Genomic DNA, 230,686 nt, shown 5'->3' on the forward strand with positions numbered 1-230,686 from the left:
ATCAACAAAGAACGCCATGACAATGGTGGTAGCAACGCCAACCATAATCCCGCGTGTCACCGCACCGAATGCAAAACCGGCAACCATTTCACCGGCCGAAAGCGGCGGCATCAGAACATCAACAATGTTGCCCTGTACCTTCGAGATGATGATCGAGCTTGAGGTATTGGCAAAGGCATTCTGGGCCATGGTCATCATGACCAGACCGGGGGCAAGGAAGGTGGCGAAAGGAACGCCGTTTACCGTCTCGACCGCGCGCCCGAGTGCCAGAAGGAAGACCGCCATGAATAACAGGCTGGTAACCACCGGTGCTCCGATGGTTTGCAGATGGACGTTCAGAAAACGTCGAACTTCCTTGGCATAAAGCGTCCACAGACCGAGCCAGTTGATCGCGCCCATTTGACGCGGTGCTAGCTCTTGCATGAAAAATCCTTCGGAAAAATGCAGACAATTGCCGGTAAAATAGGGAGAGTTGGGCATCAAGTGCAAGGGTGCGTATTGATCAGCATTGGATGAAATGAAAGAATCACACGAAAACCGCAGTGATTTAGCGCCTGACAGCAAGGCGGAAAAATTTGGCGGTAACGCCAGTTTTTCTCGCAAAAGTGCTGCCAAAGGCAAAGATCGCGACCCGCGCGAACCCAAAAAGCCGCGCCGGGTAACGCGCGACTATCTGATGAATTATGCCACCTGGTATCTGGAACGCTTTGCCGCGTCACGCGCCCGGCTTGAAAAACTGATGCGCGGTAAGATCAGGCTTTCGATCGCGGAATACGGCACCGATCCGCAGGAAGCCGAAGAATGGATGAAAAGCGTTCTGAACACTTGCGAGAATGCCGGATTTATCAATGACACCGCCTATGCCAAGGGACGTGCCAGATCGCTTTTGCGCAAGGGCAAGGCCATGCGGGTTATCGCCGCAGATCTGAACGCACGCGGCGTTGCATCGCACATGATTGATGACACCATCACCGACCTCAGACAGGAAGCCGATCAGGCGGCCTATGAAGATATCCGGGGTACCGATCCCAACCTTGCCGCCGCCGCGGCTTATGCCCGACGCCGTCGGCTTGGACCATTTCGTCGGCCTGACCAGCGCGATGAAAAACGCGACAAGGATCTGGCCGCACTTGCCCGGCAGGGATTTGGCTATGACACCGCCACCCGGATCATTGATGGCGATCTGGATCACCTGAACGATCTGTTATCCATGATTGACGGCATCTGATTGCTGGGCGGGCGTTTTTTCGGGCACCGAAAGACTGCGTTTCCGCATTGCGTGGAACAAATGTCACCCCGACAAGTTCCATAAAAGCGTAGACCCAAGGGCAAGACGAGAGAGATCAAGTCATGACCGCACATACACGCAAGGCAACGCTTTACCGGATGGTGATGGACGACCATATCTGTCCGTTCGGCCTGAAATCGCGCGACCTTCTAAAAAGGGAAGGATACGCCGTCGATGATCACTGGCTGACCACCCGGAAAGAAACTGACGACTTTCAGGCAGAATACAATGTCGAAACCACCCCTCAGACATTCATTGATGGAGATCGGATCGGCGGCCATGACGAATTGCGGGAATATTTCGGCAAGCCGGTAAATGATGGCAATTCGGTTACCTATCAGCCGGTCATTGCCGTTTTCGGCATGGCGGCACTTATGGCGCTGGGCCTTAGTTGGGCCGCATTTGGCGATTTCCTGACGGTTCGGGCGGTTGAGTGGTTCATAGCGACGTCGATGTGCATTCTTGCCATCCTGAAGCTTCGGGATCTGGAAAGCTTTTCGAACATGTTTCTGGGTTATGACCTGCTCGCGCAACGGTGGGTACGATATGCCTATATTTACCCGTTTGGTGAGGCACTGGCAGGTGTGCTTATGATTTTTGGCGCCCTTATGTGGCTTGCCGTTCCTGTTGCCCTTTTCATCGGGACAATCGGGGCTGTATCGGTGTTCAAGGCGGTTTATATCGATAAGCGCAACCTCAAATGCGCCTGCGTCGGTGGGGACAGCAATGTTCCGCTTGGTTTCATTTCACTGACGGAAAACATCATGATGGTCGCCATGGCGATCTGGATGATGGTGAAATAGACAACAACGAGCTGGTGCAATCGGGATCGAGCCCCTAAAAAGAACCGATACAGACTGCCTTTTGCGTGAAGGAGAACCATGAATATGATGGTCCGCATCTATCACAATCCGCGTTGTTCCAAGTCGCGCCAGACCCTTGCATTGATCGAGGAACAGGGAATTACCCCCGATGTGATCCAGTATCTGGATACACCACCCACTCCACAGGAATTAAAAGAAATTCTTGGCATGCTGGGCATGGCCCCGGAAGATATCCTGCGCAAGAAAGAAGCCAAAGAAGAAGGCATTGCTGATCTTCGTGGTGACACATTGATCGAGGCCCTTTGTGCCCATCCGCGCGCGATTGAACGCCCGATTGTGGTCAACGGCCACAAGGCCGCCCTTGGGCGACCGCCGGAAAGTGTTCTGGAAATTCTTTAGCGTCACCTGAAATATCGAATGACTTCAAACGCCTGTGCCATTTCCGCACGGGCGTTTTTCGTTATTAATAAAAGTCGAACGGGCGCAAAGTCATTATGTCTAATCCAAAGACATAAATGTCAGGAGGTTGCTCATGATTGCTGCGTTTGCCCTGATCCTTGTCTGCCAGCTGTTTGGCGAGGTGATATCGGAACTGTTTGACCTGCCTGTACCCGGCCCTGTGATCGGGCTTGGGCTTTTGTTTATCGGACTGATCGTCAAACGCCACCCGCCCAAGGTTCTGACCGATGCCGCCGATAACCTTCTGATCCATTTTTCGCTGCTGTTCGTTCCGGCCGGTGTCGGTGTGGTGACACAGCTCGACCGGCTGCGTGGGGACTGGTTGCCGATTACGGCCGCCCTGATCTTTTCCACCTTGCTTGCGATGGTTCTGACCGCCCTTCTGATGTCGAAACTTCTTCCAAAACCGAAGGCATCCATCGGCGACGGGGACGCAAAATAATGGGCGAGACAGATATCACGCAGCTTTGGGTTTATCTTTCGACCAAGCCATTAACCGGCCTTACCATTACGCTTGTCGCCTATTCCATCGGGTTCTGGCTGTATCAGAAAACCGACCGCAATCCGGTTTGCAATCCGGTGGTCATCGCCATTGCATTGATTGCGTTGCTGCTGGAAAGCACCGGCACCCCCTATGCGACCTATTTCGAAGGGGCACAGTTCGTGCACTTCCTTTTGGGCCCGGCGACGGTGGCACTTGCCGTACCGCTGTTTCGCCAAATGGAAACACTGAAACGGGCATTGCCGGTGATTATTTTCGGTGTGCTGTTCGGATCGCTGGTTGCGAGTGTCAGCACAGTTGTTCTGGCCTGGATCCTTGGCGCGAGCCCGGAAACACTGGCTTCCCTGGCACCAAAATCGGTCACGACACCGGTTGCTATGGGTATTGCCGATGAAATTGGTGGTGTCCCGGCCCTGACTGCGGTTTGCGTGATCGCAACCGGCATTGTCGGGGCAACACTGGGCCCGATGGTGATGAATTTGGCCCGATTGAAAGACTGGCGGGCGCGCGGATTTGCCATGGGGGTTGCCGCACACGGAATCGGAACGGCACGGGCGTTTCAGGTCAATGAAACAGCCGGGGCGTTTTCAGGATTGGCGATGGGGTTAAATACGCTGGCCACCGCCCTGACCCTGCCATTCCTGTGGCATTGGTTCTTCGGGTGAGCCGAAACTCACCCGAAGCCACAAAACCCTTAACCGGCACGTAGCTGTTTGAGGAAGTCGGAGACCGTTCTGTGAAGGGTTTCGATCTGACCTGACAGGGCACCGACATTTGTATCAAGCTCGCTTGCGGCAGCACCGCTGCTGCTTGCGGCCTGATGGATTTCCTCGATATTGCTGACAACCTCGCTTGAACCGCTCGACGCGGTCGCGGCACTGTTGGCGATCTCACTGACGGCAGCATTCTGTTCGGAAACAGATGCTGAAATACCGTTGGTGATATCGTTGATGGTCGCGATGGTCTGAGTCACTTTTTCGATGGCCTCGACCGTCAGTTTGGTTTCGCTTTGAATCGCCCCGATCTGCTGGGCGATTTCATCTGTCGCCTTGGCCGTCTGATTGGCAAGGTTTTTAACTTCCTGCGCAACGACGGCAAAGCCTTTGCCTGCCTCGCCGGCACGGGCGGCCTCAATCGTGGCGTTTAGTGCCAGCAGGTTGGTCTGGGCGGCAATGTCGTTAATCAGACTAACGACTTCGCCGATCCGTTCTGCCGCATCGGCAAGACCGCTAACCATTTCATTGGCCCGCGATGCTTCACCCACCGCGGTATCAGCGATTGATGTCGATTCGTCGACCTGGTTTCCGATGCCGGTAATCGATGCGGAAAGTTCTTCGGTTGCGGCGGCAACAGTCTGAACGCTTCGGGCTGACTCGTTGGCCGCTTCGCTGACATGGCTGCTTTGGCGAACCGAATGATCGGCAGAATCCCGCATCTGACGGGTCGAGCGCATCATGCCCTCGGTTGCCTGACGGACCGAGGAAACGATCTGCCCGACAGATTCCTCAAGCTCCTTCGCAAGGCGGTTACGCTGCTGAACGCGTTCATCCTCGTTGCGTTTTTCGGCCGAAATTCTGGCTTCCTCGGCTTCCTTGATCTGGCCTGCTGTTTCTTTCCAGCGAACAAGACCATCAGCAATCACACCGATTTCATCCTTGCGCGCCGTGTAGGCAACATCGCCGGAAAAATCACGATCCACAAACCGGGCAATGGTATTGCCCAAAACATGAAGCGGACCGAGCTGCCAGCGCAGCAGAACAACCAACAGGACACCGGCAATCAGGGCAACGATAATACCGGCAATCGCAATGCGAAGCTCAATAGCCGATGCGACCTCGGCAACTTCGGCCTTTTTGATCCCGACATACAGAATGCCGATCACATCGCCAGCCGGATTGAAGATCGGCGTATATTGCGTGACATAGGCGGTACCAAGAATGACAGCCTCACCGCGGAAGGTTTTCCCCGATGTTGTCGGCGCATAGGCCGCACTGCCATTGCCAAGCATCGTCCCGACCGCGCGCTGGCCATCCGGTTTGATGATGTTGGTGGAAACGCGGATAAAGTCCTTTTCCGCAGGCACCCAGGAAAACACGGTTGCCGTCTGACCGGTTGCCGTTCCGATACGATCAATCAGACTGTGCGATGACAGATCGGGAATTTCGGGCATGACCAGCTTGGTGGTTTCGCCGTCGGCACCGATCGTTACCTTCAAATCCGGATACGCATCCTGCAGCAACAGGGCCGCAACACGCAGGTTGAGCTTTTGCGATTCCAGGCTGGTATCACTTACCTGCTGATCAATACGCTGCATGATAACCACGCCAAGCAGGAAGATACCGCTGACGAGGATGATCAAGGCTGCCAGCGCAACCTTGAAAACAATACTTCTGGACATAATTATTCGTCCCCTGACCCCAATGCATCGAGCCCAATGGGACCAATGCAAATAACTGCCCACAACCCAAAAACCTGACCGATAGTCAGGCTGGATCAGACTTCAACACTACAGCGATTTAATAATCGCACTTATGTCTTTGGAATCTGGTGATCTTTATTTGGCAGTTCAAGAATGTAAAATCAAAACAGCTGAACATTTGTGCAAAAAATGATCAAAACTGCCAGAAATCCGGGACTCACTCAAAACAGAATGCTCAGTAATCGACTTTGACGAAATAAAGCCCATCGGCTGGTGCCGTTGGCCCGCCTGCCTTACGATCGCAAGCTTCCAGTGCTGTTTTGACGTCAATCGGCTTCCAGTTGCCCTTGCCCACCAGAACAAGAGTACCGACCATATTGCGGACCTGATGATGCAGGAAGGACCGGCTTTCGGTGTAAACACGAATATCCAGCGGATCGTGATCACCCCGGGTCACGACAAGCTTTTCCAGAGTCTTCACCGGACTCTTGGCCTGACACTCACTGGCGCGAAACGTGGTGAAATCATGCGTGCCGATAAGGTGGGCGGCGGCTTCGTTCATCGCATCAATATCAAGCGGTTTGAAAATGCCCCATGCAAGGCCGGCATCAACGGTCAGCGGCGCACGACGATTGATGATGCGATACATGTAGTACCGTTTCTTGGATGAAAACCGGGCATGGAAGTTTTCATCGGCCTCAACACAGTCAATCACAGCCACCGGATCGGGTTTGAGGTGATGATTGATCGCATTCATCACGGCATCCGCTGGATAGGTGCGCGGCAGATCAAAATGCACCACCTGCCCAAAGGCATGTACCCCGGCATCGGTACGGCCAGATACATATACGCGCACAAATTCGCCGATGAACTTTTCCAGTGCGGTTTCAAAAACCTGCTGGACCGAGATCACCTCTTCCTGGAACTGCCATCCGTGATAGGGACGTCCATTATATTCGACGGTACATTTATAGCGCTGCATCGGGTGCTTATAACCAAGCTTCAAAACAAAAACGAGGGGTGATGAACACCCCTCGTTTCGTAACGGATCACGACAGTGAAACTTACTTCACGCCGTCGCGGTCAAAACCAAGACGCAGGCGAAGAGCATTCAGCTTGATGAAGCCTTCTGCGTCGCGCTGGTTATAGACGGTGTCGGCTTCGAACGTGACATGCTCTTCGGAGTAGATCGAGTTCGGCGACTTGCGGCCGGTAACCGTGACGTTACCCTTGTAAAGGTCAAGACGGACAATACCGTTGACGGTTTTCTGGGTTTCGTCGATCAGGCGCTGCAGGGCCTGACGTTCCGGCGACCACCAGTAACCGTTATAGATCATCTCGGCATAACGCGGCATCAACTCGTCCTTGAGGTGACCTGCGTTACGGTCAAGCGTGATGCTTTCCATCGCACGATGCGCGACCGACAGGATGGTACCGCCCGGGGTTTCATAAACGCCGCGCGATTTCATACCGACATAACGGTTTTCGACCAGATCAAGACGTCCGATGCCGTTTTTGCCGGCAACATCGTTCAGCTTGGTCAGAAGGGTGGCCGGGCTCATACGTTCGCCATTCACGGCAACCGGGTTACCCTGTTCGAACTCGATTTCGATCGTGGTGATCGCATCGGGTGCATTCTGCGGCGATACGGTGCGTTCAAACATCTGTTCGTTCGGCTTTACCCACGGATCTTCCAGCGCCTTGCCTTCATAGGAAATATGCAGAAGGTTGGCATCGGTTGAATAGGGGGGCTCATCCCCGCCGAGTTTATCAGCCGAAATCGGAATTTGGTGTTCGCGCGCAAAGTTCAGGAGTGCGGTACGCGAATTCAGTTTCCATTCACGCCACGGTGCAATGACCTTTACGTTCGGCTTAAGCGCATAGTAACCAAGCTCGAAACGAACCTGGTCGTTGCCCTTGCCGGTCGCGCCATGGGAAACGGCGTCGGCACCGACTTCTTCGGCAATTTCGATCTGGCGCTTGGCAATCAGCGGACGCGCAATCGAAGTGCCGAGCAGATACACACCTTCATAAAGGGCGTTCGCACGGAACATCGGGAAGACATAGTCGCGAACGAATTCTTCGCGCAGATCTTCGATGAAAATCTGTTTGACGCCAAACATCTCGGCTTTCTTGCGGGCGGGTTCAAGTTCCTCGCCCTGGCCGAGATCGGCGGTGAAAGTCACGACTTCGCAGTTATATTCTTCGCGCAGCCATTTCAGGATGATGGAGGTATCAAGCCCGCCTGAATAGGCAAGCACCACCTTTTTGACCTGATCGCTCATTGGAGTGACGCCTTTCTTCTTCCGATGTAAACCGGGGCGCGGCACATGCAGGCCAACGTCCCTTGCGGGGCTGCAACAAATACATTGCAAAAGTCCCCTAGACCTTGAGCGCGGAGTATAGGAAAACACTAGTGCCGGGCAAGGGGCAAGATGCCCTTCCGGTCAAAAAGGCGCAAAAAGTACGAAAATTCCACCCCGCTTTTGGAAAAACTCACCCTGAATGCTGCGAAATATCGAAGAAACCGAAATCGATCTGCCGCAAATCGGCCCTCTGCCGGTCCGTTTGCGCCCGAGTGCGCGTGCGACGCGACTCAAATTGCGGATCGATCCGGCGTTTGACGGTGTTGAAATTGTCGTTCCGAACGGCATATCGCGCAAAACGGCGATCTCGATGCTGTATCAACATGGCGACTGGGTCACTGCCCATATGAGCCGCCTGCCCGAACGCGTACAGTTCGTTCCGGGCGCATGGGTGCCCTTCATGGGCAACGAACATGCCATACGCACCGTTCCCGACGCCAAGCGCGGCGTCTGGGCCGAAGCTGGTGTGATCTGGGTTTCGGGATTGCCCGAGCATACCAATCGTCGGGTTTCTGATTGGCTGAAGAAACAGGCCAAACTTGAGATCTCCCCCCGTGCCCATGCCTATGCCGAACGGATCGGCAAAAAGGTAAACCGTATTTCGTTAAAAGATACGCGCACACGCTGGGGCAGTTGCTCATCCAACGGTAATCTGTCTTTTAGCTGGCGACTCGTTCTCGCCCCTGAAGATGTGCTGGATTACGTGGTTGCCCACGAAGTTGCTCACCTTCAGGAACTGAACCATAGTGCCCGTTTCTGGGCTGTCGTCGAAGACCTTTATGGTCCGTCAAAAAAACAGCAGCACTGGCTAAAGAAGAACGGCTCAGCCCTGCATCGATATGGCGCAGGTACTTGATCCTAACGGAGTCCCGATATGCTGATCCCGATTGAAACCCTGCTGATTTTCATTCCGACCGCACTGGCGCTGAACATGACACCGGGCAACGACATGCTGTTTTGCCTTGGTCAGGGTATCAAGTCAGGACCACGAGCGGGTCTGGCCGCCAGTTTCGGGATCGCGACGGGTGCCATGATCCATACTCTTCTTGCCGGTCTCGGACTGGCAGCTGTGGTCGCTGCCCACCCGGTGGCGCTGGAGGTTCTGCGATGGGCGGGAATTGGTTATCTGGTGTGGCTGGCGTTTCAGTCGTTCCGGGACGGTGGCGGCGTTTTAAAACCGGCGAAAACCGCACCGGCAACCGCCATGAAAGCCTGGCGCGACGGCATCGTGGTTAACCTGCTTAATCCAAAGATCATCGTTTTCGTGTTGGCCTTTATTCCGCAGTTCGTCGATCCGGCACGTGGATCGGTTCTGGCACAGTTTCTGATCCTTGGTGTGATCCTGAATATCGGTGGCACGATTATCAATTGCTTGGTTGGTGGTTTTGCCGGAAAGCTTGGCCAGTTCCTGTCGCGTTCGGCCCGACTGGCACGCGCGTTTCAGATTTTTACTGGTTGCGTATTTCTGGCACTTGCCGCCCGGCTGGCTTTTGACAAGCGGGCATAGTCGCATCACAGAACACAACCCTCCTTGCGCAGGTCGGGCAATTCCGCACGCAGGAAGCTTAGAAAACTACGTTCGACCGCGCTGAGTTCGCCTGAAGACCGGAACAGGGCAACGTCCCATTCGATTGCAGGGGTCAGGGGACGGGCAACGACCTTTTCCTCGTCCACCAGCAAAGTCGCAAACGGATCAATAACCGCAATGCCGACATTGCGTTCAACCAGCCGGGAAATGGTTCGGATGGTGCGGGCTTCAACAGCGATCTTGCGCGGCCAGCCTGCGATTTGGAAAATATAGTCAATCTTGGTGCGGAGCGGCGATCCTATCGAGAGTTCGACAAAGCTTTCACCCCGTAAAAGATCGATATCAATGGTTTCAAAACCGGCCAGCCGATGATTGCGCGGCATCAGGCACACCGCCCGGCATTGCGCCAACGGCATAACTTCCATATTCGGATCCTGAAGATCAAGCGTGATGCCGATACCCAGATCACATTGCCGGGTCGTGACCATATCCAACATACCTTCAAGACCGGTATCAGCAATACTGACCGAAACGTTGGGGTGAGCACGCTTAAACTTGGCCACGACATCAAGAAGATAGGTGTCAACATAGATCGGTTGTGCCGCAATCCGGATACTGCCAAGCTGCTCATTGGCGATGGCACGCGCCTGTGTTTCGATTTCACGCAGAGAATTAAGCGACCGCAAGACGGTTGTATGAAACTGCAATGCCTCGGTCGTTGGCGACAACTGGTTTCGTTTGCGGTTGAACAACGCGAACCCGACAGATTTTTCAAAACTGTTCAGCAAACGGCTGACCATGGGCTGACTGATATTCATGGCCTGTGCTGCCTTGGTGACGGAGCCATAGGTCATAAAGGCATTGAAGCTTTCAAGTTCGCGCAAATTCATGTCTGGCTCATAATTAATTTCAGTATGTAAATTAGTTATACTGAAATTAATTTTTTGCGTCACGAGTTATAGTTTGCGATGAAATGTATACAAAATAAAAAACCGACGAGCTCGGGCAATCCTGCCACCAACCATCCAGGGAGACATGAAAATGTTTCGACAGCTCAAAAAGGCCGCGACATTTGCGGCTGCAGTTCTTGCAACCACAACTCTGGTTTCAACCGCACAGGCCGCTGACTACCCGGAAAAAGCCATCACCCTTGTCGTGCCTTATGGTGCGGGCGGTGCATCGGATCTGGCCGGTCGCGCACTGGCTGAAACCGCGCGCAACTACACCGACGAACAGCCGGTCGTTGTTGTGAACAAAACCGGCAATGGCGGCATGAACGGTGCGCGTTACGTCACCGAACAGAAGCCGGATGGTTATACCCTGCTGCTGTCGCGCGTCGGCATGGCACTTTACCCGGCCGTTTATACCGATAGCCCGGTTGGCTGGGACGATTACACCTTCCTTGGTATTCTTGAATCGACCCCGATGATTCTTGCGGTTAACGCAAACTCGGACATCAAAACCGTCGACGACCTGCTTGCCAAAATCAAATCAAGCAATGGCGCAACCACCTATGCCGCATCCGGCCCCACCGCGATTGACGGCTTTACGGTTCAGGCCCTTCTTGCCGATGCCGACCTGGATCCGCTATCTGCTTCCACCCTCGTGCCATACAAAGGCGGCAGTGCCCTTGCCGCAGCCCTTCTCGGTGGACATGTCGACTTCCTCGCCATCGCAGCCGGTTCTTTGATGCCCCATATCGAAGCCGGTAAAATGCGGGCGCTGATGGTTTATTCGCCCAAGCGCATGGACGCGCTTCCGGACGTCCCGACCGCCAAGGAACTTGGTTATAACCTGGCCGGTCAGGTTGACGGCTGGAGCGCATTGTTCGCCCCAAAAAATCTGCCGGAAGACGTTGTTGCAAAGTGGAAAGACATTCTGTCGAACGTTGCAACCAACGAACAGTGGCTTGACCTTGCCAAGAAACGCGGTTCGGTTTCGGTCGTTGGTGACCAAGACCCGGCTGCCTTCGTCAAGAGCCAGTACGAGCTCTATAACGGCATGGCCAAGAAGTTCGGTTACATTCAGTAATCCCCATCCCCTAAACATCTGAATGCGAGACGGAACCATGACCCCAAATCGCGATTTTTATACCGGACTGGTTGCAACGGCCTTCTTTGCTTTTGTCCTGTTCGTCCTGATCCCGATCTATGTGAAGGTTCCGTCTTTCATCCCCGGTTTTGCGCCGCCGCCTGATATGTGGCCACGCGTGATTACCGGTGTCGGGCTTGCCATGGGCATCCTTGCCATTATTTTTGCCATTCCCAAAATGCGGCTGGCCAGCGGTAAGCGTGTCACGACCATTGGTCAGACCTTGAACCGCAACCGTAAACTGATTGCCCGCTTTGTTGCCGTCCTGATCGGATTTGCCGCCTTTACCTATGGCATGCCGGTGATCGGTTTTGTTCCTGCAACCATTTTGCTTCTGGCCTACCTGTTCCTGATGACCGGCAATTACAGTCGGAAGATCTGGATGATCGGATTGTCCATTATCTTTCCGATCCTGCTTTATCTTGTTTTTACCGAAGTCACCCATACGCCTTTCCCCGAAGGCCATCTGTTTTCGGCCTATATCGCCGATTCCGTGACCCTGATCTGATTTGAAAGCGCCCCTTCATGTGGAACGAATTGCTTTACGCCTTTGAAGCCGTCGCAACGCTGCCCAACTTTATTGCCATGGCAGCGGGAATCTGGGGTGGTGTGATCATCGGTGCCATTCCGGGCATGACCGGTACAATGGCCGTGACCCTTGCCCTGCCATTCACCTTTTATCTGCCGCCGGTCACCAGCATTTTGCTGCTGGTTGCCCTATACAAGGGATCGACCTATGGCGGATCGATTTCGGCGATCCTGATCAAAACGCCAGGAACCGCATCCGCAGCCTGCACGGTTCTTGACGGTTATCCACTGGCCCAGCAGGGAAAAGGTGGCAAGGCGCTGAATATGGCGCTGGTTTCAAGCTGCATCGGCGACTTCGTTTCGAACATCTCGCTGTTCTTCCTGGCGATGCCGCTTGCGTTATTTGCGCTTCGGGTCGGTCCGCCGGAATATTTCATGCTGATGGCGTTCTCGCTGACGATTGTTGCCAGCATTTCCGGTCGTTCGCTATTGCTGGGTATCATTTCAGCCTGCATCGGTTTGCTTTTGGCAACCGTCGGCGAAGATATCTATGGCTCGTTCCGCTTTGCCGTTACCGAAGATATGAAATCGGGTCTTGGTGTCGTCCCGGTCCTGATCGGCCTGTTTGCCTTGCCCGAACTGATAAAAATGATCGTCTTCCGGCCCGAGGACAACAATGCGGCGATGAAGCTTGGCGATAACCGCCTGACCATGTCAGAATTCCGCGGCAGCCTGAAATCGATCCTGCGCGGCAGTGTTATCGGCGTGGTCCTTGGTGCCATTCCGGGGATCGGCCCGTCGACCGCCGCCTTCTTTTCCTATAGCGAAGCACGCCGCACATCGAAAAACGGTGACAAGTTCGGCGAAGGTGAGCTTGAAGGTGTTGCCGCATCCGAGTCCGCCAATAACGGCTGTTGTGGTGCGACCATGATCCCGCTTCTGGCACTTGGCGTGCCGGGGGATGTGATCACGGGTGTCATGCTTGGCGCGTTCATGATTCACGGCCTGACACCAGGTCCACTGTTGTTCCAGAACAATATCGGCGAAGTTTATTCACTGTTTATCGGCATCCTGTTCAGTTCCGTCTTCCTGTTTGTTGCCGGAAAACTGACCGCCGGAGCCTTTGCCAAAATTTCGCGTATTCCACAGACGCTGCTTTTACCCTGCATTCTGGTTCTCTGCGTGTTTGGCATCTATTCCATCGGTGCCAGCCCGTTTGACGTCACTGTGCTTCTGGTCATGGGCGTTGTGGGCTTTGCAATGATGATCCTCAACATCCCGGCAGCACCATTCCTGATCGCCTTCATTCTGGGGCCGATGTTCGAAGACAATATGCGCCGCTCGCTCGCGATTTCACGCGGTGATCTTGGCGTCTTTTTCCAGTCATGGATTTCGTGGGGGTTCTTTGCCCTTACCGTTCTGTTCATCGCCCTGACCATTCGCCGCGAATGGCAGAAATGGCGTGAAAAATCCCGAAATACGGCGCAGTCAGCCTAATATTCCGAGAAACGAGAAGCGATAAAAATGAGCAAACCCAACATGTCCCGTCTGCATAATGCCATCGATCTGCTTGGCAAACTTGTGGCGTTTGACACCACCAGCAAGAACTCGAATCTCGGTCTGATCCATTTTGTTCGCGACTATCTGGCGCAATATGGCATTGAAAGCACCCTGTTTCATGACGAGACAGGTGAAAAAGCAAACCTTCTGGCAACCATTGGCCCGAAAGACGTTCCCGGTATTGCGCTTTCGGGACACACAGATGTTGTACCCGCCCTTGAAAAAAGCTGGGTCAGCCCGGCCTTCGAACTGACCGAGCGTGACGGAAAACTGTTTGGTCGCGGTTCTGCCGATATGAAAGGCTTTTCTGCCTGCGCGCTGGCGATGGTGCCCGAACTGGTCAAACGCGACCTGGCAATCCCATTCCATCTTTGCCTGTCTTATGACGAGGAAGTCGGCTGCCTTGGCGTTGGTTCGATGGTTGATCATCTGGCCGCCCTTAAAACTCCGCCACGCCTTGCCGTTATCGGTGAACCGACCGAGATGAAGGTCATCAACGGGCAGAAAGGCAAGTTTTCGATGCGGGTATCGGTTACCGGTACAGCCGGGCATTCGTCCTTCGCACCCCGCCACGTCAATGCCATCGAATATGCGGCACGCGCCATTGCAATGATTTCCGACCTTGCGCGCGAGTTCGAGGAAAACGGCCCGTTTGATAACGACTTCACGGTCCCGCACAGCACCATGCTGACCACCACCATCGGCGGTGGTACGGCAACCAACGTGACCCCGGATTTCTGCGAATTCACGTTTGAAATTCGCCATCTGCCGGAACATGACGCCAAGGCCGTTCTTGACGGTATCAAAGAAAAGATCATTTCGACCCTTGATGCCGAAATGAAAGCCAAGGAAGCAGAAACCGGGTTCGAGTGGGAAGAAATCTTTTCCTATCCCGGTATGGGCGATTGCACGGATGCCGAGGCATTCGCGCTGGTTCGTAACATCATCCCCGAAGTATCGGGCAAGGTTTCCTATGGGTCCGAAGGCGGGATTTTCGAAAAACAGGGCAATATCCCGTCCATTATCTGCGGCCCGGGCAGCATCAAACAAGCCCACAAGGCCAACGAATTCATCGAAATTTCGCAGATCGAGGAATGTCTCGAATTCCTCGAGAAGCTCAGTGATCAGGCTGTAGCGGCCTGATGCTCTCGCCGATGTACCGCCCTGAACGGTGCATGCGGATATTCATGCGATGCAAGGGAAAGATTGCACCCCTGACCCTTGATCACATCGCGATATTCGACAGGTGAGATCTCCCTCGGCTTCATCGGTCTCCCCCGGTGAAGCCATGCAAACTGCAAACTTGATGGCCGGTTCATCCCCCCAGGATACCGGCCATTTTTTCTTGGGCGAAACGCAAACGGGTCGATGCATCAGCACCGACCCTGAATTACATTTGCAATCAAGACATCAAAGCCAGTTACTGCTTTGTATTCCCGGTTGTGAAGCCGGATGTAAATTCACGCCAGCTGCCGTCCTCACCGACTTTCTGCGACCGTGCAAGTGCCGCCTTGCCAAGAGAACGAACCGGCAGGTTCTGATGCGCATGAAGCATGAAATCATGCCAAAGCTTGGCTGGCAGATCACCGCCGGAAACATCATCCATCGGGCTGCCGTTGTCGTTCCCCATCCAGACCCCTGCAACCAGTTCGGCGGTATAACCGATGAACCATGCATCACGTGAATCCGATGTCGTGCCGGTCTTGCCTGCAGCAGGACGATCAATGATCGCATTTCGTCCTGTGCCCTTGGCAACCACCGAAGACAGCATATTGTTCATCTCACCGGCATGCAGCGGGTTCATCAGACGCACAGGGAACTCATCGCTGCGCTCAAACAGAACCACGCCACCCTGACCGACAATTTTACGAATTGCGTGCGGGAAGACGGAAAAACCGCCATTGGCGACGATTGCATAGGCACCTGTCAGATCAAGCATCGATACCTCGCTGGTACCGAGTGCCAGACTGGGTTCCCGTCCAAGCTCGGACGAAACGCCCATATCGTGGGCCTTTTTGATCACATTATCCAATCCGACTTCCATCGCGACCTGAACAGCAATCGAGTTGTTCGAGGTTGCCACCGCGTCACGGATTGACATCGTGCCATGATGCTTGCGATCAAAGTTGCGCGGCTCCCAGCCATTGATCGAAATCGCCATATCACGCATCCAGTCATTCGACCCGATGCCTTTGTCCAGCGCCGCCAGATACACAAACAGTTTGAACACCGACCCGGGTTGCCGCCGGGCTTGGGTCACACGGTTATACTGGCTTTCGAAATAGTCACGCCCGCCAACCATCGCACGCACCGCACCATCCGGCGTCATCGCCAGAAGTGCGGCCTGCCCGACATGTTTTTGCTGGGCAACCGGACTTGCCAAAGCACGTTCAAGGTTGAGCTCCGCGATTTCCTGAAGACGGGAATCAAGCGTTGTATGGATCGTCAGGTCCTGATCGACATAGCCGATGTAATCACGAACGCGATCAAGAACCCAATCTGTGAAATACCGGACACCCGGCCCACTTTTACCCTCTCGCGTGGTGCGCACGGTGCGCTGCTTGGCACGTTCGGCACGTGCAGTAGTGATGACACCGTTTGATGCCATCGCGTCAAGAACGACATTGGCACGTTTTGCAGAATCTTCGGGATCAACCAGCGGGTTGTAACGGCTTGGTGCCTTTGGCAAACCGGCCAGAACAGCAGCTTCGTAAAGATTAAGCCGTCGCGGGTCCGTTCCGAAATAATGTCGGGATGCGGCATCAATCCCGTACATCCCCGATCCGAAATAGATGCGGTTCAGATAAAGCGACAGGATCTGTTGCTTGGTAAATTTGAATTCCAGCCACAATGCAAGAAGCACTTCTTCGATCTTGCGCCCGAAATTGCGTTCAGGTGACAGGAACAGGTTTTTTGCAAGCTGCTGGGTAATCGTGCTGCCGCCCTCGGCAATGCGCCCTGACGTCAGGTTGACCCAGCTGGCACGCAGAATCCCCAGAATATCGATACCAAAGTGATCATAAAAACGACGATCTTCAATGGATACAAAAGCCTGCCCGACATGATCAGGCAGATCGGAAACCTCCACCGGACTGCCGTAACGATCACCATAAGACCCAAGTACGGCGCCATCCACACTGATCACACGGATGGATGGTTTACGTTCGCTGGCAACTTCGAAGCTTATCTTTTCCGGTAGTCCATAACCGTAATAGGCAACGATCCCGCCACCAATAACCAGTCCCCAAATACCCATAATGACAATAAAACGTGCAATCGCCTCGGGTCCGGGTATCATCCCGCCGATTTTACTTAAAATACCCGACCCGCTTTTCTTGCTGCCGCTACTGCCCGAACTGCTAACGCGTTTCTTGCGTTTTCGCGGCGTCGTTGCACCCTTGCGTACGGTCTGTTGTCTTTTGAATGGTCTTTGGGCCACTAAGCACCTTTGATATCATATAGGGACGCCGGTTTGTGCCCGTGAACGCCTGATCTGTCAACGTATCTGCCAGACAGGCAGAAGACAGGCGAACAAGGCCTCAAACCGCGCCACTCAGCCATTTCGGCTGAAATTTATATGGTTATGCCCCAACGTCTGCGGGAGACCCCGATCCCCCGGTTCTTCGGCAATTTTACTGCTGTTCATTCAACAAGTCGTGTTTCCACATATCCGTCACGCCATCATTTTCACGTCGGCGTTGCGAGGCGGCACGAATCATCGAACGAATAGGCAAACCGTCATGTGCATCCAGCATAAATAACCGCCAAAGAGACGCAAGCTCTACATCGCCGCGGATCTGAGGAATTCGGCTATTATCATCATTTCCGGCCCAGACAACCGTTATCAGATCGGATGTAAAACCGGTAAACCATGCATCAGATGCACCGGTATCCTGCGTACCATAGCCCGCAAACGGTCGATCCAGACGAAGTTGCGGATCTGTCACACTGGAAAACAGTGTATAGGCCCCCTGAATGGCTTCGTCAGTCAGACGTTTTTCAACGGTTTGTTCGACCCGCTGATAGACCAGTTCGCCAGTTCCGGCGAAGGCAACACGGTTGACCAGACTGAGTTGCACCGGTTTACCCGAGTTTTGTGGCAAGGCATGAATAGAAGCAATGTCTGCCAAGGACACCGGATCAAGCCCGACAACGGTTCGGATATCGTTTGATAGCGGACTTTGAACCCCTATGGCACGGGCATAACCCTTAACGTTTAGCAAGCCGAACTGATCGGCCAGATTGACCGGAACAGTATTGACGTCGCGAACGAATGCCTCGCGCAATGAAATCTGGCCACGATATTCGTGATCCGGATTAACCGGACGCCAGCCTCCCACCGCCATACGGTTGTCACGCACCCATTGGGCCGGATCGCTGTTTTCGTTCAGCGCGTAATAATATGGCACGATCTTGATCATTCGGCCGGGGAAATGGCGCACATCCCAGGCGCGGTTCGGACGGAACGGGCTGTAATTCACCCCACCAACAATCGCACGAATACGCCCGTCCGGGCTCATGGAAAGCAGTGCAGCCTGTTCGACCCCCTTGGGCCTTAGACGCAGATTGGAAACTTCACGCACAACATCCTGTGCCAGGCTCTGAATGGTCAAATCTATGCTGGTGATAACTTCGATATCGCGACTGGTATAGCCGATGCGCGCAGCGACTTCGTCCATGACCATGTCGACAACATAGCTTGAAACCACGCCATCCTTGTACTGAACATCCAGCTTGGGCTCCACCAGGGTAAGGGCGGATACGCGATCAAGTTCGATATATTTATAGCGCCCCATATTCAGAAGGATCTCGTTGGCCGCATTGGCCGCATCCCGGGGGTGGTATAAGGGATCAAACTTTTTCGGATCATTGATTGCAGCCGCCAGAACGGCGGCCTGATGCAATGTTATCCGCTCGGCAGGGCTTCCGTACCAGATGCGTGATGCCGCGGTGATCCCGAATATGCCGCGGCCCATATAACTGCGCTCAAGATAACTGCGCAGGATGGTTTTCTTGTTGAACTTGAATTCAAGCCAGAGCGCGACCAGAAGCTCCTGCAGATGACGGCCTGCACTGACTTCAGGGGTTTTAAAGAAGCTTCGCGCAACCCGCATCGTTATGGTCGATCCGGGGATATCGTTGCTTGTGAAAACACGCACGAAATCGCTGGCCGATACACCAAAATGCCCATAAAAACCGGGATCAGTACCTGCGACGAACACATTCTGTATCCGTTCGGGAATGGTCGTCAGCGAGACGTCCTGGCTATAGCGCCCCTGAACAATTTCAAGCGTCGCACCGTCAAAACCCATGATCCGGACTTCGGGGCTTCTGATCATGTTGCGGCTGAAATCAAGATTGGACTGGATTGTCAGGACAATCGCCATCACCGCAGCAAAACCGGTCAACGCGAAAAGACCGATCATCAGCATACGCCGCCGACGACGGCGGCGCCTGATGATGCGCAGTTCACGTTCTGCAATTTCCTGCATCGCCGCATGGGCGGCGTTTGCACCGCCGCGTTGCGGTTCGTCCTGCTCTTCTTCTGCCACGCCCGGTTCCGCTTTTATCAACAGATTGACTATGCCAACGTACAGTAAAGCGCCAAGCTATTAAGAAAGTACTTCATCCAAACGCAAACAGGGCAGCCCGATGGACTGCCCTGTACGAATTGCGCACCTGATGCCACTTATACGTCGAGATTGGCAACTTTAAGCGCATTGGACTGAATAAAATCGCGACGCGGCTCAACGACATCACCCATCAGGGTAGAGAAGACTTCTTCTGCCTCGTCCGCGTGATCAACACGCACCTGAAGGAGCGAGCGGACATTCGGGTCAAGGGTGGTTTCCCAGAGCTGATCCGGGTTCATCTCACCCAGACCTTTATAGCGCTGGATCGAAATACCGCGACGGCCATATTCCATCACCGCATTGACCAGATCGACCGGGCCACTGATTTTCCAGACCTTGTCCTTAGCACCGAATTCGGCACCAGTTTCAAACAGTTCGCGCAACTCGCCAAGCAGGCCGGCAATCGCGCGGCTTTCGGCTGAACGCAAAATATTGCCGTCGATAACATAGCGTTCCTCAACCCCGCGCAGCATACGCCACATGACGATTTCATCCTGCGAGGCTTCGCCCTTCCAGCCGCGATCAAAATCTTCCGACAGAAGATCAAGACGACCGGCAAGCGTATTTGCCGCCTCCTGACGTTTGGCATCATCGTCAAGCAATGCCGGGTTCAGGGCACCCGCCAGAACAGCCTGCTCAAGAACCGAGATCGGCAGTTTCAGCGAAAGTGGCTCAAGCAGCCCCTTGGCCTTGCGCGCCAGTTCGACAATCCGGACCAAATCCGGACCGGCAACCTGAACACCACCACTAAGCGTCAGCAATGCATCCTCGGTCCCCTGCGCGGTCAGGTATTGTTCCATCTCGCGGTCATCTTTGAGGTACTGGACCGAGTTACCGCGTTTGGCACGATAAAGCGGCGGTTGCGCGATATAGAGATATCCGCGTTCAACCAGTTCCGGCATCTGACGGTAGAAGAAGGTCAGAAGCAGGGTCCGGATATGCGCACCATCGACGTCGGCGTCAGTCATGATGATGATTTTGTGGTAGCGCGTTTTTTCAATATTGAAATCGTCACGGCCGATACCGGTGCCAAGGGCGGTAATCAGTGTGCCGATTTCCTGACTTGAGAGCATTTTATCGAAACGCGCACGCTCAACGTTCAGGATTTTACCACGCAATGGCAGAATTGCCTGGAAACCACGTTCGCGGCCCTGTTTGGCTGATCCACCTGCGGAATCACCCTCCACGATGAACAGTTCGGCTTTGGACGCATCGCGTTCCTGACAATCGGCAAGTTTGCCCGGCAGGGACGAGATATCAAGCGCGCCTTTGCGGCGGGTCAGTTCACGTGCCTTGCGGGCGGCTTCGCGTGCCGATGCGGCTTCGACCACTTTGGTGACGATTTTGCGTGCATCCTGCGGATGCTCTTCCAGCCACTGCTGAAGCCTGTCGTTCACGATGTTTTCGACAACCGGACGGACTTCGGACGAAACCAGTTTGTCCTTCGTCTGGGACGAGAATTTCGGATCCGGCACCTTGACCGAAATCACACAGGTCAGACCTTCGCGGGCATCATCCCCAGAAAGGCTGACCTTTTCCTTTTTCACGATCCCGCTTTCCTGCGCATAGGAATTGATCTGACGGGTCAGAGCTGCACGGAAACCGGCCATGTGCGTTCCTCCGTCACGCTGCGGAATGTTGTTGGTAAAGCACAGTGTGGTTTCGTGATAGCTATCATTCCACTGCAGGGAAACTTCGACGGTAATACCGTCTTTTTCGCCAACGATCGTAATAGGTTCTTCGATCTGCCGAGCCTTGTTACGGTCGAGATATTCCACAAAGGCGCGGATACCGCCTTCGTAATGCAGTTTGGTTTCAACCGGTTCGCCATGGCGTTCATCACGCAACGTCAGGATCACGCCAGAGTTCAGGAAGGCCAGTTCGCGCAGACGATGTTCAAGCGTCGGCAGGTTGAACTCGGTCATCGTGAAGATTTCGGCATCGGGATAGAAGGTAACCTCGGTCCCGGTCAGAGGCTTGCCCTCTGCCGTCATTGGCGCATCACCGACAATTTCCAGCGGCTTGATCGCATCGCCACCGGAAAATTCCATGTAATGCTCCTTGCCGTTGCGCCAGATGCGCAGCTTCAGCAAGGTTGAAAGCGCGTTCACAACCGACACACCCACACCGTGCAGGCCACCGGAAACCTTGTAGGAGTTCTGGTCAAACTTACCGCCGGCATGCAGCTGGGTCATGATGACCTCGGCCGCCGAAACGCCTTCTTCCTTGTGCAGGTCAGTCGGAATACCACGGCCGTTATCGCGGATCGTTGCCGAGCCATCGCCATTCAGCTGTACCCAGACGGTATCGCAATATCCGCCCAGCGCCTCGTCAATCGCGTTATCGACGACTTCATAGATCATGTGATGCAAACCGCTGCCGTCATCGGTATCGCCGATATACATGCCCGGGCGTTTACGCACCGCTTCAAGGCCCTTGAGAACCTTGATCGATTCTGCACCGTAATCCTGCGCCTGTTGTTCGGCGGTTTTCGGAGCTTCTGTTTCGTTGGTCATAGCGTCACAACCTCGGCATTCACGGAGTGGTTTCAGCGGTCAGTGTGGCATCTTCCACGCGGAAGAATTGCGCACGTCCGTCCAAACCTTCAAACAGCGCCCGGTCCGTACCTGTCATCCAGGCCTGGACGCCAAGCGCCACGATTTCATCAAACAGGTAGCTGCGGCGTTCTGCATCCAGATGCGCCACAACCTCGTCAAGCAACAGCAATGGGCCAGCTCCGCGCGCTTTGCTTTGCAAGCGGGTGTTGGCCATAATCATCGATAGCAGCAGGGCCTTCTGTTCGCCCGTAGAACACTGATCTGCGGACTGGTTCTTGGCATCATGCCATACCAGCAAATCACTGCGCTGCGGCCCGACGGAAGCCCCGCCATAGGTGGCATCACGTGACCGTCCGTCGCGCAATGCCGCCCGCATCCTGTCTTCAACCTCGATCGCCGGTAGCTGTTCCAGCCAGTTTTCAAGATCCCCTGCAAGCGCAAGTCTTGCCGCCGGAAACGGTCCAACAACCATTGTTCCGGCGCGGCCAAGCTTTGCCAGCAACTCAGCACGTGCAACCGCAACGGCAATTCCGTGGCGAACCATCGAGTCTTCGATCGAGGCCAGCCACTTGTCGTCCCCTTTGCCTTCTTTCAAAAGCTTGGCCCGGCTGCGCAGGCTGTGCTCATAGGCCGCTACCCGGCTGCTATGTTCGGGATCAAGGCCGTAAACCAGCCGATCCAGAAAACGGCGGCGCGCCGACGGACCATCCAGAAACAGACGATCCATTTGCGGCGTCAGCCAAACCGCGGCACAAACCCGCCCCAGCGACGCCTGACCGCGCTGGTTGTCACCATCAATACGCACAGCCCGTTTTTCACGCCCCTGCGCAAGAGCCGCAGGATCAAGGCCCGATCCGACCTGATAGTCCCCATCCGGCGTGGTCAGCTGTGCCGACACGGCCCATGCCCTTACGTTTCCCTCGTCTTCACCGGGAACCCTGCGCGATATCTCGCCCAGCTTGGCCCGTCTTAAGCCGCTTCCCGGCGATAAAAGCGATACTGCTTCAAGCAGATTGGTCTTTCCTGCCCCGTTCGGGCCGGTCAAAACCACCGGTGCCCCGTCAAGCGACAGGCGCAGACTTTCGTAACACCGAAAATCACCCAGTTGTATACGGGAAACGGCAAGACGGTTCGTCATGGACGTACCGTCTTGGGGTGGAAGATTATGGGCAAGAACAGCCACAGCAAAAGTGCGCTAACCGTCAGACGCGCATCGGCATCAGAACGTACAATGCCGAAAGATCATCGGTATCACGCAGAATGGTTGGCGATGACCCGTCCGACATCAGAAGGTTCAGGGTGTCCCCCTTTACCTGCTTGGCGATATCGAGCAAATAACGCGAATTGAAACCGATTTCGATGTCATCGGCATCATAGTTGATTTCGAGTTCCTCGGATGCGGTTCCGTGTTCCGGGCTCGACGCGGAAAGGGTCAGGGTATTCCCCGACATGACGACTTTGACCGCACGCGACTTTTCGATCGAAATAGCGGAAACGCGATCAACAGCATCGGCAAAGGCTTTGCACTCGATATCAAGCGTCTTGTCATTGCCAGACGGAATGACACGCTCGTAATCCGGGAAGGTGCCATCAATCAGCTTGGAGGTCAGCACTGCCTTGCCAAAACCAAAGCGAATTTTGGTGTCGGACATGGCGATGTCTACCGCTTCGCCGGTTTCCTCGATCAGCTTGCGCAATTCGCCAACGGTTTTCCGCGGCACAATAACGCCGGGCATGTTTTCCGCCCCATCGGGAAGCGGTGCCTCGACCCGAGCCAGACGATGGCCATCAGTTGCAACAGCACGCAGGATTTTGGTTCCTTCTGCGTCGGTCGCATGGAAATAGATACCATTCAGATAGTAACGGGTCTCTTCGGTCGAAATCGCAAATTCCGCACGATCAATCAGACCGCGAAGTTCCGCCGCGGCAAGGCCAAAGCTGACCGGAAGCTCACCACCGGACATGACCGGGAAGTCATCAACCGGAAGAACCGCCAGATTGAATTTCGAACGACCAGCAGACAGGGTAAGACGCCCTGCTCCCGGCTCAAGCGCGATTTGCACCTGCGAGCCTTCCGGCAACTTGCGGACAATCTCGTAAAGGGTATGGGCGGGGGTGGTGGTTGCACCGGCTTCACTGACTTCTGCAGTGGTGGTTTCAATCACCTCAAGATCCATGTCCGTTGCAGTCAAAGACAGCTGATCATTCTCTGCCCGCAGCAAAATATTGGACAGAATCGGAATGGTATTGCGCCGTTCGACCACACTTTGAACATGGGTCAAAGATTTCAACAGAGCCGCGCGTTCAATGGTCAGCTTCATGCCCGTCCTATCCGTCTGTCAGTATTGGTTTAACAAATTGATTTATAATCGATTTTGTCGCTTTTGCTTCACCCTTTCGGGCAAGGCGGGCGCATTATAACATGCATGTCGGGAAATCGAAGGATTTTTACGGCTTAAACCCAAGCAAACAAAACGAGTCGTTGTATATTTTCCCACCCAATGCACGCAAAAGGCGGAACCCCGCGCGGTGCCTGATTTTCAGCCCGTTGGTCACCGTAAAAATCCGATCGGAATCAGAACGGGTCACCGTTTTCAAACCGTGACCCGCCCAATTATTTTCGAAATCGCAATCAGCCTTCAAGCATGCGACGCAGCAGGTCGATATCCTCGGACAGCGAAGGATCGCTCACATGCAGTTCTTCGATTTTGCGAACGGCATGCATGACGGTCGTGTGGTCACGACCACCGAATTTGCGACCGATTTCCGGCAGGGAATGCGTCGTCAATTGCTTGGACAGGTACATCGCGACCTGACGCGGGCGGGCAACGGCCCGGGCGCGACGGGCGGAATGCATGTCCGACACCTTGATATTGAAATGCTCGGCAACTTTTTTCTGGATTTCTTCAATCGAAACCCGGCGTTCGGATGCACGCAGAACATCGTGCAGCACGTCCTGAACCATCTCGAGACTGATTTCACGCCCGACAAGTTGTGCGTGAGCAATGACGCGGTTCAGCGCACCTTCGAGTTCACGCACGTTCGCGGTGATCTTGTGAGCCAGAAATTCCATCACGCGCTGCGGCAGCTCAATATTCTGGCGTTCCGCCTTCGATTCGAGGATGCCCAGACGCAGCTCGTAGGTCGTGGCATGAATGTCAGCCACCAGACCGGAGCCCAAACGGGAACGCAAACGTTCCTCGATATCTTCAAGGTCCGAAGGTGATTTGTCGGCGGATACAATGATCTGACGCCCTTGGTCCACCAGTGCATTGAAGGTGTGGAAGAATTCTTCCTGGGTCGAGTCCTTGCCGGAAATGAACTGAACATCATCGACCATCAGCACATCAACAGACCGGAACTGATCTTTGAAATCAACGGTGTTCTTGTCACGCAGAGCCCGGATGAACCGGTACATGAATTTTTCGGCAGACAGGTAAATCACCGTGCGGTGCGGTTGGGTGCGACGAATGTGCCACGCAATTGCATGCATAAGGTGGGTTTTACCAAGGCCGACACCGCCATAAAGGAACAGCGGATTGAAAGGCACCGATTCGGCTTCGGCCAGACGGCGTGCTGCCGCATAGGCAAATTCGTTCGGCTTGCCGATCACGAAATTGTCGAATGTATAACGCGGATCAAGTGCGGCCGATATGCCGTCATCGGACATGGTGCCAATTGCCTTGCGACCGCCGGAAACCAGACCTTTTGCATTGCCCGCATAGGATGGGCTGGAACCTTCGACACCAGTCACCTCGTTCGCGACTTTATCCAGCCGTGTGACATCGTCACTGATGCGACCACGCGCACTGCCACTTCCAGACTGAGCACCTGAATTCGAAGCGGAGGAAGAAGGCGGGCTTTTCTGACCATTACCATTTGCCGGTTGAACAACAACGATCTCGACAAAATGGATGTTCTCATCCTCGGAATGCCAGAAGGACTGAATACGATCCAGATAGTGCTGAGTTACCCAGTCACGCATTGCACGCGTTGGCGCACCAAGACGCGCAACACCGGCTTCGACCGCGATCAATGCGACGGGATCAAGCCAATAGCGATAAGCTGTCGCGCCAAACTCCGAACGAAGCTTTTCGCGAACAATCTGCCATGTCGCTTTCGCGTGATCGTCTAGTGCCGCCTGCTGGTCACCCGGAATCCCCCCGTTGGACTCCCCGAGTGCCGATTGCGTTCCCCTAACGGCGTGCTGCACTGTTAGAACCTTTCCCCGCTTAATCAATCTTCACTACCAAACAAAACGCGAAAGACAAAAAAGTACTCGCCCGCGTTGATCACAAACATGATCAACACGCCTGTCTTCCACCAAGTCTTGGAAGCGTACTCGCGCCTTTTGTTTTTTGGTTCTTCGTCTTTCGCCGCGTTGCGCGGCCAGCGAAGTCAAAACACTGTACTGATGCGATCCGCATCAGGCAAGGCGATCTTTAACAGAACGTTAAAAGGATTTCGGCACCAAAACAGTCCTTTGTTTGTGCGGTTTTTTGCGATGCCGCAACCAAGGAACAAAAGGTGATTCGACGAAATCCGGGCAGCGAAAAGGCCGTGCTACAAGCACGGCCTTCGACTCGCCATCCCGTAAGGGATAAATTAAAGCGCTTTGACGCGAGCGGTCAGACGCGAGACCTTGCGAGCGACGGTGTTCTTGTGCAGAACGCCGAGCTGCGCGCCACGTGCCATTTCCGGCTCTGCAACTTTCAGCGCAGCCAGAGCGGCATCTTTGTCGCCAACGTTCAGCGCAGCCTCGACCTTCTTAACGAAGGTACGAATGCGACCGATGCGTGCACCATTAACTTCTGCACGTGCGGCGTTGCGGCGAATGCGCTTCTTGGCCGATTTATGGTGAGCCATTGCGAACCTGTCTCTTAAAACAAATGTTACGTAATTCGGAGCGCGGCTTATAGCTCCGTCGGAAACCCTCGTCAACCCCCGATACCTTCAATCCCGCTGAATTTCCGCGGTTTGCGACTCTTTACTACTGCAAGGCAGCAATGCATCGCAGGTATCGGGGTACGATCCAACCCGAATCAGCGATGATTGAAGTCCGGTTTTCTCTTTTCAGCAAAGGCTTTCATGCCCTCGGCCCGGTCATCGAGCGCAAATGTCGAATGGAACTCGCGACGTTCAAACATCAGACCTTCGGTCAGAGACATTTCATAAGACTTGCTGACACTCTCCTTCGCCTTCATCAGAACCGGGCCAGAGAAAGAAGCAATTTTATCAGCCAGTTTCATCGCTTCTTCCATAAGCGAGTCGGCCGGGACGACTCGTGCGACGAGTCCCGAGCGTTCTGCTTCTTCAGCATCCATCATCCGACCGGTAAGGCACATTTCCATTGCTTTGGATTTGCCAATGGCACGCGTAAGGCGCTGCGTTCCGCCAGCACCCGGAATGGTTCCGATGGTGATTTCCGGCTGACCGAACTTTGCCGTATCCGCAGCAAGAATGATGTCGCACATCATCGCAAGCTCGCAACCGCCGCCAAGCGCAAAGCCCGCGACCGCGGCAATAACCGGCTTGCGGCAGCTCGCCACCCGTGTCCAGCCCTTGGTGATGAAGTCGCTCTTATAGACATCCATATAATCATAATCGGCCATTTCCTTGATATCGGCCCCGGCCGCAAAGGCCCGTTCCGATCCGGTAATGACGATGGCGCGAATGTTTTCGTCATTTTCGAACTGATCAAGCGCCCCACCGATGTCGGTGATCAATGCCGCACAAAGCGCGTTCAAAGCCTGGGGACGATTAAGAGTGATCAGGCCGACATTGCCCTTAACCTCGGCAATGATGTTCTCGTAAGACATGCTGCAATCCTTTGTCGGGAATCAATCCGCTTACATTTGCGATCCGATTCGGTCGAAGACATATTTTGATACTGTTTTACCGATTTTATTTCCAAGCCGCAACCGGACCCGACAGAATCACCGGATTATCCGAATTCTGTCACACGCGTTTCCAGCAAAAGAAAATGCAAAAAGCCTATTTCTGGCAGGTAGGGCAGAAGAAGGTTGATCGACCAGCCTGAACAATCCTGCCCACGTCGCTTTCGCAGCCATCCGCGGTGCAGCTTTCGCCTTCCCGACCATAAACCCGGAAGCTGTGCTGGAAATAACCCAGCTCGCCATTGGCCTGACGATGATCTTTAAGGCTGGAACCACCGGCGGCAATCGCGTCCTCAAGAACCAAACGGATTTCACGATAAAGACGTTCGATCTCGTCCTGTTTCAAATCCTTGGCCAGACGGTCCGGTGCGATGCCCGACCGGAACAATGCTTCGCACACATATATATTGCCAAGCCCTGCGACCAGTCGCTGATCAAGCAACACCGTCTTGATCGGGCTTGCCCGCCTGGCGATTCCTGCGGCCAGGACGGCGGCGTTGAAACTGTTACCCAATGGCTCCGGCCCGATGCCAGCCAGCATCTTGTGGCTTGCAACCTCATCAGCCGCAATCAGGGTGATGACACCGAACCGGCGGGGATCGGTAAACCGAACCACAGCGCCCCCCTGCATGACAAAATCGACATGATCATGCTTTGCCGGAGCTGGAACACCCACAGCAGGATCATCGAAGATCGTCATGCGGCCGGACATTCCCAAATGAACCAGCAGAACCTGCCCGTCATCCAGATAGCCCAGAATATATTTCGCCCGACGGGTCAGCTGATTGATCCGACGTCCCGCCATCCGCCCCACAAAGTTTTCCGGAAACGGAAAACGCAGGTTCGGGCGGCGCTGAACAACGTGATCAACGACAACCCCTTCCATCACCGGCGTCAAACCGCGTGTCACCGTTTCGACTTCAGGTAATTCGGGCATCTGGAAACTCGCAAAATGAAAGGAGAAACATATCTAGAACCCGGCCCGCTGATTGGCAAGCCGGCACACCAAACATCATTGTCGCCATTACAAAGTAACAATGGACGATGACCACCAAGTACATATGATTGCGCCGCTTATTACCACCCGGCGCGTCTGCCCCACCTTACGTGCCATCCACAGGATTTCAGTCAATGGAATTTGGCGTTGATCTTTTACTGATACTTTTTACGGTCGCCGCGTTCGCCGGCATGGTTGATTCAATTGCCGGCGGCGGCGGATTGATTACCATCCCGGCCCTGCTTTGGGCGGGTATTACACCGGCACAGGCCTTGGCAACCAACAAGCTGCAGGGCAGTTTTGGCAGCCTGACATCTTCAATCAACTTTATCCGCAAGGGCTATGTCGATCCCCGCGATATGGTATTGGCAATCGTCCTGACATTTGCCGGATCGGCACTTGGTACCGTCCTGGTGCAGATGCTTGATGCCAGCATCCTGCTTAAAATCCTTCCGGCTCTGTTGATCCTGATTGCACTTTATTTTCTTTTCTCGCCACGCGTTGGCGATATTGACGCGCATCAGGTTATCAGCAAGTCGGTCTTTGCCTTTACCGCAGGCTTTGGCATCGGCTTTTACGATGGCTTTTTCGGACCGGGTACCGGATCGTTCTTTTCCATCGCTTTTGTCGCTTTGCTTGGTTTCAACATGACAAAGGCAACAGCCCACACCAAGGTTCTGAACTTCACATCAAATTTCGCATCGCTTGTGATGTTCATTGCAGGGGGCGAAGTTGTCTGGATGATCGGCCTTGTCATGGCTGTCGGCTCATTGATCGGGGCCCAGATCGGATCTCATCTGGTGATGAAAGTCGGTGCAAGGCTGGTACGGCCGCTTCTGGTTGTTACCTCGATTGCCATTTCGATCAAGCTGATCATCGATCAGCATGGCAGCACCATCAGCCAGTATTGGGATCAAATGCGGGTCTGGATCGGATAGAAACCCGGTTTCCTCATTCCCAAGCAAACAGCAAAAAGCCCGCCGCGACATTGTCCGGCGGGCTTTGTTTTTGACATTCAATTCATTCAGGCGCTGGCAGTCGTCTCGATAAAGACTTCGTCAGGACGGTCAATCAGGTGGCTCCAGATCGAAAACAGCAACGCGATCACGGCAATTCCTGCGCCAAGCCAAGGGATATCCTGATAGGAAACGCCCTGTGTAATTGCGATACCACCGAACCAGGCACCCGCAGCATTACCAAGATTGAATGCCCCCTGATTAAGGGTCGACGCAAGGTTCGGTGCATCGGTCGCTTCGTTGACCACCCGCATCTGAAGGGGGGACACCAGTGCAAAGGAAACCACACCCCAGACAAAAACCGTTGCCACAGCCGGGATCACATTGGTGATCGTTTCAGCAAATACGACCAGTATCGCAATCAGCAGAACAAACGTCGCAATGATCGCGGGCATCAGGCGCCAATCACCCAGACGGCCACCGATATAGTTGCCAATCGTCAAACCTGCGCCGAACAGCAACAGCACATAGGTTACCTGTCGCGCTGAAATGCCGGTGATATTCTGCAGCATCGGAGTGATATAGGTAAACACGCTGAACATGCTGGCCGCGGCCAGAACACTGATCAGCATGGCAAATATAACCTGGGTTTTAAGCAGCGCACGGGCTTCCGCCATCAAACTACCACCCGTCGCCGCGATCTTGCGTGGCAAACAGAAATAAAGCGCGACAGCCGCAATCATACCGATCACAACAACCGCCCAGAAAGTCGAACGCCAACCCAGTTCCTGACCGAGAGCCGTACCAAACGGAACCCCAAGCACATTGGCAAGAGTAAGCCCCGAAAACATCAGGGCAATGGCCTGAACCCGTTTATGCGGTGCAACAAGGTTAGCAGCAACCACCGCACCCAGACCAAAAAACGCCCCATGGCAGAAAGCAGTGACCACACGGGCCGCCATCAGAAGCCAGTAATCCGGTGCAATCGCGCACAGGAAATTGCCAATGATGAAAATCGCGATGAGCATCATCAAAGCATGCCGACGATCCATTTTGGACGTTGCAATCGCAAGGAACGGCGCACCAAACGTAACACCCAACGCATAACCGGTTACCAGCAACCCGGCATCGGGAATGCTGACACCAAGATCGACCGCCACATCCGGCAACAAGCCCATAATGACAAACTCGGTCGTCCCGATCCCGAAGGATGCAAGGGCGAGGGCAAGGATCGGAAGGTTTCCAAAGAAACCTGTGCGGGCAACAGCAGCTGTCATGATCGATATGTCCAAGGGTGCCAGGCACCAATGCGGGATAATGGGGCGACAGGATTCGGGAGATTTTCGAAACGCTTGAACCGACCGAAAATTGAAACGATTCAATTTTGCGTGCAGCGCACAAATTTCACCATCGCAAAATTGGCATAAAAACTATGCAATCCCGTCACAACTGAAACAGGCCCGGTTGAACACCGAGCCTGTCAGAAAAACAAAACGGATAAATCCGGATCAGGAGAGTTCGTCAACGATACGTTTTGCAGCTTTAACCGGATCGTCGGCCTTGGTAATCGGGCGCCCGATCACCATCACATCTGTGCCCATCGCAACGGCATCATGCGGTGTGACAATACGTTTTTGATCATCAGAACTTGACCAGGCCGGACGAATACCCGGGGTGATCAATTTGAAATCCGGCCCACAAGCAGCACGTACCGCGGTAATTTCCTGTGCGGAGCACACAACTCCGTCCAGACCGGCCTTTTGGGTCAGTTCCGCAAGTTTGACGACACGCTCGCTGATCGGTCCAGCCAGACCGACATCATCAAGATCACCCTGATCAAGGCTGGTCAGGACCGTTACGGCAATCACCCAAGGAGCATCGACACCCGCCTTGTCAGCAGTTTCACGTGCTGCTTCCCCGGCACGCTTCATCATTTCAAAGCCACCCGTCGCATGAACATTCACGATCTTGAGACCAAGGGGCGTTACGGCGCGGATGGCACCGGCAACTGTGTTGGGAATGTCGTGATATTTGACGTCCAGAAAAATCGGCAATCCGGCCTTGGCGACTTCACGGACACCCTGCGGGCCGTGGGCTGCAAAGAATTCCTTGCCAAGCTTCGCGCCGCCAATCACCCCGGACAGATTTGAAGCCAGATCAATTGCATGAGCAAGATCAGTGGTATCAATGGCACAAAAAATCCGATCGTGCGGGGCAAGCTTATCGGTCATGGTGTCCTCCGGCGGGCTGGAATTTCATCATCGGCCCACGAAGATGCGACGGACCGGGCATGACTTAGCCGATTTCGCCTGAAATACCAATCCCGAATTGGCCATAACCTTTGGCAGGATTCCTCTCAGGATGCCTTTTGCTGGCTGATCACCTTGTGATCATTCGATATGTCGCTGCCGGTTTCATCCGGACGCAGTCTGCGCAGCTCGCTATCCATCCGCTTGACGGCACGGCGATGTTTGCCATGTACGAACCATTCATACGTCAACCCGATACCAAGCCCGATCAACAATGCCACCATGATCGGCAGGAAAAGCGGCATGTCAATTTCATAAGGCAAGGGCCACAAAGACAACGTCACCAGCGCCCGGTTCGACACGGCAAAAATCGCAATCAGGATCGCAAGCGGGATGGAGATGATCCAGTAAAGAATGCGCATTTCAACTCCTCGTGCCGGCATGCAAAAAGGCAGGGGTCATAGCCCACGCACCGGCTGAAACCAGAGAATGGACCCGATATGGTTAAACGGAAACATGTGCAAATGAATTTGCAACCATCCTGCAGAATTTCCACAAGACTGGTTTAGCGCAGTTCACACGCCAACAGCAAGCCGATCAAACAGGCTGCGATCAGTTAAGACGTTCGCGCAACTGCTTGCCAGTTTTGAAATAGGGAACCTTTTTCTCGCCCACAGGTACGGCTTCACCGGTACGCGGATTGCGTCCGACCCGGGAATCACGCTGCTTTACGGAAAATGCGCCAAAACCACGCAGCTCGACACGATCCCCGCGTGCCAGCGCTTCGGTAATTTCGTCAAAGATCGTCGCCACGATCCGCTCAACATCGCGCTGATACAGATGAGGGTTCATCTCGGCCAGCCGGGCGATCAGTTCTGATTTTGTCATATTCAGGCCCCATCCTGTTCGTTCTGACAGATATCCAATCAACCAAAGGTTAGATTACGTCACGTCGGCGCTTTCACTCAGGTTGCCAGACAGTCAGCAAACCGTCAAGTTTAAGCCCCTCAGATGACAGCATTTTTCCGATGTTTCCTTCGAACAATGCCGTCATAAGGGAGTCTTCCGGATAATCAATTTCGAGCGGCACGACTGCCGCATCCGGCGATACTCCCATTTCGTCCTGCAGCCAGCGCAAAGCTTCGCGACGACCACCAATCTCGTCGATCAGACCATTGGCAACAGCCTGCCGACCGGTATAAACCCGGCCATCGGCCAGTTGACGCACGGTTTCGGTATCCATACCGCGTCGTTCGGCAACCATGTCGACAAACACGCCAAACATGTCTGAAATCAGGCTTTCCATAGCCGATCGCGCGGCATCATCCGTCGGTTCGAACGGGTTCGGAACGGCTTTAAGCGGGCCACTTTTAACCGTCAGCGGCTCTACACCCAGTTTTTCCAATGTGCCGGTAAAGTTCATCGACTGGAAAATCACACCAATCGATCCGGTCACCGTTCCGCGATGTGCGATGATGTAGTCAGCGGCAATTGCCGTCATGTAACCACCAGACGCGGCAACAGTTCCCATTTCGGCAACGATCGGACGGGTTTCGCCAATCCTGCGCAGACTCTCAAAAAGCGCCTCGCCACCGACCATCGTACCGCCAGGGCTGTTGATATGGACGATCAGACCCGCGACATCGCTGTCTCCCTCAATCTGCTCCAGCGCATCAAGAAGGTAGGGATCCTCGGTAATTACCCCTTCGATATTCACCTCGACAATGCGCGGGCCAATATTGCCCCACACCACGTCGTCCGCACCGCTGCGCGCAAAGGCCACCACGATGGCAATGATGATTGCGACCACCGCCAGCACCCGCCAGCGGAAAATCGATTTTTTCAAACGTCGACGATCAAGAAGGATATCGGCATCAAGTGCCATTTAATGCGCCCCGGTATTCAGTAATGAACTAACAGCTTCAAAAACCTGCCTTTTCAAATGGTTTTTCTTCATTCGCTTGGCAAGGACAAAAACTGTTTGAAATCAAAATTCTCGCTAAAAAATGACATCGCAGCGGCAAAGTCGCGTCCAAACCGGGAATTTTGGACAAAAGCGACAAAAAAACGGGCCGTGCAACGCACGACCCGTCTTTGTGATCTGCCAGAGCAGATCCTGTCCGATCAGGAACAAATGCCTTATTCGGCACCTTCCTGTTTCTTGCGAAGTGCTTCGCCAAGGATATCGCCAAGCGATGCACCGCTGTCAGCCGAACCGTAATCCGCCATGGCTTTCTTCTCGTCAGCAACTTCGAGAGCTTTGACCGAGAGGGTAACCTTACGGGTTTTGGCGTCGATCGTGGTAACACGCGCATCGACTTTCTCGCCAACCGCGAAACGTTCCGGACGCTGGTCCGAACGGTCACGTGCGAGTTCAGCCTTACGGATGAAGCCTTTAAGATCGGTGCCACCAACAGCAACCTCGATACCACCGTCGTTAACTTCGGTGATTTCACAGGTTACGGTTTCACCGCGTTTGATGCCGGTAACGGCTTCTTTGAACGGGTCACCTGAAAGCTGTTTGATGCCAAGCGAGATACGCTCTTTCTCGACGTCAACGTCAAGAACCTTGGCTTTGACGATGTCACCTTTTTTGTATTCTTTGATGACTTCTTCACCAGCGCGGTCCCATGACAGGTCCGAGAGGTGAGCCATACCGTCGATACCACCCAGAAGGCCAATGAACAGACCGAATTCGGTGATGTTCTTGACTTCGCCTTCGATCTCGGACTCGACCGGATGAGCAGCCAGGAAGGCATCCCACGGATTCGAGGTGCACTGCTTGAGACCAAGCGAGATACGGCGTTTCTGTGCATCGACGTCGAGCACCATGACTTCGACTTCCTGCGAGGTCGAAACGATTTTACCCGGGTGAATGTTTTTCTTGGTCCAGGACATTTCGGAAACGTGGACCAGACCTTCGACACCAGCTTCGAGTTCGACGAATGCGCCGTAATCGGTGATGTTGGTGACACGGCCTTCGAATTTCGAACCGACCGGGTATTTAGCTTCGACACCTTCCCACGGATCAGCTTCAAGCTGTTTCATGCCAAGCGAGATACGCTGGGTTTCGCTGTTGAAGCGGATAACCTGAACCTTGACGGTCTGACCGATCTGAAGTGCTTCAGACGGATGGTTGATACGCTTCCATGCGATGTCGGTGACGTGCAGCAGGCCGTCAACACCGCCGAGATCGACGAATGCGCCGTAATCGGTGATGTTTTTGACAACGCCGTCAAGAACCTGACCTTCCTGAAGGTTCTGGATCAGTTCGGCGCGCTGTTCAGCACGGGTCTCTTCGAGAACGGCACGACGCGAAACCACGATGTTACCGCGCGAACGATCCATTTTCAGGATCTGGAACGGCTGCGGATTGTTCATCAGCGGGGTAACGTCGCGAACCGGACGGATGTCAACCTGGCTGCCCGGCAGGAATGCCACGGCGCCCGACAGGTCAACAGTGAAGCCGCCTTTAACACGACCAAAGATGGTACCGTCAACGCGTTTGCCTTCGTTGAACTGTTTTTCAAGCTCGACCCAGGCTTCTTCGCGACGCGCTTTTTCACGCGACAGAACGATTAGGCCATCTTTGTTTTCATAGCGATCGACATAAACATCAACGGTATCGCCGATATTAACGTCGCCTGCGCCAAATTCTTTGAGCGGCACGCGGCCTTCGGACTTCAGACCCACATCGACGATTGCATCGTCGTCGGTGGTTTTGACGACCGTACCGGTCATCACGCGGCCAATAAAGCCTTCGTCTTCAGAACCGAGGCTTTCGGCCAGCAGGGCGGCGAAATCTTCGCCGGTGGAGAATTGTGCTTCTTCAGCGGTTGTCATTAAAGAGACTTCCTTTCGAGTGTATCGTCACTATTCCGGCCAATCGGTTGTATCCGATGGTCTTGCCACAAAATCGTGGCGGGTTTTTGCCAATCGATGTCCCGATCCCGTTCGCGGAAAACCAAACGGTTTTCCATAGACGAAAAGGTGAACGCACATGTCGTTCACCTTAGGGTAGCTACCCCTGAGATCGTTCTGCCGCTTGACGGTTAAAACGCCCGTGTGTCAGTCATTCTCACCCATATGGGTCCGAATATGCGCCATGACTGCATTAAACACCGCATCAGCATTCAGACGATCCGTATCAATGTGGATTGCGTCCGATGCCATCTTGAGCGGCGCAACATCCCGCGCACTGTCTCGAGCATCCCGTTCTTCAAGCTCTTTGAGAACGCGCTCGTATATAGCAGCGGGATTTTTTTCCTGCAACTGTTTGAACCGACGGTTTGCACGTTCTTCAACACTGGCCGTCAGATAGAACTTGATCGGAGCATCCGGACACACAACCGTCCCGATGTCGCGACCATCAAGAACGGCACCCCGTTTACCACCGGGCGGGCTGCTGGCAAGATTGCGTTGAAAATCGAGCAACACCGCACGAACCCTTGGAATCGCGGCAACTTTTGACGCTGCATTTCCGACTTCTTCGCTGCGAAGTTCTTGGCCGTCAAGCTCGTTGGCGCCGAGTTTTTCGGCCACTCCGACCGCCACATCCTCGTCCGAGGGATCAAGCCCAAGCGCCAAAACCTTTGCCCCCGTCGCCCGGTACAAAAGCCCGGTATCAAGATAGGCATAGTCCATTGCCCCGGCGACTCGACGTGCCAAAGTGCCTTTTCCCGATGCTGCCGGTCCGTCAATCGCGATGATCATGCGCGGGCGCCCCTATCTGTTTTGATGTCACTTATATTTGTGTGCCAAGAAAGGCTTTACGAGCCCCGGAATGCGAATAACAGAAACCGATCACGAAACAGATCATGAACCCGCCGGGGCGAGGTTTGCCCCCAATTCGCGCATCAATGCCTCGAAACTCGGGAAGCTGGTCGCAATCGGGTTGGCATCATCAACCGCAACCGGATCATTTGCCCCAAGTCCGAGGACAAGGAAGGACATGGCGATACGATGATCAAGATGGGTTTCAACCATACCACCTCCGGGTACCTCGCCACCCGTGACAATCAGGTCGTCACCTTCGATGCGGTGAATGACCTTGTTTGCTGCGAGACCCGCGGCCACAGCGGCAAGACGATCCGATTCCTTGACCCGCAATTCTTCAAGTCCGCACATCCGGGTTTCACCCTGAGCATAAGCGGCAGCAACGGCCAGCACCGGATATTCATCAATCATCGACGGGGCACGTTCCGCTGGCACGACAATACCGGTCAGGCGATTTTTACCGCTAACGACAAGATCACCGATGGTTTCACCGGCTTCCTCACGTTCGTTAGCGATCGTAATGTCACCCCCCATTTCGATAAGGGTCGTAATCAGGCCGGTCCGCAACGGATTCAGACAAACGTCGCGAATGGTCACTTTTGATTCCGGATTGATCAAAGCCGCTACCAGCGGGAATGCTGCCGAGCTCGGATCTGTAGGAACCACAATATCGGCTGCTTTCATTTCGACCGGGCCGGTCAGACTGACCGTGCGCCCACCGTCATCATTGATGCTGACATCAACATCGACACCAAAATGGCGCAACATGCGTTCGGTGTGATCACGTGATGGTTTCGGCTCGATCACGGTGGTCGTTCCGGCAGTATTCAGGCCAGCCAGCAACACAGCCGACTTGACCTGTGCGGATGCCATAGGAAGCGTATAGGTCACCGGTTTTGCCTCATCGGTTCCGATGACGGCCATAGGCGGACGACCGCGTTCGCGCGTGATGAATTGCGCGCCGAATTCCGCCAGCGGATCGGCAACCCGGCCCATCGGACGCTTGCAAAGCGATGCATCGCCGGTAAAGAAGGTGGTGATCGGATGGGTCGCAACAATACCGGCCATCAGACGAATACCGGTTCCGGCATTACCCATATCAATGACGCTATCGGGCTCCCGCAAGGCGCCAACGCCGACACCGGTCACATGCCAGGTCCCGTCTTCGTCACGGGTCACCGTCGCACCAAGTTTGCGCATGGCTTCTGCAGTCGCCAGAACATCTTCACCTTCGAGAAGGCCGGTAATTTTCGTCTCGCCAATGGCAAGGCCGCCAAACATCAGGGAACGATGGGAAATTGATTTGTCACCGGGAACCCGGATATCGCCGTTAAGCGCACGGGACTTCAGTGATTGAAGCGGACGTTTGGTCTGCGAAGAGCTCATCGGGCCTGCCTGTCTATTCTTGTTGTGACCATCAAATCATCGGTTTTCCGGTCATTGAACCGCACTTCGATGCTGCCGCAATTCTGGGCGCAAATCGTACGTTCGATTACCGGGGGCAAACTCGTATCATATGCGCTTTTGACGCACCAGTATCGAAGCCAAATTTTGCTTGAAGTTTATAGCGGTGCGTGGCGCAGAATCCCGCCTTTTGGAGGCTTGTGATAAAATCGGACAATTTCCTTTTGACAAGCCCGTCCCAAGATGGCAATTGGGCCAACTAGAAGAAGGTGAATTCGGCCTTCAACCCATTCTTTGATGATAACGGTATTTAAGAGGGTTTGCCGTAATGTCAGCACGCGGTAAGAAACGTCACTGCCAAGCCTGCGGTACCAAATACTATGATTTGAATCGTACGCCGGTCGTGTGCCCCAAATGCGCAACCCCCGACGGGGTGACCAAAATCAAGAAAGCCGCGGTTGCAAAGCCGAAGCCGGAAGAAGACGAAGACCTGGATGATGACGTCGATCTTGACGATGATGTCGACACCGATATCGATGACGATATCCTTGAAGATGCGTCTGATCTTGGTGAAGATGACGATGATCTTGGCGAAGTCCTTGAACATGTCGAAAGCGACGAAGACGACCGCTAGGATTTTTTGAAAATAGGTCTTGCCAAGATTTGGCGAACCTTCTAAATATCCCCCGCGCCGCGACGGAAACACTGGATTTCGTTGCGACGCGGACTAAAATGGGGCCGTAGCTCAGTTGGGAGAGCGCTACAATGGCATTGTAGAGGTCGTCAGTTCGATCCTGATCGGCTCCACCATCAAAACCCGTCGCCTAAAGCGACGGGTTTTGTCGTTCAGTATTCTTTTCCCAAATTAAAAGGCCGACCAAAGGACGACCTTTATAAGCGTCTGGATGTAAAATCCTGCTTAGTGGACGGTGCGATCGATTGAACGGTCCGGGTCGGGAAGATGTCCAAAGCCATCAAGTAATTCGGCGATACCATCCCCTGCACGTACCACCATGATACGACCTGAAACAGGGTTTCCCTTTTCCTGCCGCAGAATTCCCGTGGCATCGGCAACAACTTCGAACTGGCAATCTTTCAACCAATCATGAATTGCATGTTCATGATGGCGGAACCTTTGCCCCGGGCCAAGATCGAACGGGAATGTGTCGCCATGTTCAAGCGTGAAGACCATCAATCCCCCGGGTACAAGCCGCTCATGGGCGGCCCGCAATGCCGGGACAAGATCGCCCAGATAGTTCAGGACATCGGCCGCAACAACCAGGCCATAGTCGCGATCAAGGCCATCAGGCAAATCCGTGATGTCCGCAGCAATCAAATTACGATAAAGCCCCTTGGCGCGTGCGCGGTTGATCATGCGCGGTGACAGATCGACACCGTCAATCACATCAACATGCCCGGCAAATACATCCGCAACCAGACCGGTGCCACACCCAAGATCAAGCACGCGCAGCGGACGCAGCAATTCCGGCAAATAGGGCCTAATGGCTTCAAACAGGAGTTCCGGACCACGATAGGCCAATCGGTCGCGTAGCGAGATTTCAAAACGCGGCGCGTAGTCGTCAAACAGCGCCCTTACATAGTCGGGTGGCAGACGATCGCGCATGGCAACCGCGCCCAACAATGTCAGTCGAACTTCCGCGCCCATACGGTCAACCGGATCGAGGGCAAGGCACTGACGAAATGCCTCAATCGCATTTTCATGCTGTCCCATGCGCTCGAAAATATCGCCCAGCACAAAATACGCTTCTTCCCAATCGGGATCAGCCGAAATTGCAGCCCGGGCCACATCGATTGCAGCCTCGGTATCATTTTGCCCGACAAGCGCCAACGCGACATCAAGCCGCCGACTGGCCAACAAACGATCTTTGCTCATTTATCTTGGAAAATCCGAATAAATTTATCGACGGATAAAATCAGGACCGGCACACTCAGATCATCGCGATATCTGCTAAATTGTTTGGATTTGCAAGATGGATTTTCAAAATCACCCCAAATACCGGGTGAAAATAGTTAGAAAGTTAACCCCGATTTCGACTTAAACTGTTAGTCAATCTCCGAGAATGACTGAACCTCATAACTTGACCAAAGATAATCGAAAAAATTTTATCCGAGGTCAATTTATGCATAATAAAAAGCCCTAACATTATAAAGGTAGGATAAGTCTGCTCTTTAAATTTCCATTCCCACCACAACCGAATAATTGAAGTGAATTTATATAAGTTTTTATGTCGATGTTGTATTTCTCGCCAAAGAGATCCATGCAGTTTGGAACTCAAGCCCAATAACATACCATTTGAACGAACTCGATAATGAAATAGAGCTTCATCTATCTGCTTTGCCTTAAACCCAGCTTCACCTAACTTAATATTGAACTCCCAATCTTCGTAACCTTTCTTCATACTCTCATCGTATCCACCAACAAATTTCCACGCTGATTTCTTAATCAACATGCAATATGGCATTTGATTTAGAAATAACTGTTGGAAGAAATTATAGGACTTCACAAGAGTGCCCGATGCCTCTCCTTCAAGACGGATTAGAGAAAAGCAAAAAGAAATGTTCTCATTGTTCTTTAGCTCCCAAAGAGCTTTTTTTATAAAGTCTTTGTCTAGATAGTCATCGCTATCAAGAGGCAAAACATATTCGCATTCTGACAATTCGATTCCTGCGTTTCTAGCAGCTGACAATCCCTTGTTTTCCTGATTTAAGACCTTAACATCACTTGGCAAGCCACGAAGGTAATCTAATGTTTCCAATCGGTCAGACCCATCGTTAACAATAGTTACGGTGAAGTTTTTGAAAGTTTGATTCCTTAAAGACTCCAAGGTTTGATCAAGAAAGTCGTGAGTATTGAAACATGGAATTATAACATTAACCTCAGACATCAGATACTTGCCATTCCAATGATGAAAATGCGTATAAATTAAAAAAACTTTTTTTAATGCCTAATAACATTAAACTTCAACTAGATAAAAATGAATTAATCATTATGAACCCTAATGTAGGCGGCAAGTTATAAAACAATATGCATCGAAAATTAATCTCCAGACTCTGACTTAGAGCAGGAAATATTCAAGAGATCGGAACTCATCTAAAAGGCACATTATGCATAACATTTTAAGCTAAAGTGTCGAATTAAAACACTATTTTTACGCAATTTGCCGATTACGTTGGCTTTTCCAAAAAACCGCCGCAATCAACGCTCTGGCCCTCTTCAGAGCAAGCTACCCTAAGGTACAGCTAAAACCCAAATTGCATTGGGTTGAGTGTACCCCGTACGGTTATATTATCCTCCTTCTCTGCAACGCCGGGAATGAGAAAACCGTCTAGCTTTCAAATTTTCCCATTACAAGCCATATTTGACTATTTTTTTCGTTAATTCGACGCTTAGATTTGGCCACGCATCTGAATCTAAGCTTATGATAAATTCATTTCATATACAAAATATATTATAATATAAAAATGTATCAGATGGAGTGTTTCATGGAAAACTTTACGCCTTATTCTGCGCTGCTGGGTGGTGCGCTGATCGGGCTGGCGTCGGGCCTTTATTTTTTGCTCAATGGCCGAATTGCAGGCGTTAGCGGCATCCTTGGAGGCATGCTCGCAAGCAAAACGCCGACATCTGATCGGATTGAAAAACTTGCCTTCATTGCCAGCATGATCATTGCGCCAACTGTCATACTGGCCATTTCATTTCTCAACGCCCAAAGCATCGTAACCGCATCCTGGCCCGTTATCATTATTGCCGGATTTATTGTCGGGTTTGGCACACGACTTGGCAGCGGTTGCACCAGCGGGCATGGAATCTGTGGCTTGTCGCGCCTTTCCGCAAGATCAATGGTTGCGACGCTATGCTTCATGGGCGCAGGCGTCACCAGCACCTATATCATTCGCCATGTCATCGGGAGCTAAAACAATGCGTATCCTTGCTTCTGTTCTCTGTGGCGCGCTATTTGGGGCCGGCTTGCTGATTTCGGGGATGACGGATCCGCAAAAGGTCCTTGGATTCCTGGATATTTCTGCAATACAAACTGACCACTGGGACCCCAGCCTTGCCTTTGTCATGGTGGGCGGCCTTGTTGTTGCGTTTCCCTTTTTCCGATTTGCCCGATCACGTAAAAGTGCGGTTTGCGGCGGAAAGATAGAGCTTCCGACACGTCGCGACATTGATCACAACCTTGTCATTGGCGGGCTCCTGTTCGGCATCGGATGGGGAATGGTCGGTTATTGCCCGGGGCCCGCCATTAGCGCGCTTGCATTCGGACACACAGAAACAATCGTTTTTGTCATCGCAATGATCACTGGAATGGTCGCTCACAAACTGATGATGACCACACTGGACAAAACCGCATTCACACGGAAATAACAAAGAACTTTGACAGGTCTGGCAGGCACCTTTTGCAGACCTGCCATACGGTCCAGTTTTCCATGTCGTGAAAAATCAATCTGTTAGCATTCAAATTTCGCACGAACCAGCTTGGAAAGCCTGAAATCTCGCTGCAACATGCTTGTCTTTGCAACAACACTGGCATATGTGCAAAACAGCATCACCCCATGATTTCAAAGGCCCCGCATGAAAATCGGCATTCTTGAAACCGGTCTTGTTCCGGAAGAACTTCGCGATGAATTCAAAAGCTATCCGAACATGTTTGAAACGATGCTCGGCCCGCTTGATCCAGAACTGACATTCCAGACATGGACTGTTCTTCTGGATGAATTCCCCGAAAATCTGAATGCTGCCGATGCGTGGATCGTGACCGGATCAAAGCACGGTGTTTATGAAAACGAACCCTGGATGATTCGCCTGCAGAGCTTGCTACGCGATATTGTCACGGCACAGGTTCCGGTTTTCGGTGTGTGTTTTGGTCATCAAATTCTGGCGGCGGCTCTTGGCGGCAAGGTCGTTAAATCCGACAATGGCTGGGGCATTGGCGTTCATGAATACACTACCGGCAAGCAGGCACCGGCATGGCTGGGCAATGCACCGGAAAAATTCAAACTTAATGCCTTCCATCAGGACCAGGTTGTCGAACTTCCCGAAGGAGCCACTGTCTGGGCCAGTTCTGAATTCTGCCCTTATGCAGCCCTTCAGTATGGTGAAACCGCTGCATCCATTCAGCCGCACCCAGAATTCCAACGCCCTTACGAGGAAGCCTTACTGAAGGCGCGATATGCATTGCTGCCCGAAGACGTACATTCAAACGCAACGGCGTCGCTTGACGAAACCACGGATAGCGCCCTGTTCGCAAAATGGATGCTGACATTCCTGCGTGGCAAACGGGCCGTAAAGGCCGCCTGAACCAGCGTTCGGACTTGATCGTTTTTTAAACGGGCCGTCACCGAGAGGGGCGGTCCGTTTTGCATTTCACCGGATCGCACAGCATTTTTCCAAACCTGAAAGCTTTGAACTTTTCCAAAACACCATTTATTTATGATTGCGTCGGATACTGAGTTTCTCGCGCATCAACCGCCCATAATACGGAACGCCATGATCCAGAATTTGCGGCTCTATTCCGGCCTGACGCTTTTTGCGTATGTCTTCATGCATCTGATCAATCAGGCTGCTGGCATCATATCGCCCGAAGCGATGGAAGCCGCCGACTTACTGACAACCGGAATCTGGCAGTTTCCCCCTTTGGAAATCCTGCTTCTGGCCGCGGCAATTACCCATTTCCTGCTGGCCACGGCCCGCCTGACCAGCCGCCGGTCCCTACGCCTGCGCAAATCGGAATGGGCACAAATGATTTTGGGCCTTTGCATTCCGTTCCTGTTATTCCGCCATATTATTGCGACCCGGATCATCGAGCTGGGATTTGATGTCGATCCAGCATTTGAACGGGTACTGCTTGATCTTGCGGTTTTCCTTCCCAGTCAGGGCATTCTGCATGCCATCGCCGTGATTGTTGTCTGGACACACGGCTGTATCGGCATCCATTTCTGGCTGCGGTTAAAACCGTTCTATCCGAGATGGCGCGGTGCGCTGGGTGCAACCGCTGTTCTTGTCCCCACACTGGCGCTTGCCGGTTTTGGTGCGGCATCGGCTGAAATCATTCGCCGCACCGAAGAAGGCGGCCGCAAGTATGTTTTTGGGGTTCTTGATGCTGCCAACGTCAATGATGCGGCTATCAAATTCTATGAAAATGCGATTCTCCCGGGCACCATAATCGCCATCGCACTGGCCTTTGCGCCATTTGTTGTGCGGCAAATTCGCCAGACCATTGACCGGATCAAACGCGGGCCGATGTTATCGATGCCCAATGGCAAAATGATCCGCGTGGCCCCCGGAGCGACCGCACTTGAAGCCCTTCGCGATGCTGGTGTGCAGATGGCATCTGTTTGCGGCGGGCATGGGCGCTGCACGACCTGCCGCATTCATTGCGGATCGGGCATTGATCAACTCGCCGCACCCGGCAAGATCGAAGCTGCGGCACTCGCGAGTATCCACGCCCCGCGTGGCATGCGACTGGCATGTCAAATCCGTCCGTTAAACGATCTCGCCGTTGCCCCACTTTTGCCGGCCAACGCCACGGCACAGGATGGAAGACGCCCCGGCGGCCTGTCCGGCAGCGAACGCCAAGTGGTCTCGATTTTTACTGATCTGCGGGATTCGACACGTCTGGGTGAAAAGAAAATGCCCTACGATGTTCTGTTCATATTGAACCAGTTTTTCGCCGAAATGACCGAAGCCCTGCGTGAAAGTGGCGGGCTTTATGCCCAGTTTACCGGTGATGGACTGATGGCACTTTACGGTCTTGATACAGATGATACCGAAACCATGATCCGCGACGCCCTTCATGGTGCGGCGGGGATGCTGCGCCGGATCGAAAACCTGAATGAACACCTGAAATCAGAGCTACCCCATACACTCCGTATCGGTATCGGAATCCATATGGGCGAAGCAATTGTCGGCGAGATGGGGCCTCCGGGCCGCGAAAATATCAGCGCCATCGGTGATACGATCAATACGGCCGCAAGGTTGGAAAGCCAGACCAAAAAGCATGGTGTACCACTGGTGATATCAAAGGCAATTTTTGACCACGGGCCGATTGCGCTCCCTGAAAATGCAGTAATGCATGAAGTGGCGTTACGCGGAAAGGATCAGACCGTGGCCTATTATGCGCTGGAAAATATGCCGGAACTGCCGGAACGCGTTGTATGATCTTCCCTGATCAGTCATGATCTGCGTATTACACAGGTCTGATATCGCATATTCCCAAGGTTTCCGCGGCTACAGTATCAATCCGGGTCTTGACTATGCGATAGAAAACCACATTTATTCGATTAGATAGATATGTCTGATGCCGAACGGGTCGGGTCAGATGTTCAGACGCCCGAAACGCCAAAAGCGTGGGGTCTGGTCGATATCACACTCGCTCTGCTGAGGAGGTGCTGCCAATGTCACGAATTTCTATGTTTAACAGCCCGCTGCTATTGGGGTTTGACCAGATCGAACGTGTTCTTGATCAGGTTTCCAAAACCAAGGCAGAAGGCTATCCCCCTTATAACATCGAGCAAATCGGCGAAAATCATCTGCGCATTACAGTCGCAGTCGCAGGATTTGCCGAAGATGACCTTTCGGTCACCACCGAAGACAACCAGCTGATCATTCGTGGCAAGCATCAGGAAGACGAAAGCAACCGGATTTATATCCATCGCGGGATCGCATCCCGGCAGTTCCAGCGTTCATTCGTACTGGCCGAGGGTATTGAAGTTGTTGGCGCCCATCTTGATAACGGACTTTTGCATGTAGATTTGAACCGGCCTGTTCCCGAACCGGTGGTACGTGAAATTGCGATCAACTCTGCCAAGAAGAAAGCCGTCTCGTCACGCACCATAGATATGACCGTCGATGCTGAAAATGGCGCAGACGCGGTCGAAGATAAAAGCCGCAAGGCGTAACAAGGAGAGTGGTTTTATGAGCAATCGCATCTCAGACCATGACACCAAAGAAGCCCACGGTGCAGAACAGGATTTGAATCTGCTGTCGTCTGGTGATTTTGCCATGCTTGGCATTCACGATTTTGCCTATGTGCGGGCGATGGAAAATCCTGAAGACGAAAGCAACGAAACGGTCTTTGGGGTATTTACCGCCGATGGCACCCATATCGCATCGTTCGAAAGCCAGGCCGTGGCCCATGCGGCAATCCGCCAGCATGACATGGACCCGCGTTCGGTTCACTAACGCGATCCAATCAGGATATCCCGGAAATCAAAAGGCAGCCGATAGGGCTGCCTTTTTGCTGGGTTTCATCAAGCACAACCTAACGGATTTCGATCACTTCGCCGGGTACGGCAACCCGCACCTGTGGATTGTCACGCAGAAGTTCGACGATCTCGCGCCTTGCATCACGTTTGATGTGATAAAGCCAGAAACGCGATCCGGGCATATCAGATGCCAATTGCAGAACAGTTTCCAAATCGCAATGTGCAGCATGTCGTGGGTCATGCTTGGGCAAATATGTTTCCTGAAACACCAGATCCGCAGCGGTAAAAAGTGCAGTGGTATCAGCAGTCACGTTGCCATCGCCGGAATAGGCAAATCCCTTGTTCTCGAAACGCAGCAAAATTGCATGGTTTTGAACGCTGTGATCGGACCGGGCAAATTTGGTTTCGAACGGGCCAATTTGCGTGGTTTCCGGCACCGCATGCCAGACAATTTCAAACGGCCATGCACTGCCAAGCCCGGCAAAGCCAAGCTCCATGATCTTCTCCAGATGATTGCGTACCGCCGGTGTCGCGATGATATGAATCGGTTTTGATCGGCCGTCATCGCGCCAGTTCAGCATAACCGGCACCAGCCCGAAAACGTGATCAGGGTGCATGTGGGTAAAATAAATCGCATCAATGGCATCCGGATCGGGAAACTTGCGCATCAACAATCCGGGCACCGTTGCCCCACAGTCAATCATCAACCGATAGCCACTTGCACTCACCACAACGGATGAATTTTCAAAGGCAGGATCGAATGCCTCGCCAACACCCAGAACATCTATGCGCATATATTCACTCGACATTCCCCGTCACCGCGTTGTTTGCGGATCATTTGCAATGAATGTCTATTTTTGCTGAGACAGCAAACATTAGGCAAGCTGTTCAGATTTGTTTTCGCCATAAAGTCTCAAAACCGTCACCATACAAACGAAACAGGGTGGCCGAACGTGCCGACCACCTTGAAGTTCGATACATCTGTATAGGAAATCAGGCGTTTAACGCGCCAGAACTTCCGCGGCCTTGCGCGTCCGGCTGACCGAGTCGGCTACCATTCCCGTTGTAGACTTGATGTTATCAAGGTTCCGGGAAAGACCATCGACCGCGCCAGCCATCAGACGCATGTTTTCCGAAACACCTTCGGTCACCGCACTCTGTTCCTCTACCGCCGAAGATATGTTTGTAACACTATCCCGTACCGTTTCCACCGAATGACGAATGGTTTCAAGAGCACCGACAACCTCGGACGAGATCGACTGAATGCCTGAAATTTCATCGGAAATCTGCTCGGTCGCACGAGCTGCCTGATTGGCAAGATTCTTGACTTCGTTGGCAACAACGGCAAATCCCTTGCCAGCGTCACCTGCACGTGCGCTTTCGATTGTCGCATTCAGTGCCAACAGATTGATCTGCCCGGCGATGTTCTGAATGACTTCAATAATGCTGCCCATCGATTCGACAACTTCCGCCATTCGCTGAGTAGAATTGTTGGCACTGATCGTCTGATCAAACGCGCGCTCTGTTTCATCACGTGACTGCGCCATGCTGCGAGAAATTTCTGCAATTGATGCCGCCATCTGCTCCGCACTGGCCGCAACAGTCTGCACCGTTTGCGATGTTTCCTCGGACGTGCTGACACTTTGACTGGCCGAATTGCCCAAGGCTGCAATGTTGCTATCGATCTCGGTAAAGTTCTGATCAATCATGGTTTTAAGCTCAAGCAACAGGCGGGTTTGCTCGGTAATGTCTGTTGCGAACTTGATCACCTTGAAAGGCTTTCCAACCGGATCAAGCACCGGATTATAGGACGCTTCAATCCAGATTTCCTTGCCACCCTTGCCGACACGTTTGAATTGGCCAGTGTGAAAACTCCCGGTTTTCAGGGTTTCCCAGAACGAGCGATATTCGGCAGAGTCACGATATGCTGGCGCAACAAACATGCTGTGATGCTTGCCGACAATTTCATCAAGTCTGTATCCCATGGCATCGAGAAAATTCTTGTTTGCCTTAAGGATAATGCCGTTCAGGTCAAACTCGATCACAGCCTGCGATTTTTCCATCGCATCAAATACACTTTGCAGGACCGCACGTTCAATGCGTCGCGCTGTAATGTCGGTTGCAAACTTAACAACTTTTGTCGGTTTTCCGTCTTTGTCAAAGATCGGGTTGTAAGTCGCTTCAAGCCAGATCATCTCGCCATTTTTGCGCACACGCGGCACGGCACCTGACGAAAATTTGCCGTTGCGAAGCTGTTCCCAGAATTTCCGGTATTCTTCGCCATTGCTGATTTCACGCGGAACAAATATCGAATGATGCTTCCCGACGATTTCCTCAAGCGAGAACCCCATCGTTTTAAGGAAGTTCTCATTGGCAGTCAGAATTTTACCATCGATTGAAAACTCGATGACAGCCATCGACAAGCTGAGCGCATTTACAATCTGCTGCCCCTCGTTCGAACTGCCATTCTTGAAAAGTGACGCAAAACCCATCCGGATATCTTCCTTGTGCTGTCCGGATTTCCAACTGAAAACCCGGTCATTTATAGGCATATATAAAAACAAACCGAACAATTGCGCTTATGCTGCACAATTGTTCGGTTTGCAGAATACCTATACTTAAGAAGTAATCAACCGCCTATTTTAGCATAGATGCATCTACTCTAGGTTATACCTTTAGGCGGGCCATTTTACAATATACCGGGTCAGATCAGGGTGTGCATCATCCTCCGAGATCACCATTCCCTTAATAGACATTCCGGCCGAGATCGTTGAATCTGAACGCCCTGTAATAAGTGGGTGCCAGTCAGGTAACCCTTTTCCTTCAGCCATCAAACGATAAGCACATGTTGATGGCATCCAGGACAATGTCGTGACATTTTCCTGCGAAAGTTGCACACAATCAGGGACATGCTGCGTTCGATTGGGATAATCCTTGCAGCTGCAGGTTTCGCAATCCAGCAACCGACAGGCAACCGACGTATAATAAACAAAGTCGGTATCTTCGTCCTGAAGTTTGTGCAGGCAGCACTTGCCACAACCGTCACAAAGGGCTTCCCATTCCTGCGGCGTCATCTTCTCCAGCGTTTTGGATTCCCAAAACCGGGCGTTTTCCGCTTCATGCGTTGGCTCTCTCATCGTCTCTCTCGTCCGGCACCATTTTATTATTTTTTGATTGTAGCATATGGCGGACTTCCAAACCGCAAAGATCGCCAATCGAAGCTACTGGCAGATCAAATGAAAGAACGAGCCGAAAACACTTCCCTTCATCAAACCGGCACAGCCAAGATCATCACCAGCTGCTGTGGCCATTTTGCCAAGGGGCGTACCTTCGGCTTTGATCGTCGAGGCATAGTGAAACTCATGCCCGCGCAAGATCGTTCCAATCGCCCCCAAAGCTGTCGCCTCGGACAAAACCAGTGTCCTATATCCCAAATGCAGTTTGCGATCCGCAAAACTCGTGACAAGTGGCAGAAGCCCAAGCATCTCGTGATGTCGGCCTGACGCATCAATCAATGCCTCGCCCAGCACCATGTAGCCACCGCATTCACCATAGATCGGGGCATTTTTGGCTGCCATCGCCGCAAGGGTCGCTTTGAAATTCCCTGCTCTGGCCAATCGTTCACCATGCAGTTCCGGATAGCCACCGGGCAGATAGACGGCATCAGCCTCCTTGTGGGGGGCTTCATCCGTTAGCGGGGAAAAGAACGATAGTTCCACCCCCTGACGGCGCCAGTCTTCAAGAAGATGCGGATAGGCAAAGGCGAAAGCCGTATCCCGCGCGATGGCAATATGCTGCCCCAATGGCGGGATACCAACGACTGCGTCAGAAACATCACCGGCCCCCACCCCAAGTTGCCGACCGCTTACCAGGCCGATCAACTGATCAAGGTCCACGTCCTTGGCAATAATCTCGGCCGCCTGATCAAGAAACGCATCAAGCGCGTCATGTTCTCCTGCCTGCACAAGGCCCAGATGCCGTTCGGGCAGCGATAACGCATCACTGCGCCGGACCGCCCCGATCACAGGAATTTCCGGAAGATGTTCGCGGCACGCCGTTTCGATCATCACACGGTGCCGATCACTGCCAACCCGATTAAGGATCACAGCCGCAATCTTCACATCCTTGCGAAAACTGGCAAACCCGGCGATCACTGCGGCAGCCGATACGGACTGCCCCTTGACATCAATAACCAGCACAACCGGCCAGTTCATCATCGCCGCAAGATCGGCAGTCGATCCACTACCGTCCGCCGCCCCGTCAAACAGGCCCATCACACCTTCACACAGAAGAAGGGACTTGTCCCCGGCCTGCCATCGGGCAAGCGCAGCAAGCTGATCGCCTGACATCGTCCAGGGATCAAGATTGATACATTTTTCTCGGCACGCCGCGGCCTGAAATGCCGGGTCGATATAGTCCGGTCCGGTTTTTGCCGCCGCCACACGAACACCCCGATTGGCAAGAGCCCGCAAAAGACCAAGTGTCAGAACCGTCTTGCCGCTATTTGACGAGGGTGCCGCAATTATCAGGCCCGGAAGCTGCGCTGCAGATAGTTCCATATTCCGGCTTCCCTGAATGCCGCCCAACTGATCCCGACACAAACGGTGGATCATCCGTTCTTTTTGATGACCTCAGCAATGCCCTTGGCCATATCTTCCGGGGCTGTTCCGTAATTAAAGTGACGGATAAATGATCCATCACGTCCCATCAGATACACAAAAGATGAATGATCCATCAGATAGGCATCCGAATCCTTTGATTCCCCATCGGCATATGCCTTGGCGTAATACACACGGAAAGTCTTTGCGGCGGCCGTAGTCTGTTCAAGCGTTCCGGTCAGGCCAACCATACGTTCGTGGAAATGCGGAACATAGGCCGCAATCGCGTCAACCGTATCGCGTTCCGGATCGACCGAAATGAAAACCGGCGTTACCTCATTGGCAATTTCTGGATCAAGTGCATCAAGCGCATTGCCCATCACCTGCAATTCGGTCGGGCAAACATCCGGGCAATAGGTATAGCCAAAATAAATCAGCATGTATTTCCCGCGGAAATCCTGTTCAGTGCGGGTCTGGCCATTCTGGTCAACCAGTTCAAACGGCCCGCCGATCGCCGCAGCCCCCGAACCGGAAGACGTCGTTTCCGATCCCATCATCATCAATCGATAGGTCAGACCAATACCGAGAACCAGCGCAATCGCCAGAATGATCACAAGTGTTTTCTTGCTCACGCCGTTACCTGTCCTTTTGTTCCGGGATTACGAGCCTGCGCCAATCAACCGGATAAATAAGCCACTGTCTTGCGGGCACTATAAATCCGCAAAACGATCATGCAAGACCCGTAACTGTGCCACGGCTCACAATGACGTCATTGCGAATTCTCAAAATTATCCGATCTGATGAAATGCCAGCATGGCAAGGATGACAGCGTTAACGACCATAAGCCCCCGCCCAACCGGGGCCATAAAAGCACGAAACCATCTGGTGGCATATTGGCCGATCACACCGGTTGCAAACAGCATCGGCACAGTGCCAAGGCCGAATACCGCCATGACAAACCCGCCGGTCAATGCGTTGCCACCTGCGGCCGCGAGAACCAGCGCACCATAAATCAGGCCACATGGGATAAACCCAAGCATCATGCCTAACAGGTAACCCCGCCAGCCGAACGGCGCACCAAATAACGGTTTGATGCGGTCACCAACCATCCGGTTCCACAATGCACCCGTAGTGTTTCCTCCTGCCATGTCTGAAAACAGTCCGGCAAGATGAGGAACCAAACCGATCACCCCGAAAACCAGAAAGAACATCGCTGCACACAAAAGCAATACAGGTCCCAACCACCAGACTTTGGTCAGCACCGTGATGCTGTCAGCAAAAAAGCCCGCCATCACGCCAAGCAGCGTATAAGTCGTCAATCGGCCAAACTGATATGGCAAAAGAGCGGCCCCGGTCAGCCGGCGAAACTCGCTCATTTTCTCAAGCGGCAGCTTTTCCATGCGCGACGTGACCTGACTAATCACAAATGGTCCGCACATCCCGACACAGTGGGTGGCACTGCCGACAAGGCCCGCAATCAGTGCCGTCGCCAAAACACCGCTGTCCTCCTGAAGGACAGTGGCGCATTGTGCCCAGCCGCTTTCGATGATGCGGATCAGTATCTGTTGTTCGTCCATGATCCATCCGGATTAATCAGTTGTTCTGATTGTGACGTCCAGACCGGATAGGAACAACGATATAGATCAATTCAAAGCTCAGTAATTCGAAGCTGTCGGATCACTCGGCACGGTAATGAGATCAAGGACCTGTTCGAACGGCACATGACGCACTGCTTTGACGTCATCCTGCGGTGAAAGCCAGTTCAACCGATCACGCAGATCAACCACCTTGCCCAGAATGCAGACCGCAGGTGGTTCAACACCGGCCTTTTCGACATCGTCAGCCGCATTGGCAAGTGTTGAGATCAGAATACCCTGATTGGGCGTGGTCGCCTGGTTGATAACCGCAAGCGGCTCGTCACCGGATCGTCCATTGGCCATCAGTTCCGATGAAATACGACGCAAATGCTTCATCGCCATATACATCACCAATACAGGTGCACCTTTGGCAAGGGCAGCCCAATTGATGTTATCAGGCATTTCGCCACTCGAACCATGGCCCGTGACAAAGGTTACCGATGAATTGCAATCACGGTGCGTTGTCGGAATCCCAGCATAAGCAGCACCGGCAATACCGGCCGTAATACCCGGTACAACCCGGAACGGTACATTATGTTGAACCAGCGTCAGACCTTCCTCACCGCCGCGGCCAAACACGAACGGGTCACCACCCTTAAGACGCAAGACCCGCAACCCCTGCTTGGCATAATCAACAAGCTGCAGAGATATATCCGTTTGCTTTGAGGACGGGCGCCCACCACGTTTACCGGCATAAACACGCTTGGCATCAGAACGCAAAAGATTGAGAATCCGGTCATCGACCAACGCATCATAGACAACGATATCTGCCTGTTGCATCGCATTGACGGCATGGAGCGTCAGCAAACCGGGGTCACCCGGTCCTGCGCCGACCAGCCAAACCCAACCCGGCTCAAATACCGGAAAATCAAGACCAAGTGTCGTCATTACGGAATTCTTTATCTCTCGGGCAATTGGTCCATCTGTGCAGGACCGGATCGTTTGGATATGTTAAACAGCATCTAGGCGTCAGGTCCAACATATTAGTCCGTATTTTTCTCGTTATTTATCTGATATCACATTAATTTTAATGTTTAATAGAGAAACTCTGACAAAAAAGCATGCAGCCATAATAATGGTTAACCCAGATATTCAAAGCCATAAACCGGGATCACCTGCCGCATGACCCGAAAGCCGGACGGACCACTACGCAAGGGATGGACAACGGGGGCCTGTGCGACCGCCGCAACCCGTGCGGCTTGGCAAGCCCTGCTTTCTGGTGAGTTTCCCGATCCGGTCACCATCACCCTTCCCCGGGGCGAAACACCCTCCTTTAGCCTGATCAAGGCTGAAACAGGAGAAGGCTGGGCGCGGGCAAGTGTGATAAAGGATGCCGGTGATGACCCCGATGTCACCCATGGCGCGGAAATCATCGCAACAATCCGACATGGAAAACAGGGTTCAGGCATCACTTTCCGTGCAGGCGACGGTGTCGGGATGATTACGAAACCCGGCCTGCCAATCCCGGTTGGCGAAGCCGCGATCAACCCCAAACCGCGCGAAATGATGACACAGCAGATCGTCGAACTGGCAAACCGGTTTAACGCAACTACCGATGTCGAAATTGAAATTTCCATTCCCGGCGGGCAGGAGATCGCCCTGAAAACCTGGAACCCGCGGCTTGGAATTGTTGGCGGGCTTTCCGTATTGGGCACCACCGGCGTTGTGATCCCGTTCAGCTGTTCGGCATGGATCCATTCCATTCATCGCGGCATTGATGTCGCGCGCGCCACCGGTCGCAGACATGTGGCCGGGGCCACCGGCAAAACGTCCGAAGCTGCCATTCGGCAATTTTACAGTTTGCCGGACGAGGCGATCCTCGATATGGGTGATTTCGTTGGCGGCATGCTGAAATATCTGCGTCGCCATCCGGTCGAATTTGTCACAATTTCAGGCGGCTTTGCCAAACTGGTAAAACTGGCACAGGGACATATGGACCTGCATAGCAGCCGATCCGAAGTCGATTTCGAAAAACTTGCTGAAACCGTTGCCGCGCTTGGAGGTGATACCGGTCTCGTATCCGAAATTGCCAGCGCCAATACTGCCAAGCAGGTTCTGGAACTTTGCACATCCCGAAACGTTGACATAGCACGAACCATTGCCCTTCAGGCCGCTGAAGCTGCCCGCGCAACAATCGACGGTGCCTCCGCCATCGAAATTGTCGTCGTTGATCGCGCTGGCAGGATTGTTGCCCGTGCCGGACATGGCGATTTTGACGCCTTTCTTCCTGCCAAAGCGACAAACCCGAACCTTTAAAATTAACAAAAACAGGCCCGCAACACATGATCCCCCCACGAAGCACAGCTACACCGCTAAACATTCTTATTTTTGGCGGTACGGGGGATGCCAATCGTATTGCTGCTGATCTGTTGCAGGAATTCGGATCGGATGTGCGTCTGCAGCTTTCTCTTGCCGGTCGCACCAGCGCACCAAGATTACCAGACGGCATCCCTGTCCGTATTGGCGGATTTGGCGGGGCCGAGGGCATCATATCCTGTCTGGGTTCGGAAAAAATCGATCTCGTGATTGATGCAACACACCCATATGCCACCCAGATATCCAGTCACATTGCCCAAGCCTGTCACGCGGTGGCAACGCCCTGCATTCAGTTTCAGCGATCTGCATGGCAAAAAACGGATAAAGACCGCTGGATCATGGTCAGAAGCCTTCAAGAAGCAGCCCAAATCCTGCCCGACCACGGAAGACGCGCCTTGATCGCAAGCGGACGCAAGGATCTTGCCCATTTCGAAGGTCTGGAAAAAACATGGCTCCTTGTCCGGACTGTCGAGTCCCCCAAGGATCCATTCAACCTTGCATTCGGTGAATGGCTGATCGCGCGTGGTCCCTTTACCGTCGAAGGCGAAATCGAACTTTTGCAGCGCTACGAAATTGATGTGATTGTCAGTAAAAACAGCGGCGGGTCGGCTACAGAAGCCAAGATTCTTGCGGCACGCGAACTGAGCATCCCGATCATCATGGTAGAACGTCCCGGTGCGGCACCGGTTGAACAGGCTGAGGCCATATATGAAATAATTGAAAAAGTCAGAAACACTCTTGCCAGTGTCTGATTTTCGGCGATATTCCTAATCCCAAATATGGACCTTTCAGGGCGGTCCAGAATTATCAGTCGAGAACGGCAAAAATAGCCGCCGACACCCTGAATTCCATGAGTGGGAACTGTAATGACCGGCAAAATTGGTTTGCGCGGAAGGTTGATGTTGGCGATTGTGCCAATTGCCTTGCTCGCCGTATGTGCCGCCGCTATGGCGGTGTTTTCTTTTAGAATTACCGAACAACAGCAGAAAATCGTTGCGAATGATGCTATCCCGGCCCTGATTTCCGGCCAGGAACTCTATTCCCGCAGCGACGCGGTCATCAGCATGGCTCGCGCCGTCGCCAGCGCGCGCAACGAAGATCAGGTCGCGGCCGCCACCGCAAATCTTGATGAAACCGAAAATGTCATGAACGACCAGATCGCAACATTGGCGATGCATGGCGTTGACGGTACGATTCTGAACGAATTTTCCAGCCAGACCGGTGAAATGATCGTCAATATCCGGTTGTTACAGGACACGATGCGTAGTCTGTTCAATACGCGCAGCGCTCATAACGCCATGCTGGGCGACGTCGTCACATCGACGAATGCCGTTGAACTGATTGCCCGCGAACTGTCAACCAATGCCAACATGCAGTTAACCAATAATGCAGGCGAACTTTACGGGCTGGTCGGCGATCCGGAAAAATCCGACAAAGCATTTGAAATGCTCGACAAGCTTCTCGACGAAGATGCACTGACGTCGCAGAATATGGCGGAACTGCGTGCCGTAGCATTGAAAATCCCCGATCTGGCCCGCATGACGGCAACAGCTGCCAATCAGGAAGACCTTGATCGCATCAAGTTCTGGTCCGGCCCCGTCCTGACCCAGATGGAAAGCAGCATCGCTGAAATCCCGCTCGATACGCCACGCGAAAAGGCACAAGCCGCCTTTACGGCAATTTCAAACGGCCTTAATCCCAATAACGGCAATAACCTGTTCAGTCTGCGCCAGAAGGAAATCGAGGACGAAAAATCGCTTGATGAACTGCTGGCAAAAACAACTGCAACATCTCAAGCAATCGGTTCGACAGCCGACCGTCTTCTGAGCGATATGCGCGCAAAGATCGACGATGCAAACCACGATGTTTCAACCACGATCAGCGCCGCAGAAAAGGCAATGATCGGTGTCGCCGTGGCCGCAATCGTCATTTCTGGCCTGATCATCTGGCTGTATGTGCAACGTAACCTGCTGGCCCGCCTTATCGGGTTAAGTTCTGCGATGGGTCGGCTGACCAATGGCGATCTTGAAACACCGGTTTCCGATCGTGGCAGTGACGAGATTGCCGATATGGCTGCAGCTGTTGAAACCTTCCGCGAAAATGCCCGCGACGCCGAAAAACTGCGCGAGGAAAACAAGGCCGCCGAACGCCGTGCCGAAGAACAGCGTCGCGAGGCTTTGCTCGAAATGGCGAACGGCTTTGAAAGCTCGGTCAACGGCCTTGTCACCGAATTACTGTCACAGGTTGGCGATATGCGCGATGCCGCCGATAACATGGCACAGAATGCCGGTGACAACGTTCATCGTGCCATCGAAGTCAGCGAAGCATCCCAGAATGCCTCCCAGAATGTCAGTTCGGTTTCTTCCGCGACCGAAGAACTGTCTGCATCGATTGCAGAAATTGAACGACAGGTTTCCAAGGCGGAGGAGGTTTCCCGCTCTGCCGTTTCCGAAGCCCGCAAATCTGATGAAACTGTTCGCCAGATGTCCGAAACCGCGGATCGTATCGGCGAAGTTATCGAGCTGATCACGACCATTGCCGATCAAACCAACCTTCTGGCTCTTAACGCGACCATCGAAGCCGCGCGTGCCGGGGATGCAGGCAAGGGCTTTGCCGTTGTGGCAAACGAGGTCAAGAACCTGGCATCCCAGACACAGCGCGCGACCGAGGATATCGGCAAGCAGATCAATGAAATGCGTGCGGTCAGCACCGAAGCCGTCGAAATGATTTCGACCATCGCCCAGACCATTGGCGAAATCGATACGATCTCAAGCTCAATCGCAGCCGCCATGCGCCAACAGGGTGCCGCCACCGCCGAAATTGCCAGCGGTTCCGAAGAAGCAGCCAATGGTGTACGTCACGTATCAGAAAACATGCTTAATGTTTCACGTGCCGCCGAAGCGGTTCAGGACCTCTCGGGTTCGACCCGCAACACGGCCGAAGAACTTCTGCAAAAGGCACATCGCCTTCAGGACGAGGCGAACAACTTTGTCGCCCGCGTTCGCGCCGGTTAGTTAGCCGAGACCCAAAGAAAAAGCCCCGCCGATGGATTTCGGCGGGGCTTTTTTATCACTTCTGCAACAACATCCGATCAGACAAAGCGGCGGAATTCACCACTTTTGCGCGGCGGGCAGAAACGTTTCAGATAGGTCGGCGCAATCGCTTCAACGCTGTTGGGCGTAATACCAAGTTCGGCAAAACCTTCAGCACCTTCGGAAACGACATTGTCGGTTTTAAGCAACCGAACCTGATCCGGGGTCAAAAGCGGCTTAGGCAGGAATTGCAGGAAGAACGCCTTGATCGATGCCAGCCAAAACGGTACGGGCATCAGAATGGCGCGTTGACGGGTCATCTGCAGCATATCGCGCAGAAGTCCCATGAAGCTGTATACTTCCGGCCCACCCAACTCATAGGTCTTGCCAGCAGATTTGCCCTCGACCAGTGCAGTTACAAACGCTTCGGCTACGTCGGCAACATAGACCGGCTGGAATTTCTGACCACCATCGCCAAGCATGTCGACCTTGCCTTTATCGAGTTCGACCTTCGGCAAGCCCGGCGCACCAATAACCGGCAGAACCGGGGAATAACGCGCCATGGTGGCAAACTGGTTCAGGAAATTATCTTCCGGACCAAAAATAACCGACGGGCGGAAAATCACTGCATCCGGGAAAGCTTCGCGAACAGCCTTCTCACCAGCCAGTTTCGAAGTCGCATAAAGCGCATGCGGATTCTTATCAACGCCAAGGGCGGACATGTGCAGGAAGGTTTTAACACCACAGGCCTTGGCTTCTTCGGCAATACGTTTTGCGGCTTTGACATGGATATTTATGAAGCTGCTGCTGCCGCGCTGATACAGAATGCCCAACAGGTTGATAACCGCTTCGGAACCTTCGATCGCGCCTTTGATCGACTCTTCATTGCGAACATCGCAATGTACCGGAACCACCTGCCCAAGATAGCCCATCGGCTTCAGTTTCTTGACGCGCTCAAAGCTGCGGGTCGGAACGCGGACGATAAAGTCACGCTCAAGCAAACGCTTGACGATATGACGCCCGACAAATCCGGTGCCGCCAAAAACGGTTACGATACGACGATCCATGCTTGCTCTCTCCTTGCCGGCCGATGATGTCGCGATGATCCCGCCATCACGATCCGGCGCTGGGTACCATCAGGGCCAAATGCGGATATCGGCCCGATCAAAATTCCTAAGCGGTTATATACGACCCGCAGGGTGCGTCAACAATGCCCTTTTAAAGCGTATCTGTCCCGGCCCCGTTGATTTTAGCCAATATTTCGTCATGTAGCGCCAGTAAACCCGCCTTGTAGTCGGCAAAACGCAGCTTCACACCAAGCTCGGACTTGATCCGGTCATTGGCCACCCTCTTGTTATCTTCATAAAAGCTTGCAGCCATTGGGCTCAGATTGGCTGTCTCGAAATCCTCCTCCGTTGGCGGATCCATGCCAAGCAAACCACAGGCATAAGCAATTACATCCTGCGGCGGGGCGGCATCATCGTCACATACATTATAAGCTGCACCAGCATTCGGGCACCGGATTGATGCCAGCACCGTCTGGGCAATATCCTCGACATGGATACGAGAAAAAACCTGTCCGGGCTTTACCACACGTCGCGCCCGGCCCGACCGGACGGTTTCAAGTGCATTGCGCCCCGGCCCATAGATTCCGGCCAATCGGAAACTTTGCACGCAAAGACCATGACGTTGCCCCAGATCGAACCATGCCTTTTCTGCGGCCACCCGTCTGCGACCACGTTTGCCACTTGGTATCAGGTCGTCTTCTTCGGTAACGGTCGCACCATCGCGGTCGCCATAAACACCTGTTGTCGACAGATATCCGATCCATGTTCCACCGGGCAAGGCGGCAAGATCACCGGCATGATGGGCCAGAACAGGATCACCATTCCCCCCCGGTGGTACCGAAATCAGGACATGGGTGACATCTTTCAGGGCCGCACGAATATCGGCCACCGGCACGTCATCGGAAAAAATATGGGGCTCGATCCCCTGCGCGCGCAACGCGTCAGCCTTTTCCGCACTGCGCGTGGTACCGGCTATTTTCCAGCCTTCCTCGCGCAGCTGATTGGCAACAAGGCGCGCTGAAAATCCCAATCCGAAGCAAAACAGCTTTTCGGTCATTATCAAATCCATATGCCGGGGAGACTATCTCTAAGCGTGGAACACTATCGGCCCCGGTCGGCCATGACAAAAGCTTTCCGGACCATGTTGCGGAAAGTTTGAAATCACAATCATTTTCTTGCCGCTTTCATGATTTGCAATGCGGACCTGATAAACAGGTTCTGGTCGGTACGAGCAATACACCCGTATGCTGGCCAACGCCTCGTCGCTTTTAAAACTGACGCCAAACTGAAAGGCCTACCATGTCTGAACTGTTTGCACGCAAAACCTTGCGCGCATCATCACTCGTTGCGATGACCCTGTTTGGCATGATGCTGGTTTCGTTTGGCACGCAAAGACAGGCCTTGGCACAAGGCACAAATATGAGTGCCGATGACGCCAGGCAATATCAGGACTGCCTGAAACTCGCTCGCCTCAAACCAGAAGACGGGTTTGAAAGTGCCATTGCATGGCGCGATATGGGTGGCGGAGAACCGGCAAAGCATTGTGTCGCGGTCGCGCTGATTGCGCTTGAAAAATACGAAGAAGCCGCAACCCGCCTTGATGCACTTGCCGATGAAAGCACATCCCCCCAACAGGTCGTTGCCGGGCTTCTGGCACAAGCCGGGCAAAGCTGGATGATGGCTGGCAATCTTGAGTTTGCCTGGCGCGATCAATCACGTGCCTTGGACATGGTCAAAAACGATCCAACCCTTTGGGTTGATCGGGCAATGGTTCTTGGCATGGCCGGGCAGTATTGGGACTCGATCGACGATCTGAACAATGCGCTTGATCTTGATCCAGACAATGTCGAAGCCCTGATCTATCGTGGCACGGCATGGCGTATGCTGGAAACCTACGACCTCGCCATGACCGATATTCAACGCGCTCTGGAACTATCCCCCAACAATATTCAGGCGCTTTTCGAACGTGCAAACCTGCATCGGATTGCCGAAAATAACGATCTTGCGCGTCAGGATTATCTAACTGTCATAGAAAATTCAAACGGAACCCCTGTCGCTGATGCGGCAAGAGCGAATATAGAAAAGATGGATGTTCAGACCGGATCGGAATAGGTTCTGATCCGCATTTGATATGTGCCCGCCGGTTTCGGGACCATATCGCCAGATTTTCAGCCGGGGGACCCCATGCGTCGTTTGATTGCCACGACCGCCATTGCCGCATCCGTAACGATGATGATTGCCGCCAGCACGGCACAGGCCCGCGACCAGATCAGGATTGTCGGTTCTTCGACGATCTTTCCGCTGACCACCAAGGTCGCCGAATATTTCGGCAAGACCACCGGTGAACCGGCCCCGGTGGTTGAGAGCACCGGCTCGGGCGGTGGTTTCAAACTGTTCTGCGGTGGAATCGGTTCGGAATATCCCGACATCGTCGATGCATCGCGCCAGATAACCGGTTCGGAAACCGCCATCTGTGCCGCCAATTCGGTGCGCAATATCAGCGAAATCAAAATCGGCTATGACGGCATCGTCCTGTTGGGATCACGTAAGGCTCCGACAATGACGCTGTCGGCCCGCCAGCTTTATCTGGCACTGGCACGCACCGTTCCGGTTCAGGGGGCAAGCGTTCCGAACCCGCATGTCAAATGGTCCGATATCGACGCCAACCTGCCAGACATTCCGATCCGCGTTTACGGCCCGCCGCCGACTTCGGGCACGCGAGACCTGATGGGACAGCTTCTGATGGATAAGGGCTGTGCCGAATTCAGCGATATCGCAAGCCTCGAATCGACTGATCCTGAAAGCTTCCGCCTGCTTTGCCGCACCATCCGCGAAGATGGTGCCTATATCGAGGCAGGTGAAAATGATCGACTGGTGATCAGCAAACTTGAAAAAGATCCAAAATCCTATGGTGTGATGGGTTTCAATAACCTTGATCGCAACCGTGAAGCCATGCAGGGCATTCCGATCAATGGTGTTGCACCTGATTATGACACCATTCTGGATGGCAGCTATCCGGGATCACGTGCACTTTACCTTTATGTAAAGGACGATCATCAGCAACTGGTCCGCACTCTGGGTGCATTTGTCGCAACCTATACCTCGGACGCCGTGATCGGCGAAGAAGGCCTGCTGGCTGATAACGGCCTTGTTCCCCTGCCCGAAAACGAACGTCAGGAAGCGTTGGCAGGTGCCCAAAAGTTCTCCGGGAATTAGGTTGCGCAGGATTTAAATAAAACGGCCGGACATCAGTCCGGCCGTTTTGCCATCCAGACCTGATTGGCGGCATAACGCGGCGGATTACCTTTGAAGTCAGAAAATTCCGATATCGAAACAAATCCTGAAATCTGCAACATTAACCGCATTTCACTGCGATGAACCCATCGCATATGATGCCAGCAATCCTCGCATCGCAGGACATTGCCCGTAGGATCAATTTCCTCGAACCGCCAATGTTCTTCAAACCGCTGGGTCAGGGGATCGCTGGTTCGTTCCATCGCAGTGATCCGCAACCGGCTGTCTGGAGCACCACTGTCATCCGGCATCGGAAACAGCGGCAACTCAACACTTTCGGGGTCACCTTCCGGCAGACAATAACGAAGGTCGGGATCAATCAGATCAAGAACCAGCATCCCGCCCGGCCGTAAATGGGCAAAGACCGAGGCAAGGCATCGCTGCTGGTCACCGCCATCGGTGATTTCCTGAAATCCGCGAAACGGAATTATGATCAGGGCAAACTGCCGCCCAAGATCAAAGTCGCACATATCCCCATTGTGCCAGACCATATTGGGGTATTTCGCGCGCGCCTGTGTCAGCATCGCATCGGAAAGATCAAGCCCCTCAACCGCAATACCGGCCTCACGAATGGCGGCGGCAATCCGGCCGGTCCCGCAGCCCAGTTCAAGAACCGGGCCACCGATGTTGACGGCAATATCACGATAAAACGGGATCGGATCTTCGAATAATTTGCGATCAAGCTCGGCACGAAGGTCATAGCTGGCGGCGTTAAGGCCACCTTGTGGATAAAAGCTGTCGACCTTCGAGGAACCCGTCATTCAAAATCCAGATCGGCATAATGCGGGGATGGAGGGAAGCTTGCCTGCCGGTCCGCCAGAATGTCGCGCATCGCAGGGCGGCTTTTGATCCGCATATACCAATCCCTCGCGCGCGGATGTTTTGACCAGTTGATATCACCCATATAATCAATCACGGAAATCTGGGCGGCCGCAGCAATGTCGGCCATCGTCAGATGTTCTCCCGCCAGCCAATTCCGGCGTTCAAACAGCCATCCGATATAATCCAGATGATAGGCCGCATTGGTTCGCCCGGCGCGCAGGATTTTGGTATCCGGCGTCCCGGTCGAAAAAAAGCGTTTCAACAGCTTTTCACCCAGCAGATGCTCGGTGACCTCGCGGTTGAACTTGCCGTCAAACCATGCGACAAGGCGGCGGATTTCCGCACGTTCCTTGGCATCAGCCCCCAAAAGCGGGGTGTCGGCATAAACTTCATCCAGATATTCGCAGATCACGGTTGAATCGCACAGGACCGTGCCGTCTTCTTCTTCCAGAACAGGCACTTCGCCCGCCGGGTTCAGCGACAGAAACGCATCGCGTCGCTCCCAGACAGGTTCTGCCTTAAGCTCGAATTCAAGCTTCTTCTCGGCCAGAACCAGACGCACTTTGCGCGAAAACGGTGATAGCCAGAAATGATGTAATTGACGCATGGAATTGAAGATACCCAACCAAGGATGAACGTTTTGCAAACCGGGCCGCATATGGCGGTTTGGTACCATATGGCGTCTGTGCGCCATTCATTACAGGACCGGAATTTCAAATTCTCTCAAACCACGCAAATGCGCCAATGTAAAGGCTTTGTCGCGCCAAACAGCACCAATCTTGCGCTTTTTGTCATCCATTCAATCCGACCGGCTTCGCGCCAACGCCAAAAGCCCGTCAAGATCAAGACACGCTTCGACATGATCGGCCAGTTCATCGAGCGCTGCTTCAATCCCGGCCTCGAAATCGGCACTGCCATCACGCACCCGCCCGGCAAGCCCCGCCAGATAGGCCGACCGGAACGCATCACTGCCAAACAGGCCATGCAAATAGCAGCCTGCAACACGACTATTCACACTTTGCGCGCCATCCGCAATCCCGCCTTCAAGACAAAGCCAGCTTCGGTCGCGATCCGGCCCGGATGTCTCGCCCATATGGATTTCATAACCGCAGACCGGAATATTGGCCGCAACCCCGCCAAGTTCCGCCAGCCCGGCGGTTTGACGCAGCGTCTTGTCACCGCCCATCACGGTTTCAACATCAAGCAATCCAAGCCCGGCTTCTGATCCCGCCGCACCTTCGATCCCGTCGGGATCATGGACCATGCGTCCCAGCATCTGATACCCGCCGCAAATGCCAATCACGTGACCGCCCCGGCGGTAATGCGCCAGAATGTCGATATCCCAATCCTGTTCTTTCAGGAAACGAAGATCGGATGTAGTCGATTTGCTTCCAGGCAAAAGCACAAGGTCGATATCCGCCGGAATAACCTCGCCCGGTTTAATGATCAGAAGTTCGACATCCGGCTCGGCCGCCAGCGGATCAAGGTCATCAAAATTCGCAATCCGCGGCAGATGCGGCACTGCAATCCTAATCAGTTTTCCACCCTTATCGGCCCGCACATAACGTCCGGCTTTTTCAAGCGCGACACCATCCTCGGCAGGCAGGCGATTGGCCCCATGCCAATATGTTGCGATACCGTAACTTTCAAGTCCCGTATGATCGCGGATGATCTGCAAGGCAGACTCGAACAGCGAGACATCACCGCGAAACTTGTTGATGATATAGCCACGCAGCCAGTGACGGTCCCCTTCGGACAGCAGGGCATGCGTGCCGACAATCGATGCGATCACCCCGCCCCGATCAATATCCCCCACCAGCACCACCGGGATTTTTGTCGCCTCGGCAAAGCCCATATTGGCTATATCAGCGGCACGCAGATTAACCTCAGCCGGTGATCCTGCACCTTCGACAAGCACAAGATCGGCGTCCTGTGCCACCAGATCGAAGCTTTCAGTCACACGCGGCAGCAAATCGCGTTTCAGCCGGTAATAATCCCGCGCCTTCGCACTGGTCAGGACCTTGCCCTGCACCACGACCTGTGCGCCGATGTCACTTTGCGGTTTCAGCAGAACCGGGTTCATGTGGACCGATGTGGGCACCCCGCAAGCTCGTGCCTGCAACGCCTGTGCCCGGCCAATTTCACCGCCATCATCGGTCACGGCCGCATTGTTGGACATGTTTTGCGGCTTGAACGGACGCACCCGAAGCCCCCGCCGCGCAAATGCACGGCATAACCCGGCCACCAGCAAGGATTTACCCACATCCGAACCGGTACCTTGCAACATCAAAGCAGGAACAGGGCGCGCACTCATTCCGGTTTCAAAACCTTCCTGTATCTGGCTATCCACCGAAACGGCAGATCAGAACTCGACACCGATCTGTGCCTTGATGCCCTGTTCGCGGAACGGATGTTTGATCATGGTCATCTCGGTCACAAGGTCCGCCGCCTCGATCAGGGTATCGGGCGCATTTCGGCCGGTCAGGACAACGTGCTGGTCGGGCAGTTTATCCGCCAACGCTGCCAGAACATCATCAAGCGGCAGGAAATCATAGCGCAGAACGATGTTGATCTCGTCAAGGATCACCATGGCAAAGCTTGGGTCGCGCATCATCTCAAGTGCCTTGTTCCAGGCTTCACGCGCCAGTGCAACATCCTGCGCCCGGTTCTGTGTTTCCCAGGTAAAGCCCGCGCCCATGGCGTGAAATTCGCAAAGATCGGGAAACTTCTTCAAAAGCTTTGCCTCGCCGGTTTCCCAACCACCTTTGATGAACTGCACAACGCCGACTTTCATGTCATGTCCGACACACCGCATCGCCATGCCAAATGCCGATGACGACTTGCCTTTGCCCTTGCCTGTATGAACGATGATCAGGCCCTTTTTGTCGATCTTCTGCGCCATCATCTTGTCGCGCGCGGCCTTGATCTTCTTCATTTTTTCGTCATGGCGAGCATTCAGGTCGGTATCAGGCGTGTTGTTGTCGGTCATTGCTTCATCCCTTTGTATTTCTGTCGGAACAATGCGGCGAAGCGCGCCCCTGTTCAAGGACAGTTTTCGGGTTTCTGATCCAGTTCAAGATGCGCGACGACACCCTGAAAACCGTATTTTCGGGCTTCCGGGCAGAACCGGTCTGGATCGGTCCCTTCTTCGATATATTCGACCGCAAAAACCGGCTTTTTCATCTTTGCATAAGGTAAAAACGCATCCATGAAACCAAACCGAAATGATGATTCAAGCAGGGCAAAATCCATCCGGCCGACCAGTTCCGGAACCAGTTTGCCGGCATTCTTCTGCCCGATGGCAAGCCCGCGGGCATGCGCCTGCTCAATCAGCCATCCGACATAACGAAGCTGATCGGAACGTGTCAGGTCAAACCCGGTTTTCTTGTTCGACCCATCCGCTTCGTAAGCATCGATATTATCCGGCTCGACACCCAGAAAACCCTTTTCCCGACACAGGTCAAACCGTGCCTCCATGATATGGGCGAATTGCTCGAACCGGTTGATATCAAGCCAGTTTTCGCCTGCCCAACCCCAATAGGGGTTGCCAATCACGTCTTTGGGGAATTGGGCATAATCGTCGTTCCATTCCTCGATCGCGCCAACATTGATGTAGCAGATCGGGAAAATACCGGCTTCGCGCCATTCCTGAACCTGATTGGTCGTCGTTTCAAACAGATCGCTATCGGTTACCCGAATATTGCCGCCGATATCAATGTCGCCCTGCAACTGCCAATGCAACGGCTCGTTCGGCACCGTTGGCCAGTCATCCGCCGCCGCAATGCCAACCCCTGCACCAAATTGCAAAACCAAACCTGCAACGGCAAAAAACGCGCGCATCCATATACCCCTGGAAAATCAATCTTGCGAGTTTGCCCGTCTGGCGGTCGATAGACAACCACCCAAAAAGAAAGCGCGGCCGTTTCCAGCCGCGCTCTTGCACCCGTAACGGGTGCGGTCCCCCGGAACCCCACCGGGTTCGGTTCACTGACATGTCTGTTACGACTTCAACCTGATGACAATCCAAGATCGCCGGTCACCAGATCGGCCCATTTATCAGGCTCGCGCATGTCGGTATTACGCAATTCGGGGCGGCGCATCCGTGCCTTGTTGAACAATTGTAAACGGTCACCCGGTGACATCTGACGCAGGCGAAGCAATGCCTTGCGCACAGCATCATTCGGGGCATGAACCGGTTTCTGGAAACTTTTTTCGATCACTTCAAGCCGACGCTCAAGCCAGTTGCGCGTCGTAACAACATCCGCAATCAGTAACTTCAATTCGCGAACCACGGGAAAATGATTTAACGCCACATGAGCCCTTGAAATGGTTGCCCGCCAGATCTGACGCTCGACACCTTGAAGATAACGCCAGTAAATCCGCACCTTGGCATCGATTTCGATGGCTGTTTGATCTGGTCCCGGCAGATGGCGCGCCAGTTCGTCCAGGCCATCACGAAATTCTTCGATACTGACCGGTGCATGAACACCGTTAAACCGTTCACGCAGGTCAAGAACCGAACGGATCGCACCACGGGCCGGGCGGTCATGACCCTGACCGTGCAAATCGGCGCGTAACCAGTCAGGAAGGTCGGCATCAGCAAGCAGGAAATCGACAATGTCTGCATGTCCGGCATGAACCGGCAGAGGGGTCTGCAGATAGTCAGGCAAACGAACGTGTTTCGTTCTTTCCATAGTGGCCTCCTAACTCTGTTGCCGATCCGTCTTTTGCGGTTATCGGCTCGATAGGTGTGCCCCGTCCCTCAACCAATTGATTAACACTTGGTTAAAAGAGATATGGTGCGAAAACGAAACGTTTCAACTCCCCGGTTTGTTCCGACTATTCATTTCAACGGTAAAATTCTCGTGATTCACGATGACGGCCAAGGCCCGGTTATGCCGTGCCGTTCCCCATCAGATCGACTGATACGGAATTCCGGCGCGGCTGCCAAAGACCACGATCAATCGCCTCGCGAAGGCGATTGCGAATATCGCAAAACGCATCGGGATTGTGATCCCTGATGAATTCACGCACATCCGTATCGCCAAGATACGCATCATAAACCAGATCAAAATGATGATCTGCGACACACCGCGCCGTCGCGGCAAAGGCAAACAGGTAATCCACCGTCGCCGCCATCTCAAATGCGCCCTTGTAACCATGGCGCATCACGCCTTTGATCCATTTCGGATTAACCACGCGGGCCCGGACAACACGGGCAATTTCTTCTTCCAAAGTTCGGATTTTCGGGCTTTCCGGGCGGGAGTGATCACTGTGATAGACCGTCGGCTGCCTGCCGGACAGATGTCGAACCGCCGATGTCATTCCGCCTTCGAACTGATAATAGTCATCGGAATCCAGCAAATCATGTTCGCGGTTGTCCTGATTATGAACAATCGCATCGACCCGCGACAGCCGCATTTCAAACAGATCACGCGCCGCTTCGCCTTCTGCCCCGTTGCCATAGGCATAACTGCCCCACGCCAGATAGGCATCCGACAGATCGGCCTCGTCTTCCCAAAGTTCTTCGTCGATCATCGCCTGCAACCCCGCGCCATAGGCACCAGGTTTGGCGCCGAACACGCGAAATGCCGCCTGTTTCCGTGCCTGATCGTGACTTTCCCCAGCCTCACACAGCTTAGCGGTTTCTGCCGCAACCCGAACCGCAATCGGGTTCATGTCCGGCGCTTCGTCCGCCTGTTCGGCCACCGCACGCACCGCGCTGTCAAACAGGTCAATCAAGCCGGGGAATGCATCGCGGAAGAAACCCGATATGCGCAACGTCACATCAACGCGCGGACGCCCCAACAGGGATGCGGGCATAATCTCGAACCCGGTGACCCGGCGCGATGCACTGTCCCAGGTTGGCCGTACCCCCATCAGGGCAAGCGCCTGGGCAATATCATCGCCCCCGGTGCGCATATTGCTAGTGCCCCAAACCGAAAGACCCAGGGCCGCGGGCCATTCACCGTGATCCTGAACATGCCGTTCCAACAACAGTTCGGCTGATTTCCAGCCCAATTGCCATGCCGCCGGGGTCGGAACCGTCCGCGTATCAACCGAATAGAAATTCCGCCCGGTTGGCAAAACGTCCGGTCGACCGCGCGTTGGTGCACCCGATGGCCCCGGTTCGACAAACTTGCCCGCAAGACCGCGCAGCAATCCGGCAATCTCGGCATCGCCACAGGCTGTGACCGCTGGACGAATAGATGTTTCGATATCGGAAAGAACCTCAATTGTCCGCTGCCATGCACTATCGGCCGCGATCACACCGCGCACCAGATCGCGCGCCAAAAGCTCGATCCGTTCCACCGTATCACCCGTGGTGCGCCACGGACCAACATCATATCGCGCAAGGATTTCGGGCTTCAGGCCCGGCCAAAACTCGGCAAAAGCGCAATCAAGCGGATCAAAACCGGGATCACCAAGAATATCGGCAGCAAGGGCACGATGAAGCGATGCCTTCGGCCCCTCGCTCGCCCCCCTTGGCAATCTTGCCAATGCGACCAAAAGATCGGTCAAAAGATCGCCTTCCGGCGCTTTGCCAAAGATATGCAAACCATCGCGGATCTGAAGTTCCTTCAACTCGCACAGATAGTTGTCAAGTTTGGCAAGCGCGCTTTCCTCCTCTTCGTCCGGCTCAATGCCGCAATCGCGGTCAAGGCCGATACGGATGGCAAGCTCAAGAATGTCGCGCTTCAGGATCAGCAGTCGCCTTGGGTCAACCGCAGCCGCGTCATAATATTCATCCACCAGCGCCTCCAGATCCTTGAGCGGCCCATAACTTTCTGCCCGCGTCAAAGGCGGCGTCAGATGATCAAGGATCACCGCCTGCGCGCGTCGCTTGGCCTGCGTGCCTTCGCCCGGATCATTAACAATAAAGGGATAGAAATGCGGCGTCGGGCCAAACACGGCCTCGGGAAAGCATTCTTCTGACAGCGCCAGCGACTTGCCCGGAAGCCATTCCATATTGCCATGTTTGCCAAAATGAATGACCGCATGAGCCCCAAAATGATGACGCAGCCAGATGTAGAACGCGAAATAGTTATGGGGCGGCACCAGATCGGGCGAGTGATAGCTTTCAAGCGGATCGATATTGTATCCACGTGCCGGTTGCAGCCCGACGACAACATTGCCCATCGGCAGGATCGAAAGGGCAATCGCCGCCCGATCCGGCAGATAAAACGGATCGCCTTCCGGATCACCCCAGGCATCTGTCACCTGCTGGCGAATGCGCGCGGGCAGGGCGGAAAATGCCGCCTTATAATCGGCAACCGGGATCACCACCCGAACAGTCCGATTAGCCAGCGACTTGAAATCATTGGTCGGCCCGGCCTTAACCGCGGCAATCAGCACATCACCATTTTCCGGCAGGTCATCAATCCTGTACCCGGCATCCTTCATCGCACGCAGTGTCTCAATCATCCCGGCCGGTGTATCAAGCCCCACACCATTGCCAAGCCGCGCATCTTTGTTGGGGTAATTGGCCATGATCATCGCGACTTTGCGCATCGGGGCTCCCGTTTTGCGCAATTTGACCCAATTGGCCGACAGTTCTGCAACAAAGACAACACGATCGCGTACCGGGATATATTTGACCAGATCAATCTGTGTCAGGGCATCCTTGCCCGCCGATCCCTTGAACGAGATGGCACGCGACAGGATACGCCCATCTACTTCCGGCAATGCGACATTCATCGCAATATCGCGCGCGGCAAGCCCGTTGACACCATCACGCCAGGACGCTTCACCACCGCCCGACAGCACAACCTGAAAAACCGGTGCGTCTACGCCGTCAAATGGTCCGCTCTGGCGTTCGATACCCGGCACCGCAAGGGAAAAACCGGTGGTATTAAGGATCAGGTCTGCTTTGGTTGCCCCCAGCCATTCTTCGACCAGGGCAGCAGCAACCGGATCTTTCAGGCTGGCAACAAAAATTGGCAACGGGTTTAGTTTATTAGTCTGAAGTTCTTCAACCAGTGCATCAATTACGTCCAGATTACCGGCCTGAATTAACGCACGGTAGAATATTATCGGAACAACAGGATGATTTTGTTTCCAAATTTGTTCGATTTCTTCAAGATTTGTCGTTGCTTTTCCCGGCCAGTACAACCCCGCCTTGACCAAGGGTGCCGCCGGTTTCCAGTTCCAGCTGACAGACGGGTTTAACTTTTCATACATAAGACGAAGTAAATGTTCGGCATTTTCCGGCCCACCTTCGATCAGGTAACGCCAGATTTGCTGATATGTGCTGCCTTTAACCGTCGATAAGGACAGAAGTTCCGCATCGGGTTGATCGTCACCGGGCAACAGCACCAGCGGCACATCGTTGCGACGGGCCAGTTCGACCAGCTGTTCGATCCCGTATTCCCAATATCCTCGCCCGCCCAGAATACGCACGATGATGAATTTGGCCTCTGCCAGAACGTCGTCGACATAAAGATCGACCGACATATTGTGCCCCAGCTGCAAAAGGCTCGCCAATCGCAGGGAAGGGACATCCTTGCCAAACGCCGCATCCAGCCGTGCCTGCGCACCCGCGAGACAGGCAAGCTCGGACTCTGCCGCCGACAGGATAACGACATCGCCCGGGCTTTGCCCCAGATCGACGGCCTCGCTTCCATCGGTGACCAGTCCCGGCTGGGCGGCAAGTAGGTGCATCGGGAACTTCCGTTTCTTTTCTCGGATATCAGAGCCCTGAAATCACCCGGCCTGCACTGGCGCAGCCGGATGATCTCAGTCTTCAAACATGAACGCGCCGCTTCAGGACGCCTTGATGGCCGCTTCGATAGCCTTGCGGTCCAGACCATGCAGGCCAATCACCACCAGTTCCGACCGGCGCTTTTCGGTTGCCGCCCACGGACGGTCGAAATAACGCTGGAACCGTTCACCAACACCCTGAACGACCTGACGCATCGGTTTGCCGGGAATATCAAGGAACCCCTTGATCCGCAGCACATCAAACTGACGCACAACATCAATCAAACGCTTCTCGAGTGCTGCGGCATCCTCAACATTATCAAGCGATACGACAAAGCTCTCAAAATCATCATGGTCATGTTCGTGACCATCGTCATGATGAGACGGACGGCTATCAAGATCGTCCTCGGCTGCCGCACCAAGACCCAGCAACACAGCATTTTCGACCTTTGAATGCGCGGTTGCAATAATCTTGACGGACGGACGTTTCAGCTCGGCCCGGACATCTGCCTCGACCTTGGCAATTTCGGCCTCGCTCAGCAGATCGGTTTTGTTCAGAACCACCATATCCGCACAATGGAGCTGTTCTTCAAACAGCTCCTCAAGCGGGCTTTCGTGATCCAGATTGTCGTCCGCTTCGCGCTGTGCCTGAACCGCGTGATGATCATGGGCAAACAGCCCGTCACGCAACGCCGCCCCATCCAGAACGGCAACAACACCATCCACCGTGACGCGCGACCGGATTTCCGGCCAGTTAAACGCCTTGACCAACGGTTTTGGCAATGCCAGCCCGGATGTTTCGATCACGATATGATCTGGCGGTGTATCACGATCAATCAGGCCCTTGATGGTTGGCAGGAAATCATCGGCCACCGTGCAGCAGATGCACCCGTTTGCCAGTTCGACAACGTCATCCTCGGCACAACCCGATATGCCACATCCATTAATAACCTCGCGGTCGACACCCAGATCACCAAACTCGTTGATGATCAGCGCAATCCGCTTACCCCCGGCATTTTCCAGCATATTGCGGATCATCGTGGTTTTGCCTGCACCAAGAAAACCGGTGATCACTGTTGCCGGGATTTTTCCAAGCTGTGCCATGTTCAATTGTCCTTAAATCCATAAATTCTGTTCTATTTAACTGCCATCGGAATGCCGGCAACCACAAGCGTCACCTGATCGGCAAGTTCGGCAATTCGCTGATGCAATCGTCCTGCGTGATCCCGAAAGCTGCGCGCCATGGTATTTTCCGGCACAATCCCGAAGCCGACCTCGTTCGACACCAGAAGAACCGGAATGTCCAGCCCGGGAAGGATGTCGCATAATCGGTCAAATTCGGCCTCGATATCGCGATCTTCCAGCATCAGATTGGTCAGCCAAAGCGTCAGGCAATCGACCAATACCGGTTTGCTGCCATCACTACTGCAGGCAGACAGGACCGTGCAAAGATCAAGCGGTTCCTCGATCGTTTGCCACATCTCGCCGCGCGATGATTTGTGAAGTTCGATACGGTTTGCCATTTCGTCGTCCCACGCACGACCGGTCGCGATATAAATACCGCCGCCTGCATGGTTGATCCGGTTTTCGGCAAACCGGCTTTTGCCCGATCTGGCACCGCCAAGGATCAGATGGATCCCGGCAAGCTGGCTGTTTTCAGCCATATTCTGGGTCATACCCGTTTTCCTTCGCTTTGACCTCCCACCGAGGCCCGATTGCGTTACCCCATATCCTTGCGAACAGGGATACCGATGGCTGGTTTCCTGGCTTGGGGCATGAAAGCAATCCGCCTTCCCGGCATGTTGGCTACGCATCAACATTACCGGTGGCTGGTGACATCACATCACCCGGATCACCCAACCCGTTACAGTTGCGGGGGCAGCACCGGCATCACACCGGTTTCCCATCACCAAACGGCAGCGCCGAACGTAGCAGCTTTGCCCCTATGACCAAAGCCCAAACTCCGACCTAGCCATAAGGTCAGTATTTGTAAGAATTGACTGCTTGTCGGCGGTTATTCTTTAGGAGAACATAATTTTATCACGTTGGAATCAGAGCTGCCAAAAGCCGCCAGCGTGATCGCCGGACATTACAAAACAAACAAAGTCCGGATGCCGGAACTGCAAAAGGTTTCGGGTCAACTCTTGGGGTTAATTGGAAATTTGCTGATCAAATGGCAATTCATGAACAAATTCAACGAATTCGGAACCTGAAATCAACAATCTGGCAAACCGTATCACGCGAAGACATGTGGCGCGGGCTGCTTGATAGATTGAACTATAACGATCAATCCTTTCCCGAATTCCTGCAACATCATGCCGTGAATGGTGAAATATCATTGGCGCGTCGTGATGTTCGAAACATTTATGCCAGCCGTCCGACCTGTGGTGTTGTCGCGACCATTATCTGGTCGCATGCGCGTGGCATTCGCGTAAATGCGCTTTCGCTTCTGGTCCGTGACCTGACCAAACTCGTGGAACTGTTCGAAAATGACGATTTCGACGAGGATCAAATGTCACAGCTTCTGGGTCAGCCGGGGATATCCATCCCGACCGCCAGCAAAATGCTTTCAGCCTGTGGCAAGAAATACAAGGGCAAACCAGCGGCCATCATCGACGACACGATTATTCAGGTGATAGAGGCACCGGAATTCGCGTCCGATTTCACTGAAATCAACGAGCTTCGCGGCAAATCGCGCAGCCGCCCTATTCCCTACTACGAAGCCTATCTCGAAGATGTCGCGTCAATCTGTGGCAGATACGATGTCACTGCAGATATGGTAGATCGCTTTTTGTCGGAATACGCCCTTTCTGGTTCGCGTGAAACCGAACAGCGAAAATCAGCCTGAAACAGATACCCTGCCTGATTTTCGCGCGGGGTTCTTTTCATCCAAAATCGCCAGATCGTCTAAAAGCGCAAATTCACACCGGTTACCCGCCAGCCAGGCTGATCGACACCGGCAATATGTTCGATCCGCGTCAAACCGAGTGTATCGACATGAAACGACAACGCCGCCTCAAGTGGCAAACCAAGGGCGCTTGCCAAAGCCGCGCGTACCGTTCCTCCATGAATAACCGCGACAATATCTTTCCCTGCCCAATAGCGCGTCAGCCGGTCAAACAACGGCCCGACGCGTTCGACAACATCCCCGAAACTTTCTCCATTCGGGGGGTGCTGTCTGGCAAAATCCGTCCAGAAACGTGTGGTTTCCCCCTTGGGAAGGTCATTCCAGTGCTTCTTTTCCCACGTACCGAAATGCTGCTCGGCAAACCCGGTCTCACGGGTCGGCAGTATGTTTTCATCCATCAGTTCCAGGAGTTTTAACGCGGTATCAAGCGTTCGCGACAAATGACTGGTAACCCAGATCGCCTCGCGAGGCAGTTGACGCGCCAAGGCCCGCAACGCTTTTTCATCCGACAGATTAACCGGCATGTCACTTCGACCATAAACAAGCCGTTCCGGATTTGTCACCGGCGCATGGCGAACAAGCCACCACCGCGTCGTCACTGCCTTCTGCATTCTTCCCCCAAGGAAAAATGTAATCCATGAAATGCCGGTCAATTTGCGCGGCGGTATTTTTATGATCTTATCACCAAGTGACCTGCAGCACTGCGATAAATGCAATGCCGACAAATAGCTCGGAAATGATTTGCGTCATACCCAGCACATCACCGGTATGGCCACCAATCTGATGCCGGGCGATCCAACCGACGATCGATGCCCCGACCATCATGGCAACCAAACACATGAATGCGGTCAATGCGCCTGCAACAATCACCACCAACATCAAGGCAACGGCAATTCCTGCCGCGACCATTCTGATGTCGGGACGTCCGGCTCCCTTGCCAAGCCCGTCTTCACGCGCCGGATCAAAAACATAGGTCACAATCGGCATCGCCGCACGCGATAGTGTCGCCATCACAATCAGAATGGCGGCCATGCTGCCGCTTTCACCCGCAGCCGCCAGAACAGCAACACGCATCGCAAGGCATAAAACAAGTGCAACAACACCATATGTGCCGATGCGACTGTCACGCATGATTTCAAGTTTACGCAACTTGTCCTGCCCGCCACCAAATCCATCTGCGCAGTCGGCAATACCATCTTCATGCATCGCCCCGGTTAACAGGATCAGTGCCAGCGTCGCGACAATGGCCGCAATCATGCCATTTCCGGTGAGAACTTCGGTCAGATATGCCGGGATGATCGCGATACCTGCAATAAACAGTCCCACCAATGGCCAGCACCAGACCGACCGCGCGATCGCAACCGGGCGAAAGTCACATGTTGCGGAAACCGGAACACGGCTCAAAAGGGCCAGCGCCCGCCAGAAATCGGCAACCGGTCCCTTTGGCGACGAAATGTCTTCGTCGTGCTCAACCTTGCTGGCAATGCCCTCGTCATCAGGGCTTTGCGATTTCATTCCGGCTTGATTATGATCATTTGTCACGGGTGATTTCCCATATTCGAACTGGCATTTTGCACGCAATCAGACTAATCATGGGCGCGACAGAAGCCAAGCAGAAGACGCTTTGCATCCTCGTCCGCCAGCCGGAGATTTTCCATGTTCGACCCCAAGCATCCCCCGCAAAGCCTTGATGAAATCCGCACCCTGATGGCCGAATTGCCCGGTGTCGATACCGAGGCACAGGCCGCCGTCAGCGCGCGCGAGCCCGAACTGACCAAACCCGCAGGCGCACTTGGGCGCATGGAAGATATCAGCCTTTGGCTGGCCGGGTGGCAGGGAAATTCACGCCCGAACATGTCACGCCCGCGTGTCACGGTCTTTGCCGGAAGTCACGGTGTCTGCGCCCAGGGCGTGTCTGCCTTCCCGGTCGAGGTCAACCAGCAGATGGTGGAAAACTTCATCAATGGCGGTGCGGCGATCAACCAGATCTGCAAAACAGTAGATGCCGAATTGCGCGTGATGGAAGTCGCACTTGAAATTCCAACCAACGATTTCTCACAAGAACCCGCCATGGATGACGAAGGCTGTGCCGAAGCAATGGCCTTTGGCATGAGCGCAATCGAAAAGGGGCTCGACCTTTTTGTGCCCGGTGAAATGGGAATCGGCAATACCACCTCGGCAGCGGCTATTGCCCACGCACTGTTTGGCGGTGCAGCCGCCGACTGGACCGGACGCGGTACCGGCATTGACGATGAAACGCTTGAACGCAAAACACGCGTGGTAGGCGACGCCATCATCCTGCACAAAAATCAGATGCATGATGCACTTGATGTTCTGCGCTGTGTTGGTGGTCGTGAAATCGCGGCGATGGCCGGTGCCATTCTTGCTGCTCGTTATCAGCGGGTGCCGGTTCTTCTTGATGGTTACGTATCCTGCGCCGCTGCGGCAATCCTTGCCGCCATTCGCAGCGATGCGCTTGACCATTGCATGATCGGGCATGTCTCGGCCGAGCCGGGCCACAAACGCCTGATCGAAAAACTGGGTAAACAGCCGGTTCTCGATTTTGGCATGCGCCTTGGCGAAGGATCGGGGGCAGCCCTTGCCATCCCTCTTTTGCGGGCATCTGCGGAATGCCACAACGGCATGGCAACCTTTGCCAAGGCTGGTGTTGCAAGCCGCGGTGCATAATCGTTTTGACTTCGGAATTAAAAGACGCCAGCTATTTGCTGGCGTTATTTTTTGGTGCGTTCGCTTAGCAGCTGCTCGACATAACGCCCCTGGAACATGGTGATATTGATGCCATGACCAAACTTGATCGCGCGTTCATCATCACAACGGCACATGATCACACGGGTATCGCCTGACTGCGCGACCGCTTCACGCATCGCATTGCCGTGTTCCTCGTCCAGATTTTCCATTTCCGGATCCCAGATCATCTTGATCATATCAACACCAAGCTTGTTGCGGTTGATATAGGGCAGCGACAGATGGCTGATGCCATCAATACAAATCCGGTATCCGCGATCACGGCAAAAATCGCGCGCAAAGAAAAACGCCCCAAGATCAGCAAAAATATCGATCTTCTGCAGCTCAAGCACGATTGTGCCGCGCTGGCCAGCTTTGACATTGCTGTCAAATGTCAGGAAATCAGGCGATAGCAGCGTCGAAACATTCAGATTGATACTGACCGAGCCGGTAACCGATGCGTCATTGCTGCGCGTAAGCAGGGATAACATCCGCCGATCAAGAATTTCCGTCAGGTGCTGGAACAGCCAGCGATTCGACAGAACATTGACATCAGGCAGCAACGTCTGCTGCAAATCCTTGATCGAAATGAACAGTTCGTGGAAAACCGGCGTTGGGTTTGCATCACCAACAACGGCACAAATCGCCTGACGGCGCATCAGGTTCGAAAGATCGGCACGACGCAATGCCTCGTCAATACGACCAAGGATTTTTGGCGTCAGTGGTGCACGACCGTCTTCAAGATCCGGACTATCGTTGTGGCGCTCGGCCGCCTTGCTGACCTGACGCGGACGGTTGGCGTTCGATCGCACAAGCGTCTGGGTCAGATGCAGGAAATCCTTGTATTGCTGGGCAACGTCAAAATAGTCGGTAAAGGTCGCCGGTGCGCCACTTTCATCCTTGCCATCACTGATCAGTGGATCGTCATTGAACAGGAACTTAAGCCGGAAAATGACGGCATTGACCTCGTCAATCTCGGCCGCATCAAAGATAAAAATCAGATCCTGATTGGACAGCGTAAAGATGCGCCCGGTAACTTCCGGCACGATGTCTTCGAACGATGCAATTGCCGTGCGGATGTGATGGTCACGCCGGTTGAATGGCAGAAGTTTTGAAAAATGCACATGAATTGCCCCCACGCCATCCTTGCGACGTTCAAGACGCCGCACATAATCGACCAGAAAGGCTTCGGGTGAGGGTAACGTGCTTTCAGACATACAGGATGACCAGATTTTCCAATGTGCAACGCGCGGGGAAAGTCCCGATTGAAATACAATAGTTCGCTGCCTGTTAACAGCTTATGTATTTATCATTGTGATAAATTGAAACCAAACGGGAAAAACGGGCACTTTCTGACGTTCCGCCAATTGCCGCAAACACTGCTTTCCACAACGATAAGTCATGGCAATACATCATCCAAGCTGCTAGTTTCAGCCCGATTTCATCGCCTCGAACATTCCAGAGATCAAAAACATGGATATCAATGCCTTCTTCGATGCCGAATTTGACGAGCATCTTGATCTGGTCGACAAAACCCGCGAAGCAACGCGTGCGCCCTTTGCAAAGCTGGTATCGATCTGCACCAATGCGCTGAATGAAGGCAACAAACTCCTGTTCTTTGGCAATGGCGGATCGGCCGCCGACGCGCAGCATATCGCAACCGAATTTACGGTTCGCTACATCAATGACCGGCGCGCTTTACCAGCCATCGCACTGACAACAGACAGCTCGGCATTGACCGCCATCGGTAACGATTTCGGTTTCGATTATCTGTTCTCGCGCCAGATTGAGGCACTTGGGCGGCCGGGCGATATCGCGATTGGCATTTCGACATCCGGCAACAGCAGGAACGTCAATCTCGGCCTTGAAAAGGCCCGCGAGATGGGGCTGATCGCCACCGGATGGACCGGTAAAACCGGTGGCGCGATGGTCGATCTGTGCGATCCGCTAATGATCGTGCCCAGCAACACCACCGCCCGCATTCAGGAAATGCATATCCAGATCGGGCAGATGCTGGTTGGCGCGCTGGAACATACCCTTGGCCTGACCAAAGCCTGAACCGACCAAACACCTTCGACTTAACGAACAGAAGACGATACGAACATGACCGATCTTAGCCATCTGGCCCAACTGGTTGAACAGCTGCCCAATGCCAAGGTGCTTTGCATCGGCGATGTCATGCTCGACCGGTTTGTGTATGGCTCGGTCACGCGCATTTCGCCCGAGGCACCGATCCCGATCATCCGGGTCGAACGCGAAAGTGCCATGCTGGGCGGGGCGGGCAACGTCACCCGCAATGCAACGGCCCTTGGCGCATCGGTCCGTTTCCTGTCACTTGTCGGTGATGATCTTCCGGGCCGCGAGGTCATAGAATATGTTGCCAATGACAAGGGTGTCGAACCCTATATCCAGATTGAACGCAACCGCCCGACCACGATCAAGACCCGCTATATCGCAGGCGGACAGCAATTGTTGCGATCTGACAACGAAACCACCGCAACGCTTGCGGCGGCAACCATCAGCAACCTGTCGGCTTTGGCTGCACAACTGGCCCCCGATGTCAGCGCTATCGTCCTTTCCGATTACGGCAAGGGTGTTCTGCATGGTGACGTCGTCGCCACAACCATTACCGCCGCCCGCAAGGCTGGAAAACCGGTAATCGTCGATCCCAAGGGTACGGATTACAGCATCTATCGCGGTGCCACGGTCGTCACTCCGAACCGCGCCGAAGCCCAGGCCGCAACCGGGATCGAGATTCATAGCGACGCAGACGCCATTGCTGCGGCGACAAAAATCATCACCGAATGCGGCATTGAAAACGTGCTTCTGACCCGAAGCCAGGACGGCATGACGCTTGTCACCAGCAAGGGTGAGGCCATTCACCTTCCAACCGAGGCCCGCGAAGTATTTGATGTTTCCGGTGCCGGTGACACGGTTGTTGCCTGCCTTGCCTCGGCGATTGCCGGGGGTGCGTCGCTTTCCGATGCAGCCCGCATTGCCAATGTCGCGGCAGGCATTGTGGTTGGCAAAATCGGCACGGCTGTTGTTTATCCGGACGAACTGGTTTCTGTCCTGCATCATCACGACCTGATGATCGGCGAAGCCAAACTGATGCCGCTTGACCGCATGGTGGATCGTGTCGAACGCTGGCGCCGCAAGGGATACAAGGTTGGCTTCACCAATGGCTGTTTCGATCTTTTGCATCCGGGCCATCTCAGCCTTCTGCAACAGGCGCGATCCAATTGTGACCGTCTGATTGTCGGGCTTAATTCCGATGCATCGGTCAAACGACTTAAGGGCGAAGCACGACCCGTGCAATCCGAAGCCGCCCGTGCGGCTGTCCTGGGGTCTCTTGAAACCGTCAGCGGTGTGGTGATTTTCGGCGAAGACACCCCGATCACTGTGATCGAGGCCCTCAAACCCGATATTCTGGTCAAGGGTGCCGATTACACCATCGACAAGGTTGTCGGCGCAGATATCGTTCAGGGGTATGGCGGCAAAGTCGTTCTGGCCAATCTCGCCGACGGTTTTTCGACGACCTCCACCATTGCACGCATCAATCAGGGCAAAGACTAGACCAGCCCAACCCAGATCATCTTCAATAATACCGGCCACGCAGCGTTCAGAATGCAGGACGTGGTGTAAAGCTTAAGCGCCCGGTTAATATCGCTGGCATCGGCATCCCGCCTGCCATCGCCAATATAGGGATCCTCGACCAGTTCCGCGCCGTATTGGCGCGGCCCGGCAAGCGACAGGTCAAGCGCCCCGGCAAAGGCTGCTTCCTGCCACCCGGCATTTGGTGATTTGTGTTTTGACGCATCACGCAGCATTATTTTCCAGGCATGCGCGCCGGAGGTTTTGCGACCGATCACAGCGGCAAGGCAGATCACCCCACCGGCAATCCGTGCAGGGATAAAGTTCACAACATCATCAAGCCGTGCGGCAAATTTTCCGAAATAAAGATAACGGTCACTGCGATGTCCGATCATGGAATCAAGCGTATTGATCGTCTTATACGCACAAAGCCCGATCGACCCGCCCAGCACATACCAGAACAGGGGGGCGACCACGCCATCTGAAAAGTTTTCCGCACAGCTTTCAATCGCCGCCCGGCTGACCCCGGCCTGATCAAGCGATTGCGGATCACGCCCGACAATCATCGAAACCGCCGCCCGTCCCCCCGTAAGGCCATCACGCTTTAAAGCAACCGAAACCGCTTTGACATGCTGATAAAGCCCTTTTTGCGCAATCAGGATGGCAAGCAGCAGAATATCGGCAAACCGGAAAATACCACCAAACGAGGATATCAGCTGGATAACGCCACCAAACACCGTCGCACAGGCAATAACCGCCAGACTGGTAAGGCTTCCACGTAAAAAGCGATCACTGTTGCCATATCGCGATTTGTTCAGGCGTTTTTCAAACCACGCAATCAAATTGCCAATCCAGACCACCGGATGCGGCACCCGCCCGAACAGCCACGGAAAATCACCAAAAACGGCATCCAGCACCAGCGCCAGTACCAGCACGGTGAAAAGTGGGCCCGTAAAACCGGGCTGCGGGATCAGAAATTGAAGGATCGCGGTTTCCATTGCGGCAATGTGCGTTGCGCACGTATTCCCGTCAATGCTCATACGATGTTAAACGGGCAACCGTCTGAACGAGCGGCACGATTTGCCAATCCGACCGGGCTTTGATAGAAGCGATTTCATACTTTTTATTTTTTTTTCATAACAATGTTGACTATCATGTTTAACACCCGACCTCAGGAGGCCGCCCCCATCCCTATCCGCGTTTCGGACGGCAAGGTGCATCACCACAACATCTGCAAACGTCTGTAAAACGGACCACAACAGTTTGTATTTCCATTCCTGTCTGCCCTCGCGACCATTGTTCAATCAGCTGCGGCTTGCATTCCGCAGTCCAATCGGTGAAAACGGGGGTGGCATCGGGTACCGTGGCGGTTTGTGACCGTCATGCACAAAAACACGAGAGAGACAAAGGAGCAGCCTTTTATGTCCCCCAAAGGCGCCGTAATGATTTGCGGACACGGTTCGCGTGATGAGCGCGCTGTTTCACAGTTCAACGCCATGGTTGAAACAATGAAGCAGACCCATCTGGCCGATTATGATGTCGAAAGCGGCTTTCTCGAATTTGCCCACCCGATCCTGCGTGACGGCTTTGAAAAACTCAAAGCCATGGGCCACAAGAAAATCTATGCGCTGCCGGGCATGCTGTTTGCCGCCGGTCACGTCAAAAACGACCTGCCAAGCGAGGTGAACAACTTCGCCCATGAAAACCCTGATATCGACGTGAAATTCGGTCGCGATCTGGCGATTGATCCCAAGCTTCTGCGCGCAAGTGCTGATCGCATCGAAGAAGCCCTTGCAACGGCTGATGATGGCATCACGCGCAAGGACACCCTTCTGATGGTCGTCGGTCGTGGCACCAATGATCCGGATGCCAATTCAAACGTCTATAAGGTCGCCCGCATGCTGCAGGAAGGCCTTGGTTTCGGTCGTACCGAAATCAGCTATTCTGGCGTTGCGCATCCACGCGTCAATGCTGGCCTGCGCGAAGCCATGAAGCTTGGCTACAAGCGTGTGGTGGTCTTCCCGTATTTCCTGTTTGCGGGCATCCTGATCGACCGGATTTACACCCACACCGACGAAGTTGCCGCCGAATTCCCCGATGTCGAGTTCATCAAGGCGGAATATCTGCGCGATCATCCACTGGTGCTGGAAAGCTTTGCCGAACGTCTGGCCGAGATCGATACCGGCGAAAACAATATGAACTGTCAGCTGTGCAAATACCGCGAACAGATCATCGGGTTCGAAGGTGATGTCGGCACAGCCCAGATCGGCCATCATCACCATGTGATGGGGATCGGTACAGACGGGCATAGCCACGGCCACAGTCATGGACATAGCCATGGACATGGTCATGGTCATGGTCATGGGCACCATCACGGACATGGGCATTCCCACAGTCATTCACATGATCATTCACACGATCATGGGCACAGCCATACACATGACCACGCCCACGATCATGCCCATGATGTCAACAAGGCGACCGGCTCCTGACCGGCCGCCCTTCGTTCCTTTGCGAAAGGCGCGGCGATGTTCGACTATCTGCGGGACCCGCAGGAAATCTATCGGCAAAGCTTTGCAACCATCGAAGCCGAAGCCGATCTCGCCCGCTTTCCGAAAGAATTGCGGCCGGTTGCCGTGCGGATCATTCATGCCTGCGGCATGGTTGAAATTGCCGATAAAATTGCATTTGGCAAAAATGTCGCACCTGCTGCAATCGGCGCCCTGCAAAAGGGGAAGCCGATCTTGTGTGACGCGGAAATGGTCCGTCAGGGGATCATTTCCCGCCTGTTGCCCGCCGATAATCCGATCATTTGCACCCTGAATGCAGATGGCAATGCTGAACGCGCGGGCAAACTTGGCACCACACGGTCGGCCGCTGCCATCGAAGACTGGGCAGATCATATCGATGGTGCAATAATTGCCATCGGCAATGCACCAACCGCGCTTTTTCATCTGCTCGAAGCTCTGATTTCGAACCGTCTGGCGAAACCGGCACTGATCATCGGCATGCCGGTGGGCTTCGTCGGGGCCGAGGAAAGCAAGGAAGCCCTGATTGCCCATGCCGGTGACATCCCGTTCGCCACATTGCGCGGCCGGTTTGGCGGCAGCGCAGTCACCGCGGCAACGCTCAACGCATTGGCGCGCCTTGCAGCGCCGGGGCAGACACCGGATGGCACGACCGCAAACCTCAGCGGCGCTGACAAGGGGGATGGCAAATGAACGAACAATCGCCCCTGAACGGCAAGATCACCGTGATCGGCATTGGCGAAGACGGTTATGACGGACTAAGCACGATTGCCCGTCAGATACTTGAAACCGCCAGCGTGATCTTTGGCGGCAAACGCCATATCGCCATGCTGCCCGGATCAAATATTGCCATCCAGAACAGCTGGATTACCCCGTTCGAAGCCAATATGCCCCTGATCGAGGATTGCCTTGATCAGAACCCGGTTATCCTGGCCAGTGGCGACCCGATGTTGTTTGGTGTCGGCAACACACTTGTCAATTATTTCGGTTCCAAATCAATTACCGTAATCCCGCATCCCTCCAGCATCAGTCTGGCAGCCGCCCGCATGGGCTGGGCACTTGCCGAATGCGATGTGATCACGTTGCACGGGCGCGAACCGGAAATCCTGCGATCGCGCCTGTGCCCGCGCGGTAAACTGATTGCGCTTAGTGCCGATGGCAGTACCCCTGCACTGGTGGCGGTTATGCTGTGCGAAGCCGGCTACGATCAAAGCCAAATGACGATTTGCGAACGGCTGGGTGGCACACAGGAACGCATCACCACCCAAACCGCACAGACATGGCAATCCACCGCAACCTCAATGCCCGATGTCAAACCCGTCGATCCGCTGAACCTGATCATGATTGATCTGGTGGCCGGGCCCAAAAGCCGCGTTCTGGGCAATGGTGCTGGTCTGCCCGATGATGCCTTCATCCATGACGGCATGATCACCAAATCGGAAATTCGCGCCCAGACACTGGCATCCCTTGCGCCATGGCGCGACGCCATGCTTTGGGATCTGGGGGCCGGCTGCGGTTCGATTTCCATTGAATGGATGCGTGCTGGCGGTCAGGCCATCGCCATTGAACGCGATGCAAAACGGTGCGATCTGATCGGCAAGAATGCCATCCGCCTTGGCACACCCGATCTGGTCATCCGCCAAAAGGCAATCGAGAACGCAATTGCCTTCGCCGATCAGCTCCCGACACCCGATGCGATTTTTGTCGGCGGTGGTATTACGACCCCCGGTCTGATGGATCGGTGCTGGGATATCCTGCCGATGCATGGGCGGCTGGTGGCCAATACGGTCACGCTGGAAGGCGAAGAAGAATTATTACGGTTCTATAATAAAAAGGGTGGCACCCTGTCGCGCCTGTCGGTTTCCCGGCTAGTTCCACGCGGCAGTTTCAGGGGCTGGAGCAACCTTGCCCCCGTCACCCACTATGTCGGAGTAAAAGTATGAGCGACGCGGCCACCACACCCGCCAGCGCATTGCCCGTGGCGGGTACGGCCTATGGCCTTGGCATCGGGCCGGGCGAACCCGACCTGATCACGCTCAAAGCCTATAATATCCTGCAAAAGGCAGATGTGATTGCCTATCCCGCCCTCGAAGACGGTGCCAGTCTGGCCCGCCAGATCGTCGCCCCGCATGTCCCCGATGGCCGGATCGAAATTGCCATTCGCATCACCATGGGCCAGCCCGCCGACCCGATCTATGATGCCGCCGCCCTTGAAATCGGCGAATATCTGAAAGCCGGAAAAAGCGTTGCAGTCCTGTGCGAAGGCGATCCGTTCTTCTATGGCAGCTTCATGTATCTGTTTGGCCGCCTGGCCGAGGCCGGGCATCCGGTTCAAACCGTGCCGGGCGTCAGTTCAATGATGGCCTGTGCTGCCCAGCTTGGCGCACCGCTTGCCGCCAGAAACGATGTGTTGCAGGTCATTCCGGGACCCTTATCCGAAGAACGGCTGCGCGCGCAGCTTGGCGATACCGATGCGGCCGCCATCATCAAACTTGGCCGCCACTTCGCCAAGGTCCGAAAGGTGATCGAAGAACTTGGCCTGACTGACCGGGCGCGCTATATCGAACGCGCGACGCTTGAAACCCAGAAAATGGTCCCGCTTGGTGACCTTCCGGAAGATGCCATCGCACCCTATTTCTCGATGATCCTGATCCACCGTCGCGGAGATGCATGGCGATGACGACCCCGAATTCCCCCGACGCCAGCACGACCAACCCGATCCTGCCGACGGACCCGATTGCGCCGATTGCGGTCATCTGTCTAACGCAGCGTGCCCTTGCCACCGCCAAACGCATTACCGCAAACCTGCGGGGTGCATCAGTCCACGGCCTGCGCACGCGCGTTTCGGCAAGTGATGTCGATGTCGCGTTCGATGATACCATTACACATCTGCAACAAACATTTTCAGCCGATCATGTGATTATCGGTGTTTGCGCATCGGGCATCCTGATCCGCGCACTGGCGCCGCTTCTGGCCGGCAAATGGCAGGATGCGGCCGTTATCGCCGTCGATGAAGCTGGCAGCACCTTTATTCCGCTTCTGGGCGGGCATCATGGCGGCAATCGGCTGGCACGCGATCTGGCCGAACGGCTGGGCGGGCAGGCGGCGATCACCACGCCCGGCGATGCGATGCTGGGACTGACCCTTGATGAGCCCCCTGTCGGCTGGCATCTTGCCAATCCACAGAACGCCAAACCGGCTACCGCCGCCCTTCTGGCCGGTGAAACCGCCCGGTTCGAGATCGAGGCAGGATCGGCGGCCTGGCTGACCAACAGCAATATCGAACGCAGCGACACCGGCAAGGTCGTCATTCGCACCACCGCTAAGGCGATGGAAATGAATAGCGACGACAGGAACAATTACGAGATTGTCTATCACCCGCCGGTTCTGGCGCTTGGCGTCGGATGCGAACGTCATTGTGAACCGGACGAGCTGATCAAACTCGCAACCGAAACTCTTGCCGAAAATGGCCTGAGCGCGCAAAGCGTTGCCTGCGTGGCATCCATCGATCTCAAGGCCGATGAAGCCGCTGTTCACGCACTGGCCGATCATCTGGGCGTCCCGGCACGTTTTTATGACGCTGAAACATTGGAAGCCGAAGCCCCCCGCCTTGCCAATCCGTCCGACATTGTCTTTGCCGAAACCGGCTGCCACGGCGTTGCTGAGGGCGCGGCACTTGCCACGATCGGCAAGGACGGCACCCTGATCGTTTCGAAACAGAAATCAAAACGGGCCACCTGTGCCATCGGGCTTGCCAGCAATGATATCGACCCGATGCAATCCGGTCGACCGCAGGGACGTCTGTCGATTGTCGGCATTGGTCCCGGACAGACCGGCTGGCGCAGCCCCGAAGCCAGTAGCCTGATTTCGCGTGCCACCGATATTGTCGGCTATCAGATGTATCTTGATCTGCTGGGACCGCTGATTGACGGCAAATCCTGCCATCATTCCGACCTTGGTGCCGAAGAAGCCCGTGCCCGACACGCACTTGAACTGGCCACCACCGGCAGGGACGTCGCCCTGATTGGATCCGGCGATGCTGGGATTTACGCGCTGGCGACCCTTGTGTTCGAACTGCTTGATCGCGAAGATCGTTCTGACTGGAACCGCGTTGCCGTGCAGGTATCGCCGGGCATTTCCGCCCTTCAGGCCGCCGCATCACGGATCGGTGCGCCACTGGGGCATGATTTCTGCGCGATATCGCTTTCTGACCTTCTGACCCCGCGCGAAGATATCCTGCGTCGTCTCAGGGCCGCGGGCGAGGGTGATTTTGTCATTGCCTTCTATAATCCGGTATCCAAACGCCGCCGTGATCTTCTGGCACAGGCGCGCGACATCCTGCTTGAACATCGCGGGCCGGAAACACCGGTTGTGTTGGGTCGGCAGCTTGGTCGCCCAGACGAGGAAATCACGGTCGTTCCGCTTGCGAAACTTGAAGTCGACATGGTCGATATGCTGACCACCGTTCTGGTCGGATCGAGTAACAGCCGCCATATCACACGTGGTGAAAACAGCTGGGTCTATACCCCGCGTGGCTATGCCAAAAAGGGCCCGGACGCAGCCAATGCACCCGTCCACAGCCTCGATAACTCCAAGAATGACCCCAAAAACGATAAGGCAAACTGATGACCGTTCATTTTATCGGTGCCGGCCCCGGCGCCCCCGATCTGATCACCGTTCGCGGGCTTAAACTGATCGAAAAATGTCCGGTCTGTCTCTATGCCGGATCGCTCGTGCCCGAGGAAATCGTCAAATCTGCCCCTGATGGTGCGCGCGTGATTGATACCGCACCAATGAACCTTGATGAAATTCTGGCCGAGATTGAAACGGCCCACGCCGCAGGGCAGGATGTCGCACGCGTGCATTCCGGTGATCCGTCGATCTATGGCGCGATTGCCGAACAGATCCGCAGGCTTGATGACCTTGGCATTCCCTATGACATCACGCCTGGCGTTTCGGCCTATGCCGCCACCGCCGCCGAACTGGGGGCGGAGCTGACGCTGCCCGATATTTCGCAAACCGTGATCCTGACGCGCACCGCCATGCGGTCATCCGCCATGCCCGAAGGCGAAAGCTTGGCCGAACTTGGCCGTTCGCGGGCCACGCTTGCAGTGCATCTGTCGATCAATAATCTAGTCAATGTTGTCCGTGATCTGGTGCCGCATTACGGCGAGGATTGCCCGGTGGTGGTTGCTTATCGCGTCACCTGGCCCGATCAGCAATTCATCCACGGGACGCTTGGCGATATCCGCGCCAAGGTCAAAGGCAGCGGCATCACACGGACCGCCCTGATCATGGTGGGCGAGGTCTTTGGGCGTAAGGATTTCACCGATTCCCGCCTGTATGCCGCCGATCACACTCATGTCTTGCGGCCGGCAAAACCGTAACCGAACTGTAAAGCGCCCGTTTTTTACGCAATCAACAAAACACGCCAGTTCAATTTTTCATCAAACCGTTATTTTGCCGAAAAAAGAATCATTTCAACCGTGAACATGCTTGACCGCCCCTTGCGACACCGCCTTTAATCAAGGGATAAGCAAGGGGAGTGTGCATGTTCAACGAAATGATGATGAACGATGAAGTACGCGAACCTTATCGCGCACTGGTTGACTGGATGGAGGCCAGCGGGCCTGAAACCCTCCAGCAGAAGCGACTTGAGGCAGAAACACTCTTTCGCAAAATCGGCATCACCTTCGCGGTCTATGGCGAAGGTGGCGATCCGGAACGGCTGATTCCGTTCGATCTTATTCCACGCATTTTCACCGCCACGGAATGGCGCAAGCTTGAACGCGGCGTCAAGCAGCGCGCACGCGCGCTCAACACCTTCCTTTACGATGTCTATCACAACGCTGAAATCATCAAGGCCGGGATCATACCCGCCGATCTGGTGTTCAAGAATGCCGCGTTTGAACCGGCCGTGATCGGCATTGATCCGCCGCGGAAGGTTTACAGTCACATTGTCGGTGTTGATGTCGTGCGCGTCGGGCCGGATGATTTCTATGTGCTGGAAGATAACTGCCGCACCCCGTCGGGCGTGTCTTACATGCTCGAAAACCGCGAAATCATGATGCGGATGTTCCCGGAACTGTTTTCGAAATTACGGATCGAGCCGGTCGAAAGCTATCCGGACATGCTCCATAAAACGCTCAAAAGCATTGCTCCCAAACGGTGTGATCGAGAACCCAATATCGTGGTCCTCACACCGGGTGCGATGAACAGCGCCTATTACGAACATTCCTTCCTTGCCGACCAGATGGGTGTTGAACTTGTCGAAGGTCAGGATCTGTTCGTTTCCGAAGGCCGCGTCTATATGCGCACAACGCGCGGGCCCGCCCGGGTTGATGTGATCTATCGCCGGATTGATGATGCCTTTATTGATCCGCTGTGTTTCCGGCCCGATTCCGTGCTGGGCGTTCCTGGCCTGATGAATGTTTATCGATCAGGCGGGGTTGCCATCTGCTCGGCCCCCGGCGCCGGTGTCGCCGATGACAAGGCGATCTATACCTATGTCCCGGACATGATCCGGTTCTACCTTGGGCAGGAACCGATCCTGAACAATGTCCCGACATGGAAATGTGCCAATCCCGATGATCTGAAATATGTGCTGGAAAATCTTGGTGAACTGGTCGTCAAGGAAGTCCACGGTTCGGGCGGGTACGGCATGCTGGTTGGCCCGGCTTCCACCAAGGAAGAGCAGACCACCTACGCCGAACGCATCAAGGCCGATCCGGGTGATTTCATTGCCCAGCCAACTCTTGCCCTTTCCGCCTGCCCGACCTTCGTTGAAAGTGGCATCGCCCCACGCCATGTCGATTTCCGGCCCTTCTGCCTTGTCGGCGATGACATTCGCCTGACTCCGGGCGGTTTGACCCGTGTGGCCATGCGCGAAGGATCACTTGTCGTGAACTCGTCGCAGGGTGGCGGGGTCAAGGACACATGGATCATGGCTGATTAGGAAAAGGGAGGTCACACATGCTTAGTCGTACAGCTGACAACCTTTTCTGGTTGTCCCGTTACGTGGAACGGGCCGAAAACATGGCCCGACTGATGGAAATGGGCTATCGCATGGCTCTGATGCCGGCCGCAGGCGACGGCAACCGGTCCGAATGGGCGTCGGTTCTTTCGGCATCGGGCTGCGCACAGGGCTATGATCCCGATATGCCGCTTCGTCAGGCCGAGGTCACCGATTACCTGATTTTCAATCGCGACAACCCGTCTTCGATCCTGAACTGCTTTGAAAATGCACGTGCCAATGCGCGCGCCATGCGCACCGCCATCACCGCTGAAATGTGGGAAGCATTAAACAATGCCCTGATGGAACTGCGCCGGACGGCAATGCATAATCTTGCAAAAACCGACCTGCCGGAATTCATCGACTGGGTCAAACGGCAGGGTGCACTGTTTCGCGGGGCAACCGATTCAACAATCCTGCGCAACGACGGATACGATTTCATCCGTCTTGGGATTTTTATCGAACGCGCCGACAACACCGCACGATTGCTTGACGTGAAATATTATGTCCTGCTGCCGGAAACCAGCATGGTTGGCGATGGCGTCGATAATTACCAATGGACAACGGTTTTGCGGGCGGCATCGTCTTTGCGTGCCTTCCACTGGGTGTATCGCGATGACTATTCCCCCTATCGCATCGCGCACTTCCTGATCCTTAATCCGTTCAGCCCCCGGTCGCTGGCCCACTGTTCCGAACAGATCACCAACCATCTGGAACATCTGGCCCGCCATTACGGACAACGAAGCCCGGTGCACAGTCTGGCTGTGGAAACCTATTCACTGCTGACTCAAAGCCAGATGGAGGAAATTTTCAGCCAGGGCCTGCATGAATTCCTGTCGGACTTCCTGAAACGCAATCAAACCCTGTCATCGGCAATCGCCGAAACCTATTATTTCGGGGGCCAGTAAGATGCGCCTGACTGTTGAACATCGCACCCATTACCGATTTGCCCCTTCGGCCCGCTATGTGGTGCAAAGCCTTAAACTTACCCCGTCCATTTTTGACGGCCAAAAAGTCATCCGCTGGTCGATCAAGGCAGACGGATGCGTGATCAATTCCGAATTTGTCGATGGCAACGGCGATACCATCAGCACCCTGACCGCAAGCGGCCCGGTTGATTCCGTCGATGTCATCGTGTCTGGCGAAGTCGAAACCATTGATACCGCTGGTGTCCTGCGCGGGCATAGGGAACGTGCCTTTCCGGCGGTATTTCTGCGCTCGACCCCGGTCACCAAATCCAGCGCCGCCATCCGCAAAATGGCCACCAAGGTCGAAAAGAAAACCAGCGCGGATAACCTGCTTGAACGGGCCCATGCCCTTTCAGCCGCCGTGTCTGACGCCGTCGCCTATGTCCCGGGCAGCACCCATGTCCATACCACCGCGGCCGATGCCCTGGCCGATGGTCAGGGTGTCTGTCAGGACCACGCCCATGTCATGATTTCGGCGGCCCGCCATCTTGGCATTCCCGCGCGCTATGTATCGGGTTATCTATTTGCCGATCAGGATGGCAAATCACACGAAGCATCCCATGCATGGGCGGAACTGCATTTGCCCGAACTCGGCTGGGTCGGGTTTGACCCGGCAAACCGCTGCTGCCCGACCGATTATTATATTCGTCTGGGGTCTGGACTTGATGCGCAGGGTGCCACACCTATACGGGGTGTACATACTGGTGGTGCGAACGAGAATTTGGATGTAACAGTCATCGTTGCGCAATCACAGCAATAGCCGGACCCGAGAATAGAAGATGACCTACTGCGTGGGCTTGATGCTTGATGAGGGGATGGTATTCCTCTCCGACACCCGAACCAATGCCGGGCTCGATAACATTTCGCGTTATCGCAAGATGTTCACCTGGGAAGTCCCCGGTGAACGCGCCATCGTGGCGCTGACCGCAGGGAACCTTGCCATCACACAGGCCGTGATGAGCACCCTTCAGGAAGCCATCGACAACCCGGCAACCGAACCGGGCGACTGTATCCTGAGCGCACCCAGCATGTTCCGCGTTGCCGAACTGATGGGCGAGGCGATGCAGAAAGTGCAGCACAAATATCAGGACACGCTTGAACAGCGCAAGGAAAGCAGCTCGGCCTCGATCATGGTCGGTGGGCAACGTAAAGGCGGGGCGCAACGCCTGTTTCTGGTATATGCGGCGGGCAACTTTATAGAGGCCACCGAAGACACGCCCTACCTTCAGATCGGCGAACATAAATACGGCAAACCGATCCTTGATCGCGTGATCACCCCGGAAACGCCGATTGCCGACGGCGTCAAAGCCGCTTTGCTGTCGATGGATTCAACATTGCGATCCAATCTGTCAGTCGGCATGCCGCTTGATCTTGCCGTCCTGCCCGAAGGATCATGCCATTTCTCCGAACATCGGCGGATTGAGGCCGAAGATGCCGGCTTCAAGGCCCTTTCGGACGCATGGTCGCAGGCATTGCGCGAAGCATTCGCTGATATGCCTGACGAACATTGTGCGCCGGACTGCTAAACAAACCTTCTGATATCGCACGATTAATTTACCGGTTACGGATATGCGCGCTCGACAAAATCGGGCGCGCAAATTATCTATAAAATCATGAAAAGTGACATCGACAATACCGTTACCGGCAGGATCACTCGCGAACTGGCCGACCGCATCATCGCCGGGCATATCGCGCCGGGCACGAAATTGCGACAGGACCATTTTGCCGAGGAATTCGGCGCAAGCCACGTACCGGTGCGCGAAGCCTTTCGCCGCCTCGAAGCACAGGGACTGGTCGTAAGCGAACCGCGCCGCGGTGTGCGGGTTGCAAGTTTTGACATCGCCGAAGTCCGCGAAGTTGCCGAAATGCGCGCATCCCTTGAAGTCCTCGCCCTTCGCCATGCCGCCCCGCACCTGACCAGCGCCATTCTCGACGAGGCAGAGGCGATCAACCGCGCAGGCGAAAATGCCCCCGATGTCCGGGCATGGGAAGAAGCCAACCGTGCCTTCCATCGCCTGATCCTGACCCCGTGCGGCATGCCCCGCCTGCTGGCAACCATTGACGATCTGCACGCAGCAAGCGCGCGTTTCCTGTTTTCAGGCTTCCGCATGGAATGGGAAGCCCCCACTGATCAGGATCACCGCGCCATCCTCAAGGCACTCCGCGAACGGCAGTTTGATGTTGCCGCCGCCACCCTTGCCCGTCATGTCAAATGGATCGGCACCAAACCGGGCACCAAAACCCGCCCGTAACCCATTTCTTGAACCCATCCCGAACTGCTCCGAACCCGAAATCCACGGAGCGAACGTGATCCTGCCTGCCTTTTGGCAATGCAGGCCGCTGGCTTGCGCGCAAATTTCCATTTTATAGATAAAAATATATTATTAAAATCAATACTATAGCAGCATACCTTTGCAAATATTCACCAGTTTGACCCAATTATCTATTTTGGGATTGATTTCACCTCCCAGTCGCGGCGTAATTAATAGATGAGATTCGTTTTTTATCTATAATTTTGAATCCGATCCTGAGGAGGATGAAATCACCATGAGCAATGCAATCTCCAAACCGGCCGAAACCCGCATATCATCGGGAATGAAATACAGCCTGATGGTTCTGGCCGGGGTCGCCATCCTGACCGCAAGTGCGAAGATCACCGTTCCCTTCTGGCCGGTGCCGATGACCCTGCAAACCATGGCAATCATGGCAATTGCACTGGCGACCGGCCCGCGCGTTGCCTGTGCGACGGTGCTGGGATATCTGGCGGCAGGGGCGGCTGGTCTGCCGGTTTTTGCCGGTACCCCGGAACGCGGCATCGGGCTTGCCTATATGGTCGGGCCAACCGGCGGCTATCTGCTGGGTTATCTGATTGCTTCGTGGCTGGTCGGTGCACTTGCAAAGGGACGCGGCACGCTGGCGCGTTTTGGCATCATGATGGCCGGCATGATCCCGGTCTATGTTCTGGGTCTGGCATGGCTTGCCGCCTTTGTGCCACTTGAAAAGGTTGCCGAATACGGTTTCACCCCGTTCATTCTGGGCGACACCATCAAGATCGCCCTTGTTGCCCTTGGCAGCGCGGCCTGCACCCGCCTTGTCAACCGCAATAAAGACGGCAACGCCTGATGAACAGTCTTCCCGCACAAAACCCAGCAGTCGATCAAACCATCCGTCACGACTGGACAGTGGACGAGATCGAGGCGATTTATCGCCTGCCACTGCTTGAACTGATGGGCCGCGCCAGCGCGGTCCACAGGACCCATCACGATCCCAATGCCTTGCAAAAGGCCAGCCTGCTATCGATCAAAACCGGCGGCTGCCCCGAAGATTGCGCCTATTGCCCGCAATCGGCCCACCACCGCGAGGTCAATCTGGGCAAGGAACAGTTGATGGACCCCGGCATGGTTTTGAAAATGGCGGCGCGCGCCAAGGCGGCAGGGGCGGATCGTTTCTGCATGGGGGCCGCATGGCGACGCGTGCGCGATGGCGCGGCCTTTGATGCGGTGATCGAAATGGTGCGTGGTGTGCGTAGTCTTGGCATGGAGGCCTGCGTGACCCTCGGCATGCTTGAAACCCGCCATGCCGAACGCCTCGCCGGGGCGGGATTGACCGCCTATAACCATAATCTTGATACCAGCCCGGAATATTACAGTCAGATCATCTCTACCCGGACCTATCAGGACCGGCTTGATACACTGGCTGCCGTGCGCGGTGCCGGGATTGACCTGTGTTGTGGCGGGATCATCGGCATGGGCGAAAGCATCCGGGACAGGGCATCAATGCTTCAGGTCCTCGCCGGTTTCGCACCCCATCCCGAAAGTGTGCCGATCAATGCCCTCGTACCGGTGGCTGGAACGCCTCTTGCCGACCGTGATCCCGTCGATGCCCTTGAATTGGTCCGCATGGTAGCAACCGCGCGCATCACCATGCCAAAATCAACCGTCCGCCTTTCAGCCGGGCGCACCGACCTTACGCGCGAAGCCCAGATCATGTGCCTGATGGCAGGGGCCAATTCTGTATTTTACGGGGAAAAACTTCTGACCACGCCAAACCCGCAGGAAGATAGCGATACCACTCTGTTTGCAGCACTAGGCCCGATTCCAGCGTCGGCGGCCTGACAATACCCAAATCAACCCCCGAACTTGTGCGCCCCACCCGCGCAAGGTTCACCTTGGCGAAGCGCCCCTCAGTCGGGCCTTCGCCATTTTTTATAAATGATCGGAAAACAGCGGAGAAAGGGCGGAAAGCCTAGTGGGCTTCGGCGGTTTCGTGTGGTTGATAGATAAAGCCATGCGCCGGATAAACCCGGCCGAATGTGCCAATCGTGTTCATCATCCGCACTTCCGACCAGTCATTATTGGGCGAAACATCGACAACCGGCTGGCGATAATGCACCTTGCCCCGCGTACGCGAATCACTTCCCCAGTTGGCATGATTGACCATGATCTTGCGGCTGTCGAGGATGGCGGCAACCACCGCAACATGCCCGTATTTCAAACGCGATGTTTTCTTGAGCGCCAGAACGGCACCGACTTCGGGTTTTTTGCCGCGGTTATAAGTATTTTTCGCCTGATCCCACCAGGTCCAGGCATCACCATAAATCTCGATCCCGGAAACCGCGCGTGCATAGGGTACGCATTGCAAAAATTCATCGGTGGGCGCAAAAGGCAGCAGGCGCGACGACGGCAGGCTGACATTGGTGACAGTCGAAACGCCGTCACTTTCAAGGCCGCTATTGGGTTTCGGCGTACTTGCGGATGCAAAACATCCCGATACAAGCATACAAAATCCGATAACGACGGCCAGCCGCATGCGATATTCCCCCAAAAGGCACGATGATTTAAAAGGTCCTGACTCTGGCACCGTAACCCGACGAGTTTTAAACAAGCGTTTACGAAGCACGCCGAAAAACCCGATCATTTTGCCGTTTCTGTGGCAGATTTCGCATCAGTTGTACCAACACGATATAAACGCCAAAGTCCGACAATCGCCGCGCACAGGATCAATGCCCCCGACCCGCGCGCCGTATATTGAATATGCCCTGCCTCGGAAATCGCGCCAAGCATCGTGCCGCCAACAGCAATCCCGCCAAAACTCGTCGCACTCCAGAAGCTCATCACCCGGCCACGCAATTTATTATCGACGGTCAATTGCAATGCGGTTTGCGACCCGACTCCGACCGCTGTCAGACCAAAACCGGTAATCGCCACCAGCATCACCGCAAGCTCGTACCAAGGTGCAAAACCAAGCCCCAGCATACCGCACCCCGCAGCAAAAGCCCCGATGATCGTCACCCGCTGAAAGGCGGCCGGATCGGATTTGACCCGCGACAACATGAATGTCGATGCCACTGCACCGACCCCGCTTGCCGATGCCAGCATGCCAAGCCCGGTGACGCCGCGGTCATAAACTGCCTCGGCAAAGACTGGCATCAGTTCCACCATCCCGGTACCCACCAGTGCGACAAAACAGGATAGCGCCAGAACCGAGCGGATCATCGGATGATGAATGGCGTAATTCGCCCCGTCGACAAGCGCCGCCAGCACCCGTTTGCTTTTGGCATCGGCTGCCCGTTCGACATGGATTTTGACAGTCGCCAGAACAAAGATCATCGGGATATAGGATGCCGCATTGATCATGAATGCCGCCCCGGTACCCCATGTCGCGATCACCACACCACCAACCGCCGGACCAACCAGACGCGATATATTGAAATTCATCGCCGCATAGGCCACGGCGCGGCTCATAAACTCCCGCTGGACAATCACCGGCACCAATGAAAGCCGAACGGGCGTCATCGCACTGGCCAAAACCCCGTTCGTCCCGGCCAGAACCACCATCCAGAAAAGGTTTATCTGCCCTGCCATCGACAGGATCATCAACAGAAATGCGGTTGCTGCCATCATCAGGTTCAGGGTCACCGCCGTTTTGCGCAGATTGACCCGGTCCGCCATCACGCCAAAAACCGGCCCCAGAATGAAGGCCGGGGCGAAATTAAGGGCGGCAATCAACCCGGTCCAGAATGGTGATCCGGTCAATGACCATGCCAGCCACGACATGGCGATTTTCTGTACCCAAAGTCCCTGGGTGGTGATGCATTGGCCGACCAGAAACAGGACAAAGTTTCGATCCTGAAAGATTGATTTCCGGGATGGCTCGGCGGTTGGTGGCAGCACGGATTTTCCAGTTTTCATGACGGGGCGGGATCATCTTGTACCGGACAGCTATATTAACAACGATCTTTGATGGCCATATTTGGGGCGAAATGGCCTGCTATCCGGACAGAACGGTATTTGAAATGTCGCGATGAGTATAGGGACAGGCAAAGGCACGTACCATAGATTGTTCGCCTGATGCATGTATCTGGCCTTCTCAAACCCCTCAGGAAAACACATATTTGTTTTAGGCATCAGGACCTAAAGGAAACGACCGCAGTTAATCATAACGCCGATCAATTTGGCATTCAGGCCTTCGGGGCGGAAACACCCATGCATCAGAACTTCCGGGAAATCGAACGCGAGCAATTCGCGATCCGCAACCAGACTTGCGAATGGACCATTCGGGCCATGACGGCGTTGCGCGCCAAAGTCGACATCAATATCAAGATGCATGGCGACCGGGATCATTTGGCGCAGGGCGATATTTTCATGTTCAACCATTTCGCCCGGTTTGAAACCTTCATCCCGCAATATCTGATCGCGCTCGAAACCGGAGTGTTCTGCCGCTCGATCGCATCGGGCGAGTTTTTTGTCGAAGACAACCGGTTTTCACGCTATCTGCGCGCACTTGGCGGTGTCCCCAACGATTACGAACGTCTGCTGCCGTTCCTGGCCGAGGAAATCCTGCGCGGCGGCAAGGTCGTGATCTTTCCCGAGGGTGGCATGGTCAAGGACCGGCGCGTTCTCGCTGCCGAACGCCCACATCCCAAACGCCCGGATTACAGCATCTATTCCCGTTCTGCCGATCAACGGCGCGCTCATCATACCGGGGCGGCGCTGCTTGGGCTTTGCATTGACGGCTTCAAGATCGGTTTGTCGATGCTGCTTGAGAAGGGCAAACACGACGAGCTTGATCGCTGGGCAGATGCGATTGATACCACGCCCGAAACTCTCAAAGCCGCCCTTGCCAAGCCAACATTGATGTTTCCGGCCAACATCACCTTTCACCCGTTGCGTGTTGACCAGAACCTTCTGGCGCGGGGCGCAGATCTTTTTGCTGGCGGGCTGAGCCCCAAGATGGCCGAAGAACTGATTATCGAAGGCAATCTTCTGTTCAAACGCACGGATATGGATATCCGGCTTGGCGATCCGGTTGATCCGCGCCATCAATTCAACTGGATTGACCGGCGTATGCTAGCCCACCGGGTTGAAACCGCAAACAGCATCGATGATCTTTTCCGTCCGGCCAAAGCGCTTGAGAAAATACCCGACCGCATCACCCAATATGCCATTAGCCGCCATATCAACCCGCTTCGCGATCATTGCATGGGTGTGATGTATTCCAACCTGACACTCAATGTCAGTCATCTGGCATCGCGCCTGATCATGATGTGGCTGGCTGATGGCGTGACCGAGGTCGATATCGCCCATTTTGACCGCACACTTTATCTGGCGATCAAGAATGTCCAGCAGGCCGAAGGCATTCATTTGCATCGCGGCATGCGCAACCCGGCCGACTATATCGGCATCTTTGATCTGAAATGCCCGCAGATTCGCGAATATATTGATGCCGCGGTTCATCTTGGCCTGATCGAACGGTCCGAAGGCAAATATTGCTTCCTGCCGAAATTGCAGGAAGAAGCCACCTTTGATCAGATCCGCATGGACAACCCGGTGATGGTCTATGCCAATGAAATGGCACCGATCAACGCCGCATGGACTGCACTTGAAAAGGCGCGGGACGAAGTCGACCATCTGACACCACGCGATTTTGCCAAACGCCGTTTTGATGATGAAATCCGGGCATGGCAATGGAACCGCGCCAAATACCAGAAACCCAAATACGCCGCGATCAATGATCAGGAAACTGCAACCGCCGATAGCCGCCCCTATCTGTTGCTGCCTAATGGCAACGAACATTTCACCACCGGCGTTCTCGTCGTCCACGGGTTCCTTGCCTCCCCGGCGGAACTTCGAAATCTTGGTGATCGGCTGGCCGCACGCGATTATGCCGTGATGGGAGTCCGCCTTGCCGGGCACGGGACATCCCCGCACGAGTTGCAAAAACGTCCGTGGGGCGATTGGCTGGCATCGGTTCGGCGCGGCTATGAAATCCTGTCGGCCTTTTGCGACAACATCATCATTGTCGGCTTTTCAACCGGTGGGGCGCTTTCGGCCATTCTTGCGGCTGACCGGCCCGAAAAACTGGCCGGGCTCGTCATGGCATCGACACCGCTTAAATTCCGCAATCGCAATCTGATGTTTGTGCCGCTGCTTTATGGTGCGAACAAACTGATGGGCTGGGTACCCTCGGCACAGGAAATGCTCAGTTTCCGGCTTAACGAATCCGAACATCCCGATATCAATTACCGCAACATCCCGATTGGCGGTCTGCACAATCTCCGTCAGGCGGTTGCCGAAATGCAAAACCGTCTGCCCGATGTCGCCTGCCCGATCCTGATTTTACAGGGCGATGGCGATCAGGTCGTCGATCCCGCCAGTGCGACCCTGATCAAACGCCACGCCACCGGATGCAGCCATCTTGATATCCAGGTCCTGGACTCCGATCGCCACGGCATCCTGAACGAGGATATCGACAACGCGGTCAATCGCGTGATCGACTTCGTCTCCAAAACCGCCCCGGCCAACAGCACCCTGACCGCAGCCATCCCGGCCCAATAATCCGAGGGAATGCCCGCCGAAGCCTCCCTTAGCCCCCGGAGCCCTTGAGCCCCCTCGGGCAAACGCCCAACGCCCACGCCACCTCCACAATGCCGCGGGTTAAATCCTCATACAAATAAAATGCGCCCGGGATTTACGATGCTGACGCATCAAATTTCGGGTGAATTCACGCCAACGGAACCCGCTTGACTCTTCGGCAAATTTGCATGACTTTGGATCCATGGATCCAAATAAAATCACTGAAACGCTTCAAAGCGAAATCGAAAACGGCACCCTTGCGCCCGGCACAATCCTGAAACAGGAACGGCTGGCCGAACGGTTCGGTGTCAGCCGGCAACCTGTGCGTCAGGCGCTGGAACGGTTGCTGGCAAACGGGTTGCTAACCAAACGATCCGACCGTAGCCTTGCGGTAAACGGCTTAAGTGCCAACGAGGCCCGCGAACTGTCGCAAATCCGCATTTCCCTTGAAACAACCGCCCTGATCCTGTCGATCCCGCATCTGACACAACGCGACCTGCGCAAGGCAATCCGTTTGAACGACGATCTTTTTGAAGAAGAAGCCCCGGCCATCATCGAGGAGCTCGATATCGCGTTTCACCGGACCCTGTATGCCCCGTGTGGCAATGGTCGCCTGTTACAGATGATTGACGAATTGCGCCGCGAAGCGCGCCGCTCCTACCACCGGCAGCCAGCAGGATCACAGGCGCGCAAAGCGTTTTACGAAGAACATAATGACCTGCTGGCCGTATGTAACCTTGGCGATGTTAGCAAGGCCGTTGAAATTATTGAAAAACATATCGGCATCACCTCACGACAACTTGTCGAGCATCCCGAAAATGGAGCCCCGCAATGAGCAGTTTTGGCGCAGAAGTCAGATGGCAACGCGACGGCTCAAACTTTGCCGACCGCCGGTATAGCCGCGGTCATCTTTGGCGGTTTGACGGCGGGGTCGAAGTCCCCGCATCGTCATCCCCCCATGTCGTGCCGCTACCCTATTCCGTCGCCGAAAATGTCGATCCCGAAGAAGCCTATGTCGCCGCCCTTTCAAGCTGCCACATGCTGTTCTTCCTTGATTTCGCATCGCGTCGGAAAATCATTGTCGACGGCTATGTCGATGCTGCAACCGGCGTCATGGAAATGCAGGACGGCAAAACAGTCATCACCCGGGTCGAACTTTGCCCCAAGGTCACCTATGCCAGCACAGCCCCGACGGCAGAGATCGAGGCCGAACTGCATCACGCCGCCCACGAGGCCTGCTTCCTTGCCAATTCGGTCAAAACCGAAATCAGCATCAAACTTGATTAGGCTCATTACCTGTCAGGTAATCGTTTTGCTTCCCGACCTGTCATAACCTGCCCCGGTCAATATCGAAATCAGACCGAAGGCCGAGATCATGAATGCAACCGTTAACACCGAAACAGGCCCGATTGCCGGCACCGTTATGCTGACCATCAAACCGGGCAGGGAAGACGAATTTCTTGCCCTGCTTCACCCGGTTCTGGATGCGATGCGCTATGAGGCAACATTCATCAATGCCTTCCTGCATCACCATCCGGACGAACCCAATCGTTTCATGCTGTATGAAACGTGGGCCGATCTGGAAGATTTGATGGAAGTACAGATGCACCGTCCCTATCGGCAGGCCTTCTGGGACAGTTTGCCGGAACTTCTTGCGATCCCGCGCGAGATTGCCGTCTGGACCCCGATGCGCAGCGACATCGCCCTGTTTTCAGGCCGCTCATAACCGGCCCAAGTGGCCTTTTAAGGCTTGGTCGCGCAGATGGCGTAACGATGCTGGGCACCACGTTCCAGCCCCTTGGCAAGCGTAAGATGCTTTGACTGGGCGCGGTGAATCTGGCGCATGTTGAAATCGACCATCACCGGGTCGAACCCGGCGGTTTTCAGCATTGATGTCACTTCGTCAGCACGGGCACCCTGGGAAAAATGAACGCGTGCAAGAATATCGCGATGGGTCTTGAGCTGCGGGATTTCGGCAACATCGCGTTTCAACCCGATGGATTGCAGGAACCCCGTCATCGCCTTGTTTAGCTTACTGACCCAGGTGGGCGAGACGAAATCACCATCCACCACCAGAAGCTTACCCCCCGGTTTCAAAACCCGGAACCATTCAGCAAAGGCCACGGCCGGATCAACCAGCGTCCAGACCAGATGCCGTGTGACGATGACATCATAGCTGTTATCGTCTTCAAGCGTGTTTTCCGCATCGCCAAGGATGAACCGGATATTGGACTGACGCAGTTTCGATTTGGCCCGCGCCTTTTCCAGCATCGCTTCGGACCAATCAAGCCCGGTAACCTCGAACCCCAGATCATGCATCAAATGGCTGATAACGCCGGTGCCACTGGCAAGGTCAAGCGCACTTTTGCCGGTCCCGTCGCCCAGATGACGGCGAAACAGGTCGTGCCACGCCAGACGTTCCTGATCTGAGAAAATCTCGTGCCCGGGCTGTTCGTCGAACGTTGCCGCGCGCATGGACCAGTATTCCTTGATCTCGTCACGCAGATTGAAATTGCTTGAATGCGTTGTCATCGCCCGGTCGTCCCCCAATGGCCCATATCTGCGAAAAGTTTGCGCGATCTTGTGGGAACCGCAAACCGACAGATATCGGCACAAATACCATCCAATCCATAAAAAAATCAATTAATGCGAAAAGTATTGATTTGCATTCTCATTAAATGATAATGCCGCGGTCAGGCAATCCTAAACAAGGGTACGGGAATGAAATTTTTTGGCGCTATTGCTGCGGTTGCGTTGATGGTCGCGGGGACCGTCCACGCAGCAGAAACCGTCACGATCACCGATGTGGCCGGGCGTGAAGTTTCGGTCAAGGTTCCGGCAGAAAAGCTTATTCTTGGCGAAGGTCGCCTGATTTACGGCCTTGCAACGCTTGATAGCGCAGAACCGTTCAAGCGAGTCGTTGGCTGGCGCGATGACCTGAAAAAGGCCGATCCGCAGACCTATGACATCTATGCCGCCAAATACCCGTCCATTAATGATCTGCCGACCTTCGGCGGAATCAAGGATGGCACATTCGATATCGAACAGGCCATCGCCCTTAAACCCGACGTCATCGTGATGAACCTTGAAGCCAAGGGAGCCACCGAAGACGCGGCCCTTGACGAAAAGCTTGCAGCGGTCGGCATTCCGCTGGTTTATATCGATTTCCGCGAACGCCCGATTGAAAACACCGATACCAGCATGCGCATTCTGGGCACCATCACCGGTGAACAGGACCGTGCCGAGGAATTCATCAAATTCCGCAACGATAAAATCGCCGTTGTGACCGATCGCCTTGCCAAGGCCAATCCAGCCAAACCTGACGTTTTCATCGAACGCGCAGCCGGTTTTTCCGATGAATGCTGCATGTCGTTTGGCAATGAAAACTTTGGGAAAATGGTTGAGATTGCCGGTGGTACCAACATCGCTGCAACAATCATTCCGGGCACCTTTGGTACGATCAACCCTGAACAGGTTGTTGCATCAAACCCCGATCAGGTCATCGCAACCGGCGCAAGCTGGGAAGCCTATTCACCGGGTGGTGCGTGGGTCGGACTCGGCCCGAATGCAGACATGAAAGAGGCCCATCGCAAGCTTGAAAACCTTATGAACCGCCCGGCATTCACCGGCATCAAAGCCGTTGAAAACGGTAAAATTCATGCGGTCTGGCACCAGTTCTATAACAGCCCCTATCAGTTCGTGGTCATCGAACAGATGGCAAAATGGCTGCATCCGGATCTGTTTGCCGATATCGACCCGGAGGCATCGTTCCGCGAACTGCATGAGCGGTTCCTGTCAACGCCGTATCAGCCGGGTTATTTCGTTTCCGTTAGCGATCAGAACTGATTTCCATGATCTCCGATCAAACCACCATTCCGGCAGGGAGCGCGCATTACAAGGCGCGCTCCCTGCGTCGTGTCCTGATCCTTACCGGCATGACGATTGCGCTGTTCCTGTCCTTTGCTGTCGATCTGGCAACCGGACCGGCCAATTATCCGCTGTCTGACGTGATCTTTGCCTTGTTAAACCCATCGGATGCCAGCGATCAGTTGCGCGTCGTGATCTGGGAAATCCGCATGCCTGTCGCCCTGATGGCGCTGACTGTCGGTGCCGGCCTTTCAACCGCAGGCGCCCAGATGCAGACCATCCTTGCCAACCCGCTTGCCAGCCCCTTTACGTTAGGCATTTCGGCCGCAGCCGGTTTTGGCGCTGCTCTGGCGCTGGTTCTTGGCGTTGCGATCCTGCCTGCATTTGTCGAATTCATCATCCCGATCAATGCCTTTGTCATGGCGATGGGAACCGCGCTGATCATTCATTTTTTCAGCCGCATGCGCGGTGTTACGGTTGAAACCATCGTCCTTTTGGGGATTGCGCTGGTCTTTACCTTCAACGCGCTTCTGGCCCTGCTGCAATATCTTGCCAGCGAACAGGCATTGGCCGCAGTTGTGTTCTGGACGATGGGCAGTCTGGTCAAGGCAACCTGGTCCAAGGTTGCGATCACGGCCATTGCGGTTGCCATCGCCCTGCCGCTGTTTACCCGTCAGGCCTGGGCACTGACCGCCCTTAGGTTAGGCGATGCCAAGGCGGAAAGTTTCGGGGTGAATGTCCAGTCGCTGCGGCTCAAAACCATGTTGCTGGTCAGTATGCTGGCGGCAATCCCGGTTTCGTTTGTCGGAACCATCGGTTTTATCGGTCTGGTCGGGCCGCACATCGCCCGTATGCTGGTCGGTGAGGATCAGCGTTTCTTCCTGCCGGCATCCGTCCTGTGCGGGGCGTTGATCCTGTCGGCGACGTCGGTTCTGTCAAAACTTCTGATCCCCGGCGCGATCCTGCCCATTGGGGTAATTACCGCGCTTGTCGGCGTGCCGTTCTTCTTCTCGCTGATTTTCGCAAGCCGGAGGAAATCATGGTAACAACACTTCGTCTTGAAGACCTTGGCACCCGCTACGGCCGTACCCATGTGGTTTCCGGTGTCAGTACGCCGGTTCTGACAGGTGGCGACGTGATTGCCGTCATCGGGCCGAACGCAGCAGGAAAATCAAGCCTGTTCAAACGCGTTGCCGGTCTTGCCAAGGGTGGCGGCAAAGTGCATGTCGAAACGGCGAATTATAGCCGCAACACGATTTGCTACATGCCACAGGATACGGGGTCGAACGCCGTTCTTTCGGTGTATGAGTCGGTTATTCTGGCCGCCAAGCAGGGATCGTCACTACGCGTTCAGGCCGATGAACTGGCCCGGATTGACGATATTCTGGCCGCCCTTCGAATTTCCGATCTGGCCGCGCGCAATCTGGGCGAGCTTAGCGGCGGTCAGCGGCAGCTTGTTGCCATTGCCCAGACGCTGGTGCGTGAACCCGAAATCCTGCTGATGGACGAGCCGACCTCGGCCCTCGATCTGCATCGTCAGATGGAGGTCCTGTCCTTCATGCGCGATATCGCCAAGCGCCAAAAAATGATTGTCCTGATCGCCATTCACGACCTTAACCATGCCCTGCAATATTGCGATCACGCCATGGCAATCCGCAATGGCCGTATGGTGGCATTTGGCGAATGCGCCAAGGTTATTGACCGTGATCTGTTACGCGACGTTTATCAGGTTGACGGCCATGTCGAACACAATTCGCTTGGTCATCCCCATATTGTCCTGCGCGGCCCATTGACCCCCGGCACGGTTGCCGAATATCCGGCGGAACGCATCGCCGCCCAATAACTGGCAATAGTCATCCAATCAGGCAGGCTGAATTCGTTCAGCTTGTCTCTGCCGCGACGCGGTCAATTATATCGGCCATCAAACCATGCAACCGGTCACGGTAACCAGTACGCGCCGACGGTTTGGTTTCGTCCGATGTCATCGCCACGGTCAATTCAAGTGCGGGAACGATGTAAAGCATCTGCCCGCCATATCCCCAGGCATAGATGACATCCTTCCCGGCAATATCGCGCATGAACCAGCCATACCCGTATTCATCACCGGTAAAACGCGAATTTGTCCGGTGCTGCCAGCTTTGATTAATCCAGTCCTGCGTGATGATCTGTGTCCCGTCCGGGGCACGCCCGCCATTGCGGTAAAGTTCGCCAAAAGCCAGAAGGGATGTGGTGCTCATCGCCATCTGGTTACCGCCAAAATAAATTCCCTGCGGATCGCGATCCCAAGCCGTAATGGCAAAACCATTCAGCGGCCCCAGCCATTCACGCGCCAGTTCCAGTGTGGTTTTTCCGGTTTCACGGGTCAGGATGGCCGATAGCAGGTGGCTTGAACCGGTTGAATACAGCATATCTCCGCCCGGATCGTCAGCAAAAGGACGGGCAAGGGCAGCACGCACCCAGTTTGATTGCGCGACCCACTGGCCGTAATACTGCCCCGATGTCCGCCCCAGACCGGCCTGCATCGACAAAAGGTGCCCGATGGTAATTTCAGACAGCCGCGGGTCGGGATCGGCTGGCAACTGATCACGCAGCAAGGGGGCGATTTTCTGATCGGTGCCGGTTAAAACACCCCGTTCAATCCCGATGCCAACCAATGCCGAGATAATCGATTTCGATGCGGATTTGATATTGGTCGACTGATCGGGGGAACTGCCGTGATAGCCTCGCCGTGCGATCACCTCACCACGGTGAGCGACCATCACCGCCTGCAGGGGTTCAAGACGCCCGGCATCCGTCAGAATATCGTCAAGCTCCAAGGATTGTGCCATGGCGGCAATGGGTGTCATTACCGCCACAAACAGCAGAACCGTGCTATATCTGTAAAAGCATCGTCGAATTGTCTTCAACCTTATTCCACCGGTTCGGAAACAGTGCCAAAAGATGCCAGTGCGCGTTCCATCCGCGAAGCGTGGGCATCTTCGACCCGTGACAGGCTTTCGAACCAGTCGGCGATATCATTAAAACCCTCTTGGCGGGCGATACGGGCCATTTCGGGATAACGCGATTTGGCATCGTTCTGTTCGTCGGCAAATGCAGCTTCAAGATTAAGCCGGGTGGTACCGATCGGCTGCCCGGTCACAGGATCCCCGACCTGTTCGAGAAATTCGAGATGACCAAATGCGTGGCCTGTTTCGGCCTCGGCCGTTGCACGGAACATCTCGGCTATTTCAGGATAGCCTTCGATATCGGCCTGTTGCGCAAAATAGAGATAACGGCGATTGACCTGGGCCTCGGCGGCAAATGCCGCACGAAGAAGTTCCTCGGTCCGTGTTCCCTTGAGCACCATTACGGGCTTCCTTATTTGTCGTTGAAGTCTGAAATTTGCGGTGTTGCTGTCACACACATGGGCAAAAAAAAGAGCGACAGTTCCAGACGGGACCGTCGCCTCTGTATTTGTCTTGAAAACCCTGCCCGTCAAGCACTGAAGGGACGTTTCGCGCCATTTCAGGCGGTTTTCATCGACCCGTCATTTCGTTGTCACCGCGCCGCTACAATTGGGACACATCACTGCCCGATACATCAATCAGACAGCAATCAGGCGGCACTGCGTGCCGATTGGCGACGCAAACGAAACACCAGATCAACCGATGCCAGTTCAGTACCGCGCGGCATATTGGGAACACGTGCAAGCTGAACCGCTTCGGCCGGTATATCGCTTAGCATGCCATCTTCTTCGCAATAGAAATGGTAATGCGGGGCCGTGTTCGTATCGAAATAGGACCGACCGGAATCGATCACGATCTCGTTCAGAAGTGCCGCCTCGGTAAACTGATGAAGCGTGTTGTAAACGGTCGCCAGCGATACCTTGATATTCTGGCTCATGGCTTCGGAATGAAGCTGTTCGGCGGTGATGTGCCGATGGCCGTTATCAAACAGCAGGCGGGCCAATGCCAGACGCTGGCGGGTCGGACGCAAGCCGGCCTCTTTCAGACGGTTCAGGGCATGGGTGTAAGGACGCGGGTTCGTCGTCATGAAATTGTCCCTTCATACGCTTTTCAGGACCGGTCAATTCCCGGTTCCCGATCAAATCCAAGCGTATATTAGGGAACCAAGACGCGCCTTTCTTTGATTTTGATCAACTCCAATCATCCCAATTTTCGATGCCGTTTCATCGGCAAGTCATTAAAAAAGGGGCCGAAAACCGGCCCCTTTTTCTGATTTCGATCCATGCAGGACCGGCATTTGGCTTAATCGCCTGTGGCGATCCGGTCGACCAGCTCTTTGACGGTCGGGACAAAGCCATTGGTGTAGAACGGGTCTTCACCAAATTTATAGGCATTGTGACCGGCAAACATCAGTTCGTTTTCAACCATCGCGCCATGCGCAATGTTCTGAAGCGTTTTCTGAATGCAGAACGAACGCGGATCGGCACGTTTGCCGGTGGTGCCGCTATGCTGTTCCCAGTTCGAAAACTGGCACTGCGACAGGCAACCCATGCAGTCGATCTGGTCTTTCTTGATCGTAAGCGCGCTGTCAGGCGTGACAAACACCATGGTTTCGTCAGGTGTCGGCATGCCTTCGGTATAACCGGCATCAAGCCATGCCCGAACCTTGTCGGCATCATCTTCGCGGACATAGATCGGACGACCGCGACGGCCCAGCGGAATACCGACATGCAGGTCGGCTTCTGCGGTACGCGAATAACGGACCTGACGATCGGAACGCTGATGCAGATCTTCAAGGAAGTCGTTGCGAACAGCCGAACTGTAAAAACCGGTCGGGCTGAATTTATGCAGCGAGACGTCGCCGTCCTGCAGCGTCAGCAAACGGTTTTTCCATTCTTCGGAAATCTCGCTTTCCTTGGTCAGAAGCGGACGGGTCCCGAACTGGAAGGCCACCGGGGCGACTTCCGGATTGTCGAGCCAGTCTTCATAGTCACGAAGGAACCAGACGCCACCAGCCATAATGATCGGAACGTCGTTCAGACCGACCGAATTCATGTATTCGCGAAGGGCTGCAACACGCGGGAACGGATCTTCGGGCACCAGCGGGTCTTCGGAATTCGAAAGACCGTTGTGACCGCCAGCGCGCCACGGATCTTCATAGACCACACCACCAAGCCATTCCGGGGTGTTTTTGTACGACCGCAGCCACAAGGCACGGAACGCACGCGCAGAAGATACGATCGGGTAATAATGCACGCCATACTGGGCTGCGATCTGCGATACCTTGTAAGGCATGCCCGCGCCACAGGTCACCCCATGGACAAGACCCTTGGTCCCCTCAAGCACGCCGCGCAGAATTTCTTCCGCACCGCCCATTTCCCAAAGAACGTTCATATGCAGGCGACCTTCGCCGCCGCGCATTTCATGTGCGATCTGTGCCTGGGCGATACCGCCGCGGATGCCATAGGCGATCAGTTCCTGATGGCGCTCACCACGGGTTTTTCCGGCATATTCGACCGGAACCAGATTGCCATTTTCGTCATAAGAATCGGCATTGACGGCGGAAAACGTCCCGATGCCACCAGCAGCTGCCCACGCGCCGGAACTTTTACCCGTCGAAACAGCGATACCTTTACCACCTTCAATCAGTGGCAAGACCTCTTTTCCCGACATGACGAGCGGTTTAAGGGCTTTCAAATTCGTCTCTCCCATTCGGCTTTTCATCGCCAGCGATGCCCCGGCATCGCATTTGGAAAACCGGACGGCGTGTTGTTGTTATCGCCGTCCGGTCTATCAGATCGGATTATTCAGCGTCGCCGGCTTCGAGATCGGCACCGGTTTCCTGGTCAACGCGTTTCATCGACAATTTGATCTTGCCGCGATCATCAAAGCCAATGACCTTGACCTTGACCGCATCGCCTTCCTTGACGATATCCGAAACCTGCTTGACGCGTTCCTGCGCCAGTTCGGAGATGTGGACCAGACCGTCGCGCGCGCCAAAGAAATTGACGAATGCGCCAAAGTCGACAGCCTTAACAACCTTACCATCATAGATATGGTTCAATTCAGGTTCCGCAACGATCGATTTGATCCAATCGACAGCCTGTTTGCCTTTTGCACCGTCGGTATGTGCAACAGTGATCGAACCATCGTCTTCGATATCAACCTTGGCACCGGTTTCTTCGCAGATTTCACGAATGACCTTGCCGCCCGAACCGATAACGTCACGGATCTTGTCACGCGGGATCGAGAACTGGGTGATGGTCGGTGCATTACCCGAAACTTCACCACGTGCTTCCGGAAGTGCTTTGGACATTTCGCCAAGGATGTGCAGACGGCCGTCGCGGGCCTGGCCAAGTGCGATCTGCATGATATCCGGAGTCACCGAGGTGATCTTGATATCCATCTGAAGTGAGGTGATACCGTTTTCGGTACCGGCAACCTTGAAGTCCATATCGCCAAGGTGATCTTCATCACCCATGATGTCGGACAGAACGGCGAAATCATCGCCTTCCTTGATCAGACCCATGGCAATACCGGCAACCGGACGTGCCAGCGGAACACCGGCATCCATCATTGCAAGCGAGGTTGCGCAAACAGTCGCCATCGAGGACGAACCGTTCGATTCGGTGACTTCGGAAACGATACGGATGGTGTAAGGGAACGCGTCCTTGCCCGGCATCAGCGGGTGCAGGGCGCGCCATGCCAGTTTACCGTGACCGATTTCACGACGGCCCGGGGAACCCATGCGGCCAGCTTCACCGACCGAGTAGGGCGGGAAGTTGTAGTGCAGCATGAAGTTTTCGCGGTATTCACCGTCCAGCGCATCGACGATCTGCTCGTCCTGACCGGTGCCAAGGGTGGCAACGGCAAGTGCCTGGGTTTCACCACGGGTAAAGATCGCAGAACCATGCGCGCGCGGCAGAACCGAAACTTCGCCAAGGATCGGGCGAACGTCAGCACCGGTACGGCCATCGATACGTTTGCCGGTCTTCAGGATCGCACCGCGAACGATGTCTTTTTCCAGATCCTTGATGATCGACGAAACCTTGCCTTTCAGGGCATCGGCGACTTCTTCTTCAGCCAGTTTCTCGGCAATGGCAGCTTTGGCGTCGGAAACAGCAGCCGAACGCTCCTGCTTGACGACATGGCTGTATGCCTTGGTCAGGCCATCGGTGCCAAGGGCAGCAACTTTTTCGACCAGTGCATCATAGCCTTCCGGCAGTTCTGCGATATCGCGCGGCTCTTTCGCGGCATCTTCGGCCAGCGAAATGATCAGATCGAGAACCGGCTGGAACTGCTCGTGACCGAATTTAACAGCACCAAGCATGATTTCTTCCGAAAGCTCGCTGGCTTCGGATTCAACCATCATCACACCGTCACGGGTACCGGCAACAACCAGGTCAAGGTCGCTTTCCTTAACCGACTCGGTCGCCGGGTTCAGAATATATTCGCCGTCTTTGTAACCGACGCGTGCGGCACCGATCGGGCCGAGGAACGGCAGACCTGAAATCGTCAGCGCAGCAGATGCGCCGATCATGGCAACCACGTCCGGATCGTTTTCCATGTCATGCGACAGAACGGTACAAACGATCTGGGTTTCGTTGCGATACAGCGGGTGGAACAGCGGACGGATCGGACGGTCGATCAGACGCGAAACCAGGGTTTCCTTTTCCGAAGGACGGCCTTCACGCTTGAAGAAACCACCCGGGATCTTACCGGCAGCGAATGCCTTTTCCTGGTAGTTCACGGTCAGCGGGAAAAAGTCGATATCCGGGCGCGGTGATTTCGCGCCAACAGCGGTACAAAGGACAACGGTCTCGCCATAGGTGACCATGACGGCACCATCGGCCTGGCGCGCGACCTTGCCGGTTTCGAGAACCAGCTTGGCATTGCCCCACTGCATTTCCTTGCGGACGACATTAAACATTATTTTCTCTTCCTCTTACAAACCTTCAGCGGACCCGGATAGTCTTACACGAGTTCCGAACACATTAATTATGAGGCTTTCATAAAAGCTGCATAATTAATGGGTCCGGACCAAGCAAAGAGGTCGGCCCATCCGACCCTGCTTCCCCGTGTTTCCCGATCCGCTCGGGACATTAAAAAAACGACGGCGGAGGGGATCAACCACCTCCGCCGCAGTTCGATATCAGCGGCGAATACCGAGGCGTTCGATAACGGTCTCGTAACGCGACTGGTCTTTGCGCTGCAGGTACTTCAGCAGACGACGGCGCTGGCCAACCATCATGAGAAGACCACGACGGCTGTGGAAGTCGTGGTTATGTTCTTTCATGTGTTCGGTCAGGTTCTTGATCCGCTCGGTCAGGATTGCAACCTGGACTTCGGGGGAACCGGTGTCACCGTCTTTCTGAGCATATTCTTTGATCAGCTCAGCTTTGCGTTCAGCAGTAATCGACATCAGGCATCCTTTCGCCTTTAGAGATTAAAAACACGTACAGGCCGGATTTCGCCGCCACTGATCTCCGCCAACGCAACCGCGCGGTCATGGAGCATGGCGCAGACGATATCGTCCTGCACGACGGGGTTTTCGAGGGCACTGCGTTTTGCCACCGGCAACAACCCGACAGGTTGTCCACTCGATAGCCGCTGCGCCTCGACTTCGGTCAGGGCCAGCGCCGGGATGTCGTCCAGCGCGGTCTCGACCGGAAGCAATTTCTCCAACACCGCATCCGGATCCATTTCGAGCAATTCCGCAAGCGGAATGGAACTCGTTTCAGGAAACGGCCCCGCCGATGTCCGGCGAAGGGCGGATATATGACCGACAGAACCAAGGCGCAGCGCGATATCGCGCGCCAAAGACCGCATATATGCCCCCTTGCCCGAAACAACTTCGAGAACGGCATGATCGCGATCCGGCATATCGACCAGTCGAAGATCCTTGATCAGAATCGGACGCGGTTTAAGCACCACGTCTTCATCGCGACGCGCAAGATCATAGGCACGCTTGCCATTGACCTTGATCGCCGAAAACTTTGGCGGCACCTGCTGAATTTCGCCAATAAACTCACCCAGCACGGCCTTTATCTCGTCTGCATCCGGACGATGATCCGAGGTGGCAGTAACTTCGCCCTCGGCATCGTCGGTGCTGCGTGCTTCGCCGAACTTCAGCGTCACACGATAACTTTTGCTTCCATCCATGACATAGGCAACCGTTTTTGTCGCCTCGCCAAATGCAATAGGCAGGACACCACTCGCCAATGGATCGAGTGTCCCGCCGTGACCGGCCTTTGCCGCATCAAGCAGCCGACGTACCTGATTGACCACCGTCGAAGACGTGATTTCCAGGGGCTTGTCGACCGCCAGCCAGCCATTGATGCTTCTACCGCGACGCCGACGCGCCATCAGTCGTCCTCATTCTCATGGTCGTCCGACCCGTCCGCCGCAAGATCCTGAGCAACATGCGGGTCACGCAGGAGGGCACCGATATGGTCGGCGACATCGAAACTTTTGTCTTCAACAAAACGCAATGCCGGTACGTATTTCATGTGAACCGTACGCGCCACATGGGTACGCAAATGGCCCTTCTGACGCGTCAGCGCCTTGAGCGAGGTTTCCGCCTCGCCCCCGCCAAGCGGCGTAAAGGATACCATGGCATTGCGCATATCCGGGCTCAGACTGACGCCGGTAATGGTTACCGGGCGCCTGGTCAGGTCCGGGTCGTAAATATCTCCGCGTTCAAGTGCCTGCGACAGGGCCTGGCGGATTTCCTCCGCCACGCGCAACTGTCGCTGACTTGGTGCTTTGGCCGGTTGCTTCGCCATATCGTCAATCCACCGTCTTAAAGTTCGACGGCGATTTCCTCCTGCTCGAAGCACTCGATCATATCGCCGACCTGCAGGTCATTATATTTGGCGAATGACATGCCACATTCATAGCCCTCGCGGACTTCTTTTACTTCATCCTTGAAGCGACGCAGTGTGGACAGCTCGCCCGAATGGATCACGACGTTGTCGCGAAGCAGGCGAACACCCGCACCACGCTTGACGGTACCTTCGGTAACCATACAACCGGCAATCTTGTTGCCCGAGATGGTGAAGATGTCGCGGATTTCCGCGTAACCCAGGAACTTCTCGCGGACTTCCGGCGACAGCATGCCCGACAGCATCTTTTTGATGTCGTCTGCAACATCATAGATGATCGAGTAATAGCGAATGTCGACATTGTCGCGACGGGACTGTTCGCGAGCCTGTTGGTTGGCACGAACGTTAAAGCCGATGATCAGCGCATTCGACGCACGCGCCAGCGTGACATCGGATTCGTTGATCCCGCCAACACCACTATGCAGGACACGGACACTGACTTCCTCGTTACCCAGCTTCTGCAGGGTACCAATAAGCGCTTCGACAGAACCCTGCACGTCACCTTTGATAAGGATCGGCAGTTCTTTGACCTCGCCCGAGCTCGAGAACATGTTCTCAAGTGCCGATTTCTTCATCGCGGCAGCCTGCGTTTCGCGGATGCGACGCTGACGATAATCGGAAATCTCGCGGGCTTTGGCTTCGTTTTCGACAACGACAAAGTCATCACCAGCCGACGGCACGCCGTTCAGACCGGTTACTTCGACCGGCATGCCCGGAATGGCTTCTTCGATACGAACGCCATGATCGTTGACCAGCGCACGAACGCGACCCCATTCGGCACCCGTGACAAAGATATCGCCGTTTTTAAGCGTACCGCGCTGAACCAGAACCGTGGCAACCGGGCCGCGGCCTTTTTCCATACGGGCTTCAACGACAACACCGTCAGCAACACGTGCCGGGTTGGCTTTAAGGTCAAGAACCTCGGCCTGCAGCAGAATGGCTTCTTCAAGTTCGGTCAGGCCAAGACCCTGCTTTGCCGAAACTTCAATACACTGAACTTCACCACCCATTTCCTCGACGACGACTTCGTGCTGAAGCAGTTCGGTTTTAACCTTGGTCGGGTTTGCGCCCTGCTTGTCGATCTTGTTGATCGCAATGATCATCGGCACGCCAGCCGCTTTTGCATGGCTGATGGCTTCGATCGTCTGCGGCATGACCGAGTCGTCAGCAGCAACAACCAGAACGACGATATCGGTAACCTTGGCACCGCGCGAACGCATCTCGGTGAATGCAGCGTGGCCCGGTGTATCGATGAAGGTGATCTTCGAACCGGTTTCCATCGTCACCTGATAGGCACCGATATGCTGGGTGATGCCGCCGGCTTCACCACTGACAACGTCAGTTTTGCGCAGAGCATCCAGCAACGAGGTTTTACCATGGTCAACGTGACCCATGACGGTCACAACCGGCGGACGACCGATCAGCTGATCTTCGTTGTCGTCTGCAGTGACCAGCGCTTCTTCAACGTCGGCATCCGAAACGCGTTTCATCTTGTGACCGAATTCCTCGACAACCAGTTGTGCGGTATCGGGATCAAGGCTCTGGTTGATGGTTGCCATAACGCCAAGGCCCATCAGGCACTTGATCACGTCGGCAGCACGTTCGGCCATACGGTTGGCAAGTTCCTGAACGGTGATCGCGTCCGGAACAATAACATCACGTACGATTTTCTCTTTCGGCTTCTGCTGCCCCTGCATACGGGCCTTGGCTTTTGCCTGCTGACGCTTGATCGAGGCCATCGAACGACGACGGCCACCTTCGTCACCGGTCATTGCATTGTTGATCGAAAGCTTGCCACGACGACGGCCTTCGTCGCCTTTCGTGCGCGCGGCACGGCCAAGAGCTTCCTCTTCGGCGCGTTTGCGTGCGGCTGCACTACGGGCTTCTTCCTCGTCCAGTTCCTTGCGGCTTTTCGGCTTGACGGTGGACGGGTCAGCACGACGACGTTCTTCCGGAACCAGCGGCTCTGCCGGTTCACCAGGAATGATCTCTTCCTGTTTTTTCGCAACAGCAGCGGGTTTCGGCTTGGATTTGCCTTTAGCGGTCGATGCTTCAAGGGCCTTTTCGACTTCTTCAACAGAAACCGGGGCTTCCTTTTCAAGCACAGGAGCTTCTGCCGCAGCAGCTTTTGCTGCCTCGGCTTCTTCCTGTTTGCGACGTTCGGCTTCTTCTGCCTTGCGTTTGCTTTCCTCGGCGGCACGTACAGCTGCGTCGGCTTCTTCCTGCTTACGGCGCTCTTCGGCTGCTTTCAGGGCGGCCATACGGGCTGCGCGCTCGCTATCGGTCAGATTGCTATGGTCTTCAACCGGCTCAGGTTTGGCAACCGGCTCAGGTTTGGCAGCCGGTGCCGGTGCGGCAGGTTGCTGCTGCTGTTCAGCAACCGCATCCTTTTTCACTTCACGGAAGCGGCCGGATTCGTTCTTTTCGAAAGTCCGCTTCTTGCGCACTTCGACAGTCACAGATTTGGACCGTCCATGCGAGAAGCTCTGACGTACCTGCCCAGCCTCGACCGTCTTGCTCAGTTCAAGTTTCGATCTGTTGAGGCTCAGCGGTTTCTTCTCCTGATCGCGATCACTCATAATCCGTCCAACTTCCTCATTTCCTGCGGGACCGGCATCCTTTGCCTGTCCTGTCCTGTCCGTTCTGCGCAAGCCTGCCTTCAGACCGCGCGAAATCCTTCTAGCCGCCCAAGCGAACGACTTAACTGCTTTGCCAGTCCACCCGGCGCAACAGCCACATGTACTGCTTTCTCGCGACCAAAGGCCGCGCCAATCTCGGCAGCATCCAGAACGGTATAAATCGGCAGATCCCGGGCCTTCGCCTCGATCTTGGATTTTCCGTCCGCAGCACCATCTCGGGCTGCCAATATCATTGCCGCGCCCTCGTCAATCTGGGCCCGGACTTTTTCGTAGCCAGCAACCGCCTGACCGGCTCTGCGCGCAAGCGACAGCAGATCAAGGCTTTTCTGAAGCAAAAGCTTCTCGATCCGGTCTGCCAGCGCAGGGTCAATCACGACTTTTTGCCGCGCCGCCTTGGCAAAGGCATTTTTTGCACAGGCGGTATTTATCACATCCCGCGACGGGCACAACCATAATCCCCGTCCGGGCAACCGTTCCTCAAGATCGGGAACGACCGTGTCATCCGGTCCGATCACAACCCTGAGAAGGTCCTCCTTGGGCCGGACTTCGCCGGTGACGATACACCGGCGTTCCGGAACCTCGGCTACCTTGCCGCCTTTACGGTGCGACATGGCGTCCTCCGATCAGCCCTCAGGCTTCTTCGCCTTCTTCGGCATCCTCGGAAACTTCTTCTTCAAGCCCTTCGAACCAGCCAAGCTGACGACGTGCATCCATGATCAGGTCATTGGCCTGGTCCATGGTCATGTTGTCTGCATCACCGACATATTCGATCAGCTCGTCACTTGCGAGATCGGCGAAGTCTTCAAGGGTTTTGACGTCATTCTCGCCAAGGCGAACAACAACGGCCAGCGACAGTCCGCCAAACTCGACGAGGTCATCGGCAACCTTGAGCTCTTCGCGGCGTTTCTGAAGACGTTCGGCTTCTTCGGCAAGGAAGGTGCGTGCGCGGGTGCGCAGCTCTTCGGCGATTTCTTCTTCAAAACCTTCGATCTCTGCCAGTTCGGCCAGCGGCACGTAACCAACTTCCTCGATCGAGGTAAAGCCTTCGGCGACCAGAAGATGGGCAATGACTTCATCAACATCAAGTGCCTTGATGAACATTTCCGCCCGTTTGCGGGCTTCTTCCTGGCGACGTTCGCTTTCGTCTTCCTCGGTCAGGATATCGATATCCCATCCGGTCAGCTGCGATGCCAGACGCACATTCTGGCCACGACGGCCAATGGCAAGGCTCAGCTGATCATCGGGAACGACAACTTCGATACGGTTGGTTTCTTCATCAAGAACAACCTTGGTGACCTCGGCCGGAGCCAATGCGTTCACAACAAAGGTTGCCGGGTCTTCCGACCACTGGATGATGTCGATTTTCTCACCCTGAAGCTCGCCGACAACGGCCTGAACGCGCGAACCACGCATACCGACACATGCCCCGACGGGATCAATGGAATTATCGGACGACTGAACCGAGATCTTGGCGCGCGAACCCGGGTCACGGGCAACCGATTTGATTTCAATAATGCCGTCGTAGATTTCCGGCACTTCCTGGGCAAACAGTTTTGCCATGAAAGTCGGATGGGTACGCGACAGGAAGATTTGCGGACCACGCTGTTCACGACGCACATCAAGGATCAGCGCACGAACGCGATCTCCCTGACGGACGGTTTCACGCGGGATCAGTTCTTCACGGCGCAGAATGGCTTCCGCCCGACCCATATCGACCAGAACGTTACCGAATTCGACGCGCTTGACGACGCCGTTGATCACTTCACCGGCACGGTCTTTATATTCTTCGAACTGACGTTCACGTTCCGCGTCACGGACTTTCTGCACGATGACCTGTTTTGCGGTCTGCGCAGCAATACGTCCGAAATCGATCGGCGGCAGCGGATCAATCAGAAACTCACCAAGCTGGATATTTTCGTCGCGAATACGCGCCTGTTCCAGCGACATCTGGGTGAAGTCGTTTTCAATATCGTCCGTGACCTCGATGAAACGGGCCAGTTTGATTTCACCGGTTTTACGGTCGATATGGGCACGGATGTCATGCTCATGGCCATATCTGGAACGACCGGCCTTCTGGATGGCCTGTTCCATTGCACCAAGAACTTCATCACGATCAATGCCCTTTTCACGGGCAACGGCATCTGCGACCTGCAAAAGTTCCGGCCGCGGCATTCCCGAAGTTGCTTCCATATCCAACCTCTATTCTGCGTTATCGTCAGACCGGCCCTTGCCGGTGACATGCGCGATCAATTCATCCGTCAGCACCAATTTCGATTTGGCGATATCGGCCAACGGCAACAATTCACGTTCGCCATCGACAATCAAGGCGACCGCATCATCTTCGATTCCATCCAGCTTTCCGCTGAAACGGCGACGGCCATTCTGGGCTATCACCAGTTCGACCTTTGCCTCGAACCCGCGCCAGACATCAAAGTCCTTGGCACGGGTCAGCGGGCGGTCAATACCCGGCGAACTGACTTCAAGGTGATAAGCCCCCGAAATCGGGTCCTCAACATCCATCAGGGCAGAAACGGTACGGCTGATTTCGGCGCAATCCTCGACATTGATGCTGCCGTTGCCATCCGCACGATCCGCCATGATCTGCAGGACATTGCTGTCCTTGCCCATCATGGAGACACGTACCAGTTCGAAACCCAGCGCGTTGATCGACGGTTCGATAATCTCCGTGATCCGCATCATCAGCGGGTCTTTCAACTGTTGTCCGATCAGCTCAGCCATATAGCGATGCCATACCCCAAAAAGCACAAAAGAGCGGGCGGAGGGCCCACTCTTTGTCAGAATTTACAAAAAGCTTGGCGGCTTTATACAGCCGGTTTTGCCAGAAATCAAGTCACGATCCTGACCCCGCAAGCCTTTCAACCAAGGGATTTGCGCCTATGCAGCCAGCTTGCGATCTTCGATCAAAAGTGTCCGGAAAAAGTCAAAGGCAGCAATCGCACCATCAATCACTTCCTGTTCCTGTTCCGCAGTAAGCGCCAAGCCATTGACCTGATCAACAAATTCGCGCCAATGCTTGCCGCGACCATCTTCATGTCCAGCCAGATGACGGGCACCAAACCCGGTATCCAGCCCGATATTTCCGGCTGCTTTGAGCAAGAAGGCAGCCCCAAGCGACGAACCTTCACAAACATATAACCATCCCAGACGGGCCATTCCGGTTTTCGGGACAGAGGATGGCATACCATTTTCCGGTAAACTGCATTGCAGATCTGCAAGATCTGCACAGACATCATTGAACCGACTGCGTGCCGAAAGCCCGGGTATCAGTTCGTTCAGGTCACTCGCATCATAAAGCGGTTTTACAGCGCGGTGAAACACATACTGCATACCGACAAACCGGGCATAGTTATCGCGGCTTTCGAACGGCGCCATTTCCATCACCATATCGTCGATATGCTGATGGTCGCCGGTTGTTGCCTGTTTAAGGGTCTGAAGCAGGGTTTTCACTGCGCCGTCTGCCGTTACATCCAAAGTCATACCGATCACCTTTCGTCCCTGTCCGCAAATGCCGCATAACTCAGCAGCCCGTTAAACCAGAAACGATCCGGGGTGTTCGATATCCGAAACAGATGGCAAATTATTCTTCACGGAATGCACGGGCAAACTGATCGGTTAGCGGTTTGGCAAGATAACTGAGTGCGGTGCGCTCCCCCGTCGCAATGAAGGTTTCCACCGGCATACCGGGCATCAAACCTTGACCATCAAGTTTCTTCATCTCACCAGCTGCAATTTTTACCCGAACATTGTAGTAGGTCTCCCCGGTCAGTTCATCGCGTGACAAATCCGCTGCCACAAAAGAAACCGTTCCGGAAAGCTCCGGCGTGGTACGCTGGTTAAAGGCGGTAAAACGCAGCATCGCCTTTTGTCCCGAATGAACCTGATCAATGTCGTTTGGGCTGGTCCGAGCTTCGATTACCAGTTCATCCTGATCGGGGACAATACCCATGATCCGATCCCCGGCTGCAACCACACCGCCAACAGTATGTACCGCCATCTGATAAATCGTTCCCCCATAAGGCGCGCGAATATCGATACGACGCAGCTGGTCGCGCAAGGCAACCTGTTTTTGCATCAATTCTGCCAATTGCTGATCAATGTCGCCCAGTTCAGTCAGAACGTCAGTTTGACGGTCCCGGTCAAGCTGCAGGATCGACATTTCGGTTTCCGAGATTTGCATACCAGTCGCGGCAATCTGTGCCGTCAGCTCTCCGTGCTTGCCGCCCAGACTGGCACGTTCACGGCGTAATGCCGCCACACGGGTAATCGGCACGAGTTGCTTTTTATAAAGCATTTCAAGACCTGCAAGCTCGTCGCGAATATGACGGCTTTCTTCTTCGTTGGCAGTTTTCTGCGCCTCAAGCCCGACAATCGTCTCCGAAAGCTGCAACAGTTTCTGCTGAAGCTGCGCTTTTTCGCCTTCAAGGCTTCTGCGCCGTGCTTCGAAAAGCTTTGTTTCGGCCGCGACCAGTTCGGTAACTGTCGTCTCCTTCATCCGAGACATGAACGGATCGGGCACGGTAATGGTTTCAGCATCGTTCCGTTCGGCAATCAACCGCATCTTGCGCGCCCGCAAGGCATCAATCTGACTGTCTACAATACCGAGGCTTGCACGCGCCATCGTATCATCCAGCCGAATCAGAAGATCACCAGCTTGTACCCGATCACCGTCACGTACGTGGATTTCGCCGACAATGCCGCCGTCAGGATGCTGCACATCCTTTACATTGCTTTCGACAACCAGCTTGCCGGACGCAACCACCGCCCCGGAGAGACTTGCCATCGCCATCCAGCTTCCCAAACCGATGAACAGCGCCAAAACGGCCGTCACACCAAACAGGGTATGGCGGCGTAAACTTTGCAGCGCAGGACTGAGGTCCAAGGCGGTTTTCGACGATGTGTGTAACGATTTTCTGGTCATGCGCTTTCTCCAACCTGGCGCATGGTTTTGCGCAGAATGTCGTCACGCGCACCAAACGCAACCTGTCGCCCGTCCTGAATGACCATCGCCAGATTGACCGTTGCAAGGGCGCCGGGGCGATGGGCGATCATGATGACAATCGCCCCGCGTTGCCGGGCCAAGCGGACAGATTCAATCAGGGCCTGTTCCCCGGCGCTGTCGAGGCTGGAATTGGGTTCATCAAGCACAATCAGGAACGGATCACCGAACAGGGCACGTGCCAATCCGATCCGTTGCCTTTGCCCGCCCGATAAAACCACACCGCCACTTCCGACCAGCGTGTCGTATCCCTTGGGCAGGGACAGGATCATGTCATGCACCCCGGCCGATTGCGCGGCCTTAACGATCGCCGCCGGGTCCGCGTCATGGCGCAGCCTTGCGATATTGCGCGCGACGGTATCATCAAACAGATCAACATCCTGCGGCAGATAGCCGATATGCGTACCCAGCCGGTCCGGTTCCCAGTGATCAAGCTCCGCCCCGTCCAGACGAATGGTACCGTTCTGGATCGTTCCGATCCCGACCAGCGCGCGACCGAATGTCGATTTCCCCGATCCGCTGGGTCCGATAATGCCAAGCCCGTCACCTGCTTTCAAGGTCACGTCACTGATGCGCAACAACACCCGGCCAGGTGCCATCGGCTTGCCCTCCGCCCGCGTTGCAGGGGCCCGAACGATCAGATTGGAAACCTGCAGGCTTTTTTGCGGGGCAGGCAGTTCGAGGCGTTCAGACGTTTTTTGTGTATCGGCAAAACAGCGTTCAAGACGATGGCGCGATTGACGTGCACCAACAAATCCGCGCCAGTTGCCAATCGCCTGTTCGACCGGAGACAATGCCCGAGCTGTCAGGATTGATGCGGCAACCATCACACCCGGTGTTACTTCCTGCAGGATCGCCAAATAGGCACCAAGTGCCAGAACACCGGACTGCATCGCAAGGCGAATGACCTTGATATAGGCCGAGAAGGTCGAGTTGACGTCGCCGACACCGGTATTGTCGCGCAGATAACGGTCATTCAACCGCGCCCAACAGGCATTGAACGTTCCCTGCATTCCCATGGCGCGAATGGCTTCGGCGTTGCGGCGACCAGCTTCGACCAGACTGGCCCGTGAAACGGCCTGACGGTTCATGCGTTCAACCTGCTTCCGGGTGGCAAGCTCGCTGATCAGCGTCAGGATCACAAGGAGGATACCGCCAACGAGGGCCAAAAAACCAAGCCAAGGATGAAAAACAAAAACGATGCCCAGAAACAGCGGCATCCATGGCATATCACAAATCGCGATGGGCCCGGCGCCGCCCAGAAACTGGCGAATCTGATCAAGATCGTTAAGCGGTCTTACGGCTGCGTTATCATTTCGCAGCACCTGATCAAGAGTGGTTGCCAGCGCCAGCGGTCCGACCTGCTCATCCACCCGCCAGCCGATCCGCACCAGCATACGCGCCCGAAGCGCATCGACAGTGCCCAGAAACAGATACAGCGCCAGCATCAAAACCACGAGCGCAACCAGCGTCGGCACACTACGGCTCGCCAGAACCCGGTCATAAACCTGCAGCATGAAAAGCGGCCCGGTCAGCATCAGGATATTTGACACACCGCTAAGTGCTGCGACCGACAGGAACGCGCCACGCAAGGATCGAATGGCGGCCGCCAGCGGCGAGGATACGGGCGATTTGCGCAAATGATGCGAATGGACCTGTTCAAACACGCTGTTTCCATTCCGGAGAAGAAAAAGATAGGATGAGGTGGGCACCGCTGTTACGCGGTGCCCTGCATTGAAAGACCTTGTGCTCGTTCCGCTGCTTGCGGAGCGAGCCGTCTTCGTTAAACGAAGTCGGTCGCGTCGATATCGTTGAAATCGACACCGGTCAGGGTGATGGTGCCATTGGCATGGGTGATCAGGGTATCTGCACCGCCGTTGGCCGAAGCAACCGTTACCGAGTTGAAATCGATATCAAGAAGATCGGTGCCATCGGTAAAATCGGTAACGGTGTCGTCACCGAAATTGCCCGAAGTGTCGAATTCGAAAGTATCCGCACCGCCATTACCGGTCAGGACATCGTCGCCAGCCCAACCACCAATGGTGTCATTGCCGGTGCTGCCGTTGATTGCAACACCTTGGGAATCGAATACGGATTCGAGCGTCGTTGTGCTGCCGGTATAGATACCAGTCAAAACAGAGTTGGTGTCGCTACCCGAAATGCCCAGGCCAGAAATATCAACCGACGAATCCGTGAATTCGTATTGGCCTGCGCCGCTATCATAGCTAAGCGTGCTACCGAACGAGAAACCGTCAAGATCACCCGTAATTGTGTGCGTGCTCAGGTCATAAGCAAAATTGCTTGCCCCCGCCGTTGCAAGAACACCACCGGTATACGAGCTGCCGCTATCCATATCTGCGGCATAATATTGCGTTCCACCAAATCCACCCGGCAGAGCACCATTGAAAAATGAGCCGTGATTCCCCGAACCAAGCGAGAAGTTCGCATTAAAATCGTCAAATACCCCATGCAGATCAACACCGTTACCGGACGAATTTGCGCTCAGATCAATCGTAATCGTCATTTTGATTTCTCCTGTCAGTTTGTTGCCCAACCATTGAACAACAACATGAGAATGACTCTTATTATCCCACAGAGTCAATTGAAAAATATTTTAAAATCAATTACTTAATTGGAAAACACCGAATAGCCGATCAAGCAAAACACCTGATCGGCTGTTGGGAGTTCCGGTATCTGGACGGCTTAGAAGTTGCCGCTCAAAGTGACAACAGCAGTCCGACCAGGAGCAGGTGCGTAGGTCCCGCCAGCCCCTTGCACATAGCCTTCGTCAAACATGTTATTCACTGCAAAACGCAACGTGACATTGTCGTTAACTTCGTAGGAACTGTAGAAATCGAAGACGCGATATTTGAAATACTCCCCAACGACACTTGAAAGATTCGAACTGCCAAAATTGTCCTGTGGGTAAACGAAGGTTGCCCGCATCCCCATCACAAGATCACGATCCAAAAGCCGGAATCCGCCATCCAGCGTGTATTTGCGTCTCGGGGTGGCGTAAATTCCGTATAGGTCGCCAGCATCGCCATAAATCGGATCTCCGACGCCAAGGGGACTTAGCCCGGAATTCGCGTATTGGTCATAATCGGTATCAAGAACGAACGGGTCATAGTCACCTTGCAGATCCGTATCCGCGAGCGTTAGTGTTCCGCCGAGATAATATCCACCCGCATCATAAGAGAGCTCCATCTCGGTCCCGTTGACATAGACGGGATCTTCAAGGTTAACCATTGCAGCGGCCTGATTTGAATTAATCAGCAAGCCAGGAATTATGGTGCTCGTTGTTGGCTGGGGCACATAGGCAATTGTCGCGTAATTATCAATTTTCGATCTGAAATATGCGACCTTGGCACGGAAACCATCACCTTTCTGAAGAACATTATCAAATTTGAAGTTGACGCCGATCTCCTTGGTTTCGGATTCTTCAGCCTTCAAGTTTGCATTCGAATAGAAAGGAATGCCCACGTTCCCGATATGGTCACCACTTAACATCGCTTCCTGAATTGTGGGTGCCCGCATGTTTTCGCGATAATTGGCAAAAAACTGAACACCTTCGATAGGTGAAATACTTGCGCCAAAACTTGGCGAGACCTTGCTTTCGGCAAGATCGATATCAAGCGGCGTTCCGCCATCCGAGCAAAGGTTGCCTGAGGCCGCTGTCGTTTCGCACCAGAAAGCATCACCGTTCAAGTCATAACGATCATATCGAAGACCTCCGGTAATCTGGAACATATCACTCCAACCATAGGTGGTATTGAGATACCCACCATAGACATTACGCTTGCCGCTTGGCGTGGAACCTTCAACCTGATAGGCAGCACCGGCACCACCAAGCCCGCCCATTTCAGCAGTTGTCTTGGCCTTGTCGTGAAAGAATTCCGTGCCGTAATCGATGCTGAAACGACTTAATCCGTCGCCAATTTTGTCGAAAGCGAAGTCACTGCGGTTCGCAATATCCGCTCCCGTCGTATCCAACGTATAGCGGTTATCAAACGAGTCCGTCGTAACGGTGCCCGAACTATTTACCCGTGCAGGACGAAACTGATGATTTTCGGTTCTGGTCCAGTAAACACCCGAATTAAGGTTGATCAGATCGGATTCCGGATTCCAGTTATGCTTTGCCGTCAGCGTATGGGTCTCAGTTTCATTGAAATCGGTATAGAGGTTAGTGACATCGTTTGTCTTCGCATAGTCACTTAGGGAGCCAACATAACCGAGGTTAATCTCCTGATCTTCGGTCAGATATATATTTGCTTTTACCAACCCTGACGTCTGACGCAGAAATGTGTATTCAGGACGCGAGTTTTCTGTCGAATAGTAATTTCCGTTCCCGGTGGTAAACAGACCCGGATTATGTGCTCCGGCACGGTAATTGCCGATCACTTTGCGGCTAATGGTTGCCGACATGTCAAACTTCGGCGAAATGCGTGCACCTGCGGATGCATCCCCAGCAAAATCATAGCTGTTGGTTCCATGGCTGATATTGACCTTGCCTCCCCATTCTTCACCCTCATCAAGGATATCCTGGGTGTTAAGCGTGCGCATGGTGACAATCCCTGCCGAGGCACCCGCACCACCATTTTGGGTCAGATTGGATTTTTCAATATCGACTTCAGCCAGCAACGCCGGATCGATATAGACACGTGACGTCGTACCATGTGTTAACTGGTTATAGTTTTGACGTGCACCATCGATGTTGACGTTGACACGGCCCATTTCCTGCTGACCGCGAACATTCACGGTCAGACCAGGATCACGGGCGTCGTTCGAGATATCCACACCGGCAACATTGTTGAAAATCTCGCGCGCTTCGCGAACGGGAGACTTGCGCATGCTTTCCTGCGTAATCACCGCTACAGACCCCGGCGTTTCATACACTTCGTCTGGCACTCCATTGGGACCTTGTGCCCTTTTGGCTGCCGTTACAGTGACTGGTGCCGTAGTGATCGAAGCGTTCTCAGCATCTATCTGACTGGGATCAATTACAGAAATGGCTGTCGAGTTGATAGCATTCCAGATCAGGCCACTTTGCGACAACATACGATCAAGAGCCGCACCGGCAGTCATGTCGCCCTGTACGGCGACACTTTGCACCCCGTCAGGCAGCGTTCCGTCAACCGCCACATCCACGCCTGACGCACGGGAGAAATAGACCAGCGCCGTGGCAAGAGGCTGTGCAGCGATGTCAAATGAATACACATCATTTGACAGGGTCGCAGCCCCCGTTGCGGCTTGCGCAATTTCAGTTTTGCTGACCTGCTGTGGCATTAGGGGTTGAGCACCCACGGCTAGCGGCATCAAAGCAATCATGCTACTGCCAAGTGCTGAGAATGCAATTACGCGAACATCCCCCAAAGATGTCCTAGATTTGAGAGCTATTTTGTTGGTGCCGACAATGCGACCCACCCCGTCCGAGAGCATTCTTTTTGTCTCCTGAGTCACGAATGCATATTCATGAGATTGCGTCGCATTCGTTTTTTCGTTACTCAGTTAGACGAAGCTCAGATTCAGATATCTGACATTCAATGCATTTTTTTGATAATAATTTTTATTATCAAGTTATTCTGACCGAACCGAAGAATGACATTGATTGGTGATCTTGAATTTTGAGAGGGTCAGACGGCACGAATGACGGTCAGGTAATCTGTAAACCGATGCACACTGATCGAAAGGACACTGGCCAGAACCGGCAGAACATCCTTTGACCGTTCAAGGTCGACTACAAGGGTTACCGGGCGGGATTTGAGTTCTTCGCCGATGATCATGATCTTGCCGTTCTGCCAGCGCTGCAGAACACGAACGACTTCCCCAAGAGGCTGCCCCATAAAGACAAGCTGGCCGTTCCGCCAGGCCAACTCTGTCGAAATATCAACCTCGTAAGGTCTCCCGATTTGCAAGTCGCCATACCGCACGGCATTTCCCGCGGCCAATTGCGTTTGCGCGCTACCCAAACGAACAATCAACGGATTTTGTTCAGCGATTACTGTGACATCCCCGTCATAAGCAGCCACGTCGAGCCTTCCCCCCCGCGACCAGCTTGTGCCACTGGCAGCCGCAACAAAAAAGTCGCTGCCAGTTGCCAGATGATTGAACCAGGCTTCGCCGCGATGAAGTTCGACACCGTTTACCCCATCACGCGCGACATAGGACATCACGGTGTCGCTTGCCAGTTCGGCCTCCACATCACCGGGAAGGGAAAAACGATGCCGTTCACCGGTCGCAGTCCGTATAACGGCAAAAGGATGATGCGGAGCGAATACCCAACCCGCACCGATAACCACCGCTGCGGCCGTTCCCGTCATAAAGGCGCGTCGGCCGACCTTGTTGTCAGTTGATAGATTAAGGCTGGTGCTGCCGCTCCAAAGCCTTTCGATATCGCCAAAAGCCTCAAGATGCGCCGGATCGGCATCGAGCCAGCGAGCAAACGCCCGACGGTCTTCTTCGGTTTCACTGCCATCAAGCAACAGGGCAAACCAATAGATCGCCTGTTCCGATACAGTATCGGGCAGATTTGCGGCGTGATTTTCACCTGTCATAGCCATGAATGCCGGATTCCATGCTTCATTGATCAGATGGTCTTTGCGCGCATCACACAAACACCCCGACTATTGGGACGAACCTGATGCGCATATTTCTGATCCGACATTCAATTTTTTTCCGATTTATCCATTGCCTCTTTGACAAGTGTCAGAGCGCGGACCATTCGGCTAAAGGCGGTTTGCGTCGGAATCCCAAGTTGCTCGCCAATTTCACCATAGGTCTTACCTTCAAGTCGGGCGAGAATGAAAACGGTCCGAAGGTTTTTTGGCAAAGCATTCAGCGATGCCTGCAACTGTCGTAATTCCTGTCGTGACCATGCGATCTGTTCAGGAGAAGGGGCGTCATCGGCAACGAATTCAAATGCTTTGTCAGGTTCCTGAACGAAGGTCAGTATCCGTTCCCGCCGGAAATGATCAATCACCAGATTCTGCGCTGTCCTGAACAGATAGGACTGGGCAAATTGCGGATCAGGCAACGATGGCGTGGCTACAACCCGAAGGAACGTGTCCTGCACGATATCGTCGGCCATATGCCACGAAAGTTTCCGCCGCTGCACAAAATGCAGCAGTCGGGACCGATAGGTACGGAATAGCATGTTGACATCCCAGTGCGTCACGGCTCGGACCTTTGGAATTATCCGCGTAGAGCTTGATGCAGGTATTTGGCACAAACAGCTTGCGGCGGCGTCATATCAGCGGAACAACATAAATATCGCACATGACAATCATTCTCAATTAAAATTTCAACTTATTGAAATTATGTGGTGATGTTGTTCACCCAAAAGAAACCCGTGCAAAAGGAGAAACTTTTGCACGGGCTAGCCAGAACTTCTGCATCAGACGGTCAAGAGCGGTTTTTACGCCGGAACCGCAAATAATTGCATTTTTTACCCTGGCGTAGCGCTTTTTGTTCATACCGGGTTTTAACCCAGTCGGCAGGCGGGTTGCGCCAGTCTTCCGGACTCTCGGCAAGCCACTCGAAATCCCGATGATTGTGCATATGCTGCAGGGTCCAGGAAATATATTGCATGTCGTCACTGGCAACCCGGAACTCCGCGCCGTCTTTCAGGAGACGCGCCAGCAATGCAAGATTCTTGGGACCAATAAACCGGCGTTCCGCATGGCGTTTCTTCGGCCATGGATCCGGAAACAGCAAGAATGCACGGTCAAAGCAGGCGTCAACCAGCTTGTAAAGCAGGGGGCGGGAATCGTCCGCAATGATCCGGACATTGCTTAGACCACGCTCGTCGATATGACGCAGGAGGCTGCCAACCCCGTCCATAAACGGCTCAGCCCCGATAATCCCGATCTGCGGGTTGGCCTGGGCCTGACCAGCCAAATGTTCGCCACCGCCAAAGCCAATCTCGAGCCAAAGCTGATCATGCTTTTCCCCGAAATAGTCGTTCGGATCGACACCGGCCTGATCTGGATAGGTAATCCCGATTTTCGGAAGCAACTCGTCAACCAGTGCCCGGCGAGAATCTTTGAGTGGGCGGCTGCCGCGACGGCCATAAAAATTCGGGCGGTCCGGGGTCGGTAACGGGCGATTGCTGTTGCGCATTGTCTTATCTGTCAGGACGGGTTTGAAAAATGGCTAAAAATCAAACGGGCGACCCCGGATTTGTATCGGGGCCGCCCGCCTCATATCACGTCACACGATTTTGGCAAATCGTGCTTTGTCTTTTCTGCCAATCAGGCACCGAATGCCGATTTCAGTTCACCAACCAGATCGGTGCGCTCCCAAGAGAAACGACCGTCTTCTTCTGCCTGACGACCAAAGTGGCCATAGGCAGAGGTCGGGGTATAGATCGGACGGCAAAGCGAAAGATGTTCGCGAATGCCCCGCGGGCTGAGATCCATCAACTGGCGCAAAACACTACCCAGTTTAATTTCGTCCACATTGCCGGTGCCATGGTTGTTGACATAAAGTGCCAGCGGCTTAGAAACACCGATCGCATAGGCAACCTGAATGGTGCAGCGTTCGGCAAGGCCGGCAGCAACCACGTTTTTCGCAAGGTAACGTGCGGCATAGGCTGCTGAACGGTCAACCTTGGTCGGGTCCTTACCCGAAAACGCACCGCCCCCATGAGGTGCCGCGCCACCATAGGTATCAACGATGATTTTGCGACCAGTCAGGCCAGCATCCCCATCGGGACCACCAATAACAAAACGGCCCGTCGGGTTAATATAAATCTCGTCTTCCGACGGCATCCAACCTTCCGGCAGGATCGTCTCGATATAGGGCATGACCAGCGAACGAACATCAGCCTGGCTCAGGCCATCAGCATGCTGGGTCGAAACCACAACCGAGGTCGCACCAACCGGCTTGCCATCGACATAACGCAGGGTAACCTGACTTTTGGCGTCCGGACCGAACTGGGCAGATTTACCGGAATGACGATCTTCGGCCATTTTGCGCAGGATACGATGCGAGAACTGGATCGGTGCCGGCATCAGTTCGTCCGTTTCGTCACAGGCGTAACCGAACATAATGCCTTGGTCGCCGGCGCCAAGGTCTTTCTCACCAGCGGAATCAACACCTTGGGCAATATCGGCAGACTGTTCGTGGACGTGGCACTCGATTTCAGCCGTTTTCCAATGGAAACCTTCCTGCTCATAACCGATGGCACGGATAGCTTCGCGTGCCTTTTCGATCATGACTTCCTTGGAAACGCTTTCAGGGCCGCGAACTTCGCCAGCCAGAACGACACGATTGGTAGTTGCCAGAGTCTCTACGGCAACGCGCGAATCTTCATCGGCGGCCAGAAACGCATCAACGATGGAATCGGAAATGCGGTCGCAAACCTTATCCGGGTGACCTTCGGAAACGGATTCGCTGGTAAAAAGATATTCGGAAAGAGACATATAAACCTTCTCCGGTGAAAAAAGGAGTTCCATAAACTGGACCGGAGGGCATCGATACAGACCTGTACCAATTGCGCCCACTTAGCCTTTTTTTGCGTGGTGGCAAGCGGTCCAAATCCGTCCACGTATTCGATTGGGCATATCGCCCGAACTGCGGTTTTGCCTCAATGACATTTTCAGGTCAAGAAAGATCGGTGCATAAGCGTAACGCGCCAATTGCATTTCGAGGATCAAAATGGTCTTAACAAAGGCAAAAAAGCGCATCGGGCCGGAAGCCACAAATGCGCTTTTCAAATTGATAGTTCCGGGTTTTCTATTTTACGTTTTCGTTGTCAGCAACAAGAATGCCCATTGATTTGACCAGCTCGAAAACGCGTTTCCGCTGCGTCGGATCAGTAATCCGATAATATGCCCGCACCAGCTCAAGCGTTTCGCGACGGTTCATCGGATCGTTATCAAACGGATCCGGGCTTTCCGACATTTCGCGACGCTCGTGCACGGATTTCGACGAAATCTCGTCTGGCATGTCATCAAAGAAGAATGAAACCGGCACTTCGAGAACGCGTGACAGATCGTAAAGGCGCGACGCACCAACGCGGTTTGCACCGCGTTCATATTTCTGAACCTGCTGGAATGTCAGGCCGATAGCCTCACCAAGCTTCTCCTGGCTCATGCCAAGCAGCGTTCTGCGCAGTCGAACGCGCGCACCAACATGAATATCAACCGGGTTCGGCTTGCCACTTGCGGTCCGGCCCCGACCTCTGCCACGGGTGTTTTTGACCATCGTGTTTTCATCCTTAGGCGACATTTTGTGTTGTCCTTCTCTCACTCCGACCTACCCGCTCTTATTTTTGGTGGGACAATCAGGGAGCGGTTCGGTGCTTCACACAGCCGCTTTAAGGGATTTGAAAAACCTACTATATCCCAAAACGAGAACGGCTAGAAAGGTTACAATACCGTAAAATAGAATATCGCGCCACAAATAATATACCGTGGTATGGTTATACACCCCCGAAAGGGGGTGAACCATGACTCCCTCTCCACTTAAGGGGAGTGTCACCAGTTCCCGTCCATATGCATCATACATTGCCGATACACCGGTATAGGCCGCCCGAACCATCGGACGCCCTTCTTCGACACTGCGAAACCGTGCAGCTGCCAGATGCTGATAAGGGCCAGCACTTTTGCCAAACCAGCCATCGTTGGTCACATTTAGCAACCAGTCGGGCTGATTGGCATCGTCAATAACCGCACCCGGGAAGATCACCTCATAGCAAATCAGGGGCGAGAAACTCGGCAAACCTGCAATATCAAGTGTCTGCGGTCCCGGCCCAAAAGAGAAATCAGTGCGTCCTGCCGTCAGTTTCGGGATCGGTATCCAGTTGCGGAATGGCACGTACTCGCCAAATGGGACGAGGTGGAACTTGTCGAAACTCGCAACAATCTCTCCGGTACTGTCGAGAACCTGAACCGCGTTCCAAACTTTGAATTCATCCGTATCCCGCGGATAGGTTCGTGGAGCCCCAGTAACCAGAATATCACCAGGTCCGAGAACCGAGGCCATCTGCAACCTGCGTACCGGTTGGGCTTCGACAAAAAATGTCGCAGCCGTTTCGGGCCAGATCACGATACGTCTGCGGTCCGGCGCCATATCGGCCGGGCGACGCGACAGTCGCAGCAGTTTTGCAAAATGCTGATCCTGAAGTTCCGGTACCCACTTTTCACGCTGCGGGATATTGGGCTGCACGACCTGCACCACAGGCAAATCTTCAGAAACGGCAACCTCGGCATCCGCTGGTCCCACCAGAGCAAGGCGAAGCGCCCCCCCCCCCCACAACAGCACTGCAATCATGATGCCCGCAAAAGCTGTCAATCGCCCGGCACGTCCTGCAACGAAAGTCGCAGGCAAAGTCGCAAAGAGGCCCGTGATCACCGATAGTCCATAAACCCCGATGATTGAGGCAAATTGCATCGGAGCCGGATCGACCGCCCAGACATGAGCCAGCAGGTTCCAGGGGAAACCGGTCATCAGATGGCCGCGAAGGAATTCAGCAACCGCCCACAAAGCTGCCAGCATCACAGCACGCCCGATAATTTTGCGCGTCAGCCGCCAGCTCGCCCAAACGGCAACCATCGGAAAGATCGCAAGCCCGCCACCCAGTCCGAGCAAGACAAATGGGATCATCCAGCCATAGATTTCCGGCTCGACCAGAAAGGCATGACTGACCCAGTAAAAACCGGCGGCAAAATGTCCGGTTCCGAACCACCAACCCGCCGAAAGCGCGCCTTTGTTGCATTTAACGCCGTCGAGCGACCAAAGCAGCACGGCAAAAGCTATCGGAAGGGCCGGTAAAAAGAAGAAAGGCGGCAACGCCAATACCGCAACCGCCCCGGACACCAGCCACAAAAAACGCCTGCGCCAACCCGAAAGGTTGGCCAGACGCGCCGCCAGTCTATCAATCATTGGATGATCCCTGTTTGGAACTTTCGTCACTGATCGCTGCCGGTTCCGTGCGGATCAGGTGAATGCGCAAGCGCCGGATACGGCGTGGATCGGCATCAAGAACCTCGAACTGGATACCGGTCGGATGCTCGATCAGTTCGCCTCGCGCGGGAACACGCCCCGCCAGCGAAAAGACCAACCCACCCAGCGTATCGATATCTTCGTCCTCATCCTCGTCCAGCAGGCCAAAACCCAGCTTTTCCTCGAGGTCCTCGACCTCGTAACGCGCATCGGCAATATAGCAGCCATCCGAAAGGCGGATCAGCTTAGGTGTCTGGTCAATGTCGTGCTCGTCGTCAATTTCGCCGACAATTTCCTCGACCAGATCCTCGATGGTGATCAGGCCATCGATACCGCCAAACTCGTCAACCACCAGCGCCATATGCGTCCGCGACAGACGCATTTCCGATAACAGGTCGAGGACACGGATCGCTGGCGACACGAACAGCACCCGGCGCAACAGGGTCTGCAGCTGGAATTCCTTGCCCGCCGCAACGCAGCCCAAAACATCCTTGATATGGACCATACCAACGATTTCATCGATAGACTCGCCATAAACCGGCAGACGGGAATGTGCCTTTTTCACCATCACCTCGACCAGTTCGTCGAGGGTGATGCTTTTTTCGACCGCTACAATATCAGCGCGCGGGATCATCACATCTTCGGCGGTCATATCGCGAAGGGCGATGATATTTTCAAAAAGCGACCGTTCATGAAGCGAGACGGGCTCATCATCTTCTTCACTACGTTCGGCAAGCTCTTCAAGCGTATCGGAAAGCGATGCTTCGCCGTTTCGCGCTTTGCCGCGCTTAAGGCCTAATGCCGATGCGACATTGCCCCATAAGGACCCGTTATCCGAATCCTGAGCATTATCCCCGCCTTGGCGAGGGCTCATACTGTCGTGGTCGTCGTCGCGCTGACTATTCTCGTTCATTGTCCTGTTTCGATATCTTGATCTTCGATCGGTTCATAGGGATCATCAATCCCCAGTGCGGCAAGAATTTGCCGTTCAAGTTCTTCCATCTCTTCGGCTTCATCATCAACCATATGATCATAGCCGACAAGATGCAGCGTGCCATGTACCGTCAGATGAACAAGATGATTTATCAGTGTCTTGTTCTGTTCAACGGCTTCACGTTCGCATGTTTCACGTGCAATGACGATATCACCCAGCATCAGGGGCATATCAGGTGACATCATGAAATCTGCCGCATCATCCGCACTTTCAAGTGCTGCGAACGATAAAACATTGGTCGGGTTGTCCTTGCCGCGATAATCACGGTTCAATATCCGGACCGATGCATCGTCCGATAGCCGAACACCAACTTCGACCACAGGTGCAATGCTCAGAAGTGATGCGCCATCTCCTTCGTCGGATGTTCCATCGGTTGGAACGGCATCTTCTTTCCAAAGCGCACCCTCACGCGCAGCGCCATCAAGTGCCGCACGCACAGCGTTTTCAATCGCATCAATCTCGGTCTTGGCCCAATTGCCGGCTTCAACATCAAGGTCCAGATCAAGCGGTGCGGTCATCGCCCTGATCCTCGTCCTTGATCCCGCGATAGCCTTTTTTCAGGCGGTCGCGCAAGGCATCTGCTGCGTCATAGGCCTGAACAATCTTGGTCACCAGTGCGTGACGAACCACATCGCGTTGATCAAACTTGATCGTCGCAACACCTTTGACATCCGCAATAGTTTCAAGCGCATCCCGCAAGCCGGATTTGGTACCATCGGGCAAATCGACCTGTGTCAGGTCACCTGTCACCACCATCCGCGATCCTTCGCCAAGGCGGGTCAGGAACATTTTCATCTGCATGGCTGTCGTGTTCTGCGCTTCGTCAAGAATAACAAAGGCATGTGCAAGCGTACGGCCTCGCATGAAGGCAAGCGGTGCGACTTCAATCTCGCCGCTTTCCATGCGCTTGATAACAACATCGCCCGGAAGAGTATCATGCAGCGCATCATAAAGTGGGCGCAGATAAGGATCGACCTTGTCCTTCAGATCGCCGGGCAGGAAGCCAAGCCGTTCGCCAGCCTCGACCGCCGGACGTGACAGAACGATACGGTCAACCTGCCCCTGAATAAGCGACTGAACCGCCATTGCGACCGCCAGATAGGTTTTCCCGGTACCGGCCGGACCAATACCAAAGACCAGCTCGTGATCAAGCATCGCCTCAACATAATCCTTCTGGCGTTTGGATCGCGGCGAAATCCGGCGTTTCTTGGTCTGGATGGTCAGGCGCGATCCGCCAAACATATCCTTGGTCTGGCCGGTCCAAGGATCGGCTTCATCAGGTTCGGACAGTCGAATCGCGCCGTCGACCGTTTCAACGTCGACATGGTCAATTTCCTTGTCCCGAAGACGCGCGTAAAGCTGCCCCAGAACCTTTTTGGCCTGGGCTACTTTGGGACCCTGCCCTGCAAGGGTTACCACCGACCCGCGACTGGAAACCTGAACACCGGTGCCTTCGGAAAGGCGGGTCAGGTTTTCGGCTTGTGGCCCGTATAAAAGCTGGGCAAGCGCATTATCTGCAAATTCGATCTGATCAGTATCTTTGGTCGAAGACTTGGCTTTTGCCGTGTTTTTTGCCTTTGCTGAGGTGGCAGTCACGCAATTTTCCTTTCAGAATCCCGGTTTTGAACCGGGGCATCGACCAGTTCACCGCCAAGGGAATTAGGCAGCGCTTCGGTGATTTTCAACCTTACTATTTGTCCCAATGAGGATTCCGGTAAACCGCTAACATGTACCGGCTGCATGTACGGGCTTTTTCCGACAAGCTGTCCCTCAAGTTTGCCATAACGTTCCAGCAGGACATCCATTTCCCGGCCAAGGCAGTTTCGATTGAATTCCAGCTGCTGCTCGGCAAGAAGCGCCTGCAAACGCATGATCCGTTCGGTCTTTACCGGCTCGGGAACCTGCAATTCCATGGCCGATGCCGGGGTGCCGGGACGTGGGCTGTATTTAAAGCTGAACGCCTGAATGAAGGTGATATCGCGCACCATCTGCATCGTGTCCTCAAAATCCTTGTCGGATTCGCCTGGGAAACCCACGATGAAATCGGATGACAACGCAAGATCGGGGCAGGCGTCTTTTAGTTTAGCAACGATTTCGCGATAAGACGCGCCATCATGTTTGCGGTTCATCGCCTGCAACACACGATCCGATCCCGCCTGAATGGGAAGATGCAGGAACGGCATCAGTTTTGGCAGGTCACGATGAGCCGCAATCAAATCACCATCAACATCGCGCGGGTGCGAGGTGGTGTAACGGATGCGATCCAGTCCATCGATCTCGGATAATTCGCGTAACAAACGGCCAAGCGTCCACTCACCACCATTCGGGGCTTCGCCGTGATAGGCATTTACGTTCTGCCCCAGAAGGGTGATTTCGCGCGTGCCCTTGCCAACAAGCTGTCGGGCTTCATTGACGACATCCATGCCCGGACGGGAATATTCCGCACCGCGGGTATAAGGCACAACACAGAAGGTACAGAATTTATCGCATCCTTCCTGAATAGCCAGAAAGGCTGAATAACCCTGCCTTGAAACCTGCTGGGGCAGATGATCGAACTTTTCCTCGGCCGGGAAATCGGTATCGATGATGCGATCACGCCCGATGGCACGATTGGCACGTGCCACCATTTCCGGCAAACGATGATAGGTTTGCGGCCCGAACACCATATCAACCATCGGCTCGCGACGCATCAATTCGGCACCTTCGGCCTGCGCAACACAACCGGCAACGGCGACAATCATCTTGTCTGTTCCGTTCGCTTCCTTGGCTTTTTTGTGTTTGCGGATACGACCCAGATCGGAAAAGACCTTTTCAGCAGCCTTTTCGCGGATGTGGCAGGTATTGAGGATAACCATATCCGCACCTGCGGCGTCGTCGACCGGCTGGTAACCCAGCGGCGCCAATACATCCTGCATGCGCTGACTGTCATAAACATTCATCTGACAGCCATAGGTTTTTACAAAAAGCTTCTTCGTCACGCTCACTTCTGGATCCGTTTTTGCTTTCCCGAATACGCCGAAAAGCGGTGTGAAAGCTCACACCGCAGAACGGACATCTTCGATATCTGAAATTCCGGTTACATGAAACCCAATTCACACAACCCGATTATATGGCAAAACTGTCAGGAACCGAACTGACGATCAGGTCCGAACAAACGAAAGTCTTCGGAAACAATGGCCAGCGGCGAAAAACCGATCAGGTCACCCGAACGTCCATTATCAATCAGCGGAACCGGAACACCCTGATGCATGCCGGTCAGTGCTGCGTGATGTCCACGCGCAACAGCTGTTTCACACATCCGGGCAAGTTCCTTGCGTGACCCGGCATCTGCCAGCGTCACAGGCGGATGAACAACCAGCTCAACCGTTACTTTGCCAAGCGCCAGAAACTGCCACAAATGCGGCGCCAAGTCCATATCCCCGTACCAGGAATAGAATGCCCGTAAATCACGCCCGATCGGCGCACCGTCAAGACGGGTGGCGGCAATCGAAACCGGTTGGACTTTTACTGGCGATCCATCAGGCATGGTGCGTTCGGCAACACCAAACAGGGTCGATTTGAACGGCAGCACACGGTTGCCGTCGTTGCTGGTGCCTTCCGGGAACAGGATCAGCTTATGCCCGTCGGCAAGGCGCTGGGAAATCTGGTCATTCTGTTCGCGTGCACGAACCGGACGACGTTCGACAAAGGTGGATCGCTGCAACTTGGCAAGTGTTCCAAAAACCGGCCAGCTGGCGACCTCGGTCTTGGCAATGAAACTGCCACGAACCAAAGCCCCCAGCACCGGAATATCAAGGTAGGATGCGTGATTGGCCACAATCACACCCGGCCCATCCATCAACTCTACCCCGGAAACCCGAAGCTCGATATGCAGGATTTTGAGGCAAAGTGCATGATAAACCCGCGGCAGGTCATCAGCCAATCGCAGTCGAAATGCAATCGCCATCACCTGAACCGGGATCAGGATCAAAGTCAGCAGAGCATAGGCCAACAGCCGGATGGCTGCACACGCATAACAGTTCACGATACCCTCGCGGTCCGCTCATAATGCTTGTAATAACGATCCGTTACCTTTTCCGTCGGTAACACAATGCAGATATCAGTGGTATTGAACTGATGATCAATCACCGCACCGTCACCAACGAAACCACCCAGTCGCAGATAGCCCTTGATCAATGGCGGCAGATCGCGAAGCGCCTGGCGGGCGTCAATTGCGTCGATAGTCGTACGCGCCATTGGTTCGTACCGACCTTCGACCGCACGCGGGCGCATTTCTTCGGGTGCCAGATGGTTGTGATGCAGATAGGTCAGAACATCACCAAACGCATCCGGATCGGTGCCATGGAACGATGCGCAGCCAAACATCAGTTTGATATCGTATTTGAATACATAGGCCGCAATTCCCTGCCAGAGGAGTTGCAGGGTCGGCATGGTGCGGTAGGCTTCCTCGACACAGGAACGACCAAGTTCCATGATCTCGCCATTGCCCTGTGCCGCATCAAGCATCGACTGGATGTGATATTCATCTGCGCTGTAAAAGCCACCGTGCTGATTGGCAACCGACTGACGCAACAGGCGATAGGTTCCAACAACACCGTCAGGTCCCTGTCCGCGATTGTGATCGATTACCAGCAGGTGGTCGCACAAAGGATCGTAGTGGTCAAAGTCGCGCTCGGCCGCAACCATTTCTGCGCTGGGCTTTGCCCCACGCTCCTCATAGAACACCTTGTAGCGAAGTTTCTGGCTGGCGAGTATTTCGTCCTCGGTTTCGGCGAGGCGTACCTCTAGCCGCTGCTGTCGATCGTCGCTCATCGCAACTCCCTTTCGTTCATCTGCGCAGATTTTGCGCAAGTTTCGCATCAGGGGCGAGTGAAGGCTTTGTTAAGAACGCGTAACAGGAATATGAAAAACCACCCGCTCTTGTCGAGCGGGTGGCTTGAAATCTGCGATTTTAGCAACCGGTTTGTCAGAAATCGGTTACTTTTCGTCTTTCATCGGAACGCCGTAAAGTTCCAGACGATGACCAACAAGCTTGAAACCAAGCTCTTTGGCGATCTCTTCCTGAAGCTTTTCGATTTTTTCGTTCGAAAATTCGATCACCTTACCCGACCGCATGTCGATCAGATGATCATGATGTTCCTCGGTCAGTTCCTCGTAACGCGCACGGCCATCGCCGAAATCGTGTTTTTCGAGAATATCCGCCTCTTCAAAAAGGCGAACGGTCCGATAAACGGTCGCAATCGAAATCTTCGGGTCAATTTCCGTCGCCCGGCGATAAACGAGCTCCACATCGGGATGATCTTCTGATTCCGATAGGACTCGGGCAATTACCCGGCGTTGGCCGGTCATTTTCAGACCCGCGTCGATGCACTTCTGCTCGATGGTTGATTCTGCAAGCATAGTCTTGTTTCTCGTTTCCGGTTCCGCCTGTCCCCAAGCCAGGATGCTCCCAGGCTTTTGCTCTCATGTGGGCTAAATATCGAGAAAACTGTCACATATCGCAAGGTACAAATCGCGATATTTTGTTCTCTCCGGCTTGCCTCCTGTCCAATGAAACGCTACTTCACGTTTCCGGTGCCCGATCAGGAGACAGCATATGGACGACACCACGCCCGACCATAAGATCGACATCACAAACGATGTCTGCCCGATGACATTTGTTCGCACCCGGCTGAAACTCGAAACCATGACACAAGGCCAGATTCTGGAAGTCACACTGGGCGCAGGCGAACCATTAAAAAACGTTCCGCGTTCCGTCACCGAAATGGGCGACACAGTCATCGATATTGTCGAACTTGCCAACGCCCCGGAAACATATCGGGTAACCATCCGCAAGGGATGAAACCGATCCGGTGCGCCGTCATCGGTGCTTAGACTATAACAGCTTGGCAGTCAAAACCACACATTTGATGTGGATATATCAAAATAGAATGCATCCAGCTTGCATCAAACATTCCAGCCCAAAACACAAGTTCCAAGATCACGTTCCATAACAAGTGCATCTACCTCGCGGCCGGACTTGCGGCGATAGTATTTTTTACGCCGCCCGATCTCGGTAAAGCCGCAATGACGATAAAGCGCAATCGCCGATGCGTTATCCTCGGCAACCTCCAGCAGGACACGACCGACACCGGTTTCACGCAACCGCTCGAAGACCGCAAACAGCAGCTTTCTGGCCACACCGCGTTTACGGGCTTCTTTGGCAACAACGATGGTGTTGATTTCCGCCTCGTCCAGCACCGCCTGCATCTGAATAAAACCAAGCGGCGTATCAAGCCGGTTTTCCACCTCGTTTCCCGGGGCAAAGGCCAGAAATCCGAAAGCACCGGGAACATCAAGCAGCGCAACCATCTCGTCTGCCGACCAGTGATCGTGATCTTCGAACCCTTGGGCATGAAGCGCACTGGCAACAGGGCAAAACGCCGCCGTCAGGGGAACGATTTCAATCCTGTCCACAAGTTCCGTCTGACGGGAAGAATGACTCATCCTTCGTCTGCCTGTCTGCTTTTTGCCGGTCCCTGATCCTCGATACGGCGCGCATCGGGCGCACGCAGATACATCGGCACCGGTGGAAGATTTTCATCCGTCCCCCAACGTGCCGCGGCAATCCGTGCCACATTTCCCGCCCGCGGAAGGCCGGGGGCGGTGCAATCATAAAACGCATCAGGCGCATGGGCAGCGGCGGTCAAAAGGCGCGGGGTCGCATCACCGGCCAGAAGCGTATCACCGGGTGGCGCCATCATCAGTGCCTGTCGCGGAGCAACACATTCCGGTGCACTTAGCGCACGTTTCTTGCCATCAAAAGCCTGGGCGAAAATCTCGTTCCGCTTGCTGTCGAGAGCGACCAGAATATTGCGTCCCTGCTGATCGCGTTCGGAAACCCCATAAGCCACTGCCTCAAGCGAACTGACACCGACCACCGGAATTTTGCGCGCCAGTCCCAGTGCACGCGCGGTCGCAAGCCCGATCCGCATGCCGGTAAAGGCCCCGGGTCCAACGGTCACGGCGATACCGTCAACCTCGTCGAACGTGATGCTTGCCTGGCTAAGGCTTTCGGTAATGAAGCCCATCAGGTTTTCGGCCTGACCGCGTTCCATGTCTTCGTAAAGCTCGCCCTTGACCACGCCATTGATCAGAACGGCTGTTGAAAGCGATGTTGACGCAGTATCGATTGCCAAAAGCGTCGGGCCTGTTTTTTCAATGGCCCCGGATGGCGTTTGCGATGCGGTTTGATCTGCGCTATGGGAATTGCTGCGCAACTGACCGGTAAGCATCTTTTTGATGTAATCGGTAAACGACAAGAACAGGGGGCCTCCGGCAATGGCGCTGGTCGAAATTACGCCACAAGAATATGATGTCGAAATCGATATTGTTTATGCCACGGATCGCAATTTTACCGGGGCACCAATTTATTCACGGCCTGCCTGCTATCTTCATCGCGATGCGGCCGACTGCCTGAAAAAGGCTGTCGCCATGGCACGACGTCACGGGAAACGCATTCGCATTCTGGATGCCTTCCGTCCACAGGAAGCCCAGAGGGCCCTTTGGAACCATACACCCAATCCCGATTTCATCGCCAATCCCGATATTGGATCGCCACATGGCCGTGGTGTTGCCATTGATCTAACTCTGTTGGACGAAAACGGCAAGGAACTGGATATGGGGGCAGGGTTTGATGAAATGCATATCCGGTCCTACCACGGAGCGGACGGGCTTTCAAAAGACGCCGAAGCCAACCGTTTGCTACTGCTTGGCATTATGGTCAGCGCCGGGTTCGAATATTACGATCATGAATGGTGGCACTATCAGTTACCCAACGCGCGCAGCAAATACCCGCTGTTTTCGGACAGTTCCCTGCCGCAAAGCATGATGAAATAATGTCGGATAGATTCCCCGAATACGGAATTGGACAACCTAAAGAATTGCGCGTCCGCTTTCAGGATCAAATAGCGACACACGTGCCCCGTCAATCATGATCCGCGCATCAGCGCCGGAACTGAAATGCTGTTCGGGGCCGGTGCGCGCGGTGACTTCCGATCCGGCAACCGCAAGACGGACATACTGATCCGGTCCGGTCGGCTCAGCCAGAAGCACCCGTGCATTGGCCCCAAGATCATCAAACATCAGATGTTCGGGACGCGCGCCCAAGGTCAGGGGCTGCCCGATCAGATCACGTGAGCGGGTAGGCAAATTTGCCAAAGGCAACTGACCAGACCCACCGTCGAATGCAATACCGTCGCCATCCTGTACCAGCTTGCCATCGATGAAATTCATGGTCGGGGCCCCGACGAAGCTGGCGACAAATTTGTTGGCCGGCCGGCGATAGACATTTTCCGGTGTATCGGCCTGTTGAATGGCCCCCTTGTCCAGTACCACCACCTTGGTTGCCAGCGTCATGGCTTCGATCTGGTCATGGGTAACATAGACAATTGTCCGGCCAAGCCGTTCATGTAGGCGTTTCAGTTCCACACGCATATCGGCACGCAATTTGGCATCAAGATTCGATAACGGTTCATCAAACAGGAAAACCGATGGTTCGCGCACCAGCGCACGGCCGATTGCCACACGCTGCTGCTGGCCACCGGACAATTGCGATGGTTTGCGATCCAGAAGTGGGGTGATTTGCAAAAGTTCACCGATTTCATCGACCCGTTTTTCGATATCGGCCTTGGGCATGCCGCGCATTTTAAGGCCAAAGCCGATATTCCTGCGAACCGACATGGTCGGATACAGCGCATAGGACTGAAACACCATCGCGATATCGCGTTCGTCGGGTTCCAGTTCTGTCACATCCCGCCCGGCGATGTGAATTGCCCCACCGGTAACGGGTTCCAGACCGGCAATCATATTCAGGATCGTCGATTTTCCACAACCCGATGGCCCCAGCAGAACCAGAAACGCGCCATCCTCGATTTCGAGATTGATGTCCTTCATTACGGTCAGACCGGCATAGGCCTTGGTCACACCACGTAATTCAACGCCGTTCATGTCCGTTATCCTTTCACTGCACCAGCCGCAATTCCGCGAACAAACAACCGCCCCGACAGCAGATAAACCGCCAGTGTCGGAAGCGCTGTCAGCATGGTGGCAGCCATATCCACGTTATATTCCTTTTCGCCGAACTGCGATCCGACAAGGTTGTTAAGCGCAACCGTCATCGGCTGTCCGGATCGCCCGCCAAAGGTCAGGCCCAGCAGAAAATCGTTCCAGATGTATGTGAATTGCAAAATCATCGCGACACCCAGGATCGGCAACGACAGGGGCAACATCACATGCCAGAACAAGGGCCAGAATCCCGCCCCGTCAATCCGGGCAGCTTTCAGCAGATCCTGCGGAACGGTTTTGAAAAAGTTTCGAAACATCATGGTGGTAAAGGCGACACCCCAGATGACATGCACCAGAACAAGTCCCGGAATTGAGCCAAATATCCCCAATTCACGCACCATGATGATCAGGGGATAAAGTGTGACCTGAGGCGGGATGAACATGCCGACCAGAAGGGCGGCAAACATCAGATTGGCGCCGCGCATCTTCCACGCTGCCAGGGCATACCCCGTCACCGCACCAAGCCCGACCGATAAAAACAGGGCCGGAATGACGATTTTGACCGATGTCAGGAAAGACGATGACAAACCACCGCAATCCTCACCCACAGTCTGGGTACAATCGCCAAACCATGCCTCGCCCCATGCGTCAAAATTTGGTTCTGCCGGCAGAGTAAAGATACTGCCGTCGCGGATTTCATCCATCGATTTCAGCGACGTCGAAACCATGATGAAGACCGGCGCCAAAATCATCAGGGCCGCGATCCCCAGCATCGCGTAAAGCGCAACACGGTTATATCGCATGGTCAATGCCCTCCGCCGTCGCGTGCTTTGCGCAATTCAAAATGGATATAGGGCGAAATGACTGCGATCACGGTACAAAGCAAAACAAACGCACCTGCCGCGCCAAGGCCCAGTTCCTGCCGGTTCAGGATATGATCGACCACAAATTTCGCCGGCAAATCCGATGAAAAGCCCGGACCACCACCCGTCAGGGCGACAACAAGGTCAAAGGCTTTCATGACAATCGCGCTCATCAGGATAAAGACCGTAAAAAACACGGTCCGCATCATCGGCGTAATCACATGCAGATAGACCCGCCAGACCGGGATGCCATCCACCCGGGATGCTTTCCAGATATTGGGGTCGACATTACGCAACCCCGCCAGAAACAGTGCCATGCACAGCCCGACCTGTTGCCAGATCCCAGCAATTGCCAGTGTATAAATCGACCGGTCCTGTCGCACAATCCAGTTGAATTCAAACGTGGTCCAGCCCAGTTCGCGCACTGCATCCTGAAGACCCAACCCCGGATTCATCACCCATTGCCAGATGACACCGGTAACGATGAAAGACATCGAAAGCGGCAGCATGAAAACCGTGCGAAACATGCCTTCGGCCTTGACCCCGCGATCAATCAGGATCGCCAGCAAATAGCCGAAAACAATACATCCACCGATAAACAGGAAGCCGTGGATGGCGATATTCTGCATCGCCGTCCACCAGCGTTCATTAGCAAACAGACGCACATATTGATCAAACCCGGTAAATTTATAAACCGGCAACAGACGCGAACGCGTCAGCGAGATCACAAAGGTCCAGATGATAAAACCATAGAAACAGACGATGGTAATCGTCATGGCAGGAATCAGCGCCATTCTTGCCGTCCATTGCGGACGCCAGCGCCATCTGCCGTCGTGCGAAGTCTTCAACGCACCCTGTGCCGGTTCGGCCATGAATAATCTCGCTTCTTTGTAAAGGCGCCGCTGCATGAGGCAGCGGCGCACCTGCAAAGTCGTGTCATTCCATCTGCCTTATTTGGCGTAGGAAATCGCCTGACGGAATTCTTCCTGTCCCTGTTCCGGGCTCATGTCAGCACTGTTCCAGAAATTGGAGATACTGTCATCAATTGCCCCGGAAACGGCACTGGGAACGCCAAACAGTCCGGTACTGACCAGATGGGTTTTCTTGTCCTGCAATGTTGCCATGGCTTTTTGTGCACAGGCATCGAAACTGTCACCCGGCACGTCAAGAAGTGCGGGGATCGAGCCCTTTTTCTTGTTAAAGGCAATCTGAACATCGGGTTCAAGCATGACCTCGGCCATCTTTTGCTGGGCAGCCTGAGCTTCGTCACCGTCCATGGCGGAAAAGGCAAAGGCATCAACCGTCATGATATAGGCGGTATCAATAGCCGGGGCGAAGGCGCAGCCAACCGTTGTACCCGGTTCAACCCCGGCAGCAATGATTTCACCCTTGGCCCAGTCGCCCATGAACTGAAACGCCGCATCGCCGCGAATGACCATATTGGTCGCCTCGTTCCAGTTCCGGCCCGGGCTTGCTTCATCGACAAAAGGTTTAAGCGCTGCAAAGGTTTCAAACACCTTGCGCATGGTGTCGGATGCCAGAAGTTCATCATCCAGCGTGCTGTATAGCTGGGCGTAAAATTCACGTCCGCCAACACCCAGAAGGACACTGTTAAACAGGATACGTTCCTGCCACGGCTGCCCGCCGAGACCGATCGGGACAATACCTGCATCTTCAAGCTTTTTGGCTGCATCAATAAATTCCGGCCAGCTTTTTGGCACCTCGATCCCGGCTTTTTCAAGCGCTGCGGTATTGTAAAACATCCAGTTTTCACCGTGGATGTTGATCGGGGCCGCGATGTAATCGCCATCATATTTTGCCGCCTGAACGATCAATGGTGGCAGTTTTTCATCCCAGTTTTCTTCTTCGGCTACCGCATTCACATCGGCCAACAGTCCCTGATCGGCCAGTTCACGCAATTGTTGCCCAATGGAAAACTGGAAAACAGTCGCCGGATCGCCGCCCAGCATGCGGTTGACCGCAGCCGCACGGGCATTGCCGCCACCGGCAATCGGTGTATCGACCCATTTGCCGCCCTGCGCCTCGAAAGCCGCACGGATTTCGCCCAAGGCAGCCTGCTCGCTGCCCGAGGTCCACCAGTGCAGAACTTCGGCTGTCTGGGCGTGAAGCGCACCGACAGAAACACCGGCGCTCAGAAATGTCGCGAGTGCTGCGACCTTTGAAAATTTCTTCATAACGGATGTCCTCCCTAATGGATACGTTCGCGCCCGACTTCTTGATGGTCGAAAATTCGTAACGTTTCGATTTTTTTGATAGGCGCTTTATTCACTCTTGTCAATCAACAAAACCCGGCCATAATAAGGCGAATTCGATCCGGCATTATTTTTTTGCCGAAATTTCCGAAACGTTACGATTTTGGATCTGCCAACGAATGCGATCCGCGACAGGGCAAGGAAACAACCATGACCAAACCTTTTCCCAACGGTTTCCGCTGGGGTGTCTCGACCTCAAGCTATCAGATTGAAGGCGGCGCGAGCGACGACGGGCGCGGCGACAGCATCTGGGACACCTACTGTGCAACACCCGGCCGGGTTGCCAATGGCGATAACGGCAGTGTCGCCTGCGACCATTATCATCGCTGGGCCGAAGATCTTGACCTGATCAGGGGGCTTGGTGCCAAACATTATCGATTTTCGGTGATGTGGCCGCGTGTCATTCCGAACGGCACGGGCAAAGTCAATGAAACCGGCATGGCATTTTACGACCGGTTAATTGACGGCATGTGCGAACGCGGGCTTGATCCCTGGTTATGCCTGTATCACTGGGACCTGCCGCAGGCATTGCAGGACCGCGGCGGTTGGACCAATCGCGACATCGTCGACTGGTTTGGCGACTATACCGAGCTGCTGGTGACGCGATTTGGCGACCGGGTCAAATCATGGGTTACGTTTAACGAACCCAACGTTGTGGCGTGGGTTGGCCACGAAGAAGGCCGCCACGCACCGGGAATTACCGACCCGCGCGCGGCAATGCGGGCCGCCCACCATCTGAATATGTGCCATGCCCGTGCGACCCGCGTGATCAAGCATCACTCTTCGGATGCACCAGTCGGATTCGTTTTGCCGATGCACAAGGCCTATACGCTGCCGCATCGGCGCAAACAGGATGCCCACCTAATCGATCTGTTCGAGGCCAAATGGAACGGCATCTTTCTTGATCCGGTTTATTACGGTCGATATCCCGAGCTGATCATTGATCGAATGGAACCGCACATTCAGGATGGTGACCTTGAAGCGATCAAGACCAAAGTCGATTTTCAGGGGCTGAACCAGTATTTCCCGAGCTATATCGAAGCCGCCGAAGGGCGCGCATGGCCATTCAAACATGCCGAACCGCCGAGATATTTCCGCCGTACGGAAATGGGATGGGCGATTGACGGAGACTGCTTCTATCGCACCATGAAAATCCTGCAGGAAAACTATGGCAACCCGCCGGTTTTCGTGACCGAAAATGGCGGTGCCTTCACGGACGTTCCCGGCCATAATGGTTATATCGACGATCAGGACCGCATTGCCTATTACCACGAGTATCTTTCGGCCCTTTTGCGGGCGGTGGACGAAGGCGCAAATGTGCAGGGATACATGCCCTGGTCGTTGCTGGATAATTTCGAATGGGCCTATGGCTATGAAAAACGGTTCGGGTTGGTGCATGTCGATTACGACACGCTCAAGCGCACGCCAAAGGCATCCTATGCCTTCATGCGTCGTGTGATCGAAAGCAACGCATTGCCTTAACCGCAAACGGGCGATTAGATTGTCCGCCAAAGAATAAATGAACGGACCTGTATATGTCAGCCACCCGCCCGAACCTTCGCACCATCGCCGATCGTCTTGGCCTGTCGGTCACGACGGTCTCGCGTGCATTGAAAGACGGGCCGGAGGTCAAACCCGATACGGTCGCCCGCGTCAAAGCCGCGGCGACCGAAATCGGCTACCATCCCGATGCCCGCGGCGTCATGCTGCGCACTGGCAAGACGATGCAGGTCTGTTCTATCTTGTATTCCCCGGAAGTCGGCGATTACGGCGACCCGGGTTTTCTGGCTCAGGTTGAAAGCCTCGCCAAGGGGCTGGAGGCCGATCATTACTCACTGGTCGTTCTTGCCCAGACCAGTAGTGAAGACCCGCTTGAACCCGTGCGCCGCGTTCATACGCAGCATATGGCCGACGCAGTTGTATTTTCGCGCACGACCCTGCAGGACAGCCGCGCCAAATACTGCCTGCAACATGACTTTCCCTTTGTCAGTTTTGGCCGGACGGAACTTTTAACCCCGCATGCCTTTGTCGATCATGACGATGAACAAGCGGCTTATGATGCGGTCAAACGCCTGATTGATGATGGCCATCGCAAAATCGGCATGATTGATCCGCCCGAAGATCTGACTTTTTTTGGCTATCGCAAACGCGGTGCGCGGCGCGCGATGATCGAGGCAGGACTTGATCCAGAAAGCCTGATCTGGATGACATCGGACGTGTCCGTCCGTGCGGCGCGCGAAGCCACTATCCGCCTGTTTGCCAATCAGCGCGATGCAACCGCCGTGGTGTGCGCCAGCCAGATGACCATGATTGGTGCGCTGGAGGCATTGCTGGAACTGGGCATGGACACGATACGGGACGGGATCGGTATTGTCGGTTTTGGCGGCATGCCGTTTCGCATGCTGTCCAGACAGAAGCTCGCCTATTACTACCAGCCACAACGCAAGGTCGGTAAAGTGCTTTCGGAACATTTGCACGACCTGATGACCGGTACCCCGGCAGAAGAACTGCAAACGCTTTTACCCTATCGACGGATCGACGATCTTGCCGCCTTCCGCGAGGGAGAGGATTTCTGATCAAACCCGACTATCCCTGTTTGTCTTCCTTGATATCCTCGACGGTTTGCTCGTTGCCCAGAAGGCGAACCAGCATAAGTTCGAACGGTTTCAAGGCGATCAGGACAATCAGCGTCAAGACCGTCGCAATCACCACCACATGCCAAGCCGCCAGAGCACATGCGATACCAAGGGCAGCCGTGATCCAGACGGTGGCCGCCGTTGTCAGGCCGCTAACCGACATGTCTTTTGGCTGGCGCAGGATCACACCCGCCCCTATAAAGCCGATCCCGGTCAGAACGCCTTGCAAAATCCCCTGCACGACGCGCGATAACGCATCGGGATGATCGATCAGATCCTGAAAATGGACCGCAACAACCGACACCACCGCCGCACCAAGCGCAACCAGCGCCAATGTGCGCATGCCGGTCGGCTTGCCATTCACATCACGGTTCAAGCCGATCACCATTCCGATCACGGTTGCCGCACACAGGCGCAAAACCATATCGATCACGCCGATATCGAAATATCGTTCAGCCGTTGCAAAATAGGGAAGATCCGTCATGCCCATATCCAGTTCGCGTTTCAATCTGTTTGACATACAGACCGAAACGCCTCCTGTTCCCGCATTGTTCCGCCACCAGCAAATCGGGCACCGCGATTTGAATCAGCCTTTTGGCACGGCGCCATCTTCAATCCCTTTGGCTTCGGCCATCAACCAGTCAAAGAATCGTAAAATCCGCGGGTCGCGCCCCGGTCTATCCAACGTGATCAGAACATAGTCATAGCCGGTAGGCGCCATACCATGCGGGGCGACAAGCCGCCCTGCAACCAGATCATCATAAACCAGAGGCAAGGGCCCGATTGCAGTCCCCAAACGATTGGCGGCTGCCTGAAGCGTAAAAAAGAAATGGTCAAAATATTGCTCGCTTGTCGGGCTGGCATTGCTTCCACTCGCCCGTTTCCAGACATCCCATGCATCAGGTCGCGTGCGACTGTGTAACCATCGGGCATTTGACAAATCACGAGCCAGAATGTTTTCCCAACAATCCGGGTCACAAACCGGCCCGGCAAATTCCGGCCAAAGGCGCGTTACCTCGTAATCCCCGCCGATACCGAAATCAGCCCGCCGGATTGCCACATCGCATCCCTCAACCAGCAGATCAACCGGGCCACCAGCCAGCCGTAGATCGATATTCAAGTCAGGATTGGATTCGCGAAACGCGCCCAGCCTTGGCATTAACCAGCGCATGGCAAGGCTGGGCTCGCACGACACCGACAGGATCGGCGATGCACTATCATGGCGGTGAATTTCTTCGATAGCGCCATCAAGCCCGTCCAGTGCGGTTGCCACCGACTTCAAAAGCCTTTCGCCTGCCTGAGTTAACCAGACACGCCGATTACGACGAACAAACAGATCAATACCCAACCGTTCCTCGATCTGCGCCACGGCGCGACTGATCGCCCCGTGCGTCAGGTGCAATTCCTCGGCAGCACGCGAAAAGCTTTGGTGTCGCGCTGCTGCCTCAAAGGCGGGCAAAGCGGCAAGGGGTGGCAGATTGCGTTTTCTGTGAATATTACTCACGAAATTCCCTACGAATTTTCGTTTTTCTGGCGATCTTTTCAATTTGATACTGAATAATCTCTCAGATCAAGGACCACGAACATGCCAGCCATTGCTCAGATCGAAGTCATTGCCGTCGCCATTATCACCATTCTTGCCGTTATCAGCCCCGGGCCGGATTTCGCCATGGTGACGCGTATTGCACTTGCACGTGGTCGTCGCGCTGGTGTGTTGTGCGCTATCGGGATCGGCAGCGGTGTTTCGGTACATCTTACCTATACGCTGATCGGGCTTGGCGTTGTGTTTGCCAGTAATGTCTGGGTTCTGACCAGCTTACGCTATCTGGGTGCTGCCTATCTGATATGGCTGGGAATATCGGCACTTTGGCCGGATATACGGGCCTTATTGGCGAAAAATCCAACCGAAATTCAGACTCAAATGGCAAACAAAAACATCAACAAGCCGAAAGCGAATCATAAACGGAATGGATCCGCGTTCTGGGTCGGTTTTGTCTGCAATGCCCTGAACCCCAAGACGATGCTGTTCATCGTTTCGTTGTTCAGTCAGGTCATTTCTCCCGATACACCGGTTTTGATGGAGATCGGATACGGTTTTTATATCGCAGCATGCCACATGATCTGGTTTGCGCTGGTCGCGGTTGCGTTGACATTGCCTTCGGTGCAAGCGCGCATCGCAGCCATCAAAATCTGGATCGAACGTGGTGTGGGATTGTGCCTTGCCGGACTTGGCATCAAGCTACTAACAAGCACCAACTGAATTCATCAATGTTTCTTAGATAAAAAGCATTTCGCCCTGTTGACGGGCGTCATTAAGGAACGTTACCACGCCGCCCGTCTCGATTTTGAGCTCTTCACGCTTTGCTTCGTTTTCCAGACCAAGCGCGCGAAGGCCCATGTCGCAAACCATGAACTTACCATCCAGCGCCACACAGGCCGACAGCAGTTCCTCGAACGTGCCGATGCCGCGTGTGGAATAGCTGAGATCAATCGAGGTAGCCGTTGCCCCTTCGGCCTCGGTCCGCAAGTGACGCCAGCCCGAAGGGGCCAACACGGCGCGACTGGCTTCCATCGTAAAAAACAGGGTTGCCTCGCGCCCGGATGCAAGTGCTGCCGATGCCATTACGAGTGCGTAATGAACCTTTTCAAAGCTGCCGGAAAACACCACCAGCGACAGTTTCTTCGGGCTTTCGGACTGGTTGGCGTTTTCAGTGCTCATGAATGGACAGGTCCTTGATGCTGGCATTTTCGGAACAAAGCTGGCAGCCCGGATCACGCGGGACTTTGATCTTTCGGAAGGATGCACCAAGTGCATCGACAATCACAAGCCTGCCGGACAGACCATCGCCAATCCCCATCAATTCCTTGAGGATTTCGGTTGCCTGAATCCCGCCAATCATTCCCACGACCGAGCCCAGGACACCGCCCTGGGCACAGGACGGAATGGCGTCTTCGGGCGGTGGACTGTGATAGATGCAGCGATAACAGGGATGCGGATCGCCCTGATGCGCCTTGAATGTCGCAACCTGGCCGTCAAACCGGAGGGCCGCACCCGATACCAGCGTTTTGCCCGCAAAATAGCACGCATCGTTTAGAAGGAATCGTGTTTCGAAATTGTCCGACCCATCGGCAATCACATCATAACCCGCAATCAGGTCCATAACATTGGACGCATCAAGCCGCACATTATGCGTCTGCACACTGATTTCCGGGTTCATATCAAGCATGGTCGACTTGGCACTTTCGACCTTGGGCGAGCCCAAGTCTTTCATACCATGCGCGATCTGACGCTGCAGATTGGAAAGTTCGACCGTATCGGCATCGACGATCCCGATGGTACCGACCCCGGCTGCCGCCAGATACATCGCCAAGGGCGATCCAAGTCCGCCTGCGCCCACAATCAAAACCCGCCCGCGCTTCAGCTTCATTTGGCCTGTGCCGCCAACATCCTTCAGGACGATATGCCGGGCATAACGCTGCACTTCATTTTCGCTGAAATCAAAATCACTCACAGGCGGTTTCTTTCATTCGGTCCAAACGATCTGCCATTGCATATAGCGCGCATGCCACAGACAAGAAAGGCCCGGAAAATTCCGGGCCTTTTTTACAAGATACTCGGTCAGCAAAACCGAATTACTGCAGACCTTCGAACAGCGGGGTCGACAGGTAACGCTCGGCAAAGCTCGGGATGATAACCACAATGCGCTTGCCTTCGTTTTCCGGCAACTGACCCAACTCGATACCAGCGGCAACAGCCGCGCCGGACGAAATGCCGGTCGGCAGGCCTTCGATGCTTGCGAGTTTGCGCGCAGTGGCAAAGGCTGTTTCGTTTCCGATCGTCATGACCTTGTCGATCACATCGGTATGAAGGTTGCCCGGAATGAAACCGGCACCAATGCCCTGGATTTTATGCGGGCCCGGTGCACCACCGGAAATAACCGGGCTGTCTTCCGGTTCAACCGCAACAATCTGGATATTCGGGTTATGCTTTTTCAGGACTTCACCAACACCGGTCAATGTCCCGCCGGTACCGACACCGGCAACAAAGATATCGATCTTGCCGGCGGTATCCTTGATGATTTCCTCGGCAGTGGTATTGCGATGAATTTCCGGGTTTGCCGGGTTTTCAAACTGCTGAAGCATGATCGCGCCATCAATCTCGGCAACCAGTTCCTCGGCACGGGCAACCGCCCCCTTCATGCCCTTGGCAGCCGGGGTCAGGTCGATCTGCGCGCCCAGAAGCATCAGCATCTTGCGGCGTTCCAGCGACATGCTTTCAGGCATGGTCAGGATCAGTTTATAACCCTTGGCCGCCGCCACGAAAGCTAGCGCAATACCGGTATTACCTGAAGTCGGTTCAACCAGCGTCGCACCAGGTTTGATGCGTCCTGATTTTTCGGCATCCTCGATCATTGCGAGACCGATACGATCTTTGACCGAGGCCAGCGGGTTGAAGAATTCAAGCTTGCCAATCAGGTCGGCCTTCACACCCTCGGCCGCCGCCAGACGTGAAAGACGAACCAGCGGCGTCGCACCGATGGTGTCGATGATGCTGTCGTAAATCTTGCCGCGAAACTCAGTCATGTTTTTCCTCGCAATTTCTTGTAATTTAAAACCAACCACATTCTGATTTTGTATTTATCCCGTTTAACACCCAAGTCAATCGGGTTTAAACAGTTTTTACGTAAATCCCGGTTGGGCTGGTTTCCTGATGCCTGTGTATCAGATGTGAACCGCAGCGGATTCTTGTGGTTTAACGATACAACAATCCGCAGCCTGTTCCGACGATTAAATGATGAAATCCGGGGATTCCTCGATCCCGCTTCGCAGACCAGCGTCACGTGCTCTATTACATAAATCTTCGACCGTGATCCGGGTCAGCGACACCATCATTTCGTCCTGTAATTCACGCCAAAGCGGGCGCACGACTTCCTTACCCAACGGAGATCCTGCCGGATCCTCGATCGGGTCATCGGATGTTTCCATCGACCGGATGACCGACACGATATCGGCAAGGGTGATACGACGACGTTCACGTGCCAGACGATAGCCGCCACGCGGACCACGCACACCGACAAGAATGTCGGCACGCACCAGCTGCTGCAAAGTCTGTTCAAGATAGCGTTTCGGAATACCCTGGCGCGCGGTGATGTCACGGCTTTGCACTGGCTCACCTGCGGCGTTATAGGCAATGTCCACCACCGCCTCGATGGCAAACAGCATCTTCTTTGACAGTTTTAACATCGTTTCTTTCATACTCCCCTTGCGGTCCCGTCGATCCCCCCGGAAGTACTGGGACCAGCCATTTTCAGAGTTCACAAGGCAGCAACATCACCAACCGACCCATATTCCTCGGTGATATTGCTGCTACCTTTAACGGTAATCAGTCCGTTTTACCTGCCGGTGCGGCAACACCGGTAGATCCGAAACCACCGGCACCACGCGCCGTTTCATCCAGATCGGCAACCGCATTCCATGCCACCTGCGTCACCGGCGCGACCACAAGCTGGGCAATGCGCATACCACGTTCGATGGTAAATGCCTCATCCCCGTGATTGATCAGGATCACTTTGATTTCCCCGCGGTAATCAGCGTCAATCGTTCCCGGGCTATTGAGAACCGTCACACCGTTCTTCGCCGCCAACCCCGAACGCGGACGAACCTGTGCTTCAAACCCGGCTGGCAGGGCAATCGCGACTCCGGTTTCGACCATGGCCCGTTTACCCGGCGCGATCACAAGCGTATCGTCAATCGCCGCCTGCAGATCGACGGCCGCCGACTGTGCGGTGGCATAGTCAGGCAGCGGGAAATCTGCACCATGGGGCAACTGTTTCAGATCGACAGTCAAACGCGTCATAAAAGTTCCTTGTCTTCATATTTCTGGCTGCACGCCTTGGACATGCAGCGGGTTATCAAGCTATTCAAATCAGGCAAAATGCCGGGAAATCCGTTGCACAAGCGCACGTGCGACACCGGCCTTGCCCTGCCGGGGCCAGACCTCGTCACTGGCACCATCCGCGCCGGAAATCAGGAAAACTTCATTGTGATCACCACCAAAGGTGCCCGTACCGGGCGCCACATCATTGGCAAGAATCCAGTCGCATCCCTTGCGCGCCCGCTTGGCGCGGGCATGTTCGATAACATTTTCTGTTTCGGCTGCAAAACCAACAACCAGATCCGGGCGTTTTGGCCCTTTCTGGCTGATGGTCGCCAAAATATCCGGATTTTCCGAAAGCTTCAGGTCCGGAATCACACCCGACCCATCTTTTTTTAGTTTCTGACCGGCTTCTGCGGCCACACGCCAATCGGCAACCGCGGCGGCACATACCGCAATATCGGCGGGCAAGGCAGCCTGCACAGCATCCAGCATCTGCCGGGCCGTTTCGATCCGTACAACCTTTACCCCCGTCGGATCAGGCAAGCTGACCGGTCCGCTCACCAGCGTCACATCGGCTCCAGCAACAGCAAGTGCCGCGGCTATTGCATGACCCTGCTTGCCCGACGAGCGGTTGGCGATGTATCGCACCGGATCAATCGGTTCGTGTGTCGGACCGCTGGTCACAACTGCCTTTCTCCCAGCAAGCGGCTTTCCGGCTGGCTGGCCTTCCAGAAAATCAAAAACCGCCGCAATAATTTCGGCAGGTTCCGCCAGACGGCCCGATCCGGTTTCACCGCAAGCCAAATCACCCGCCGCCGGACCAATCCGTATTACACCACGTCCTTCAAGAGTCGCGATATTTGCCTGTGTCGCTGCGTGATTCCACATTTCGACATTCATCGCTGGTACAACCATCACCGGCTTGTTGGTCGCAAGCAGGGCCGTCGTCGCCAGATCGCCCGCCTGTCCAGTCGCCATTTTGGCAAGAATATCCGCACTTGCCGGGGCGACCAGCACAAGGTCAGCCTCACGCGACAGGCGGATATGGCCCATTTCGGCCTCATCGGTCAGGGAAAAAAGATCCTGATAAACCTTGTTCTCAGTCAGGGCGGCCACCGAAAGCGGGGTTACGAATTCCGCACCGCCTTTGGTCAGGATCGCACGGATATTGATCTTCCGGTCGCGCAAGCGTCGGATCACCTCAAGAACCTTATAGGCAGCAATGCCGCCCGAGATGATCAGAAGGATATTTTTTCCTGCCAGCACTGTGGTTACCAACTATTTACGTTGAAGAAGTGTGGTTAACCTACCTTCTCCGTTGATCCCGTGCAAGCGTCCAAAATGATCAGAAAAAACGCCACAGGTTCGTAAAACCTATGGCGTTGTTTTACTATTTATTTTCAACAATCTATCACGGAACGGTATAAAGCATTCCGAACCAGCGCCACCGGCCATTCGGCCCCATCGAGGTGCAATTGATCCGCCACCGTCCTGACGAAACCGGGGCATCCAGCCGAATTTCAACCCGTTCTTCGCCCAGCCGGTTCATGGTCGGCTCACCCTCCGACGGGTAACAGGCGACATCACCTGTCTTTTCCTTCAACGTGAATCCGAACGCTGGCGGGTTACGTTCAAGCGTATAATTTGGCGGAGTGACATCGCTGACCGGTAGTGGCAATGAATTGGCTGCCAGCGTAAAGCGGTCCATCTCGCCATAATTCTCGTTCATCGCAAAACGCGGCAGATACATTATATCCGATTCTGTGCTCATGGCACCGCTTTGCTGGCCAAATGCCGCCTTGTAACCAGCCTCCTTAACCGCCGCGATCACATCATCACTGGCTTCCCCGTAAGGATACGCAAAAATGTCCGGAACAAAGCCCAGTTCTTCCTTGAAGCGCCGGGCAGAATGCGCAAGTTCCGCTTTCACTTCCTCGATCGACAAGCTCGGCAAATGCGAATGATGCTGGCTGTGGCCGCCAATGGTAACCCCGTCTTTGACCATCTCGCGCAACATATCCCAGGTCATGTAGTTCTCGTACCCGGCATCGACCTGCTCACTCGAAACAAATATTGTCATCGGCAGGTTGTGCTTTTTAAACGCTGGCCACGCAACATCATACACAGACCGGTAGGCATCATCGACGGTGATACCGATAGCGTAATCAGGCAATCCTTTGCCGTTTTGCATGGCATCGATGATTTCGGGGACACCCATCACCGTGTATTTTCCGTTTGTCAGCTCGCGAATATGTGCTTCAAATTGCGGCCCGCGAATATTGGTCGACGGGTAATCGGTTTCCGCAAACCGGTGATACATGAAGACAACGGCCGAGTTTGCATTACCTGACGGTGATTCTGCGGAGGTGGTTGCACCACTTGTGCTGGCTTCCTGCGCAATCCCCGGCGAAACTCCAGCCGTCAGGCCAATCGCAAAGGCCGCACCAAATACCATGCAACGAAACATATTCACGCCATTGGCGCACACAACAGCGTCAGAATTTTGCTGCACATTGGTCTGTGATTGCATTGCCACATCCATCTTTATTTGCGACCCCACTCATTGGTCACTGCAGCCCCCAAAACCACAGCCTTGATTTCATGGTTTCCGGTAATTGTGTTTTTTGTGAACGTACCAGCGAACCAATTGTTTTTCCACAATTTCGTCACTGCGCTTGTGTATAGTCCTCCGCAGCCTAACTTCAGGATACCTGTTTCAACCGCAGCATTAACGGAGATTCGCATGCTTGATTCCGACGCACTCGACATCCTTTTCAACAAAGCCCGAACCCACAATTGCTGGCAGGATCGTGACGTCGATACGGCTCTGCTAAAAAAGGCATGGGACCTTACCGTCATGGGTCCGACCAGTGCAAACTGCGAGCCGATGCGGATTAAGTTCGTCAAATCACCCGAAGCCAAAGAACGGCTGAAACCTGCACTTTCTGAAGGAAATCTTGAAAAAACCATGGCAGCACCCGTGACTGCCATTATCGCCCATGACATGGAATTCTATGAAAAACTGCCGCAACTCTTCCCGCATACAGATGCGAGATCGTGGTTTGCCGGCAAGGATGATGCAATTGCCGCTACCGCATTTCGCAATGGTACGCTACAGGCCGGTTATTTCATTATTGCGTTGCGGGCTATGGGCCTTGATTGCGGCCCGATGTCAGGTTTTGACAATGCCAAGGTCGATGCCGAATTTTTTGCCGGTACCCCGGTCAAAAGCAATTTCCTGATCAATATCGGCTATGGTGATGCGTCAAAACTGTTTGCCCGCAGCCCACGTCTTGCGTTTGACGAAGGAGCCGAAATTCTCTGATTTGCTATCGGAGGTCATAACCGGCGCGGGACAACGGCGTTAACGCATTTGCATATTTATTGGCAAACCCGGCTTATACGCATGTATGATCACGGTTCAGACGACGTATTTTTTCAAGCTTTTCCGATGCTTGAAAACTGTCATCTAACTTTTATTTGATCTTTACTGGCGCATAATCATTTTAGTCCAAATTTTTTGCATGCGTTAACGCGTACCGGCACAGATCCCCAACATCAGGAGCATCCGTTGGGCTTTCGCCAATTGTTAATGACCGCGTTTGCGGTTGGATTCCCGACTGCCACGATATTTATCATTCTGGCGGCGATGGAGTTGCTTGGCTGGGGCACGGCGATCCTGTGTGCAACGCTGGCATGGCTGGGGATTGCCGGGGTCCTGCGCATCTATTTTGGCGATTTGCGCCGTGTAGCACGCTACGCCATGGCTTTGCGTGACAAGTTCCGTGGCACACCGCCACAGCATCTCTCTTTCGGTGCCGCGTCCGAACTATCGTCTCTTTATACCCAGATCGCCAGCACGTTTCGCGAACGCATCGCCCATCTCGAAGCGCAAACCAGTACGGATGCCGAAATTCTCGACCACCTGCCAAACCCGGTAGTGATGGTGAACCGGCAACGCGTTGTTACCGGCTTTAACCAGGCGGCGCGTGGCCTGTTCCACAATTTGGAAATCGGTCGTGATCTGACACGCTATATCCGCGATCCGATCCTGCTGGACGCCTTTGATGATGTCGCGGGCGAACGCGAGCAGATGAAACATGCCGAATTTGTACTGGCAAGTGATGCCCATCGTCATTTCGATGTGCTAACCGCACGGTTGCCCGCCGCAACCGGCGATCGGAACTTTGTTCTGTCCTTCTCGGACCTGACCGAACTTCGCAAGCTTGAACAAATGCGTGCCGATTTCGCAACCGATGCCGGGCATGAATTGCGCACACCACTTTCAGTGTTGCTGGGCTTTATCGAAACGCTTGAAGGCCCGGCCAAGGATGATCCCGATGCCCTGAACCAGTTCCTGCCGGTCATGCGTGATCAGGGACAGCGCATGCAGCATCTGATCGAAGATTTGCTGTCACTCGCCCGGATTGAGTTGAACGAACATACTCCGCCATCCGATGACTGCGATATCGGCAGGATCATCGACAAAGTCGCACAAACTCTCGCCATGAAAGCCGAAGCGAAAGGCATGGAAATCAAGGTTTCCTGCGAACTCGACAACACGGAAATTGTTGGCGAGGAAAAGGAAATGACGCAGGTTTTCGTCAATCTGGTCGAAAACGCCATCAAATACGGTCACCCCAAAACCAGTATTGATGTCTCGATCACATTGGCCAAAAACACCCCCGGTGCATTAGCCCGTTACCGGCATGACCGTGTTCTGGCCGTCGCCATTCGGGATCATTCAGACGGGATCGCACGCGAACACCTGCCACGCCTGACCGAACGGTTTTACCGAGTGGATACGGCGCGGTCGCGGGCCGTTGGCGGCACTGGTCTTGGTCTTGCCATCGTTAAACATCTGGTGCAGCGCCACCGCGGCACAATGACTATCGACAGCGAACAGGGCGTCGGATCGGTCTTTACGGTCTATCTGCCTGCCAAGGCCAGCGATAATATCCGGACCTTGCATCGAGCCTGATTCAGGGAAGACCTGAATATCTCGCATGAAATAAAAAGACCGGCATTTTTATGCCGGTCTTTTGTTTTTCGCTATCGCCAAGGATCAAAGAATGAATTTCGAAAGGTCTGCATCCTTGGCAAGCCCATCGACCTGTTCGCGGACGTAATTCGCATCAATCTTGACCGTCTCACCACCCCGGTCGGTCGCGGTAAAGCTGATGTCATCCAAAAGCTTTTCCAACACCGTATGCAGTCGACGTGCGCCGATATTTTCCACGGTTTCATTGACGCTGGCCGAAATGCGGGCAAGTTCATCAACTGCATCGTCGGTAAATTCCAGCGTAACATCCTCGGTTTTCAACAGTGCGACATACTGTTTGATCAGGGACGCTTCCGGTTCCATCAGAATACGGCGGAAATCTTCCTCGGTCAGGGCTTTCAGCTCGACTCGGATCGGCAACCGGCCTTGCAATTCCGGCAGCAGGTCAGAAGGCTTTGCCAGATGGAATGCGCCCGAACAGATGAATAGGATATGATCGGTCTTGACCGTGCCATGCTTGGTCGAAACGCTTGTACCTTCGATCAGCGGCAGCAAATCACGCTGGACACCTTCGCGCGATACATCGCCGCCACGTTCGGATCGTGCAGTGATCTTGTCGATCTCGTCAAGGAACACTATGCCATTCTGCTCGACATTCTCGATCGCCTCGGCAGTGACCTTGTCCATATCCAGAAGCTTGTCGCCTTCTTCGTCGATCAGGCGTTCAAACGCTTCCTCGACGGTCATGCGTTTTGGTTTGGTCTGACCGCCGAATGCCTTGCCAAACACGTCCGACAGGTTAAGCATCCCCATCTGTGCCCCCGGCATCCCCGGAATATCGATGGTCGGCATCGAGGATGAACTGCTTTCCTGGACATGGATTTCAATCTCCTTGTCCTGCAATTCGCCTTCGCGCAGCATCTTGCGGAATTTCTGGCGGGTATCGGCCGATGCATTTTCACCAACCAGACCATCCAGAATGCGTTCTTCGGCTTGCATTTCAGCCTTGGCACGGACTTTCTTGCGCATGCTTTCGCGCGTAAGGTCCAACGACACTTCCAGCAGGTCGCGAACAATCTGTTCGACATCACGGCCGACATAACCGACTTCGGTGAATTTGGTGGCTTCGATCTTGATGAACGGGGCTTCTGCCAGTTTGGCAAGACGGCGTGCAATTTCGGTTTTACCGACGCCGGTCGGACCGATCATCAGAATGTTTTTGGGCAGCACTTCATTGCGCATATTGTCGTCAAGTTGTTGACGCCGCCAGCGGTTGCGCAAGGCAATGGCGACCGCGCGCTTGGCATCTTTCTGGCCGATAATATGGCGATCAAGTTCGGATACGATCTCGCGCGGGCTGAAATGTTGGGTCATTAAATTTATCCGTTAGTTCTTGCGACGGAAATGCGATGTCAGGCCCGAAACGGCACCCTTATTTCGCATCCTCGATCTTTTCCAGCGTAACGCTGTCATTGGTGTAAACACAGATATCGCCGGCAATCGCCATGGCTTTGCGGGCAATTTCCTCGGCACTCAGGTCCAGATCAATCAGAGCCCGCGCGGCAGCAAGCGCATAGTTCCCGCCCGATCCGATGGCAATAATGCCGTCTTCGGGTTCAAGCACATCACCCATCCCGGTCAGCACCAGCGAAACATCCTTGTCGGCCACCGCCATCATTGCTTCAAGCTTGCGCAGATAACGATCCGTGCGCCAATCCTTGGCCAGCTCAACACAGGCGCGCATGGTCTGGCCCGGATGACGATCCAGCTTGGCTTCAAGACGTTCCAAAAGGGTAAAGGCATCCGCCGTCGCCCCGGCAAATCCGACGATGATCTCGCCTTTCTGGCCGATGCGGCGCACTTTGCGGGCGTTACCCTTGATCACGGTCTGGCCCAAAGAAACCTGACCATCACCGGCAACCACCACTTCATTGCCCTTGCGCACCGACAGGATCGTCGTGCCATGCCAGCTCGGCTGCGATTTTTCGCTCATAAATAATCCCTAGATTTTCATCCAATGCATTCGATCAAGAGTTAGCACGCACAACCGCCCGGTCAAGGGCCAAGCCCCGCGAACCACAATTGCCGATTCACAAACACTGTTTCAAAGCGAAAGAGGTTAAAAAATTCAGGGCGTATCGCCGCCACATGCTTTACCCTTGGTCGATAAAAGAATTTCAAAGAATGAAGGACGATAGTCATGAGCAATCCCGACCTTGCCCACACCCATCTTGGCAAATGCGTTCTGGCCGGTCAGGGCAGAATCAAGGCCGATCTGGTCCTGCGCAATATCGGATTGCTTGATGTCATCACCGGCAAAGTAACTGAAACCGACATTGCCATTGTCGGCGACCGGATTGTCGGCACCCACGCCAAATACGAAGGTGATCGCGAAATTGACTGTACCGGCAAATTCGCCGTTCCGGGCTTCATCGACACGCATCTGCATATCGAAAGCTCGCTCGTCACACCGCTTGAATTTGATCGCTGCGTCTTACCGCATGGTGTGACCACGGTCCTGTGTGATCCCCATGAAATTGCCAATGTTCTGGGCGCAGACGGAATCAGATACTTTCTGGATTGCGCCGAACGGTCCGTGATGGATATCCGCGTCAATCTGTCATCCTGCGTTCCTGCTACCGGCTTTGAAACATCGGGTGCGCAGCTTGAAATCGATGATCTTCTGTCATTCCGAAACCACCCCAAAGTCATCGGGCTGGCAGAAATGATGAATTATCCCGGTGTGCTGAACCTTGATCCCGGCATCATGGCAAAACTTGAAGCCTTTCAGGATGGTCACATTGACGGTCACGCACCACTGGTTCTGGGCACTGCACTGAACGGCTATATGGCTGCGGGCATTCGCACCGATCACGAGGCAACATCCGCCGCCGAAGCGCGCGAAAAGCTTGCCAAAGGCATGGCGATCCTGATCCGCGAAGGATCGGTTTCCAAGGATCTTGAGGCACTGGCCGAAATCCTTGATGAAAACACTTCAAGCTTCGTTGCACTGTGCACGGACGACCGCAATCCGCTTGATATCGGCGAAGAAGGTCATATTGATAGCCTTATTGAAAGATTAATCGGTCATTTAAAGGCACGTAATTGCCCAATCCATCATGTCTATCGCGCGGCATCGCATTCGGCGGCCCGTATTTTCGGGCTACGTGACCGCGGCCTGATCGGGCCCGGTTGGCGGGCCGATATCGCGATCCTTGATGATCTGGAAACCTGTGCGGTCAGCGACGTGATTGCCGGTGGACGACTGGTCACCAACGGTCTGTTTGACGCCCGCGAAATCGTTGCGCCAATTGGTTTAACATCAATGAAGGCCAAACCGGTCAACGTCGAGGCCTTCATGACTAAGCCCAAACCGGGCCAGAATCAGACCCCGGTGATCAAGGTCAAACCCGGTCTGATCCTGAGCTTCCGGGATGAAGCCACCCTCGAAATTGGTGAAAACGGCCTGACGCCCGATCTTGAAAACGATGTGATCAAGGTGGCCGTCATCGAACGCCATGGCAAGAACGGAAATATCGGGCGCAGTTTCGTCCGTGGTTTTGGTCTGAAACGCGGGGCAATTGCATCTTCGATCGGCCATGACAGCCACAATATCACCGTGGTCGGTGCCAATGACGCGGATATGGCCGCCGCCGTCAATCGCCTGATCGAATTGGGTGGCGGCTTTGCCGTTGCAGATGGCGGCAGGATCACGGCCGAACTGGCGTTACCGGTCGCCGGACTGATGAGCATGGAACCGTTCGAGGTCGTCGAAAACGACCTGATCACACTGCGCGCTGCGGCCAAGGATCTTGGCTGTGTTTTGCCCGAACCGTTCCTTCAAGTCGCCTTCCTGGCCTTGCCGGTAATCCCGCATCTGAAAATGACCGACAAAGGCCTGTTTGACGTCGACAAGTTTGACTTTGTCTGACCTTTTGGCACCTTTAGCCTGTTCTAATGGATGGGTTTTCATCCTAACGCGCAATACCACATACCAATCTTCAACCCGGAAAAGAAATATCTGATCCCGGGAATTGACGATGGGGTGAACATGTGAAGATCAGACTGCAAATAGGTGTGACCACCGCGTTCACAGCAATCGCGGTATTCATGATCGGGATCACTGTTGCCATTCTTTACCAAAGTAATCACCGGCTTGCATTGGAAACAGCGCGATCCGAGATGACCTCCGCGCGGGAAAATACGGTTGAAAACCTGATAAATGTGATCGTCCCGGTCGGGCAAGTGGTTGAAACAACCGTTGATTTTATCAAAACCTTCCCAGAAGCCATAACCGAACCGCGTAGCGGGGCTGTCATGGCAAGCCAGATCAAACCCTATTCCTATATTTACGGCTTGTTCTTTGGCCTTGAGGATCAAGGGCAATTTTATCAGGTCGTACAAGTCCCTGTCGGCGTTGCGGAATTTGGTCCGAACAAGAGCCCGTTACCCGCAAATACCAAAATCATCTATCGCACAATCGACGGCCCGATCAATGATATGATCGAAACGTTCCTGTATCAGTCATCTTGGGGAACGGTTACAGGGCGCGAAAAGATCAACGTTGAATATGATCCCAGAACCCGCCCTTGGTACGAAGGTGCACGTAAGCAAGACGAGATTTTCGTAAGTAGCTTCTACATTTTTAATAGCACCGGAAAACCTGGGGTTACCTTTGCCAAACGGGTGACAGATACCGACGGAAAACTCTTGGGTGTTGTCGGCGCGGACCTGACAATGGACAAGATTACAAACATCCTGAACGACATCCGGATAGGCAACGAAGGCCGCGTCTTTCTTCTTGATAGGGAGGATGGTGTCATCGCTTATAGCGGGACACGTGACGATGCCACCGATCTGAAATTTACCGAAGCCGGTAATCGTAAAATTGATGATTCCATTGTCGAAACGGCGATTACGCAATGGATAAAAAGTCGCGAGACTTTCTTCAACTTCACAGGAACCAAAGATGGGCGTAGATACCTGGCATCCGCAGCGCCCATTCCCGAATTATTTGGTATTTCCCCAACACTTGGCTTCATCGTACCCGAAGATGAATTTGTCGGTGCCATCAAGGAAACCACCCGAAACGTTTTGCAGATTGCGGCAATCATCATCGTTGTTACCGTTATTCTGATCGTTATCATATCGCGCATGCTAAGCCGCCAGCTTAATGCCGTAGCGTTGGAGGCCGAGAAAGTCGGCCATTTCGATCTTGAAGGCGACTTTCAGATGTCGTCCCATATTTACGAAGTCAGTGCGCTGGCCAATGCGGTATCGAATATGAAAGTAAGTCTGAAGAACTTTGGCTCTTACGTACCTGTTGATCTGGTGAAGTCGATTGTTGCCTCTGGCCACCCCGTCGAAATCGGAGGTACATCGCGCGAATTGTCGATCATGTTTACCGATATTGAGGGCTTTACCGGCAAGACCGAAAGCTATGCGCCAACGGCATTGATGCTTGAACTGTCAAACTACTTTGCGGCCATGGAAAAGGAAATCACCGCCAATGGCAACGGCACGATCGACAAATATATTGGCGATGCGATCATGGCTTTCTGGAACGCCCCGACAACGGACCCGGATCATGCCGTTCATGCCTGCCGGGCTGCATTGGCCTGCCGACATGCCGGACGGCAATTGAATTCGATTTCCAGCCAGTCGGAACTGTTTCCCCTACGTACACGGTTCGGTCTGCATTGCGATCAGGTCGTGGTTGGCAATGTTGGGTCGAAAAGTCGCATTCAATATACCGCATTGGGTGCAGCGGTTAATCTTGCCTCCCGGATAGAGGGGCTGAACAAAATTTATGGCACCCGCATTCTCGCCAGCGGCACCATCGCCCGAAAAGCACAGGAAAACTTCCTGTTTCGTTTTGTGGACCGCGTTTCCCCGGTTGGCACAACCCTTCCAGTCGATATTTTTGAGCTGTTGGGCGAAAAGGACGAAGCAAATAGTGACCTCTCTGCCACCAAAGAACAATATGACGAGGTCTCCAAGTGGAACGCATGCATGACGCTTTATCGAAACCGCAACTGGCAAGAGTCTTTGGAAGCCTTTAATGCCCTGAAAACGCACGCGAGCGTGGACAAACTTGTTTCGATCTATATCAAACGTTGCCGACAATTCATAAAGTCACCACCACCTAGCGACTGGGGTGGCGTTTCCCATATCGAAACCAAATAAACCTCCCGCTAAGCAACCCGACCCGGCCAACTGCAGGCTCCGGACATATTTGCGGCCAATGCGTAGCCGGTTAAACTGGCTTTTCGCTGCTGTTATTGCTAAATACGACCCAACAGATGCATCGATACCTGCAGGAAAGGAGCTTTGCATGCGCAAGGCCCGCGTAGAGCGCAATACCAACGAAACACAGATCACGGTCGAGCTTAATCTTGACGGAACCGGCATCTATGATGTCGAGACCGGGGTTGGCTTCCTTGATCACATGCTCGAACAGCTTTCACGCCATAGCCTGATGGACCTTAAAGTCCGGGCCAAGGGCGACCTGCATATCGATTTCCATCACACCACCGAAGATACCGGTATCGCAATTGGTCAGGCCTTCTCTCAGGCACTGGGCGACAAAAAGGGCATCAATCGTTACGGCAGCTGCCTGCTTCCGATGGACGAGGCGCTGACCTGCGTCGCGCTGGATTGTTCAAACCGCCCCTATCTGATCTGGAATGTCGAATTTACCCGCGACAAACTTGGCGATATGGACACCGAACTGTTCCGCGAATGGTTCCAGGGCTTTGCCCAGGCAGCAGGTCTGACGCTGCATGTCAAAAACCTGTATGGCGATAACAACCATCATATCGTCGAAAGTGCCTTTAAGGCGCTGGCGAGGTCCCTGCGCAGTGCGATCGAAATCGATCCGCGCAAATCCGATGCCATTCCCTCGACCAAGGGTGTTCTGGGTGGGTCGCTTTAACCCGCCAAATGCCCCTGATCAGATCCGAATGACCGGGTGACGCATCACCCGGAACAGGAAGTCGGTTTTCGATGAAGGTTTACACAGTTCATACCCATCCCGGCGATGCCGATCCGATGGAAAATGCGATCCTGATCCGCGAAGGTTTCAATTTCTGGGCCTTTATTTTTAGCGGTATATGGGCGCTTTATCACCGTTTGTGGGCCGCTTTTTTTGGCCTGCTTGGCGTATCGCTGATTTGCAATCTGCTGATCTATGTGTTTGACGGCGGACCGGAAATGGATTTTGCCCTCGCCCTTGCGACCGGCATCGGTTTTGGCCTGATTGCCAATGACTTGCGCCGCAAGAAGCTGACGGCCCGCGGCTGGAAGCTTGTCGAAATTGTCGCTGGCCCCAACGAAAACGCCGCCGAACATCGCTTCTTTGATCGTCTGCGTGGCGGTCAGGCGTCTTACAATAACCTGCAAATTGCTGCACCCACCCCCTTATCCGGGAGCACCCAATACCCATGAGTGTTGCGATTATCGATTACGGTTCAGGCAACCTGCGTTCTGCTGCTAAGGCGTTTGAACGCGCCGCCCGCGAAAACGGCATTTCCGCCGATATCATTGTCACCGATGATCCGGAAAAGGTCCGCAATGCCAGCCATATCGTCCTGCCCGGTGTTGGTGCCTATGCTGATTGCCGGGCCGGACTTGATGCCGTTACCGGTATGGTCGAAGTTCTGAATGAACAGGTCATCAAGGGCGGCAAGCCATTCTTTGGCATTTGTGTCGGCATGCAGTTGATGTCATCCGTCGGGCGTGAATTTGCCGATACCCGGGGTCTTGACTGGATCAAGGGCGAAGTGGTTGCGATTGAACCCGCCGACCCGTCGCTTAAAATCCCGCATATGGGCTGGAACGAGCTGGTGCTTGATCCGTCGGGCAGGAAACATGCCGTGCTGTCGGATGTTTCGGATGGCGATCACGCCTATTTTGTACACAGCTATCACATGCATGTGCAAAACCCGGGCGAGCGTCTGGCATCGGTCGAATATGGCGGGGCGCTGACCGCAATGATCGGGCGTGACAACATGATCGGCACGCAATTCCACCCGGAAAAAAGCCAGAAAACGGGACTTACCATCATTGGTAACTTCCTGGGATGGAAACCATGACCGCACCCAGCAATACGATCGAACCCGGTGTTACCGCCGAACGCGTTACGGAACTTAGTGCGGGTGACCTGTCTGACATCGTTGATGCCTGTACCCAGGCAATCATCGAAGGCGGTGGTTTTGGCTGGCTCACCCCGCCGGATCGTCCGGATATGGAAAAATACTGGCGCGGCGTTTTGCTGATGCCGGGACGTCATCTGTTTGTATCGCGTGTAGACGGCGTGATTTCCGGGGCCGCACAGCTTCTTGAAACGCCTTCCAACCTTGAAGCACAGCGCCATTCGGCCCAGATCACCGGCCATTTCGTGGCACCGTGGGCGCGCGGGCGCGGCAATGGAAAGGCCATCGTGCGCAGCATCGAATTTTATGCGCGCGAACGCGGTTACTCTGTTTTGAAACTTGATCTTCGTGAAACCCAGACTGCTGCCATCGCACTTTATAATGGGCTGGGTTATGTCCGTTGGGGTATCAATCCTTATTATGCGATGGTCGACGGCAAAATGGTCGAAGGTTACTACTACACCAAGAAAATACAGGACACTGACCAGTGAATCTCTATCCGGCAATCGACCTTAAAGATGGTGCCTGCGTTCGCCTGCTGCGCGGTGATATGGACAAGGCTACCGTATTCAACAACGATCCGGGCGCGCAGGCTGGTGAATTTGTCGCTGCTGGTTGCCATTGGGTCCATATCGTTGATCTGAACGGTGCCTTTGCCGGGGAACCGGTTAATGGGGCGGCAGTCGACAGCATCCTTGCCGCCGTTTCGGGCAAGGCTAAAACACAGCTTGGCGGCGGTATTCGCACGATGGAAACGGTTGATTACTGGCTTAACAAGGGTATTACCCGTGTGATCCTTGGCACTGTGGCCCTGCGTAATCCCGATTTCGTCAAGGAAGCCTGTGTAAAATGGCCGGGCCGGATTGCGGTTGGTATTGATGCCCGCAATGGCTATGTCGCGGTCGAAGGCTGGGCCGAAACATCCGAAGTCACCGCCCTTGAACTGGCGCAAAAGTTCGAGGATTGCGGTGTCACCGCAATCATCTTTACCGATATTGACCGCGATGGTGCAATGGGCGGCCCCAATATCGAAAGCACAGTGGCCCTTGCCAGTGCGATTTCGACCCCGGTCATCGTATCAGGCGGTGTTTCATCGCTGGATGATCTGATAGCGGTTGCCAAACATACCGATGCCGGGATTGACGGCGCGATTTCCGGGCGTGCGCTTTATGACGGCCGTATTGATCTGGCAGATGCCATCAGGGCATTGTCCTGAACGGACCCAAACAGGATAACCGATCATGTTGAAAACCCGTGTCATTCCCTGTCTCGACGTTAAGGACGGTCGTGTCGTCAAAGGGGTCAATTTCGTTGATCTGATCGATGCTGGCGATCCGGTAGAACAGGCGCGCATCTATGACGCCGAAGGCGCTGACGAGCTTTGCTTCCTTGATATCACCGCATCAAGCGACAATCGCGATACAATTTTCGACGTCGTCGCTCGCACGGCAGAAGCCTGCTTTATGCCCGTCACCGTCGGCGGTGGCGTACGCACGCTTGAAGACATTCGCAAGCTGCTTCTGGCCGGTGCGGATAAGGTTTCGATCAACACGGCTGCGGTCAATAACCCCGATTTCGTGCGCGAAGCAGCACGCAAGTTCGGGTCACAGTGCATTGTGGTTTCGATTGACGCCAAATCGACCGGCCCGGACAAGTTTGAAATCTTCACCCATGGCGGCCGAAAACCAACCGGGATTGATGCTGTTTCGTTTGCAAAACAAATGACCGAATATGGTGCCGGGGAACTTCTGGTCACCTCGATGGATCGGGATGGCACCAAGTCGGGCTTTAACCTGCCGCTGACGCGATCAATTGCAGATGCCGTACATGTGCCGGTGATTGCATCGGGCGGTGTCGGGACGCTGGACCATATGGTCGAAGGTGTGACCGAAGGCCATGCCTCGGCGGTTCTGGCTGCCTCGATCTTCCATTTCGGGACCTATCGTATCCGCGAGGTCAAGGACCACATGAAAGCAGCCGGCATCCCGGTCCGCGAGGGGTGATTATGACTAATAAACATATTCTTGATCAGCTTTACACTGTGGTTGCCGCCCGCAAGGGTGCCGATCCCGAAACCAGCTATACCGCCAGACTTTTTGCCAAAGGCACGGCAAAAATCGCCCAGAAAGTTGGCGAGGAAGGCGTTGAAACCGTGATCGCGGCCCTTGCCGAAACCCCGGAAAAAGTCGCATCGGAAAGTGCCGATCTGCTTTATCACCTGACCGTGCTTTGGGCCGATCAGGGAATAAATCCGGAAGACGTGTGGAACATTCTGGCCGAACGCCAGGGTATTTCCGGCATTGCCGAAAAGGCATCCCGCACAGATAAGTAGGGTCATATCCCGTCAAGACCAGGAGCATCCCCATGGCCGTCTCTGCCTATGATCCACAAAACATCTTTGCCAAAATTCTTCGTGGTGAAATCCCGTGTAACAAGGTTTTTGAGGACGATCACGTCCTTGCCTTTCACGATATCGCCCCGCAGGCCCCGACCCATATCCTTGTGATCCCAAAGGGTACCTATACCAGCTATGACGACTTTGCGACCAATGCGTCGGATGCGGAAATCATCGCCTATACCCGCGCAATCGGCAAAATTGCCGCCGCGGCAGGCGTGGTTGAGGACGGTTACCGTCTGATCGCCAATACCCGCGACCATGGCCGCCAGGACGTCCCGCATCTGCATGTTCATATCATTGGCGGCAAGAAGCTGGGCCTGATGTTGCCAAAAGACTAAGGTTAACGCCCGCGAAACCAGAATTCAGGGCAGGGCAACCAAGGCGTCCCTGCCTTTTTGCTTTATTGGAATGTCATGATCCAACCTGTCCCATCCACCGCAAAGATTTTCCAAAACCTCCCGGGTCACTGGACGCTTGAGCGCGACCTTGGTCCCACAGGAAAGTTCAGCGGCAATGTGACCTTCCACATGGCAGAACCGGAAAAGGCAGGTTTTCTGCGCTATCGAGAGGAAGGGATTCTTGAACGTGGCGATGGCAAACGCTTTGACGGTTACCGCGAATATGACTTCGTCCTGCATGAAAAACCGCCCGCGATCGAGATGCTGTTTCGTGATCCATTAAGCTTTGGCAATCGCTATGTGCTGCTGCAATTCGGTGAGGATACTGCCGACGAAGGGTACAGCGCGCGCGACATTCACCCCTGTGGGGAGGATTTTTATCATCATTGCATGATCTGGTATGATAAAAATCATTTCGAAACAAAAATAAAAATAATAGGCCCAAAGAAAGATCATTTGTTGCACAGCATTTATCGTCGAAAACCAAATACCTAGGTCGCAGAAATTTTCCTTTACGTTATGAGGTTCCCATGTCGCTACCCCCGTTCCATCTGGCATTTCCGATTAAATCGATTGCCGATACCCGCGCGTTTTACATCGACATCCTTGGTTGTGACGAAGGCCGTTCAACCGAAGCGTGGATTGATTTCGATTTCTTTGGTCATCAGCTTTCCGCACATGTTCGCCCCGAAGCAGGGCAAAATGCCGGTGCCGGAAATGTCGATGGTGACGCGGTACCCATCCCGCATTTCGGCGCAGTTCTGGAATGGGAGAAATGGCATGATCTGGCAGATCGCCTGAAAGCTTCCGGAGCCAAATTCCTGCTGGAACCGAAAATCCGATTTAAAGATGAACCGGGCGAACAGGGAACTTTTTTTGTCGAAGATCCGGCTGGCAATGGTCTTGAATTCAAGACATTCCGCGATCCGGCGATGATTTTTGCACACTGATTTGCCTTATCATGCCGCCTTTGGGCGAGCTGCCAACCGACTTTGATCACAGTGCCGGAACGCTTTGCTCTGCAATGCGTTATATGATCAGGTAATATTAGCGATACCGGTCCCGACCGATATCCGCGACACCCCAAAATCATCGACCCATTTCATCCGCCCGTCAGGAGAATTACCCATGTCTGCCGCCAGCTCCACCGCCAATGCCAACCCGAAAATCCTGATTGCCGCAGCGGGCGTGGACGAAAAATGGAAAGAGGCAATGGTTTCCAGACTGCCGGATGCAAATATCGTCACCCAACATGAAAATTACGATCCCGCAACGATTGACTTTACCCTGTTGTGGAAACAGCCGCAGGGGCTGCTTAAAAGTCTGACGGGGCTTCAGGCTATCTTCTCGCTTGGCGCGGGCGTGGATCATGTGCTTTCGGCCCCCAGTCTTCCGACGGATGTGCCGGTCATTCGTCTTGAAGATGCCGGTATGGCCGATCAGATGGTGCAATATCATCTATATGCTGCCCTGCATTTTATGCGTGATTTCGATATTTACGCCCGCCAGCAAGCCAAGGCCGACTGGACCCAGCATGATGTTACCCGTATTTCCAAATGCCGGGTTGGCGTGATGGGGCTGGGGGCACTTGGTGCTGCGGTTGCCAGCGCATTGACGCAGCTTGGCTTTGCCGTATCAGGCTGGAGCCGCACGATAAAGGCGATTGACGGCATTACGACCTATGCCGGGTCCGAAACCCTGAGCGAGTTCCTGTCACAGTCTGACATCCTGATTTGCATGTTGCCGCGCACCGCCGAAACCGAAGGTGTTTTGAATGGCAAGACCCTATCACACCTGCCAAAGGATGCCGCTGTCATCAATGCCGCACGTGGCGCGATGATTGTCGAAGCTGATTTGCTACGCCTGCTTGACACCGGTCATCTGCGCGGCGCGTTCCTTGATGTTGCGGTCACCGAACCGCTACCCGAAAGCCATCCGTTCTGGGACCATCCAAAAATCCGCATCACGCCGCATATCGCGGCCGCGACCCGGATTGAGGAATCGGTCGATCAGATCGCCGAAAATATTGATCGCATCACCCGCGGCGAAACCCCGCGCGGCCTTGTTGATCGTAAAATCGGATACTAAGCCGTAACGACAACACGGAAGGGATGAGATGGTATCGCTAGCCATCCTGGAGGCCAGTGTTATTCACGGCAAATCTCAATCAGCCTGCCATTAGCCCTTCGACCCCATTGGCAAAAAGCTGCCCCAACCAGTCGGTAAACACACGAACGCGCGGTGAAAGTTGCCTGTTCTGTGGATAAAGCACCGATACAGGCATCGGTTCCGGTGGATATTGCGGCAGGATTTCGACCAGCCGACCGGCCTTCAGATCGGCCACCGCACGGTAATGCGGGACCTGAATGATTCCAAGTCCGGCAATAGCTGCCGCCATATACAGATCCGCACCGGTCACGGAAATATTGGCCGGAATCTCCACCTGCCGCACAAGACCGTTAATTGTGAAATCAAGTGGCATCGGCTTGGCATCCGCCCCGGAAAGAAAGGAAACAACCCGGTGCCCCTGTCGTTCAAAATCCTCGATCTGTTCGGGCATGCCATATTTTTCAAGATAGCCGGGGCTTGCAACCGTCACCTCGGGCATTGTTGCCAAACGACGACCGATCATGGATGAATCGACCAACTCCCCACTGCGCAACACACAATCATATCCTTCATGAACCAGATCGACATAGCGGTCACCATCCGCCACCACAAGCGTGATATCGGGATATTCATCCATGAATGCGGGCAGGGCAGGAATGACAAACATCCGGGCTAGTGTCCCCTGAAGATTGACGCGCAAAAGCCCTTTGGGCGCACACGGTCGAAAAAGGCCATCGGCTTCCTCCAGTTCGCCCAGTATCCGGATACAGCGCTTGTAATAGGCTTCACCATCCAGGGTTGGCCGAACCTGTCGGGTGGTCCGGTTCAGAAGCCGCGTGCCCAACCGTTCTTCAAGGCGCTGAATGGTATTGGTCATGGTGGCACGCGGGATCTGAAGATCCGTCGCGGCCTTGGTAAAGCTGCTGCGCTCGACAATGCGAACGAAGTTCCGCATCTCCTCGAACCGGTCCATCATATTTCCAATTGTTGTAGATAATCGAACAGTATTGTCGATTATGGCGTAATTATCCCAAATGTCATCCGGTTCATACTCCGCCTATCGAAATTGGTTCATCACCAAACAGGAGAACCCGACATGACAAACGCAAATGAAACCAGAACCGCCATCATCACCGGTGCCGCACGCGGCATTGGTGTCGCCCTTGCCAAACGCCTGGCACAGGATGGCTTTGCGGTTGTTATCAACTACGCCAACAGCGCTACCAGCGCGGACGCCCTTGTCGAAGAACTGACAGCAAGCGGCCATCAGGCGATGGCAATCAAGGCCGACATCACCAATGCAGATGCCGTCAAACAGATGTTTGATCACGCCGAAACCCGCTTTGGCGGGGTTGACGTCATTGTCAATAATGCCGGTATCATGACAACACAGCCAATCTCGGAAATGAGTGACGCGGTCTATGACGCGATGATGGATACCAATGTGCGCGGCACCTTCAACATGCTGCGCGAGGGGGCCAAGCGCCTGCGTAACGACGGACGTGTCATCAATTTTTCGACTACCGCCCTACATCTGAAATTGCCGGGTTATGCTGTTTACAACGCAACCAAGGCAGCGGTTGAAGCGATGACAGGTGTTTATGCCAAGGAACTGCGTGGTCGTAACATTACGGTAAATGCCGTCGCCCCCGGCCCGGTTGCAACCGAACTGTTCCTGAACGGCAAGACAGATGAACAAATCGCACAGTTTTCGAAAATGCCGCCGATTGAACGTCTTGGTCAGCCCGAAGACATCTCTGGCGTCGTTTCCTTCCTGGCCGGACCGGATTCCGGTTGGGTCAACGGACAGACGCTACGCGCCAATGGCGGGCTTGCCTGATCCAAATGCCAAATTGATTGCCTTGCCGCCTTTCCACCGATCCCGCGCGTCAAGGAAATTTAACATGGGTGTCGTCCTGAATAAGGACGGCACCTTTGCCGTATCACGAAAACCCTATTGCCAAAACAGGGACGAGGAACTCGCAAAAACACCGGCATGCAAATTGGCAAGCATCCGATTTTGCCCCATGATGGCGCCAAGCCCCAAGCAAGGATGCCTTTATGACCAATATTACCTTCCGCTATGCCACCCGCGAAGATTTGCCTGCCATCGTTACCCTTCTCGCCGATGACGAAAAGGGTAAAACCCGCGAAGAACTGCGCGATCCGCTACCCGATGTCTATTATGCCGCGTTTGATGCCATGCAAAGTCAAAGCACCGAAGCCCTTCCAAACAAATACCTTTTAGCATGTCAGGGGAATGACATTGTCGGTTGTCTGCAACTGACCCTGATTGCCGGACTTTCGCGCAAAGGCCGTCTGCGTGCACAGATCGAAGGTGTACGGGTATCGTCGAAATGCCGGGGTCAGAAAGTAGGCGAAAAATTGATCATCGAATCCATTTCGATTTCGAAATCACTAGGCGCATCGCTTGTGCAGTTCACCACCGACAAAACCCGCAAGGATGCCCATCGCTTCTACGAACGGCTTGGTTTTGTTGCCAGCCACGAAGGTATGAAAAAGGACATCTGAGGTTTTCTGCCATAGTGATGGCAATATTTCCCAGCCCTATAGTGCTATGATCGAGATCCCGGAAACACCAGCAAACGGAGCTTAAGCCATGAACCTCTCCGAACTGCAGGAAATTGCCACACTAAAGGGCTTCACCCACCATTTCAGTGCGACCGGAAATCATGTCACCTGCGATGGCAAGGAAGTCAGCTATTCCGCGAATGATCTGACCATTATCGATAGTCGATCCGTCGATAGCGGCACCGATCCTGGGGATGACGCCACGCTTTATATGATTGAAGCCCGCGACGGTACACGTGGCACCCTGATCGTGCCCAGCAGCTTTTACACCGAGCACGACAAGGCGGAACTGATCGATCATCTGCGCAGTCAGTCCCGATAAAATCGGAACAGTCGCATCGCTTCCGCGTTTCAGGAACAAGTATCCCGTAACCAGCAGGAGAGACGACAATGACTTTGGCCGAACTTCAGGAAAATGCCATCCGTCATGGCTTTTCACATCATTTTGTCTACGAGGCAGGCGGCGTACGCTGCGACGGCAGCGGTCCGGTTTATGCTGCTGCCGATCTAAAAATCGTTCATAGCAACAGTGTCGATGCCGGCACCGATCCGGGGGATGACGCCACCCTTTACATGATAGAGGCCCGTGATGGCACGAAGGGTATGATGATCATTCCGTCAAGTTTCCATGCCGACCCCGACAAGGCACAGCTGATCGACGAGCTGCGCAAGAACACCCACTGAACCACACAAAAAGAACACAAACCCGCACCTGTAACGACATGATGAGGATCGATATTTCGTGACAATACGTTGCACTGCACATCTTCCCATCCCCATATAGTGCACCAGTCGGGGAAAATATCGTCATTCGTGGTCAGTACAGGGAACCGCTATGTCAGATCTTTTGCCGTTCTTCCGGGCCTGGGTAGCCGACCCCAGACGCGTTTCGGCCATATCGCCTTCCAGCCCGGCTCTGGCAGAAATGATTACGTCTGAAATTTCCCCCACGACCGGATCGGTATTGGAGCTTGGACCGGGAACCGGTGTTTTTACCCGGGCTCTGATTGCGCGCGGTCTTGATGAAGGTGATCTGACCCTGATTGAAGCCGGGGCGGAATTCGCGCGCCTGTTGGCAGATCGCTATCCGCGCGCCCGTGTTTTTCACACAGATGCCACCCGGCTTGCCCGTAGTGATTTGTATCCTGCGCACTGCCTTGGTGCCGCCATCAGCGGACTTCCTTTGCTGTCAATGCGACCGCGTCAGGTGATGGGGGTATTGAACGGTGCATTCCGTTATCTCGGACCCGATGGGGCATTTTATCAGTTTACCTATGGCCCGCGCTGCCCGGTACCCTCCGCCATTCTGGAACGGATGGGTCTTAAATCCGTACGAATTGGCACCATTGTTCGCAATGTGCCACCATCGTCGGTTTATCGTATTTCACGCATGTCCTGATTATCGCCGATACACCATATGCCGATAGCCAAGAGCTTCGGCAACATGGCTACGCTTGACGCCATCCATGCCTGCCAAGTCGGCAATTGTGCGCGCAACGCGCAAAACACGATGATACCCGCGTGCCGACAGCCTCATCTGACGCGCGGCATCCTGCAAAAGACCGCGGCCATCAGTATCAAGTGCCGCAGCAGTCTGCAGCACTTCACCATCTGCCTCGGCATTGGTTGAAATATGATCATTTTTATATCGTAATGACTGAACGGTACGCGCGGCCAGAACCCGGTCCCGCACGGTTTGCGTCGTCTCGCCACCTGAGGGAAGGTCAAGCTCTTCAGGACGGACGGCCGGAACGTCGATCTGAATGTCAAAACGATCCAGCAGGGGCCCTGATATTCGGGCCTGATAATCCTCTCCGCAACGCGGCGCCCGCGTACAGGCAAGGTCATTGTCGCCCAAGTATCCGCACCGGCAAGGGTTCATCGCGGCGACCAGTTGGACGCGCGCGGGGTAAGTCACATGGGCATTGGCGCGTGCCACAGATACCTGCCCAGTTTCAAGCGGCTGGCGTAACGCATCAAGGACATTGCGCTGAAATTCCGGTAATTCATCCAAAAACAGCACACCATTATGCGCCAGCGAAATCTCGCCCGGGCGCACCCTGTGTCCCCCACCAACAAGTGCTGGCATGGATGCTGAATGGTGCGGCGAACGAAAGGGACGGGTACGAATAAGCCCGCCTTCAGGCAACATACCGGAAACCGAATGGATTACTGTGGTTTCAAGTGCCTGTCTGGCATCCAGTTCTGGCAAAAGCCCCGGCAACCTTGCCGCCAGCATCGATTTCCCCGAACCGGGAGGACCGCTCATCAGTAAATTATGCCCTCCGGCCGCGGCAATCTCAAGCGCGCGTTTGGCGCTTTCCTGCCCTTTGATATCGCGAAGATCGGGTAGGGAGATGGGCGATGGTTCAGTCTTGGGCATCTTTGGTCGCGGGAGGATTTGCGTACCCTTGAAATGATTGATCAAGGTGGTCAGGCGTGATGGTGCGAGAATTTCAAGCTCCCCCGCCCAAAGGGCCTCCGCACCATTGTCAACGGGGCAGATAATTCCCCTTTCCATGCTGTTCGCCTGCATGGCTGCTGGCAAAACCCCACCAACACCTGTAACGCTGCCATCAAGTCCCAGCTCACCCAGCACGACAAAACTGGCGATATCCTCGTGCCCTATCACATCCATTTCGGCCAAAAGGCCAAGTGCAATCGGCAGATCGAAATGCGATCCTTCTTTCAGCAAATCAGCCGGGGCCAGATTAATCGTTATGCGTTTGGGCGGCAATGCCAGCCCCATCGCCGAAAGTGCCGACCGTACACGTTCGCGTGCCTCGGAAACTGCCTTGTCAGGCAGACCAACCACAGTAAAGGCTGGTAAACCGCTTGCCATCTGGACCTGCACATCGACCGGAATTGTATCAATCCCGGCAAAGGCGACGGTCGTAACCCGTGCTGTCATATGGTGCTGATCCCCGTAACCCCAAGTTCTATATACCACTTTGGCGGGAAACGGGAATCAAGGCAACAAGTCGTTTATCCGCGACAGATCAGGCGCATCCAGCGCCGTCTTCCGGCGACATATCAGTATTGATCATCCAGGGTGTACCGAACTTATCGGTAAACATGCCATAGCCCGGCGACCAGAAGGTTTCTTCGAACGGCATGGTCACCTGGCCGTCTTTGGAAAGGGCATCGAATATCTTTCTGGCATCGGTCGTATTTTCAAAATGCAGGGATGCAGTCATACCCTGCATTTTGGTGAAATATTCCGGTGGGCAGTCGGATGCCATTAAATGCCAGCCATCGCCCATCAGGCATGCATGGGCAATTTTGTCATTATGCTCAGGCGAGTCAGCAGCCATCGGTGTATCGCCGAACGGCATCATAATCAGTTCACCACCCAGGATGGATTGATAGAATTCAAATGCCTGGCGGCAGTTCCCATCGAAATTCAGATAGGTGATCAGTTTCATCGGAGCGTTCCTTTATGTGTAAAAATCTGGTTGGTTTGGAGATTTACGGCTGCAGCCCGAACTGGGCGGCACCGTTTTCAAAATCAAAGGGCACGGAAAAATGTTCATGCGCGATGCGCCATTCACCACCCTGCTTTTCAAGGTGATAGCTTGACCGCATCCAGCTTGCCTGCTCGGTTCCGTCTTCCTTGCGCATACCGCACCGGATCAGGAACCGTGCAACCGCCAGATGACCAGAAACACGAATAGTCGGTTCCTGCGGTTCCATGATGAATTCATCATCAAATGCCATGCAGCGGTCCCAATGGGCACGGTAGTCTTCCCGGCCACTGAATTGCAGCGGACCGACTGCGTCATAGGAGCAGATATCATCGCTATATAACGCCATGATACCGTCGAGATCCTTGTTGCGCGCCGCCTTTGACCAACGGGTGAAAATCTCACGAATGGCCGCTTGATCTTTAATTTGTTTATCAGTCATGGGGGAATTTCCTTGCCTTGGTGGTGCGAGGGACTGGCTAAAGTTTTGTGTGGAGTTTTCAGATGCCTTTGGCGGCACGTTCAATCCCGGCGATGTCGAATTTGTCCATCGACATCATGGTTGTTGCGACCCGGGCGGCTATGTCGGGATCTGGATCGTTCATTAGTTCGATAAGGCGGACCGGGGTGATCTGCCAGAAAAGGCCAAATCTGTCTTTTACCCATCCACACTGTCTGGGTTCCCCGTCTTCGGAAAGGCAGTCCCAGTAATAATCAACTTCTGCCTGGTCATTGCAGGATACGGTGAAGGAAACAGCTTCGGTAAACCTGAACTGCGACCCGCCATTAAGAGCCGTGAACTGCAGACCTCCCAACTCGAAACTTACGGTTAAAACATTGCCTTCCGGTCCGGGTCCTGCCTTGCTGCTGCGCAGGATTTTGCCGATCTTGGCATTTGGAAAAACGGACACATAAAAATTGACGGCCTCTTCGGCGTTGCCGTCAAACCACAAAAAGGGGCTTATCTTCTGCATCGGGCTTCCTCCTTGCCTCTCAGAAGGTTGTCGTAAAGATCAAAGGCGTGGTGGCGCTTTTGAACCAAAGGATTGATCAGTTTTTTCTTATTTTCCCGTTTGACAAATACGTTGATATCAACATAATTAATTCATGTCAAAGAAAGATTTCAACCAGAACGATAAAGTTCCGTTTTCATCGACATTGATGGTGCGTGACAGTTGCCTATGCCTGCATGTCCGCCGGGCCGCGCGCACGATTGCGCGACGGTTTGACGATGCATTTCGTTCACTTGATCTGACCAGCGGGCAATTTTCCCTGCTGATGTCACTTAACCGACCCGAACCACCGCATATGCAGGATGTCGCCAATTTGCTGGCAATGGATCGCACGACACTGACGGCCAATCTCAAACCGCTAGAACGACGCGGGCTGGTTAATATTCAGCCCGACCCGAAGGACAAACGCGGTCGCCTTCTGACCCTGACCGACCCGGGCATGGCGCTTCTGATGCGCGCCTTTCCGATCTGGCAAAAAACCCAGGCTGAACTTGAAAGCATGGTTGCCGGTCCGGATTCGTCACAGCTTCTGGCTGATCTGGTCAGGTTGTCACGGGAACATGCCGGCTAATCCGGTAAAGTGCCTCAAGCCAGCCAAAGCTTAATCTTCGGATGCTGCCTTATCTTCATCAGGATTTTCGCCAACATCCACGTTTTCATCGCGTGGTGGCAGGAATTCCTTGCGGCACGGGACGGCAACGCCATCGACCACGGTCCAGCCAAAATTGCGGAACTTGCCAAAGCTTTCCTTTTTCATCGTGATGCCGCTCGCACGGTGCTTGCGCACTTCGGCGGAATCCTCGCCCTGGATTTTACCGGCCCTGGCCCAGGCCCGTTCACGCATGGATTTGGTAATTTCGGTCATGAAACCCGTTTCATCTGAAAAGTTGCTGCCCGACATCATAGCACATTTGGCAGCCCGACCACGCTATAGCCGGTATAAACTGCACGGGCAATATCGCATCCATGCAGGCCAGGTCTGTCAAGCCGGCAAAAGATGATACCGCGTGGCGATCATTGATGGACGATCTGCTAGTGTCGCCATCCAGTGACGCAGATCATCCGAAAGGGCAAAGCGCCCGTCTGGCCAGCGGAAATCGACATATTCAAGGGCGGCTACGACGGACAGAGTGCCGATATCGGCCGGCCTGCTGCAAGACTGAGGATGCCGCCTTCTATGGCGTCAATGCTTCTTTGGACTGCCGCATGCTGTCGATCCATTACGGAATCGGAACGTTCATTTTCTGGTCGTTTGCTGTCGGCAAAAAGTCGACCGGTTGCCGCCATCATGCCGTCAGATAATCCCTGCCACTGCAGGGCATTAAGCCGTTCGGAGCCTTCCTGCGGAATGATGCCTGTCCCATCACTATTCGCACGGGCAACTTCATCAAGGTAATCACAAATCACCGCAGACTCGAACACCGCCATCCCGTTTTCAAGTACCAGAGTCGGTACCTTGGCCAGCGGATTGTGTTCGCGTAACGCCGCATCGGTCCAAGGATCGATCATGATTTCGGCGATCTTGCCTTCAAGACCCAATTCACGCGCAATAATCCGGACCTTGCGCGAAAATGGCGAAGTCGGTGCGTAATAAAGCTGCATGGTGGGTGCCATGCGATCCTCCCTAAATCTTTAAATCAGGCGTCCAGCCGATATTTTCCAGATGCCAGTTGGCCCGCCAGTTTTCATCCTCGCGATCCAGTGTCAGGTAATTGCGCGCCGCGCAGTAGGTGCCAAATCGCCCCGGAAGCGGTTTAAGCTTCGTCGGGCGACCAGGCAGGGGATTGTCACCAATCCACGCCAGAAGACCAAGTGCCCGTGCGAATGCGACCGGAGGTGCGGTATGTGAAATCCCCGATGCCACCAGTTGATGGATGGTTTTTCCACCTGTTTCAAACGTGCCTCGCGTCGCCACATGAATTTCCCCCGAAAGCAGGGTGATATCGTGATTGCGATCATTGGCAACTTCTTCAAGCGTTTCCAGAAAACGGCACCATTCCTTGCGATGCCAGCGACTTTGCCACTGATCGCGCAGGTCATCTTCGTATTTCTGGGCACTGGGCATCAGGTGCAAAATCGCCTCGACCAGCGACAGGCGCGGGCCAATTACCGGCACACTCGACATCAACAAAATACGATTATGTTCCGGAACAGTATCGAGTGTCGCAATTATGTCCCGCCAGCCATGTTCGCCCATGATCGCATGCGGGGTCCGTTCCGACCGGAGGTCGGGCGCAATCACCGAAAATCGCGGAAAATCCGTCCGCCAGCCAAGACTTTCCCCACTGCGATCAATAATCTTACCAGCCAGATCGTCGGGTGCCGTGCAAAGCTGCATCAAACAGAATGCCTCGCGCGCACAGTCAAACATGCCCTTGGCAACCATACTGTCATGGAACCATTTCTTGTGGCTGCCCCAACCATCGAAAATATCGTGATCATCCCACATCATTAAAGACGGCACGCGCGCCAGCATATGGCTGATCTGCGGCTGGCCATAAATTTCAAGATAATGTTCAAGATAGAACTTCAGAACGCCGTCATGCATGTCCGGCGTGAAATCTGTCGCCAGTTTCTGGCGTTTTTGCACCTTTTGCCACGCGACAATATCTGGATGGCATTCCCAAACACCATCGGCATAAATCTGGTCCCCGCCATGCAAAAGCAGCGAAAAGGGCCGTTTCTCATGCTCGTGACCAAGATCAATCCAAAGCGCGTTGCGATCCGTCAAAGGCCGGTCCAAATCGCCGTCTTCCTGCCCGTTGCACGAAACAAACCCGATCCGAAGGTCATGGGTCATATCGGTATTCACATGATATGTTTCGGTATCGAAACTGTAACGCGCATCCGATGCAACCGGCAGCTCGAAATCATAGCGCCAGTAATCGCGTCCAAACCGGGTCGCGAGCTTTGCCGGGGTCACAATATCCTGATCCATGATGCGAAACTCGGCCGGATCGTCCCCTTCCTGCGTCACCACAAGGGCGGCCAGACGGGCTGTTTTATCGTCGCTGCCACGCGCAAACAGAAACGGACCAAAGGTGCCATTCGTTGAAATTGCGCTGTTTTGCTTATCCGCCATGCAATCGGATTCCGCTTTGTTGATAATTGATCCCCAGAATCATACGCAGAAACAGGCATTTGGTTCCAGCCTGCGGGCATGAATTCGGTCACATCAACCGATATGGGCAGCAAACTGGTGCAGAATTGATGATAAAATCCGGCCATTTCACGGCCATCTGTTTCAACCAGACCGAAAAACCAAAAAAAAGGCCAAGTGGTTATACCACTTGGCCCCAAAATCGTACCGTCCTGAAATCCGCTCAGGATATGCGGGTTTCAATCGCATCCCAGATCAGGGATTCCAGTTTCGATCCATCAAACCGGTTCACTTCCTGGAGTCCGGTAGGAGAGGTAACGTTGATTTCCGTCATATAGTCACCAATCACATCAATCCCGACAAAGATCAGATCGCGCTTTTTCAGTTCCGGCCCGATGCGTTCACAAATCTCAATCTCACGCGGGGTCAGCATGGATTTTTCGGCAACCCCGCCGACATGCATGTTCGACCGTGCCTCGCCCTCTGCCGGAACGCGATTGATCGCACCGACCGGTTTGCCATCAACCAGTATGATGCGCTTGTCGCCTTTGCGCACGTCCGGCAAATAGGCTTGGACCATCAGCGGTTCGCGCGACTGGACGGCAAACAGTTCCAACAGCGAATTAAGGTTCTCATCCCCCGGTTTCAGGTGAAACACGCCAGCCCCGCCGTTGCCAAACAGCGGCTTGACAATGATATCCTTGAATTCCTCGCGGAAATCGCGAATGCGCGCAGCTGACCGGGTAATCAGGGTCGGCGGCATCAGGTCGGGGAACTCGGTGACAAAAATCTTTTCCGGTGCATTGCGCACATGGCCGGGATGGTTAACCACGAAACTTTCCGGATGAACAGCTTCAAGCAGATGGGTTGCCGTTATGTAATTCATGTCAAACGGCGGGTCCTGACGCATCAGGATCACATCGGTTTCCTTCGCGAGGTCGATGATCTTTGCATCACCAAGATCGTAATGGTTGCCCTTTTCGTAGCGAAGCTTCATCGGGCGGACTTCGGCCTTGATCCGGCCACGGTCATAAAACATGTCATCAGGATGATAATGCAAAAGGTCATAACCGCGTGCTTGGGCTTCGAGCCCCATGACAAAGGTTGAATCCCCTTTGATATCGATTGATGCGATCGGATCCATCTGAATGGCGACGGTGCGACTCATGAAACGCTTTCTCCTGTTGCCGGAAAGCCGGTCACTGCTGCAAATGCGGCCAAACCCGGCCAATTGTGATCATTTGCGGGCGCGACTTGACCCGGCTGGCCTTCCCGGCCAAATGATGCGATATGTTGTACATATTGTGGTTGGTTACAATTTGGCTGAATTTTTATCATTCGCCATTCGGGTTTCGCAATCGCGATCACAGAATTTCTTAAACGGGTAAACAGGCTGTCAAATGGCGTTCTTCAGCAAATTCGGCAAATTCCGCATCAAACAGATGGGCGCGCGTTTCCGCACCATGACGGCAGCATCGGTCTTTGCGACCGCATTTGCGATTGCCGCACCAGCTTCAATCAGCCTGACCCCGGCAAATGCACTTGCACAATCGGGTGCGGTTGATCAGGCAACCATTGACAAGATCGAAAACTATCTCGAAGACATCACCACGCTGAAAGCCGATTTTGTCCAGATTTCGTCGGATGGTGGTGCTGCCGAGGGGAAGCTTTATATGGAGCGCCCCGGCAAGATGCGGTTTGAATATAATCCGCCGGCCCAGATTCTGCTGGTCTCGACCGGATCCGATTTCATCTATTATGACAAGGAAATCAACGCTCCAACCTATTTTGACATCGACGAAACCCCAGCCGGAATCATTCTGGCAAAAGACGTCTCGCTAACGCGCGAGGTCAAGGTTGTCGATTTCAAACGGACTGCGGAAACCATGCGCGTCGAAATGGTCCGCAAATCCGATCCGGGTGCTGGCAGTGTCACGCTTGTATTCCAAGAAAACCCGATGCAGTTGCGCCAGTGGATTGTCACCGACCCCGCCGGGATCGAGACTACAGTGACCCTGTTCAATACCGAAGAAGGTGTCACGCTCGACCCGGAATTATTCAAGTTCGAACGTATCTGGCCCAACCAGCGCGGCTGATTTCAAGATTTCCCATCGACTTCACGAAATTGTCAAAACCGTCTGACAGAACGGTTAAGCATTCCGATTCAAGCTCTTGCAAATATTGTCGTTTCGCAACGATCAATCAGATTGTAATTTTTCACCTGCATGCATGAAATTTATGGCCGATATGCGGCTCTGATCTATGGCAGACGCGGCTTTCAGTCCCCATATAAAAATCTGTCACAAGGTTCCCGAATTTTGATGTGGGAGCCAAGTGTGAGGAACAGGTCTCCCCTACCTTTCCTCACGCTCCAGATCATCGGAGCGCTGGCGTCCGGTTCTCCCCCCTGGCCGGACGCCTTTTTTCTGCCTAAAGCGTAAGTTATCCGACGCTTCGGGCTAAAAATCTGTCAAATTCTCCTCTGATTTCACGGCCTGTTAATTTTGATTGCCTAGTAATGTTTGACATGATTCCCTTGTGCGCAATCGTGACCGTGCCAGCAGGATAAAACCGCCAATGATCAATGATTTTCTGAAATCCGTTTCCCAGTTTTCCGACCCGCGATTTCGCAAGGTTGTGTTGATCGGTGTTGCCGGCGCCCTGGCGATAATAGTCGGGCTTTGGATGCTGATCGGATTCGGGTTGAACTCGATCACCTTCTTTGCCGATGGTGGCTGGATGGAAACAGCGGCTGACTGGCTGCTTGGCGTGGGTCTTGCGTTTCTGGTGCTGCTAATGTTTCCGGCTACCACTGTCCTGATCTCGAGCCTGCTGCTTGATCAGATCGCCGATGCGGTCGAAGACAAATATTACCCAACCCTGCCTGAAACACGCCCGCAACCGATTTCCGAGGCCCTGATCAGTGGCCTTAAATTTGCGCTGACGGCGCTGGCCCTTAACATCCTGATCCTGCCGCTTCTTTTAGCAGGTCCAGTATATGTTATCGCGTTTTATGCGATGAATGGCTATCTGCTGTCGCGCGAATATTTTGAACTGGTCGCCGCACGTCGTTATGATGTTCGCACGGTGAATGCCATTCGCAAAAGTTGCCAGACGAAACTTTGGTTTGCCGGAATCGGACTGACATTCCTGATGACCGTGCCGCTGGTCAACCTTGTGGTGCCGATTATCGCGACTGCCTTTATGGTGCATTACTCCGTCCGTCTGGGTGCATTCGAAAACCGGATCACCGTCTGACGCCATTCCCGTGGGCATCAGATAAAATGGCGGAAACCTGAAACGAAACTGCAAGACAAGGATTTGGTCATCCCCATGTTCGGAAAGAAAAAATCCAACAAAACAGTCGACAGCAGCCCGGCTTCGTCAGATACATCTTCTTCCAGATTGAATTCCGGCGGTCTTTCCGACAGCGCAGCTTCCTCGCCGATCAAACCGGCTTCGAGCGAAAGTGCGAGTGCCAGCAACGATACCGCCACAAAAACAGAAAAACGTAGTGAGCCGCAGCTGTTTACTCAGCCGCGCACAAAGGAAGAACCGAAAATGTCCAGCAAACCGCATTCCACCAGCTTCCGTCCGGAAATCCCGAAGCGCCCGCTTGAAATTCCGACCCGCGGCAGTGCTGGTCGTCCAAGTGCCACCCCAAGCCACACCGAGGGCAAAAAACTGACGGTTGGCCGCGATATTCGTCTGGCTGGTGAAATCGGTTCCTGCGACGTCCTCGTCGTTGAGGGCCATGTCGAAGCCCAGATCAAGGAATGCACCCGTCTTGAAGTTTCCCAAGGCGGCACCTTCGTTGGTACCGCGCAGGTCGACGAAGCCGAAATCAGCGGCACTTTCGAAGGCGACCTGACGGCACGTCGTGTCATTGTCATCGGCTCGGCAGATATCAATGGCAAGATCACCTATGGTGCGCTTCAGATTGAAAACGGTGCCCGCATCAAGGGCTCGCTGGAATATGTTGAAGGCAGCGACGACGGTACCAGCCGTACCGGCCATTCGGCTGCAATCACCATTCCACGCAAAAGCGACGATATCTGATCCGTGACCGGCATAAACCGCTCACTGACCCAAACAACCCCGATACAGCCCCGGCGCGGTAAACACCCCGCCGGGCTTCTCTGCGCGATGATACTGATCGCGACGTCGCTGGTGGCATGTGGTGGGAATGCTGTCCCGCCTGGCAGCACAAATCAGAACTATGGCAAGGCCAAGTCAACCAGTTCACCACGCGTGACCCAAGATATCCCGAAAAAATCCGGGAATTCTGTTTCTGGCGGTACAGGGACCGCAACAACGAAACCGACCAACACTTCAACTAAATCTGCTGTAAACCCGACCGGCACTGCCAAATCGCAATCCCCCCGCATAACGGTTGCCATTCCGCCCGTTCCCTTTAAGTCGATCAGGGCTGAAACCCTGATGGGTCTCTCGGAGGATGCGGTAGAGCAAAAAATCGGCGAACCCGAAATGACCCGCGGCGAGGGTCCTGCACGGGTCTGGCAATACCGTTCCGAGGAATGTTCTTTTGATGCGTTCTTTTTCCCGGCAGCAGAAGGGGAAACACGCAAGATGACCCATATGCTGGCCCGCAAACGCAAAAGTGCCGATAAAATCTCTGTCCAGGATTGCCTTGATCAGGTGGTTAAGGCCCGAATTGCCGCGGACAACAAAGGTTAAAACCCCAGAAGGAACAGCTATTTGCACCATTTTCCCATATCGCTGTCGATTTTTTCAAGTTTCGCGATATGGCGTGATTTCCTTGGTCGAATATTTACCTTTTACCGGCACTCTCGGGTGAAAGTTCCTCATAAATCCGCCACATCGGGCGGGTTTAAAGTCATCGTTCCGAAACTTCAGACACGATACGCGAGCCCATGAAAAAACACGCCCATCGTCTTGTCAGGAATTCGCTGGCAGGTGCAGCTGCCGCCCTCGTCGCTTTGGTCTCTCAGGCTGCGATTGCGCAAAATGCGCCGCAACTAATTGATGTATATGGAAAATGGGAAGCTTATAGCTATTCCGAAAAAGGCAAGAAAGTTTGCTATATCGGTAGCCAGCCGACCTCCGCCAAAGGCGATTATACCCAGCGCGGCAAAATCTATGTCATGGTTACGCACCGCCCGGCGCTAAAACTGTTCAACGAAGTCAGCTTCATTACCGGCTATACCTATGAAAAGGATAGCGATGTTGACCTTCGAATCGATTCCAAAAGCTTCAAGCTGTTTACCTACGAGGACTCAGCCTGGGCCGTGAATGGCGAGGAAGATCGCAAACTGGTTAGCGCCATGAAGGCCGGAAGCAATATGGTTGTCGTCGGCAATTCATCGCGAGGGACGAAAACTACCGATACTTATTCACTTTCCGGGTTTACCGCAGCCTATAACGCGATTTCAAAGGCTTGCGACGCCAAACCGGTTAGCTGAGCGAACGACGAACCGGTAAATCCCTGCGGTTTGAGGCGCTTGTAAACCTGCATCGCGTCCGACAAATAGCTGCAATGTGAATTTTATCGTTTGTAAATTGCCCCGGCCCCGCTATATGCGGGGCCATGGTTTATGCGCCAAAAGCATTTCGCGGGAAAATCTGTTATAGTCCCGCCCCGTTGCAAATCCGGCGCGCATCGGATGCACAAAGCCGGAAACGGTGCTGATGCCGCCCGATGACCAAGAACAAACGCCGATAAAACTGCCAGAACCAAAGAGAGAGCCCGGGATGACCGACGTCCTGACCGAGAACGCGACCACAAATGCCGCAGCCGCCACCAGCCAGAGCGGCCCGACGTTGACCGAATTCGTAACGCGCGCCGCAAACGGGCAGGCTGCCGACGGACGTCGTGATCTCGTGGGATTGTCTCGTGATCAGCTGACCGAACTGCTTGGCGAAATGGGCGAAAGCAAGTTTCGCGTCAAACAGATGTGGAACTGGATCTACAACCGCGGTGTCAAAGACATCGAGGATATGACCAACATTTCCAAAAAGCTGCGCGATCGCCTTTCACAGGACTTCTATATCGGCCGACCGGTTCTGACAGCCGATCAGAAAAGCTCGGACGATACCCATAAATGGCTGATGAAGTTCCATGATGGCAACGAAGCTGAGACGGTCTATATCCCGGATCGCAATGAAGATCGCGGGGCTGTCTGCATTTCCTCGCAGGTCGGCTGTACGCTAACCTGCAAGTTTTGCCATACCGGTACCCAGCTTCTGGTTCGTAACCTGACAGCCGGCGAAATCATCAGCCAGTTCATGGTTGCCCGTGACAGTTACGGCGAATGGCCGACCCCGGCAAACGGCATCCGTCGCCTGTCGAACATCGTCATGATGGGCATGGGTGAGCCGCTGTTTAACTATGAAAATGTCCGCGAAGCGCTGAAAATCGCCATGGATGGCGAAGGTATTTCAATCTCGCGCCGTCGCGTCACCCTGTCCACATCGGGTGTGGTGCCGGAAATCGTACGTTGCGGCGAGGAACTTGGTGTTGGTCTGGCAATTTCGCTGCATGCGCCCGATGATGATCTGCGCAACGAAATCATGCCGATCAACAAGAAATATCCTCTCAAGGAACTGATGGATGCCTGCCGTCATTATCCCGGCATGTCCAATTCGCGCCCGATCACAATGGAATATGTGATGCTTAAAGGTGTGAATGACAAACCGGAACATGCGCGTGCGCTGGCAAAGCTGGTCAAGGGCGTCCATTGCAAATTCAATCTGATCCCGTTCAACAAATGGCCAGGGTCGGATTATGAATGCACGCCGACCAACGATATCAAGAAATTCGCCCATACGCTGCTTGAACTTGGCTACGAAGCACCGATCCGCTGGCCGCGTGGCCGCGATATTCTGGCTGCCTGCGGCCAGTTGAAATCCGAAAGCCAGCGCCAGCGTAAATCGCGTGTCGGCGGCTGTGGCAATGCTTCGGGCAACGAAAGTACCAATGTGGTTGCCGCGCAGTAACTACCGCGCAGAACACGGTAAACATCTGGAATTACAAACGGGCAGGTTCATCCTGCCCGTTTTCTTTTTTGGTGGAAAAATATCCACCTTTGTTACTGCCAAGAAGAAACATATTTTATAAATATAAAATCAATCATTTATTTCTGATTGATAATTATACCCATTTCGCCTGAAGTTTCTTCGGAGGTAAGTCGTCAGGCGTTTTCATATCCGAAATATCAAGATTGATTGCCAGGACTCCGCCCAGTCCACCGACCGTCATTTCTGAAATACGGCGACCGACCCCGTCCTTGTCCAGACCGGAAAGATACGCATCACGGGCCGCCCCATCGACGAAATCAATGGTCAATACATGGGTGAAACCCTGACTAAGCCCGCTTCCCAATGTTTTGGGACCCGCAGCAAAGGCCAGAATTCCCGGCGTTTCAAGGGCAACTTGCGATAATTCTTCAAGAAGGTCCGTGATCTGTGCTGCCAAAACACCGTCTCCGATCTGTAACAGCACGATGTGACGCAACATCAGGGTTTGGCCTCCGCCAGTTTGGCCGGATCAACAGACGCCGGCAGCAAAACAAATTTACGTCCCATGCGGTTCATATGACCGGCATGCAGGGCGGCATCTTCGCCTGGACCAAAGAAGATATCCCCGCGTACCGGGCCACGAATGGCGCCGCCCGTATCTTGCGCAACCATCAGACGATGAAATCTGGCATCGGCATTCATCGCATCATCGGTTTCAAGCCAGATCGGAACTCCCATGGCATGGAAACGCCGATCAACAGCCAATGACCGCCCTGGTTCCAGCGGTACGCCCTGCGATCCAAGCGGCCCGGCATCGGGGTCATCCGGATCGGTTTTCAGCGGATTGAAAAACACAAAGGATGCGTTGGTATTCATCACATCATCGGCCTGATCCGGATGGGTGGATAACCATTGCCGAATGGTTTGCAGCGATACGGTTTCGCGCGTCAGTTCACCCCGTTCAATCAATTCCCGACCAATGGCGAAATAGGGATGGCCATTGGTGGCGGCATATCCGATGCGCAATACACTGCCATCTGGCAACACAACCCGGCCTGATCCCTGGATTTGAAGGAAAAATGCATCCACCGCGTCATCAACCCAGACAAGTTCAAGATCACGCCCGGCAAGAGCACCATTTTCAATCGCTTCTCGGTCATAATACGGCTTAACGCTTTTACCCTCGATCCGGCCAACCAGCGTTGTGCCCTTAAGGTCCTCGCGAAACGCACCAAGATCAATGGAAACCATATCTTCGGGTTTCAGGTAGATCGCCGTCTGAAATGGTCCTTCGCGCGTCAGGTTACCACGCAGTTCCGGTTCGAAATAACCGGTAAACAATCCTTCGGGATCATTGTTATTTCCGACCAGATATGGCTTGAACCCACTTTGGAAAAAAGTTCGTGCATCTTCCTTGCGGATAGTATCGGGCTCCAGCGCCAATGCGGTTTCACATAATCTGCGCCAGTCGCCAACCGTTCCCATCCGCGGGTCCGGGCCGATATCGCGTTCATCTCCTCGCTTGATCATTGCCGCACAGGACCGCTGAAACGCTTTCAGGCTGCCACGCATATCGTCTGTCTGCCAACCATCAAGCTGGCTGAAATCGGTTGCGTTAAGCGTCAGCGTATTAGCAGGTTTTTCAACCACGTCGCCCAGTCCGAGAAGACCGGCGATATCGGTCCAAAACAGCCAGACAAGGGCACCAGCCGCCCCGATAAAAACCGCAAAAAATGAAAGAAGGCGCGACAAAACCAGACGTCTTTTCAAGGCAAAACCCGTTATCTGCAAATTCGGATCAAAATCGGCATGATTGTTTGATCAATACTCGAATATTTCGATTATTTGCCGCGATTGTCCAAAAACATGTTTAACAAGCCGATAATCGAAACCTGCCGGAGGCCATCAAACCGGTAAAATCAGGCAATAAAAAAGGCGATCCGTATGGATCGCCTTTGTCTTTTTGTCCCGCAATGCGCCAAGCCATTGCAAAATCCTAGTGAAACCTACTGCGTGGTTTCTTCTTCCGGCGTTTCAGTCGCAACCAGCTGCCAGTTGGGATCGCGGCTTTCGATATTGCGCGCAAATGTCCAAAGGTCTTCGGCCTCGATCACCTGATTCGGATCGCCCGAAACCACATCGCCGTCATTGTTGCGAATGACCGATACTTCCTCGGACACGAACTTGATCGTAATATAGGCGGTTCGGCCTTCAAGCATGGCGTCGTGGATGGTAGCACTCTTGATACCGACCAGAGTGGTTTCCTCGCGCTCGCCCTTTTCGGCGCGGGCATCAATGGCTGCGGCAAAATTCTTGTAAACCTCGGCTGAAAGAAGCGGGCTCAAACCATCCTTGTCGCCCTTGGCAAAATATTCGACAATCATTTCGAATGCCATTCGCGCTCCGTTCAGGAAATCCTGCTGGGTAAAGTCGGGATCGGCTTTCTGGATTTGCTGCAATACGCCAAAGGTGCTGCTGTCGGCTGCGACCGTTCCGTCAGTCTTTCCGGCTGCCTTATCGGCATCGGGCAGGCGATATACATTATCCGTCGGTTGCGGCGCGCCATTTTTGGCACCTTTGCTGTCATCCTCGTGTGAACGACGGCCAAAAACATCCGTGGGACCCTGCTTTTCCTCGCCATTGCGGCGCCCAAGGGTACTGCGCAGGCGCAAAACCAGAAAAACAGCGATCAATGCGAAAAGAATGATGTCGAAATACTGCAAGCCCGGACTCTTGATCTGTAAGGTTTCGAAAAACGCCAAAAACAGCAAAACTGCCGTGGTCGAGAAATGGTATGGACCGAAGCGAATGCAAGGGCAACTCCCGATCGCATTTAAAATGTGATCGGTTTCACCATGTTCATTCGCACAATCATTATATTGTCGCGAACACGGTGGTAAACTGCCGCATTTTCGTCCAGTTATACCTGTAGTTTGCCGCCAAATTCAGAAAGTATTTCAGGCAAGATTAAAGCGAAATACCTGAAAACCAACATGTTTATGCAATACTGCGCTTTGCGGACCGGTCCTGTCAAAGTATGTTTGCCTGACAGGCTGTGATCAAACCTGATCATATCGACCAAATGCAAAGCCGAGCGGAGCAAAAATGGGCTTTTATTTTCTGGCCATCTTCGTGGCCATGCCGATCATCGAAATTGCCGTCTTCATTCAGGCGGGCGAACTGATTGGCCTGTGGCCGACGATTGGCATCGTCATCCTGACCGCCGTGGTCGGAACCTCGCTGATGCGCGCCCAGGGTTTGCAAACCCTTGCCCGTGCACAGGCCCAGATGGATCAGGGCGAAATGCCGATTGGCGAGCTGTTTGACGGCATCTGCATTCTGGTTGCCGGTGTGCTGCTTCTAACTCCGGGTTTTGTCACCGACACCATGGGCTTCCTGTTGTTGGTCCCACCACTACGCAGGGCGGTTGGTGCCGGCGTCATTATGAAACTGGTTCAGTCAGGTAATATCCGCACCAATTTCTCGCGCCGAACCTATGGCAATCCGGGCTCGTCATCAGGCGGTGCTTCTGCTCGCCCCGGGCGACGTCCAGGCAGTGGTCCGATCATTGATGGTGATTTCGAAAACGTCAGTCCAGCCAACGGAAATGGCGAGGGCCGAGATGGAACGGGTCACGACACCAATGATGATGATCCCCGCAATCTGCCACCCAAAAATTTGTAATATCGATCTTCCGCCTCGTTTGGTGTAACCGATTGCATTGATCGATATCGACAGGACCTTTGGCCATGCGCCGGGTCCTGTTTTCGTTTTGGTGGCACGTTCAATGCCTTGCAAGACGATCTTTAAACCTGACCAACCAGACCGCAGACAATCACATACCAAATGCCCATGTTGCGCCATTTATGACGTTACGGGATGTTACGGCGATTTTCTTGCCCGTACCCGGAAGACATGCTAGGCCATGAGAAGACATGCCGCAGGGTTGCGGCGTCAGAAACAAGCATATCAGCCAGTTTCAGATTATCTGACCATGTAGCCAATGCCTTGGCAGATACATTCTGAACGGCTTGTTTCTGATCAAGACCAAGATTTAAGGGAGTTAGACTTTAATGGCCGAAAACACCACCGGTGCAGCACAGGGCGGCGAAGAACAGAAGCCGGCTGGCAACCCGATCACGATCCATACCCAGTACATCAAGGATCTTTCCTTTGAAAATCCGAATGCACCGGAAAGCGTAGCCCTTCAGCAGCAGCCGAAAATCAACATCGACGTCGATGTTGAGGCGCGCACCACGCAGGACCAGAAACTTCACGAAGTTACCGTCAAGATCAACGTCAAGGCCGATGTTGCCGACAAGGTCGCCTTCATTGCCGAACTTCAATATGGCGCGGTCGTAACGCTTAATGTTGCCGACGAACACCGCCTTCCGGTTCTTCTGATCGAAGTTCCGCGTATGCTGTTCCCCTATGTCCGCAAAATCATCTCTGACCTGACTGCCGATGGCGGATTCCCGCCCTTGATGATGCAGCAGATTGATTTTGCTGATCTTTTCCGCAAAAAATTTGCCAAGCAGATGGAAGGCCAGCCAGCTGGCAACGCCTGATTTCCTGCTTTGAGCGTTTTGGTATGATATCAAAACAAAGGCCGCCCGTTTGGCGGCCTTTTTATTTTAATAACGAAATGATATTCACGATCAAGCTTGGATGATTCTGGCTCAGAACGGCCGCGCGATCACCATAAAGACGATGATCACCATTAGAACCGCCGGTACTTCGTTGATAATACGATAAAATTTTTGTGGCTTCGTATTATTGTCCGCTTCAAACTGGCGACGGCATCGCGCCAGTATCATGTGGACGCCGGTCATGATCACAACGCACAAAAGCTTTACGTGGAACCATCCTTCGGTCATCGCACCGCTAGCATGGATCAGGTAACCTCCGAAAATCCAGGCCGCAATCATCGCGGGATTCATGATCGCACGCAGCAATCGGCGTTCCATGATCTTGAACTTCTCGGCCGCTTCCGAACCTGGCGCTACTTCGCAGTGATAAACAAAAAGCCGCGGCAAATACAAAAGTCCTGCCATCCAGGCAATAATGCTGATGACATGCAGGGATTTGATGACGCTATAGGTATCCATGTCTCTCTCTTCTGACCGATCCGGGATCATCGATATCAGGCGATTTTAAACAGGATAACCGTTTGAACGGCATACGGAAATGCTCAAACACATAACCGCCTGCCGCATCGCGCCTGAAATCAGGATTTTATCACGCTTTGCCCGCACTCAGCGGCTGCTTGGCAACGGCACAGCTATGCTCGTCCGGGCACCACCAACCGCGCGTTTCCACCGTATAATCATCGGGTCCGTTCTGATCAAGTGCCTGCTGCGTCTCGTTGACCACTTCAACCAGTCCGCTGATAAAGCGCGGATGTGAACACACGGTACGAACCCGTTCATAGACCGGGATTTTCAGTTCGTCGGCAATCTCGCGATATTCGATATCGAGCTCGACCAGCGTTTCGGAATGCTCGGTGACAAAGGCAATCGGAACGATCACGAGCGGTACACCATCCTTGCCAGCACGTTCAATCTCGTGCTCGGTCGAGGGGCCAATCCATTCCATCGGGCCAACCCGACTTTGATAGCAGACCAGCCAGTCCAAATCCGCAATCGCCATCTTGTCGACCACGGCCTGAGCCGATTTTTCAATCTGCGACTGATAGGGATCGCCGCGTTTGGTAATCACGGCCTTTGGCACCCCGTGGGCGGAAAACAGCAGGCGCGGCCTGCCAACGTCAAGCTCGACCGACTTTTTCAGGGCATTTTCATATCCGTCCTTGACCATTTCGGCAGATGCTTCAACAAAACCCGGATTGGTCGGATAACAGCATGCGGTTTTTATCGGCGCATTCAAACCAACCTTATGGCAAGCCCGTTTCCAGTCCTTGACCGACGATCCACTGGTGGTCGTTGAAAATTGCGGATAAAGCGGCAGCAAAATCTGCTCATCCGCGCCCCATGCCTTGACCGCTGCCGCACTGTCATCGGCAAACGGTTTCCAGTAACGCATCGCAATGAAACAGCGGTTTTCATAACCGTCATCAAGCCCGTTAAGCGCTGTTTCAAGCGCATCTGCCTGATCCTGGGTGAGTTCCAGTAACGGCGATTTTCCGCCGATATGATCATAAATCTCGCGCGCAATAGGTGCGCGGCGGCTGGAAATAAGCTTTGCCAGAAAATACCGGAACGGATTGGGCAAACTGATAATCGCCGGATCATTAAACAGATTGAACAGGAACGGTTTCACCGCATCCGGCCCATCCGGCCCACCCAGATTGAAAAGAATTATCGCGCGTTTTTTACGCTTCGTTTCGGACATTGGCATATCCTTCATGGCGTTTTGAAACTGTCCGGTTCATTCCGGAAGCCTCGTTTTTGGATAGACCCGTCCCGCTTCTTTTAATCCCGCGGTCATAATGGCCAAACAGGATATAAGCGCAACGGGTTTAAGCCATTTTACGCATTGAATTTTTTAATCGATTTGATCGATTTCAATTATCACCGATAATTTCGAATAAATTCGATCAGTTTGCCGACATTCTCAGGTGATGTTTCCGGCGTGATGCCATGGCCCAGATTGAAAATGAACGGACCATTGCGCAGGGTATCAAGAATACGGCGGGTTTCCTTGATCATCTCGTCTCCGCCCGTAATCAGATACATCGGATCAAGATTTCCCTGCACCGGTCCCAGCGGCTGAAGGTTTTCCGCCACCCACTTCAATGGCACACCACTATCAAGACCAACCGCATCCACACGGGTATGCTGTTTGAAGTCGATCAGATGCAAACCGGCACCTCTTGGGAAGCCAATCACCGGCAAATCCGGATGTACTGCCTTAAGATTTGCGACGATTTTTTTGGTCGGCTCGATCACCCAACGTTTGAACCCGCTTTCCGACAGTACTCCGCCCCAGGTTTCAAACAGCTGGATGCACTCTGCACCAGCTTCGACCTGTTTCAGCAGATATTGTGTTGTGGCTTCGACAAGAATGTCGATCAGGCGTGAAAATCCGTTCGGATCGCCATAGGCAAACCGCCTGATATTGGCAAAATCCTTGCTGCCTTTGCCCTCAACCATATAGGTCGCCACCGTCCATGGTGCACCGGCAAAGCCTATAAGGGAAGTATGTGACGGAATGGATGCCGAAAGCTTTGCCACTGTCTCGTAAACCGGGCCCAGCGTATCGTGAATGCGATCAACATTTAGGATACCAAGGCCAGATGCATCGCGAATGGCGTCCAGCTGCGGTCCTTCTCCCTGCTTGAAGGCCAAATGCTGTCCAAGTGCCTGTGGTATCACGAGGATATCGGAAAACAGAATTGCCGCATCGAAGTCATAGCGCCTGAGCGGCTGCAAGGTAACTTCGCAGGCAAGATCAGGATTATAGCAAAGATCGAGGAATGAACCTGCCTCGGACCGTGTTGCGCGATATTCCGGAAGATAGCGACCCGCCTGGCGCATCAGCCAGATCGGCGGTACCGGCAATGTTTCACCGGCAAGGGCACGCAAAAAGGTCTTGGTTGGTTTGGGCATGACGTTTCCTGTTTGACTGCCCGGAACTGCCTTTCAAGGGGCGTTTCCGGGTATGCTAGTCCCGATCCTTTTTGTCAGGCACGATAGCCTGACGTTTATGTCCGGTTCCCTGTTCCTGACCCGTGAATTGTGTCCTGAAGCCTGTCCAGGCCGTTTTTCCACCGTGTCTCTAACAAAACCTTCTTTAATAAAAAAGGATGTTGTTTGTTAGTGGTTCTCTGTGGATAACGGGGATCAAATTTGGTGCACAGTTTATCCACATTGCGACTCGGGAAAAATGATTCATCTCAAACGGTCTTGGGGAAAACTGGGGACGACTCCGAACGACTCCCAAAGGTAAGCTTGGGAAAAGCCGTTTTTGAATAATGGGGATAACGGGGATTAATCTGGTTTTTGCCTTGTTATCCCTGCTATTAGGGAAAAAATTTTCCGACTATCCCCCGTGGGATGGTTGCTTTGAGAAATTTTGTATGACGTGCAGGATAAAATCTGTGGAAAAAATTTGGCCGGAGTCGCCCCCGTTATCCACAATTATCCACAGGCCCGACTCCGTCGGTTTAATTTGTGGTTGGGATTGCAGTGCCCTGTCAGATGACAGATGATCGAAATATCGAACACCGGATTTCGGTTAAGTGATGTGAAACGCTGGCAGATTGCAGGACTGCGATGATTGACGACGACAATATCTTTCACCTTCATCTGGTATCGGATTCCACCGGTGAAACCGTTGACGGGGTTGCGCGTGCCTGCATCGCGCAATTTCCCGATGTACGCGCACATGAACATGTCTGGTCACTGATCCGCACTGATGCGCAGCTTGCCCGTGTTCTGGCCGATATCGAACGCAACCCGGGCATTGTGCTTTATACGGTTTTCGATATGGATATTCGCCGCAAGCTCGAAGAAGGCTGTCGCCGTCTGCAGGTTCCGCACAGTCATGTACTCGACAACACCATCACCATGATGGCGGGTTATCTGGGGCAGCAATCGCGCGGCCGTACCGGGGCTCTCCATAAAATGGACGAGGATTACTTCAACCGGATCGAAGCCATTGATTACACCCTATCCCATGATGATGGGCAATCTACCTGGGATCTTGAAGAGGCCGATGTCGTGATTGTCGGTGTATCGCGCACGTCAAAAACCCCGACCTCGGTCTATCTGGCCAATCGCGGTATCAAAACCGCGAATGTGCCGTTTGTTCCGGGTTGCCCGTTACCACCGGAACTCGACAAACTCAAAAATCCGCTGGTGGTTGGCCTAATAAAGGATGTCGATCAACTGGTATCGATCCGCAAAAACCGCTTGCGCCAGATCGAACGGGGTGAGGGCGGGGATTATGTCGACCCGGTTGCCGTGCGAAACGAAGTCCATCAGGCACGCCGTTATTTTACGGATCGCAGCTGGAAGATTATCAATGTCACAAGGCGTTCGATCGAAGAAACCGCTGCCATCATTCTGTCGACCATGTATGACCGGCGCGGTCATTAATTAAGACATCACGTAATTACAGGGTACCGATACATGACCAGACTGATTCTGGCGTCTAGCAGCAAAGCCCGACATTCCATGCTGACAAATGCCGGTGTGGATTGTGAGGCAATTGCCTCGATGATCGACGAAGACGGTTACAAGCAATCGATGAAGGCCGAAGGTGCCAGTGCTGCCGAAGCTGCCGAAACGCTTGCCGAAATGAAGGCGTTGCGCATGTATCGGCAGCAACCCGATGGCATCGTTATTGCCGCCGATCAGATGCTGGAATGCAACGGGATCTGGTTTGACAAGCCGCGCGACCGCGATAATACCCGCGCCCAGCTGCGCGCGCTTCGCGGTAAAACTCATCAGCTGGTTTCGGCAGCGGTGATTTACAAGGAAGGTTCGCGCATCTGGGGTACCATCGATACCGCCAATCTAACTGTCCGTAACTTCACTGATGAATGGCTCGAAGACTATCTCGATGCTGCCGGGGAAGAGATTTATAACTGTGTTGGCGGTTATCAGCTTGAAGGTATCGGCGCACAGCTTTTTACCGAAGTCCGCGGTGATTATTTCACTGTGCTTGGTTTGCCGCTTTTGCCGCTGATTGGCTTCTTGCGCGATCACGGTATTCTCAAAGCATAATAAACGACATTAAGGCAGGAAATTTTCATCATGACTTCGCGGATTCCTTATCGAACGCTGTCGGGGACCTCGCGTCTTGCCGGTGTGATGGGCTGGCCGGTGTCACATTCCAAATCGCCGCGATTGCATGGCTACTGGCTGGCAAAATACGGGATCGACGGGTCCTATATGCCGCTTCCAGTCGAACCGAAGAATTTTCAGGATGCCCTGAAATCCTTGCGTAATCTGGGTTTTTCCGGGGTCAATGTCACCATTCCGCAAAAGGAAATGGCGATGCCCGAATGTGATGAACTGTCCGACCGTGCCCGTCGCATTGGGGCAGTCAATACCGTGACCTTTGCCAAGGACGGCCGCGTATTGGGCGATAACACCGATGGGTTCGGCTTTATCGAAAACCTTCGCCAGGAAGCTCCGGATATCGATTTTGCATCAGGTCCTGCGGTGGTGTTGGGGGCGGGCGGGGCGTCACGGTCGGTTTTGGTTGCCTTGCTTGACGAAGGAATCCTTGAAATCCGCATCGCCAACCGGACACGCAAACGTGCCGATGATCTGGCGGCCGAGATTAACGATCCGCGCATCAAAGTGGTGAACTGGCCGCTTGATCCGGCGGATTTGGCCGATGCGTCGCTTGTGGTTAATACCACAAGCCTTGGTATGGTCGGGCAGCCGAAACTTGAAATCGATCTTGAAGGTTTGCCAAAAACCGCCCTTGTGACCGATATCGTTTACGCGCCGCTGATCACTGATCTGCTGGCACAGGCCAAAAAACGTGGTAATCCGGTGGTTGATGGGCTGGGCATGCTGTTGCATCAGGCACGTCCGGGATTCCATCGCTGGTTCGGGATTGATCCGGAAGTCACGCCAGAGCTTCGCGAATTTGTTCTTTCGCCGGATTAATCCGAATTAAGATCACAGGGCACTATTTATTATGGTTATTTTGGGACTGACCGGGTCCATCGGCATGGGTAAATCGACCGCGGCGGGGATGTTTCGTTATCTTGGCGTGCCGGTCCATGATGCCGACGCGAGCGTCCATCGTTTGATGGTACCGGGCGGGGCGGCGTTTGATCCTATCATCTCCGTATTCCCCGATGTTCTGAAAGACGGCCGGATTGATCGCCAGATACTGGGGGCAATCGTTTTTGCCGATTCCGATGCGCTGAAACGTCTTGAAGCCGTCCTGCACCCGCTGGTTCGGGCTGAAGAAAACAGATTTCTCAAACTTAACCGTCTGGCGCAAAGATCACTGGTTGTGCTGGATATTCCACTTCTGTTTGAAACAGCAGGTGAAAAACGCTGTGATCACGTTGCTGTGGTATCAGCACCAGAATTCATTCAACGCCAACGTGTTATGGCGCGATCAGGGATGACGGAGGCCAAATTTTCCGCCATTCTTGCCAAACAGATGCCGGATCGCGAAAAACGTCGCAAAGCTGATTTTATCGTTCCGACAGGCTTGGGTCGGGCTGTAACTTTCGCTACGATACGAACCATCGTTGACCAACTGGAAAATCGGACCTGATATGCGTGAAATTGTCCTTGATACGGAAACTACAGGCCTTGATCCCTATGCTGACCATCGCCTTGTGGAAATCGGGTGTATCGAGCTTTTCAATCACATGCCGACCGGGCGGCAATATCACCAATATATCAACCCGCAGCGTCCAATGCCCAAAGAGGCATTCGATGTCCACGGTCTTGGCGACGATTTCCTCAAAGACCAGCCGGTCTTCGCGGAGGTGGTAGACGATTTTCTCGAATTTATCGGTGATGATTCACATCTCGTGATCCATAACGCTGCATTCGATATGAAGTTTCTGAATGCGGAACTTGAATGGTTGAGCAAGCCGAAAATAGCGATGGACCGCGCGATTGATACCGTGCAGATGGCGCGCAAAAAATTCCCCGGATCCCCGGTCAGTCTTGATGCGCTATGCCGCCGCTTCAAAATTGATAACTCGAACCGTACTTTGCACGGGGCGCTACTCGATTCCGACCTTCTTGCATTGGTTTATCTTGAACTGCTGGGTGGCCGGCAGCACGGCCTTTCGCTTGATTCCAAGGTTACTAAAAAGGTTGTTATTGATACGCCGCGCATTGTGGGGCCAAAAGAAAACTACCTGGAACCAAGACCACATATTCTCAGTGAAGATGAGCTTGCAGCGCACCAGAGTTATATTGAGAAAAAGTTCTCTGCTGCCATCTGGCTCAAGCGCGAAGAAGTTTGATGTGACCGGCATGTTTTTCCGATATGCCGCTTTTTCGAAATTTAGCTCTCTTCTCCAAATCCTCTCGTCACTTTTTCAACGTCTATTCTTGGGCCGGTCGGTTTTTAAAGGGTCGGACATTATCGGCCGTTCGGTGATTGCTCTACTGGTGTTGGCATTTGCGGTACGGGATGTTCGAGCGCAATACCTGCCCGAACCCGAAATTCCGGTTCAGCCGCAGACAACAGACAGTTTTATCAATGGGAAACTTGCTTATACCATCCACCGGTCAGAAGGTGGTGGTGATCCTATTCGTCCCGAACCTGGTTATTTCGATGATCTTGTCGTCTCGGTCTTTCAGGATGCCGATCTGCCTTATGTCATTGCCGAGCAGGCGCCTTGGAAACGCGTCATGGAACAGGCAATGCAGGGAGCCCGGCATGTTATCTATCCGACAACTCGCACGGCTGACCGCGAGGACAGCTTTAAATGGGTTGGCCCGATCAGCCGCACGATCTGGAACCTGTATGGTTACGCGGACGCGAAATGGCAAAACATGCCGTTCGAGGAAATCCTTGCTTCGGCCCGGATCGGGGTTTTGCTGGGATCTGCTCGCGAACCTTATTTGCGCAGACGTGGCGCTCAGCAGCTTGTTCTGGTGCCGCGTGAAGACCTTCTACTGCCGATGCTGCAGGCCGACCGAGTTGATCTGATTGCGATTGGTGGTTCTGTATTGCGACACTATCGCGACATTGTTGATCCCAGCGCACAGCAACGCGACATTGACGGCATTTTGCCCTATCGCAGCTGTTTCCTCTATATGGCGATCAGTAACGCTGCTCCGGTTGATGAAGTAGAAACTCTACAAAATTCCCTTGATAAGAATAAGAAAAGTGGTCAATTCATCGAATTGCGCGAAAAACATGGCCTATCTTCGGATACCGACAGCGCCTTTTTGCGGGCAATGTTGAATCTCGATAATAACGGTGTCGCCTGTCTTGATCTTTTCGGGCGAGATGACTGACACAGTTTGTGAAGACGCGGACATGCTGCGATCACCCGGTGCCAAAAACGCGGTTTCTGAAACCGGCAGCCTGATGCTGCAAAGGGGGGCGGATATGCCTTATACGCTTCCCGATACCCATATTGCGGTTTTGAAAGCCAGCGATATCGTTGGAACTTATGAAGAAGTATGGCCGCGGTTGCGCGAACGGGAAGGAAACGGCAATATGCCGCGAACATTCCTTTGGGTGATGGGCCCGTCGCGAACAGGCGATATCGAACAGACGATACAGCTGGGTGCGCACGGACCGCGCCGTTTGCATATCGTTCTGGTGGATGACACAAAAGAAAACTCATAAAAGACGGCGCTCCGTTAGCGACGAAGAAAAAGCCCTTTGGGAAATCTTCACGCGTGATGTCAAACCCTTGCGTTCCAAACAGCGAAAGGGCAGTGAAACCGTGTTCGAGCTGGACAAGGATCATCCCAAAAGCGATACGGCGATGCCGCTTCCTGACGATCTGCAGGGTGAAATCAACAAGGCGGAAGAAGTCCGGGCCGTGCGAAACCTGCCGTCCGCGCGTAATGCTGATCGCGGACCGCAGATCAAAAACCGCGCCTTGGTCGAACTTGAACCGGGTGTTACCGACAATATCGATAAATCGACGGCCAAAAAATTCCAGAAAGGCCAGATGTCAATTGATGGTCGTATTGATCTGCACGGTATGACCCAGGATGTAGCCCATCATGCGCTTAACGCGTTTATTGAAGATAGCTGGCGAGCCGGAAAACGTTGCGTTCTGGTGATCACCGGTAAGGGATCGCGCGCCGATGAATATGGCCGCACCGGTCTTTTACGACAACGCACGCCGCAATGGCTTAGCGCGCCACGCCTGCGTACCCGCATTCTTGCCATCAGCGAAGCCCGTATCCAGCACGGCGGATCGGGCGCTTTTTATGTTCTGCTGAAACGGAGACGCCCGTGACACCCTTTGGCAATCGTATTCGCGAATTACGGGCGCGGCACAATGTCACCCTGACAGATATGGCAAACGCCTTGCAGCTTTCGCCGGCTTATCTTTCTGCCCTTGAACACGGACATCGCGGTCGGCCAAGCCCTGGTCTGGTGCAGCAAATCTGCGGTTATTTCAATCTCGTCTGGGATGAAGTTGACGAAATCAAACGTCTGGCACAGCTTTCCCATCCGAAGGTAACAGTCGATACAGCGGGGCTTGAACCGGAGGCAACCGAACTGGCCAATCTTTTGTCGGAACGGATTGCCGGTTTAAGCGATGATCAGCTTGCCCGAATGCTGGCTATCATCAGCGAACGGGTCGGTTGAGCAGAATCCACGTGATCGGTTCGCCGGTTGGTTGAAGGATATCTTTCGCCGCTTCGAGCCGGGCAGACGGCGTAGGGATGGCAGTTCTGCAACAGGTACAGGTGATATTGCCTTAATGGCGTGAAACACGGTTTGACTATTGGTTCAATCGGAGTTATCAATCTGTGGTGTTTCACACCTGAAACATGAAACAGTCCTGCCTGCTTCACAACTACAAGGTTACGACCGGTCCGCAGAAACTATGATCTGCCTGACCGTCAACCGCATTCCTTTCTTTACATCTCCTCCTTCAATCATCGCCCTTCCCGGCAATCACAAGATCATTAAACGCACATATGCATCTTCAGGAACTCAAAAAGAAATCCCCGACGGAGCTTCTTGCCCTGTCCGAGGAACTCGAAATCGAAAACGCCAGCACGCTCCGTAAACAGGAGCTGATGTTTGCAATTCTCAAACAGCTGGCTGAAAACGATCATGCTATTTTCGGCGAAGGCGTGTTGGAGGTTCTGCCGGACGGCTTCGGCTTCCTGCGCAGTCCCGAGGCAAACTACCTTGCCGGTCCGGACGATATCTATGTCTCGCCAAGCCAGGTGCGCCGCTTTGGTCTGCGCACGGGTGACACGGTTGAAGGCCAGATTCGTTCGCCCAAGGAAGGCGAGCGTTATTTCGCGCTACTCAAGGTCGACAAAGTCAACTTTGATGCGCCCGAAAAAGTCCGCCATCGCATCAATTTCGATAACCTGACCCCGCTTTACCCGGACGAGCCGCTCAAGATGGAGCGTCACCTCGATCAGGAAGGCAACAAGGACATCACCAACCGTGTGATCGAACTTGTTTCGCCTTTGGGTAAAGGTCAGCGTGCCCTGATCGTCGCGCCACCGCGCACCGGTAAAACCGTGATGCTGCAAAACATTGCGCATGCGATTGAGGAAAACCATCCGGAAGCCTATCTGATCGTTCTTCTGATCGATGAACGTCCGGAAGAAGTGACCGACATGGATCGCTCGGTGAAAGGCGAGGTCATCAGTTCGACCTTTGACGAACCGGCACAGCGTCACGTCCAGGTTACCGAAATGGTTCTGGAAAAGGCAAAACGCCTGGTCGAGCACAAGCATGATGTCGTCATCCTGCTGGACTCGATCACCCGCCTTGCACGCGCTTACAACACCGTTGTTCCGAGCTCAGGCAAGGTTCTGACCGGTGGTGTCGATGCCAACGCCCTGCAGCGCCCGAAACGCTTCTTCGGTGCCGCACGTAACATTGAAGAAGGCGGCTCGCTGACCATTATCGCAACCGCGCTGATCGATACCGGCTCGCGCATGGACGAGGTCATCTTTGAAGAATTCAAAGGGACCGGTAACTCTGAGCTTATTCTGGATCGTAAACTGTCTGACAAGCGTATCTTCCCGGCGATCGATATCCTTAAATCGGGTACCCGTAAGGAAGAATTGCTGGTTGAGAAAAGCGCGCTTTCCAAAATGTGGGTTCTGCGCCGTATTCTCAACCCGATGGGTCCGCAGGACGCGATGGAATTCCTGCTTGGCAAACTCAAATCGACGAAGAACAATGACGATTTCTTCGATTCAATGAATGGTTAATCGTAGTTCGATCCTGTAATCGAACTATCATTGAAAACCCCCGGCAATCTGCCGGGGGTTTTTGTTTGGTTCTGGCTCGCCTCGGTAAAGCAGTCTGCGTCTGCTACAAGCGGGTCCATTGTGTAGGCGTGCCAAACCACTGTGATCTACTTCGCTTGAAGCGAGACTGGCACCTGCCTACATAGCGCAAAGCATAAATAACATATTGTTTTGCAATGAAAATTACGTTTCCCTCTACACCGATTCAGACAAATCGCCTGTCGCTTCGCCCCTTCATGGCGTGCGATTTTGACCAATATGCTGCCTATCATTCCCAGCCATCGGTCTATCGCTATCTTTACGCTGCACCTCCAGCGGCAAATGCGCTGACAGAACAGTTTTCCATCGTGCTGACCGCGCCCTTTGATGCTGAAGGCGATGTATTTCGTTTGGCGGTAATTAACCGGGACGATGATACCCTCCTAGGAGAGGTTCTTTTGAAACTTGCCAGCATTGCAGCCCTTCAGGCTGAAGTCGGTTATATCTTCAATCCGGATTTTTCAGGCCACGGCTATGCGACCGAGGCCGTATCGGCGATGATTGATCTTGGTTTCAATCATTTTGGTTTTCACCGGATTTTTGCTCGCCTTGACACCGAAAATATCGGATCGGTCGGCATTGTTGAACGGCTTGGCCTGCGATGCGAGGCGCATCTGATCGAAAATGATCGCTTCAACGGTGTCTGGGGTGATGAATATATCTATGCGGTTCTGGCCGCCGAATGGCAGTTACGCAGCCGCAACCGGGCTTGATCGGCTACTTCTTCGTGGAATGTTTCATGTCAAACATTGGCGTTTGAAAATTCCTTTTGCGCGGTGATAGGGTTTCCTATCAACAGCAAAGGACTTTGGCGTCATGTATATGATGGAACTCGGGACGGTGATGGTCGGGATTGCCTTGGCACAGATATCGCCGGGGCCAAACATGATGGCAGTATCATCAGCCGCACTTTCCGGCGGGCGGCAGCCCGGATTGCTGAGTGCTGTGGGAGTTGCCACCGGCGTTTTCATATGGTCGGTGCTGTTTTCCTTTGGCATTGGCGCGGTCATTGATGCTTTCCCTCAAAGCCTGACGGCGATGAAGCTGGTGGGCGGGGGATATTTCCTTTATCTCGCGCTGAAATCGTTGTGGTCTTGCTTGAAAGGTTCTGGTTCGGTTGGTAGCGCGCGCGATAATCTGTATAGCCCTGCGTCAAAGATTGGTTTCACTGCCTATCGCACCGGCTTACTCGTTGTTCTGACCAATCCCAAGGCTGCATTGATGTGGGTGGCGGTTTTGATGTTTCTGGCCTCTGCCCAGGGCACGCATCCTGCATTGATCGTTATCGGGGTACTTGCGTCGTGTTCGGCAATGGTTATTTACGGTATCTATGCTCTGCTGTTTTCCACTGGTGTTGCCGTTCGGGCCTACCAGCGGTTTTTCCGCGTTGTTGACGGCATTTTTGGTGCAGTATTCGGCGTAATCGGCAGCAAGATTTTGATTGATGGCATGCGCGATCTGCGTAGTTAAGCTGATTGCTTTCCCTAAGCTAAAGCCAATGTCAATTCGGCAATGTGACCATCAAGCTTCTGCCGGATCAGTTTGCTGTCACCTGGTTCGACCTGAAGCTTTCCATTGCCAAGATGAAGCCCGATATGATGCATCCCGTATCGCAGGGTGATGGTGAGTTCGTCAGCCGCAACGATTTCGCAATCGGACTGGCTGTTGGCAGCCAGATGATGGGGTGGGGCGGATTTCCAGCCGGTTTGCGGTGCCAGACTGGTCAGATGCAGGGGTTCGGTGCCGGTATTTTGCAGGATCAGCTTAAGGTTCATTTCCCCGGGCATGTCTCTCTCGCCTCCTTGATTTTGGCTCTTTCCTGTATGTAAGGCGCAGATTTTCGATGTCGATAGCCATCAATGCTTGCAGTGGCCGCAATCACATGTGACTCTGGTGCTGTTCTTCCACTACGTTTTCAAGGCTGATGCAGCTTTTACTGAAATCCGTCGATTTTGCCGCCCGAGCGCATCGTGATCAGCGCCGCAAGGGCCCGGCTAATGAACCCTATATTAATCATCCGATCGAGGTTTCGCGCCTGATCGTCGAATGCGAACCGGGCACGGACGAATATGTGCTGTGTGCCGCGGTTCTGCATGACGTGATTGAGGATTGCGGTGCGACCCGCGATGAAATTGCCGCCTGTTTCAACGAAATGATTGCCGATATCGTGCTTGAGGTCAGTGACGACAAAGCCTTGCCGCGCGATGACCGTAAAGCCCGTCAGATCGAAACCGCTCCGCATCTCAGCGACGGCGCAAAACTGGTCCGTCTGGCGGATAAGGTCGCCAATGTCGGCGCGATGCTGACCGATACGCCGGTCGGCTGGGACCGTGAACAGATTCTGCGCTATGTCGATTGGGCCGAGGCCGTAATTGCACCTTGCCGCATTGCTAGCCCTAGTCTGTCGGATCGTTTCGATGCCATCGCACGTGATGTCCGCGCCTGGCACACCGAAGAAGAAGAGGCAGGGGTTTAACCCTACCTCTAGCTGCAAACGGTCATTCCCGCGAGGGTGGGAATCCATGTTTTCAATGGCATTCTGTCTTATGGCTTCAAAATCACCGAGCCGGTGGTTTTGCGGCCTTCAAGATCGTCATGGGCCTGTTTGGCGTCCGCCAAGGCATAGGTTGCACCGATGTCGATCTTCACCACACCGGATTTCAGCACGTCAAATAGCTCGTTCGCGGTTGCCAGAAGCTCTTCGCGAGTGGCGGTATATTGAAAGACGCTCGGACGGGTCAGGAAATAGGCTCCGGGTGCGAGAGCTTTAAGCGGGACGGGTGGGACAGCGCCTGATGACTGGCCGAAACTGACCATCATGCCAAGACGTTTCAGGCAATCCAGCGAGTCGTCAAAAGTATCCTTACCGACGGAATCATAAACAACTTCAACGCCTTGGCCGTTGGTGATCTCTTTGACACGCTCGGATACCTTTTCCTCCCGATAGAGGATCGGATAATCGCAACCCTTGGATTTGGCGATCTCGGCCTTTTCCTTCGATCCGACGGTGCCGATCACGGTGGCACCCAGATGTTTGGCCCACTGGCAGACAATCTGGCCAACCCCGCCTGCTGCCGCATGGATGAGGATCGTATCGCCTTTTTTGACGTGATAGGTTCGGCGCAGCAGATATTGTGCCGTCATGCCCTGCAACATGGCGGCGGCTGCAAGATCAAAGCTGATCCCGTCGGGGATCTTAACCAAACCCTTGGCCGGCATTACACGTGCCTCGGCATAGGCGCCAAGTGGCTGTGCGGCATAGGCAACTCGATCACCAGCTGCAAGGTCGGTTACGCCGTCACCAACCGCCTCGATCACGCCCGAACCTTCAAGCCCTAGGCCCGATGGCAGGGACGGGGCCGGATAAACCCCGGAACGGAAATAGATATCGATATAGTTCAGTCCGATGGCTTCCTGTCGCAGGCGAACTTCACCGGTACCTGGTGCACCAACCTCGACAGCTTCAAAACGCAGGACATCGCTGCCGCCGGTTTCATAAAATCGGAAAGCTTTGGTCATGGAGACCTCCCGTTAATGCGCCATTTTGGCGCTTGTCTGATCAATGGACCAAGTCTATGTTAGAAAACGGCATTTTGCTATCCGGCAGGTTTGGTTTTGCCCGTTTCGACGGGTGTTAAAAGACGGTATTTCATCTGATGGAATGCCAGACAAAATTGGCTGATAGCTGCTTTGTTCAGAACAGGTTGCCCTGATCGCTTGGGATAACCAGATCGACGCCTTCGATTTTCAAAAGCGCGCGTTTGGTTTCAAGCCCACCATCGCCGGAATAACCGCCCGGTTTGCCGCCGCTCGCCAGAACACGGTGGCATGGAATGATTATGGGAATTGGATTAAGCCCGCAGGCCGTACCAACAGCCTGATAGGCCGTTGGTGCCCCGGCTGCAATCGCCAGATCCTTATAGGTCGCGGTTTTGCCCAGCGGGATTTTGCACATCGCCTTCCATACGGCCTTGTGGAAATCGGTGCCATCGGGGGCCAGCGGCAGGTCAAAGGTATCGAGCTTACCGGTGAAATAGGCGTTAAGCTGCGCCTTCGCTTCGTTCAGGACGGGACTTGGTTCCATATCCTCGACAAAGCCCCAGTCGACCGCGACAATTTTATCGTCAAACTCGAAAACCGTAATCGCCCCGACCGGGCTGTTCATCGAAATCTGGGGCATTGGCGAAATCCTGCGGTTCGTGCGGGGCAAAAGGTAAAATAGAGATAGCGGGGCGTAAGGCGGGCGGGGTAGCCTCATCCATCCGATGTTTCACGTGAAACATCGGAAATGGACAGGAGCCACATCACCTGTTCTTTATGCCGCGCTGGTCGGTAGATCGGCAAGCAGTTTGGCAAGGTCCGGGGCATTGGTTACCGGCTTAGAACAGACAGGTCCCTGACAGACATAGGCGGTTTCATGGCCATCGATCGCGGTTTTGCCCTTGGCCGGGTGAAGATCGGGCAGGGCATCGGTATCGGCAAGGATGGTAATCGCCCGGTTCGGCAGATAGGCGGCAAAGATTGCGTGGCGCATTTCCAGATAAATCTGGCTGCGTTCCTTCGCGACCAGTACGATTTGAAGTGGGTTTTGTAGCATTTCGGCTGCCAGAAGCAGTCCCGGCATATTGGGGAATTGTTCGTTTAATCGCCCCGAAAAGGCGGCAATGGTGACTTCCGCTCGGTCGCGATATCTGGTATCGCCGGTCAGCGCATAAAGCCGGGCCAGATTTTGCGCCATTACCGAATTGCCAGCCGGAACAGCATTATCCATATGTGGTTTCTGCCGAACCACCAGATCGTCAGCATCTGAGGCCGATTGGAAATAACCGCCCATGGCATCGGCAAACAGGATTTCGACCGTTTCGCACCACTCGGTGGCTTCGCGAAGATATGCATCTTCGCCAAAGCATTCGTACAGCCGAAGTGCTGCCCGGATCATATGGGCGTAATCTTCAAGCATCCCGGCATGTTGTGCCTTGCCATTGCGATAACTGTGCAGAAAGCGACGGTCATTCTGATCGCCGGTCATCAGGCTATTGATCACGAAATTATAGGCAAGTTTGGCGTAATCAAGCCAGTCTGCGTGTTTGAATACCATCGCTGCCTCGGCCAGGGCGGCGATGGTCATTGCGTTCCAGTCGGTCAGTGCCTTGTCATCCCAACCCGGCCAAATGCGCTTGTTTCGCACCGCCAAAAGCTTTGCCCGCATTTCGGAAAGCTTCTTTTCGATTGTCGCATCCGAAAGCCCAAGTCCGGACTGTGTGCGGTTCAGGATGTTTTGATGTTCCCAGTTGCCCGTCGGGCTGACGTCATAAATCTGTTTGAACAGGGAGGCATCATCGCCAAGAGTTTTGTCAATTTCGTCTTCATCCCAGACATAGAATTTGCCTTCGATTCCTTCGCTGTCGGCATCGAGGCTGGCGGCAAAGGCTCCGCCTGGAATGCGCATCTCGCACAGAATCCAGTCAATAGTTTCGACAATCCGGGCTTCATAAAGCGAATTACCGGTTTCACGCCAGACATCGCACAAAAGATCAATCAGCTGCGCATTGTCATACAGCATCTTTTCGAAATGCGGCACCAGCCATTGGTCATCCACGGCGTAGCGGGCAAAACCGCCGCCGACATGGTCATAGATACCGCCCTGACACATGCGATCAAGACTATGGCGGACAATGCGTTTAAGCTCCGTATTATTGGTGCGAACACCCGTACGCCAAATAAAGGCCAGAAGGTTTGGTTGTGGGAATTTCGGTGCGCCATTGGTGCCGCCATTTTCCCCGTCCATAATCTGCAAACAGCCATGCCCGCACTGATCGATCATTGCAAGCGAGGGCACCGAGCCGGTGGCACCGCTATTCATTTTAAGCAGGGCCTGACCGATTTGCGTGACGTTATGGCGGATATTTTCGGGCTGTTCGGCATAGATTTCCGCTACAGATTTCAAAACATCGCCAAATCCCGGGCGGCCATAGCGTGCTTCTTTGGGGAAATAGGTCCCCCCCCAGAAGGGTTCGCCGTCCGGCGTCAGGAACATGGTCAATGGCCATCCGCCCTGCTGGCCTAGCAAGGCCAGCGCATTTTGATAGACACTATCAAGGTCGGGGCGTTCTTCGCGGTCGAGCTTAATACTGACGAACAGCTCATTCATCAGGGCTGCGATGCCATCATCTTCGAAACTTTCATGCGCCATGACATGGCACCAGTGACATGCCGCATAACCTACCGACAGAAGAACCGGTTTGTTTGCTGCCTTGGCGGCGGCCAGAACTTCGGAACTCCAGGGTTGCCAATGCACCGGATTGTCGCGGTGCTGCAAAAGATAGGGGCTGGTTTCCGAACCGAGATTGTTCTGTGCGAGTTTCATGGCATCGTGTCCTGTGCCCGTCCGGTTTTACTATGCAGGTGGCGAGCTTTTTATGGTTTGCGGGAAGGGTGGCGTTCCCATTTCTCATCATTTATGGATGTAAGGGTAAAGACCCTGAATGGAAAGGCAAGGGGGGGGCAAATGGATGGGAATGGCAAAATATTGCGATTTTATCGGATTTTAACCGATTGGAGCGGAATGGAGGGCGATAGTGATTGAGAAAGCAACGCAGGGGCGTCCATAATGGGCGTAACAAAAACCATAAAATCAAACCGAGGAGATCAGGGCGATGAAAGTTTCCGTGGATATCGATTGCACACCGGAAGAACTGCGCACCTTTTTTGGTCTGCCTGATGTGCAGCCGATGCAGCAGGCCTTAATGAAAGATATCGAGGACCGTATGAAAGCCAATCTTGCGGCGATGGATCCCGAAACCATGCTCAATACGTGGCTGCCGCAAGGCATGCAGAACTGGGAACAGCTCCAGAAAGCCTTCTGGAGCCAGTTTAACGCTGCCGGCAACAGCACTGGCAAGAACACCAAGGACTGATCAGCTTGACCACCGAGGCACATTTTTATCAGGCGCATGTTTTCGTGTGCCAGAACGAGCGTCCCGTGGGACACGAACGCGGATGCTGCAATACCAAAGGCGCGACAAAGCTTCGCAATTACATGAAAATCCGCGCCAAAGAACTTGGTTTGCCGATGACCCGGATTAATACCGCCGGGTGCCTTGATCGCTGTGAATTGGGCCCGGTGATGGTGATTTATCCCGAAGGGACTTGGTATCGTTACGAGACAATGGAGGATGTCGATGCCATCCTCAACGATCATCTCGTCGGTGGGAAGGTGGTTGAACGGCTGCGGCTAAGCCCGGATCAATAACTCTGGCAGATGGGCGTAATTACTCACTACCTCTTCAATAGAATGATGACTCCAAACGGCTCCAGCAGGGGCCGTTTTGTGTTTTTCGGAAACCGGGGCCGGAAGGGGCGGATATACCGCTTTGATATTCTTTTGTGGCCTTAAAGCCCTGTTTGCAATTGCAGCTATATGTTGACCTGTGCGGGATGCTGACCGATATGGACAGCCAGCAGCATTTTCCTTTGGATAGCGGACGGATTAGGCAGGACGGATGACGATTAACGTGACCCACAATGGAACCCCGATCCAAGGGGGCCAGACAGATACCATCTTTGCCCTTTCCAGCGGCGCTGGGCGGGCCGGGGTGGCGGTAATCCGGTTATCCGGGCCAATGGCGGGGCCGACGCTCTGTGCGCTTCTGGGGCGCGATAACCTGCCAAAGGCGCGCCATGCGATCTATGCGCCGATCCGTGATCCGAAAACGGAAGAACGGCTTGACGATGCGGTGGCGATCTATTTCGCTGGACCGGCCAGCTTTACAGGCGAGGATGTCGTCGAGCTTCATACTCATGGCGGGCGTGCGGTAATCGACGGTGTTCTTGATTGCTTGGCCGCTCGACCGGGCCTGCGTATCGCCGAACCGGGGGAATATACCAGACGTGCCTTCGAAAATGGCAAAATGGACCTGACCGCGGCCGAGGGCATTGCCGATCTGATCGATGCCGAAACTGCGGCCCAACGCAGGCAGGCCGTGCGCCAGATGGCAGGCGAATTGGGCACCCTTTACGAAAACTGGCGCGCGCGTTTAATGAAGGCATTGGCCTACATCGAGGCGGATATCGATTTTCCGGACGAAGATTTGCCTGGTGGTATTGTGCCTGTGGTGCGTGGTGATTTGTCATCCGTTCACGGCGAGATGGATAAACATCTCGCCGACAACCGGCGCGGCGAACGGTTGCGCGAAGGTTTCCAGATCGTGATTCTCGGTGCGCCTAATGCCGGTAAATCAAGCCTTCTGAACCGGCTGGCAATGCGTGAGGCGGCGATTGTGTCCGAGATCGCTGGAACCACGCGCGATATGATCGAAGTCCATCTTGATCTTGGTGGTTTTCCCGTCACCATGGTGGATACTGCGGGCCTTCGCGAAAGTGGCGATGTGATCGAAACCGAGGGTGTTCGCCGTGCAACCGCCCGCGCGGAGGATGCGGATTTGCGGCTTGTTGTGGTGGATCGTTCCGACTGGCCCCACATCGACGCAGAGGCTGCGCGCCTGATTGATGCCAATACGATCCTTCTGGTCAATAAGGTGGATGGTTTGGATGTTGGCGATATCCCGACAGTCTGGTCTGGAAAATCGGCAATAGGTGATCGGCTTGAGCTGCCCGTTTTGCCCATATCGGCCATGACCGGGCAGGGGATGGAAAGCCTCTTGCAACTGCTGGAGACTCGCGTAAAAGAAGGGCTCGATTTTGCGGGACCAGTTCCCCTGACACGGCTGCGGCACCGCCAGGCACTTGAGCGTGCCAGTGATCATCTGGATCGCGGATTGCAGACCGATATTGCCGAATTGGCGGCCGAGGATGTTCGCCTTGCCGTGCGTGAAATCGGTAAAATCACCGGACGCGTCGATGTGGAAGACCTGCTTGATATTATCTTCGGCGACTTCTGTATCGGCAAATAAGATTATCAGAAATTGTTTCACGTGAAACATCGGCCATTTCGATGACACGTGGTTTTGAATTAAGACCTGAATAAGACTCGCAAGCTGTGTTGCATTGAGCAGATGTCATGGCTTGGCGTAGTCAAGGAATTCAACGAGGAATTCGATGTCGGATAACCGATTTGATGTGATTGTTGTTGGCGGGGGCCATGCCGGGTGCGAGGCAGCGGCTGCGGCTGCGCGCATGGGGGCGAAAACCGCACTGGTCACACACCGTGCTGATCGTATCGGTGAAATGTCTTGCAACCCGGCTATTGGCGGGCTTGGCAAGGGGCATATGGTTCGCGAGGTCGACGCGCTTGACGGTGTGATGGGTCGTGCGATTGACCGCGCTGGGATCCAATTCCGAATGCTGAACCGTTCCAAGGGACCGGCTGTGCGCGGCCCACGCGCGCAGGCTGATCGGAAGCTGTATCGCGAAGCGGTGCAGGATATTCTGGCCAATCAGGAAAACCTGACGATCATCGAAGGCGCGGTTCACGACCTTAAAATTGCCGAGGGCGATGACAGCCGCGTGACCGGTGTGATCACCGAAGACGGGCGCGAATATGATGCCGGGGCGGTGGTTCTGACAACGGGCACGTTCCTGCGCGGTCTTATTCATATTGGCGAAAAAACCACACCGGCGGGCCGCATCGGCGATGCGCCAGCTCTTGGTCTTTCGGAGACGCTGGAAAAATTCGGCTTCCGTTTGGGGCGCCTGAAAACAGGTACCCCAGCACGGCTTGATGGCCGCACCATTGATTGGGCGAGCCTGCAGGAACAGCCGGGGGATAATCCGCCAGATCCGTTTTCATTCCTGAACAGCGAAATCACCGTGCCGCAAATCCCGTGTCACATGACCTGGACGATCGAGGCGACGCACGAAATTATTCGCGCGAACCTGCATCGCGCACCGATGTATAGCGGCCAGATCAAGAGCAGCGGCCCGCGTTATTGCCCGTCCATTGAAGACAAGGTTGTGCGTTTCGCCGAAAAGAATCAGCACCAGATTTTCCTGGAGCCGGAAGGGCTTGATGATCCTACGGTTTATCCGAACGGTATTTCGACCTCATTGCCTGAGGAAGTTCAGCTTGCGATGCTCGCCACTATTCCGGGGCTTGAGAAGGTCGAGATTTTCCGCCCTGGCTATGCCGTCGAATATGATTTCGTTGATCCGCGCGAGCTGCGCCATACGCTGGAAACCAAGAAAGTCGGTGCGCTGTTCTTTGCTGGTCAGATCAATGGCACGACAGGTTATGAAGAAGCTGCCGGGCAGGGACTTGTTGCCGGTGTCAACGCGGCGTTGGTTGCGGGCAGTACTGCGGGGGCGGTTGATCGTGAGTTTGTTCTGGATCGTGCCGATGCCTATATCGGTGTGATGATCGACGATCTGGTGACGCTCGGTACGCGCGAACCCTATCGCATGTTTACGTCGCGCGCTGAGTATCGCCTGATGCTGCGCGCTGATAATGCTGATCAGCGTCTGACTGGTCGCGGTCTTGAAATCGGTTGCGTTGCCTCGCACCGCGCGCAAGTTTGGGGTGACAAGAAGCTTGCCCTTGAGGCGGCCAAGCGGACGGTTTCTGATCTGACGGAGACGCCGAATGGTCTCGCCAAGCACGATATCAAGATCAATCAGGATGGGGTGCGGCGCTCTGCGTATGATCTGCTGGCCTATCCGGACATTGATTTCGATACGCTGACTCGTGTCTGGCCGCAGCTTTCGGAAATTACTCCGGAAATCCGCGACCAGGTGTCAATTGATGCTCAGTATAAAGGTTACCTCGAACGACAGTCGGCCGATGTTGCGGCCTTCCGTCGGGACGAGGAATTGCGCCTGCCGCGCGATCTTGACTTCGACAGCGTTGGTAGCCTGTCAGCGGAAATCCGGTTGAAGCTCAAAGAAATTCAGCCTGAAACCATCGGTGCGGCATCACGTATTCCGGGTGTGACTCCGGCGGCAGTGACCGCTTTGCTTGGTCATATCAAAAGCCACAAACACAAGATTGTTCGTAGCGCCTGAGACTCTATCAGACAATTGGGTTGGTCATAAGGTTAGGGCAGCACACATATATGTGTGCTGCTTTTTTATTGTCTGTTGAAGCCGGTGAAATGTTTCACGTGAAACATTTTCTTTCTTTTGCCAAAGTTTTCCGTTTTCGACGCGGGAAAAAGTGTTTGTTAGAAAAATCAAGTCTGGTGCGATTCGTTAACGCGGATTATAACTCGAACATGCAATCCATTTCAGAACCCGTAAAAACATGGTTTGAGGCCGATTTAAATGTTTCACGTGAAACATTGGATCGTCTTGGACTGTATGCTGATCTCGTTGTCAAATGGCAGCCGAGGATCAATATTGTTGGTGCCAGCACAGCGGAAGACGTTTGGGCGCGCCATTTGCAGGACTCAGCGCAGCTTTGGTCATATCTGAATGAAGTAGTCGGTAGCGGGAAGATCGTTGATTTCGGCTCCGGGGCAGGATTTCCGGGCATCGTTTTGGCTATCTTGGGCGCAAATGACGTGACTTTAATGGAATCAAACACCAAAAAAACCGTGTTTTTGCTGGAAGCGGCGCGTGTTTGTGGTGTGCTGGCGCAGACAAAGATTGCCCGCGAACGGATCGAAACCGCTGCACCGCGTGAAGCGGACGTTATTACGGCCCGTGCGTTTGCGCCACTGCCAAGGCTTCTGGAACTTGGTCAGCGTCATCTAAAACCGGATGGGTATTATGTATTGCTGAAGGGACGTGCCTTTGAGGATGAACTGGCTGAAGCACGTGCGGCCGGTTGGACATTCACTGTAACCACCCATGCCAGTCTGGTTGATCCCGAAGGCGTGGTGATGATTTTGCAAGGAGTTGACCGGTGACCGACGTTATTGATCTGCCGCTTTCAATCTCTTCCGAGGCCGGTCACCGGCCGCGGATCATTGCCGTTGCCAATCAGAAGGGCGGAGTCGGCAAGACCACAACCACGATCAATTTGGCGACCGCACTGGCGGCTGTAAACCAGCGGGTTCTGATCGTAGATCTTGATCCGCAGGGCAATGCCAGCACCGGTTTGGGCCTGCGTCCGTCGGAACGGCAGATCAGTTCCTATGACGTATTGATCAATGGCAATACTCTTGAAGAGGCGCGCAAGCCGACCGCCATTCCGCGGTTGAGTATCGTGCCTTCGGGTATGGATCTGTCAGGCGCGGAGATTGAGCTTGTCGATTTTGACCGCCGCGAAATGCAGCTTAAGGAATCGCTGGGTCGCTTACCGCATGATGTTGATTACGTGCTGATTGATTGTCCGCCATCGCTTGGGTTGCTGACGTTGAATGCGCTGGTGGCGAGTGACGCGGTATTGGTGCCGTTGCAGTGCGAATTCTTTGCCCTTGAAGGAATCAGCCACCTCGTGCGCACCATCAAGCGGGTGAAAAAGGCGTTTAATCCGGCGCTCGAAATCCAGGGCATCGTTTTGACGATGTATGACAAACGCAATAATCTGTCGGCACAGGTTGCCAATGACGTGCGCGATTATTTCGGTGATGTAGTTTACCGCACGGTGATCCCACGCAATGTTCGTGTGTCCGAGGCGCCGAGCCATGGAACGCCGGTGCTGGTTTATGACATGAAATGTCCGGGGTCACGGGCATATCTTAATCTGGCAAGCGAAGTTCTGAAACGCGAAGGGGTGAAGGCATGAGCGAAGCAAAGAAGCGCGGTTTGGGACGTGGACTTTCGGCCCTGCTGGGCGAGGAAGACGAGGATGTCGGCGCAGCGGTTGCCGGTGGCAACGAGAATGCAGCTCATCCCGGCCCGGGTGGTACCACACAGCTGATTGCTATCACCGACCTGAAACCGTCACCATTCCAGCCTCGTAGCAATTTCGATGATGAGGCGATTGACGATTTGGCGGCATCAATCCGCCAGAAAGGCATTATTCAGCCCATTTTGGTGCGTGCATCCTCTACTGGCGAAACAACATACGAAATCATTGCTGGCGAACGGCGCTGGCGCGCGGCACAGCGGGCACAATTGCACGAAGTACCGGTTCTGGTGCGCGATTTTGACGACCGGGAAACCGCCGAGATTGCTCTGATAGAAAACCTGCAACGGCAGGATCTGTCGCCGCTTGAGGAATCCGAGGGGTATAGCCGCCTGATGAGCGATTTCTCGCATACTCAGGAAGCACTGGCTCAGGCGCTTGGAAAAAGCCGTAGTCACATTGCCAACAGCCTGCGTTTGTTGACCCTGCCGGCACCGATCAAACAGATGTTGTCGGATCGGGTGTTAAGCCCAGGTCATGCACGTGCGCTTTTGGGGGCGGACAATGCGGTCGAGCTGGCGACCCATATCGTCAGGAAGGGCCTGAACGTTCGCCAGACCGAAAAACTGGTGAAGACTGATGGTGGTAAAACTGCACGCCAGAAGAAGTCTTCATCGACACGTGGGATCGAAAAAGATCCAGATACAGTGGCTTTGGAACGCGATCTTAGCAATATGTTGGGGTTAGCGGTAAATATCGATTTTGACGGGGCGGGGGGTAAAATCTCTGTCCGGTATGAAACGCTGGAGCAGCTTGACGATATTCTGAAACGGCTTAGTCAGGGACGGTTAGGCGAAACGGCGCAAAGCTCCGATGATGATCCGCTCGTTCCACAGAATGAAGGTGACAATGAATTCGACTCGATGTTCATCGATGATGAAGATGATAGCGATGGTGATCTTCTTACCGACGAGCTCGAATCGATTGCCGATGCAACCGACATAGTGTTTGACGTGGATGAGGATGCCGAAAGTGCGTTTTCCGATGAGCCGGAAGGTGACATGCCAATCGAGCAAGACGAAGTCGGTGAAGAGGCGCTTGAGACATTGTCGGATGCGGAAATTGTGCAAAACAATCGTCTAGCAGAAAAGAAAGCGCAAACGCGAGGAAGCTGACCAGGTTTTATCGATATTTCGTTCACGTTAAATGGCCCTGTGCGACTCGATTGCCGGGGCTGTTTTTCTTTGCAAAATATTCGGGTTTGTTAACGTCTGCCCTGTTTTTGACGGGCGACGGCGACCTTGATCATGGCGCGGTGTGCGATGGTTTCCGGGATGGCAAGACCGCTTTTGCAGTCCTTTTCTGCTTCGAGCAGGATTTGCAGGGCGCGTTGCAGATTGTTAAGAGCCCAATTGTTCAAATTGGCGCGAAACTGATCTGCGGCCTTGAAAAACAGGGGGGGACGCAACGATTTCATCGCCTGTTCGGCATTCGTGCCTTGTGCCATCTGGCCTTTGACCAGATGCAGTTTTTGAAAATAGCCGATCATCATGCGAAGTGCGCCAACCGGATTGAGGCCTTCTTCGACCAGGCGGGTCAGGGCGCTATCGAGGCTTGCGACATTGCCCTGGGATACGGCTTGCACGACATCGTCATAATGGCGGGCGGAACTATCCCCGACACAGGCCATCGCGTCGGCCAATGTGACCTGACCTTCTTTCAGAGCGTAAAGAGCCAGTTTTTCAAGTTCGCTTCGTGAAATCATCCTGTCAGAGCCGAGATTACCGACCAGATAGCGTATGGCATCGCGATCAATGCGCAGTTTGTGATCTTCCATGACGGAATTGATCAGGGCTTCGATATCCCGGCCGCTGTCGGCATAGCAGGGCAGCGCCATGCCATTACCGGCTTTCTCGATCGTCTGACGCAGTTTGGATTTGGACGAAAGGCTGCCGGCTTCGATGACGATCAGGGCATCACCGGCGGGATCGGCAAGGAAATCGGCAATTACGGGCGCCTGTGCCTCGCCAATATCGCGGATTCGGATCACACGGCGCCCACCGCCGAAACTGATTGCGGCGGCTTCATCGCGCAGACGGCTGGCGTCTTCCTTAAGCTGGGCAGTGCTAAGTTCGATTACGCGGAATGGGTCCTTGATATCCTCGACCACGGTTTTGGCAAGTCTGACCGCACGTTCTCGTACAAGCCCCTCATCCTCGCCATAGATCAGGACGAGTTGCGCCTTGGCATCGGGAGCGCGAAGGAAATTTTCGGCCTGTGCTGCCTTGAGCTTCATGGCGTGATATTACCTAACGTCCGCTGCGCAGGCCAACGGCGACCTGATTGGCAAGCTGTCGGGCAAGATTCCGGGCAGCATCTGAGCGGGCGGCGGACTCTGCTTCTAGTGAGGCAAAGTCGGAGTCGACAAGGTTGTAAGTTGTTCGGGCGCGAAGCGTGCCTGAACGGAGTATTCTTGAGTCGGAAATTCGAGAAAGTTGGTACTGGGCGCTCAAAATGTAGTCGGCAATGGTTGCTTCATTGTCCTTGGTATAACCGAGTTCGGAAGTTGATTCATCAAGAGTAATATCGAGGGTATATTCCGGCCGAACAGTTTGGCCGCGCGGGGTCAGCGTTTCGACCAGAACGTTACGTGTTATTTGTCCGATTCGGTCTTCCATCATCGATATTTTGACCCTCGCCATATCTGCCGCGGTACTGTCACCGCCTTTATCCTCGGCATAAAGAGGGCGGAAGCCGCAAGCGGTGAGGCCGGTCAGGGCAAGCACGGCGATAATCGATAACAGGGCGCGCAACGTCATTCCTCGCTATTTTTTGCGTGATGGTTTTTGCCGAAAGGCGCATGACCATGACGATACAATAGTTCCGATCCGATCAAAGGGCAAAACAGAGTTAGGTTCGTGATGAAAGAAAGTCTGAGTTCAAGATCTTTAGCTGAGTCGCTGTTATTTGAAAGAGACTTGAAGTCGCAGCGCAGGTTCGCAACGGCCGTATTGAAACGACCCTTTGCAAGCTCGTCTACAATTTTGCTTTTCGGCGTATCTTGTAAACTCTGAGCCTGGGCTTCAGGCACAAAGGTAAAGGTCTGCTCGCCTGTCGCCAGTTTGCTCCAAACCTGACGCAGCCATCGCCAATGGCCGATCAGGCTGCTTTGGGTAATATGCAAAGGACGATCAAGTGGCACATCTGCCAGAAGCGTGAGGCACAAGATATCACTGCCTATCTGGGAATGAAGCTTTGCCAGATTGTTTTCGATGATGTCTGTTGAAACCGGTCCTGCATTTTTTGGCTGGCGGGGAAAATCCTTTTGTTCTTCGCAAGCAGGAAGCAGGCCAAGAATTTCGCACGCGATTGCAAGTCGCCCAGCGCGCAGATCATCCCCGTATTGTGATAATGCAGGTCGATGAAGGGCCAAGACAAACCCCCATTCACGTGTCAGCGAATGGGGGTTGTATTGACCTGACACATATATAGGTGTGTCTGGCATATCCAAACAGAATGCTTATTGTGCGGTTGCGCTGTCAATGCGCAGTTGACGCGCACGGGTCAGAATCGAGTCTTCCATTGCGGTTACCGTACTTGGTTCAACCACAGCATCTGCCCATTGGTCCGTTCCAACGCGGACCTGGCGGAAGACAGCGACCTTGATTGCGTCAGAGCGAAGGGCGGTACCGAGGATATACCCCGTAATCTTGAAACGCTCGTTTGGTGTTTCCGGTGGGCTGTACCAATCGGTAATGATCACACCGCCAAACGGATCGGCCGAGTTGAGCGGCATGAAGGAGAGCGTATCAAGCGATGCGCGCCAAAGGAAGCTGTTGACGCCGATGCCGGTGCCACCGCCTTGTTGTTTCTCGTTGTCATCACCGAGAAAGTTAAAACCCTCTGGCCCAAAAAGGGTACCGTCCCTTTTCTGGTCTGCAATTGTTTGAGCACGCCCAGTTGTTCCATCACGTTTATTTCCTGGGGCTGAGCCCGGATAACTATCATAATCCGATTGGGAACCAGCGCATGCAGCAAGGAGCATGCAGATTGTGATTGGGGCAATTACTCTAACAAAAGACAGTCGCACAGGTTCGTTCCTTTACAGGGCACCATATATTCGTCCGCACTATAAGGCGGGCAGCAATTTCAGCAAACAAAAACATATGTGCTAAATTTGTCACTATAATGCAAAAATGTCGCATTTTGATCAGGGTGTTGTTGACTTGACGTGCTTTTGCTGGCTCCATTGGCCTCGAACCGAACGGCGAAAAGTCGTTCACTAAATTTTTGTTGGGCGGTTTTCCGCACTTGCAAAGACGTTGAGGGAAAAGATGAAAAAGATTCTTGTTGCTTCGAGCGCGCTCGTCGCTGTTGCTTTTGCCGGTCAGGCATCCGCGTCCGAAAAAATCCAGCTCTCAGTTGGTGGTTATATGGAACAGTGGGCTGGTTTTGCTGATACCGATAACCCTCAGAACATCCCTTCTACCCGTCTGGGTTCTGATGGTCGTGTAAACGCATTCCAGTCTGACGTCGAAGTTTATTTCCGTGGCTCGACCACCCTTGATAATGGCATCGAAATTGGTGCAGTTATCGAACTCGAAGGTGAAACCTCCACTGATCAGGTCGACGAACAGTACATGTTCGTTAACGGTGGCTTTGGCCGCGTTGAAATGGGCAAAAACGACAGTGCCGCTGACGCAATGGGCGTAACTGCTCCGGCAGTTGGCCCGGTTGGTGTTAACGACGGCGACATGCAGAACTGGGCGAACGTTGACCTTATTGACACCGTTCCGTCAAGCGGTGACCAGAAGCGCGTCACCTATTACACCCCGGTCTTTGGTGGGTTCCGCGCTGGCGTTTCCTATGCCGATATGGATAACTCGACCAACGACGCTGAAACCGTTGCTAACGGTGAAAATGTCCTTTCTGCTGGCCTCGAATACAAAGGTGACTTCGATGGTTTCTCGCTCGGCCTCTCGGCTGAAGGCGAAAACAACAACGAAGGCAACTGGTATGGCGCAGGCGTGAACGTTGGCTTCGGCAACTTCACCGTTGGTGGTTCCTACGGCCACACCGAAGACGACTACAACCAGGCCAATGGCGCAGCTCCGCGTGCTGACGATACCGATGCATTCGACATCGGCGTTTCTTACGCAATGGACGCAGCCGCTGTTTCTCTGACCTATGGTTATCAGGAAACCGGCAGCCAGGAAATCAGCGCTGTTGATCTTGGTTTCGCTTACACCCTCGGTGCTGGCGTTGCTTGGAAATCTTCTGTCTTCTGGTTCGACGAAGACGTCAATGCAACGACCAATACCGATGGTTATGGTGTTGTTACCGGTATTCGCCTCGACTTCTAATCCTTCTTAGATTAGATGAGATGCTAGAAGGGGACGGTTTTCCGTCCCCTTCTTTTTTTGTTTGTCAGAGTCATGCAAGTTTTTTTGGGGCGCAATTAGCAAACATCCTGCTGTGTAAATCCATCAAATGCTGGGACTAAACACTTCTAGCGCCGATAGAAGTCGATCCACGAGTGTAGAAATGCATTAACGATCTTTCATGAACGCTTCGAAATATTTTGCGAATAAATGACATATGGTCCCGATTAGGTACTCTGCGTGTAATGAGTGCGGTTGGTATCTATGTGTTTTCCCGAAATTCCAACGAGTTACACTTCGTAGGAAGAATATATATAGAGTACCGTTGAGAAATCTTCCTCTGCGCCGGAGTTTCAGATTCTATGCATCAATCTGGCAGACCAAAAACTGGTGGCTATTTCTTGCATAATTGAGTCTGCGGACGAGAAGTGACGAGCAACTATATAATGAATTTTGGTCATATATTATTAAAATGGATGAATATCTGATCTTATATTATATTTACATAATGTAAAAATGATTTTCAGTCAGCAAAAATGTCAAGAAAAAGGCAAAAATAGTGACTTAATTATCACTAACGTAACTATAATTGTCCTTTGGTCATTTAAATTAATTGACCATAAGTCACTAAATCCGTTCTACTCTCGCTCAGTGATCAGCCGCCATGCTGTGTGGAATGTGGTGTTGCTGATCTGCTACAGATCATTAAGAGGGTAAGATGAAAAAGATTCTTGTTGCTTCCAGTGCGCTCGTCGCTGTTGCTTTCGCTGGCCAGGCTTCGGCTTCCGAGCCAATTAAACTGTCGGTTGGCGGTTATATGGAACAGTGGGCCGGCTTCTCTGACGAAGACACTACCGCTGCTGGCGGTCGTCCGAATGCTTTCCAGTCCGACACCGAAGTGCACTTCAAAGGTTCGACCACTCTTGATAACGGCATTGAAGTTGGTGCGGTTATCGAGCTTGAAGGCGAGACCTCGGGTGACCAGCTTGACGAACAGTACCTCTACATCAATGGTGGTTTTGGTCAGTTCAAGCTGGGTAAAGACGACAGTGCAGCCGATGACATGGGTATCACTGCACCGGCAGTTGGCCCGGTTGGCGTTAACGACGGCGACATGGACCAGTGGACCAACGCATATCTGATCGATACCGTTCGTTCGAGCGGTGACCAGAACCGTGCGACCTACTACACCCCGGTCTTTGGTGGCTTCCGTGCTGGCGTGTCGTTTGCTGACGACAGCAACCGTAACGGCGCGACCCAAATCGGTGGTACTTCTACTTATGATAACGTCAGTGGTTCCGGCGACAACATCGTCTCTGGTGGTCTTGAGTACAACCACGACTTTGGCGCTGTAGCACTCGGCCTGTCGGCTGTTGGTGAAAACTCCGGCGACGGCAGCTGGTACGGCCTTGGTACCAATGTTGGCTTCGGCAACTTCACCGTCGGTGGTTCCTATGGTCACACCGAAGACGATTATGGCCTGAACAGCCGTAATACCGATCTTGACGCGTTTGACATTGGTGTATCTTACTCCATGGACGCTGCTGCCGTTTCCCTGACCTATGGTTATGAAGATTTCGGTACCGGTGACATCAGCGCGGTTGACCTTGGTCTGCGTTATGCTCTTGGTGCTGGCGTTTCATGGCGTTCGTCGGTCTTCTGGTTCGACCAGGAGAACGATACCACTGCCGATAATGACGGCTACGGTGTTGTAACTGGTATTCGTCTCGACTTCTAATTCATCCCGAATTAGTTCGATTTGAAGGGGGCGGTTTTCCGCCCTCTTCTTTTTTTGATGATCCCGCCGCGTTACAAAACGTTGAGCGGGATTTTTCATATGGAAATGATTAAAGCTCCAGTGGCTATAAGGCAAAATCTTTCAAGGGTATTTTTCTTAACATCAATCAACCTATGGGTGCTTCGTTGTAAGAGAAAAAGTTCGCGCAGATAGAGCGAATGACTGCGCCATGATGTTTCTTTGGTCATGCTTGTTTGTGGATAACCATGGTTCCAGTGCTTATTGCTTCTGGTTGGGAATTTAAATGACTGCAAGTCATATGAATAAAGATGATTGGTATTACAAAGTTCCTGAAACAATATTATGTTTCCCAGAAGGAGCGGATCTCACGTCTTGATGTGCTTATTCTGCAACAGATATGCGACAAAACACATTCCCGCATTATTATAATTGACTGACGGTCATTTATAGCGTTCTGTCGGTTAGGAAATTTCGGGCATATATTGTCAAGACAAATGCCCGGTTCACACGTAAAATCAAGAGGCTAAAATGAAAAACATATTGATCGCGTCCAGTGCAATCGTCGCTGCTGCGTTTGCCGGACAGGCTCAGGCGTCCGAGCCGATTAAATTGTCGGTTGGTGGTTACATGAACCAGTGGGCCGGTTTTGCCGATCAGGAAGTCGGTGATCGCAACAACGCCTTCCAGTCCGATACCGAAATTCATTTCAAGGGCTCGACCACCCTTGATAACGGTATTGAAGTTGGCGCGGTGGTCGAGCTAGAAGGCGAAACGTCCAGTGACCAGATTGACGAGCAGTACCTGTATGTCAGCGGCAATTTCGGCCGCATCGAAATGGGCAAAAACGACAGCGCAGCCGATTCGATGCAGATAGTTGCACCAGCAGTCGGCCCGGTTGGCGTTAACGATGGTGACCTCGACATTTGGGTTAACTCCTATCTGATCGATACCACCATTCCTACTGGTGACCAAAACCGCGTGACCTACTTTACGCCGAGCCTCGGTGGCTTCCGTGCGGGCGTTTCGTTTGCCGATGATAGTAACCGCAACGGTGCAACCGAAATTGGTGGCACTTCGACCTATAACAACGTTAGCGGATCTGGCGACAACATCGTTTCTGGTGCCCTTGAATATACCGGTGACTTCAACGGTATTTCACTTGGCGTTTCCGCGATTGGCGAAAACTGGGGTGAAGGCAACCTTGTTGGCGGCGGTCTGAATGTCGGCTTTGGTAACTTCACAGTTGGCGGTTCGTATTCTCACACCGATGACGACTATGGCTTCAGCGAAGGCAGCAGAAATCCTGACGATACCGATCAGTTCGACATCGGTGTTTCCTATGAAATGGATGCTGCAGCTGTATCCCTGACCTATGGCTACGCTGAATATGGCAATGGCAGCCGTGGTAACGGCACCGGTGAAATCAGCACTGCCGACCTAGGCCTTGCTTACACCCTTGGTGCCGGCGTTGCCTGGAAATCTTCGATCTTCTGGTTCGATGATGAGGTCGATGGTGCAGAAGACAATGACGGCTACGGCGTTGTGACCGGTCTGGCACTGACTTTCTAATTCCTCAGAATTAGCATGATTTGAAAAGGGCGGTTTTCCGCCCCTTTCTTTTTGTCCATGATCTGTGGATTTCGGTTCAGATACCGATATCCTGCCGTAGAAAAGCTAAAAAGCGATCTTTCCGCGCGACAAGGTCGGCGACACAGGGGACCGGTTTTTCGGTCGCAAGCTGTTCGGCCAGTGCCCTGTCTGAATTGACCGGCAGGTTGCCGAGTTCCGATATCGGAACTCGGAGGCTGCCCATGCAGCCGATTGTACCCGATGCGGTCGCGCGCAGTTTGGCAAGCCCACAGGGGGCTTCGCAAAAATCACCCTTGTAGCTGCTTTGCCAAGGGCAAAGGTTGCGGTGGCGGCCCTGTAACACAGCGGCAGAGGCTGAACTATAAATACCAATTCCCGGTGTCTGAAACAGTTTTGTGATATGGGCCGGGCCGCTATCGGCCAGCACGACATAATCCTGTTCGCTGATGAAAGACACAAGATTTCCGATGGTTTTGAAGCCATCGACAATCCGGATATTCGGCTGGTCAAACGGTCCTATCGTATCCTTGTACTTCTTCATCACACCCTGATAGGCGTTAAGGATCAGGGTGATGTCAAATCCGGCTTTTGCAAGAAATTCTGCGATTTCGCGTACCAGTGCAGGCGGCAGGGTGCGAAGCGGCGAAGATGCCATTGGCAGAATGCCGATCCTGGCACCCGGTGCCAGCTTCGGCGAACGCTTCGATGCAAGCGGGATTGGGGAAATGTCGAAAGCCTCGCAAAGTGCCTCTTCCGGGTTTACCGGCATGGTCGCGATATCTTTCCAACCTTCCATCTCGCTGAAGTCGATCAGGTAATCAAATGTCTTCAGTCGTTTGACCGAAATAAAAAGCTGAAAAACCGTGACATCGGAAAGGGTTGCAAATATGTCCGATGCGCTACCACTGTTAAGCACGGCAATCTTTGCACGAGGATATTTTACCGCAAAAGCCCGCAAAAACAGGGCCATGCCAACACAATCGCCAATCGCATCATCGGGGATCAGGAACAGAACCCGTTTGCGATCAAAATCAGTATCGGCCCATGCATCGCGTGCCAACACATCAGGATGAACAGTGTCTGAAATGATCTTTACCGACGGGGCATTGGCCAGAACTTGTTGCCGCAAAAGCGATGTTGTACGCGTCAGATATGCAGGGCTGTTGTCGGATGCTTGTGTGAGCTCCGCACTGACATTGGGCAGACCGAACCGGAACGGCTGTTTTGACGCGAACCGGGTAAATTTTTTCCGGGCGGGATGGTGATGTGCAGGCATTGGCGGGCGATCTCCGGTCACCTTTTACTCGGTGTTATGTGGCAGAGAACCCGATCCCGGCCAAAGATGCAACGCCAGATCCCCTTAACATGGCAACATTGTCAGGGTTTATGCCGCCAAGGGCAATGGGGATGAGGCCAAGACTCCGGCAAAGGGCGGTTCGTTGCAGAAAGGCCGAAAATGCCATACCCGGTTGGTCAGGATGGCTTTCGGTGGCAAAAACCGGCGAGATCAGAACCCCGTCCGGGCGTTGATCGGGGGTAAGAAGTGCCAGCAGGTGCAGCGTTTGCAATCTGTGGCAGGCAGACGTCACAAGCATGTCGCGTGGAATTTGCCGATAGGCATGCGGTGTTTTCCTAATGCGATATTCCGGCAAATGGATACCGTCGGCATCAAGGTGCAATGCCAATGCCAGATCATCGGCGATCAGACAGAGATGGCCGTATTGGCGACAGGTGCGTCGGACCCGGTAGGCTAGTTTGCTGCGGTCCGCAGGCGCGAGGTCGTAATGACGAAAGATCACCATACTTCGGGATGGCAGGCCGATGATAGCCGGGATCGGATCGGGCAGGCGCTTTTCATCGGTCATCAGCACGATCGACGGGATCGGGCAGTTCGGGCCGCCATTGCGTAAATTGAGTTGGCGTGCCTGCTTTGCCAGTGTGGCATCCATTGATAGTATCCCGATTCTGTTCAACCGATTCCTGTTCCGATTTAGGCCATCATCTATGAGCGATCATATTCTGTCATCCGGCAATGCCGATATCGCGGCCAATCTTGCCAAAATTCAGCAAAATATCGACACAGCCTGTGCGGTGGTTGGCCGCGAAAACAGCGATGTGACCCTGATATGCGTCAGCAAGAACCATGATGCAGATCATGTGCGCCCTGCACTTGTCGCCGGGCGTCGGGTGTTTGGTGAAAACCGGGTGCAGGAAGCCGCAGGAAAGTGGCCGGACTTGCGCGAACAGTTCCCCGATATCGAGCTGCACCTTATCGGGCCGCTTCAGACCAACAAGCTGAAGGATGCCGTTGCCCTGTTTGATGTGATTGAGACCGTTGACCGGCCAAAAATTGCCAATGCGCTGGCAAAACACCGGGACAATACCGGTGAATGCCCTGACCTTTATATCCAGATCAATATCGGTGAAGAACCGCAAAAGGCAGGCATAGACCCGGCGGATGCCGACCCGTTTATCACCGATTGCATCGAACGCCTGAAATTGCCGATCAAGGGACTAATGTGCATACCGCCGGTGGATGAGGAACCGGCACAGCATTTTGCGCTATTGGGTAAAATCGCCGACCGTCATGGCCTGACCATTCGCAGCATGGGAATGAGTGGTGATTACGAGGCGGCAATCCGGCTTGGCGCGACACATATCCGTGTCGGGACAGCCATTTTTGGGTCGCGGGGCTATTAAATTGCCAGAAGGTGCCATTCAGGGGCACCAAAAATGCAATTTCAGCCGATCTTATTGCAAATAAAGTGCTGTTTAGGCCGGTTTAAGACCATTAAAGCGTTG

The 230,686-nt window shown here is 54.0% G+C and carries 229 protein-coding genes, 1 tRNA gene and 1 riboswitch (1 of these 231 running past the window's edge); of the genes, 107 read left to right on the forward strand and 123 right to left on the reverse strand.

Annotated features, from left to right (window positions below; translation table 11 throughout):
- A protein-coding gene (locus tag AUP42_RS05475) for an ABC transporter permease (RefSeq protein ID WP_037989340.1) crosses the window boundary here: on the reverse strand, positions 1–423 show its 5' portion. It extends 372 nt beyond the left edge of the window; only the first 423 of its 795 coding nucleotides appear in the window; it begins with the start codon at positions 421–423; the stop codon falls past the left edge of the window.
- Positions 424–517: 94 nt separating this feature from the next.
- On the opposite strand from AUP42_RS05475, the gene AUP42_RS05480 reads away from it, so the two are divergent.
- The 5 genes from AUP42_RS05480 (at position 518) to AUP42_RS05500 (ending at position 3,738) form a co-directional block, all read left to right on the forward strand.
- Complete coding sequence (locus tag AUP42_RS05480; protein ID WP_062949708.1) at positions 518–1,228, forward strand: regulatory protein RecX; 711 nt, start codon at positions 518–520, stop codon at positions 1,226–1,228.
- A 122-nt stretch (positions 1,229–1,350) separates the two neighbouring features.
- Positions 1,351–2,091 (forward strand): MauE/DoxX family redox-associated membrane protein, encoded by a 741-nt coding sequence (locus AUP42_RS05485; RefSeq protein ID WP_062949710.1) that lies wholly within the window; start codon positions 1,351–1,353, stop codon positions 2,089–2,091.
- Between the two features lie 78 nt (positions 2,092–2,169).
- Positions 2,170–2,511: an arsenate reductase (glutaredoxin) gene (gene arsC / locus AUP42_RS05490; protein WP_062949712.1), complete on the forward strand. Its 342-nt coding sequence runs from the start codon at positions 2,170–2,172 to the stop codon at positions 2,509–2,511.
- A 133-nt stretch (positions 2,512–2,644) separates the two neighbouring features.
- Positions 2,645–3,013, forward strand: coding sequence for a CidA/LrgA family protein (locus AUP42_RS05495; protein WP_062949714.1), 369 nt, complete (start codon positions 2,645–2,647; stop codon positions 3,011–3,013).
- On the forward strand, positions 3,013–3,738 hold the full coding sequence (locus AUP42_RS05500) for an LrgB family protein (RefSeq protein ID WP_062949716.1): 726 nt from the start codon (positions 3,013–3,015) through the stop codon (positions 3,736–3,738). Before AUP42_RS05495 ends, AUP42_RS05500 begins: the two co-directional genes overlap by 1 nt.
- A gap of 29 nt (positions 3,739–3,767) precedes the next feature.
- Here AUP42_RS05500 and AUP42_RS05505 read toward each other — a convergent pair whose 3' ends face one another.
- From AUP42_RS05505 to AUP42_RS05515, 3 genes are all read right to left on the reverse strand, one after another.
- Complete coding sequence (locus AUP42_RS05505; protein ID WP_062949718.1) at positions 3,768–5,471, reverse strand: methyl-accepting chemotaxis protein; 1,704 nt, start codon at positions 5,469–5,471, stop codon at positions 3,768–3,770.
- 256 nt (positions 5,472–5,727) lie between these two features.
- The gene (gene truA / locus AUP42_RS05510) at positions 5,728–6,474 is read right to left on the reverse strand and encodes a tRNA pseudouridine(38-40) synthase TruA (protein WP_062950492.1); all 747 of its coding nucleotides are present in this window, start codon (positions 6,472–6,474) and stop codon (positions 5,728–5,730) included.
- Positions 6,475–6,556: 82 nt separating this feature from the next.
- Positions 6,557–7,777 carry an argininosuccinate synthase gene (locus AUP42_RS05515; RefSeq protein WP_062949720.1) on the reverse strand — a complete coding sequence of 407 codons (1,221 nt, stop codon included), beginning with the start codon at positions 7,775–7,777 and terminating at the stop codon, positions 6,557–6,559.
- 220 nt (positions 7,778–7,997) lie between these two features.
- Between AUP42_RS05515 and AUP42_RS05520 the strand changes: the two genes are divergently transcribed.
- Both AUP42_RS05520 and AUP42_RS05525 read left to right on the forward strand, forming a co-directional pair.
- Positions 7,998–8,714, forward strand: a complete 717-nt coding sequence (locus tag AUP42_RS05520) for a M48 family metallopeptidase (RefSeq protein ID WP_062949722.1) — start codon at positions 7,998–8,000, stop codon at positions 8,712–8,714.
- An 18-nt stretch (positions 8,715–8,732) separates the two neighbouring features.
- Positions 8,733–9,365 carry a LysE family translocator gene (locus AUP42_RS05525; RefSeq protein ID WP_062949724.1) on the forward strand — a complete coding sequence of 211 codons (633 nt, stop codon included), beginning with the start codon at positions 8,733–8,735 and terminating at the stop codon, positions 9,363–9,365.
- 5 nt (positions 9,366–9,370) lie between these two features.
- On the opposite strand, the gene AUP42_RS05530 is transcribed toward AUP42_RS05525, so the two are convergent.
- Positions 9,371–10,276 (reverse strand): LysR family transcriptional regulator, encoded by a 906-nt coding sequence (locus AUP42_RS05530; protein WP_062949726.1) that lies wholly within the window; start codon positions 10,274–10,276, stop codon positions 9,371–9,373.
- A gap of 151 nt (positions 10,277–10,427) precedes the next feature.
- On the opposite strand from AUP42_RS05530, the gene AUP42_RS05535 reads away from it, so the two are divergent.
- The 4 genes from AUP42_RS05535 to argE are packed head-to-tail and all read left to right on the forward strand — an operon-like array spanning position 10,428 to position 14,708.
- Positions 10,428–11,417: a Bug family tripartite tricarboxylate transporter substrate binding protein gene (locus AUP42_RS05535; RefSeq protein ID WP_062949728.1), complete on the forward strand. Its 990-nt coding sequence runs from the start codon at positions 10,428–10,430 to the stop codon at positions 11,415–11,417.
- 37 nt (positions 11,418–11,454) lie between these two features.
- The gene (locus tag AUP42_RS05540; protein ID WP_062949730.1) at positions 11,455–11,985 is read left to right on the forward strand and encodes a tripartite tricarboxylate transporter TctB family protein; all 531 of its coding nucleotides are present in this window, start codon (positions 11,455–11,457) and stop codon (positions 11,983–11,985) included.
- Between the two features lie 17 nt (positions 11,986–12,002).
- A complete protein-coding gene (locus AUP42_RS05545; protein WP_062949731.1) occupies positions 12,003–13,502 on the forward strand; it encodes a tripartite tricarboxylate transporter permease in 1,500 nt (499 codons plus the stop codon).
- Between the two features lie 27 nt (positions 13,503–13,529).
- Complete coding sequence (gene argE, locus AUP42_RS05550; protein WP_062949732.1) at positions 13,530–14,708, forward strand: acetylornithine deacetylase; 1,179 nt, start codon at positions 13,530–13,532, stop codon at positions 14,706–14,708.
- A gap of 277 nt (positions 14,709–14,985) precedes the next feature.
- Here argE and AUP42_RS05555 read toward each other — a convergent pair whose 3' ends face one another.
- From AUP42_RS05555 to mutM, 9 genes are all read right to left on the reverse strand, one after another.
- On the reverse strand, positions 14,986–16,863 hold the full coding sequence (locus AUP42_RS05555) for a transglycosylase domain-containing protein (protein ID WP_231858169.1): 1,878 nt from the start codon (positions 16,861–16,863) through the stop codon (positions 14,986–14,988).
- Between the two features lie 334 nt (positions 16,864–17,197).
- Positions 17,198–19,117 (reverse strand): transglycosylase domain-containing protein, encoded by a 1,920-nt coding sequence (locus AUP42_RS05560; protein WP_062949734.1) that lies wholly within the window; start codon positions 19,115–19,117, stop codon positions 17,198–17,200.
- Between the two features lie 137 nt (positions 19,118–19,254).
- Positions 19,255–21,714 carry a DNA topoisomerase (ATP-hydrolyzing) subunit B gene (gene gyrB / locus AUP42_RS05565; RefSeq protein WP_062949736.1) on the reverse strand — a complete coding sequence of 820 codons (2,460 nt, stop codon included), beginning with the start codon at positions 21,712–21,714 and terminating at the stop codon, positions 19,255–19,257.
- A 19-nt stretch (positions 21,715–21,733) separates the two neighbouring features.
- Entirely contained in the window at positions 21,734–22,894 is a 1,161-nt protein-coding gene (recF, locus tag AUP42_RS05570; protein ID WP_062949738.1) for a DNA replication/repair protein RecF, read from the reverse strand.
- Positions 22,895–22,958: 64 nt separating this feature from the next.
- Positions 22,959–24,077 (reverse strand): DNA polymerase III subunit beta, encoded by a 1,119-nt coding sequence (gene dnaN, locus AUP42_RS05575; RefSeq protein ID WP_062949740.1) that lies wholly within the window; start codon positions 24,075–24,077, stop codon positions 22,959–22,961.
- Between the two features lie 311 nt (positions 24,078–24,388).
- Positions 24,389–25,969 (reverse strand): chromosomal replication initiator protein DnaA, encoded by a 1,581-nt coding sequence (dnaA, locus tag AUP42_RS05585; RefSeq protein WP_082824673.1) that lies wholly within the window; start codon positions 25,967–25,969, stop codon positions 24,389–24,391.
- Positions 25,970–26,361: 392 nt separating this feature from the next.
- On the reverse strand, positions 26,362–26,622 hold the full coding sequence (gene rpsT / locus AUP42_RS05590; protein WP_062949743.1) for a 30S ribosomal protein S20: 261 nt from the start codon (positions 26,620–26,622) through the stop codon (positions 26,362–26,364).
- Positions 26,623–26,798: 176 nt separating this feature from the next.
- Entirely contained in the window at positions 26,799–27,575 is a 777-nt protein-coding gene (locus tag AUP42_RS05595) for an enoyl-CoA hydratase (RefSeq protein WP_062949745.1), read from the reverse strand.
- Positions 27,576–27,750: 175 nt separating this feature from the next.
- Complete coding sequence (gene mutM, locus AUP42_RS05600) at positions 27,751–28,590, reverse strand: bifunctional DNA-formamidopyrimidine glycosylase/DNA-(apurinic or apyrimidinic site) lyase (RefSeq protein ID WP_062949747.1); 840 nt, start codon at positions 28,588–28,590, stop codon at positions 27,751–27,753.
- A 194-nt stretch (positions 28,591–28,784) separates the two neighbouring features.
- Here mutM and AUP42_RS05605 point away from each other — a divergent pair, with 194 nt between their 5' ends.
- Positions 28,785–29,588 carry a TSUP family transporter gene (locus AUP42_RS05605; RefSeq protein ID WP_062949749.1) on the forward strand — a complete coding sequence of 268 codons (804 nt, stop codon included), beginning with the start codon at positions 28,785–28,787 and terminating at the stop codon, positions 29,586–29,588.
- Between the two features lie 86 nt (positions 29,589–29,674).
- On the opposite strand, the gene AUP42_RS05610 is transcribed toward AUP42_RS05605, so the two are convergent.
- The 8 genes from AUP42_RS05610 to aroA form a co-directional block, all read right to left on the reverse strand.
- Positions 29,675–30,883, reverse strand: a complete 1,209-nt coding sequence (locus tag AUP42_RS05610; RefSeq protein WP_062949751.1) for an MFS transporter — start codon at positions 30,881–30,883, stop codon at positions 29,675–29,677.
- Positions 30,884–31,114: 231 nt separating this feature from the next.
- Positions 31,115–31,837: an orotidine-5'-phosphate decarboxylase gene (pyrF, locus tag AUP42_RS05615; RefSeq protein WP_062949753.1), complete on the reverse strand. Its 723-nt coding sequence runs from the start codon at positions 31,835–31,837 to the stop codon at positions 31,115–31,117.
- Positions 31,838–31,962: 125 nt separating this feature from the next.
- Positions 31,963–32,277 carry a LapA family protein gene (locus AUP42_RS05620; protein WP_062949755.1) on the reverse strand — a complete coding sequence of 105 codons (315 nt, stop codon included), beginning with the start codon at positions 32,275–32,277 and terminating at the stop codon, positions 31,963–31,965.
- A gap of 190 nt (positions 32,278–32,467) precedes the next feature.
- On the reverse strand, positions 32,468–32,743 hold the full coding sequence (gene ihfB / locus AUP42_RS05625; RefSeq protein ID WP_007088342.1) for an integration host factor subunit beta: 276 nt from the start codon (positions 32,741–32,743) through the stop codon (positions 32,468–32,470).
- Between the two features lie 73 nt (positions 32,744–32,816).
- Positions 32,817–33,740, reverse strand: a complete 924-nt coding sequence (gene sppA, locus AUP42_RS05630; RefSeq protein WP_062949757.1) for a signal peptide peptidase SppA — start codon at positions 33,738–33,740, stop codon at positions 32,817–32,819.
- Positions 33,741–33,994: 254 nt separating this feature from the next.
- Entirely contained in the window at positions 33,995–35,698 is a 1,704-nt protein-coding gene (gene rpsA / locus AUP42_RS05635) for a 30S ribosomal protein S1 (RefSeq protein WP_062949759.1), read from the reverse strand.
- A 225-nt stretch (positions 35,699–35,923) separates the two neighbouring features.
- On the reverse strand, positions 35,924–36,568 hold the full coding sequence (cmk, locus tag AUP42_RS05640; RefSeq protein WP_062949761.1) for a (d)CMP kinase: 645 nt from the start codon (positions 36,566–36,568) through the stop codon (positions 35,924–35,926).
- Positions 36,569–36,670: 102 nt separating this feature from the next.
- Positions 36,671–38,017, reverse strand: coding sequence for a 3-phosphoshikimate 1-carboxyvinyltransferase (aroA, locus tag AUP42_RS05645; RefSeq protein ID WP_062949763.1), 1,347 nt, complete (start codon positions 38,015–38,017; stop codon positions 36,671–36,673).
- A 346-nt stretch (positions 38,018–38,363) separates the two neighbouring features.
- Between aroA and AUP42_RS05650 the strand changes: the two genes are divergently transcribed.
- Both AUP42_RS05650 and AUP42_RS05655 read left to right on the forward strand, forming a co-directional pair.
- Positions 38,364–38,669 (forward strand): FYDLN acid domain-containing protein, encoded by a 306-nt coding sequence (locus AUP42_RS05650; protein ID WP_007088347.1) that lies wholly within the window; start codon positions 38,364–38,366, stop codon positions 38,667–38,669.
- Positions 38,670–38,769: 100 nt separating this feature from the next.
- Positions 38,770–38,845 (forward strand) — tRNA-Ala (locus AUP42_RS05655).
- Between the two features lie 109 nt (positions 38,846–38,954).
- Here AUP42_RS05655 and AUP42_RS05660 read toward each other — a convergent pair.
- A complete protein-coding gene (locus tag AUP42_RS05660) occupies positions 38,955–39,929 on the reverse strand; it encodes a methyltransferase domain-containing protein (RefSeq protein ID WP_062949765.1) in 975 nt (324 codons plus the stop codon).
- A gap of 145 nt (positions 39,930–40,074) precedes the next feature.
- Positions 40,075–40,941, reverse strand: coding sequence for a glycosyltransferase family 2 protein (locus AUP42_RS05665; protein WP_062949767.1), 867 nt, complete (start codon positions 40,939–40,941; stop codon positions 40,075–40,077).
- A gap of 598 nt (positions 40,942–41,539) precedes the next feature.
- Here AUP42_RS05665 and AUP42_RS05670 point away from each other — a divergent pair.
- The 6 genes from AUP42_RS05670 to AUP42_RS05695 all read left to right on the forward strand — a co-directional run bounded on the left by AUP42_RS05670 (position 41,540) and on the right by AUP42_RS05695 (position 46,241).
- Complete coding sequence (locus AUP42_RS05670; RefSeq protein ID WP_062949769.1) at positions 41,540–41,971, forward strand: YeeE/YedE family protein; 432 nt, start codon at positions 41,540–41,542, stop codon at positions 41,969–41,971.
- A gap of 4 nt (positions 41,972–41,975) precedes the next feature.
- Positions 41,976–42,425, forward strand: coding sequence for a DUF6691 family protein (locus tag AUP42_RS05675; RefSeq protein WP_062949771.1), 450 nt, complete (start codon positions 41,976–41,978; stop codon positions 42,423–42,425).
- 207 nt (positions 42,426–42,632) lie between these two features.
- On the forward strand, positions 42,633–43,358 hold the full coding sequence (locus AUP42_RS05680; RefSeq protein ID WP_062949773.1) for a glutamine amidotransferase-related protein: 726 nt from the start codon (positions 42,633–42,635) through the stop codon (positions 43,356–43,358).
- A 189-nt stretch (positions 43,359–43,547) separates the two neighbouring features.
- Complete coding sequence (locus AUP42_RS05685) at positions 43,548–45,218, forward strand: adenylate/guanylate cyclase domain-containing protein (RefSeq protein ID WP_062949775.1); 1,671 nt, start codon at positions 43,548–43,550, stop codon at positions 45,216–45,218.
- 236 nt (positions 45,219–45,454) lie between these two features.
- Entirely contained in the window at positions 45,455–45,958 is a 504-nt protein-coding gene (locus AUP42_RS05690; RefSeq protein ID WP_062949777.1) for an Hsp20 family protein, read from the forward strand.
- Between the two features lie 16 nt (positions 45,959–45,974).
- Positions 45,975–46,241, forward strand: coding sequence for a DUF1150 family protein (locus AUP42_RS05695; protein ID WP_062949779.1), 267 nt, complete (start codon positions 45,975–45,977; stop codon positions 46,239–46,241).
- Positions 46,242–46,320: 79 nt separating this feature from the next.
- Here the strand turns inward: AUP42_RS05695 and AUP42_RS05700 are convergent, their stop codons facing one another.
- From AUP42_RS05700 to cobA, 7 genes are all read right to left on the reverse strand, one after another.
- Positions 46,321–47,073 (reverse strand): MBL fold metallo-hydrolase, encoded by a 753-nt coding sequence (locus AUP42_RS05700; protein WP_231858170.1) that lies wholly within the window; start codon positions 47,071–47,073, stop codon positions 46,321–46,323.
- A 192-nt stretch (positions 47,074–47,265) separates the two neighbouring features.
- The gene (locus AUP42_RS05705; RefSeq protein ID WP_062949783.1) at positions 47,266–48,756 is read right to left on the reverse strand and encodes a methyl-accepting chemotaxis protein; all 1,491 of its coding nucleotides are present in this window, start codon (positions 48,754–48,756) and stop codon (positions 47,266–47,268) included.
- Between the two features lie 183 nt (positions 48,757–48,939).
- The gene (locus AUP42_RS05710) at positions 48,940–49,401 is read right to left on the reverse strand and encodes a YcgN family cysteine cluster protein (protein ID WP_062949785.1); all 462 of its coding nucleotides are present in this window, start codon (positions 49,399–49,401) and stop codon (positions 48,940–48,942) included.
- An 84-nt stretch (positions 49,402–49,485) separates the two neighbouring features.
- Positions 49,486–50,823 (reverse strand): cobyrinate a,c-diamide synthase, encoded by a 1,338-nt coding sequence (locus AUP42_RS05715; RefSeq protein ID WP_062949787.1) that lies wholly within the window; start codon positions 50,821–50,823, stop codon positions 49,486–49,488.
- A 50-nt stretch (positions 50,824–50,873) separates the two neighbouring features.
- Positions 50,874–51,494 (reverse strand): SCO family protein, encoded by a 621-nt coding sequence (locus AUP42_RS05720; protein WP_062949789.1) that lies wholly within the window; start codon positions 51,492–51,494, stop codon positions 50,874–50,876.
- 156 nt (positions 51,495–51,650) lie between these two features.
- On the reverse strand, positions 51,651–52,439 hold the full coding sequence (locus tag AUP42_RS05725; protein ID WP_062949791.1) for a sulfite exporter TauE/SafE family protein: 789 nt from the start codon (positions 52,437–52,439) through the stop codon (positions 51,651–51,653).
- 78 nt (positions 52,440–52,517) lie between these two features.
- Entirely contained in the window at positions 52,518–53,387 is an 870-nt protein-coding gene (gene cobA, locus AUP42_RS05730) for a uroporphyrinogen-III C-methyltransferase (protein ID WP_062949793.1), read from the reverse strand.
- 234 nt (positions 53,388–53,621) lie between these two features.
- On the opposite strand from cobA, the gene AUP42_RS05735 reads away from it, so the two are divergent.
- The 3 genes from AUP42_RS05735 (at position 53,622) to AUP42_RS05745 (ending at position 57,829) form a co-directional block, all read left to right on the forward strand.
- Positions 53,622–54,755, forward strand: a complete 1,134-nt coding sequence (locus AUP42_RS05735; RefSeq protein WP_062949795.1) for a cobalt-precorrin-5B (C(1))-methyltransferase — start codon at positions 53,622–53,624, stop codon at positions 54,753–54,755.
- 26 nt (positions 54,756–54,781) lie between these two features.
- On the forward strand, positions 54,782–55,567 hold the full coding sequence (locus tag AUP42_RS05740) for a cobalt-precorrin-6A reductase (protein ID WP_062949797.1): 786 nt from the start codon (positions 54,782–54,784) through the stop codon (positions 55,565–55,567).
- Between the two features lie 114 nt (positions 55,568–55,681).
- The gene (locus AUP42_RS05745; protein ID WP_062949799.1) at positions 55,682–57,829 is read left to right on the forward strand and encodes a methyl-accepting chemotaxis protein; all 2,148 of its coding nucleotides are present in this window, start codon (positions 55,682–55,684) and stop codon (positions 57,827–57,829) included.
- 77 nt (positions 57,830–57,906) lie between these two features.
- On the opposite strand, the gene AUP42_RS05750 is transcribed toward AUP42_RS05745, so the two are convergent.
- Together AUP42_RS05750 and AUP42_RS05755 are read right to left on the reverse strand one after the other, a co-directional pair.
- Positions 57,907–58,914, reverse strand: coding sequence for a complex I NDUFA9 subunit family protein (locus tag AUP42_RS05750; RefSeq protein WP_062949801.1), 1,008 nt, complete (start codon positions 58,912–58,914; stop codon positions 57,907–57,909).
- A gap of 151 nt (positions 58,915–59,065) precedes the next feature.
- Positions 59,066–59,971, reverse strand: a complete 906-nt coding sequence (locus AUP42_RS05755) for an SDR family oxidoreductase (protein ID WP_062949803.1) — start codon at positions 59,969–59,971, stop codon at positions 59,066–59,068.
- A gap of 242 nt (positions 59,972–60,213) precedes the next feature.
- On the opposite strand from AUP42_RS05755, the gene AUP42_RS05760 reads away from it, so the two are divergent.
- Positions 60,214–61,026 carry a tetratricopeptide repeat protein gene (locus AUP42_RS05760; RefSeq protein WP_062949805.1) on the forward strand — a complete coding sequence of 271 codons (813 nt, stop codon included), beginning with the start codon at positions 60,214–60,216 and terminating at the stop codon, positions 61,024–61,026.
- 72 nt (positions 61,027–61,098) lie between these two features.
- Complete coding sequence (locus AUP42_RS05765; protein WP_062949807.1) at positions 61,099–62,130, forward strand: substrate-binding domain-containing protein; 1,032 nt, start codon at positions 61,099–61,101, stop codon at positions 62,128–62,130.
- Between the two features lie 32 nt (positions 62,131–62,162).
- On the opposite strand, the gene AUP42_RS05770 is transcribed toward AUP42_RS05765, so the two are convergent.
- The 9 genes from AUP42_RS05770 to cobU all read right to left on the reverse strand — a co-directional run bounded on the left by AUP42_RS05770 (position 62,163) and on the right by cobU (position 73,406).
- A complete protein-coding gene (locus AUP42_RS05770; protein WP_062949809.1) occupies positions 62,163–62,969 on the reverse strand; it encodes a class I SAM-dependent methyltransferase in 807 nt (268 codons plus the stop codon).
- Positions 62,966–63,637, reverse strand: coding sequence for a glutathione S-transferase family protein (locus AUP42_RS05775; RefSeq protein WP_062950497.1), 672 nt, complete (start codon positions 63,635–63,637; stop codon positions 62,966–62,968). Before AUP42_RS05775 ends, AUP42_RS05770 begins: the two co-directional genes overlap by 4 nt.
- Before the next feature lie 192 nt (positions 63,638–63,829).
- The gene (locus AUP42_RS05780) at positions 63,830–65,344 is read right to left on the reverse strand and encodes a cobyric acid synthase (RefSeq protein WP_062949811.1); all 1,515 of its coding nucleotides are present in this window, start codon (positions 65,342–65,344) and stop codon (positions 63,830–63,832) included.
- Positions 65,345–65,392: 48 nt separating this feature from the next.
- Positions 65,393–66,019, reverse strand: a complete 627-nt coding sequence (gene cobO, locus AUP42_RS05785; protein ID WP_062949813.1) for a cob(I)yrinic acid a,c-diamide adenosyltransferase — start codon at positions 66,017–66,019, stop codon at positions 65,393–65,395.
- Positions 66,020–66,072: 53 nt separating this feature from the next.
- Positions 66,073–66,870 carry an endo alpha-1,4 polygalactosaminidase gene (locus AUP42_RS05790; protein WP_082824674.1) on the reverse strand — a complete coding sequence of 266 codons (798 nt, stop codon included), beginning with the start codon at positions 66,868–66,870 and terminating at the stop codon, positions 66,073–66,075.
- A 167-nt stretch (positions 66,871–67,037) separates the two neighbouring features.
- Positions 67,038–67,724 (reverse strand): hypothetical protein, encoded by a 687-nt coding sequence (locus AUP42_RS05795; protein WP_062949815.1) that lies wholly within the window; start codon positions 67,722–67,724, stop codon positions 67,038–67,040.
- Positions 67,725–67,923: 199 nt separating this feature from the next.
- A complete protein-coding gene (gene cobN, locus AUP42_RS05800) occupies positions 67,924–71,691 on the reverse strand; it encodes a cobaltochelatase subunit CobN (protein WP_062949817.1) in 3,768 nt (1,255 codons plus the stop codon).
- A gap of 102 nt (positions 71,692–71,793) precedes the next feature.
- Positions 71,794–72,834, reverse strand: coding sequence for a cobalamin biosynthesis protein CobW (cobW, locus tag AUP42_RS05805; RefSeq protein ID WP_062949819.1), 1,041 nt, complete (start codon positions 72,832–72,834; stop codon positions 71,794–71,796).
- Positions 72,835–72,866: 32 nt separating this feature from the next.
- On the reverse strand, positions 72,867–73,406 hold the full coding sequence (cobU, locus tag AUP42_RS05810) for a bifunctional adenosylcobinamide kinase/adenosylcobinamide-phosphate guanylyltransferase (RefSeq protein ID WP_197468244.1): 540 nt from the start codon (positions 73,404–73,406) through the stop codon (positions 72,867–72,869).
- 59 nt (positions 73,407–73,465) lie between these two features.
- A riboswitch (cobalamin riboswitch) is annotated at positions 73,466–73,669 on the reverse strand.
- Positions 73,670–73,903: 234 nt separating this feature from the next.
- On the opposite strand from cobU, the gene AUP42_RS05815 reads away from it, so the two are divergent.
- Positions 73,904–74,578 carry a hypothetical protein gene (locus AUP42_RS05815; protein WP_231858171.1) on the forward strand — a complete coding sequence of 225 codons (675 nt, stop codon included), beginning with the start codon at positions 73,904–73,906 and terminating at the stop codon, positions 74,576–74,578.
- 59 nt (positions 74,579–74,637) lie between these two features.
- Here the strand turns inward: AUP42_RS05815 and AUP42_RS05820 are convergent, their stop codons facing one another.
- A complete protein-coding gene (locus tag AUP42_RS05820) occupies positions 74,638–75,249 on the reverse strand; it encodes a histidine phosphatase family protein (RefSeq protein ID WP_062949821.1) in 612 nt (203 codons plus the stop codon).
- A 70-nt stretch (positions 75,250–75,319) separates the two neighbouring features.
- Complete coding sequence (gene cobS, locus AUP42_RS05825; protein ID WP_062949823.1) at positions 75,320–76,180, reverse strand: adenosylcobinamide-GDP ribazoletransferase; 861 nt, start codon at positions 76,178–76,180, stop codon at positions 75,320–75,322.
- Positions 76,181–76,294: 114 nt separating this feature from the next.
- On the opposite strand from cobS, the gene cobT reads away from it, so the two are divergent.
- Positions 76,295–77,326, forward strand: coding sequence for a nicotinate-nucleotide--dimethylbenzimidazole phosphoribosyltransferase (gene cobT, locus AUP42_RS05830; RefSeq protein ID WP_062949825.1), 1,032 nt, complete (start codon positions 76,295–76,297; stop codon positions 77,324–77,326).
- 44 nt (positions 77,327–77,370) lie between these two features.
- Here cobT and AUP42_RS05835 read toward each other — a convergent pair whose 3' ends face one another.
- Positions 77,371–78,600, reverse strand: coding sequence for a hypothetical protein (locus tag AUP42_RS05835; protein WP_062949827.1), 1,230 nt, complete (start codon positions 78,598–78,600; stop codon positions 77,371–77,373).
- Positions 78,601–78,856: 256 nt separating this feature from the next.
- Here AUP42_RS05835 and AUP42_RS05840 point away from each other — a divergent pair, with 256 nt between their 5' ends.
- Both AUP42_RS05840 and rfaE1 read left to right on the forward strand, forming a co-directional pair.
- Positions 78,857–79,441 carry a D-sedoheptulose 7-phosphate isomerase gene (locus tag AUP42_RS05840; protein WP_062949829.1) on the forward strand — a complete coding sequence of 195 codons (585 nt, stop codon included), beginning with the start codon at positions 78,857–78,859 and terminating at the stop codon, positions 79,439–79,441.
- A gap of 45 nt (positions 79,442–79,486) precedes the next feature.
- Positions 79,487–80,959, forward strand: coding sequence for a D-glycero-beta-D-manno-heptose-7-phosphate kinase (gene rfaE1, locus AUP42_RS05845; RefSeq protein ID WP_062949831.1), 1,473 nt, complete (start codon positions 79,487–79,489; stop codon positions 80,957–80,959).
- On the opposite strand, the gene cbiB is transcribed toward rfaE1, so the two are convergent.
- Entirely contained in the window at positions 80,956–81,975 is a 1,020-nt protein-coding gene (gene cbiB, locus AUP42_RS05850; RefSeq protein WP_197468245.1) for an adenosylcobinamide-phosphate synthase CbiB, read from the reverse strand. The genes rfaE1 and cbiB overlap by 4 nt on opposite strands.
- Positions 81,976–82,398: 423 nt before the next feature.
- Between cbiB and AUP42_RS05855 the strand changes: the two genes are divergently transcribed.
- The 13 genes from AUP42_RS05855 (at position 82,399) to bioB (ending at position 95,600) form a co-directional block, all read left to right on the forward strand.
- Entirely contained in the window at positions 82,399–83,469 is a 1,071-nt protein-coding gene (locus AUP42_RS05855) for a sirohydrochlorin chelatase (RefSeq protein ID WP_062949834.1), read from the forward strand.
- A gap of 36 nt (positions 83,470–83,505) precedes the next feature.
- Entirely contained in the window at positions 83,506–84,198 is a 693-nt protein-coding gene (locus AUP42_RS05860; protein ID WP_062949836.1) for a precorrin-8X methylmutase, read from the forward strand.
- Positions 84,195–85,448, forward strand: coding sequence for a bifunctional cobalt-precorrin-7 (C(5))-methyltransferase/cobalt-precorrin-6B (C(15))-methyltransferase (locus AUP42_RS05865; RefSeq protein ID WP_062949838.1), 1,254 nt, complete (start codon positions 84,195–84,197; stop codon positions 85,446–85,448). The genes AUP42_RS05860 and AUP42_RS05865 overlap by 4 nt, the downstream gene beginning before the upstream one ends.
- Positions 85,445–86,185, forward strand: a complete 741-nt coding sequence (gene cobI, locus AUP42_RS05870) for a precorrin-2 C(20)-methyltransferase (RefSeq protein WP_062949840.1) — start codon at positions 85,445–85,447, stop codon at positions 86,183–86,185. Before AUP42_RS05865 ends, cobI begins: the two co-directional genes overlap by 4 nt.
- A complete protein-coding gene (gene cobJ / locus AUP42_RS05875; RefSeq protein WP_231858172.1) occupies positions 86,182–88,131 on the forward strand; it encodes a precorrin-3B C(17)-methyltransferase in 1,950 nt (649 codons plus the stop codon). The genes cobI and cobJ overlap by 4 nt, the downstream gene beginning before the upstream one ends.
- Positions 88,131–88,892 carry a precorrin-4 C(11)-methyltransferase gene (cobM, locus tag AUP42_RS05880; RefSeq protein WP_062949844.1) on the forward strand — a complete coding sequence of 254 codons (762 nt, stop codon included), beginning with the start codon at positions 88,131–88,133 and terminating at the stop codon, positions 88,890–88,892. The genes cobJ and cobM overlap by 1 nt, the downstream gene beginning before the upstream one ends.
- Before the next feature lie 164 nt (positions 88,893–89,056).
- A complete protein-coding gene (locus AUP42_RS05885) occupies positions 89,057–90,460 on the forward strand; it encodes a circularly permuted type 2 ATP-grasp protein (RefSeq protein ID WP_062949846.1) in 1,404 nt (467 codons plus the stop codon).
- 17 nt (positions 90,461–90,477) lie between these two features.
- Positions 90,478–91,425 (forward strand): alpha-E domain-containing protein, encoded by a 948-nt coding sequence (locus AUP42_RS05890; protein WP_062949851.1) that lies wholly within the window; start codon positions 90,478–90,480, stop codon positions 91,423–91,425.
- A 1-nt stretch (position 91,426) separates the two neighbouring features.
- Complete coding sequence (locus tag AUP42_RS05895; RefSeq protein ID WP_062949853.1) at positions 91,427–92,245, forward strand: transglutaminase family protein; 819 nt, start codon at positions 91,427–91,429, stop codon at positions 92,243–92,245.
- A 19-nt stretch (positions 92,246–92,264) separates the two neighbouring features.
- Complete coding sequence (locus AUP42_RS05900; RefSeq protein WP_062949855.1) at positions 92,265–93,011, forward strand: proteasome-type protease; 747 nt, start codon at positions 92,265–92,267, stop codon at positions 93,009–93,011.
- Between the two features lie 87 nt (positions 93,012–93,098).
- A complete protein-coding gene (locus AUP42_RS05905) occupies positions 93,099–93,737 on the forward strand; it encodes a GntR family transcriptional regulator (RefSeq protein WP_062949857.1) in 639 nt (212 codons plus the stop codon).
- 295 nt (positions 93,738–94,032) lie between these two features.
- Positions 94,033–94,608, forward strand: a complete 576-nt coding sequence (locus AUP42_RS05910; RefSeq protein ID WP_062949859.1) for a biotin transporter BioY — start codon at positions 94,033–94,035, stop codon at positions 94,606–94,608.
- Positions 94,608–95,600: a biotin synthase BioB gene (gene bioB, locus AUP42_RS05915; protein ID WP_062949861.1), complete on the forward strand. Its 993-nt coding sequence runs from the start codon at positions 94,608–94,610 to the stop codon at positions 95,598–95,600. The genes AUP42_RS05910 and bioB overlap by 1 nt, the downstream gene beginning before the upstream one ends.
- A gap of 130 nt (positions 95,601–95,730) precedes the next feature.
- Here bioB and AUP42_RS05920 read toward each other — a convergent pair whose 3' ends face one another.
- Positions 95,731–96,294: a CHAP domain-containing protein gene (locus AUP42_RS05920; protein ID WP_062949863.1), complete on the reverse strand. Its 564-nt coding sequence runs from the start codon at positions 96,292–96,294 to the stop codon at positions 95,731–95,733.
- A 104-nt stretch (positions 96,295–96,398) separates the two neighbouring features.
- Positions 96,399–97,676 (reverse strand): MFS transporter, encoded by a 1,278-nt coding sequence (locus AUP42_RS05925; protein ID WP_062949865.1) that lies wholly within the window; start codon positions 97,674–97,676, stop codon positions 96,399–96,401.
- A 294-nt stretch (positions 97,677–97,970) separates the two neighbouring features.
- On the opposite strand from AUP42_RS05925, the gene AUP42_RS05930 reads away from it, so the two are divergent.
- The 4 genes from AUP42_RS05930 (at position 97,971) to AUP42_RS05945 (ending at position 102,066) form a co-directional block, all read left to right on the forward strand.
- Complete coding sequence (locus AUP42_RS05930; protein WP_062949867.1) at positions 97,971–100,322, forward strand: alpha/beta fold hydrolase; 2,352 nt, start codon at positions 97,971–97,973, stop codon at positions 100,320–100,322.
- A 220-nt stretch (positions 100,323–100,542) separates the two neighbouring features.
- The gene (locus AUP42_RS05935; protein WP_062950507.1) at positions 100,543–101,175 is read left to right on the forward strand and encodes a GntR family transcriptional regulator; all 633 of its coding nucleotides are present in this window, start codon (positions 100,543–100,545) and stop codon (positions 101,173–101,175) included.
- Positions 101,172–101,627 carry an OsmC family protein gene (locus AUP42_RS05940; RefSeq protein ID WP_062949869.1) on the forward strand — a complete coding sequence of 152 codons (456 nt, stop codon included), beginning with the start codon at positions 101,172–101,174 and terminating at the stop codon, positions 101,625–101,627. Before AUP42_RS05935 ends, AUP42_RS05940 begins: the two co-directional genes overlap by 4 nt.
- A gap of 88 nt (positions 101,628–101,715) precedes the next feature.
- The gene (locus tag AUP42_RS05945; protein WP_197468246.1) at positions 101,716–102,066 is read left to right on the forward strand and encodes a putative quinol monooxygenase; all 351 of its coding nucleotides are present in this window, start codon (positions 101,716–101,718) and stop codon (positions 102,064–102,066) included.
- A gap of 17 nt (positions 102,067–102,083) precedes the next feature.
- Here AUP42_RS05945 and AUP42_RS05950 read toward each other — a convergent pair whose 3' ends face one another.
- A complete protein-coding gene (locus tag AUP42_RS05950) occupies positions 102,084–102,872 on the reverse strand; it encodes a class I SAM-dependent methyltransferase (protein ID WP_062949871.1) in 789 nt (262 codons plus the stop codon).
- Between the two features lie 189 nt (positions 102,873–103,061).
- Between AUP42_RS05950 and AUP42_RS05955 the strand changes: the two genes are divergently transcribed.
- The 3 genes from AUP42_RS05955 to AUP42_RS05965 are packed head-to-tail and all read left to right on the forward strand — an operon-like array spanning position 103,062 to position 106,050.
- The gene (locus AUP42_RS05955; protein ID WP_062949873.1) at positions 103,062–104,186 is read left to right on the forward strand and encodes an ABC transporter substrate-binding protein; all 1,125 of its coding nucleotides are present in this window, start codon (positions 103,062–103,064) and stop codon (positions 104,184–104,186) included.
- A 5-nt stretch (positions 104,187–104,191) separates the two neighbouring features.
- Positions 104,192–105,253 (forward strand): FecCD family ABC transporter permease, encoded by a 1,062-nt coding sequence (locus AUP42_RS05960; RefSeq protein WP_082824676.1) that lies wholly within the window; start codon positions 104,192–104,194, stop codon positions 105,251–105,253.
- Complete coding sequence (locus tag AUP42_RS05965) at positions 105,247–106,050, forward strand: ABC transporter ATP-binding protein (protein ID WP_062949875.1); 804 nt, start codon at positions 105,247–105,249, stop codon at positions 106,048–106,050. The genes AUP42_RS05960 and AUP42_RS05965 overlap by 7 nt, the downstream gene beginning before the upstream one ends.
- 37 nt (positions 106,051–106,087) lie before the next feature.
- On the opposite strand, the gene AUP42_RS05970 is transcribed toward AUP42_RS05965, so the two are convergent.
- The 31 genes from AUP42_RS05970 to AUP42_RS06120 all read right to left on the reverse strand — a co-directional run bounded on the left by AUP42_RS05970 (position 106,088) and on the right by AUP42_RS06120 (position 140,032).
- Positions 106,088–107,053: a serine hydrolase domain-containing protein gene (locus AUP42_RS05970; protein ID WP_062949877.1), complete on the reverse strand. Its 966-nt coding sequence runs from the start codon at positions 107,051–107,053 to the stop codon at positions 106,088–106,090.
- A gap of 62 nt (positions 107,054–107,115) precedes the next feature.
- On the reverse strand, positions 107,116–107,553 hold the full coding sequence (locus AUP42_RS05975) for a rubrerythrin family protein (protein WP_062949879.1): 438 nt from the start codon (positions 107,551–107,553) through the stop codon (positions 107,116–107,118).
- A 248-nt stretch (positions 107,554–107,801) separates the two neighbouring features.
- Entirely contained in the window at positions 107,802–108,239 is a 438-nt protein-coding gene (gene irrA / locus AUP42_RS05980; RefSeq protein WP_062949881.1) for an iron response transcriptional regulator IrrA, read from the reverse strand.
- 215 nt (positions 108,240–108,454) lie between these two features.
- Positions 108,455–109,849 carry an NAD(P)H-dependent flavin oxidoreductase gene (locus AUP42_RS05985; RefSeq protein ID WP_062949883.1) on the reverse strand — a complete coding sequence of 465 codons (1,395 nt, stop codon included), beginning with the start codon at positions 109,847–109,849 and terminating at the stop codon, positions 108,455–108,457.
- Positions 109,850–109,955: 106 nt separating this feature from the next.
- Positions 109,956–112,082, reverse strand: coding sequence for a polyribonucleotide nucleotidyltransferase (pnp, locus tag AUP42_RS05990; protein WP_062949885.1), 2,127 nt, complete (start codon positions 112,080–112,082; stop codon positions 109,956–109,958).
- 222 nt (positions 112,083–112,304) lie between these two features.
- Positions 112,305–112,574: a 30S ribosomal protein S15 gene (gene rpsO, locus AUP42_RS05995; RefSeq protein WP_007088414.1), complete on the reverse strand. Its 270-nt coding sequence runs from the start codon at positions 112,572–112,574 to the stop codon at positions 112,305–112,307.
- 17 nt (positions 112,575–112,591) lie between these two features.
- Positions 112,592–113,518, reverse strand: coding sequence for a tRNA pseudouridine(55) synthase TruB (gene truB, locus AUP42_RS06000; RefSeq protein ID WP_062949887.1), 927 nt, complete (start codon positions 113,516–113,518; stop codon positions 112,592–112,594).
- Positions 113,518–113,937, reverse strand: coding sequence for a 30S ribosome-binding factor RbfA (rbfA, locus tag AUP42_RS06005; protein ID WP_062949889.1), 420 nt, complete (start codon positions 113,935–113,937; stop codon positions 113,518–113,520). Before rbfA ends, truB begins: the two co-directional genes overlap by 1 nt.
- Positions 113,938–113,954: 17 nt before the next feature.
- On the reverse strand, positions 113,955–116,615 hold the full coding sequence (infB, locus tag AUP42_RS06010) for a translation initiation factor IF-2 (RefSeq protein WP_062949891.1): 2,661 nt from the start codon (positions 116,613–116,615) through the stop codon (positions 113,955–113,957).
- An 80-nt stretch (positions 116,616–116,695) separates the two neighbouring features.
- Positions 116,696–117,286 (reverse strand): RNA-binding protein, encoded by a 591-nt coding sequence (locus tag AUP42_RS06015; protein WP_062949892.1) that lies wholly within the window; start codon positions 117,284–117,286, stop codon positions 116,696–116,698.
- A 19-nt stretch (positions 117,287–117,305) separates the two neighbouring features.
- Positions 117,306–118,865, reverse strand: a complete 1,560-nt coding sequence (gene nusA / locus AUP42_RS06020; RefSeq protein ID WP_062949894.1) for a transcription termination factor NusA — start codon at positions 118,863–118,865, stop codon at positions 117,306–117,308.
- Positions 118,866–118,874: 9 nt separating this feature from the next.
- The gene (gene rimP, locus AUP42_RS06025) at positions 118,875–119,414 is read right to left on the reverse strand and encodes a ribosome maturation factor RimP (protein ID WP_082824696.1); all 540 of its coding nucleotides are present in this window, start codon (positions 119,412–119,414) and stop codon (positions 118,875–118,877) included.
- 156 nt (positions 119,415–119,570) lie between these two features.
- A complete protein-coding gene (locus AUP42_RS06030; protein WP_062949896.1) occupies positions 119,571–120,173 on the reverse strand; it encodes a biliverdin-producing heme oxygenase in 603 nt (200 codons plus the stop codon).
- A 100-nt stretch (positions 120,174–120,273) separates the two neighbouring features.
- Positions 120,274–121,614, reverse strand: coding sequence for an HlyD family type I secretion periplasmic adaptor subunit (locus AUP42_RS06035; RefSeq protein WP_062949898.1), 1,341 nt, complete (start codon positions 121,612–121,614; stop codon positions 120,274–120,276).
- Positions 121,611–123,359, reverse strand: coding sequence for a type I secretion system permease/ATPase (locus AUP42_RS06040; protein ID WP_082824677.1), 1,749 nt, complete (start codon positions 123,357–123,359; stop codon positions 121,611–121,613). Before AUP42_RS06040 ends, AUP42_RS06035 begins: the two co-directional genes overlap by 4 nt.
- A gap of 116 nt (positions 123,360–123,475) precedes the next feature.
- Complete coding sequence (locus tag AUP42_RS21970) at positions 123,476–124,216, reverse strand: calcium-binding protein (RefSeq protein ID WP_062949900.1); 741 nt, start codon at positions 124,214–124,216, stop codon at positions 123,476–123,478.
- 179 nt (positions 124,217–124,395) lie between these two features.
- Positions 124,396–127,020 (reverse strand): TonB-dependent receptor, encoded by a 2,625-nt coding sequence (locus AUP42_RS06050; protein WP_231858173.1) that lies wholly within the window; start codon positions 127,018–127,020, stop codon positions 124,396–124,398.
- 305 nt (positions 127,021–127,325) lie between these two features.
- A complete protein-coding gene (locus AUP42_RS06055) occupies positions 127,326–128,252 on the reverse strand; it encodes a FecR family protein (protein ID WP_062950515.1) in 927 nt (308 codons plus the stop codon).
- A 104-nt stretch (positions 128,253–128,356) separates the two neighbouring features.
- On the reverse strand, positions 128,357–128,845 hold the full coding sequence (locus AUP42_RS06060; protein WP_082824678.1) for an RNA polymerase sigma factor: 489 nt from the start codon (positions 128,843–128,845) through the stop codon (positions 128,357–128,359).
- 248 nt (positions 128,846–129,093) lie between these two features.
- A complete protein-coding gene (gene trmB, locus AUP42_RS06065; RefSeq protein ID WP_062949904.1) occupies positions 129,094–129,810 on the reverse strand; it encodes a tRNA (guanosine(46)-N7)-methyltransferase TrmB in 717 nt (238 codons plus the stop codon).
- 131 nt (positions 129,811–129,941) lie between these two features.
- Positions 129,942–131,114, reverse strand: coding sequence for a methionine adenosyltransferase (gene metK / locus AUP42_RS06070; protein WP_062949906.1), 1,173 nt, complete (start codon positions 131,112–131,114; stop codon positions 129,942–129,944).
- A gap of 81 nt (positions 131,115–131,195) precedes the next feature.
- Positions 131,196–131,408 (reverse strand): hypothetical protein, encoded by a 213-nt coding sequence (locus AUP42_RS06075; protein ID WP_062949908.1) that lies wholly within the window; start codon positions 131,406–131,408, stop codon positions 131,196–131,198.
- 19 nt (positions 131,409–131,427) lie between these two features.
- Positions 131,428–131,922, reverse strand: a complete 495-nt coding sequence (locus AUP42_RS06080) for a helix-turn-helix domain-containing protein (RefSeq protein WP_404969445.1) — start codon at positions 131,920–131,922, stop codon at positions 131,428–131,430.
- Positions 131,923–131,997: 75 nt separating this feature from the next.
- A complete protein-coding gene (lnt, locus tag AUP42_RS06085) occupies positions 131,998–133,578 on the reverse strand; it encodes an apolipoprotein N-acyltransferase (RefSeq protein ID WP_062949912.1) in 1,581 nt (526 codons plus the stop codon).
- A complete protein-coding gene (locus tag AUP42_RS06090; protein WP_062950519.1) occupies positions 133,571–134,512 on the reverse strand; it encodes a hemolysin family protein in 942 nt (313 codons plus the stop codon). The genes lnt and AUP42_RS06090 overlap by 8 nt, the downstream gene beginning before the upstream one ends.
- A 35-nt stretch (positions 134,513–134,547) precedes the next feature.
- Complete coding sequence (gene ybeY, locus AUP42_RS06095; protein ID WP_062949914.1) at positions 134,548–135,150, reverse strand: rRNA maturation RNase YbeY; 603 nt, start codon at positions 135,148–135,150, stop codon at positions 134,548–134,550.
- On the reverse strand, positions 135,134–136,228 hold the full coding sequence (locus AUP42_RS06100) for a PhoH family protein (RefSeq protein WP_062949916.1): 1,095 nt from the start codon (positions 136,226–136,228) through the stop codon (positions 135,134–135,136). The genes ybeY and AUP42_RS06100 overlap by 17 nt, the downstream gene beginning before the upstream one ends.
- On the reverse strand, positions 136,225–137,610 hold the full coding sequence (gene miaB, locus AUP42_RS06105; RefSeq protein ID WP_062950521.1) for a tRNA (N6-isopentenyl adenosine(37)-C2)-methylthiotransferase MiaB: 1,386 nt from the start codon (positions 137,608–137,610) through the stop codon (positions 136,225–136,227). The genes AUP42_RS06100 and miaB overlap by 4 nt, the downstream gene beginning before the upstream one ends.
- 143 nt (positions 137,611–137,753) lie before the next feature.
- Positions 137,754–138,656, reverse strand: a complete 903-nt coding sequence (locus AUP42_RS06110; RefSeq protein ID WP_062949918.1) for a lysophospholipid acyltransferase family protein — start codon at positions 138,654–138,656, stop codon at positions 137,754–137,756.
- Positions 138,653–139,444 carry a GNAT family N-acetyltransferase gene (locus tag AUP42_RS06115; protein ID WP_082824680.1) on the reverse strand — a complete coding sequence of 264 codons (792 nt, stop codon included), beginning with the start codon at positions 139,442–139,444 and terminating at the stop codon, positions 138,653–138,655. The genes AUP42_RS06110 and AUP42_RS06115 overlap by 4 nt, the downstream gene beginning before the upstream one ends.
- A 165-nt stretch (positions 139,445–139,609) precedes the next feature.
- Positions 139,610–140,032, reverse strand: a complete 423-nt coding sequence (locus tag AUP42_RS06120) for a Fur family transcriptional regulator (RefSeq protein ID WP_062949922.1) — start codon at positions 140,030–140,032, stop codon at positions 139,610–139,612.
- Positions 140,033–140,228: 196 nt separating this feature from the next.
- Here AUP42_RS06120 and AUP42_RS06125 point away from each other — a divergent pair, with 196 nt between their 5' ends.
- Positions 140,229–140,474 carry a sulfurtransferase TusA family protein gene (locus AUP42_RS06125; RefSeq protein ID WP_062949924.1) on the forward strand — a complete coding sequence of 82 codons (246 nt, stop codon included), beginning with the start codon at positions 140,229–140,231 and terminating at the stop codon, positions 140,472–140,474.
- A 104-nt stretch (positions 140,475–140,578) separates the two neighbouring features.
- Here AUP42_RS06125 and rimI read toward each other — a convergent pair whose 3' ends face one another.
- Both rimI and tsaB read right to left on the reverse strand, forming a co-directional pair.
- On the reverse strand, positions 140,579–141,118 hold the full coding sequence (rimI, locus tag AUP42_RS06130) for a ribosomal protein S18-alanine N-acetyltransferase (RefSeq protein WP_062949926.1): 540 nt from the start codon (positions 141,116–141,118) through the stop codon (positions 140,579–140,581).
- Positions 141,115–141,933, reverse strand: coding sequence for a tRNA (adenosine(37)-N6)-threonylcarbamoyltransferase complex dimerization subunit type 1 TsaB (gene tsaB / locus AUP42_RS06135; RefSeq protein WP_062949928.1), 819 nt, complete (start codon positions 141,931–141,933; stop codon positions 141,115–141,117). Before tsaB ends, rimI begins: the two co-directional genes overlap by 4 nt.
- Positions 141,934–141,952: 19 nt before the next feature.
- Here tsaB and ddpX point away from each other — a divergent pair, with 19 nt between their 5' ends.
- Entirely contained in the window at positions 141,953–142,510 is a 558-nt protein-coding gene (gene ddpX, locus AUP42_RS06140; RefSeq protein WP_062949930.1) for a D-alanyl-D-alanine dipeptidase, read from the forward strand.
- Between the two features lie 36 nt (positions 142,511–142,546).
- Here ddpX and AUP42_RS06145 read toward each other — a convergent pair whose 3' ends face one another.
- From AUP42_RS06145 to AUP42_RS06160, 4 genes are all read right to left on the reverse strand, one after another.
- Positions 142,547–143,620: an ABC transporter ATP-binding protein gene (locus tag AUP42_RS06145; RefSeq protein WP_062949932.1), complete on the reverse strand. Its 1,074-nt coding sequence runs from the start codon at positions 143,618–143,620 to the stop codon at positions 142,547–142,549.
- Positions 143,621–143,625: 5 nt separating this feature from the next.
- Positions 143,626–144,480, reverse strand: coding sequence for a carbohydrate ABC transporter permease (locus tag AUP42_RS06150; RefSeq protein WP_062949934.1), 855 nt, complete (start codon positions 144,478–144,480; stop codon positions 143,626–143,628).
- A 2-nt stretch (positions 144,481–144,482) separates the two neighbouring features.
- Positions 144,483–145,334 (reverse strand): carbohydrate ABC transporter permease, encoded by an 852-nt coding sequence (locus AUP42_RS06155; RefSeq protein WP_062950523.1) that lies wholly within the window; start codon positions 145,332–145,334, stop codon positions 144,483–144,485.
- Between the two features lie 156 nt (positions 145,335–145,490).
- Positions 145,491–146,735 carry an ABC transporter substrate-binding protein gene (locus AUP42_RS06160; RefSeq protein ID WP_062949936.1) on the reverse strand — a complete coding sequence of 415 codons (1,245 nt, stop codon included), beginning with the start codon at positions 146,733–146,735 and terminating at the stop codon, positions 145,491–145,493.
- Between the two features lie 228 nt (positions 146,736–146,963).
- Here AUP42_RS06160 and AUP42_RS06165 point away from each other — a divergent pair, with 228 nt between their 5' ends.
- Together AUP42_RS06165 and AUP42_RS06170 are read left to right on the forward strand one after the other, a co-directional pair.
- Positions 146,964–148,295 (forward strand): GH1 family beta-glucosidase, encoded by a 1,332-nt coding sequence (locus AUP42_RS06165; RefSeq protein ID WP_062950525.1) that lies wholly within the window; start codon positions 146,964–146,966, stop codon positions 148,293–148,295.
- A gap of 53 nt (positions 148,296–148,348) precedes the next feature.
- Positions 148,349–149,389 carry a LacI family DNA-binding transcriptional regulator gene (locus AUP42_RS06170; RefSeq protein ID WP_062949938.1) on the forward strand — a complete coding sequence of 347 codons (1,041 nt, stop codon included), beginning with the start codon at positions 148,349–148,351 and terminating at the stop codon, positions 149,387–149,389.
- A gap of 10 nt (positions 149,390–149,399) precedes the next feature.
- On the opposite strand, the gene AUP42_RS06175 is transcribed toward AUP42_RS06170, so the two are convergent.
- Both AUP42_RS06175 and AUP42_RS06180 read right to left on the reverse strand, forming a co-directional pair.
- Positions 149,400–149,969: an MgtC/SapB family protein gene (locus AUP42_RS06175; RefSeq protein WP_231858174.1), complete on the reverse strand. Its 570-nt coding sequence runs from the start codon at positions 149,967–149,969 to the stop codon at positions 149,400–149,402.
- A 66-nt stretch (positions 149,970–150,035) separates the two neighbouring features.
- Complete coding sequence (locus AUP42_RS06180; RefSeq protein ID WP_062949940.1) at positions 150,036–150,953, reverse strand: LysR substrate-binding domain-containing protein; 918 nt, start codon at positions 150,951–150,953, stop codon at positions 150,036–150,038.
- A gap of 81 nt (positions 150,954–151,034) precedes the next feature.
- Here AUP42_RS06180 and AUP42_RS06185 point away from each other — a divergent pair, with 81 nt between their 5' ends.
- On the forward strand, positions 151,035–151,709 hold the full coding sequence (locus tag AUP42_RS06185) for a LysE family translocator (RefSeq protein ID WP_062949942.1): 675 nt from the start codon (positions 151,035–151,037) through the stop codon (positions 151,707–151,709).
- Positions 151,710–151,724: 15 nt separating this feature from the next.
- Here AUP42_RS06185 and AUP42_RS06190 read toward each other — a convergent pair whose 3' ends face one another.
- The 7 genes from AUP42_RS06190 to AUP42_RS06220 form a co-directional block, all read right to left on the reverse strand.
- Positions 151,725–152,168: a DsrE family protein gene (locus AUP42_RS06190; protein ID WP_062949943.1), complete on the reverse strand. Its 444-nt coding sequence runs from the start codon at positions 152,166–152,168 to the stop codon at positions 151,725–151,727.
- The gene (locus tag AUP42_RS06195; RefSeq protein WP_062949945.1) at positions 152,158–152,961 is read right to left on the reverse strand and encodes a HesA/MoeB/ThiF family protein; all 804 of its coding nucleotides are present in this window, start codon (positions 152,959–152,961) and stop codon (positions 152,158–152,160) included. The genes AUP42_RS06190 and AUP42_RS06195 overlap by 11 nt, the downstream gene beginning before the upstream one ends.
- A 121-nt stretch (positions 152,962–153,082) precedes the next feature.
- Complete coding sequence (gene cysK / locus AUP42_RS06200) at positions 153,083–154,033, reverse strand: cysteine synthase A (RefSeq protein ID WP_062949947.1); 951 nt, start codon at positions 154,031–154,033, stop codon at positions 153,083–153,085.
- Positions 154,034–154,237: 204 nt separating this feature from the next.
- A complete protein-coding gene (locus AUP42_RS06205) occupies positions 154,238–154,693 on the reverse strand; it encodes an RrF2 family transcriptional regulator (protein ID WP_062950528.1) in 456 nt (151 codons plus the stop codon).
- A 139-nt stretch (positions 154,694–154,832) separates the two neighbouring features.
- Positions 154,833–155,306, reverse strand: coding sequence for a dUTP diphosphatase (gene dut / locus AUP42_RS06210; RefSeq protein ID WP_062949949.1), 474 nt, complete (start codon positions 155,304–155,306; stop codon positions 154,833–154,835).
- 69 nt (positions 155,307–155,375) lie between these two features.
- Entirely contained in the window at positions 155,376–156,593 is a 1,218-nt protein-coding gene (gene coaBC, locus AUP42_RS06215; RefSeq protein ID WP_062950531.1) for a bifunctional phosphopantothenoylcysteine decarboxylase/phosphopantothenate--cysteine ligase CoaBC, read from the reverse strand.
- Between the two features lie 145 nt (positions 156,594–156,738).
- Positions 156,739–157,857, reverse strand: coding sequence for a polysaccharide deacetylase family protein (locus tag AUP42_RS06220; RefSeq protein ID WP_082824697.1), 1,119 nt, complete (start codon positions 157,855–157,857; stop codon positions 156,739–156,741).
- Positions 157,858–158,070: 213 nt separating this feature from the next.
- On the opposite strand from AUP42_RS06220, the gene AUP42_RS06230 reads away from it, so the two are divergent.
- A complete protein-coding gene (locus AUP42_RS06230; protein ID WP_062949956.1) occupies positions 158,071–158,652 on the forward strand; it encodes a malonic semialdehyde reductase in 582 nt (193 codons plus the stop codon).
- 246 nt (positions 158,653–158,898) lie between these two features.
- Entirely contained in the window at positions 158,899–160,308 is a 1,410-nt protein-coding gene (locus AUP42_RS06235; protein ID WP_062949958.1) for an ATP-binding protein, read from the forward strand.
- Positions 160,309–160,392: 84 nt separating this feature from the next.
- Here the strand turns inward: AUP42_RS06235 and hslU are convergent, their stop codons facing one another.
- Both hslU and hslV read right to left on the reverse strand, forming a co-directional pair.
- Positions 160,393–161,703, reverse strand: coding sequence for an ATP-dependent protease ATPase subunit HslU (hslU, locus tag AUP42_RS06240; protein ID WP_062949959.1), 1,311 nt, complete (start codon positions 161,701–161,703; stop codon positions 160,393–160,395).
- 58 nt (positions 161,704–161,761) lie between these two features.
- Positions 161,762–162,322, reverse strand: a complete 561-nt coding sequence (gene hslV / locus AUP42_RS06245) for an ATP-dependent protease subunit HslV (protein ID WP_007088462.1) — start codon at positions 162,320–162,322, stop codon at positions 161,762–161,764.
- Positions 162,323–162,529: 207 nt separating this feature from the next.
- Between hslV and ade the strand changes: the two genes are divergently transcribed.
- The 13 genes from ade to AUP42_RS06310 all read left to right on the forward strand — a co-directional run bounded on the left by ade (position 162,530) and on the right by AUP42_RS06310 (position 173,366).
- Entirely contained in the window at positions 162,530–164,260 is a 1,731-nt protein-coding gene (ade, locus tag AUP42_RS06250; protein WP_062949960.1) for an adenine deaminase, read from the forward strand.
- Positions 164,261–164,382: 122 nt separating this feature from the next.
- A complete protein-coding gene (locus AUP42_RS06255) occupies positions 164,383–166,515 on the forward strand; it encodes an adenylate/guanylate cyclase domain-containing protein (RefSeq protein ID WP_156484569.1) in 2,133 nt (710 codons plus the stop codon).
- 148 nt (positions 166,516–166,663) lie between these two features.
- Entirely contained in the window at positions 166,664–167,263 is a 600-nt protein-coding gene (gene hisB / locus AUP42_RS06260) for an imidazoleglycerol-phosphate dehydratase HisB (RefSeq protein WP_062949962.1), read from the forward strand.
- A 71-nt stretch (positions 167,264–167,334) separates the two neighbouring features.
- Positions 167,335–167,775, forward strand: coding sequence for a DUF2628 domain-containing protein (locus AUP42_RS06265; protein WP_062949964.1), 441 nt, complete (start codon positions 167,335–167,337; stop codon positions 167,773–167,775).
- Positions 167,772–168,422, forward strand: coding sequence for an imidazole glycerol phosphate synthase subunit HisH (gene hisH / locus AUP42_RS06270; protein ID WP_062949966.1), 651 nt, complete (start codon positions 167,772–167,774; stop codon positions 168,420–168,422). Before AUP42_RS06265 ends, hisH begins: the two co-directional genes overlap by 4 nt.
- A complete protein-coding gene (locus AUP42_RS06275; protein WP_062950533.1) occupies positions 168,419–168,973 on the forward strand; it encodes a GNAT family N-acetyltransferase in 555 nt (184 codons plus the stop codon). Before hisH ends, AUP42_RS06275 begins: the two co-directional genes overlap by 4 nt.
- Positions 168,970–169,698 (forward strand): 1-(5-phosphoribosyl)-5-[(5-phosphoribosylamino)methylideneamino]imidazole-4-carboxamide isomerase, encoded by a 729-nt coding sequence (gene hisA / locus AUP42_RS06280; protein ID WP_062949968.1) that lies wholly within the window; start codon positions 168,970–168,972, stop codon positions 169,696–169,698. The genes AUP42_RS06275 and hisA overlap by 4 nt, the downstream gene beginning before the upstream one ends.
- Before the next feature lie 25 nt (positions 169,699–169,723).
- Positions 169,724–170,485: an imidazole glycerol phosphate synthase subunit HisF gene (gene hisF / locus AUP42_RS06285; RefSeq protein ID WP_062949970.1), complete on the forward strand. Its 762-nt coding sequence runs from the start codon at positions 169,724–169,726 to the stop codon at positions 170,483–170,485.
- A 2-nt stretch (positions 170,486–170,487) separates the two neighbouring features.
- Positions 170,488–170,814 carry a phosphoribosyl-ATP diphosphatase gene (locus AUP42_RS06290; protein ID WP_062949972.1) on the forward strand — a complete coding sequence of 109 codons (327 nt, stop codon included), beginning with the start codon at positions 170,488–170,490 and terminating at the stop codon, positions 170,812–170,814.
- A 32-nt stretch (positions 170,815–170,846) separates the two neighbouring features.
- Positions 170,847–171,218 (forward strand): HIT domain-containing protein, encoded by a 372-nt coding sequence (locus AUP42_RS06295; RefSeq protein WP_062949974.1) that lies wholly within the window; start codon positions 170,847–170,849, stop codon positions 171,216–171,218.
- A 57-nt stretch (positions 171,219–171,275) separates the two neighbouring features.
- A complete protein-coding gene (locus AUP42_RS06300; protein ID WP_231858175.1) occupies positions 171,276–171,773 on the forward strand; it encodes a DUF6314 family protein in 498 nt (165 codons plus the stop codon).
- 35 nt (positions 171,774–171,808) lie between these two features.
- Positions 171,809–172,228, forward strand: coding sequence for a VOC family protein (locus AUP42_RS06305; RefSeq protein ID WP_062949976.1), 420 nt, complete (start codon positions 171,809–171,811; stop codon positions 172,226–172,228).
- Positions 172,229–172,406: 178 nt separating this feature from the next.
- On the forward strand, positions 172,407–173,366 hold the full coding sequence (locus tag AUP42_RS06310; protein WP_231858176.1) for a 2-hydroxyacid dehydrogenase: 960 nt from the start codon (positions 172,407–172,409) through the stop codon (positions 173,364–173,366).
- 79 nt (positions 173,367–173,445) lie between these two features.
- Here AUP42_RS06310 and AUP42_RS06315 read toward each other — a convergent pair whose 3' ends face one another.
- On the reverse strand, positions 173,446–174,342 hold the full coding sequence (locus tag AUP42_RS06315) for a LysR family transcriptional regulator (protein ID WP_419865693.1): 897 nt from the start codon (positions 174,340–174,342) through the stop codon (positions 173,446–173,448).
- A gap of 141 nt (positions 174,343–174,483) precedes the next feature.
- Between AUP42_RS06315 and AUP42_RS06320 the strand changes: the two genes are divergently transcribed.
- From AUP42_RS06320 to AUP42_RS06340, 5 genes are all read left to right on the forward strand, one after another.
- Positions 174,484–175,227, forward strand: a complete 744-nt coding sequence (locus tag AUP42_RS06320; protein ID WP_062949978.1) for an SDR family oxidoreductase — start codon at positions 174,484–174,486, stop codon at positions 175,225–175,227.
- A 221-nt stretch (positions 175,228–175,448) separates the two neighbouring features.
- A complete protein-coding gene (locus tag AUP42_RS06325) occupies positions 175,449–175,919 on the forward strand; it encodes a GNAT family N-acetyltransferase (protein ID WP_062949980.1) in 471 nt (156 codons plus the stop codon).
- Positions 175,920–176,007: 88 nt separating this feature from the next.
- Positions 176,008–176,301, forward strand: coding sequence for a hypothetical protein (locus tag AUP42_RS06330; RefSeq protein ID WP_062949982.1), 294 nt, complete (start codon positions 176,008–176,010; stop codon positions 176,299–176,301).
- Between the two features lie 68 nt (positions 176,302–176,369).
- Entirely contained in the window at positions 176,370–176,663 is a 294-nt protein-coding gene (locus AUP42_RS06335; RefSeq protein ID WP_062949984.1) for a hypothetical protein, read from the forward strand.
- A 151-nt stretch (positions 176,664–176,814) separates the two neighbouring features.
- Entirely contained in the window at positions 176,815–177,378 is a 564-nt protein-coding gene (locus AUP42_RS06340) for a class I SAM-dependent methyltransferase (RefSeq protein ID WP_062949986.1), read from the forward strand.
- Here AUP42_RS06340 and AUP42_RS06345 read toward each other — a convergent pair whose 3' ends face one another.
- From AUP42_RS06345 to AUP42_RS06360, 4 genes are all read right to left on the reverse strand, one after another.
- On the reverse strand, positions 177,379–178,890 hold the full coding sequence (locus AUP42_RS06345) for a YifB family Mg chelatase-like AAA ATPase (RefSeq protein WP_062949988.1): 1,512 nt from the start codon (positions 178,888–178,890) through the stop codon (positions 177,379–177,381).
- 88 nt (positions 178,891–178,978) lie between these two features.
- Entirely contained in the window at positions 178,979–179,404 is a 426-nt protein-coding gene (locus AUP42_RS06350) for a VOC family protein (RefSeq protein ID WP_062949989.1), read from the reverse strand.
- A 43-nt stretch (positions 179,405–179,447) separates the two neighbouring features.
- Positions 179,448–179,885 carry a YybH family protein gene (locus tag AUP42_RS06355; RefSeq protein ID WP_062949990.1) on the reverse strand — a complete coding sequence of 146 codons (438 nt, stop codon included), beginning with the start codon at positions 179,883–179,885 and terminating at the stop codon, positions 179,448–179,450.
- Between the two features lie 58 nt (positions 179,886–179,943).
- Positions 179,944–180,417, reverse strand: coding sequence for a VOC family protein (locus tag AUP42_RS06360; RefSeq protein ID WP_062949992.1), 474 nt, complete (start codon positions 180,415–180,417; stop codon positions 179,944–179,946).
- A 133-nt stretch (positions 180,418–180,550) separates the two neighbouring features.
- On the opposite strand from AUP42_RS06360, the gene AUP42_RS06365 reads away from it, so the two are divergent.
- A complete protein-coding gene (locus tag AUP42_RS06365; RefSeq protein ID WP_062949994.1) occupies positions 180,551–181,027 on the forward strand; it encodes a MarR family winged helix-turn-helix transcriptional regulator in 477 nt (158 codons plus the stop codon).
- A 30-nt stretch (positions 181,028–181,057) separates the two neighbouring features.
- Here AUP42_RS06365 and AUP42_RS06370 read toward each other — a convergent pair whose 3' ends face one another.
- The 4 genes from AUP42_RS06370 to gshB form a co-directional block, all read right to left on the reverse strand.
- Positions 181,058–181,321, reverse strand: a complete 264-nt coding sequence (locus AUP42_RS06370; RefSeq protein WP_181850483.1) for a hypothetical protein — start codon at positions 181,319–181,321, stop codon at positions 181,058–181,060.
- A gap of 251 nt (positions 181,322–181,572) precedes the next feature.
- Positions 181,573–182,070 (reverse strand): glutathione S-transferase, encoded by a 498-nt coding sequence (locus AUP42_RS06375; RefSeq protein ID WP_062949998.1) that lies wholly within the window; start codon positions 182,068–182,070, stop codon positions 181,573–181,575.
- Between the two features lie 10 nt (positions 182,071–182,080).
- On the reverse strand, positions 182,081–183,538 hold the full coding sequence (locus AUP42_RS06380) for an alkaline phosphatase D family protein (protein WP_062950000.1): 1,458 nt from the start codon (positions 183,536–183,538) through the stop codon (positions 182,081–182,083).
- Between the two features lie 241 nt (positions 183,539–183,779).
- Positions 183,780–184,724 (reverse strand): glutathione synthase, encoded by a 945-nt coding sequence (gshB, locus tag AUP42_RS06385; RefSeq protein ID WP_062950002.1) that lies wholly within the window; start codon positions 184,722–184,724, stop codon positions 183,780–183,782.
- A gap of 232 nt (positions 184,725–184,956) precedes the next feature.
- On the opposite strand from gshB, the gene AUP42_RS06395 reads away from it, so the two are divergent.
- Both AUP42_RS06395 and AUP42_RS06400 read left to right on the forward strand, forming a co-directional pair.
- Positions 184,957–185,652: a LolA family protein gene (locus tag AUP42_RS06395; protein ID WP_062950006.1), complete on the forward strand. Its 696-nt coding sequence runs from the start codon at positions 184,957–184,959 to the stop codon at positions 185,650–185,652.
- Positions 185,653–186,133: 481 nt separating this feature from the next.
- Positions 186,134–186,814: an EI24 domain-containing protein gene (locus AUP42_RS06400; protein WP_062950008.1), complete on the forward strand. Its 681-nt coding sequence runs from the start codon at positions 186,134–186,136 to the stop codon at positions 186,812–186,814.
- A 17-nt stretch (positions 186,815–186,831) separates the two neighbouring features.
- On the opposite strand, the gene AUP42_RS21860 is transcribed toward AUP42_RS06400, so the two are convergent.
- Entirely contained in the window at positions 186,832–187,041 is a 210-nt protein-coding gene (locus AUP42_RS21860; RefSeq protein WP_231858177.1) for a hypothetical protein, read from the reverse strand.
- Between the two features lie 76 nt (positions 187,042–187,117).
- Here AUP42_RS21860 and AUP42_RS06405 point away from each other — a divergent pair, with 76 nt between their 5' ends.
- From AUP42_RS06405 to rlmN, 4 genes are all read left to right on the forward strand, one after another.
- Positions 187,118–187,615: a bactofilin family protein gene (locus tag AUP42_RS06405; protein WP_231858178.1), complete on the forward strand. Its 498-nt coding sequence runs from the start codon at positions 187,118–187,120 to the stop codon at positions 187,613–187,615.
- 381 nt (positions 187,616–187,996) lie between these two features.
- Complete coding sequence (locus AUP42_RS21345; RefSeq protein ID WP_147253485.1) at positions 187,997–188,254, forward strand: hypothetical protein; 258 nt, start codon at positions 187,997–187,999, stop codon at positions 188,252–188,254.
- Positions 188,255–188,451: 197 nt separating this feature from the next.
- A complete protein-coding gene (locus AUP42_RS06415) occupies positions 188,452–189,000 on the forward strand; it encodes an invasion associated locus B family protein (protein WP_062950014.1) in 549 nt (182 codons plus the stop codon).
- A gap of 289 nt (positions 189,001–189,289) precedes the next feature.
- Positions 189,290–190,534, forward strand: a complete 1,245-nt coding sequence (gene rlmN, locus AUP42_RS06420; protein ID WP_062950016.1) for a 23S rRNA (adenine(2503)-C(2))-methyltransferase RlmN — start codon at positions 189,290–189,292, stop codon at positions 190,532–190,534.
- Positions 190,535–190,688: 154 nt separating this feature from the next.
- Here the strand turns inward: rlmN and AUP42_RS06425 are convergent, their stop codons facing one another.
- From AUP42_RS06425 to AUP42_RS06435, 3 genes are all read right to left on the reverse strand, one after another.
- On the reverse strand, positions 190,689–191,054 hold the full coding sequence (locus AUP42_RS06425; RefSeq protein ID WP_062950018.1) for a Dabb family protein: 366 nt from the start codon (positions 191,052–191,054) through the stop codon (positions 190,689–190,691).
- Positions 191,054–192,325, reverse strand: a complete 1,272-nt coding sequence (locus AUP42_RS06430; RefSeq protein ID WP_062950020.1) for a murein transglycosylase A — start codon at positions 192,323–192,325, stop codon at positions 191,054–191,056. The genes AUP42_RS06425 and AUP42_RS06430 overlap by 1 nt, the downstream gene beginning before the upstream one ends.
- Positions 192,326–192,561: 236 nt before the next feature.
- Positions 192,562–193,278 (reverse strand): Tim44/TimA family putative adaptor protein, encoded by a 717-nt coding sequence (locus tag AUP42_RS06435; protein WP_156484570.1) that lies wholly within the window; start codon positions 193,276–193,278, stop codon positions 192,562–192,564.
- 382 nt (positions 193,279–193,660) lie between these two features.
- Here AUP42_RS06435 and AUP42_RS06440 point away from each other — a divergent pair, with 382 nt between their 5' ends.
- Together AUP42_RS06440 and secB are read left to right on the forward strand one after the other, a co-directional pair.
- Positions 193,661–194,239, forward strand: a complete 579-nt coding sequence (locus AUP42_RS06440) for an FxsA family protein (protein ID WP_062950024.1) — start codon at positions 193,661–193,663, stop codon at positions 194,237–194,239.
- A 389-nt stretch (positions 194,240–194,628) separates the two neighbouring features.
- Positions 194,629–195,123: a protein-export chaperone SecB gene (secB, locus tag AUP42_RS06445; RefSeq protein ID WP_062950026.1), complete on the forward strand. Its 495-nt coding sequence runs from the start codon at positions 194,629–194,631 to the stop codon at positions 195,121–195,123.
- Between the two features lie 111 nt (positions 195,124–195,234).
- On the opposite strand, the gene hemJ is transcribed toward secB, so the two are convergent.
- The 3 genes from hemJ to hemE form a co-directional block, all read right to left on the reverse strand.
- Entirely contained in the window at positions 195,235–195,663 is a 429-nt protein-coding gene (gene hemJ, locus AUP42_RS06450; RefSeq protein WP_062950028.1) for a protoporphyrinogen oxidase HemJ, read from the reverse strand.
- A 130-nt stretch (positions 195,664–195,793) separates the two neighbouring features.
- Entirely contained in the window at positions 195,794–196,906 is a 1,113-nt protein-coding gene (gene hemH / locus AUP42_RS06455) for a ferrochelatase (protein ID WP_197468248.1), read from the reverse strand.
- A gap of 179 nt (positions 196,907–197,085) precedes the next feature.
- Positions 197,086–198,123 carry a uroporphyrinogen decarboxylase gene (gene hemE, locus AUP42_RS06460; protein ID WP_062950032.1) on the reverse strand — a complete coding sequence of 346 codons (1,038 nt, stop codon included), beginning with the start codon at positions 198,121–198,123 and terminating at the stop codon, positions 197,086–197,088.
- 666 nt (positions 198,124–198,789) lie between these two features.
- On the opposite strand from hemE, the gene AUP42_RS06465 reads away from it, so the two are divergent.
- The 12 genes from AUP42_RS06465 to AUP42_RS06520 all read left to right on the forward strand — a co-directional run bounded on the left by AUP42_RS06465 (position 198,790) and on the right by AUP42_RS06520 (position 207,939).
- Entirely contained in the window at positions 198,790–199,614 is an 825-nt protein-coding gene (locus AUP42_RS06465) for a pyruvate, water dikinase regulatory protein (RefSeq protein WP_037989244.1), read from the forward strand.
- Between the two features lie 33 nt (positions 199,615–199,647).
- Entirely contained in the window at positions 199,648–200,244 is a 597-nt protein-coding gene (locus tag AUP42_RS06470) for a Maf family protein (protein ID WP_062950034.1), read from the forward strand.
- A 30-nt stretch (positions 200,245–200,274) separates the two neighbouring features.
- Positions 200,275–201,141 carry a shikimate dehydrogenase gene (locus tag AUP42_RS06475; RefSeq protein WP_062950035.1) on the forward strand — a complete coding sequence of 289 codons (867 nt, stop codon included), beginning with the start codon at positions 200,275–200,277 and terminating at the stop codon, positions 201,139–201,141.
- A gap of 31 nt (positions 201,142–201,172) precedes the next feature.
- A complete protein-coding gene (gene coaE, locus AUP42_RS06480; RefSeq protein ID WP_062950037.1) occupies positions 201,173–201,766 on the forward strand; it encodes a dephospho-CoA kinase in 594 nt (197 codons plus the stop codon).
- 1 nt (position 201,767) lies between these two features.
- Entirely contained in the window at positions 201,768–202,472 is a 705-nt protein-coding gene (gene dnaQ, locus AUP42_RS06485) for a DNA polymerase III subunit epsilon (RefSeq protein WP_062950039.1), read from the forward strand.
- Between the two features lie 10 nt (positions 202,473–202,482).
- Complete coding sequence (locus tag AUP42_RS06490) at positions 202,483–203,475, forward strand: substrate-binding periplasmic protein (RefSeq protein ID WP_231858193.1); 993 nt, start codon at positions 202,483–202,485, stop codon at positions 203,473–203,475.
- A gap of 22 nt (positions 203,476–203,497) precedes the next feature.
- Positions 203,498–203,812: a LutC/YkgG family protein gene (locus AUP42_RS06495; protein ID WP_062950043.1), complete on the forward strand. Its 315-nt coding sequence runs from the start codon at positions 203,498–203,500 to the stop codon at positions 203,810–203,812.
- Positions 203,790–204,437 (forward strand): Smr/MutS family protein, encoded by a 648-nt coding sequence (locus AUP42_RS06500; RefSeq protein WP_062950045.1) that lies wholly within the window; start codon positions 203,790–203,792, stop codon positions 204,435–204,437. Before AUP42_RS06495 ends, AUP42_RS06500 begins: the two co-directional genes overlap by 23 nt.
- Entirely contained in the window at positions 204,434–204,793 is a 360-nt protein-coding gene (locus AUP42_RS06505) for a helix-turn-helix domain-containing protein (RefSeq protein WP_062950047.1), read from the forward strand. Before AUP42_RS06500 ends, AUP42_RS06505 begins: the two co-directional genes overlap by 4 nt.
- Before the next feature lie 335 nt (positions 204,794–205,128).
- Positions 205,129–206,391 (forward strand): transcription termination factor Rho, encoded by a 1,263-nt coding sequence (gene rho / locus AUP42_RS06510; protein WP_007088512.1) that lies wholly within the window; start codon positions 205,129–205,131, stop codon positions 206,389–206,391.
- 215 nt (positions 206,392–206,606) lie between these two features.
- A complete protein-coding gene (locus AUP42_RS06515) occupies positions 206,607–207,182 on the forward strand; it encodes a GNAT family N-acetyltransferase (protein WP_062950049.1) in 576 nt (191 codons plus the stop codon).
- Between the two features lie 103 nt (positions 207,183–207,285).
- The gene (locus AUP42_RS06520) at positions 207,286–207,939 is read left to right on the forward strand and encodes a LysE family translocator (protein ID WP_062950051.1); all 654 of its coding nucleotides are present in this window, start codon (positions 207,286–207,288) and stop codon (positions 207,937–207,939) included.
- 14 nt (positions 207,940–207,953) lie between these two features.
- Here AUP42_RS06520 and AUP42_RS06525 read toward each other — a convergent pair whose 3' ends face one another.
- The gene (locus tag AUP42_RS06525) at positions 207,954–208,256 is read right to left on the reverse strand and encodes a hypothetical protein (protein ID WP_062950053.1); all 303 of its coding nucleotides are present in this window, start codon (positions 208,254–208,256) and stop codon (positions 207,954–207,956) included.
- A gap of 137 nt (positions 208,257–208,393) precedes the next feature.
- Between AUP42_RS06525 and AUP42_RS06530 the strand changes: the two genes are divergently transcribed.
- On the forward strand, positions 208,394–208,945 hold the full coding sequence (locus AUP42_RS06530) for an HD domain-containing protein (RefSeq protein WP_062950055.1): 552 nt from the start codon (positions 208,394–208,396) through the stop codon (positions 208,943–208,945).
- 68 nt (positions 208,946–209,013) lie between these two features.
- Here AUP42_RS06530 and AUP42_RS06535 read toward each other — a convergent pair whose 3' ends face one another.
- The 3 genes from AUP42_RS06535 to AUP42_RS06545 form a co-directional block, all read right to left on the reverse strand.
- A complete protein-coding gene (locus tag AUP42_RS06535) occupies positions 209,014–209,988 on the reverse strand; it encodes a quinone oxidoreductase family protein (protein WP_062950057.1) in 975 nt (324 codons plus the stop codon).
- Between the two features lie 175 nt (positions 209,989–210,163).
- Complete coding sequence (locus AUP42_RS06540; protein WP_062950059.1) at positions 210,164–210,649, reverse strand: methylated-DNA--[protein]-cysteine S-methyltransferase; 486 nt, start codon at positions 210,647–210,649, stop codon at positions 210,164–210,166.
- 135 nt (positions 210,650–210,784) lie between these two features.
- Complete coding sequence (locus tag AUP42_RS06545; RefSeq protein ID WP_062950061.1) at positions 210,785–212,836, reverse strand: thioredoxin domain-containing protein; 2,052 nt, start codon at positions 212,834–212,836, stop codon at positions 210,785–210,787.
- Positions 212,837–213,125: 289 nt separating this feature from the next.
- Between AUP42_RS06545 and AUP42_RS06550 the strand changes: the two genes are divergently transcribed.
- From AUP42_RS06550 to AUP42_RS06580, 7 genes are all read left to right on the forward strand, one after another.
- Positions 213,126–213,386 (forward strand): DUF6489 family protein, encoded by a 261-nt coding sequence (locus AUP42_RS06550; RefSeq protein ID WP_062950063.1) that lies wholly within the window; start codon positions 213,126–213,128, stop codon positions 213,384–213,386.
- Between the two features lie 5 nt (positions 213,387–213,391).
- Positions 213,392–213,721 carry a (2Fe-2S) ferredoxin domain-containing protein gene (locus AUP42_RS06555; protein ID WP_062950065.1) on the forward strand — a complete coding sequence of 110 codons (330 nt, stop codon included), beginning with the start codon at positions 213,392–213,394 and terminating at the stop codon, positions 213,719–213,721.
- A 250-nt stretch (positions 213,722–213,971) separates the two neighbouring features.
- Complete coding sequence (mnmE, locus tag AUP42_RS06560) at positions 213,972–215,381, forward strand: tRNA uridine-5-carboxymethylaminomethyl(34) synthesis GTPase MnmE (protein WP_062950067.1); 1,410 nt, start codon at positions 213,972–213,974, stop codon at positions 215,379–215,381.
- 145 nt (positions 215,382–215,526) lie between these two features.
- Positions 215,527–217,425: a tRNA uridine-5-carboxymethylaminomethyl(34) synthesis enzyme MnmG gene (gene mnmG, locus AUP42_RS06565; protein ID WP_062950069.1), complete on the forward strand. Its 1,899-nt coding sequence runs from the start codon at positions 215,527–215,529 to the stop codon at positions 217,423–217,425.
- A 50-nt stretch (positions 217,426–217,475) separates the two neighbouring features.
- Entirely contained in the window at positions 217,476–218,270 is a 795-nt protein-coding gene (rsmG, locus tag AUP42_RS06570; RefSeq protein ID WP_231858179.1) for a 16S rRNA (guanine(527)-N(7))-methyltransferase RsmG, read from the forward strand.
- Positions 218,267–219,091 (forward strand): ParA family protein, encoded by an 825-nt coding sequence (locus AUP42_RS06575; protein ID WP_062950071.1) that lies wholly within the window; start codon positions 218,267–218,269, stop codon positions 219,089–219,091. The genes rsmG and AUP42_RS06575 overlap by 4 nt, the downstream gene beginning before the upstream one ends.
- Positions 219,088–220,329, forward strand: a complete 1,242-nt coding sequence (locus tag AUP42_RS06580) for a ParB/RepB/Spo0J family partition protein (protein ID WP_062950072.1) — start codon at positions 219,088–219,090, stop codon at positions 220,327–220,329. Before AUP42_RS06575 ends, AUP42_RS06580 begins: the two co-directional genes overlap by 4 nt.
- A gap of 89 nt (positions 220,330–220,418) precedes the next feature.
- Here AUP42_RS06580 and holA read toward each other — a convergent pair whose 3' ends face one another.
- The 4 genes from holA to AUP42_RS06600 form a co-directional block, all read right to left on the reverse strand.
- The gene (holA, locus tag AUP42_RS06585) at positions 220,419–221,450 is read right to left on the reverse strand and encodes a DNA polymerase III subunit delta (RefSeq protein ID WP_062950073.1); all 1,032 of its coding nucleotides are present in this window, start codon (positions 221,448–221,450) and stop codon (positions 220,419–220,421) included.
- 13 nt (positions 221,451–221,463) lie between these two features.
- Positions 221,464–221,973 (reverse strand): LPS assembly lipoprotein LptE, encoded by a 510-nt coding sequence (locus AUP42_RS06590; RefSeq protein ID WP_062950074.1) that lies wholly within the window; start codon positions 221,971–221,973, stop codon positions 221,464–221,466.
- Positions 221,970–222,587, reverse strand: a complete 618-nt coding sequence (locus AUP42_RS06595; RefSeq protein WP_062950075.1) for a hypothetical protein — start codon at positions 222,585–222,587, stop codon at positions 221,970–221,972. The genes AUP42_RS06590 and AUP42_RS06595 overlap by 4 nt, the downstream gene beginning before the upstream one ends.
- 87 nt (positions 222,588–222,674) lie before the next feature.
- Entirely contained in the window at positions 222,675–223,199 is a 525-nt protein-coding gene (locus tag AUP42_RS06600) for a DUF3576 domain-containing protein (protein ID WP_062950076.1), read from the reverse strand.
- Between the two features lie 289 nt (positions 223,200–223,488).
- On the opposite strand from AUP42_RS06600, the gene AUP42_RS06605 reads away from it, so the two are divergent.
- From AUP42_RS06605 to AUP42_RS06615, 3 genes are all read left to right on the forward strand, one after another.
- Positions 223,489–224,517 carry a porin gene (locus tag AUP42_RS06605; protein ID WP_062950077.1) on the forward strand — a complete coding sequence of 343 codons (1,029 nt, stop codon included), beginning with the start codon at positions 223,489–223,491 and terminating at the stop codon, positions 224,515–224,517.
- A gap of 736 nt (positions 224,518–225,253) precedes the next feature.
- Positions 225,254–226,273, forward strand: a complete 1,020-nt coding sequence (locus tag AUP42_RS06610; protein ID WP_062950078.1) for a porin — start codon at positions 225,254–225,256, stop codon at positions 226,271–226,273.
- A 549-nt stretch (positions 226,274–226,822) separates the two neighbouring features.
- Positions 226,823–227,863, forward strand: coding sequence for a porin (locus AUP42_RS06615; protein ID WP_062950079.1), 1,041 nt, complete (start codon positions 226,823–226,825; stop codon positions 227,861–227,863).
- Between the two features lie 76 nt (positions 227,864–227,939).
- Here AUP42_RS06615 and AUP42_RS06620 read toward each other — a convergent pair whose 3' ends face one another.
- Positions 227,940–229,160, reverse strand: a complete 1,221-nt coding sequence (locus tag AUP42_RS06620) for a glycosyltransferase family 9 protein (protein ID WP_062950080.1) — start codon at positions 229,158–229,160, stop codon at positions 227,940–227,942.
- A gap of 34 nt (positions 229,161–229,194) precedes the next feature.
- Entirely contained in the window at positions 229,195–229,833 is a 639-nt protein-coding gene (locus AUP42_RS06625) for a thiamine phosphate synthase (protein WP_062950081.1), read from the reverse strand.
- Between the two features lie 55 nt (positions 229,834–229,888).
- Here AUP42_RS06625 and AUP42_RS06630 point away from each other — a divergent pair, with 55 nt between their 5' ends.
- On the forward strand, positions 229,889–230,584 hold the full coding sequence (locus tag AUP42_RS06630; RefSeq protein WP_062950082.1) for a YggS family pyridoxal phosphate-dependent enzyme: 696 nt from the start codon (positions 229,889–229,891) through the stop codon (positions 230,582–230,584).
- Positions 230,585–230,686 lie beyond the last annotated feature (102 nt).

It is taken from the genome of Thalassospira lucentensis (assembly GCF_001613805.1).
Lineage (GTDB): Bacteria > Pseudomonadota > Alphaproteobacteria > Rhodospirillales > Thalassospiraceae > Thalassospira > Thalassospira lucentensis_A.

Coding starts and splice junctions, on each gene's coding strand:
- AUP42_RS05755 (WP_062949803.1), bottom strand. CDS start 59,971: ATGACCGAAAAGCTGTTTTGCTTCGGATTGGGATTTTCAGCGCGCCTT.
- AUP42_RS06615 (WP_062950079.1), top strand. CDS start 226,823: ATGAAAAACATATTGATCGCGTCCAGTGCAATCGTCGCTGCTGCGTTT.
- AUP42_RS05670 (WP_062949769.1), top strand. CDS start 41,540: ATGGAAAACTTTACGCCTTATTCTGCGCTGCTGGGTGGTGCGCTGATC.
- AUP42_RS06490 (WP_231858193.1), top strand. CDS start 202,483: ATGTTTTTCCGATATGCCGCTTTTTCGAAATTTAGCTCTCTTCTCCAA.
- AUP42_RS06295 (WP_062949974.1), top strand. CDS start 170,847: ATGGCCGTCTCTGCCTATGATCCACAAAACATCTTTGCCAAAATTCTT.
- AUP42_RS06325 (WP_062949980.1), top strand. CDS start 175,449: ATGACCAATATTACCTTCCGCTATGCCACCCGCGAAGATTTGCCTGCC.
- AUP42_RS06500 (WP_062950045.1), top strand. CDS start 203,790: ATGACACAAAAGAAAACTCATAAAAGACGGCGCTCCGTTAGCGACGAA.
- cobO (WP_062949813.1), bottom strand. CDS start 66,019: ATGACCGACAACAACACGCCTGATACCGACCTGAATGCTCGCCATGAC.
- AUP42_RS05765 (WP_062949807.1), top strand. CDS start 61,099: ATGCGTCGTTTGATTGCCACGACCGCCATTGCCGCATCCGTAACGATG.
- rimP (WP_082824696.1), bottom strand. CDS start 119,414: ATGGCTGAGCTGATCGGACAACAGTTGAAAGACCCGCTGATGATGCGG.
- cobM (WP_062949844.1), top strand. CDS start 88,131: ATGACCGTTCATTTTATCGGTGCCGGCCCCGGCGCCCCCGATCTGATC.
- AUP42_RS06125 (WP_062949924.1), top strand. CDS start 140,229: ATGGACGACACCACGCCCGACCATAAGATCGACATCACAAACGATGTC.
- AUP42_RS06375 (WP_062949998.1), bottom strand. CDS start 182,070: ATGGCACCCACCATGCAGCTTTATTACGCACCGACTTCGCCATTTTCG.
- rbfA (WP_062949889.1), bottom strand. CDS start 113,937: ATGGCGAAGCAACCGGCCAAAGCACCAAGTCAGCGACAGTTGCGCGTG.
- AUP42_RS06060 (WP_082824678.1), bottom strand. CDS start 128,845: ATGCTATTCCGTACCTATCGGTCCCGACTGCTGCATTTTGTGCAGCGG.
- AUP42_RS05525 (WP_062949724.1), top strand. CDS start 8,733: ATGCTGATCCCGATTGAAACCCTGCTGATTTTCATTCCGACCGCACTG.
- AUP42_RS05815 (WP_231858171.1), top strand. CDS start 73,904: ATGGCAATTCATGAACAAATTCAACGAATTCGGAACCTGAAATCAACA.
- truA (WP_062950492.1), bottom strand. CDS start 6,474: ATGCAGCGCTATAAATGTACCGTCGAATATAATGGACGTCCCTATCAC.
- AUP42_RS05700 (WP_231858170.1), bottom strand. CDS start 47,073: ATGTCGAGTGAATATATGCGCATAGATGTTCTGGGTGTTGGCGAGGCA.
- lnt (WP_062949912.1), bottom strand. CDS start 133,578: ATGATTGATAGACTGGCGGCGCGTCTGGCCAACCTTTCGGGTTGGCGC.
- gshB (WP_062950002.1), bottom strand. CDS start 184,724: ATGAGTCGCACCGTCGCCATTCAGATGGATCCGATCGCATCAATCGAT.
- AUP42_RS06520 (WP_062950051.1), top strand. CDS start 207,286: ATGTATATGATGGAACTCGGGACGGTGATGGTCGGGATTGCCTTGGCA.
- mnmG (WP_062950069.1), top strand. CDS start 215,527: ATGTCGGATAACCGATTTGATGTGATTGTTGTTGGCGGGGGCCATGCC.
- AUP42_RS06055 (WP_062950515.1), bottom strand. CDS start 128,252: ATGGCTATGACAGGTGAAAATCACGCCGCAAATCTGCCCGATACTGTA.
- secB (WP_062950026.1), top strand. CDS start 194,629: ATGGCCGAAAACACCACCGGTGCAGCACAGGGCGGCGAAGAACAGAAG.
- AUP42_RS05515 (WP_062949720.1), bottom strand. CDS start 7,777: ATGAGCGATCAGGTCAAAAAGGTGGTGCTTGCCTATTCAGGCGGGCTT.
- AUP42_RS05920 (WP_062949863.1), bottom strand. CDS start 96,294: ATGCGGCTGGCCGTCGTTATCGGATTTTGTATGCTTGTATCGGGATGT.
- AUP42_RS05900 (WP_062949855.1), top strand. CDS start 92,265: ATGACCTACTGCGTGGGCTTGATGCTTGATGAGGGGATGGTATTCCTC.
- cobI (WP_062949840.1), top strand. CDS start 85,445: ATGAGCGACGCGGCCACCACACCCGCCAGCGCATTGCCCGTGGCGGGT.
- AUP42_RS05975 (WP_062949879.1), bottom strand. CDS start 107,553: ATGGTGCTCAAGGGAACACGGACCGAGGAACTTCTTCGTGCGGCATTT.
- AUP42_RS05725 (WP_062949791.1), bottom strand. CDS start 52,439: ATGGACGAACAACAGATACTGATCCGCATCATCGAAAGCGGCTGGGCA.
- AUP42_RS05610 (WP_062949751.1), bottom strand. CDS start 30,883: ATGACAGCTGCTGTTGCCCGCACAGGTTTCTTTGGAAACCTTCCGATC.
- AUP42_RS05485 (WP_062949710.1), top strand. CDS start 1,351: ATGACCGCACATACACGCAAGGCAACGCTTTACCGGATGGTGATGGAC.
- cobA (WP_062949793.1), bottom strand. CDS start 53,387: ATGACGACACTTGGTCTTGATTTTCCGGTATTTGAGCCGGGTTGGGTT.
- AUP42_RS05910 (WP_062949859.1), top strand. CDS start 94,033: ATGAGCAATGCAATCTCCAAACCGGCCGAAACCCGCATATCATCGGGA.
- AUP42_RS06380 (WP_062950000.1), bottom strand. CDS start 183,538: ATGGCGGATAAGCAAAACAGCGCAATTTCAACGAATGGCACCTTTGGT.
- cobN (WP_062949817.1), bottom strand. CDS start 71,691: ATGCACCTACTTGCCGCCCAGCCGGGACTGGTCACCGATGGAAGCGAG.
- AUP42_RS06610 (WP_062950078.1), top strand. CDS start 225,254: ATGAAAAAGATTCTTGTTGCTTCCAGTGCGCTCGTCGCTGTTGCTTTC.
- hisF (WP_062949970.1), top strand. CDS start 169,724: ATGTTGAAAACCCGTGTCATTCCCTGTCTCGACGTTAAGGACGGTCGT.
- hemE (WP_062950032.1), bottom strand. CDS start 198,123: ATGCCCAAACCAACCAAGACCTTTTTGCGTGCCCTTGCCGGTGAAACA.
- AUP42_RS05675 (WP_062949771.1), top strand. CDS start 41,976: ATGCGTATCCTTGCTTCTGTTCTCTGTGGCGCGCTATTTGGGGCCGGC.
- AUP42_RS06155 (WP_062950523.1), bottom strand. CDS start 145,334: ATGGCGCTGATTCCTGCCATGACGATTACCATCGTCTGTTTCTATGGT.
- AUP42_RS05555 (WP_231858169.1), bottom strand. CDS start 16,863: ATGATACCCGGACCCGAGGCGATTGCACGTTTTATTGTCATTATGGGT.
- AUP42_RS05890 (WP_062949851.1), top strand. CDS start 90,478: ATGCTTAGTCGTACAGCTGACAACCTTTTCTGGTTGTCCCGTTACGTG.
- AUP42_RS06310 (WP_231858176.1), top strand. CDS start 172,407: ATGTCTGCCGCCAGCTCCACCGCCAATGCCAACCCGAAAATCCTGATT.
- AUP42_RS05780 (WP_062949811.1), bottom strand. CDS start 65,344: ATGAGTGCGCGCCCTGTTCCTGCTTTGATGTTGCAAGGTACCGGTTCG.
- AUP42_RS06315 (WP_419865693.1), bottom strand. CDS start 174,342: ATGCGGAACTTCGTTCGCATTGTCGAGCGCAGCAGCTTTACCAAGGCC.
- AUP42_RS05520 (WP_062949722.1), top strand. CDS start 7,998: ATGCTGCGAAATATCGAAGAAACCGAAATCGATCTGCCGCAAATCGGC.
- AUP42_RS06305 (WP_062949976.1), top strand. CDS start 171,809: ATGTCGCTACCCCCGTTCCATCTGGCATTTCCGATTAAATCGATTGCC.
- irrA (WP_062949881.1), bottom strand. CDS start 108,239: ATGACGACGAACCCGCGTCCTTACACCCATGCCCTGAACCGTCTGAAA.
- ihfB (WP_007088342.1), bottom strand. CDS start 32,743: ATGACAAAATCAGAACTGATCGCCCGGCTGGCCGAGATGAACCCTCAT.
- AUP42_RS06495 (WP_062950043.1), top strand. CDS start 203,498: ATGCTGCGATCACCCGGTGCCAAAAACGCGGTTTCTGAAACCGGCAGC.
- AUP42_RS05770 (WP_062949809.1), bottom strand. CDS start 62,969: ATGACGGGTTCCTCGAAGGTCGACAGCTTTTATCCACAAGGTGGCCTT.
- AUP42_RS06050 (WP_231858173.1), bottom strand. CDS start 127,020: ATGATTGCTTTGATGCCGCTAGCCGTGGGTGCTCAACCCCTAATGCCA.
- AUP42_RS06185 (WP_062949942.1), top strand. CDS start 151,035: ATGCCAGCCATTGCTCAGATCGAAGTCATTGCCGTCGCCATTATCACC.
- AUP42_RS06120 (WP_062949922.1), bottom strand. CDS start 140,032: ATGCTTGCAGAATCAACCATCGAGCAGAAGTGCATCGACGCGGGTCTG.
- AUP42_RS06440 (WP_062950024.1), top strand. CDS start 193,661: ATGGGCTTTTATTTTCTGGCCATCTTCGTGGCCATGCCGATCATCGAA.
- AUP42_RS05965 (WP_062949875.1), top strand. CDS start 105,247: ATGGTAACAACACTTCGTCTTGAAGACCTTGGCACCCGCTACGGCCGT.
- argE (WP_062949732.1), top strand. CDS start 13,530: ATGAGCAAACCCAACATGTCCCGTCTGCATAATGCCATCGATCTGCTT.
- AUP42_RS06400 (WP_062950008.1), top strand. CDS start 186,134: ATGATCAATGATTTTCTGAAATCCGTTTCCCAGTTTTCCGACCCGCGA.
- coaE (WP_062950037.1), top strand. CDS start 201,173: ATGGTTATTTTGGGACTGACCGGGTCCATCGGCATGGGTAAATCGACC.
- rpsA (WP_062949759.1), bottom strand. CDS start 35,698: ATGACAACCGCTGAAGAAGCACAATTCTCCACCGGCGAAGATTTCGCC.
- AUP42_RS05620 (WP_062949755.1), bottom strand. CDS start 32,277: ATGCGCATTCTTTACTGGATCATCTCCATCCCGCTTGCGATCCTGATT.
- AUP42_RS06220 (WP_082824697.1), bottom strand. CDS start 157,857: ATGCAATCACAGACCAATGTGCAGCAAAATTCTGACGCTGTTGTGTGC.
- AUP42_RS05835 (WP_062949827.1), bottom strand. CDS start 78,600: ATGTCTGAAAGCACGTTACCCTCACCCGAAGCCTTTCTGGTCGATTAT.
- AUP42_RS05790 (WP_082824674.1), bottom strand. CDS start 66,870: ATGCGCGCGTTTTTTGCCGTTGCAGGTTTGGTTTTGCAATTTGGTGCA.
- AUP42_RS06345 (WP_062949988.1), bottom strand. CDS start 178,890: ATGACAGCACGGGTTACGACCGTCGCCTTTGCCGGGATTGATACAATT.
- ade (WP_062949960.1), top strand. CDS start 162,530: ATGAGCAATCCCGACCTTGCCCACACCCATCTTGGCAAATGCGTTCTG.
- AUP42_RS06335 (WP_062949984.1), top strand. CDS start 176,370: ATGACTTTGGCCGAACTTCAGGAAAATGCCATCCGTCATGGCTTTTCA.
- AUP42_RS05960 (WP_082824676.1), top strand. CDS start 104,192: ATGATCTCCGATCAAACCACCATTCCGGCAGGGAGCGCGCATTACAAG.
- AUP42_RS05745 (WP_062949799.1), top strand. CDS start 55,682: ATGACCGGCAAAATTGGTTTGCGCGGAAGGTTGATGTTGGCGATTGTG.
- AUP42_RS06465 (WP_037989244.1), top strand. CDS start 198,790: ATGATTGACGACGACAATATCTTTCACCTTCATCTGGTATCGGATTCC.
- AUP42_RS06630 (WP_062950082.1), top strand. CDS start 229,889: ATGAGCGATCATATTCTGTCATCCGGCAATGCCGATATCGCGGCCAAT.
- AUP42_RS06275 (WP_062950533.1), top strand. CDS start 168,419: ATGACCGCACCCAGCAATACGATCGAACCCGGTGTTACCGCCGAACGC.
- AUP42_RS06190 (WP_062949943.1), bottom strand. CDS start 152,168: ATGAGCACTGAAAACGCCAACCAGTCCGAAAGCCCGAAGAAACTGTCG.
- AUP42_RS06015 (WP_062949892.1), bottom strand. CDS start 117,286: ATGTCGCACCGTAAAGGCGGCAAGGTAGCCGAGGTTCCGGAACGCCGG.
- AUP42_RS06395 (WP_062950006.1), top strand. CDS start 184,957: ATGGCGTTCTTCAGCAAATTCGGCAAATTCCGCATCAAACAGATGGGC.
- AUP42_RS06515 (WP_062950049.1), top strand. CDS start 206,607: ATGAAAATTACGTTTCCCTCTACACCGATTCAGACAAATCGCCTGTCG.
- rlmN (WP_062950016.1), top strand. CDS start 189,290: ATGACCGACGTCCTGACCGAGAACGCGACCACAAATGCCGCAGCCGCC.
- AUP42_RS06175 (WP_231858174.1), bottom strand. CDS start 149,969: ATGTCAAACAGATTGAAACGCGAACTGGATATGGGCATGACGGATCTT.
- AUP42_RS06350 (WP_062949989.1), bottom strand. CDS start 179,404: ATGAAACTGATCACCTATCTGAATTTCGATGGGAACTGCCGCCAGGCA.
- cobT (WP_062949825.1), top strand. CDS start 76,295: ATGTTCGACCCCAAGCATCCCCCGCAAAGCCTTGATGAAATCCGCACC.
- AUP42_RS05795 (WP_062949815.1), bottom strand. CDS start 67,724: ATGGAAAGAACGAAACACGTTCGTTTGCCTGACTATCTGCAGACCCCT.
- rho (WP_007088512.1), top strand. CDS start 205,129: ATGCATCTTCAGGAACTCAAAAAGAAATCCCCGACGGAGCTTCTTGCC.
- AUP42_RS05540 (WP_062949730.1), top strand. CDS start 11,455: ATGACCCCAAATCGCGATTTTTATACCGGACTGGTTGCAACGGCCTTC.
- AUP42_RS06265 (WP_062949964.1), top strand. CDS start 167,335: ATGAAGGTTTACACAGTTCATACCCATCCCGGCGATGCCGATCCGATG.
- AUP42_RS05750 (WP_062949801.1), bottom strand. CDS start 58,914: ATGGATCGTCGTATCGTAACCGTTTTTGGCGGCACCGGATTTGTCGGG.
- AUP42_RS05595 (WP_062949745.1), bottom strand. CDS start 27,575: ATGTCTTACGAGAACATCATTGCCGAGGTTAAGGGCAATGTCGGCCTG.
- AUP42_RS05855 (WP_062949834.1), top strand. CDS start 82,399: ATGTCCCCCAAAGGCGCCGTAATGATTTGCGGACACGGTTCGCGTGAT.
- AUP42_RS06470 (WP_062950034.1), top strand. CDS start 199,648: ATGACCAGACTGATTCTGGCGTCTAGCAGCAAAGCCCGACATTCCATG.
- AUP42_RS06550 (WP_062950063.1), top strand. CDS start 213,126: ATGAAAGTTTCCGTGGATATCGATTGCACACCGGAAGAACTGCGCACC.
- dnaQ (WP_062950039.1), top strand. CDS start 201,768: ATGCGTGAAATTGTCCTTGATACGGAAACTACAGGCCTTGATCCCTAT.
- rpsT (WP_062949743.1), bottom strand. CDS start 26,622: ATGGCTCACCATAAATCGGCCAAGAAGCGCATTCGCCGCAACGCCGCA.
- rimI (WP_062949926.1), bottom strand. CDS start 141,118: ATGAGTCATTCTTCCCGTCAGACGGAACTTGTGGACAGGATTGAAATC.
- AUP42_RS06355 (WP_062949990.1), bottom strand. CDS start 179,885: ATGACTGATAAACAAATTAAAGATCAAGCGGCCATTCGTGAGATTTTC.
- pnp (WP_062949885.1), bottom strand. CDS start 112,082: ATGTTTAATGTCGTCCGCAAGGAAATGCAGTGGGGCAATGCCAAGCTG.
- AUP42_RS05935 (WP_062950507.1), top strand. CDS start 100,543: ATGGATCCAAATAAAATCACTGAAACGCTTCAAAGCGAAATCGAAAAC.
- mnmE (WP_062950067.1), top strand. CDS start 213,972: ATGACGATTAACGTGACCCACAATGGAACCCCGATCCAAGGGGGCCAG.
- gyrB (WP_062949736.1), bottom strand. CDS start 21,714: ATGACCAACGAAACAGAAGCTCCGAAAACCGCCGAACAACAGGCGCAG.
- AUP42_RS05820 (WP_062949821.1), bottom strand. CDS start 75,249: ATGCAGAAGGCAGTGACGACGCGGTGGTGGCTTGTTCGCCATGCGCCG.
- sppA (WP_062949757.1), bottom strand. CDS start 33,740: ATGGCACTTGATGCCGATATCCTTCTTGATCGTCGACGTTTGAAAAAA.
- hemH (WP_197468248.1), bottom strand. CDS start 196,906: ATGTCCGAAACGAAGCGTAAAAAACGCGCGATAATTCTTTTCAATCTG.
- AUP42_RS05970 (WP_062949877.1), bottom strand. CDS start 107,053: ATGACACCCATTGCCGCCATGGCACAATCCTTGGAGCTTGACGATATT.
- AUP42_RS05905 (WP_062949857.1), top strand. CDS start 93,099: ATGAAAAGTGACATCGACAATACCGTTACCGGCAGGATCACTCGCGAA.
- AUP42_RS06330 (WP_062949982.1), top strand. CDS start 176,008: ATGAACCTCTCCGAACTGCAGGAAATTGCCACACTAAAGGGCTTCACC.
- AUP42_RS06360 (WP_062949992.1), bottom strand. CDS start 180,417: ATGCAGAAGATAAGCCCCTTTTTGTGGTTTGACGGCAACGCCGAAGAG.
- mutM (WP_062949747.1), bottom strand. CDS start 28,590: ATGCCCGAATTACCTGAAGTCGAAACGGTGACACGCGGTTTGACGCCG.
- AUP42_RS06115 (WP_082824680.1), bottom strand. CDS start 139,444: ATGAGCGACGATCGACAGCAGCGGCTAGAGGTACGCCTCGCCGAAACC.
- cmk (WP_062949761.1), bottom strand. CDS start 36,568: ATGATCATCGCGATTGACGGACCGGCAGCATCGGGAAAAGGCACTTTG.
- AUP42_RS05895 (WP_062949853.1), top strand. CDS start 91,427: ATGCGCCTGACTGTTGAACATCGCACCCATTACCGATTTGCCCCTTCG.
- AUP42_RS06035 (WP_062949898.1), bottom strand. CDS start 121,614: ATGACCAGAAAATCGTTACACACATCGTCGAAAACCGCCTTGGACCTC.
- AUP42_RS05665 (WP_062949767.1), bottom strand. CDS start 40,941: ATGTCTGAGGTTAATGTTATAATTCCATGTTTCAATACTCACGACTTT.
- AUP42_RS05660 (WP_062949765.1), bottom strand. CDS start 39,929: ATGAGCAAAGATCGTTTGTTGGCCAGTCGGCGGCTTGATGTCGCGTTG.
- AUP42_RS05500 (WP_062949716.1), top strand. CDS start 3,013: ATGGGCGAGACAGATATCACGCAGCTTTGGGTTTATCTTTCGACCAAG.
- rfaE1 (WP_062949831.1), top strand. CDS start 79,487: ATGACCGATCTTAGCCATCTGGCCCAACTGGTTGAACAGCTGCCCAAT.
- AUP42_RS06600 (WP_062950076.1), bottom strand. CDS start 223,199: ATGCTCCTTGCTGCATGCGCTGGTTCCCAATCGGATTATGATAGTTAT.
- AUP42_RS05955 (WP_062949873.1), top strand. CDS start 103,062: ATGAAATTTTTTGGCGCTATTGCTGCGGTTGCGTTGATGGTCGCGGGG.
- AUP42_RS05530 (WP_062949726.1), bottom strand. CDS start 10,276: ATGAATTTGCGCGAACTTGAAAGCTTCAATGCCTTTATGACCTATGGC.
- AUP42_RS06590 (WP_062950074.1), bottom strand. CDS start 221,973: ATGACGTTGCGCGCCCTGTTATCGATTATCGCCGTGCTTGCCCTGACC.
- AUP42_RS21970 (WP_062949900.1), bottom strand. CDS start 124,216: ATGACGATTACGATTGATCTGAGCGCAAATTCGTCCGGTAACGGTGTT.
- dut (WP_062949949.1), bottom strand. CDS start 155,306: ATGACGCGTTTGACTGTCGATCTGAAACAGTTGCCCCATGGTGCAGAT.
- bioB (WP_062949861.1), top strand. CDS start 94,608: ATGAACAGTCTTCCCGCACAAAACCCAGCAGTCGATCAAACCATCCGT.
- cobJ (WP_231858172.1), top strand. CDS start 86,182: ATGACGACCCCGAATTCCCCCGACGCCAGCACGACCAACCCGATCCTG.
- AUP42_RS06340 (WP_062949986.1), top strand. CDS start 176,815: ATGTCAGATCTTTTGCCGTTCTTCCGGGCCTGGGTAGCCGACCCCAGA.
- AUP42_RS06545 (WP_062950061.1), bottom strand. CDS start 212,836: ATGAAACTCGCACAGAACAATCTCGGTTCGGAAACCAGCCCCTATCTT.
- AUP42_RS06030 (WP_062949896.1), bottom strand. CDS start 120,173: ATGACTTTGGATGTAACGGCAGACGGCGCAGTGAAAACCCTGCTTCAG.
- AUP42_RS05950 (WP_062949871.1), bottom strand. CDS start 102,872: ATGACAACGCATTCAAGCAATTTCAATCTGCGTGACGAGATCAAGGAA.
- AUP42_RS05680 (WP_062949773.1), top strand. CDS start 42,633: ATGAAAATCGGCATTCTTGAAACCGGTCTTGTTCCGGAAGAACTTCGC.
- AUP42_RS06145 (WP_062949932.1), bottom strand. CDS start 143,620: ATGAACGGCGTTGAATTACGTGGTGTGACCAAGGCCTATGCCGGTCTG.
- AUP42_RS06535 (WP_062950057.1), bottom strand. CDS start 209,988: ATGACCAAAGCTTTCCGATTTTATGAAACCGGCGGCAGCGATGTCCTG.
- AUP42_RS05925 (WP_062949865.1), bottom strand. CDS start 97,676: ATGAAAACTGGAAAATCCGTGCTGCCACCAACCGCCGAGCCATCCCGG.
- AUP42_RS05735 (WP_062949795.1), top strand. CDS start 53,622: ATGACCCGAAAGCCGGACGGACCACTACGCAAGGGATGGACAACGGGG.
- AUP42_RS05605 (WP_062949749.1), top strand. CDS start 28,785: ATGGAATTTGGCGTTGATCTTTTACTGATACTTTTTACGGTCGCCGCG.
- cobW (WP_062949819.1), bottom strand. CDS start 72,834: ATGGCACAGCTTGGAAAAATCCCGGCAACAGTGATCACCGGTTTTCTT.
- AUP42_RS05545 (WP_062949731.1), top strand. CDS start 12,003: ATGTGGAACGAATTGCTTTACGCCTTTGAAGCCGTCGCAACGCTGCCC.
- AUP42_RS05495 (WP_062949714.1), top strand. CDS start 2,645: ATGATTGCTGCGTTTGCCCTGATCCTTGTCTGCCAGCTGTTTGGCGAG.
- AUP42_RS06370 (WP_181850483.1), bottom strand. CDS start 181,321: ATGACCGAAATTACCAAATCCATGCGTGAACGGGCCTGGGCCAGGGCC.
- hisB (WP_062949962.1), top strand. CDS start 166,664: ATGCGCAAGGCCCGCGTAGAGCGCAATACCAACGAAACACAGATCACG.
- AUP42_RS06365 (WP_062949994.1), top strand. CDS start 180,551: ATGTCAAAGAAAGATTTCAACCAGAACGATAAAGTTCCGTTTTCATCG.
- AUP42_RS06620 (WP_062950080.1), bottom strand. CDS start 229,160: ATGCCTGCACATCACCATCCCGCCCGGAAAAAATTTACCCGGTTCGCG.
- pyrF (WP_062949753.1), bottom strand. CDS start 31,837: ATGACCGATAAGCTTGCCCCGCACGATCGGATTTTTTGTGCCATTGAT.
- AUP42_RS06320 (WP_062949978.1), top strand. CDS start 174,484: ATGACAAACGCAAATGAAACCAGAACCGCCATCATCACCGGTGCCGCA.
- AUP42_RS05715 (WP_062949787.1), bottom strand. CDS start 50,823: ATGGAACTATCTGCAGCGCAGCTTCCGGGCCTGATAATTGCGGCACCC.
- ddpX (WP_062949930.1), top strand. CDS start 141,953: ATGGCGCTGGTCGAAATTACGCCACAAGAATATGATGTCGAAATCGAT.
- AUP42_RS06530 (WP_062950055.1), top strand. CDS start 208,394: ATGCAGCTTTTACTGAAATCCGTCGATTTTGCCGCCCGAGCGCATCGT.
- AUP42_RS05865 (WP_062949838.1), top strand. CDS start 84,195: ATGAACGAACAATCGCCCCTGAACGGCAAGATCACCGTGATCGGCATT.
- AUP42_RS06230 (WP_062949956.1), top strand. CDS start 158,071: ATGCTTGATTCCGACGCACTCGACATCCTTTTCAACAAAGCCCGAACC.
- AUP42_RS21345 (WP_147253485.1), top strand. CDS start 187,997: ATGGGTCTCTCGGAGGATGCGGTAGAGCAAAAAATCGGCGAACCCGAA.
- AUP42_RS05710 (WP_062949785.1), bottom strand. CDS start 49,401: ATGAGAGAGCCAACGCATGAAGCGGAAAACGCCCGGTTTTGGGAATCC.
- cbiB (WP_197468245.1), bottom strand. CDS start 81,975: ATGGAAACCGCGATCCTTCAATTTCTGATCCCGCAGCCCGGTTTTACG.
- metK (WP_062949906.1), bottom strand. CDS start 131,114: ATGTCTCTTTCCGAATATCTTTTTACCAGCGAATCCGTTTCCGAAGGT.
- aroA (WP_062949763.1), bottom strand. CDS start 38,017: ATGAGCTCTTCGCAGACCAAACGTCCGCTTCAATCACTGAAGTCCCGT.
- rsmG (WP_231858179.1), top strand. CDS start 217,476: ATGTGTGCTGCTTTTTTATTGTCTGTTGAAGCCGGTGAAATGTTTCAC.
- AUP42_RS05705 (WP_062949783.1), bottom strand. CDS start 48,756: ATGGGTTTTGCGTCACTTTTCAAGAATGGCAGTTCGAACGAGGGGCAG.
- AUP42_RS06405 (WP_231858178.1), top strand. CDS start 187,118: ATGTCCAGCAAACCGCATTCCACCAGCTTCCGTCCGGAAATCCCGAAG.
- infB (WP_062949891.1), bottom strand. CDS start 116,615: ATGAGTGATCGCGATCAGGAGAAGAAACCGCTGAGCCTCAACAGATCG.
- recF (WP_062949738.1), bottom strand. CDS start 22,894: ATGACGAACCGTCTTGCCGTTTCCCGTATACAACTGGGTGATTTTCGG.
- AUP42_RS05695 (WP_062949779.1), top strand. CDS start 45,975: ATGAGCAATCGCATCTCAGACCATGACACCAAAGAAGCCCACGGTGCA.
- AUP42_RS05685 (WP_062949775.1), top strand. CDS start 43,548: ATGATCCAGAATTTGCGGCTCTATTCCGGCCTGACGCTTTTTGCGTAT.
- dnaN (WP_062949740.1), bottom strand. CDS start 24,077: ATGAAGCTGACCATTGAACGCGCGGCTCTGTTGAAATCTTTGACCCAT.
- AUP42_RS06165 (WP_062950525.1), top strand. CDS start 146,964: ATGACCAAACCTTTTCCCAACGGTTTCCGCTGGGGTGTCTCGACCTCA.
- AUP42_RS06605 (WP_062950077.1), top strand. CDS start 223,489: ATGAAAAAGATTCTTGTTGCTTCGAGCGCGCTCGTCGCTGTTGCTTTT.
- hslU (WP_062949959.1), bottom strand. CDS start 161,703: ATGACCCAACATTTCAGCCCGCGCGAGATCGTATCCGAACTTGATCGC.
- AUP42_RS05740 (WP_062949797.1), top strand. CDS start 54,782: ATGATCCCCCCACGAAGCACAGCTACACCGCTAAACATTCTTATTTTT.
- AUP42_RS06415 (WP_062950014.1), top strand. CDS start 188,452: ATGAAAAAACACGCCCATCGTCTTGTCAGGAATTCGCTGGCAGGTGCA.
- AUP42_RS05775 (WP_062950497.1), bottom strand. CDS start 63,637: ATGCGTCAATTACATCATTTCTGGCTATCACCGTTTTCGCGCAAAGTG.
- cobU (WP_197468244.1), bottom strand. CDS start 73,406: ATGACCCAGAATATGGCTGAAAACAGCCAGCTTGCCGGGATCCATCTG.
- AUP42_RS05650 (WP_007088347.1), top strand. CDS start 38,364: ATGTCAGCACGCGGTAAGAAACGTCACTGCCAAGCCTGCGGTACCAAA.
- rpsO (WP_007088414.1), bottom strand. CDS start 112,574: ATGTCGATTACTGCTGAACGCAAAGCTGAGCTGATCAAAGAATATGCT.
- AUP42_RS06290 (WP_062949972.1), top strand. CDS start 170,488: ATGACTAATAAACATATTCTTGATCAGCTTTACACTGTGGTTGCCGCC.
- AUP42_RS06580 (WP_062950072.1), top strand. CDS start 219,088: ATGAGCGAAGCAAAGAAGCGCGGTTTGGGACGTGGACTTTCGGCCCTG.
- AUP42_RS06525 (WP_062950053.1), bottom strand. CDS start 208,256: ATGCCCGGGGAAATGAACCTTAAGCTGATCCTGCAAAATACCGGCACC.
- AUP42_RS05840 (WP_062949829.1), top strand. CDS start 78,857: ATGGATATCAATGCCTTCTTCGATGCCGAATTTGACGAGCATCTTGAT.
- AUP42_RS05940 (WP_062949869.1), top strand. CDS start 101,172: ATGAGCAGTTTTGGCGCAGAAGTCAGATGGCAACGCGACGGCTCAAAC.
- arsC (WP_062949712.1), top strand. CDS start 2,170: ATGAATATGATGGTCCGCATCTATCACAATCCGCGTTGTTCCAAGTCG.
- AUP42_RS05860 (WP_062949836.1), top strand. CDS start 83,506: ATGTTCGACTATCTGCGGGACCCGCAGGAAATCTATCGGCAAAGCTTT.
- AUP42_RS06205 (WP_062950528.1), bottom strand. CDS start 154,693: ATGTTAAAACTGTCAAAGAAGATGCTGTTTGCCATCGAGGCGGTGGTG.
- AUP42_RS06170 (WP_062949938.1), top strand. CDS start 148,349: ATGTCAGCCACCCGCCCGAACCTTCGCACCATCGCCGATCGTCTTGGC.
- AUP42_RS05480 (WP_062949708.1), top strand. CDS start 518: ATGAAAGAATCACACGAAAACCGCAGTGATTTAGCGCCTGACAGCAAG.
- AUP42_RS05930 (WP_062949867.1), top strand. CDS start 97,971: ATGCATCAGAACTTCCGGGAAATCGAACGCGAGCAATTCGCGATCCGC.
- AUP42_RS06475 (WP_062950035.1), top strand. CDS start 200,275: ATGACTTCGCGGATTCCTTATCGAACGCTGTCGGGGACCTCGCGTCTT.
- AUP42_RS06150 (WP_062949934.1), bottom strand. CDS start 144,480: ATGCGATATAACCGTGTTGCGCTTTACGCGATGCTGGGGATCGCGGCC.
- AUP42_RS06625 (WP_062950081.1), bottom strand. CDS start 229,833: ATGGATGCCACACTGGCAAAGCAGGCACGCCAACTCAATTTACGCAAT.
- AUP42_RS06080 (WP_404969445.1), bottom strand. CDS start 131,922: ATGTCGCCTAAGGATGAAAACACGATGGTCAAAAACACCCGTGGCAGA.
- AUP42_RS06090 (WP_062950519.1), bottom strand. CDS start 134,512: ATGAGCCCTCGCCAAGGCGGGGATAATGCTCAGGATTCGGATAACGGG.
- hisH (WP_062949966.1), top strand. CDS start 167,772: ATGAGTGTTGCGATTATCGATTACGGTTCAGGCAACCTGCGTTCTGCT.
- AUP42_RS06160 (WP_062949936.1), bottom strand. CDS start 146,735: ATGAAGAAATTTTCAAAGGTCGCAGCACTCGCGACATTTCTGAGCGCC.
- nusA (WP_062949894.1), bottom strand. CDS start 118,865: ATGGAAGCAACTTCGGGAATGCCGCGGCCGGAACTTTTGCAGGTCGCA.
- hemJ (WP_062950028.1), bottom strand. CDS start 195,663: ATGGATACCTATAGCGTCATCAAATCCCTGCATGTCATCAGCATTATT.
- trmB (WP_062949904.1), bottom strand. CDS start 129,810: ATGCGCAACAGCAATCGCCCGTTACCGACCCCGGACCGCCCGAATTTT.
- AUP42_RS06425 (WP_062950018.1), bottom strand. CDS start 191,054: ATGTTGCGTCACATCGTGCTGTTACAGATCGGAGACGGTGTTTTGGCA.
- AUP42_RS05535 (WP_062949728.1), top strand. CDS start 10,428: ATGTTTCGACAGCTCAAAAAGGCCGCGACATTTGCGGCTGCAGTTCTT.
- holA (WP_062950073.1), bottom strand. CDS start 221,450: ATGAAGCTCAAGGCAGCACAGGCCGAAAATTTCCTTCGCGCTCCCGAT.
- AUP42_RS05760 (WP_062949805.1), top strand. CDS start 60,214: ATGTCTGAACTGTTTGCACGCAAAACCTTGCGCGCATCATCACTCGTT.
- hslV (WP_007088462.1), bottom strand. CDS start 162,322: ATGAGCGAAAAATCGCAGCCGAGCTGGCATGGCACGACGATCCTGTCG.
- AUP42_RS05690 (WP_062949777.1), top strand. CDS start 45,455: ATGTCACGAATTTCTATGTTTAACAGCCCGCTGCTATTGGGGTTTGAC.
- AUP42_RS05945 (WP_197468246.1), top strand. CDS start 101,716: ATGAATGCAACCGTTAACACCGAAACAGGCCCGATTGCCGGCACCGTT.
- AUP42_RS05885 (WP_062949846.1), top strand. CDS start 89,057: ATGTTCAACGAAATGATGATGAACGATGAAGTACGCGAACCTTATCGC.
- truB (WP_062949887.1), bottom strand. CDS start 113,518: ATGGCGCGTCGGCGTCGCGGTAGAAGCATCAATGGCTGGCTGGCGGTC.
- cysK (WP_062949947.1), bottom strand. CDS start 154,033: ATGACTGAGTTTCGCGGCAAGATTTACGACAGCATCATCGACACCATC.
- ybeY (WP_062949914.1), bottom strand. CDS start 135,150: ATGACCGCACCGCTTGATCTGGACCTTGATGTTGAAGCCGGCAATTGG.
- AUP42_RS06540 (WP_062950059.1), bottom strand. CDS start 210,649: ATGCCCCAGATTTCGATGAACAGCCCGGTCGGGGCGATTACGGTTTTC.
- AUP42_RS05505 (WP_062949718.1), bottom strand. CDS start 5,471: ATGTCCAGAAGTATTGTTTTCAAGGTTGCGCTGGCAGCCTTGATCATC.